General features: G+C 47.3%; 197 protein-coding genes, 10 tRNA genes, 2 rRNA genes, 1 riboswitch and 1 other annotated feature. Of the genes, 197 read left to right on the top strand and 12 right to left on the bottom strand.

All coding sequences use genetic code 11. The features are described 5' to 3' along the window. From BUA83_RS06640 to BUA83_RS06250, 79 genes are all read left to right on the top strand, one after another. A 23S ribosomal RNA gene (locus BUA83_RS06640) occupies window positions 1–174 on the top strand; the annotation flags it as partial. Window positions 175–239: 65 nt separating this feature from the next. Beyond that, window positions 240–356: ribosomal RNA gene (gene rrf / locus BUA83_RS06635) — 5S ribosomal RNA — on the top strand. A gap of 29 nt (window positions 357–385) precedes the next feature. Continuing rightward, window positions 386–461, top strand: a tRNA-His gene (locus BUA83_RS06630). Between the two features lie 6 nt (window positions 462–467). Continuing rightward, window positions 468–543 (top strand) — tRNA-Trp (locus BUA83_RS06625). A gap of 45 nt (window positions 544–588) precedes the next feature. Continuing rightward, window positions 589–679 (top strand) — tRNA-Ser (locus BUA83_RS06620). 158 nt (window positions 680–837) lie between these two features. Next, window positions 838–2,025: a pyridoxal phosphate-dependent aminotransferase gene (locus tag BUA83_RS06615; protein WP_072935395.1), complete on the top strand. Its 1,188-nt coding sequence runs from the start codon at window positions 838–840 to the stop codon at window positions 2,023–2,025. 147 nt (window positions 2,026–2,172) lie between these two features. Then, a complete protein-coding gene (gene rplM / locus BUA83_RS06610) occupies window positions 2,173–2,607 on the top strand; it encodes a 50S ribosomal protein L13 (RefSeq protein WP_072935394.1) in 435 nt (144 codons plus the stop codon). A gap of 25 nt (window positions 2,608–2,632) precedes the next feature. Beyond that, a complete protein-coding gene (gene rpsI, locus BUA83_RS06605; protein ID WP_072935393.1) occupies window positions 2,633–3,025 on the top strand; it encodes a 30S ribosomal protein S9 in 393 nt (130 codons plus the stop codon). 160 nt (window positions 3,026–3,185) lie between these two features. Then, window positions 3,186–4,481 carry an NCS2 family permease gene (locus tag BUA83_RS06600; protein ID WP_072935432.1) on the top strand — a complete coding sequence of 432 codons (1,296 nt, stop codon included), beginning with the start codon at window positions 3,186–3,188 and terminating at the stop codon, window positions 4,479–4,481. A gap of 33 nt (window positions 4,482–4,514) precedes the next feature. Then, window positions 4,515–5,279: a glucosaminidase domain-containing protein gene (locus tag BUA83_RS06595; RefSeq protein ID WP_072935392.1), complete on the top strand. Its 765-nt coding sequence runs from the start codon at window positions 4,515–4,517 to the stop codon at window positions 5,277–5,279. A 21-nt stretch (window positions 5,280–5,300) separates the two neighbouring features. Beyond that, on the top strand, window positions 5,301–6,908 hold the full coding sequence (locus tag BUA83_RS06590) for an ABC1 kinase family protein (protein ID WP_072935391.1): 1,608 nt from the start codon (window positions 5,301–5,303) through the stop codon (window positions 6,906–6,908). A gap of 12 nt (window positions 6,909–6,920) precedes the next feature. Further along, on the top strand, window positions 6,921–7,286 hold the full coding sequence (gene aroH / locus BUA83_RS06585; RefSeq protein ID WP_072935390.1) for a chorismate mutase: 366 nt from the start codon (window positions 6,921–6,923) through the stop codon (window positions 7,284–7,286). A gap of 43 nt (window positions 7,287–7,329) precedes the next feature. After that, window positions 7,330–7,707, top strand: coding sequence for a RidA family protein (locus BUA83_RS06580; RefSeq protein ID WP_072935389.1), 378 nt, complete (start codon window positions 7,330–7,332; stop codon window positions 7,705–7,707). A 25-nt stretch (window positions 7,708–7,732) separates the two neighbouring features. Beyond that, window positions 7,733–9,718, top strand: coding sequence for a transketolase (gene tkt / locus BUA83_RS06575; RefSeq protein WP_072935388.1), 1,986 nt, complete (start codon window positions 7,733–7,735; stop codon window positions 9,716–9,718). Between the two features lie 346 nt (window positions 9,719–10,064). Then, window positions 10,065–10,310, top strand: coding sequence for a L7Ae/L30e/S12e/Gadd45 family ribosomal protein (locus BUA83_RS06570; RefSeq protein WP_072935387.1), 246 nt, complete (start codon window positions 10,065–10,067; stop codon window positions 10,308–10,310). Window positions 10,311–10,386: 76 nt separating this feature from the next. After that, window positions 10,387–10,764 carry a 30S ribosomal protein S12 gene (gene rpsL / locus BUA83_RS06565; RefSeq protein WP_072935386.1) on the top strand — a complete coding sequence of 126 codons (378 nt, stop codon included), beginning with the start codon at window positions 10,387–10,389 and terminating at the stop codon, window positions 10,762–10,764. A gap of 35 nt (window positions 10,765–10,799) precedes the next feature. Further along, window positions 10,800–11,270 (top strand): 30S ribosomal protein S7, encoded by a 471-nt coding sequence (gene rpsG / locus BUA83_RS06560; protein ID WP_072935385.1) that lies wholly within the window; start codon window positions 10,800–10,802, stop codon window positions 11,268–11,270. A 35-nt stretch (window positions 11,271–11,305) separates the two neighbouring features. Continuing rightward, window positions 11,306–13,384 (top strand): elongation factor G, encoded by a 2,079-nt coding sequence (gene fusA, locus BUA83_RS06555; RefSeq protein WP_072935384.1) that lies wholly within the window; start codon window positions 11,306–11,308, stop codon window positions 13,382–13,384. 17 nt (window positions 13,385–13,401) lie between these two features. Continuing rightward, a complete protein-coding gene (tuf, locus tag BUA83_RS06550; protein ID WP_072935383.1) occupies window positions 13,402–14,592 on the top strand; it encodes an elongation factor Tu in 1,191 nt (396 codons plus the stop codon). 178 nt (window positions 14,593–14,770) lie between these two features. Further along, window positions 14,771–15,082, top strand: coding sequence for a 30S ribosomal protein S10 (gene rpsJ, locus BUA83_RS06545; protein WP_072935382.1), 312 nt, complete (start codon window positions 14,771–14,773; stop codon window positions 15,080–15,082). A gap of 14 nt (window positions 15,083–15,096) precedes the next feature. Continuing rightward, window positions 15,097–15,741, top strand: coding sequence for a 50S ribosomal protein L3 (gene rplC, locus BUA83_RS06540; protein WP_072935381.1), 645 nt, complete (start codon window positions 15,097–15,099; stop codon window positions 15,739–15,741). A gap of 24 nt (window positions 15,742–15,765) precedes the next feature. After that, the gene (gene rplD, locus BUA83_RS06535) at window positions 15,766–16,389 is read left to right on the top strand and encodes a 50S ribosomal protein L4 (RefSeq protein ID WP_072935380.1); all 624 of its coding nucleotides are present in this window, start codon (window positions 15,766–15,768) and stop codon (window positions 16,387–16,389) included. After that, on the top strand, window positions 16,389–16,670 hold the full coding sequence (gene rplW, locus BUA83_RS06530) for a 50S ribosomal protein L23 (protein WP_072935379.1): 282 nt from the start codon (window positions 16,389–16,391) through the stop codon (window positions 16,668–16,670). The genes rplD and rplW overlap by 1 nt, the downstream gene beginning before the upstream one ends. A gap of 25 nt (window positions 16,671–16,695) precedes the next feature. Further along, window positions 16,696–17,520: a 50S ribosomal protein L2 gene (gene rplB, locus BUA83_RS06525; RefSeq protein WP_072935378.1), complete on the top strand. Its 825-nt coding sequence runs from the start codon at window positions 16,696–16,698 to the stop codon at window positions 17,518–17,520. A gap of 50 nt (window positions 17,521–17,570) precedes the next feature. Continuing rightward, complete coding sequence (gene rpsS, locus BUA83_RS06520) at window positions 17,571–17,852, top strand: 30S ribosomal protein S19 (protein WP_072935377.1); 282 nt, start codon at window positions 17,571–17,573, stop codon at window positions 17,850–17,852. Window positions 17,853–17,873: 21 nt separating this feature from the next. Further along, on the top strand, window positions 17,874–18,206 hold the full coding sequence (gene rplV / locus BUA83_RS06515) for a 50S ribosomal protein L22 (RefSeq protein ID WP_072935376.1): 333 nt from the start codon (window positions 17,874–17,876) through the stop codon (window positions 18,204–18,206). Between the two features lie 16 nt (window positions 18,207–18,222). Continuing rightward, the gene (gene rpsC, locus BUA83_RS06510; protein ID WP_072935375.1) at window positions 18,223–18,891 is read left to right on the top strand and encodes a 30S ribosomal protein S3; all 669 of its coding nucleotides are present in this window, start codon (window positions 18,223–18,225) and stop codon (window positions 18,889–18,891) included. Beyond that, a complete protein-coding gene (rplP, locus tag BUA83_RS06505; protein WP_072935374.1) occupies window positions 18,891–19,334 on the top strand; it encodes a 50S ribosomal protein L16 in 444 nt (147 codons plus the stop codon). The genes rpsC and rplP overlap by 1 nt, the downstream gene beginning before the upstream one ends. After that, on the top strand, window positions 19,324–19,518 hold the full coding sequence (rpmC, locus tag BUA83_RS06500) for a 50S ribosomal protein L29 (RefSeq protein ID WP_072935373.1): 195 nt from the start codon (window positions 19,324–19,326) through the stop codon (window positions 19,516–19,518). Before rplP ends, rpmC begins: the two co-directional genes overlap by 11 nt. A 30-nt stretch (window positions 19,519–19,548) precedes the next feature. Continuing rightward, window positions 19,549–19,806, top strand: coding sequence for a 30S ribosomal protein S17 (rpsQ, locus tag BUA83_RS06495; RefSeq protein WP_072935372.1), 258 nt, complete (start codon window positions 19,549–19,551; stop codon window positions 19,804–19,806). A 43-nt stretch (window positions 19,807–19,849) separates the two neighbouring features. Further along, window positions 19,850–20,218, top strand: a complete 369-nt coding sequence (gene rplN, locus BUA83_RS06490) for a 50S ribosomal protein L14 (RefSeq protein WP_072935371.1) — start codon at window positions 19,850–19,852, stop codon at window positions 20,216–20,218. Window positions 20,219–20,236: 18 nt separating this feature from the next. Beyond that, complete coding sequence (gene rplX / locus BUA83_RS06485) at window positions 20,237–20,569, top strand: 50S ribosomal protein L24 (protein WP_072935370.1); 333 nt, start codon at window positions 20,237–20,239, stop codon at window positions 20,567–20,569. A gap of 20 nt (window positions 20,570–20,589) precedes the next feature. Then, entirely contained in the window at window positions 20,590–21,129 is a 540-nt protein-coding gene (rplE, locus tag BUA83_RS06480) for a 50S ribosomal protein L5 (protein ID WP_072935369.1), read from the top strand. Between the two features lie 23 nt (window positions 21,130–21,152). Beyond that, window positions 21,153–21,338 carry a type Z 30S ribosomal protein S14 gene (locus tag BUA83_RS06475; RefSeq protein WP_072935368.1) on the top strand — a complete coding sequence of 62 codons (186 nt, stop codon included), beginning with the start codon at window positions 21,153–21,155 and terminating at the stop codon, window positions 21,336–21,338. Between the two features lie 34 nt (window positions 21,339–21,372). After that, the gene (rpsH, locus tag BUA83_RS06470; RefSeq protein WP_072935367.1) at window positions 21,373–21,771 is read left to right on the top strand and encodes a 30S ribosomal protein S8; all 399 of its coding nucleotides are present in this window, start codon (window positions 21,373–21,375) and stop codon (window positions 21,769–21,771) included. 27 nt (window positions 21,772–21,798) lie between these two features. Further along, window positions 21,799–22,350 (top strand): 50S ribosomal protein L6, encoded by a 552-nt coding sequence (gene rplF / locus BUA83_RS06465; RefSeq protein ID WP_072935366.1) that lies wholly within the window; start codon window positions 21,799–21,801, stop codon window positions 22,348–22,350. 28 nt (window positions 22,351–22,378) lie between these two features. Then, the gene (gene rplR, locus BUA83_RS06460) at window positions 22,379–22,738 is read left to right on the top strand and encodes a 50S ribosomal protein L18 (RefSeq protein ID WP_072935365.1); all 360 of its coding nucleotides are present in this window, start codon (window positions 22,379–22,381) and stop codon (window positions 22,736–22,738) included. 22 nt (window positions 22,739–22,760) lie between these two features. Further along, window positions 22,761–23,264: a 30S ribosomal protein S5 gene (rpsE, locus tag BUA83_RS06455; protein WP_072935364.1), complete on the top strand. Its 504-nt coding sequence runs from the start codon at window positions 22,761–22,763 to the stop codon at window positions 23,262–23,264. 15 nt (window positions 23,265–23,279) lie between these two features. Then, window positions 23,280–23,465: a 50S ribosomal protein L30 gene (rpmD, locus tag BUA83_RS06450; protein WP_072935363.1), complete on the top strand. Its 186-nt coding sequence runs from the start codon at window positions 23,280–23,282 to the stop codon at window positions 23,463–23,465. Between the two features lie 19 nt (window positions 23,466–23,484). After that, window positions 23,485–23,925, top strand: coding sequence for a 50S ribosomal protein L15 (gene rplO, locus BUA83_RS06445; RefSeq protein WP_072935362.1), 441 nt, complete (start codon window positions 23,485–23,487; stop codon window positions 23,923–23,925). Window position 23,926: 1 nt separating this feature from the next. Continuing rightward, a complete protein-coding gene (gene secY, locus BUA83_RS06440) occupies window positions 23,927–25,183 on the top strand; it encodes a preprotein translocase subunit SecY (protein ID WP_072935361.1) in 1,257 nt (418 codons plus the stop codon). 11 nt (window positions 25,184–25,194) lie between these two features. After that, window positions 25,195–25,839: an adenylate kinase gene (locus tag BUA83_RS06435; RefSeq protein ID WP_072935360.1), complete on the top strand. Its 645-nt coding sequence runs from the start codon at window positions 25,195–25,197 to the stop codon at window positions 25,837–25,839. Window positions 25,840–25,976: 137 nt separating this feature from the next. Next, window positions 25,977–26,195: a translation initiation factor IF-1 gene (infA, locus tag BUA83_RS06430; RefSeq protein WP_009645081.1), complete on the top strand. Its 219-nt coding sequence runs from the start codon at window positions 25,977–25,979 to the stop codon at window positions 26,193–26,195. Window positions 26,196–26,259: 64 nt separating this feature from the next. After that, window positions 26,260–26,373 carry a 50S ribosomal protein L36 gene (gene rpmJ, locus BUA83_RS06425; protein WP_058965281.1) on the top strand — a complete coding sequence of 38 codons (114 nt, stop codon included), beginning with the start codon at window positions 26,260–26,262 and terminating at the stop codon, window positions 26,371–26,373. Between the two features lie 20 nt (window positions 26,374–26,393). Beyond that, a complete protein-coding gene (gene rpsM / locus BUA83_RS06420) occupies window positions 26,394–26,765 on the top strand; it encodes a 30S ribosomal protein S13 (protein ID WP_072935359.1) in 372 nt (123 codons plus the stop codon). 14 nt (window positions 26,766–26,779) lie between these two features. After that, a complete protein-coding gene (gene rpsK, locus BUA83_RS06415; RefSeq protein WP_072935358.1) occupies window positions 26,780–27,172 on the top strand; it encodes a 30S ribosomal protein S11 in 393 nt (130 codons plus the stop codon). 18 nt (window positions 27,173–27,190) lie between these two features. Next, window positions 27,191–27,784, top strand: coding sequence for a 30S ribosomal protein S4 (rpsD, locus tag BUA83_RS06410; protein ID WP_072935357.1), 594 nt, complete (start codon window positions 27,191–27,193; stop codon window positions 27,782–27,784). A gap of 38 nt (window positions 27,785–27,822) precedes the next feature. Next, window positions 27,823–28,785 carry a DNA-directed RNA polymerase subunit alpha gene (locus BUA83_RS06405; RefSeq protein WP_072935356.1) on the top strand — a complete coding sequence of 321 codons (963 nt, stop codon included), beginning with the start codon at window positions 27,823–27,825 and terminating at the stop codon, window positions 28,783–28,785. A gap of 16 nt (window positions 28,786–28,801) precedes the next feature. Further along, a complete protein-coding gene (rplQ, locus tag BUA83_RS06400; protein ID WP_072935355.1) occupies window positions 28,802–29,140 on the top strand; it encodes a 50S ribosomal protein L17 in 339 nt (112 codons plus the stop codon). Between the two features lie 134 nt (window positions 29,141–29,274). After that, entirely contained in the window at window positions 29,275–30,135 is an 861-nt protein-coding gene (locus tag BUA83_RS06395; protein ID WP_072935354.1) for an energy-coupling factor transporter ATPase, read from the top strand. Next, a complete protein-coding gene (locus BUA83_RS06390) occupies window positions 30,120–30,983 on the top strand; it encodes an energy-coupling factor transporter ATPase (protein ID WP_072935353.1) in 864 nt (287 codons plus the stop codon). Before BUA83_RS06395 ends, BUA83_RS06390 begins: the two co-directional genes overlap by 16 nt. Further along, complete coding sequence (locus tag BUA83_RS06385) at window positions 30,983–31,786, top strand: energy-coupling factor transporter transmembrane component T family protein (RefSeq protein WP_072935352.1); 804 nt, start codon at window positions 30,983–30,985, stop codon at window positions 31,784–31,786. The genes BUA83_RS06390 and BUA83_RS06385 overlap by 1 nt, the downstream gene beginning before the upstream one ends. Next, a complete protein-coding gene (gene truA, locus BUA83_RS06380; RefSeq protein ID WP_072935351.1) occupies window positions 31,786–32,559 on the top strand; it encodes a tRNA pseudouridine(38-40) synthase TruA in 774 nt (257 codons plus the stop codon). Before BUA83_RS06385 ends, truA begins: the two co-directional genes overlap by 1 nt. Window positions 32,560–32,578: 19 nt before the next feature. Beyond that, on the top strand, window positions 32,579–33,979 hold the full coding sequence (gene miaB / locus BUA83_RS06375) for a tRNA (N6-isopentenyl adenosine(37)-C2)-methylthiotransferase MiaB (protein WP_072935350.1): 1,401 nt from the start codon (window positions 32,579–32,581) through the stop codon (window positions 33,977–33,979). 49 nt (window positions 33,980–34,028) lie between these two features. Beyond that, complete coding sequence (gene mutS / locus BUA83_RS06370) at window positions 34,029–36,614, top strand: DNA mismatch repair protein MutS (RefSeq protein ID WP_072935349.1); 2,586 nt, start codon at window positions 34,029–34,031, stop codon at window positions 36,612–36,614. Continuing rightward, window positions 36,611–38,476 carry a DNA mismatch repair endonuclease MutL gene (gene mutL / locus BUA83_RS06365; protein ID WP_072935348.1) on the top strand — a complete coding sequence of 622 codons (1,866 nt, stop codon included), beginning with the start codon at window positions 36,611–36,613 and terminating at the stop codon, window positions 38,474–38,476. The genes mutS and mutL overlap by 4 nt, the downstream gene beginning before the upstream one ends. Before the next feature lie 3 nt (window positions 38,477–38,479). Continuing rightward, window positions 38,480–39,292 (top strand): class I SAM-dependent methyltransferase, encoded by an 813-nt coding sequence (locus tag BUA83_RS06360; RefSeq protein WP_072935347.1) that lies wholly within the window; start codon window positions 38,480–38,482, stop codon window positions 39,290–39,292. A gap of 72 nt (window positions 39,293–39,364) precedes the next feature. Further along, a complete protein-coding gene (gene dapF / locus BUA83_RS06355; protein WP_072935431.1) occupies window positions 39,365–40,198 on the top strand; it encodes a diaminopimelate epimerase in 834 nt (277 codons plus the stop codon). 21 nt (window positions 40,199–40,219) lie between these two features. Beyond that, window positions 40,220–41,098, top strand: coding sequence for a YicC/YloC family endoribonuclease (locus BUA83_RS06350; protein ID WP_072935346.1), 879 nt, complete (start codon window positions 40,220–40,222; stop codon window positions 41,096–41,098). Window positions 41,099–41,107: 9 nt separating this feature from the next. Further along, on the top strand, window positions 41,108–41,392 hold the full coding sequence (gene remA / locus BUA83_RS06345; RefSeq protein ID WP_072935345.1) for an extracellular matrix/biofilm regulator RemA: 285 nt from the start codon (window positions 41,108–41,110) through the stop codon (window positions 41,390–41,392). Further along, window positions 41,385–41,999, top strand: a complete 615-nt coding sequence (gene gmk / locus BUA83_RS06340) for a guanylate kinase (RefSeq protein WP_072935344.1) — start codon at window positions 41,385–41,387, stop codon at window positions 41,997–41,999. Before remA ends, gmk begins: the two co-directional genes overlap by 8 nt. A 5-nt stretch (window positions 42,000–42,004) precedes the next feature. Further along, window positions 42,005–42,217: a DNA-directed RNA polymerase subunit omega gene (rpoZ, locus tag BUA83_RS06335; protein ID WP_072935343.1), complete on the top strand. Its 213-nt coding sequence runs from the start codon at window positions 42,005–42,007 to the stop codon at window positions 42,215–42,217. A gap of 54 nt (window positions 42,218–42,271) precedes the next feature. Beyond that, window positions 42,272–43,483: a bifunctional phosphopantothenoylcysteine decarboxylase/phosphopantothenate--cysteine ligase CoaBC gene (gene coaBC / locus BUA83_RS06330; protein WP_072935430.1), complete on the top strand. Its 1,212-nt coding sequence runs from the start codon at window positions 42,272–42,274 to the stop codon at window positions 43,481–43,483. Window positions 43,484–43,571: 88 nt separating this feature from the next. Then, window positions 43,572–43,647 (top strand) — tRNA-Met (locus tag BUA83_RS06325). Between the two features lie 32 nt (window positions 43,648–43,679). Continuing rightward, window positions 43,680–43,764: transfer RNA gene (locus tag BUA83_RS06320), tRNA-Tyr, on the top strand. A gap of 8 nt (window positions 43,765–43,772) precedes the next feature. Beyond that, window positions 43,773–43,848: transfer RNA gene (locus tag BUA83_RS06315), tRNA-Met, on the top strand. A 12-nt stretch (window positions 43,849–43,860) separates the two neighbouring features. Beyond that, window positions 43,861–43,936 (top strand) — tRNA-Thr (locus BUA83_RS06310). Window positions 43,937–43,949: 13 nt separating this feature from the next. Next, window positions 43,950–44,026 (top strand) — tRNA-Met (locus BUA83_RS06305). Between the two features lie 238 nt (window positions 44,027–44,264). Further along, a complete protein-coding gene (gene rpmG, locus BUA83_RS06300) occupies window positions 44,265–44,414 on the top strand; it encodes a 50S ribosomal protein L33 (RefSeq protein ID WP_006192858.1) in 150 nt (49 codons plus the stop codon). 42 nt (window positions 44,415–44,456) lie between these two features. Beyond that, the gene (gene secE / locus BUA83_RS06295) at window positions 44,457–44,678 is read left to right on the top strand and encodes a preprotein translocase subunit SecE (RefSeq protein WP_094756504.1); all 222 of its coding nucleotides are present in this window, start codon (window positions 44,457–44,459) and stop codon (window positions 44,676–44,678) included. 36 nt (window positions 44,679–44,714) lie between these two features. Beyond that, window positions 44,715–45,245 (top strand): transcription termination/antitermination protein NusG, encoded by a 531-nt coding sequence (gene nusG / locus BUA83_RS06290; protein WP_072935341.1) that lies wholly within the window; start codon window positions 44,715–44,717, stop codon window positions 45,243–45,245. Window positions 45,246–45,273: 28 nt separating this feature from the next. Continuing rightward, a complete protein-coding gene (gene rplK, locus BUA83_RS06285) occupies window positions 45,274–45,699 on the top strand; it encodes a 50S ribosomal protein L11 (protein WP_072935340.1) in 426 nt (141 codons plus the stop codon). A gap of 57 nt (window positions 45,700–45,756) precedes the next feature. Then, window positions 45,757–46,452, top strand: a complete 696-nt coding sequence (gene rplA, locus BUA83_RS06280; RefSeq protein ID WP_072935339.1) for a 50S ribosomal protein L1 — start codon at window positions 45,757–45,759, stop codon at window positions 46,450–46,452. Next, window positions 46,453–46,585: a sequence feature (ribosomal protein L10 leader region), on the top strand. 24 nt (window positions 46,586–46,609) lie between these two features. Beyond that, window positions 46,610–47,155, top strand: coding sequence for a 50S ribosomal protein L10 (rplJ, locus tag BUA83_RS06275; protein ID WP_072935338.1), 546 nt, complete (start codon window positions 46,610–46,612; stop codon window positions 47,153–47,155). A gap of 55 nt (window positions 47,156–47,210) precedes the next feature. Continuing rightward, window positions 47,211–47,582: a 50S ribosomal protein L7/L12 gene (gene rplL, locus BUA83_RS06270; RefSeq protein WP_072935337.1), complete on the top strand. Its 372-nt coding sequence runs from the start codon at window positions 47,211–47,213 to the stop codon at window positions 47,580–47,582. Window positions 47,583–48,108: 526 nt separating this feature from the next. Continuing rightward, window positions 48,109–51,837, top strand: coding sequence for a DNA-directed RNA polymerase subunit beta (rpoB, locus tag BUA83_RS06265; RefSeq protein ID WP_072935336.1), 3,729 nt, complete (start codon window positions 48,109–48,111; stop codon window positions 51,835–51,837). Between the two features lie 18 nt (window positions 51,838–51,855). Further along, on the top strand, window positions 51,856–55,848 hold the full coding sequence (gene rpoC / locus BUA83_RS06260; protein ID WP_072935335.1) for a DNA-directed RNA polymerase subunit beta': 3,993 nt from the start codon (window positions 51,856–51,858) through the stop codon (window positions 55,846–55,848). Window positions 55,849–56,042: 194 nt separating this feature from the next. Beyond that, window positions 56,043–57,029 carry a diaminopimelate dehydrogenase gene (locus BUA83_RS06255; protein WP_072935334.1) on the top strand — a complete coding sequence of 329 codons (987 nt, stop codon included), beginning with the start codon at window positions 56,043–56,045 and terminating at the stop codon, window positions 57,027–57,029. 229 nt (window positions 57,030–57,258) lie between these two features. Next, window positions 57,259–58,944 carry a methyl-accepting chemotaxis protein gene (locus tag BUA83_RS06250; protein WP_072935333.1) on the top strand — a complete coding sequence of 562 codons (1,686 nt, stop codon included), beginning with the start codon at window positions 57,259–57,261 and terminating at the stop codon, window positions 58,942–58,944. A 57-nt stretch (window positions 58,945–59,001) separates the two neighbouring features. Here the strand turns inward: BUA83_RS06250 and BUA83_RS06245 are convergent, their stop codons facing one another. The 4 genes from BUA83_RS06245 to BUA83_RS06230 form a co-directional block, all read right to left on the bottom strand. Beyond that, entirely contained in the window at window positions 59,002–60,165 is a 1,164-nt protein-coding gene (locus tag BUA83_RS06245; RefSeq protein WP_072935332.1) for an FprA family A-type flavoprotein, read from the bottom strand. 43 nt (window positions 60,166–60,208) lie between these two features. Further along, window positions 60,209–61,621 carry an SGNH/GDSL hydrolase family protein gene (locus BUA83_RS06240; RefSeq protein WP_094756502.1) on the bottom strand — a complete coding sequence of 471 codons (1,413 nt, stop codon included), beginning with the start codon at window positions 61,619–61,621 and terminating at the stop codon, window positions 60,209–60,211. Next, the gene (locus tag BUA83_RS06235) at window positions 61,609–61,848 is read right to left on the bottom strand and encodes a hypothetical protein (protein WP_072935331.1); all 240 of its coding nucleotides are present in this window, start codon (window positions 61,846–61,848) and stop codon (window positions 61,609–61,611) included. Before BUA83_RS06235 ends, BUA83_RS06240 begins: the two co-directional genes overlap by 13 nt. 73 nt (window positions 61,849–61,921) lie before the next feature. Further along, a complete protein-coding gene (locus BUA83_RS06230) occupies window positions 61,922–62,665 on the bottom strand; it encodes a PrsW family glutamic-type intramembrane protease (protein ID WP_072935330.1) in 744 nt (247 codons plus the stop codon). Window positions 62,666–63,078: 413 nt separating this feature from the next. On the opposite strand from BUA83_RS06230, the gene BUA83_RS06225 reads away from it, so the two are divergent. The 8 genes from BUA83_RS06225 to BUA83_RS06190 all read left to right on the top strand — a co-directional run bounded on the left by BUA83_RS06225 (window position 63,079) and on the right by BUA83_RS06190 (window position 71,465). Next, window positions 63,079–64,965, top strand: coding sequence for a type I glutamate--ammonia ligase (locus BUA83_RS06225; protein WP_072935329.1), 1,887 nt, complete (start codon window positions 63,079–63,081; stop codon window positions 64,963–64,965). 236 nt (window positions 64,966–65,201) lie between these two features. Next, window positions 65,202–66,266: a spermidine/putrescine ABC transporter ATP-binding protein gene (gene potA / locus BUA83_RS06220; RefSeq protein ID WP_072935328.1), complete on the top strand. Its 1,065-nt coding sequence runs from the start codon at window positions 65,202–65,204 to the stop codon at window positions 66,264–66,266. After that, window positions 66,266–67,084 carry an ABC transporter permease gene (locus tag BUA83_RS06215; RefSeq protein WP_072935327.1) on the top strand — a complete coding sequence of 273 codons (819 nt, stop codon included), beginning with the start codon at window positions 66,266–66,268 and terminating at the stop codon, window positions 67,082–67,084. The genes potA and BUA83_RS06215 overlap by 1 nt, the downstream gene beginning before the upstream one ends. Continuing rightward, window positions 67,081–67,866 carry an ABC transporter permease gene (locus tag BUA83_RS06210; protein WP_072935326.1) on the top strand — a complete coding sequence of 262 codons (786 nt, stop codon included), beginning with the start codon at window positions 67,081–67,083 and terminating at the stop codon, window positions 67,864–67,866. The genes BUA83_RS06215 and BUA83_RS06210 overlap by 4 nt, the downstream gene beginning before the upstream one ends. Before the next feature lie 23 nt (window positions 67,867–67,889). Beyond that, complete coding sequence (locus tag BUA83_RS06205; protein WP_072935325.1) at window positions 67,890–68,948, top strand: ABC transporter substrate-binding protein; 1,059 nt, start codon at window positions 67,890–67,892, stop codon at window positions 68,946–68,948. Beyond that, window positions 68,948–70,564, top strand: coding sequence for a peptide chain release factor 3 (locus tag BUA83_RS06200; RefSeq protein WP_072935324.1), 1,617 nt, complete (start codon window positions 68,948–68,950; stop codon window positions 70,562–70,564). Before BUA83_RS06205 ends, BUA83_RS06200 begins: the two co-directional genes overlap by 1 nt. 62 nt (window positions 70,565–70,626) lie before the next feature. Beyond that, window positions 70,627–70,914 (top strand): hypothetical protein, encoded by a 288-nt coding sequence (locus BUA83_RS06195; protein WP_072935323.1) that lies wholly within the window; start codon window positions 70,627–70,629, stop codon window positions 70,912–70,914. Further along, window positions 70,911–71,465, top strand: coding sequence for a hypothetical protein (locus tag BUA83_RS06190; protein ID WP_072935322.1), 555 nt, complete (start codon window positions 70,911–70,913; stop codon window positions 71,463–71,465). Before BUA83_RS06195 ends, BUA83_RS06190 begins: the two co-directional genes overlap by 4 nt. Window positions 71,466–71,553: 88 nt before the next feature. Here BUA83_RS06190 and BUA83_RS06185 read toward each other — a convergent pair whose 3' ends face one another. Further along, the gene (locus BUA83_RS06185; protein ID WP_072935321.1) at window positions 71,554–72,312 is read right to left on the bottom strand and encodes a DUF4931 domain-containing protein; all 759 of its coding nucleotides are present in this window, start codon (window positions 72,310–72,312) and stop codon (window positions 71,554–71,556) included. Between the two features lie 35 nt (window positions 72,313–72,347). Continuing rightward, complete coding sequence (locus tag BUA83_RS06180; protein WP_072935320.1) at window positions 72,348–73,349, bottom strand: hypothetical protein; 1,002 nt, start codon at window positions 73,347–73,349, stop codon at window positions 72,348–72,350. A gap of 222 nt (window positions 73,350–73,571) precedes the next feature. On the opposite strand from BUA83_RS06180, the gene BUA83_RS06175 reads away from it, so the two are divergent. From BUA83_RS06175 to BUA83_RS12910, 14 genes are all read left to right on the top strand, one after another. Beyond that, entirely contained in the window at window positions 73,572–75,272 is a 1,701-nt protein-coding gene (locus BUA83_RS06175) for a putative polysaccharide biosynthesis protein (protein ID WP_072935319.1), read from the top strand. Next, window positions 75,269–76,153, top strand: a complete 885-nt coding sequence (locus BUA83_RS06170) for a diacylglycerol/lipid kinase family protein (protein WP_072935318.1) — start codon at window positions 75,269–75,271, stop codon at window positions 76,151–76,153. The genes BUA83_RS06175 and BUA83_RS06170 overlap by 4 nt, the downstream gene beginning before the upstream one ends. 56 nt (window positions 76,154–76,209) lie before the next feature. Then, window positions 76,210–76,974: an adenosylcobinamide-GDP ribazoletransferase gene (locus tag BUA83_RS06165; protein WP_072935317.1), complete on the top strand. Its 765-nt coding sequence runs from the start codon at window positions 76,210–76,212 to the stop codon at window positions 76,972–76,974. A gap of 22 nt (window positions 76,975–76,996) precedes the next feature. After that, on the top strand, window positions 76,997–77,860 hold the full coding sequence (locus BUA83_RS06160) for a GHMP family kinase ATP-binding protein (protein WP_072935316.1): 864 nt from the start codon (window positions 76,997–76,999) through the stop codon (window positions 77,858–77,860). A gap of 3 nt (window positions 77,861–77,863) precedes the next feature. Further along, a complete protein-coding gene (cobD, locus tag BUA83_RS06155; protein WP_072935315.1) occupies window positions 77,864–78,925 on the top strand; it encodes a threonine-phosphate decarboxylase CobD in 1,062 nt (353 codons plus the stop codon). A 202-nt stretch (window positions 78,926–79,127) separates the two neighbouring features. Beyond that, a complete protein-coding gene (relB, locus tag BUA83_RS06150; protein ID WP_072935314.1) occupies window positions 79,128–79,349 on the top strand; it encodes a type II toxin-antitoxin system RelB family antitoxin in 222 nt (73 codons plus the stop codon). After that, on the top strand, window positions 79,346–79,612 hold the full coding sequence (locus BUA83_RS06145; RefSeq protein WP_072935313.1) for a type II toxin-antitoxin system RelE family toxin: 267 nt from the start codon (window positions 79,346–79,348) through the stop codon (window positions 79,610–79,612). Before relB ends, BUA83_RS06145 begins: the two co-directional genes overlap by 4 nt. A 349-nt stretch (window positions 79,613–79,961) precedes the next feature. Then, the gene (locus tag BUA83_RS06140) at window positions 79,962–81,218 is read left to right on the top strand and encodes an aminotransferase class V-fold PLP-dependent enzyme (protein ID WP_094756501.1); all 1,257 of its coding nucleotides are present in this window, start codon (window positions 79,962–79,964) and stop codon (window positions 81,216–81,218) included. A 181-nt stretch (window positions 81,219–81,399) separates the two neighbouring features. Then, the gene (locus BUA83_RS06135; protein WP_234988285.1) at window positions 81,400–82,743 is read left to right on the top strand and encodes an amidohydrolase; all 1,344 of its coding nucleotides are present in this window, start codon (window positions 81,400–81,402) and stop codon (window positions 82,741–82,743) included. A gap of 61 nt (window positions 82,744–82,804) precedes the next feature. Next, a complete protein-coding gene (locus tag BUA83_RS06130) occupies window positions 82,805–83,614 on the top strand; it encodes a DUF3100 domain-containing protein (RefSeq protein ID WP_072935312.1) in 810 nt (269 codons plus the stop codon). Beyond that, window positions 83,611–84,057: a DUF340 domain-containing protein gene (locus BUA83_RS06125; RefSeq protein WP_072935311.1), complete on the top strand. Its 447-nt coding sequence runs from the start codon at window positions 83,611–83,613 to the stop codon at window positions 84,055–84,057. Before BUA83_RS06130 ends, BUA83_RS06125 begins: the two co-directional genes overlap by 4 nt. A 307-nt stretch (window positions 84,058–84,364) precedes the next feature. Beyond that, window positions 84,365–85,639 carry a C4-dicarboxylate transporter DcuC gene (dcuC, locus tag BUA83_RS06120; RefSeq protein ID WP_072935310.1) on the top strand — a complete coding sequence of 425 codons (1,275 nt, stop codon included), beginning with the start codon at window positions 84,365–84,367 and terminating at the stop codon, window positions 85,637–85,639. 38 nt (window positions 85,640–85,677) lie between these two features. Next, window positions 85,678–86,814: a M20/M25/M40 family metallo-hydrolase gene (locus BUA83_RS06115; protein ID WP_072935426.1), complete on the top strand. Its 1,137-nt coding sequence runs from the start codon at window positions 85,678–85,680 to the stop codon at window positions 86,812–86,814. Between the two features lie 51 nt (window positions 86,815–86,865). Beyond that, window positions 86,866–87,198: a recombinase family protein gene (locus BUA83_RS12910; RefSeq protein ID WP_327288340.1), complete on the top strand. Its 333-nt coding sequence runs from the start codon at window positions 86,866–86,868 to the stop codon at window positions 87,196–87,198. Here BUA83_RS12910 and BUA83_RS06105 read toward each other — a convergent pair. After that, window positions 87,178–88,041: a LysR family transcriptional regulator gene (locus BUA83_RS06105; RefSeq protein WP_072935309.1), complete on the bottom strand. Its 864-nt coding sequence runs from the start codon at window positions 88,039–88,041 to the stop codon at window positions 87,178–87,180. The two genes, BUA83_RS12910 and BUA83_RS06105, sit on opposite strands and share 21 nt — an antisense overlap. A gap of 111 nt (window positions 88,042–88,152) precedes the next feature. Between BUA83_RS06105 and BUA83_RS06100 the strand changes: the two genes are divergently transcribed. From BUA83_RS06100 to BUA83_RS06080, 5 genes are all read left to right on the top strand, one after another. Continuing rightward, window positions 88,153–88,803, top strand: a complete 651-nt coding sequence (locus BUA83_RS06100) for an SDR family NAD(P)-dependent oxidoreductase (protein WP_072935308.1) — start codon at window positions 88,153–88,155, stop codon at window positions 88,801–88,803. After that, window positions 88,790–89,344 carry a nitroreductase family protein gene (locus BUA83_RS06095; RefSeq protein ID WP_159430484.1) on the top strand — a complete coding sequence of 185 codons (555 nt, stop codon included), beginning with the start codon at window positions 88,790–88,792 and terminating at the stop codon, window positions 89,342–89,344. Before BUA83_RS06100 ends, BUA83_RS06095 begins: the two co-directional genes overlap by 14 nt. Before the next feature lie 53 nt (window positions 89,345–89,397). After that, window positions 89,398–90,009, top strand: coding sequence for a flavodoxin family protein (locus tag BUA83_RS06090; protein WP_072935307.1), 612 nt, complete (start codon window positions 89,398–89,400; stop codon window positions 90,007–90,009). A 111-nt stretch (window positions 90,010–90,120) separates the two neighbouring features. Then, the gene (locus BUA83_RS06085; protein WP_072935306.1) at window positions 90,121–90,780 is read left to right on the top strand and encodes a flavodoxin family protein; all 660 of its coding nucleotides are present in this window, start codon (window positions 90,121–90,123) and stop codon (window positions 90,778–90,780) included. Between the two features lie 12 nt (window positions 90,781–90,792). Then, entirely contained in the window at window positions 90,793–91,494 is a 702-nt protein-coding gene (locus tag BUA83_RS06080; protein WP_094756499.1) for a flavodoxin, read from the top strand. 19 nt (window positions 91,495–91,513) lie between these two features. On the opposite strand, the gene BUA83_RS06075 is transcribed toward BUA83_RS06080, so the two are convergent. Continuing rightward, window positions 91,514–92,305, bottom strand: coding sequence for an MBL fold metallo-hydrolase (locus BUA83_RS06075; RefSeq protein ID WP_029544731.1), 792 nt, complete (start codon window positions 92,303–92,305; stop codon window positions 91,514–91,516). Window positions 92,306–92,459: 154 nt separating this feature from the next. Between BUA83_RS06075 and BUA83_RS06070 the strand changes: the two genes are divergently transcribed. The 41 genes from BUA83_RS06070 (at window position 92,460) to BUA83_RS05870 (ending at window position 141,872) form a co-directional block, all read left to right on the top strand. After that, window positions 92,460–93,368: a LysR family transcriptional regulator gene (locus BUA83_RS06070; protein WP_072935304.1), complete on the top strand. Its 909-nt coding sequence runs from the start codon at window positions 92,460–92,462 to the stop codon at window positions 93,366–93,368. 989 nt (window positions 93,369–94,357) lie between these two features. Continuing rightward, entirely contained in the window at window positions 94,358–96,157 is a 1,800-nt protein-coding gene (locus BUA83_RS06065) for a methyl-accepting chemotaxis protein (RefSeq protein WP_072935303.1), read from the top strand. A gap of 386 nt (window positions 96,158–96,543) precedes the next feature. Continuing rightward, window positions 96,544–98,616 carry a methyl-accepting chemotaxis protein gene (locus tag BUA83_RS06060; RefSeq protein ID WP_072935302.1) on the top strand — a complete coding sequence of 691 codons (2,073 nt, stop codon included), beginning with the start codon at window positions 96,544–96,546 and terminating at the stop codon, window positions 98,614–98,616. Window positions 98,617–98,855: 239 nt separating this feature from the next. Next, window positions 98,856–100,436 carry a dipeptidase gene (locus BUA83_RS06055; protein ID WP_072935301.1) on the top strand — a complete coding sequence of 527 codons (1,581 nt, stop codon included), beginning with the start codon at window positions 98,856–98,858 and terminating at the stop codon, window positions 100,434–100,436. A 233-nt stretch (window positions 100,437–100,669) separates the two neighbouring features. Further along, window positions 100,670–101,059: a competence type IV pilus major pilin ComGC gene (locus tag BUA83_RS06050; RefSeq protein WP_159430483.1), complete on the top strand. Its 390-nt coding sequence runs from the start codon at window positions 100,670–100,672 to the stop codon at window positions 101,057–101,059. Beyond that, window positions 101,056–101,628, top strand: coding sequence for a prepilin peptidase (locus tag BUA83_RS06045; protein ID WP_072935299.1), 573 nt, complete (start codon window positions 101,056–101,058; stop codon window positions 101,626–101,628). Before BUA83_RS06050 ends, BUA83_RS06045 begins: the two co-directional genes overlap by 4 nt. Window position 101,629: 1 nt before the next feature. Then, entirely contained in the window at window positions 101,630–102,088 is a 459-nt protein-coding gene (locus BUA83_RS06040; protein WP_072935298.1) for a prepilin-type N-terminal cleavage/methylation domain-containing protein, read from the top strand. Further along, window positions 102,089–102,478, top strand: a complete 390-nt coding sequence (locus BUA83_RS06035) for a hypothetical protein (protein WP_072935297.1) — start codon at window positions 102,089–102,091, stop codon at window positions 102,476–102,478. After that, the gene (locus BUA83_RS06030) at window positions 102,408–102,980 is read left to right on the top strand and encodes a hypothetical protein (RefSeq protein WP_159430482.1); all 573 of its coding nucleotides are present in this window, start codon (window positions 102,408–102,410) and stop codon (window positions 102,978–102,980) included. Before BUA83_RS06035 ends, BUA83_RS06030 begins: the two co-directional genes overlap by 71 nt. After that, a complete protein-coding gene (locus BUA83_RS06025; protein ID WP_072935295.1) occupies window positions 102,980–103,396 on the top strand; it encodes a hypothetical protein in 417 nt (138 codons plus the stop codon). Before BUA83_RS06030 ends, BUA83_RS06025 begins: the two co-directional genes overlap by 1 nt. After that, a complete protein-coding gene (locus BUA83_RS06020; protein ID WP_072935294.1) occupies window positions 103,393–104,562 on the top strand; it encodes a type IV pilus biogenesis protein PilM in 1,170 nt (389 codons plus the stop codon). The genes BUA83_RS06025 and BUA83_RS06020 overlap by 4 nt, the downstream gene beginning before the upstream one ends. 11 nt (window positions 104,563–104,573) lie before the next feature. Then, window positions 104,574–105,107, top strand: coding sequence for a type 4a pilus biogenesis protein PilO (gene pilO / locus BUA83_RS06015; RefSeq protein WP_072935293.1), 534 nt, complete (start codon window positions 104,574–104,576; stop codon window positions 105,105–105,107). A gap of 73 nt (window positions 105,108–105,180) precedes the next feature. After that, window positions 105,181–106,335, top strand: a complete 1,155-nt coding sequence (aroC, locus tag BUA83_RS06010) for a chorismate synthase (RefSeq protein WP_072935292.1) — start codon at window positions 105,181–105,183, stop codon at window positions 106,333–106,335. Window position 106,336: 1 nt separating this feature from the next. Next, window positions 106,337–106,870, top strand: coding sequence for a shikimate kinase (locus BUA83_RS06005; protein ID WP_072935291.1), 534 nt, complete (start codon window positions 106,337–106,339; stop codon window positions 106,868–106,870). Further along, a complete protein-coding gene (aroB, locus tag BUA83_RS06000; RefSeq protein WP_072935290.1) occupies window positions 106,863–107,951 on the top strand; it encodes a 3-dehydroquinate synthase in 1,089 nt (362 codons plus the stop codon). Before BUA83_RS06005 ends, aroB begins: the two co-directional genes overlap by 8 nt. Window positions 107,952–107,959: 8 nt before the next feature. Then, complete coding sequence (gene surE, locus BUA83_RS05995) at window positions 107,960–108,715, top strand: 5'/3'-nucleotidase SurE (RefSeq protein WP_072935289.1); 756 nt, start codon at window positions 107,960–107,962, stop codon at window positions 108,713–108,715. Between the two features lie 30 nt (window positions 108,716–108,745). Further along, window positions 108,746–109,210 (top strand): TIGR04086 family membrane protein, encoded by a 465-nt coding sequence (locus BUA83_RS05990; RefSeq protein ID WP_072935288.1) that lies wholly within the window; start codon window positions 108,746–108,748, stop codon window positions 109,208–109,210. Between the two features lie 182 nt (window positions 109,211–109,392). Continuing rightward, entirely contained in the window at window positions 109,393–110,634 is a 1,242-nt protein-coding gene (locus BUA83_RS05985) for an adenosylhomocysteinase (protein ID WP_072935287.1), read from the top strand. 19 nt (window positions 110,635–110,653) lie between these two features. After that, window positions 110,654–111,928 carry an amidohydrolase gene (locus tag BUA83_RS05980; protein ID WP_072935286.1) on the top strand — a complete coding sequence of 425 codons (1,275 nt, stop codon included), beginning with the start codon at window positions 110,654–110,656 and terminating at the stop codon, window positions 111,926–111,928. A 22-nt stretch (window positions 111,929–111,950) separates the two neighbouring features. Beyond that, window positions 111,951–114,482 (top strand): FtsK/SpoIIIE family DNA translocase, encoded by a 2,532-nt coding sequence (locus tag BUA83_RS05975; protein ID WP_072935285.1) that lies wholly within the window; start codon window positions 111,951–111,953, stop codon window positions 114,480–114,482. Window positions 114,483–114,599: 117 nt separating this feature from the next. Then, a riboswitch (SAM riboswitch) is annotated at window positions 114,600–114,704 on the top strand. Window positions 114,705–114,783: 79 nt separating this feature from the next. Beyond that, a complete protein-coding gene (metK, locus tag BUA83_RS05970; protein WP_072935284.1) occupies window positions 114,784–115,974 on the top strand; it encodes a methionine adenosyltransferase in 1,191 nt (396 codons plus the stop codon). A 202-nt stretch (window positions 115,975–116,176) separates the two neighbouring features. Next, entirely contained in the window at window positions 116,177–116,980 is an 804-nt protein-coding gene (locus tag BUA83_RS05965) for a flagellin (RefSeq protein WP_159430481.1), read from the top strand. Between the two features lie 155 nt (window positions 116,981–117,135). Next, on the top strand, window positions 117,136–117,600 hold the full coding sequence (gene def, locus BUA83_RS05960) for a peptide deformylase (RefSeq protein ID WP_072935282.1): 465 nt from the start codon (window positions 117,136–117,138) through the stop codon (window positions 117,598–117,600). Then, entirely contained in the window at window positions 117,593–118,537 is a 945-nt protein-coding gene (fmt, locus tag BUA83_RS05955) for a methionyl-tRNA formyltransferase (RefSeq protein ID WP_072935281.1), read from the top strand. Before def ends, fmt begins: the two co-directional genes overlap by 8 nt. Window positions 118,538–118,546: 9 nt before the next feature. After that, window positions 118,547–119,338: a DUF116 domain-containing protein gene (locus tag BUA83_RS05950; RefSeq protein ID WP_072935280.1), complete on the top strand. Its 792-nt coding sequence runs from the start codon at window positions 118,547–118,549 to the stop codon at window positions 119,336–119,338. Continuing rightward, window positions 119,331–120,671, top strand: coding sequence for a 16S rRNA (cytosine(967)-C(5))-methyltransferase RsmB (gene rsmB, locus BUA83_RS05945; RefSeq protein ID WP_072935279.1), 1,341 nt, complete (start codon window positions 119,331–119,333; stop codon window positions 120,669–120,671). Before BUA83_RS05950 ends, rsmB begins: the two co-directional genes overlap by 8 nt. Beyond that, a complete protein-coding gene (gene rlmN, locus BUA83_RS05940; RefSeq protein WP_072935278.1) occupies window positions 120,672–121,721 on the top strand; it encodes a dual-specificity RNA methyltransferase RlmN in 1,050 nt (349 codons plus the stop codon). Window positions 121,722–121,785: 64 nt separating this feature from the next. Further along, on the top strand, window positions 121,786–122,529 hold the full coding sequence (locus tag BUA83_RS05935; protein WP_072935277.1) for an FhaA domain-containing protein: 744 nt from the start codon (window positions 121,786–121,788) through the stop codon (window positions 122,527–122,529). After that, window positions 122,526–122,972 carry an FHA domain-containing protein gene (locus BUA83_RS05930; RefSeq protein ID WP_072935276.1) on the top strand — a complete coding sequence of 149 codons (447 nt, stop codon included), beginning with the start codon at window positions 122,526–122,528 and terminating at the stop codon, window positions 122,970–122,972. The genes BUA83_RS05935 and BUA83_RS05930 overlap by 4 nt, the downstream gene beginning before the upstream one ends. A gap of 5 nt (window positions 122,973–122,977) precedes the next feature. Then, window positions 122,978–123,685, top strand: coding sequence for a Stp1/IreP family PP2C-type Ser/Thr phosphatase (locus BUA83_RS05925; RefSeq protein WP_072935275.1), 708 nt, complete (start codon window positions 122,978–122,980; stop codon window positions 123,683–123,685). Continuing rightward, window positions 123,678–124,937, top strand: coding sequence for an FtsW/RodA/SpoVE family cell cycle protein (locus BUA83_RS05920; RefSeq protein WP_072935274.1), 1,260 nt, complete (start codon window positions 123,678–123,680; stop codon window positions 124,935–124,937). The genes BUA83_RS05925 and BUA83_RS05920 overlap by 8 nt, the downstream gene beginning before the upstream one ends. Further along, the gene (locus BUA83_RS05915; protein ID WP_234988283.1) at window positions 124,927–126,327 is read left to right on the top strand and encodes a peptidoglycan D,D-transpeptidase FtsI family protein; all 1,401 of its coding nucleotides are present in this window, start codon (window positions 124,927–124,929) and stop codon (window positions 126,325–126,327) included. The genes BUA83_RS05920 and BUA83_RS05915 overlap by 11 nt, the downstream gene beginning before the upstream one ends. Window positions 126,328–126,340: 13 nt before the next feature. Beyond that, window positions 126,341–128,056 (top strand): Stk1 family PASTA domain-containing Ser/Thr kinase, encoded by a 1,716-nt coding sequence (gene pknB / locus BUA83_RS05910; RefSeq protein WP_072935272.1) that lies wholly within the window; start codon window positions 126,341–126,343, stop codon window positions 128,054–128,056. An 11-nt stretch (window positions 128,057–128,067) separates the two neighbouring features. Further along, window positions 128,068–128,712 (top strand): ribulose-phosphate 3-epimerase, encoded by a 645-nt coding sequence (gene rpe / locus BUA83_RS05905; protein WP_072935271.1) that lies wholly within the window; start codon window positions 128,068–128,070, stop codon window positions 128,710–128,712. A gap of 14 nt (window positions 128,713–128,726) precedes the next feature. After that, on the top strand, window positions 128,727–129,407 hold the full coding sequence (gene queC, locus BUA83_RS05900) for a 7-cyano-7-deazaguanine synthase QueC (RefSeq protein ID WP_072935270.1): 681 nt from the start codon (window positions 128,727–128,729) through the stop codon (window positions 129,405–129,407). Between the two features lie 26 nt (window positions 129,408–129,433). Next, a complete protein-coding gene (locus tag BUA83_RS05895; protein ID WP_072935269.1) occupies window positions 129,434–130,414 on the top strand; it encodes a lysylphosphatidylglycerol synthase transmembrane domain-containing protein in 981 nt (326 codons plus the stop codon). 183 nt (window positions 130,415–130,597) lie between these two features. Beyond that, on the top strand, window positions 130,598–134,827 hold the full coding sequence (locus BUA83_RS05890; protein ID WP_072935268.1) for an acyl-CoA dehydratase activase-related protein: 4,230 nt from the start codon (window positions 130,598–130,600) through the stop codon (window positions 134,825–134,827). Between the two features lie 331 nt (window positions 134,828–135,158). Beyond that, entirely contained in the window at window positions 135,159–135,776 is a 618-nt protein-coding gene (locus BUA83_RS05885) for a recombinase family protein (RefSeq protein WP_072935424.1), read from the top strand. Window positions 135,777–136,063: 287 nt separating this feature from the next. Beyond that, a complete protein-coding gene (locus tag BUA83_RS05880) occupies window positions 136,064–137,566 on the top strand; it encodes a type I restriction-modification system subunit M (protein WP_072935267.1) in 1,503 nt (500 codons plus the stop codon). After that, window positions 137,556–138,725 (top strand): restriction endonuclease subunit S, encoded by a 1,170-nt coding sequence (locus tag BUA83_RS05875; RefSeq protein WP_072935266.1) that lies wholly within the window; start codon window positions 137,556–137,558, stop codon window positions 138,723–138,725. The genes BUA83_RS05880 and BUA83_RS05875 overlap by 11 nt, the downstream gene beginning before the upstream one ends. A 21-nt stretch (window positions 138,726–138,746) precedes the next feature. Next, the gene (locus BUA83_RS05870) at window positions 138,747–141,872 is read left to right on the top strand and encodes a type I restriction endonuclease subunit R (protein ID WP_072935265.1); all 3,126 of its coding nucleotides are present in this window, start codon (window positions 138,747–138,749) and stop codon (window positions 141,870–141,872) included. A 220-nt stretch (window positions 141,873–142,092) separates the two neighbouring features. On the opposite strand, the gene BUA83_RS05865 is transcribed toward BUA83_RS05870, so the two are convergent. The 3 genes from BUA83_RS05865 to BUA83_RS05855 form a co-directional block, all read right to left on the bottom strand. Then, window positions 142,093–142,758 (bottom strand): vWA domain-containing protein, encoded by a 666-nt coding sequence (locus BUA83_RS05865; RefSeq protein WP_072935264.1) that lies wholly within the window; start codon window positions 142,756–142,758, stop codon window positions 142,093–142,095. Between the two features lie 124 nt (window positions 142,759–142,882). Then, window positions 142,883–143,458, bottom strand: a complete 576-nt coding sequence (locus BUA83_RS12820) for a hypothetical protein (protein ID WP_234988281.1) — start codon at window positions 143,456–143,458, stop codon at window positions 142,883–142,885. A 45-nt stretch (window positions 143,459–143,503) separates the two neighbouring features. Continuing rightward, the gene (locus BUA83_RS05855) at window positions 143,504–145,120 is read right to left on the bottom strand and encodes an SGNH/GDSL hydrolase family protein (RefSeq protein WP_072935263.1); all 1,617 of its coding nucleotides are present in this window, start codon (window positions 145,118–145,120) and stop codon (window positions 143,504–143,506) included. Between the two features lie 89 nt (window positions 145,121–145,209). Between BUA83_RS05855 and cobO the strand changes: the two genes are divergently transcribed. The 16 genes from cobO (at window position 145,210) to BUA83_RS05775 (ending at window position 162,371) form a co-directional block, all read left to right on the top strand. Next, complete coding sequence (gene cobO / locus BUA83_RS05850) at window positions 145,210–145,752, top strand: cob(I)yrinic acid a,c-diamide adenosyltransferase (protein WP_072935262.1); 543 nt, start codon at window positions 145,210–145,212, stop codon at window positions 145,750–145,752. A gap of 66 nt (window positions 145,753–145,818) precedes the next feature. Continuing rightward, the gene (locus tag BUA83_RS05845) at window positions 145,819–146,280 is read left to right on the top strand and encodes a Fur family transcriptional regulator (protein WP_072935261.1); all 462 of its coding nucleotides are present in this window, start codon (window positions 145,819–145,821) and stop codon (window positions 146,278–146,280) included. Further along, window positions 146,267–147,763 (top strand): coproporphyrinogen dehydrogenase HemZ, encoded by a 1,497-nt coding sequence (gene hemZ, locus BUA83_RS05840; protein ID WP_072935260.1) that lies wholly within the window; start codon window positions 146,267–146,269, stop codon window positions 147,761–147,763. Before BUA83_RS05845 ends, hemZ begins: the two co-directional genes overlap by 14 nt. Window positions 147,764–147,771: 8 nt before the next feature. Next, the gene (hisS, locus tag BUA83_RS05835; protein ID WP_072935423.1) at window positions 147,772–149,037 is read left to right on the top strand and encodes a histidine--tRNA ligase; all 1,266 of its coding nucleotides are present in this window, start codon (window positions 147,772–147,774) and stop codon (window positions 149,035–149,037) included. Continuing rightward, complete coding sequence (gene aspS, locus BUA83_RS05830) at window positions 149,037–150,851, top strand: aspartate--tRNA ligase (protein ID WP_072935259.1); 1,815 nt, start codon at window positions 149,037–149,039, stop codon at window positions 150,849–150,851. Before hisS ends, aspS begins: the two co-directional genes overlap by 1 nt. 104 nt (window positions 150,852–150,955) lie before the next feature. Next, window positions 150,956–151,696: a WecB/TagA/CpsF family glycosyltransferase gene (locus tag BUA83_RS05825; RefSeq protein ID WP_072935258.1), complete on the top strand. Its 741-nt coding sequence runs from the start codon at window positions 150,956–150,958 to the stop codon at window positions 151,694–151,696. Between the two features lie 160 nt (window positions 151,697–151,856). Next, window positions 151,857–152,480: a phosphatidylserine decarboxylase family protein gene (locus BUA83_RS05820; RefSeq protein WP_072935257.1), complete on the top strand. Its 624-nt coding sequence runs from the start codon at window positions 151,857–151,859 to the stop codon at window positions 152,478–152,480. Beyond that, window positions 152,477–153,184, top strand: a complete 708-nt coding sequence (gene pssA / locus BUA83_RS05815; protein WP_072935256.1) for a CDP-diacylglycerol--serine O-phosphatidyltransferase — start codon at window positions 152,477–152,479, stop codon at window positions 153,182–153,184. Before BUA83_RS05820 ends, pssA begins: the two co-directional genes overlap by 4 nt. Before the next feature lie 33 nt (window positions 153,185–153,217). Beyond that, the gene (locus BUA83_RS05810) at window positions 153,218–154,459 is read left to right on the top strand and encodes a glycosyltransferase family 2 protein (RefSeq protein ID WP_072935255.1); all 1,242 of its coding nucleotides are present in this window, start codon (window positions 153,218–153,220) and stop codon (window positions 154,457–154,459) included. Window positions 154,460–154,546: 87 nt separating this feature from the next. After that, window positions 154,547–154,924 (top strand): 6-carboxytetrahydropterin synthase QueD, encoded by a 378-nt coding sequence (queD, locus tag BUA83_RS05805; protein WP_072935254.1) that lies wholly within the window; start codon window positions 154,547–154,549, stop codon window positions 154,922–154,924. A gap of 7 nt (window positions 154,925–154,931) precedes the next feature. Continuing rightward, complete coding sequence (locus BUA83_RS05800) at window positions 154,932–155,666, top strand: 7-carboxy-7-deazaguanine synthase QueE (RefSeq protein WP_072935253.1); 735 nt, start codon at window positions 154,932–154,934, stop codon at window positions 155,664–155,666. Window positions 155,667–155,712: 46 nt separating this feature from the next. After that, the gene (locus tag BUA83_RS05795) at window positions 155,713–157,389 is read left to right on the top strand and encodes a phosphoethanolamine transferase (protein ID WP_072935252.1); all 1,677 of its coding nucleotides are present in this window, start codon (window positions 155,713–155,715) and stop codon (window positions 157,387–157,389) included. Between the two features lie 219 nt (window positions 157,390–157,608). After that, the gene (locus BUA83_RS05790; protein WP_072935422.1) at window positions 157,609–158,517 is read left to right on the top strand and encodes a LysR family transcriptional regulator; all 909 of its coding nucleotides are present in this window, start codon (window positions 157,609–157,611) and stop codon (window positions 158,515–158,517) included. 175 nt (window positions 158,518–158,692) lie between these two features. Continuing rightward, window positions 158,693–160,540: an FAD-binding protein gene (locus tag BUA83_RS05785; protein ID WP_072935251.1), complete on the top strand. Its 1,848-nt coding sequence runs from the start codon at window positions 158,693–158,695 to the stop codon at window positions 160,538–160,540. Window positions 160,541–160,542: 2 nt separating this feature from the next. Further along, window positions 160,543–161,499: a succinate dehydrogenase/fumarate reductase iron-sulfur subunit gene (locus BUA83_RS05780; protein ID WP_072935250.1), complete on the top strand. Its 957-nt coding sequence runs from the start codon at window positions 160,543–160,545 to the stop codon at window positions 161,497–161,499. 2 nt (window positions 161,500–161,501) lie between these two features. Continuing rightward, a complete protein-coding gene (locus BUA83_RS05775) occupies window positions 161,502–162,371 on the top strand; it encodes a CoB--CoM heterodisulfide reductase iron-sulfur subunit B family protein (RefSeq protein ID WP_072935249.1) in 870 nt (289 codons plus the stop codon). Window positions 162,372–162,437: 66 nt separating this feature from the next. On the opposite strand, the gene deoD is transcribed toward BUA83_RS05775, so the two are convergent. After that, entirely contained in the window at window positions 162,438–163,145 is a 708-nt protein-coding gene (gene deoD / locus BUA83_RS05770) for a purine-nucleoside phosphorylase (RefSeq protein ID WP_072935248.1), read from the bottom strand. Between the two features lie 277 nt (window positions 163,146–163,422). Between deoD and BUA83_RS05765 the strand changes: the two genes are divergently transcribed. The 34 genes from BUA83_RS05765 to BUA83_RS12815 all read left to right on the top strand — a co-directional run. Beyond that, window positions 163,423–163,854 (top strand): RrF2 family transcriptional regulator, encoded by a 432-nt coding sequence (locus BUA83_RS05765; RefSeq protein ID WP_072935247.1) that lies wholly within the window; start codon window positions 163,423–163,425, stop codon window positions 163,852–163,854. 28 nt (window positions 163,855–163,882) lie between these two features. Continuing rightward, the gene (locus BUA83_RS05760; protein WP_234988280.1) at window positions 163,883–164,866 is read left to right on the top strand and encodes a polyprenyl synthetase family protein; all 984 of its coding nucleotides are present in this window, start codon (window positions 163,883–163,885) and stop codon (window positions 164,864–164,866) included. Between the two features lie 65 nt (window positions 164,867–164,931). Beyond that, window positions 164,932–165,204 carry a twin-arginine translocase TatA/TatE family subunit gene (gene tatA, locus BUA83_RS12475; protein WP_094756493.1) on the top strand — a complete coding sequence of 91 codons (273 nt, stop codon included), beginning with the start codon at window positions 164,932–164,934 and terminating at the stop codon, window positions 165,202–165,204. Beyond that, window positions 165,146–166,195: a twin-arginine translocase subunit TatC gene (gene tatC, locus BUA83_RS05750; protein ID WP_234988279.1), complete on the top strand. Its 1,050-nt coding sequence runs from the start codon at window positions 165,146–165,148 to the stop codon at window positions 166,193–166,195. The genes tatA and tatC overlap by 59 nt, the downstream gene beginning before the upstream one ends. 25 nt (window positions 166,196–166,220) lie before the next feature. After that, complete coding sequence (locus BUA83_RS05745; protein ID WP_072935245.1) at window positions 166,221–167,678, top strand: menaquinone biosynthesis decarboxylase; 1,458 nt, start codon at window positions 166,221–166,223, stop codon at window positions 167,676–167,678. After that, on the top strand, window positions 167,671–168,519 hold the full coding sequence (locus tag BUA83_RS05740; RefSeq protein WP_072935244.1) for a 4-hydroxybenzoate octaprenyltransferase: 849 nt from the start codon (window positions 167,671–167,673) through the stop codon (window positions 168,517–168,519). Before BUA83_RS05745 ends, BUA83_RS05740 begins: the two co-directional genes overlap by 8 nt. Window positions 168,520–168,552: 33 nt before the next feature. Further along, the gene (gene folD / locus BUA83_RS05735) at window positions 168,553–169,416 is read left to right on the top strand and encodes a bifunctional methylenetetrahydrofolate dehydrogenase/methenyltetrahydrofolate cyclohydrolase FolD (protein ID WP_072935243.1); all 864 of its coding nucleotides are present in this window, start codon (window positions 168,553–168,555) and stop codon (window positions 169,414–169,416) included. Between the two features lie 81 nt (window positions 169,417–169,497). Beyond that, the gene (locus tag BUA83_RS05730; protein WP_072935242.1) at window positions 169,498–171,165 is read left to right on the top strand and encodes a formate--tetrahydrofolate ligase; all 1,668 of its coding nucleotides are present in this window, start codon (window positions 169,498–169,500) and stop codon (window positions 171,163–171,165) included. A gap of 15 nt (window positions 171,166–171,180) precedes the next feature. Then, complete coding sequence (locus tag BUA83_RS05725) at window positions 171,181–171,924, top strand: methylenetetrahydrofolate reductase (protein ID WP_072935241.1); 744 nt, start codon at window positions 171,181–171,183, stop codon at window positions 171,922–171,924. A 21-nt stretch (window positions 171,925–171,945) separates the two neighbouring features. Then, complete coding sequence (locus BUA83_RS05720; protein WP_072935240.1) at window positions 171,946–172,794, top strand: sulfide/dihydroorotate dehydrogenase-like FAD/NAD-binding protein; 849 nt, start codon at window positions 171,946–171,948, stop codon at window positions 172,792–172,794. After that, entirely contained in the window at window positions 172,794–174,191 is a 1,398-nt protein-coding gene (gene gltA, locus BUA83_RS05715; RefSeq protein WP_072935239.1) for an NADPH-dependent glutamate synthase, read from the top strand. Before BUA83_RS05720 ends, gltA begins: the two co-directional genes overlap by 1 nt. A gap of 45 nt (window positions 174,192–174,236) precedes the next feature. Continuing rightward, window positions 174,237–174,830 (top strand): 3'-5' exonuclease, encoded by a 594-nt coding sequence (locus BUA83_RS05710; RefSeq protein WP_072935420.1) that lies wholly within the window; start codon window positions 174,237–174,239, stop codon window positions 174,828–174,830. Between the two features lie 112 nt (window positions 174,831–174,942). Then, the gene (locus BUA83_RS05705; RefSeq protein WP_072935238.1) at window positions 174,943–175,587 is read left to right on the top strand and encodes an amino acid ABC transporter permease; all 645 of its coding nucleotides are present in this window, start codon (window positions 174,943–174,945) and stop codon (window positions 175,585–175,587) included. Then, a complete protein-coding gene (locus BUA83_RS05700; protein WP_072935237.1) occupies window positions 175,568–176,347 on the top strand; it encodes an amino acid ABC transporter ATP-binding protein in 780 nt (259 codons plus the stop codon). Before BUA83_RS05705 ends, BUA83_RS05700 begins: the two co-directional genes overlap by 20 nt. A gap of 16 nt (window positions 176,348–176,363) precedes the next feature. Next, a complete protein-coding gene (locus BUA83_RS05695; RefSeq protein WP_234988277.1) occupies window positions 176,364–177,575 on the top strand; it encodes an N-acetylmuramoyl-L-alanine amidase in 1,212 nt (403 codons plus the stop codon). 149 nt (window positions 177,576–177,724) lie between these two features. Further along, window positions 177,725–178,924 carry an SEC-C metal-binding domain-containing protein gene (locus tag BUA83_RS05690; RefSeq protein WP_072935236.1) on the top strand — a complete coding sequence of 400 codons (1,200 nt, stop codon included), beginning with the start codon at window positions 177,725–177,727 and terminating at the stop codon, window positions 178,922–178,924. An 86-nt stretch (window positions 178,925–179,010) separates the two neighbouring features. After that, window positions 179,011–179,086 (top strand) — tRNA-Asn (locus BUA83_RS05685). A gap of 1 nt (window position 179,087) precedes the next feature. Continuing rightward, a tRNA-Glu gene (locus BUA83_RS05680) sits at window positions 179,088–179,162 on the top strand. A gap of 102 nt (window positions 179,163–179,264) precedes the next feature. Next, window positions 179,265–179,795, top strand: a complete 531-nt coding sequence (locus BUA83_RS05675) for a transcription repressor NadR (RefSeq protein WP_072935235.1) — start codon at window positions 179,265–179,267, stop codon at window positions 179,793–179,795. Then, window positions 179,792–180,565, top strand: coding sequence for an HD domain-containing protein (locus BUA83_RS05670; RefSeq protein ID WP_072935234.1), 774 nt, complete (start codon window positions 179,792–179,794; stop codon window positions 180,563–180,565). The genes BUA83_RS05675 and BUA83_RS05670 overlap by 4 nt, the downstream gene beginning before the upstream one ends. 52 nt (window positions 180,566–180,617) lie before the next feature. Further along, window positions 180,618–182,291 (top strand): glutamine--tRNA ligase/YqeY domain fusion protein, encoded by a 1,674-nt coding sequence (locus tag BUA83_RS05665; RefSeq protein WP_072935233.1) that lies wholly within the window; start codon window positions 180,618–180,620, stop codon window positions 182,289–182,291. 1 nt (window position 182,292) lies between these two features. Further along, window positions 182,293–182,607, top strand: a complete 315-nt coding sequence (locus BUA83_RS05660; protein ID WP_072935232.1) for a hypothetical protein — start codon at window positions 182,293–182,295, stop codon at window positions 182,605–182,607. A gap of 24 nt (window positions 182,608–182,631) precedes the next feature. Continuing rightward, window positions 182,632–185,124, top strand: a complete 2,493-nt coding sequence (gene leuS, locus BUA83_RS05655) for a leucine--tRNA ligase (RefSeq protein ID WP_072935231.1) — start codon at window positions 182,632–182,634, stop codon at window positions 185,122–185,124. Between the two features lie 188 nt (window positions 185,125–185,312). Beyond that, window positions 185,313–186,485, top strand: a complete 1,173-nt coding sequence (locus tag BUA83_RS05650) for a Card1-like endonuclease domain-containing protein (protein ID WP_072935230.1) — start codon at window positions 185,313–185,315, stop codon at window positions 186,483–186,485. A gap of 15 nt (window positions 186,486–186,500) precedes the next feature. Then, window positions 186,501–188,177, top strand: coding sequence for a magnesium transporter CorA family protein (locus BUA83_RS05645; RefSeq protein ID WP_072935229.1), 1,677 nt, complete (start codon window positions 186,501–186,503; stop codon window positions 188,175–188,177). A 15-nt stretch (window positions 188,178–188,192) separates the two neighbouring features. Continuing rightward, window positions 188,193–189,425 (top strand): hypothetical protein, encoded by a 1,233-nt coding sequence (locus BUA83_RS05640; RefSeq protein ID WP_072935228.1) that lies wholly within the window; start codon window positions 188,193–188,195, stop codon window positions 189,423–189,425. After that, window positions 189,422–191,062: a type III-B CRISPR-associated protein Cas10/Cmr2 gene (cas10, locus tag BUA83_RS05635; protein WP_072935227.1), complete on the top strand. Its 1,641-nt coding sequence runs from the start codon at window positions 189,422–189,424 to the stop codon at window positions 191,060–191,062. The genes BUA83_RS05640 and cas10 overlap by 4 nt, the downstream gene beginning before the upstream one ends. A 1-nt stretch (window position 191,063) precedes the next feature. After that, entirely contained in the window at window positions 191,064–192,173 is a 1,110-nt protein-coding gene (locus BUA83_RS05630) for a hypothetical protein (protein WP_072935226.1), read from the top strand. Next, a complete protein-coding gene (locus BUA83_RS05625) occupies window positions 192,170–192,892 on the top strand; it encodes an RAMP superfamily CRISPR-associated protein (protein WP_072935225.1) in 723 nt (240 codons plus the stop codon). Before BUA83_RS05630 ends, BUA83_RS05625 begins: the two co-directional genes overlap by 4 nt. 3 nt (window positions 192,893–192,895) lie before the next feature. After that, on the top strand, window positions 192,896–193,306 hold the full coding sequence (locus tag BUA83_RS05620) for a type III-B CRISPR module-associated protein Cmr5 (RefSeq protein WP_072935224.1): 411 nt from the start codon (window positions 192,896–192,898) through the stop codon (window positions 193,304–193,306). Beyond that, the gene (cmr6, locus tag BUA83_RS05615) at window positions 193,293–194,267 is read left to right on the top strand and encodes a type III-B CRISPR module RAMP protein Cmr6 (protein WP_094756492.1); all 975 of its coding nucleotides are present in this window, start codon (window positions 193,293–193,295) and stop codon (window positions 194,265–194,267) included. The genes BUA83_RS05620 and cmr6 overlap by 14 nt, the downstream gene beginning before the upstream one ends. Beyond that, entirely contained in the window at window positions 194,233–194,796 is a 564-nt protein-coding gene (locus tag BUA83_RS05610; RefSeq protein WP_072935222.1) for a hypothetical protein, read from the top strand. The genes cmr6 and BUA83_RS05610 overlap by 35 nt, the downstream gene beginning before the upstream one ends. A gap of 10 nt (window positions 194,797–194,806) precedes the next feature. Next, complete coding sequence (cas6, locus tag BUA83_RS05605) at window positions 194,807–195,619, top strand: CRISPR-associated endoribonuclease Cas6 (RefSeq protein WP_072935221.1); 813 nt, start codon at window positions 194,807–194,809, stop codon at window positions 195,617–195,619. 287 nt (window positions 195,620–195,906) lie between these two features. Further along, window positions 195,907–196,134: hypothetical protein (locus tag BUA83_RS12815; RefSeq protein ID WP_234988275.1), on the top strand; the 228-nt coding region annotated here is incomplete at its 3' end.

Genomic DNA, 196,134 nt, shown 5'->3' with positions numbered 1-196,134 from the left:
CGTTCGGAAGGGATAAACGCTGAAAGCATCTAAGCGTGAAGCCTGCCTTAAGATGAGGTTTCTCACAGCACAAGCTGGTAAGGCACCTTGAAGACGACAAGGTTGATAGGTTGGGAGTGGAAGTCCCGTGAGGGATGAAGCGGACCAATACTAATATGCCGAGGGCTTGACTTACAAGACTAAAATGTTCGAATCTTCTTCTGTATAGTTTTGAGGGAGCAATCTCTTAACAAAATATATCCGGTGGTGATGCCTACGTGGTTCCACCTGTTCCCATTCCGAACACAGTAGTTAAGCACGTAAAGGCCGAAAGTACTTGGCTGGAGACGGCCCGGGAGGATAGGAAGCTGCCGGTTAATAGGCTGAGAAATCAGCCTTCTATATGGCGGGTGTGGTGAAGTGGTTAACACACTGGATTGTGGCTCCAGCATACATGGGTTCGATCCCCATCACTCGCCCCATTTTTTAGGGGTATAGCTCAATTGGTAGAGTAGTGGTCTCCAAAACCATTGGTTGAGGGTTCAAGTCCTTCTGCCCCTGCCATTTGCAATTTCTTAACTTAATATATGGTGGAGTTTTTGGTAAGCTGGAGTGGTACTCAAGTGGCTGAAGAGGACGGTTTGCTAAATCGTTAGTGTGCGCAAGCGCAGCGAGGGTTCAAATCCCTCCCACTCCGCCAGTGAAATGAACAACCCGGAATTGTTTCCGGGTTTTTTGTTTGCTTAAAATGCTTTAATAAATGTAATATGTGTACTTTAAGAATAGACTTATGTATAGTTTCGTGCTAAAATCTAATTCGTCAGACATCAGATTATTCAGCTGAAGGAGCGATATATAATGGTATCCGAGCAGATGTATGAATTGGGAACGAAAAAGTCTACAATTAGAACAATTTTTGAGTATGGCAGAAAGCGTGCACAGGAGGTAGGGGAGGAGAATGTCTACGATTTCAGTATCGGAAATCCTAATGTCCCTTCACCTGAATTTATAAAGCAGGCGCTTATCGATATTCTGAATGAAATGGAGCCTACGGCTGTTCACGGATATACTGTTGCACCCGGCAATCCTGAGGTTCGCGAGACCCTTGCAAAAAGTATAAATAAACGTTTTGGGACAAGCTTTACAGGGAAGAATCTTTTCATGACGGCAGGGGCTGCAGCCGCAATTACCATAACCTTTAAGGCACTTTCCGAGCCGGGGGATGAATTTTTGACCTTTGCGCCGTTTTTCCCTGAATACCGCTGCTTTGTAGAGTCTACAGGGGCGAAGCTCGTGGTCGTTCCTGCACGCACTGAGGATTTTCAGATTGATTTTGATTCATTTGAAAAACTTCTGAGTCCCTGTACAAAGGCCGTAATTGTAAATTCTCCAAATAATCCGAGCGGCGTAGTATATTCTGCCGAAACGATAAATCGCTTGACGGATATACTGCGCGAAAGGGAAAAGGAATACGGGCATTCGATTTTTCTTATTTCAGACGAGCCGTACCGCGAGATTGCCTATGATGGTATTGAGGTTCCTTATCTGACGAAGTACTACAGGAATACAATCGTGTGTTATTCTTACAGCAAGTCGTTTTCTCTTCCTGGAGAGCGTATTGGATACATTGTTGTTCCTGATGAGGTTGAAGATTTTGGACGTGTATACGGCGCTGTTGCAGGTGCGGCGCGTGTGCTTACGCACGTGAATGCTCCGTCTCTTTTCCAGCTTGCGGTTGCACGCTGTGCGGGAATGCCTTCGGATATTTCTTCTTATGAAAAAAATGGAAAGCTTTTATATCAGGGACTTATTGAAGCAGGTTTTACCTGCCTTAAACCTCAGGGTGCATTTTATCTTTTCCCGAAGTGTCTTGAGGAGGATGATTACGCGTTCTGTGAGCATGCAAAAAAATTCGACCTTCTTCTGGTTCCCGGAACTGATTTCGGATGTCCGGGATATTTCCGGGCCGCGTACTGTATAAAGACAGAAACTATTGAGCATTCGCTGCCTCTATTCAAAAAATTGGCTGAAGATTACAGGAAATGACCAAATTAGCTCTTGACTTTATAGGAGATATTTAATAAAATATTTGGGTGTGAGACTGCGGTCTAAGTTTCCATAAGCCCCGGAGGCGAGGACAAGGCGGTTTCCTCATGAATTTTGATGATTGAAATTTTTTAGGAGGGAATGTGCATGAAGACGACCTTCATGGCAAACGCAGCAAACGTTGAGCGTAAATGGTACGTTGTAGACGCAGCTGGCCAGACGGTAGGCAGACTCGCTGCTGAAGTTGCAAAAGTACTTCGCGGCAAACATAAACCGACATTCACACCGCATGTTGATACGGGTGATTACGTTATTGTCATCAATGCGGATAAAGCCGTATTTACGGGCAAGAAACTTACAAAGAAAATTTATTTCCGTCATTCCGGATATACGGGCGGTACAACTTTCACACCGGCCGGACAGATGATGGAGAAAATGCCGGAGCGCGTTATCGAGCTTGCTGTTAAAGGCATGCTTCCGAAGAACCATCTCGGCGCTCAGATGTATCGCAAACTCAGCGTCTATGCCGGTGCGGAGCATCCGCATGCTGCACAGAAGCCGGAAGAGCTTAAACTGAACTAAGACTGGAAGAGGAGGAACAATTTTTATGGCATTAGTCAGCTACTACGGCACAGGCCGCAGAAAAACTTCGGTTGCCAGAGTTCGCCTGGTTCCAGGTGAAGGCAAGGTTATTATCAACGGCCGTGATATGGAAGAATATTTCGGTCTCAAAACACTCGAGCTTATCGTTCGTCAGCCGCTCGTTCTTACGGAGATGACTGATAAGTATGACGTCGTTGCACGCGTTGCAGGCGGCGGTGCATCCGGTCAGGCCGGTGCAATTCGTCACGGTATTTCCCGTGCACTTCTCGAGCTTGACGCTGAACTTCGTCCGGCTCTCAAAAAAGCTGGTTTCCTGACACGCGATCCGCGTGAAAAAGAGCGCCGTAAATACGGTCTCAAGAAAGCTCGTAAAGCAAGCCAGTTCTCGAAACGTTAATATCGATTTCGAAATTACAGTCCGTCGGCATATGCCGACGGACTTTTTGTATATGTATACTTATGGTGTTTTCTCTACTGTGGTTGGCAGAGTGCGCTCAAAGTGGTAAAATAAAAAAGAATGACTTCTTCACATAGAGAAATGAGGCTGAATGTTCGTTATGACAAAAATTAAAAACTGGTTTGAGTTCGAAGCACGAGGAACAAATCTGAAGACGGAAATTATAGCCGGCGTCACGACGTTTCTGTCTATGATGTATATTGTTATCGTAAACCCGACTACATACAGCCAGGGTGGAATGGACTTCGGCGGTGTTTATATTGCAACGATTATAGCAACAATTGCCGCAACGCTTGTCATGGGTATTTTTTCGAATTATCCGATTGCTATTGCACCGGGAATTGGCATCAATGCGTACTTGGCGTATTCTGTTATTCTTTCTCAAGGGGTACCATGGCAGGATGCGTTGGGGCTTGCCTGTACAGCTTCAGCAATTTTTATTGTGCTGTCGATTTCAAGGTTTCGTCAGATGCTTATAGACTCTATTCCTGAGTCGCTTAAGGCAGCGATGGGAGCAGGTATCGGCCTTTTTATTGCTCTTATTGGTCTTGAAAATGGTCATCTTGTAATGCCGTCGCCTGCTACACTTGTTACTCTCGGAAGTTTTTCTGATCCGACGGCATATCTGACAGTGCTTGGCCTTGTTATCACTATGGGACTGATGGTTATGCGGGTTAACAGTGCTATTTTTCTGGGCATGATTTTTACGGCTGTTGTTGCTTATTTTCAAGGTTTTCTTGAGCTTCCTGCATTCCCGTTTTCGCTTCCTTCGGGTATGAATCAGACATTTATGCAGCTGAGGTTTGATTCTGTTACGGTTTTCCCTATGGTTGTGTTTACTCTGCTTCTTGTTACGCTTTTTGATACGACGGGAACAATGCTTGGTGTAGGACGTCAGGCAGGGATAATCCGTGAGGGAAAATTTCCTAATCTGCAGAGTGCTCTTCTGGCCGATTCCATCGGAAGTTTTATCGGTGCATTCGTGGGAACGGGACCTACCAGCGCGTATGTTGAATCCGGAACAGGTGTGGCAGCCGGAGGGCGCACAGGCTTTGCTTCTGTTGTTACAGCAGCCTTGTTCCTGCTGCTTGTTTTCTGTGAGCCTCTTGCAAAATCTATTTCGTCGGTTGCGGCGATTTCGGCACCGGCGCTGATTTTGGTTGGTGCTTTTATGATGGAGAGTCTTGCTGATATTAACTGGAGCGATTTGACGGAATCTTTTCCGGCGTTCTTTACCGCAGTTTTGATGCCGATGACCTACAGCATTGCAAACGGGGTAGGAATCGGATTTATATTGTTTGCTTTTCTGAAGACTGTTTCAGGAAAATGGAGGGATGTACATCCTTTGATGTATATTCTGGCAGTTCTGTTTATAATACAGCTTGCTTTTGCATGATATGAAATTCCTGTATGAAAAGGGGACACGTGAATGAGAGTAAACAAGAAACGCGCGGCGTTGACTTTTGTGATTGGTTTGACGGCTATGGTATCTGTTTTCACGGGAGCGGAAGCAGGACACAGGATTCACGATCCTAAGGTTGATACGAAGGTTACCGCGAATACGCACTTGTCAGCATCTGCTTCTACAGACAAGCAGAGCTTTAAGGAGCGCATTAACGCTATACTTCATCCACAGGCTGAGAAGAAACCTTCGTTTTCAGGTGTACTGGCACCGGTGGACTACTCCAATGAGGAAATTTTGGGAAGGCCTATGGCTACTCAGGAGCAGTGTGTTGAGTACTTATTGAGCAATAATCCGTATCCTGAGATTTCTGTATCTCCCTCTGAGCTGGTTGCATATTATTATGAAGAGGGCGAAAAAGAAGGTGTACGGCCTGATGTAGCGTTTGCCCAGGCGCTGAAGGAAACCGGTTTTTTCCGCTATGGCGGTACGGTAACACCTGATCAGAATAATTATTGTGGTCTCGGTACTACGAGCACGACGGTAAAGGGGATGTATTTCCCTTCTGCCCAGCTGGGAGTTCGTGCACATATTCAGCATCTTTTGGCATATGCGTCAACGAAGGCTCCGGCTGAGGATGTGGTAGATCCACGCTATGAGCTGGTGCGGGATATGTACGGATATCAGACACTTGATACATGGACAGATTTGAATGGCCGTTGGGCTGTTCCGGGATATACTTATGGACAGAGCATTATGAGCATGTTTCATCAGATTCTGCAGGAACCGTAACTGGAAGAGGGCCTAAGTTTAATGCTTGATACTCTTATGCATTCCAAAAAGAATATAGGGTTTGAAGATAACTCCTCGGGCCGTTTCCGCGAAATGATTCAGGTTCTTCGTCAGAGGGATTTGCTTCATGGAATTACACCTGTGAAGATTCGTCAGATTTTGGAGGATCTTGGACCGACCTTCGTGAAGTTCGGTCAGATTATGAGCATGCGTCCCGATTTCCTTCCACAGGAATATTGTGATGAGCTTATGAAGCTTCAGATGAGTGTAAAGCCCTTGCCGTTCGATGAAATAAAGCGAATCGTCGAGGAAGAGTATCACTGCCACTGGCATCAGGTATTTTCTTCGATTAGCGAGGATGTTTTAGGTTCTGCCTCTATTGCACAGGTGCATCGGGCGGTTCTTAAAAGTGGTGAACGTGTTGTACTTAAAGTGCAGCGTCCGGGGATATATGAAATAATGTCCCAGGACATCGTTCTTTTGAAGCGGGCAGCAAAGCTTTTGCAGGTAGCAGGCGGTAAGGAGCTTATAGATTTCAGCCTTGTACTTGACGAGATGTGGATGATAGCGAAGCAGGAAATGGATTTCCTGATGGAGGCAGGACATCTTGAAGAATTCCGTCAAATGAATGCTTCAGAGCCAAATATAGAATGTCCGAAAGTATACCATAAGTTGACGACTGCACGGATTCTTGTGATGGAATTTGTCGATGGGGTACGTATTGATGATATCAAGGCGCTTCATGAGAGAGGCTTTGACATGGATCAGCTGGGGCGCAGGCTTGGTGAGAATTATGTCAAACAGATGGTGGAGGATGGATATTTTCATGCGGACCCACATCCGGGAAACATTTGGATTCGTAACGGAAAGATTGTCTGGCTTGACCTTGGAATGATGGGCCGGCTTTCTACTGCGGACCGTGCTGCGCTTCGGAAAGCTGTTTTTTCTCTGGCGAATCATGATACCTATGAAATGAAATCTGCTGTTCTTGCCCTTGGCATGCCTCATGGTAAAATAAATCATACTCAGCTCTACGAGGATATTGATCTCCTTATGGATAAATACCATAATATGGATTTTGCGTCGTTGGAAATGGGTGTACTGACCAGACAGATTATGAATGTACTCAAGTCACACCATATAGGGATTGGCCCGGGACTTTCAATGTTTGCCCGCGGGGTGCTTACTATTGAAGGTGTTATGCGCCACTGTTGTCCGCGCGTCAGCTTCGTTGAGATTTTTGCCAAGAGCCTTGAACTGAATTTCCGCAAGAATATAAATTGGCGTGCGGAATGGGACAAGCTCAAGCGTGACGGATATGTCCTGATGAAGAAGACTATGCTTCTTCCGGAGCAGATTTCCGATATACTAAAAATGACTATGAGCGGTCAGACAAAGGTAAATTTGGAGCTGACCGGTTCGGAGGAACCGCTTAGGCGTATAGACCAGATGATAAATAAGCTTATTATCTGTATAATAAGTGCAGCGCTTCTTCTGGGATCGTCAATAATATGTACTACACAGATGACTCCCAAGATTATGGAAATACCGCTTCTCGGCGTGTTTGGATATTTGGCGGCTATGGTGCTTTGCGGCAGGCTGCTTTGGAATATATTGAGAGGACATTGAGGAGGAATATTAATGCGTGGAATTCGTGGTGCAATAACAATAAAAAATGACACAGAGGCTGAAATTTTTGCAGCGGTTCGCTGGATGGTTACTGAAATGTGCCGTCATAACGGCGTGAAACCCGATGATATCGGTGCGTGCATTTTGAGCGCTACAGAAGATATTACGGCGGCTTATCCTGCTACGGGAGCACGTCAGATTCCAGGATTCGACTGGGTTCCTCTTTTTGACACACGTCAGGTAGCTGTTGAGGGAGGGATTCCGCTCTGTATTCGTGCGCTTTTGCTTGTTGATACAGACAAGGCACCGAATGAAATTCGTCACGTCTATCTGAATGAGGCGGCAAATCTCCGCCCCGATTGGATGAAGAGAAAGTAATCTTTTTACATATACATTTTAATTTGGAAGGGGATTAATTTCTATGAAAAAAATAATTGCAACGAACAAGGCTCCGCAGGCTATCGGACCGTATTCACAGGCAATTGAAGCAAATGGTATGCTCTATGTTTCCGGGCAGATTCCTTTGATTCCTGAGACGGGCGAACTGGTTGACGGGAATGTTGAGGTGCAGACAGCACGTGTAATCGAGAACCTTAAGGCTATCCTCGAGGCTGCCGGTGCTACGTTGGATGATGTAGTCAAAACAACAGTTTATATAACAGATATGAACAACTTCGGAATGGTAAATGCCATTTACGAAAGATATTTTGAAAAAGACTGCCCGGCACGTGTTTGTGTCGAGGTAAGCAAGCTTCCCAAAAACGCGATGGTTGAAATCGACGTTATTGCAGTAAGATAAGCAAGATAGGAGAGAACAAAAAAGAATGAACAACCTTGAAACGATGAGTGTAAATGCAATCCGTGTACTTTCAGCGGATGCAATCCAGAAAGCGAATTCCGGTCATCCGGGACTGCCGCTTGGAAGCGCGCCGATGGCTTATGAGCTCTGGGCACACCATATGAACCACAATCCGAAAAATCCGAACTGGGTGAACCGCGACCGCTTTATTCTTTCTGGCGGACATGGTTCCATGCTGCTTTATTCGCTTCTGCATCTTTTCGGATACGGTCTTACCTTGGATGATTTGAAAAACTTCCGTCAGGACGGTTCGCTTACACCGGGACATCCGGAATATGGTCATACCGTAGGCGTTGAGGCTACCACAGGCCCTCTTGGTGCCGGTATGGGTATGGCTGTCGGAATGGCTATGGCTGAGGCTCATCTCGCAGCTATATTCAATAAGCCGGATTTCCCAATCATGGATCACTATACATTTGTACTTGGCGGCGACGGCTGCATGATGGAGGGTATTTCTTCGGAAGCATTCTCTCTTGCAGGAACACTCGGACTTTCAAAACTCATCGTTTTGTACGACAGCAACAATATTTCTATTGAAGGCGGTACCGATATCGCGTTCACCGAAAATGTTCAGAAGCGCATGGAAGCTTTCGGTTTCCAGACTATTACTGTTGAGGACGGAACAGACCTTGACGCAATCGGCAAAGCAATTGAAGTTGCAAAAGCTGATAAAAAACGTCCGTCCTTCATTACGGTCAAGACACAGATTGGCTATGGTTGCCCGGCAAAGCAGGGTAAAGCAAGCGCTCACGGTGAGCCGCTTGGCGAAGACAATGTCAAGGCTCTGAAGGAAAACCTCGGTTGGCCGACACAGGAATCGTTCGCTGTTCCGGATGAGGTCTATGAAAACTATAAAGCACTTGCTAAAGACGGTGCAGCTGCAGAAGAGAAATGGAATGCACTTTTCGAGGCGTATGCCGAAAAATATCCTGATATGAAAAAACAGTGGGATGTTTATTATTCTGCCGTAGATGCAGATGCACTGATGAAAAATGAAGAGTTCTGGGCATATGAGGATAAGGCAGCAGCAACACGCAGCCTGTCCGGTAAGATGATTAACCGTCTTAAGGATATAATGCCGCAGCTCTTTGGTGGAAGCGCTGACCTTGCTCCGTCAAATAAAACATACATGGATAATGCAGGCGATTTCAGCAAGGATAACTACGCAGGGCGCAATCTGCATTTCGGCGTGCGTGAGCTTGCAATGGCAGCAATGGCAAACGGAATTATCCTTCACGGAGGACTTCGTCCGTACGTGGCAACCTTCTTCGTCTTCAGCGATTACACGAAGCCGATGCTCCGCCTTGCTGCGCTCATGAAGCTTCCTGTTACATATGTACTTACCCATGACAGTATCGGAGTCGGAGAAGATGGACCGACTCATGAGCCGATTGAGCAGCTGGCAATGCTCCGTGCTATGCCGAATGTAAACGTATTCCGTCCTGCGGATGCAAAGGAGACTGCAGCAGGATGGTATCTTGCCGCAACAAGTAAAGAGACACCGACAGTTCTGGTTCTTTCGCGTCAGAATCTTCCGCAGCTTGCAGGTACAGGTAAGGATGCGCTGAAAGGTGCTTATGTTGTTTCTGAAGCAAAGGGTAATATGGACGGTATTTTTATCGCATCCGGTTCTGAGGTTGCTCTTGCAATTGAAGCTCAGGAGAAGCTGGCAGGAGAAGGCATAAATGTACGTGTTGTCAGCATGCCTTGTATGGATATTTTCAGACAGCAGAGCAAAGAGTATCAGGAAAGTGTTCTTCCGGGTAATGTTCGTGCGCGTGTTGCTGTCGAAGCTGCTGCGGATTTCGGATGGGGCGCATACGTTGGCCTCGACGGAGCATCTGTCACAATGCAGAGCTTTGGCGCATCTGCACCGGGCGGCACATTGTTCAAGAAATTCGGCTTCACTGCGGAGCATGTTGTTGATGTGATGAAACAGGTAATTAAATAAAATACGTAGACAAATCAAAAGATTCCGCTGTCGTTTGACAGCGGAATTTCTTTTTTAAAATAAAATTTTGATTAAAAATATTTTTTTTTAGCGACAGAAAAAATGAAAATAAAAAATGCGATACACTTTTATGCGCAAAATAATTTTTTAGACAACAAAAGTGTTAAGAATATGTTTTTAAATAATATTTTTTCTCTTTGAGGTGGACACAAATGATTGATGACACACCCGGATGAGTGGACATAAAAAATGTTGATAAATAGGAGTTGACAAGGGTTTTGGGTGATGATATTATAGTGAGGTGCCTAAAGACGGGCATGGGTATTGTCCTATAGGAGTGACGCGAATGACACTGGATAATTTGATGAAGACACGGCATGTGACCGGCGTAAAACAGGTCACTAAGGCAGTGCAGAAGGGAACAGCAAAGTGCGTGTTCCTTGCATCAGATGCAGACCAGTCTGTGACAGCTTTATTGAAGGAAGCTTGCGAAGCGAAAAAAATCGAAGTCGTTAATGACGTAACGATGAGAGAACTTGGAAAAGCCTGCTCTATAGAGGTTGGTGCTTCGGCAGCGGCAGTCCTGATGTAATACCGGTAAAAACCTGCAGTTATCTGTGGGTTTTCATAAAATCATGAATCTGCAATATGAAGGAAGGAGGTGCAATATGCCTACAATTAATCAGTTGGTTCGTAAGAGCAGACAGAGCCTGATGGAGAAATCCACTGCGCCGGCACTCAAGAACTGCCCGCAGAAACGCGGTGTGTGCACTCGTGTTTACACGACGACACCGAAGAAACCGAACTCGGCTCTCCGTAAGGTTGCCCGTGTCCGCTTGACGAATAGCATTGAGGTCACGGCTTATATCCCAGGCATTGGTCATAATCTTCAGGAGCATAGCGTTGTTCTGATCCGTGGCGGTCGTGTTAAGGACCTTCCGGGTGTCCGCTATCACATTATTCGTGGTTCGCTGGATACTGCAGGCGTCCAGGATCGCAATCAGGGTAGATCTAAATACGGTGCTAAACGTGCAAAGAAAAAGTAATTGCATGAGAAGATTTTGAGCAAGGAGGGAATTAGATGCCAAGAAAAGGTTCTGTACCGAAACGTGACGTGCTGCCGGATCCGGTATACCACGACAAGACGGTTACAAAATTTATCAATAAAGTAATGCTCTCCGGTAAGAAGGGTGTTGCAGAGCGCGTCGTTTATGACGCATTTGAGGCGATCCGCGCTAAGACAGGCAAGGATCCGCTGGAAGTATTCCAGACGGCACTTAAGAATGTTATGCCGGTTCTGGAGGTTCGTGCCCGCCGCGTAGGTGGCGCTAACTATCAGGTTCCGGTTGAGGTTCGTCCGGACCGCCGTATGACACTCGGCATCCGCTGGATTGTCAACTATGCACGACTCCGCGGTGAGAAGACGATGGATGAGCGTCTCTCGGCTGAGCTGATGGATGCAGCAAACAATACAGGCGCATCTGTTAAGAAAAAGGAAGATACGCATAAGATGGCAGAGGCAAACAAGGCTTTTGCACATTATCGTTGGTAATCCTTTGAGTAACTAAGAAATAAGGAGAGATAATAGTGGGCAGAGAGTTTTCGCTGGAAAAAACTCGTAATATTGGTATCATGGCGCACATTGATGCCGGCAAAACGACAACCACTGAGCGTATCCTCTTCTACACAGGCGTAAATCACAAGATCGGCGAGGTACATGATGGTGCTGCGACGATGGACTGGATGGTACAGGAGCAGGAACGTGGTATCACGATTACATCCGCCGCTACGACGTGCCATTGGAAGGGTCATCGTATCAACATTATTGACACGCCGGGCCACGTGGACTTTACGGTTGAAGTAGAACGTTCGCTGCGTGTACTTGATGGCGCTGTTGCAGTTCTTACTGCACGCGGCGGTGTTGAGCCTCAGACAGAGACGGTTTGGCGCCAGGCGGAGAAATACAATGTTCCGCGTATGGCTTACGTTAATAAGATGGATTCGACGGGAGCTGATTTCTTTAACGTCATCAAGATGATTAAAGAACGCCTTAATGCGAATCCGGTTGCTATCCAGATTCCTATCGGCGTTGAGGATACGTTCCGCGGCGTTGTCGATTTGATTAAGATGGATGCAATTATCTATGAGGATGACCTCGGCAAAGTAAGTGATGAGGTTGAGATTCCGGAAGATCTCAAGGAAATGGCTGAAGAGTATCACGAGAAGATGCTCGAGGCTGTTGCTGAGACGGATGATGTACTCATGGAGAAATATCTCGGCGGTGAGGAAATCACTGAAGCTGAGCTTAAGAAGGCAATCCGTAAGGCTACGGTTGAGTGTAAGATGACACCGGTAACCTGCGGTTCTTCTTTCAAGAACAAGGGCGTTCAGCCGATGCTGGATGCAGTTGTTGATTACATGCCGGCCCCGACGGATATTCCGCCAATCAAAGGCGTAAATCCGGATACGGATGAAGAGGACTGCCGTCCGTCTAGCGACAGTGAGCCGTTCTCCGCACTGGCATTCAAGATTATGGCTGATCCGTACGTTGGTAAACTCGCATTCTTCCGTGTTTACTCCGGTACGATTGACGCAGGCTCTTACGTATTTAACTCAACGAAGGGCAAAAAAGAGCGTCTTGGCCGTATCCTTCAGATGCATGCTAACCATCGCGCTGAAATTGAGAAGGTTTACAGCGGTGATATCGCAGCAGCTGTTGGTCTGAAGTTCACTACAACAGGTGATACACTCTGTGATGAAGAGCATCCAATCATTCTTGAGTCGATGGTCTTCCCGGATCCGGTTATCTCCGTTGCTGTTGAGCCGAAGACGAAAGACGATCAGGAGAAGATGGGCATTGCTCTGCAGCGTCTCGCTGAAGAGGACCCGACATTCCGTGTTCATACGGATCAGGAGACAGGTCAGACAATCATCTCCGGTATGGGTGAGCTTCATCTCCAGATTATCGTTGACCGTATGCTCCGCGAGTTCAAAGTCGACTGTGCAGTCGGTAATCCGCAGGTTGCATATCGTGAGACAATCCGCAAGACGGTTAAGGCGGAAGGTAAGTTCGTTCGTCAGTCCGGTGGTCATGGTCAGTATGGTCACTGCTGGCTGGAACTCGAGCCGCAGGAACCGGGTCAGGGCTTCTCGTTCGAGAACAAGGTCGTCGGCGGTGCAATTCCGAAGGAATTCATCGGACCAATCGAGGCTGGTGTTCGCGAGGCTATGGAAAATGGTGTCGTCGCAGGCTATCCGATGGTGGATATCAAGGCTACTGTCTATGACGGTTCCTTCCATGAAGTCGACTCCTCTGAAATGGCATTCAAGATTGCAGGATCCATGGCGTTCCGCAACGGTGCTGAAAAAGCAACGCCGGTACTCCTCGAGCCGTACTGCAAGGTTGAGGTCACAGTTCCGGAAGACTACATGGGTGATGTCATCGGCGATTTGAATTCCCGCCGTGGACGCATCGAAGGCATGGAGCCGCGCAACGGCGTCCAGGTCATCAGCGGTTATGTACCGCTCGGAGAAATGTTTGGATATTCTACGGATCTTCGTTCCAAGACGCAGGGACGTGGCAACTACTCCATGGAAGTTGCGTACTACGACGAGGTTCCGAAAAATATTGCTGATGCAATTGTTTCCAAAAATAAAGGTGAATAAGGGAGGAACAGTAAAAAATGGCAAAACAGAAGTTTGAAAGAACAAAACCGCATGTTAACATTGGTACGATCGGTCACGTCGATCATGGTAAGACAACTCTTACTGCTGCAATCACGAAGGTTCTGTCCGCAAAGGGCGGCGCTGACTTCATGGATTACAACATGATTGATAAAGCTCCGGAGGAACGCGAGCGCGGTATCACGATCAACACAGCACACGTTGAGTATGAGACGGAAAAACGTCACTATGCACACGTTGACTGCCCGGGCCATGCTGACTATGTCAAGAACATGATCACAGGCGCAGCTCAGATGGATGGTGCTATCCTCGTTGTCAGCGCTGCTGACGGCCCGATGCCTCAGACACGTGAGCACATCCTGCTCGCTCGTCAGGTTGGCGTTCCGGCTATCGTAGTATTCCTGAACAAGGTTGATATGGTCGATGATCCTGAGCTCCTCGAGCTCGTTGAGATGGAAGTTCGCGAACTCCTCACACAGTATGAGTTCCCTGGTGATGACATCCCTGTTGTTGCAGGCTCCGCTCTGAAGGCTCTCGAAGGCGATGCTGAGTATGAGAAGAAGATCATCGAGCTCATGGATGCTGTTGATGAATACGTTCCGACTCCGACACGTGACACGGATAAGCCGTTCCTGATGCCGGTCGAGGATGTTATGACAATCACAGGCCGTGGTACTGTTGCTACAGGCCGTGTTGAGCGTGGTGCTCTGAACATGGGCGACGTTGTTGAAATCGTCGGTATCAAAGAAGAGACGAAGTCCACGACAATCACTGGTATCGAGATGTTCCGTAAGACTCTGGATCAGGCTGTTGCAGGTGATAACATCGGTGCTCTTCTCCGTGGTGTTGACCGTACGGAAATCGAGCGCGGCCAGGTTCTCGCTAAACCGGGTTCCATTCATCCGCACACGCACTTCAAAGGTCAGGTTTACGTTCTGACTAAGGAAGAGGGCGGCCGTCATACTCCGTTCTTCACGAACTATCGTCCTCAGTTCTACTTCCGTACAACTGACGTTACGGGTGTTGTTCGTCTTCCGGAAGGCACAGAGATGGTTATGCCGGGCGATAACATCGAGATGGATGTTGAGCTCATCACACCGATCGCTATCGAGAAAGGTCTCCGCTTCGCTATCCGTGAAGGTGGCCATACGGTAGGCGCTGGTCGTGTTACGGAAATCATCGAAGGCTAATCCCTGAGAAAAGTTAACAATTCCTTAGTAAGGGAGGCGTAAGCCTCCCTTATATAAGGATTATTTTTAAGTACCCCCATGCGATGACGCGGTAGATTGCTCGTCGGCTATGCATGACGAGGGAACTAGCGCGGAGAATGTCTGGGTCCTGAATCCGGGCGATAAGGAGGAAAATATTTTGTCCAAGCAGCAGAAAATCAGAATTCGTTTAAAGGCTTACGACCATAAAGCTCTTGATCAGAGTGCCGTTAAGATTGTTGATACGGCTAAACGTACGGGCGCTATGGTTTCCGGGCCGATTCCACTCCCGACAGAAAAGAATGTGTTTACGATTCTTCGTTCCCCACACGTTAATAAAGATTCACGTGAACAGTTCGAGATGCGTACACACAAACGTCTGATCGATATCCTTGAGCCGTCTTCCAAGACCGTTGATGCTCTTATGCATCTTGATCTCCCGGCTGGCGTTGATATCGAAATTAAACTGTAAGAGGAGGTGGAATGATGTCAAAAGCAATTTTAGGTAAGAAACTTGGTATGACCCAGATCTTTACCGAAGAGGGCAAGGTTGTACCGGTCACGGTTGTTGAGTCCGGCAAAAACGTTGTCATCCGTAATAAGACGGTTGAGTCTGACGGCTACAATGCTGTTCAGGTTGGCTTCGGCGAAGTGAAGGAAAATAAAGTAACGAAACCGTTGAAGGGGCAGTTCGAAAAGGCTGGCGTTCAGGCAGTCAAGTTCATCCGTGAGATGCGTCTTGCAGCTCCTTCTGAATATAAAGTCGGCGATATCATCGGTGTAGATGTTTTCGCAGCCGGGGATCTCGTTGATGTAACGGGTACTTCCAAAGGTAAAGGCTTTGCTGGTACGGTTAAACGTCATCATTTTGCCCGCGGTCCTATGGGCCATGGTTCCAAATCACATCGTGAACCGGGTTCCACGGGTGCTATGATCAGCGGTCATGGTGGACGCGTGCTTAAAGGAAAGAAACTTCCGGGCCAGATGGGCGGAGATCGTGTTACGATTCAGCGTCTGACGGTTGTTAAAGTAGATACAGACCGTAATCTGATTCTGATCAAGGGTGCTATCCCGGGTCCGAAGAAGAGCCTTGTTGTTGTTAAAACTACGGTTAAGCCGAAGAAGAAATAATTTGGAAGGAGGATATGCTGAGTTATGCCTACAGTAGCAGTTTATGATATCGCACACAAGCAGGTTGGCGATGTTGAGTTAAATGATAATATTTTTGGCGTTGAAGTGAACGGCGCACTCCTTCATCAGGCAGTTGTGATGCAGCTTGCTTCGCAGCGTCTGGGCACACATGCCACGAAGACGAGAGCAATGGTTCGCGGCGGCGGACGTAAGCCTTGGAAACAGAAAGGCACGGGCCATGCAAGAAGCGGCTCGAATACTTCGCCGGTTTGGGTTGGCGGCGGCGTGGTCTTTGGACCGCATCCGCGTTCTTATGCTTTCAGCATGCCGCGCAAACAGCGTCGTCTCGCAATCAAATGCGCTTTATCGGATAAAGTTCAGAGCGGCGATTTCCTCGTTCTTGACAGCCTTGATTTTGAGGCTCCGAAAACGAAGGAAGTTGTTAAGATGCTCGAGGCTTTCGAGGTTTCCAAGAAAGCTCTGATTATTACGGCTGAGGAAGCCGAGAATGTTGAGAAGTCTGCACGCAATATTGAAGGCGTTAAGGCTATCAATACAACGGGCCTGAATGTCTATGACATTCTGAACCATGATAAGCTCTTCATTACGAAGGATGCAATTACACGGATTGAGGAGGTGCTTGCATAATGGAAGCACGCGATATCCTGATTCGCCCGCTCATTACTGAAACTTCTACCGCTTTGATGGAAGAGGGCAAGTACGTGTTCGTTGTTGATAAGAAAGCGAACAAGACCCAGATTGCAAAAGCAGTCGCTGATATCTTCAATGTTAAGGTTGAAGCTGTCAACACGATCAATGTTATGGGTAAGGTAAAACGCCTTGGCCGCAACGTTGGACGCCGTTCAGACTACAAAAAAGCAATCGTTAAACTGGCTCAGGGTGAGTCCATCCAGTTCTTCGAAGCGTAAGATTTCAGTAAAGGAGGTTAATTAAGTGGCAATTAAGAGTTTTAAACCATATTCTGCCGGCAGACGTTTCATGACGGTCGCATCCTTTGATGAGATCACTACGGATAAGCCGGAAAAATCTTTGCTTGCTCCGCTCAAGCAGCACGGCGGCCGCAATCAGCAGGGCCGCTTGACAGTCCGTCATCAGGGCGGCGGTCACAAGCGCCGTTATCGTATCATCGATTTCAAGCGTACTAAAGACGGAATCCCGGCTACGGTCGCTACAATCGAGTATGATCCGAACCGCAGCGCACGCATTGCTCTTCTGAACTATGCAGACGGTGAGAAGCGTTACATTATCGCTCCAAACGGTCTGAAGGTCGGCGATAAGGTCGTTTCCGGTCCGGATGCTGATATCAAACCGGGCAACGCACTTCCGCTTGCAAATATTCCGGTTGGTACAACGATTCACAATGTTGAGCTCAAAATCGGAAAGGGCGCACAGATGGTCCGCTCCGCAGGTACGAGCGCACAGCTCATGGCTAAAGACGGAGATTATGCACTTCTTCGTATGCCGTCCGGTGAGCTCCGTAAGGTTCACATCAACTGCCGTGCAACAATCGGTGAGGTTGGTAACCTTGAGCATGAGAACATCACAATCGGTAAAGCAGGCCGCTCCCGCTGGATGGGTATCCGCCCGTCGAACCGCGGCGTTGCGATGAACCCGAATGACCATCCGCACGGCGGTGGTGAAGGCCGCAGCCCTGTCGGACGCAAACATCCGGTTACGAAATGGGGCAAATGCGCTATGGGTGCGAAGACACGCCATGCGAAGCCTTCGGATAAGTTCATCGTTAAGAGACGCAAGTAATAAATGTAGTTCGCAGGCGCTCAGGCGCCTGACGGAAGGGAGGATATATCTTGTCAAGATCTGTCAAAAAAGGACCTTTCTGTGCAGAAAGCCTGCTTAAAAAGATCACGGCACTCAATGAGGCCAATGAGAAAAAGGTTGTAAAGACCTGGTCGCGCAGCTCGACGATTCTTCCGGAATTCGTCAGCCATACGGTTGCTGTTCATGACGGCCGTAAACATGTGCCCGTTTATATCACTGAGGACATGGTTGGACATAAGCTCGGAGAATTCGCTCCGACACGTACGTACAAAGGCCATGCCGGCGCAGAGAAGAAAACGTCGCTCAAATAATTTACGAAAGGAGAAGCTTGAATGGAAGCTAAAGCAGTAGCTAAATACGTTCGCATTGCTCCGCGTAAAGTACGGGTTGTCATGAATCTTGTTCGTGGCAAGAGCGTCGCTGAGGCCTTTGCGATTTTGAAGTTTACACCGAAAGCCGGTGCAGACGTTATCGAAAAAGTGTTGAAATCTGCAGTCGCAAATGCGGAAAACAACTTCGACATGAATGTAGACAAACTCTACATCTCTTCCGCTTATGTCGATCAGGGACCGACACTGAAACGCATTCATCCGCGTTCCCGTGGACAGGCGTTCAGCATTTTGAAGCGGACGTCGCACGTCACGGTTGTAGTTTCAGAAAGATAAGAAGGAGGGAAATGTATTGGGTCAGAAAGTAAATCCGCATGGCATGCGTCTTGGTATCGTCAAGACATGGGATGCCAAGTGGTATGCTGATAAAGATTATGCAGCAAATCTGCATGAAGATATTAAAATCCGCGAGTATTTGATGAAGGAGCTCGAAGCAGCTGGCATCGCCCGCGTCGAGACTGAGCGTTCCAAGAACCGCCTTCGTCTTACGATCCATACGGCTAAACCGGGTATGGTGATTGGCCGCGGTGGTTCCGGAATCGAACAGATCAAAGCCGGTCTGAAGAAATTCACTGACAAGCGCGTTGATATTGACATCGCTGAAGTTAAATCCCCGGATATGGATTCCAAACTCGTTGCTGAAAACATTGCAGGTCAGCTTGAGCGCCGTATCGCGTTCCGCCGTGCAATGAAATCCTGCGTTGGCCGTACGATGCGTGCCGGTGCAAAGGGAATCAAGATTATGGTCAGCGGCCGTCTCGGCGGTGCTGAAATCGCTCGTACAGAGTCCTATCGTGAAGGAAGTATTCCTCTTCACACACTGCGTGCTGATATTGATTACGGTACAGCAGAGGCTGATACGACGTACGGACGTATCGGTGTTAAAGTTTGGATTTTCAAAGGCGAAGTCCTTCCAGAGAAGAAGCAGCCGGTTGCTGCAGCTGAAGGGAGCGAAGCTTAATGTTATTACCAAAGAGAGTTAAATACCGCAAACAGTTCCGTGGCCGTATGAAGGGTCAGGCACACCGCGGTAATAAGGTTACCCACGGTACCTTCGGCCTTATGGCTCTGGAGCCGGCATGGGTTACGAACCGTCAGATTGAGGCAGCCCGTATCGCTATGACGCGTTACATCAAACGTGGCGGCCAGGTCTGGATCAAGATTTTCCCGGACAAACCGGTTACGGCAAAACCTGCTGAGACTCGTATGGGTAGTGGTAAGGGTTCACCGGAATACTGGGTAGCAGTCGTTAAACCGGGCCGTATCCTCTTCGAGATGGACGGTATTTCGGAAGAAGTCGCAAAAGAGGCGATGCGCCTGGCTGGTCATAAGCTTCCAATTAAGACGAAGTTTGTGAAACGGGAAGATGAGCAGAAAGAGGGCGGTGAAGTAAATGAAGGTTAATGAAATACGTGAAATGAGTGCTGGAGAACTTAACCAGAAAGTTGCTTCCCTGAAAGAAGAATTGTTCAACCTCAGATTCCAGCTCGCTACTGGTCAGCTTGAGAACCCGATGCGTATCAAGGAAGTCAAGAAGACAATCGCCCGCATTAAGACGGTGCAGCGTGAACAGGAACTGAAAGCTTAATTCGAATAAGCAGAGGAAGGAGGCTCCTTGATGAGCGATAGAAATGATCGTAAGACGCGTATTGGTAAAGTCGTCAGCGATAAAATGGATAAGACCGTAGTTGTCGCCGTAGAGGACATCGAGCAGCATAAGATTTATAAAAAAGCTGTCAAAAAGACAGTTAAATTTAAAGCTCATGATGAAGAAAACGATGCTCATATCGGTGATACGGTTCAGATTATGGAGACACGTCCGCTTTCGAAGGATAAGCGCTGGAGAGTAGTGCAGGTAGTCGAGAGAGCAAAATAATTTGACGTAATGTCCCCAATAAATCTGAAAAGGAGGTAAACAAATGATTCAACAGCAAACTATGCTGAATGTTGGTGATAACACCGGCGCGAAAGAAATTATGTGCATTCGCGTTATGGGCGGTTCCTACCGTAAATATGCCAATATCGGTGATGTAATCGTTGCTTCCGTTAAATCGGCAGCTCCGGGCGGTATGGTTAAGAAAGGCGATGTCGTTAAGGCAGTCGTTGTTCGCAGCGTAAAAGGTGTTCGCCGTCAGGATGGTTCTTACATCCGTTTCGATGAGAACGCAGCTGTCATCATCAAAGATGACAACACACCGCGTGGTACACGTATCTTTGGGCCGGTTGCTCGTGAGCTCCGCGAGAAGGATTTCATGAAGATCGTTTCGCTGGCGCCGGAAGTACTTTAATAGTGAGGAGGTGCTATTTTGTCACTCAACAATCATCTGCATGTAAAGAAAGGCGATACGGTTGTCGTATTGTCCGGTAAAGATAAAGGCCAGCAGGGAAAGATTCTGCTCGCTCTGCCTAAAAAAGGCAAGGTTGTCGTCGAGGGTGTCAACAAAGTGAAACGCCACACGAAACCGAATCAGAAGGCTCCGCAGGGTGGTATCCTCACGAAGGAAGCTCCGCTTGCAGCCTGCAAGGTTATGGTCGTCTGCCCGTCCTGCAAAAAGGCTACGCGTACGGCTCAGAAGCTTGTAAATGGTAAATTCGTCCGCGCCTGCAAAAAATGCGGCGAGGTTATCGACGAAAAATAATTGAGGAAGGAGGAATATAAGTGGACAGATTACAGGAGAAATACACGAATGAAGTTTGTGCTGAGCTTACGAAAAAGTTCGGTTATAAAAATGTAATGCAGCTCCCGAAGATTGAGAAAGTAATCATCAACATGGGTGTCGGCGAAGCTGTCGGAAATCCGAAGGCTCTTGATGCAGCTGTAACGGATTTGTCGATTATTGCAGGTCAGAAACCTATCCTGACACGTGCGAAAAAATCCATTGCTACATGGAAGATTCGTCAGGGAATGCCGATTGGCGCGAAGGTTACACTCCGCGGAGTTCGTATGTATCAGTTCCTCGATAAGTTTATGAACGTTGCGCTTCCGCGTGTTCGTGACTTCCACGGTGTCAGCAGCAAGGCTTTTGACGGCCGCGGCAACTATTCCGTTGGTCTCAAAGAGCAGCTGATTTTCCCGGAAATTGAATATGATAAAATTGATAAGGTCCGTGGCATGAACGTCGTCATCGTTACGACAGCAAAGACGGATGAGGAAGCTCATGAGCTTCTTAAACTGATGGGTATGCCGTTCAACGCATAACATATATAAAGGAGGTACTGACTGTGGCCAAGAAGGCTATGATTGAAAAGTGGAGCCGTGAACCAAAGTTCAAGGTTCGTAAGTATAACAGATGCAAGATCTGCGGTCGTCCGCATGGCTATATGAGAAAGTTTGATATGTGCCGTATTTGCTTCAGAGAGCAGAGCTACAAAGGTGCCATTCCTGGCGTAACAAAAGCCAGCTGGTAACAAATGAACGTGAAAGAAAGGAGGATATCGATTTATGGTAATGACTGATCCTATTGCTGATATGTTGACTCGTTTGCGCAATGCAAACAATGTCTTACACGATAAAGTTGAAATTCCTGGCTCCAAGGTCAAAACAGCTATCGCAGCTGTTCTGAAAGAGGAAGGATTCATTAAGGACTACACTTTCACGGAGGACAACAAGCAGGGTATGCTTACGCTTTCCCTGAAGTATGGTCCGGAGCGTGAAAAGGTAATTTCCGGTATTAAACGTATTTCCAAGCCGGGCCTTCGCCAGTACGCGAAGAGCGCTGAGCTGCCGCGCGTCCTCGGAGGACTTGGTGTCGCAATCATTTCCACATCTAAAGGAATCATGAGCGACAAGCAGGCTCGTAAAGCGGGCCTCGGCGGAGAGATTCTCGCATACGTTTGGTAATGAATCAATAAGCTAGGAGGTGTACAGATGTCGAGAATTGGTAGAGCACCGATTACAATTCCTGCCGGCGTTACATTTAAGCTGGAGGATGGAAATAAAGTTACGGTTAAAGGTCCGAAAGGCGAGCTTTCCCGCACGCTTCATCCGGACATGAAAATTACGATGGAGGATGGTGTCGTTACAGTCACACGTCCGTCGGAAGATAAAATGCACAAGTCCCTTCATGGACTTACACGTACGCTTATCAACAACATGGTTGTTGGCGTAACGGAAGGTTACACAAAGAACCTCGAAATCAACGGTGTTGGTTATCGTGCAGTTCGTCAGGGCAAGAACCTGAACCTTTCCCTTGGTTTCTCTCATCCTGTTATTGTTGAGCCGCCTGCAGGCATTGAGCTTGATGCACCGGCTGCAAACAAGATTGTCATCACGGGTGCAGATAAGGAAGTAGTTGGCGGCATTGCTGCTAAGATTCGTTCCCTGAGAGGACCGGAGCCGTATAAGGGCAAGGGTATCAAGTACGAGGGCGAGCATATCCGCCGCAAGGTTGGTAAAGCAGGCGCTAAGGGTAAGAAATAATCATCTTTGACAGAAAGGAGAGATCCGAGTGCTTCAGAAAGAAGATAAAAACAAGACGCGCCAGAAACGTCATCTGCGTGTCCGTAATCATATTATCGGGACGCCGGAACGCCCACGTCTTAACGTGTTCCGCAGCCTGAGCAACATTTACGCACAGGTCATCGATGATAAGAATGGTGTTACGCTGGTAGCAGCAAGCTCCCAGGATAAAGGATTTGAGTCTTACGGCGGCAACATTGAGGCTGCTAAAGCAGTTGGAACGGCAGTTGCCAAAAAGGCTCTTGAGAAAGGCATTCAGACAGTTGTTTTTGACCGCGGAGGCTATGTATATCATGGTCGTGTCGCTGCACTTGCAGAGGCAGCACGCGAGGCTGGTCTGAAATTCTAAGATTGAAGAAGGAGGTAAATGAATGGCTAGAAATATCGACAACGAAACTCCGGAATTTCAGGAGAAGGTTGTATATATCAATCGCGTAGCGAAAGTCGTCAAAGGCGGCCGCCGCTTCTCGTTCAGTGCGCTCGTCGTCGTCGGAAACCAGAAAGGTAAAGTCGGCGTAGGCCTCGGCAAAGCAAGCGAGGTTCCTGAAGCAATCCGTAAAGGCATTGAGGACGCGAAAAAGAATCTGATTGAAGTTTCTCTCCGCGGAACAACAATTCCGCATGAGATTATTGGTATCTTCGGCGCTGGCCAGGTGCTTATGAAACCGGCTGCAAAAGGTACCGGTGTTATCGCTGGCGGTCCGGCACGTGCGGTCCTTGAACTTGCCGGCATCCGTGATATCCTGACGAAATCGCTCGGTTCCTCGAACCCGAACAACATGGTTCGTGCAACGATTACGGGTCTTTCACAGCTCAAGCGTGCTGAAAAGGTTGCTGAGCTCCGTGGTAAGACAGTTCAGGAACTTTTGGGTTAAGGAGGGTATTTTTCAATGGCAAAACTGAAAGTCACCTTGACCCGCAGTGTTATCGGCCATCCGCAGACGCAGCGTCTGACGGTCAAAGCTTTAGGTCTTGGTAAAATAAATTCCTCCTCGATTCTGCCTGACAATCCGGCAGTTCGTGGACAGATTCGCAAGGTTACGCATCTTGTGACGGTAGAAGAAGTTAAAGACTGAGTTCAAGGAGGTGCAATAGATGAAGTTACATGAATTATCCCCGGCTCCGGGTTCGAGAAAGACTCGTACACGCAGAGGCCGTGGTCTTGGAAGCGGACTCGGCAAAACAGCCGGCCGTGGTATGAAGGGACAGAATTCCCGTTCGGGCGGCGGAGTCCGTACAGGTTTTGAAGGCGGTCAGATGCCTCTGTATCGTCGTCTTCCGAAACGCGGCTTCAAGAATATTTTCGCTAAGCAGTATGCAGAAGTTAATATTTCTATGCTGAATCGTTTCGACGATGGTGCAACAGTTGATCCGGTTTCTCTCGTTGAAATCGGTATCCTGAAGAATGTTCTTGATGGTGTTCGTATCCTTGGTGATGGTGAGCTTACGAAGAAGCTTACAGTCAAAGCAAACGGTTTCACGAAGACAGCAGAGAGCAAGATTACGGCGGCAGGCGGAAAAGTCGAGGTGATCTGAGGTGCTTTCAGCCCTTACGAACATCTATAAGATTCCGGAACTTCGACAGAAGGTCATTTTCACACTGATTATGTTCTCCATCTTCCGGATGGGTACTCATATTCCGGTTCCAGGCGTTAATCCGGCCGTGATTGAACAACTTTTCAACAGCGGAAACCTTTTCGGTCTGATGGATTTGTTCTCGGGTGGTGCGCTGAGCAAGTTTTCGATCTTTGCGATGAGCATCACGCCTTATATCAATGCTGCCATCATAATACAGCTTTTAACAGTTGTTATTCCGACGTTGGAGCAGTGGTCTAAGGAAGGTCAGGAAGGGCACAAGAAAACCACCCAGGTCACACGTGGCTTAACCGTAGTTCTTGCATTCCTGCAGGCGATTGGAATGTCAATCGGTCTGAAGGATGCGATTCTTAATCCGGGGATTCCTTCAATCCTCATTATTGCAATCACTTTAACCGCGGGGACGGTATTCCTCATGTGGGTTGGTGAGCAGATAACGGCACAGGGAGTTGGAAACGGTATTTCCCTTATTATTTTCGCCGGCATAGTTGCTGCTCTTCCGAAAAACCTGCAGAAGTTGTATCAGTATTTACAGGCAGGCACGATCAATGGTTTTAACATATTCCTGTTTGTATTCATAGCGCTGGCCATGGTAGTACTTGTCGTCATGATTGAGCAGGCACAGCGCAGAATCCCGATTTCTTATGCGAAACGGGTTGTCGGCCTAAGATCGTATGGCGGACATTCAAGTCACATCCCGCTGAAAGTGACTCAGGCGGGAGTTATACCAATCATCTTTGCGTCATCCGTGCTGATGTTTCCAGTAACTATTGCCCAGTTTATTGATGTACCATGGGTAAAGACAGTCGCCGGTTATCTTGCGTGGGGCACACCGCTACAGACGAGCCTTTATGCGCTCCTCATTATCTTCTTCACGTATTTTTATACCGCGGTTACTGTAAAGATATCGGATATGGCAGAGAATCTGAAAAAATACGGTGGTTTTATACCTGGCATTCGCCCGGGCAAACCTACTGAAGATTATTTGGATCATGTCTTGACGCGCATTACGCTTGCTGGTGCATTCTTCCTGGCATTCATTGCTATACTGCCAAATATGATTGCTGCTATGACTCATATTGAAGGTGTGTACTTCGGCGGTACAGCACTTCTGATCGTTGTTGGAGTTGCGCTCAACACGATGAAGCAGATTGAATCAATGGTTGTTATGCGTCATTACCAAGGGTTTATGAAATAGGAGGATTTCTAATGTATATCCTTTTGATGGGGCCGCCGGGTGCAGGCAAGGGCACACAGGCAGCCAATCTGGTAAAAGAGTTCGGCATTCCGCACATTTCCACGGGCGATATGTTCCGTGCAGCTGTGAAGGAAGGTACAGAGCTTGGCAAGCAGGCTAAGGCATGCATGGATGCCGGGAAGCTTGTCCCGGATGAGATTACAATCGGCATTGTGCGTGAGCGTCTTGCCAAGCAGGACTGTGCTAAAGGATTCATCCTTGATGGATTTCCAAGAACGGTTGAACAGGCAGATGCACTGCAGAAAATTCTTGAAGAGCTTTCCATTACTTTGACACGCGTCGTTGATATCAGCGTTCCGAATGCTTCGCTGATTGAACGTGCTGTCGGCCGCAGAATCTGTAAGTCCTGCGGAGCCACATATCATATCAAATTCAATCCGACGAAGTCGGAGGGAGTATGCGATGACTGCGGCGGTGAGCTTTATCAGCGTGCTGATGACACGGAGGAAACGATGTCGAATCGTCTTTCGGTCTATGATGCACAGACAAAGCCTCTCATTGACTACTACAAAAAAGCAGGCTTGTACAGCCTCATTGATGGAAGTCAGGAGATCGGAAAGGTCTTTTCGGATGTTGTCGAGTCTCTTAAAAAGTAAAGGTCTGCCAGTGAATGCTATAGGCAGTACCACCGATCGATACAGGCGGCTCATGGGCAGCCGTCAGCATGGGGAGCCTGCCAAAGGTAGTCTTTGGCGGCACGCCTGTGCAAAGTCAAATGTAAGGAGTAGAACTGATGTCCAAGCAAGATGTTATTGAAGTCGAAGGCAAGGTACTTGAGGCATTGCCCAATGCGATGTTTCAGGTCGAATTAGAAAACGGCCATGTCGTCTTGGCACATGTATCAGGTAAAATTCGCATGAATTTCATTCGCATTCTGCCTGGAGATAAGGTCACGATTGAGCTTACACCGTACGACTTAACCCGTGGCCGCATAACCTATCGTTTCAAATAACGCATGAAGCGTTGGTGCAGTGTACGGCAAAAAATCGTACAGGAAAGGAAAAGGAGGCAGCACGATGAAAGTTAAACCTTCCGTCAAGCCAATTTGTGAGAAGTGCAAAGTAATCAAACGCAAAGGCCGCGTAATGGTCATTTGTGAAAACCCGAAGCATAAACAGAGACAAGGTTGAGAAAAGGAGGTGCTTGATATATGGCACGTATTGCCGGTATCGATTTGCCGCGTGATAAAAGAATTGAGATTTCGTTAACATATATTTATGGTATTGGTCTGACGACCTCCCAGAAACTTCTGGCTGAGGCAGGAATCAATCCTGATACCCGTACCCGTGATCTTACGGAGGATGAGGTTGTAAAGCTTCGCGAACTCATTGATAAAGATGTCATCGTCGAGGGTGATCTTCGTCGTGAGCGTTCGCTGAATATCAAACGTCTCGTTGAGATTGGCTGCTATCGCGGCCGTCGTCATCGCATGGGCCTGCCGGTGCGTGGTCAGAACACCAAGAACAACGCACGTACGCGCAAGGGTCCGCGTAAGACGATTGCTGGTAAAAAGAAAGACTAAAGGAGGGGTAGAAATTGGCAGTTAAGAAGAGTGTTCGTCCTAAGAAAAAGGACCGTAAAAATGTCGAATTCGGCGTAGCACATATCAGCTCGACATTCAACAATACGATTGTTACGTTGACGGATAAGAACGGCAATGCTCTGTCCTGGGCAAGCGCAGGCGGCCTCGGCTTCCGCGGCTCCCGTAAGAGCACACCGTTTGCTGCACAGATGGCAGCTGAAACAGCTGCAAAGGCAGCTATGGAGCATGGCCTCAAGCAGGTTGAGGTTTATGTCAAGGGTCCTGGTGCCGGCCGTGAGGCTGCAATCCGTTCCCTCCAGGCTACGGGTCTTGAAGTCAACATGATTAAAGATGTTACACCGATTCCGCATAACGGATGCCGTCCGCCGAAGCGGAGAAGAGTATAATAGGAGGTGCAGAAATAGATGGCAATTGATAGAGTTGCAAGCTTGAAGAGATGCCGCTCCCTCGGCCTTGAGCCGGCTGTGGTAGGTCTCAGCAAGAAATCAAATCGTCAGCCGCGTCGCACTAACCGCAAGGTCAGTGAGTACGGCACACAGCTCAAAGAAAAACAGAAAGCTAAATTCATCTACGGCGTTCTGGAGAAACAGTTCCGTGGTTACTATGAGAAGGCAAAGACGATGCAGGGTGTTACGGGTGAAAACCTGCTCGGTCTTCTTGAGCGCCGTCTGGACAACGTCGTATTCCGTCTTGGTCTCGCTTCCACGCGTCGTCAGGCTCGTCAGATTGTCCGTCATGGTCACATTACGGTCAATGGTAAGCGCGTTGATATTCCGTCCGCTCTTGTTCATCAGAACGACGTTATCGCTGTTGCAGAGAAGAGCCGTTCCAACGGAATCTTCAAAGGCTTTGCTGAAAACGGAAACACGCTTTCCGCTCCGGCTTGGCTGACAGCTGATGCTGAACATTTCACGGGTACGGTAACACGTTTCCCGAATCGCGAAGAGATTGACGTGCCGGTCAATGAGCAGGCAATCGTCGAGTTGTACTCCAAATAATCTCTATTGGATTGTATTCTTAGGGAGGGTTATTCCAGATGGTCGAAAACATGGAAAAGCCGAAAATCGAGATTGTAGAAGTCAGCGAAGACAACAGATACGGAAAGTTTGTATGCGAGCCGCTGGAACGCGGCTACGGTACGACAATCGGCAACAGCCTGCGCCGTATTCTGCTTTCCTCGCTTCCAGGTGCTGCGATCACATCGATCCGCATCGACGGAGTGCTGCATGAGTTCTCGACGATCCCGGGTGTCCGGGACGACGTCACGAATATCGTTCTGAATCTTAAACAGCTTCGCCTCAAGATGTTTACAGATGAGCCGAAGGTGATTCGGATTGATATCGAAGGTGAAAAGGAAGTAACGGCTGCCGATATCACAGCGGATGCCGATATTGAGATCCTCAATCCGGAACTTCATATCGCGACCTTGAACGAAGACGCTAAGCTCCACATGGAGATGACGGTTGAGCGCGGTAAGGGATATGTTCCTGCTGAAAAGAACAAGAAACCGGATCATGTCATTGGAATTATTCCAATCGATTCGATTTTCTCCCCTGTTACCCGTGTCAACTATACGGTTTCCGATACGCGTGTCGGCAACGTCACTGACTACGATAAACTGACAATTGAAATCTGGACGGATGGTTCGATTCGTCCGGAGGAAGCAGTCAGCAGGTCTGCTAACATCCTGATTCAGCACTTCAAGCTCTTCCAGAACATGGCAGGTCTTGAAGATGAGGATGAAATTCAGGATTTAACCTTTGCTGAGGAGGAAGAGAACGATACTGCGAAAGTCATGGAAATGACGATTGAAGAGCTCGATCTCTCCGTCCGTTCATACAACTGCCTGAAACGTGCGAATATCAACACTGTTGCTGATCTCACGGAGAAGACAGAGGATGACATGATGAAGGTCAGAAACCTTGGGCGCAAGTCGCTTGAGGAAGTAAAGAAGAAGCTGCAGGAACTTGACCTGTCGCTGGCTGAAATTGAAGAATAAGGAAAGAGGGAAATAAATGGCTTACAGAAAATTAGGACGCGACTCCAGTGCGCGTAAAGCTTTATTCCGCAGCATTTTGACCTCCTTCTTCGAACATGGCCGTATTGAGACGACTGAAGCAAAGGCTAAAGAAATTCGCGGCCTGGCTGATCAGCTCATTACGCTGGCGAAACGCGGCGACCTGGCTGCACGTCGTCAGGCTATTGCAAGCCTTATGGACGAAGAAGTTGTTCGTAAGCTGTTCGGCGAAATCGCTGCTAAGTACAGCGACCGCCAGGGTGGTTACACCCGCATCATGAAACTCGGAACGCGCCGCGGCGACGCTGCTCCGATGGTTGTCATTGAGCTTGTGTAATTAAATATTAAAACGCTGTCCTTCGGGACGGCGTTTTTTTATGCCTGAATACTTATTGTTACCGTACGTAATATATTGCGTTAACGATTGTGTTTGAGTATAATTATATCGTCGCATAGGGTATTTGTGTGACGATGCTTGTATATGGGGATGAGGATTTGCCTTTCATTGAAATAAAAGACCTGACACATGTTTATCACGCCGGACAGGCTAACGCTCATGAGGCGCTGTCACGTGTGTCGCTGACGGTGGAAAAGGGAGAGTTTGTTGCTGTGCTGGGGGAGAATGGCTGCGGAAAGTCCACCCTGGCAAAGCATATAAATGCTCTGCTGCTTCCAAGTGCAGGTGTGTGTCTTGTTGATGGTATGGATACTGCGGATATGACAAAGATTTGGGATATCAGACAAAAGGTCGGAATGGTTTTTCAGAATCCTGACAATCAGATTATTGCATCTGTGGTTGAGGAGGATGTAGCCTTTGGCCCTGAGAATCTCAGAGTTCCGCGGGATGAGATAAAAAAGCGGGTAGATGAGGCATTGAAGGCAGTGGACATGGAAAGGTACCGTGCCTTTGCTCCGCATCTTCTGTCGGGCGGACAGAAACAGCGTATAGCGATTGCCGGAGCGCTCGCTATGCAGACGACATGTCTTGTACTTGATGAGCCTACTGCCATGCTTGACCCTAAGGGGCGTGAAGAAGTCCTTACGACAGTCAGAAGGCTGAACAGGGAGCAGGGCATCACAGTAATATACATCACGCATTTCATGGAGGAAGCCGCTGAGGCTGACCGTGTTGTTGTAATGGATAAGGGGAAGATATTTGCAGAAGGAACTCCGTCGGAAATTTTTGCACGGGTTGAGGATATGAAAAAGCTGCACCTTGATGTTCCGATGGCTTCTGCACTTGCATGGAGGCTCAGGAAAATGGGGATTGAGCTTCCTGAGGGAATTGTTCAGGATGAGGAGCTGGTTGAGGCATTATGTCAATTGAAATAAAAAATATCAGCTATACATATATGCCGAAAACGGCTTTTGAGCATCAGGCATTAAAAAATGTCAGCTTTACGCTTAATGAGGGAGAGGTTACGGCGATTGCCGGACATACAGGCTCGGGAAAATCGACGATTGTACAGCATCTTAACGGCCTGCTGCACCCGACAGATGGGCAGGTGCTTGTGGATGGCACAGATCTTGCCTCCAAAGGTGATGAGGCGGTGAAGGCACGTCAGCTGGTAGGGCTAGTGTTTCAGTATCCGGAGCATCAGCTGTTTGAGGAAACGGTAGCAAAGGATGTTGGATTTGGACCGAAAAATCTTGGAGTGTCGGAAGAGGAAACGGAAAAGCGTGTAAGAGAGGCATTGGAGTTTGTAGACCTTGATTATGACGTATTCAAGGATGTTTCGCCGTTTCAGCTTTCGGGCGGACAGAAGAGACGTGTTGCGATTGCCGGGGTGCTTGCGCTAAAACCAAAGTATCTCGTATTGGACGAGCCTACAGCCGGGCTTGATCCCCGCGGACGTGAGGAACTGCTGTCCAGGGTATGTGAGCTGCATAAAAAGAAAAAGGTTACTTTGATTTTTGTATCCCATAAAATGGAGGATGTGGCTCGTATAGCAGACCGTCTTATTGTCATGAATCACGGTGAGCTTGTGATTGATGCTCCGCCCCGAAAGGCTTTTCTGGAGGAAGCTGCCATCAAAGAAGCAGGTCTTGATATTCCCGTGACAGTGCGGCTGCTTACCGAGCTGAAGGAAAAAGGTTTTTCTGTTGATACGGATGCATTTACAATTGATGAAACAGCGAAGAGAATTGCAAGGGCCATAAAGGAAAGGGGGCGCCGCTGATGCTGACTGATATTACTTTGGGACAATATTTTCCGGGAACGTCCTTTTTGCACCGTATGGATCCGCGAATGAAAATAAGTCTTTTGTTTGTGTGGATTGTGGGAATTTTTGTTTTTGACATGCCGAAGGCATACGGTGTGTTCACTGCTGCTACGGTTCTTTTGGCAATTATATCCCGTGTTCCGCTGCTGACTCTTGCGAAGTCAATAAAGCCTCTTTGGATGATTCTTGTATTTACCCTGCTCATTCATATGTGCGGAACCCCTGGAGAGGCATTGTTTCACATCAGTGTTTTTGAATTTACAAAAGAGGGCTTTATGCAGGGATTTGTCATTTGTTTGAGACTTGCGCTCCTCATATTTTTGTCATCACTTTTGACATTTACGACATCTCCGCTTGAACTGACGGATGCAATGGAAAGTCTTTTGTCGCCACTTAAGTGCATAGGAGTTCCTGCACACGAACTGGCTATGATGATGTCCATTGCGCTTCGTTTTGTGCCGACCCTTATCGAAGAAACCGATAAGATAATGAAGGCGCAGCAGTCACGTGGAGTGAATTTTGAAAGCGGAAACGTGATAAAGCGTCTTTCGAGTCTTGTTCCTATCCTGGTACCGCTGTTTATATCTGCATTCAGAAGAGCTGATGAACTGGCAATGGCTATGGAGGCACGCTGTTACCGCGGAGGAGAAGGAAGGACCCGTATGAAAGAGCTGAAGGTCCGTGCTCTGGATTACGGGGCATGTGCCTGTACGGTTGTGCTCATGGCAGCTCTTGTTGTTATGAAGGTTGAGGGAATCTGATGAAAGCAGAGCATAAAGAGCTTATGAAGGCGCGCAGGAGGAATATACGCCTGACTTTGGCTTATGACGGCACGGCGTATCACGGCTTTCAGCGGCAGACACCTCCTGTTGTGGTGGTTCAGAATATCCTTGAGGAAAAGCTTGAGCTTGTATTTGGTGATACCATAGAGCTTTCCGCTTCTGGAAGAACTGATGCCGGGGTGCATGCTCACGGACAGGTCGTCAATTTTTTTACTGACGGAACAATTCCGATAGACCGCGTTTGCCGTGCTCTGAACAGTATTCTGCCTGATGATATTGTTGTTACGGAAGCAGCTGAGGCCGACAGAGATTTCAGTGCGCTTCACAGCGCAAAACGCAAAACGTACATTTATCGGATTATAACAGGAGAGGTGCCATGTCCCTTTGAAAGAAATACAGCATGGTATATTCGAAGAAGGCTTGATATTGATGCCATGCGAAGGGCGCTTTCACTGCTCATAGGGACTCATGATTATTCAGCTTTTCGGGCGGCAGGAGGAGCACCCATGAGTCCGGTGAGAACCATGGACAGGGCGGATATAGAAAAAGAGGGAAGGATTATTACTATGACCTTCCGCTCTGACGGATTTCTTTACCATATGGTTAGAAATATTGTTGGAACTGTTGTTGACGTGGGGCTTGGGGTTAAAACTCCGGAGCGCTTTGGCGAGATTATTGCTTCCCTTGACCGTCAGCAGGCCAGCGCGACGGCTCCTGCCTGTGGGCTTTACCTTGAAAATGTAGAATATTAGGATTACTTATTAGAATTGTATGATATGTGACAGAAGTCTCCCGCTATGGTATACTAGTGGGAGATTTTTTTCGGTTTTGAATGGAGTGGAATTTTTGTCGAAGAAGGCATTTATCGGAGTTTATGGCTGCCAGATGAATATTGCGGATGCGGAGCGCATGGAAGGCGTTCTGAAAACGCTTGGATATAACAGGGTAAATGAAATGCAGGAGGCCGATTTAATTATTTTGAACACCTGCTGCGTGCGCGAAACAGCAGAGGATAAGGTTTATGGTAAGATTGGCGAAATCAAGCATTTAAAGCAGCAGAACCCGAGGCTTATTTTCGGTATCACCGGATGTATGGCACAGAAGGAAGGTGAGGCGCTCATAAAAAGGGCACCTCATATTGATTTTGTGCTGGGTACAGGCCGTGTAGCTGAGCTTGGAAATGTTGTCGGACAACTTGAGGACGAGCAGATACAGCATTTTGTGGATACTACAATGGATGATGCTGTTGAGGCAGCCTCCCGCATGCCTGTGGAGCGTGAAGGTACGCTTTCCGCATGGGTGCCTATAATGTACGGCTGCAATAATTTCTGCACATACTGTATAGTTCCGTATGTGCGCGGCCGTGAGAGAAGCCGCCGCGCCGAGGAAATTCTGTCTGAGGTGCGTGATGCCGCTGCCAAGGGATATAAAGAAATAACACTTCTTGGACAGAATGTTAATTCCTATGGGAATGACCAAGAGGGCTTCATGAGCTTTGCCGAGCTGTTGAAAGCAGTAGATGAGGTCGAGGGCATCGAGCGCGTACGATACATGACATCCCATCCCAAGGATCTGAGTGATGAGGTAATTGAAGCTGTAAAAAACGGCAGGCACATCTGCGAGCATTTTCATATTCCTGTGCAGTATGGAACTGATAAGCTTTTGAAGCGCATGAACCGTAAGTATACGGTCGCTCAGTATAAGGCGCTGGTTGGACGTATCAGAAGCTCTGTACCGAATGCTTCCATCACCACTGACCTTATAGTGGGATTTCCGGGAGAGACGGAAGAGGATTTCAAGGGAATGCTGGATTTCCTTAGTGAAATCAGATACGATGCGGCTTATACGTTCATTTATTCGCCGCGCACGGGTACGCCTGCGGCTGATATGCCTGACCAGGTTCCCGAGGAGGTAAAAAAGGACCGTCTGCATAAGCTTATGGACGTTCAGAATGAAATCAGCCTTGCCATCAATGAAAAACTGGTGGGAAGCGATACAGAGGTTTTAGTTGAGGGGCCAAGCCGTACGGATAAATCGGTTTGGACGGGCCGTACCCGCACAAGTAAAATTGTGCTTTGGCCTTACGAAGGAAATGAACAGCCGGGAGAACTGCGCCGCGTACACATTACACAGGCACAGACATGGCTTTTAAAGGGAAAATTGGCAGAATGACAAGGGGGCTGCAGTGCAGCCCTTTTTCGTATAGATTGGAGGAGACACGATGGAGCTTACGCCGATGATGAGACAATATCTGGCGGCAAAGGAACAGCATCCCGACGAAATATTATTTTTCCGTCTCGGTGATTTTTACGAGATGTTTTTTGACGATGCGAAGCTGGCGGCAAAGGAGCTGGGACTTACTCTTACAAGCCGCAGCGGAGACGCGGAAAAGAATCCAATGTGCGGCATACCGTACCACGCTGCGGAAAGCTATATTACAAAGCTGATAAACAAAGGCTATAAGGTTGCTATTGCAGAGCAGATTGGCGACCCGAAGGCACCTGGGCTTACGAAGCGTGAGGTTATAAAGATTATAACCCCTGGAACGATTCTTTCTGAAAGTGCACTTACCTCCGCGCAGAATAATTATATTGCCCTTCTCTATGAGGCCGGGGAGAATGTTATTCTGGCAGGAGCGGATATTTCAACAGGTGAATGCTTCTACGGAGTTTATTCGGGACAGGACAGGACGCAGATGCTTTATGATGAGCTTTACCGTCTTGCTATGCCTGAGCTTGTTGTTATTGGCGAGCTTTCCTTTAACGAGGAGCTTTTGGCATTTATTGAACTCAGGCTTCCACGCTGCTCCTTTACACACCGTGAAAAGCCTGCAGAGCAGCCGGAGCTCAGACTTTCTCAGCATTTTCCCCGTGAGCTTTGGCCGCAGGAAAATGAGGCCAAGGAAGGTCTTGCATCGCTTCTTGATTATCTTCATGAGACAGTCAAAAATGATCTGACCAATCTCAATCGTTTGACGAAGCTTGATGTTTCTTCGAATCTTGTGCTTGATACATACACGCTTAGAAATCTTGAGGTCACGCGCAATCTCCGCGACGGCGGAAAATCCAATACGCTTTTGGATGTTTTGGATTACACAGAGACAGCCATGGGGAGCCGGCTTTTGAAACGCTGGCTTGAGGCGCCGCTTCGTTCTATAGCGGAAATCGACAGAAGGTTTGATGCAGTGGAAGAGCTGTCGGAGGGCTTCACTCTCAGGGAGTCTGTACGCTCATCCCTGAAAAGAATTTACGATTTTGAGAGGCTTTTGACACGTGCTGAGGTAGGAACGGCCAACGCACGGGATATGGTGGCGCTGAAGCTCTCTTTCAGGGCACTTCCTGAAATCAAGGAGGCTTTGAAGGATACGAAGGCAGAGCTTCTTCGGCATGCCTATGAAAATATAGAGGTTTACAAAAACCTTGAAGAGCTTCTTGAAAAAGCCATTGTGGATGAACCCGGAATAACTCTGCGGGATGGCGGAATCATCAAGGAGGGATATAATTCCGAGCTTGATGAGTACCGCGCCATAGCCCGTGACAGCAAAAAGCTGCTGCAGGAGATGGAGGAACGGGAGAAGGAAGCAACGGGAATAAAAACCCTTAAAATTGGCTATAACAAGGTGTTCGGATACTACATTGAGGTAAGAAACAGCGGAAAGGATATGGTGCCGGAGCATTATATCAGAAAACAGACGCTGGCAAACGCGGAACGCTTTATCACCGAGGAGCTTAAAAATTTTGAAACGAAGATTCTCGGTGCACAGGAGAAAATCGTAAATATAGAATATCAGCTCTTTACCGAGGTCAGGGAAACGGTGGCGGCAGAGCTTACGAGCATCCAGAAAACAGCACATGAGATAGCTGTACTTGATGTCCTGGCATCACTGGCCGAGGCTGCCGCATCGAATAACTATGTGCGTCCGCGGCTGATGGATAACGGAGAAATACGCATAAAGGACGGACGTCATCCGCTTGTTGAGCGGATTCTTACACAGGATTTATTTGTACCTAATGATGCGGTTCTCAATCATGGGGATACTGAGATAATGCTGATAACAGGACCGAACATGGCAGGTAAATCAACGTATATGCGTCAGACGGCACTTTTGACGCTGATGGCCCAGGCAGGAAGCTTTGTTCCTGCACGGGAGGCTGTTGTTTCACCGGTTGACCGTATATTTACGCGCATAGGTGCCAGCGACGATCTGGTAAGCGGGCAGAGTACCTTCATGGTGGAAATGAACGAGGTTGCGCAGATTTTGAAATACGCGACAAAGAACAGCCTGGTCATCCTTGATGAAATAGGACGCGGTACAAGTACCTTTGACGGCATGAGCATCGCCCGTGCGGTGGTTGAACATATACGGGATCACATACATGCGAAAACAATGTTTGCAACCCATTATCATGAGTTAACGGACCTTGAGGGCGGTCATGTAAAGAATTACTGCGTGGCTGTCAGGGAGAGGAACGGAAAGGTATTGTTTCTGCGCAGGATAATAGAGGGAAGTGCAGACAAGTCATACGGTATTCACGTAGCACGGCTGGCAGGGCTGCCGAACAGTGTTACTCAGCGGGCAGAAAAAATTCTTGAGGCCCTTGAGGCTGATTCGGTTAATACTGTCCCTGAGAAAAAAGCAAAGGCCGTACCGGAGCCTAAGGCTGACATGGGCATGGGTTCACTTTTTGCGGATACATTGCGTGAGGACCTCATGGCCTATGATGTTATGACCATGACTCCGCTTGAGGCGATGAATGCACTTTATAAGCTGCAGCAGCAGGCGAAAAAGGAGGCAGGAAAAGCATGAGTCTTATCCATGTACTCGATGATGGAACCATCAACAAGATTGCGGCAGGAGAGGTGGTAGAAAGACCGGCCTCCGTCATAAAGGAGCTGGTTGAAAACTCCATTGACGCAGGGGCAAAACGCATTGAGGTTGAAATCATGGCGGGCGGAACCAGCTTTATGCGCGTGACGGATGACGGCTGCGGAATGACCATGGAGGACGCGCAAATGGCTGTAAAACGCCATGCCACAAGCAAAATCCGCGAAGCTGATGATCTTGTAACGATAGGTACACTGGGCTTTCGGGGTGAAGCACTGCCGACTATTGCCTCGGTTTCAAGATTTTCAATGATGACACGACGCGCAGGCGACGAGCTTGGCACATCAGTACGTATAACAGGCGACGGAGAACCGCAGGTAGAGGAGACAGGCTGCCGTGTCGGAACAACAATCCGTGTTGAGGATCTTTTCTTTAACACGCCAGCCCGTAAGAAATTCATGAAAACAACCCACACCGAGGGCGGAAAAATAAGTGAATGTCTTACGAAGCTCGCTCTTTCGCATCCTGAAATAGCGTTTCGTTTTATTTCAAACAATAAAGTATCAATGACGACACCGGGGACAGGGCGTCTTGAGGATGCCATAACGGCTGTATATGGAACGCAGGCAGGTGAGGCACTTCTCACGGTCGGGTTTGAGGATACAGATGTTAAAATCACCGGCTTTCTTACTAAGCCGTCCATGATAAGAAGCTCCAGAAACTGGCAGACATTTATCGTCAATGACCGTCTTGTGGAAAGCAAGTCCATGTCAAAGGCTTTGGACAACGCGTATCATTCACTTCTGCCGAAGGCAGGATATCCTTTGGCAGTACTTTTCATTGAGGTTCCTCAGAGGTCTGTTGATGTCAACGTTCATCCAAGAAAAATTGAAATAAAGTTTGAGGATGAGGGCCGCATGTTCAAGGCCGTATATAAATCTGTCCTTGATGCTATCCGTCCTTCGGGGCAGAAGCTGACTGAGGTCGCGGCAGTTGTGGAGCATCCGGAGCGCCGCTACACAATGGAAGGCATGACTCTCAATACTGCGCCGGCTGTACCACAGAATTTTCACGAGGAAAGAAGCAGCGGGATGGCGCAGTCATTTTCCTCGGCTGTAGCGTCGGGGACGGTGGCGGATATGGAAGCCTTTGCCGAAGCACAGCAGCTTGTACAGATGGAACGCAGAACCGAGAACAGCAGTTATGCTCCGACGGAGGCGGCATATCAGGAAAAGGTCGCAGAGCAGCCCCTTATTGATATGGAGATGGATAGACAGCTTTCTATGGTTCCCATCGGGCAGGTCGCTCTTTGTTACATAATCGCCCAGGATCCGGAAAGTCTTTACATTATCGACCAGCACGCTGCACATGAGCGCATCCTTTACGATAAATTTTCGAGGATGGCTGATGGAATTCCGTCACAGCAGCTTCTTGTGCATCCGATTATGTCATTCGGAAGGCAGGAAATGGAGCTTTTGGAATCCCATCAGGCACTCCTGCATTCTCTGGGGTTTGATATGGAGGCAGGCGGACCGCAGGAGGTACGGCTTAAAGCAGTTCCGTCGGATATTCCTGACAGTGAAGCGGAGACAGTGCTCAGAAAAATCGTAGAGGCACTTCTCTCGATGCACTCCCCGACAGCCGCCGAGATACGTCATGCCTGTATCGCAACGACTGCATGCCGCGCGGCCATAAAACGCGGAGAGGAACTGAATCTGAGACAAATGCAGATTATCCTTGACGAGCTGGCTCATACGGAGCGTCCTTACACATGTCCTCACGGGCGTCCGACTATTCTTCGGTTTGAAAGCAAAGACCTGGCAAAGATGTTCAAGAGGACGTAAGGTATGGATTTCAAAAAATATATCGTTACGACCGGAGGAAAGGAAAAGGACAGCCAAATACGGCTGGCAAAGGAAACTGCCGAAAAACTCGGCATCGCGTACATACCGCGTGGCAAGCTCTCTTTGGAAGATCTTCGTGAAAAGACGGGGGCAGATAACATACTGGTGGCCCGAAGCGGTCAGCTGCTTATCGAAACACCGGAAGGGGAAATGTTCTTTCATCCAAGCATGGCACATCTTCGTATAAAAAACATCAGGCAGGGTAAGGGCGATCATCTGGTAGAGGCTCTTGCGATTGAGCCTGGGATGCGTATTCTTGACTGTACCCTGGGGCTTGGCTCGGATGCTATTGTTGAAAGCTATGCGGCAGGGGAAACAGGACATGTTACGGCACTTGAAGCGAACGCTGTTATGGCGGAGGTAGTCCGCTATGGACTTTCCAACTGCGAAAGTGAAAATCCTGCGACAACGGCGGCTATGCGACGCATTGAGGTAGTGGCGGAGGAGCATCTTTCTTTTCTGCGGTCATGTGAGGATAACTCCTACGATGCAGTTTACTTCGACCCGATGTTTCGTCACCCTTTTCAGGAGAGCAGCAGCATGGCGCCTCTACGGAGCCTTGCAGATCCTATGCCGCTTTCGGAGGAAGCCATCAGGGAAGCACTGCGTGTTTCAAAAGGCCGCGTTGTATTAAAGGAAACAAGCAAAAGCACAGAATTTGACCGTCTGGGCTTTCAAAGCACCGTCGGAGGGAAATACAGCAAGGTAAAATACGGTATTCTCCAATCCCTTGCGCTGTCTGAGGGAAAAGACTAAAATAATAAAAAGACTTTTTGAGGAAACGCTGAGATTGGTGGCAGTTTCGTCGAGCGGAGGAATTCAATGGGAATAGAGTTTACTAAATGGCAGGGCTGCGGAAATGATTTCGTGCTTGTAGATGACAGAAGCGAAAGCATAAAGGATCCTGCAGAGCTTTCGAGAAAAATGTGCGACCGTCATTACGGCATAGGTGCGGATGGTCTTATTATCATACGTCCGTCAGACAAGGCGGATACACGTATGCGCATATATAATACCGACGGCAGTGAGGCAGAGATGTGTGGTAATGGAATCCGCTGCTTTGCAAGATGGGTATATGAGCTTGGACTTGTGCCGGTAGAAGAATTTACGGTAGAGACCGGCGCAGGAATTTTAGTGCCCAAGATTATCAAGGAAAACGGCAGGATTACCGGAGTACGGGTAGATATGGGACAGCCTGTGCTTGATGCCGAAAAGATACCTACAAAGGGGTTCGGTACGGGACGCGTTGTGGACAAGACAATAGAGGTGCTTGGTGAAACCTATCATGTTACATGTGTTTCAATGGGAAATCCGCACTGTGTTGTTTTGTGGGACGACCTCAGTACGCTGGACATTGAAAAACTGGGGCCGGCATTTGAAAATCATCCTGCATTTCCAAACCGCGTAAACACGGAATTTGTTTCCGTACGTGATAAAAACCATGTGCGCATGCGCGTATGGGAACGCGGAGCCGCAGTAACTATGGCATGCGGTACGGGCGCCTGCGCGACGCTCACGGCATGTGTGCTTAATGACAGAACCGAAAGACAGGCTGAGATAGAGCTGGACGGCGGGAAGCTGTTCATAGAGTGGTCTGAAAAGGACAATCATATCTATATGACAGGTCCTGCGGAAGAGGTTTATAAAGGAACATATATTTAAAATTCGGATAGGGGCGAGCGTATGCTGAAGAGTATGACCGGATTCGGTGCAGGTGCGGCAGAGGATGACAGCTACCGTGTTCTGATTGAAGTCAAATCTGTGAATCAGAGGTATCTTGAAATCGGATTTCACATGCCGCATAAGATAGATGCCTTCGCGGAGGGCATGAAAAAGAAGATAAAGGAATATGTATCCCGCGGAAAGCTTGATGTGAACGTCTCCTTAACAGAGAAAAAGGACAAGACTCAGAGTGTACGGGTTGACAAAAATCTTGCTATTGCTTACCATAAGGCATTGAACGAGCTCAGTGACCTTCTTCATCTGCCAAGACCTGATGATATCACGCAGGTGGCGGCCTTTCCTGACATCATAAAGGTAGAGGATAATGAGGAGTCCTTTGAAGGACTTGAGGCTGTTTTGGCTGAAGCAATGGACGGGGCATTGAGAAACCTCACGCACATGCGTGAGGAAGAGGGCGCTAACCTTAAGCAGGACTTCATTGACCGCCTTGAACGCATGGAGAATATGGTTGAAAAGATTGCCGGGCTTGCACCGCAGATTGTGGCGGCATACCGCGAACGTCTGCAAAAGACACTGGGTGAGCTTCTCTCTGCAGAGGAGATTGACCAGAACCGTATTATTCAGGAGACGGCAATTTATTCCGACAGAGTAAACTTTACAGAGGAAATGGTACGGCTTAAGAGCCATTTTGCACAGTTTCGCAAAATTCTTGAGTCAGACGAGCCTGTGGGACGCAAGCTTGACTTCTTAATACAGGAAATGAACCGTGAGATTAACACAACTGCTTCCAAGGCGAATAATGCCGAGGCAGCCCAGATTGTCGTTGACGTAAAAAGTGAGATTGAGAAGCTGCGTGAGCAGATACAAAATCTGGAGTGAGGTGCCATAATGGAGATAAAGCTTATCAACATCGGGTTTGGCAACATCGTTATGGCAAACCGCATCGTTGCAATCGTCAGTCCTGAGTCTGCGCCAATCAAACGCATTGTGCAGGAAGCCAGAGAAAAAGGTTCGGTAATCGATGCCACATACGGAAGGAGAACCCGCTCGGTAATAATAACCGACTGCGGACATGTTGTCCTTTCTGCTGTACAGCCGGAGACAATCGCGCACCGTATTTCAGGCACTGATGACCAGGACTTTAAAGCAAAGGATGTGGATGAGAATGAGTGAAGGATGTCTGATTGTTATATCAGGTCCCTCCGGTACAGGGAAGGGAACTGTCTGCAGCGCTCTTCTTGCAAAGCATCCTGAAATCGCATATTCTATTTCAGCGACAACACGCAAGCCCCGTGAAGGGGAACAGGACGGAGTCAACTATTATTTCAAGGAAAAGACTGTATTTGAAGAAATGATTCAAAACGGTGAGCTCCTTGAGTGGGCTGAGGTCTACGGAAATTACTACGGAACTCCTCTGGCACCGATTCGCGAAAAGCTTTCTGCGGGTAAGGACATCCTTTTGGAGATAGATACCCAGGGCGCGCTGAAGGTCATGGAAAAATTCCCGGAGGGAGTATTTATATTCATACTTCCGCCTTCACTGGAAGAACTGGAAAAAAGAATCCGCGGACGCGGAACCGATGCAGAGGACAGCATTAAAAGACGCCTTAATGCGGCGGCAGGAGAAATAAAGCTTGCTGAAAAATATCAGTATGCCGTTATCAACGAATCCGTAGAGGAAACGGTTGAGACAGTAGCTGCAATTTTGAAAGCGGAGCATTTCAAAAGCAAAAGATGCACCGCAATTATAAATGAAATTTCAAAGAGTAAAGGAGAATGAATAGAATGGATATCGTAACACCACCACTGAAGGAACTTTTGAAAAGAGTAGACAGCCGCTACACACTGGTTGTACTGGCTGCAAAACGCGCACGTCAGCTTCTGGACGGTGCTGAGGTAAAAGTCGAAGTAAAAACCACGAAAAACGTAACAAAGGCTCTTTCGGAGGTAGCTGCAGACCGTATCAGCTATTCCCGTACAAAAGCAAGCATTAAGTAACAGCATTACAACAAACCTCGTGTACAGCACAGGGATAACGAAGGAATGGAAAAGATGCTAAAAGGGAAAAAAATCGTTTTGGGAGTGACAGGCGGCATTGCTGCCTACAAATCCGTGGAGGTTGCCAGCAAACTTCGTCAGGCAGGGGCGGAAGTACATGTCATCATGACAAAGGAAGCAAAGGAATTCGTTACGGAGCTTACCTTCCGTGAAATTACAGGACAGCCGGTGACAAGTGATATGTGGGCTCCTATAACGCATTTTAATGTGCAGCATATAGCGCTTGCGCAGCTGGCGGATGCCTTTCTTATAGCACCGGCAACTGCCAACATAATTGCAAAGGCAGCCGTTGGAATCGGTGATGATATGCTGACCACAACCCTTCTGGCAACGAAGGCACCTGTTTTCTTTGCGCCTGCAATGAATTCTAATATGTACATGAATCCCGTTGTACAAAAAAACATTGAGACGCTGAAAAAAGCAGGAGCACATATTATAAATCCTGCAAGCGGACATCTTGCCTGCGGAACAGCAGGTCCGGGAAGACTTCCTGAGCCTGTGGAGCTTGTGCGTGCAATGGATGATTTTTTCAAAGAAAACGAATCCCTCAGGGGAGTAAAGGTCCTTGTTACCGCGGCAGGAACAGTTGAACCGATTGATCCGGTGAGATATATAGGAAACCGTTCCAGCGGAAAAATGGGCTATGCCATTGCAGCGGAGGCGGTATCCCGCGGAGCTGATGTTGTTCTCGTGTCGGGGCCGTCGGCGCTCATTCCGCCGGAAGGTCTCAAAGAGTTTATACCTGTGGAATCAGCAAGGGAAATGATGGACGCGGTACTGCGTGAGGCAGAGGACAGCCGCATTGTAATCAAGGCGGCCGCCGTGGCGGACTATCACGCCAAGGAAGTCGCAGACCAGAAAATCAAGAAGAATGACAAAGAGCTTACGCTGGTGCTGGAGAAAAATCCGGACATTCTGTTTGAGCTTGGCAAACGCAAAAAAGAGGGGCAGGTTCTCGTGGGATTCGCCGCAGAGACACAGAACCTTATTGAGAACGCAAAGGCAAAGGTTGAGAAGAAGAATCTTGACTATATCGTGGCAAATGATGTCACGAAGCCACAGGCGGGATTTAATTCGGAAACGAACCTCATAAAGCTCATCAGAAGAGACGGAAGCATAGAGGAATTTCCGCTTCTGTCCAAGCGGGAACTTGCGGGTATTATCCTTGACCGGGTAATAGAAGAAAAAAAGATTCAAAAAATCTAAAAAACTTTTACAAAAGCCCTTTACAAACCCTGCGACATATACTATAATCTTTACTTGTCAGCCAGTGATTAACAAGGCAGACAAACATCGCGGGGTGGAGCAGTCGGTAGCTCGTCGGGCTCATAACCCGAAGGTCATAGGTTCAAGTCCTATCCCCGCAACCAAAGCATTTTCCAGCGCTTAGGTGCTGTTGCATGGGTAGGTGCCCGAGTGGTTAAAGGGAACGGACTGTAAATCCGTCGCCGTAGGCTACGATGGTTCGAATCCATCCCTGCCCACCATTTTTTATCGCGGGATGGAGCAGTCGGTAGCTCGTCGGGCTCATAACCCGAAGGTCATAGGTTCAAGTCCTATTCCCGCAACCAAATGCTCAGCGTGCTGATGTAGCTCAGTCGGCAGAGCGTATCCTTGGTAAGGATAAGGTCACCGGTTCAATCCCGGTCATCAGCTCCATATAATTTAACATGGCGGAATAGCTCAGTTGGCTAGAGCATGCGGTTCATACCCGCAGTGTCGAGAGTTCGAATCTCCCTTCCGCCACCATTTGTGAGACCGCCCCAGAATCTGGGGCTTTTGTTTTGCTCGATACGTCCTATGAGAAAATCCTGTGAGCGGTAAAAAATACCGCGGGGGTTTGTTGACACACAGGGACAAGTATGATAAATTATATTAGTGACGTTTCGAAGGTTTACTATTATTTTGCGCGTAAGAATAAGCAGAGAGTCAGCGCTCCGGTGCTTTCCAGGCAGCTTATTCGCAATGAAGTAAAGGAGTGCATAGGATGCGTAACGCAGTTACATTGGCCTGCACAGTTTGCAAAAACCGCAACTATCAGACCAATAAGAACAAGAAAAACGACCCGGATCGTTTGGAATTCAACAAGTACTGCAAATTCTGCAAAAAGCATACGCCGCATAAAGAGACGAAGTAATAGCTTTTTGAAGGTGCAGGATTGTGAGGATGTGAATTGAGTTTGGCAGATGAAAAGGCATCAGCTGTACAGTCTGAATCTGGGTTCAATCCAAAGCGGTTTTGTGAGGAAGTCGTCGCGGAGATGAAGAAAGTTTCATGGTCTTCACGACGTGAACTTTTGGTGAACACGGGAGTTGTCGGAGTTGCGGTTGTTATCGTTTGCGCGCTCATTTGGGTGTGCGATACGGTATTCGCCCGGCTTTTTCAGCTTCTTCTACGATAAACGACTGGAGGTGGGGGATGCAGCGCATCCCTTGTGATGGAATCAGAGAAAAAGTGGTATGTAATACATACATATTCCGGTTACGAGAATAAAGTAAAGACGAATTTGGAACGCAAAGTGCAGTCCATGGGTATGGAAGACGAGATTTTCAACGTCGTTGTCCCGATGGAGGATGATGTTGAGGTTCGCGACGGCCGTAAAAAGGTCATGAAGAAAAAAGTCTTCCCGGGATATGCTCTTGTGGAGATGATCGTAAATGACCGCTCCTGGTATGTAGTTCGGAATACGCCGGGTGTGACCGGGTTTGTAGGTTCAGGTACAAAGCCGATTCCATTGACGGATTCAGAAGTCAAGCGTATTCTTCGTACATCAGGAGATGAAGAACTGCGTCCGGTGCTCGATGTTGAGCCGGGACAGGCGGTTCACATTCATTCGGGAGCATTTGAAAATTTCCCTGCGACAGTCACGGAAGTCGATCAGACAAAGGGCAAGCTGAAAGCGCTTGTTGATATGTTCGGACGCGAGACAGTCGTGGAATTGGATTTTGACCAGGTAGAAAAGATCTGAGTTCCTATTAAGGAGGTGTAAAAACTACATGGCAAAGAAAGTCGCTAAACTTGTTAAATTACAGGTTCTCGCAGGCAAAGCTACTCCGGCTCCTCCGGTTGGCCCGGCTCTGGGTCAGGCAGGTGTCAATATCATGGCATTTGTTAAGGAGTTCAACGAAAGAACAGCAAAACAGGCTGGCCTCATCATTCCGGTTGAGATTACAGTCTTTGAAGACCGCTCGTTCACATTCGTTACGAAGACCCCTCCGGCAGCTGTTCTTCTTAAGAAAGCAGCAGGAATCGAGAAGGCTTCCGGCGAACCGAATAAGACGAAGGTTGCTAAGGTTCCCCGTGCTAAAGCACAGGAAATCGCTCAGTCGAAGATGCAGGATTTGAATGCAGCTGACCTCGAAGCCGCTACTCGTATGATTGAGGGCACGGCTCGCAGCATGGGTATTGAGATTGTCGACTAAGACGTTTCAGCTCGTGGGAGGCAAATACCGTTTGTACCACGAAAGGAGAATTTTTGAATGGCAAAATTAGGCAAGAAGTATCAGGACGCTCTGAAGCTTGTTGAAGCGGATAAGATTTATCCGGTCAAGGAAGCTATGGAGCTTGTAAAGAAGACAGCAACAGCTAAGTTCGACGAGACAGTTGAGCTTCATGTACGTCTCGGTGTTGATCCGAAATACGCTGACCAGCAGGTTCGCGGTGCAGTTGTTCTTCCGAACGGCACAGGTAAGACGAAACGCGTTGTTGTTTTTGCAAAGGGCGATAAGGTTGAAGAGGCTGAAAAGGCCGGTGCAGACTTTGTCGGCGCTGAAGAGCTGGTTACGAAAATCCAGGGTGGATGGACTGACTTCGATGTAGCAGTTGCTACTCCGAACATGATGGGTCAGGTCGGCCGCCTCGGTAAAATCCTCGGTCCCCGCGGACTCATGCCGAACCCGAAACTCGGTACGGTTACGATGGACATCGAGAAAGCAATCAAAGAAATCAAAGCAGGTAAGGTAGAGTACCGTACGGATAAAGCCGGCAACGTACACTGCCCGATCGGCAAGGTTTCCTTCGATGCTGACAAGCTGGCTCAGAACTATGCTACACTCATGGATACGCTTATCAAAGCAAAACCGTCGGGAGCAAAAGGACAGTATGTCCGTTCCATCACGGTTGCATCCACAATGGGTCCTGGTATCGCTGTTCAGCTTTCCACAAAAGTTGACTAAAAGTACATACGTTTTTGGCTGAAGACAGCAGGCAGGAGCAATCCTTTAAAACTCGCCCGCCGAGGTCGGAACATCGCAAGATAATCCTGCGGTCTCCGGGTCTTCGGCCAGAGACCGCATTTTGTTTTGTGATTATACCTTGAGAGGAGGTGTAGATATGGCAGTAACTACAGAAAAACAGGCAATTGTTGCTTCTCTGAAAGAACAGATGACGTCCGCAAAAGGCGCTGTCTTCACAGGATATAAAGGACTGACTGTTGCACAGGATACGGCACTCCGCCGCGCATTCCGTGAAGCAGGCGTGTCTTACCATGTCGTAAAGAACACTCTCTCCGCTATCGCAGCGAAGGAGGCAGGTCTTGATTCCCTCGTTGACCACTTCAACGGAACGACAGCTTTTGCATTCTCCAACGATGATGCAATCGCTCCGGCAAAGGTCATCAGCAAGTTCATCAAAGACAATAACCTTGAAAAGGCTGAGGTTCTTACAATCAAAGCAGGTCTCGTTGAGGGCAAGGTTATCAACGCAGATGAGGTTAAGGCTCTTGCATCCCTGCCGTCCCGCGAGGTTCTCATCGCGAAGATTCTTGGCAGCATGCAGGCTCCTATCAGCAATACGGTCAACGTTCTCCAGGGCGTTATCCGCAATGCTGTCTATGTGCTTGACGCTGTTCGTCAGCAGAAAGAAAAAGCATCTGCTTAACATCGGGTTTCCTAAATTAGAATATATAACTATATGATTTTTGGAGGTATTTATAATGACTAAAGAAGAAATTATGCAGGCTATTGAGGGCATGACTGTCCTCGAACTCTCTGAGCTCGTTAAAGCTATGGAAGAAAAATTCGGCGTTTCCGCTGCTGCTCCGGTTGCAGTTGCTGCAGCTCCGGCTGCTGGTGCTGCTGCTGGCGGCGAGGAGAAATCCGAGTTCGACGTTATCCTGAAGGATGCTGGCGACAAGAAGATCGGCGTTATCAAAGTTGTCCGTGAAGCTACGGGTCTCGGCCTGAAAGAGGCTAAGGCTGTTGTTGACGGCGCTCCGGCTCCGGTTAAAGAGAAAGTTTCCAAGGCTGATGCTGATGCTCTCAAGGCTAAACTTGAAGAGGCTGGCGCAGTCGTTGAGATTAAGTAATTTCTTTCAACACATCAAAAGGCACCGCGTTTGCGGTGCCTTTTTTGTATATTGCATTAAATTTCCGGTATCTTGGTAAAAAATAATGGATAAAAATATTAGCGGTGACTATTGACGTAATTCATGGCTTATGCTAATATATTTAATTACAGAAAGCGTGGTAATGTTTGCGCAGCCAGGCGCATGACGAACGTACCGCTTCAAGTTTCTCGGGAGAGAAAGGCGGACGCATGGAGTCGTGATAGGTCAATTGAATATGAACAACAAACGAACAAAAACAAAATAATCAATACTTATTGACAAGGTTCAAATCCATAAGGAGGCCTTGTCTTTTCGTGTTTTTATTTTTGTTTACATAGAGTGATCCAGTCCAAATTTTGGGGAGGTGAGCGCAGTTCGTTCAACAAACAGGACAAACGGTTTGGTTTGCCCTGGGTTTGTGCGCTTCTGTTGGGTTTGTCAAATATTGGAGACATGAATGTTGTCTTTGCATTCATGGTCCTTAGGCTAAGGAGTGAAGGATTTAATGTTTAATCCTGTGCCGGTAGGCAAGAGAACCAGGTATAGCTATGCGAAAATCAAAGAAGTCATGGAGATGCCGCATCTGCTTGATATCCAGAGAAATTCCTACAAGTGGTTTCTCGATGAGGGCATGCAGGAAATCTTCAGGGATATTTCCCCGATAACGGATTTTACGGGGAATCTTGTTCTCTCTTTTGAGAGCTTCTCTTTGGGTGAGCCGAAATACGGGCTCGATGAATGTAAAGAACGTGATGTCACACTTGCTGCTCCGCTTCGTGTAAATGTCCGTCTCATTAATAAAGAGACAGGCGAAATCAAGGAGCAGGAGGTTTTCATGGGAGACTTCCCGCTTATGACGGATACAGGCACCTTTATTATCAATGGTGCTGAGCGTGTCATTGTCAGCCAGCTGGTACGTTCTCCTGGTGCTTATTATGGAATGGAGATAGATCCGTCGGGCAAGAAGCTCTTCAACGCACAGGTTATTCCTAACCGCGGTGCTTGGATTGAGCTTGAGACAGATGCGAACGATATTCTGTCAGTCCGTATTGACCGTACGCGTAAAATGCCTGTTACGGTTCTGATTCGTGCGCTGGGCTATGGCACAAATCAGGAAATTCTGGATCTTTTTGATAATCATCCGCTTATCAAGACGACCCTTGAAAATGAAAAAGATAATGTAACATCCAGAGAAGAAGCTCTGGTTGAAATTTATAAACGTCTCCGTCCGGGCGAACCGCCGACGGTTGACAATGCGCAGCAGCTCCTGAATGCGCTGTTCTTTGACCCGAAACGCTACGACCTCGCGACAGTCGGCCGTTATAAGCTGACGAAGAAGCTGGGATGGAAGCGTCGTGTTCTCGGTCAGATGCTTGCAGAGCCGATTGTTGATAAAGAAACCGGTGAGATTGTTCTGCCGGCTGATACAGTCATCGAGGAGTCAATGCTCGATGAGATTGATGAGGAGCGCGAGAGAGCAATCTTCGGTGAGGAAGATGCTGTTGTCGTTTACATTAAAGTAAAGACGGAAGAGCTTGATATTCCGCGTATGAAGCTTATCTGTTCTCCGACGCTTGAGTATCATCACCGTACGATTACACGCAATGATATAATGGCATCCATCAATTATCTGCTGGATCTTTTTGATGGGGTAGGCAATACAGATGATATTGACCATCTCGGCAACCGCCGTGTTCGTTCTGTAGGCGAGCTTCTGCAGAATCAGTTCCGTATCGGTCTTTCCCGTATGGAGCGTGTTATCCGCGAGCGTATGTCGATTCAGGATACAGATGTTATCACACCGCAGGCGCTTATCAATATCCGCCCGGTTGTGGCAGCTATAAAAGAGTTCTTCGGTTCTTCACAGCTTTCGCAGTTCATGGATCAGCACAATCCGCTGTCTGAGCTTACGCATAAGCGCCGTCTTTCGGCTCTTGGCCCGGGCGGTCTCTCCCGTGAGCGTGCAGGCTTTGAAGTCCGTGACGTACATAACTCTCACTACGGCCGTATGTGTCCGATTGAGACGCCTGAAGGTCCGAACATCGGTCTTATCGGTTCTCTGTCGAACTATGGACGTATCAACCGTTTCGGTTTCATCGAGACACCGTACCGCAAGGTTGACAAGGTTAATCACATAGTTACGGATACTGTCCGTTATCTGACCGCAGATGAAGAGGACAATATCACAATCGCTCAGGCAAACGAGCCGCTGGATGAAAATGGATGGTTTGTAAATGAGCGTGTTACGGCACGCCGTCACGAGGATACAATCCTCGCTGCGCGTGAGCGCGTTGACTACATGGACGTTTCGCCGAAGCAGGTTGTTTCCATTGCTACGGCAATGATTCCGTTCCTCGAAAATGATGATGCTAACCGTGCCCTCATGGGTGCGAACATGCAGCGTCAGGCTGTTCCTCTGCTCCGTACGCAGGCACCGCTCGTCGGTACAGGCATGGAGTATAAGGCTGCCTGCGACTCCGGCGTTATGGTTCTTGCTAAGCGCCCGGGTACTGTCGAGGAGGTTACGGCAGACCAGATTCAGGTACGCACGGAAAAGGGCGACCTGGATATCTATAAGCTTCAGAAATTCCAGCGTTCCAACCAGGGAACATGCATCAATCAGGTACCTATCGTCTACAAGGGTGAGCAGGTAGTTGAAAAGCAGCCTATTGCTGATGGTCCTTCCACAGACCACGGCGAGCTGGCTCTCGGCTTCAACATCATCGTCGCATACATGCCTTGGGAAGGCTATAACTACGAGGATGCTGTGCTTCTAAGTGAAAACCTCGTAAAACGTGACCTCTATACATCCATCCATATTGAAGAATATGAGTGCGATGCCCGTGATACGAAGCTCGGACCTGAGGAGATTACACGTGATATTCCGAATGTTGCTGAGGATGCGCTCCGCGACCTTGATGATGACGGTATCATCCGCATCGGTGCAGATGTACGCCCCGGCGATATTCTCGTAGGTAAGGTCACACCGAAGGGTGAGACGGAGCTTACTGCTGAGGAGCGTCTCCTGCGTGCTATCTTCGGTGAAAAGGCACGTGAGGTACGCGATACTTCTCTCCGTGTTCCGCACGGTGAGGCAGGTAAGATTGTTGACGTTAAAATCTTCAAACGTGAGAACAACGATGAGCTCGCTCCGGGCGTAAATCAGCTTGTCCGCGTATATATCGCACAGAAACGTAAGATTTCTGTCGGTGACAAGATGTCCGGCCGTCATGGTAACAAGGGTGTCGTATCCCGTATCATGCGTCAGGAGGATATGCCGTTCCTGCCGGACGGTACACCGGTAGATATCGTTCTGAATCCGTTGGGCGTTCCGTCCCGTATGAACATCGGGCAGATTCTCGAAGTTCATCTCGGTATGGCGGTTCGTGAGCTGGGTAAACAGATTAAGGCAAACGATCCTACAGTCGAGCAGCGGCTCAGAGATGCTGGATACGATTTCGATAAATACGGTATGCCGAAGCCTGATATCGCAGGTATTCATATCGCAACTCCTGTCTTTGACGGAGCCGGCGAGGATGATGTGTTCGGTACGGTCAAGGCTGCAGGACTTCCTGTAGACGGAAAGACTGTTCTTTACGACGGACGCACAGGTGAGCCGTTCGAAAACCGTGTAACGGTCGGATGCACGTACTTCCTTAAACTGCATCATCTTGTTGCCGATAAGATTCATGCCCGTTCCACGGGTCCGTACTCCCTCGTTACGCAGCAGCCGCTGGGTGGTAAAGCTCAGTTCGGCGGCCAGCGCTTCGGTGAGATGGAGGTTTGGGCTCTCGAGGCTTACGGTGCTGCTTATACACTGCAGGAAATTCTCACGGTCAAGTCCGATGATGTCGTCGGCCGTGTGAAGACTTATGAAGCAATTGTGAAGGGCGAAAATATCCCTGAACCGGGTGTGCCTGAGTCCTTCAAGGTTCTTATAAAAGAACTCCAGAGTATCGGTCTTGATATCAAGGTGCTTTCGGAAGATGCACAGGAAATTGTTATTCAGGACGATGATGATGATATCAACGAGACGGCACGCGAGCTCGACATCGACGTTAACGGCGTTGACCCGACGAGCGGCGCACCTGCTCCGCAGGCATCCTCTGAGGAAGCATTTGATGATGCTGAATCAAATGACGATGCTGATGATGCAGATATTATCGCAGACCTGGGCAATATGGGTCAGGATGACAATGGGGAAGTCGATCCTGATGACAACTCGGAAGAATAAGAAGGGAGTGACAACCCCTTGTTGGATGTAAATAATTTCGATTCTATGCGAATCGGTCTGGCTTCGCCGGACAAAATCCGCGAGTGGTCCTACGGCGAGGTAAAGAAGCCGGAGACTATCAACTATCGTACACTCAAACCGGAGCGTGACGGACTTTTCTGTGAGCGTATCTTCGGACCAACACGCGATTGGGAGTGCCATTGCGGTAAGTATAAACGTATCCGCTATAAGGGCATCATCTGCGACCGCTGCGGCGTAGAGGTAACACGCTCAAAGGTTCGCCGCGAGCGCATGGGTCATATTGAGCTTGCTGCACCGGTATCTCATATATGGTATTTCAAGGGAATCCCGAGCCGTATGGGACTGATTCTCGATATTTCTCCGCGTTCTCTTGAAAAGGTTCTTTATTTTGCATCGTATATCGTACTTGACCCGGCAGATTCGCCGCTTATCAGAAAGCAGCTTCTGACGGAAAGCGAGTATCATGATGCACGTGAAAAATATGGCGCAGGCTTCCGCGTCGGCATGGGCGCTGAGGCAGTCAAGGAGCTGCTCCTTGACCTTGACCTTGACAAAATGAGCGAAGAGCTCTGCAAGGAGCTTGAAGAGGTCAGCGGCCAGCGTAAGGTTCGTGCAATCCGCCGCCTTGAGGTAGTCGAGGCTTTCCGCAAATCCGGAAATGATCCGTCCTGGATGATTATGGATGTTGTACCGGTTATTCCGCCGGAACTTCGTCCGATGGTTCAGTTGGACGGCGGACGTTTCGCAACGTCTGACCTGAACGACCTCTATCGTCGTGTAATAAACCGTAATAACCGTCTGAAGCGCCTTTTGAATCTCGGTGCTCCGGATATCATCGTACGCAATGAGAAGCGCATGCTTCAGGAAGCTGTCGATGCTCTTATCGACAACGGCCGTCGTGGACGTCCTGTCACCGGACCGGGCAACCGTCCTTTGAAATCGCTTTCCGATATGCTCAAAGGTAAACAGGGCCGCTTCCGTCAGAACCTTCTCGGTAAACGTGTCGACTATTCAGGCCGTTCCGTTATCGTCGTAGGTCCTGAGCTGAAGCTGCATCAGTGCGGTCTGCCGAAGGAAATGGCGCTTGAGCTCTTCAAGCCTTTCGTTATGAAGAAGCTCACCAACAGCGGCGTGGCAGGAAACATCAAGGCTGCAAAGCGTATGGTTGAGCGTGTACGTCCTGAGGTTTGGGACGTACTTGAGGAAGTCATCAAGGAGCATCCGGTTCTGTTGAACCGTGCACCGACACTTCACCGTCTCGGTATTCAGGCTTTTGAGCCTGTGCTCACAGAAGGCCGCGCATTGAAGCTTCATCCGCTGGCTTGTACGGCATACAACGCCGACTTCGACGGTGACCAGATGGCTATTCATCTTCCGCTTTCAGCGGAAGCACAGGCAGAGGCACGTATCCTGATGCTTGCTGCCAACCATATCCTTGCTCCGAAGGACGGTAATCCGATTATCGTACCGACGCAGGATATGATTCTCGGCTCCTACTACTTGACGATTCTTCGCCCGGGAGCAAAGGGCGAGGGCAAATATGTTACGGGTATTGAGGAAGCACTGCTTGCATATCAGCAGCATGAGCTTTCACTGCAGGCTGAGATTCAGGCTCCGATTGAGGGCTACGGCGTAGTCAAGACCTCCCTCGGACGCATGATTTTCAACGAAATCCTGCCACCTGAAATTCGTTACTTCCGTAAGGACGAAGAAACAGGTCAGTGGTGCTACGGTATCCGTATTGACAAGAAAGAAATGGGCAGACTCGTTGCAAACTGCTTCAAGCACTTCGGAGCAGGCAAGACGGCTGTCGTAATTGATAATGTAAAGAACCTCGGTTATCATTATGCCTGCATCGCAGGTATGACGGTTGCTATCTCAGACGTTATCGTACCGCCTGAGAAGCCGGCAATGATTGAGGCTACGAAGAAGGAAGTCAACAAGATTGAGCGTCAGTTCAGCCGCGGTCTTATGACAGAGGATGAACGCTATAAGAAGGTTATCGCACTGTGGCAGAAGACGACGGATGATGTCGGTAAAGCCATGATGGATAACATGGATGCTGCAAACCCAATCTTCATGATGGCTGACTCCGGTGCCCGCGGTAATGCTCAGCAGATGCGTCAGCTGGCAGGTATGCGCGGACTTATGGCTGATCCGTCAGGTAAGATTATCGACCTTCCGATTACAGCAAACTTCCGTGAAGGTCTTACGGTTTCCGATTACTTCATTTCTTCACACGGTGCCCGCAAAGGTCTCGCTGATACGGCTCTCCGTACAGCTGACTCCGGTTACCTCACACGTCGTCTCGTTGACGTTGCGCAGGATGTCATTGTCCGTGAAGAGGACTGCGACGTTGTCGGAATCAACCTCGTACGTGACCGTGCAAGACTTGCTGATTCCTCTGAAGAAGCAGTCGCTATCCTGCATGACATGCTCTTCGGTCGTGTTCTTGGTGCAGATATTGTTGACCCGGCAACGGGCGAGATTATTCTGCCGCGCGACACGGTTCTTTCCGAAGATGACCTTACGACAATCGGTGAAAACGGTGTGCCTGAGGTCGTTATCCGCGGCTCTTTGGCACTTTCCGAGGCAGTCATCAGCAACGCTATGCTTTCAGAGACTGTCGTTCTCGGCGTAACCGACGAGGATGAAAAGGCTGCAATCCGTAAGTCCATCATCCGCGAGATGGTTGGCAAGAAAACGACAAAGGATGTCGTCACGAAGGACGGCGAGGTACTTATCGCTGCCGACACCATGCTCACAGAGGAGCTTGTCAACAAGGCTCTTGAAAGTGACGCACGTGAAGTCAAGGTCAGAAACAATAACGTACGTGGTATTGAGGTCGAAGCAATCCGCGAGGGCAACCGTGTCATCGAGCCGCTGGAAGAGCGTATCGTTGGACGTGTCCTTGCTGAGGATATCGTCGATCCTGAGACAGGTGAAACAGTCGCATGTCTCAATGATACCGTTGACGAAGATATGGCAAAAGCTATCGTCAAGGTTCGTGACCATGTATCCATCAGAAGCGTGCTGACATGTAAATCTCAGTACGGCGTCTGCGTCAAGTGCTATGGACGCGACCTTGCTAACGCAACGGAAGTCGATGTTGGCGAGGCTGTCGGTATCATCGCAGCACAGTCCATCGGTGAGCCGGGTACACAGCTCACGATGCGTACATTCCACTCAGGCGGTGTCGCCGGTGACGATATTACACAGGGTCTTCCGCGTGTCGAGGAGCTTTTCGAGGCACGTAAGCCGAAGCACCATGCTATCATCGCCGAAGTTGAAGGTGTTGCAGAGGTTACTGATGTCAAAGGTATGCGTAAGGTCACGATTACGCCGGAAGAGGGCGAACCGCGTGAATACGCTGTTCCGTATGGCGCACGTATGGCTGTCCATGACGGCGACCATATGAAACCAGGTGACAAAATTACCGAAGGTTCCATCAATCCGCACGATATCCTCCGTGTATGCGGTCTTAAGGATACACAGCGCTACCTTGTATACGAGGTTCAGAAGGTATATAAGGGACAGGGTGTTGAAATTAACGATAAGCACATCGAGGTCATGGTACGTCAGATGCTGCACAAGGTTAAAATCGAGGAGTCCGGAAATACAGGATTCCTGCCCGGTGAATATATTGATATCAACTCCTTTGAGGCAGTCAATGCACGTGTCATCGAAGAGGGTGGCGAGCCTGCAGTGGCAAAACCGATTCTCCTCGGTATCACGAAAGCATCTCTGGCGACGGATTCCTTCCTGTCGGCAGCTTCCTTCCAGGAAACGACTCGTGTCCTGACAGATGCTGCAATCAAGGGTAAGGTAGATCCGCTCATCGGACTTAAAGAAAATGTTATCATCGGTAAGCTGATTCCTGCCGGAACAGGCATGGGCCGCTACCGTAACATTAACGTAGTAGATCCTGATCATCCGGAGGGTACGGCAGAGGCTGTACCTGCGGAAGAGCTTGAACCTGCTGCAGAATAAAAAATATAGAGACTGAGCATAAATTTGTGTTCAGTCTCTTTTTTATTGAGAAAATTTGTCATTGACAAACTTTGATTTCAGGCATTATAATAGACCACGCAGGTATAGTAGGTATGCTAAATAGACAGATTAGTCATACTTTCTGAACCGGAAACAGTGAACGTAATGTTCCGATGATAAAGGAGACTGAAAGAATGAGCATCAAAATTGGTATTTTTGGTTATGGTAATCTGGGGCGTGGCGTTGAATATGCAGTAGAGGCAAATCCTGACATGGAGCTTGCGGCTGTTTTTACGCGTCGTGACCCGTCGCAGGTAAAAATTCGTCTTGCGGGAGTTCCGGTTGTCAGTGCGGCTGATGTCGCACAGTGGAAGGATAAAATTGATGTTATGATTCTCTGCGGCGGCAGTGCGACCGACCTTCCTGAGCAGACACCGAAGCTTGCAGAGCTTTTCAATGTAGTGGACAGCTTTGATACACACGCAAACATTCCTCAGCATTTTGATGCTGTTGATGCTGCTGCAAAAAAAGGCGGTAAGGCAGCTATTATTTCCGTAGGCTGGGATCCGGGAATGTTCTCCCTCGCACGTCTTTACGGTAATGTTATCCTCACGGAAGGAAAGGATTATACCTTCTGGGGCAAAGGCGTCAGCCAGGGCCATTCCGATGCTATCCGCCGCATCAAAGGTGTAAAGAACGCAAAACAGTATACTGTTCCTGTAGAATCTGCGCTGGAAGCAGTAAGAAGCGGCTCGCAGCCTGAGCTTACAACACGCCAGAAGCACACCCGTGAGTGCTACGTGGTCCTTGAGGACGGTGCTGATGCAGCACAGGTAGAAAAAGAAATCAAGACAATGCCGAACTATTTTGCCGACTATGATACGACAGTCCATTTCATTAGTGAAGAGGAGCTTTTGAAGAATCACGGCGGTCTCGCACACGGCGGATTCGTTATCCGTTCAGGTGCTACCGGCAACAACAAAGAGCATAAGCACGTTATTGAGTTCAGCCTGAAGCTTGATTCCAATCCTGAGTTCACTACAAGCGTTCTTGCCGCTTATGCACGTGCGGTTGTCCGCCTTGCAAAACACGGCAAGAAGGGCTGCATGACTGTACTGGATGTACCGCCTGCATACCTCTCTCCGAAAACAGGAGAAGAGCTTCGCGCATCTCTCGTCTAATTACATATTTAACCTTTGATATTAACTCCGCATAAGCTCGATTTATGCGGAGTTATTTTTGTCCTTAAATAATTAAATTTTCAAAAAATATATTAACATTTACATAATTACATGATACTATAGAAATAAGAAATGGAATCGTAAATACGGGTGGTTTTCGGCTTCTGCGCAAGTATTCGGGGTGCCTTACCATACCGGGTCATTATGAATAACAAAGGAGATGTTTGACATGAAGGTCCGGCAGAAAGCAATAATAGGGTTTAACGTATTTCTACTCCTCGTAAGTATTCTGATAGGCATATTGAGCTACCAGAATGCAAGCGATGGGTTTGAGGTTGCGCTTGAGTCAAAGGCGTCCAGAGACCTGACGCAGTGTATGGAAGTAGTGGACTTGACGCACAAGGGCGAGTGGAGCGTCAAGGACGGTGTTCTTTATAAGAACGACGCAAAAATGAACGACAACAATGACCTGGTAGACCATCTTGGACAGCTCAGCGGTAACAACGTGACTCTGTTTGCCGGTGATACACGTGTTGCAACGACATTCAAGGACGGGAGCGGAAAACGTCCAACAGGAACAAAGGCATCTGAAGCGGTTATTCAGCAGGTGATAAAGGAAGGCAAAAATTTCACAGGCATGGCAGAGGTCTTGGGAAACCGCTACCTTTGCAGCTATGCTCCTCTGAAAAACAGCAGTGGGCAGGTAGTCGGAATGATGTTCATGGGTATTCCGATGGAGCAGATTGAAGGAATCCAGAATCACTTCATAAAGGTAAATGTTATCGCTGCGATTATTTTGCAGATTATCGCGGGCGGACTGTCCTGGATGTTTATTGGGAAAATGATTAAGCCACTGGAATTTGTAGCCGATGCCCTTAAAAAGGTTGCAGACGGAGACCTTCGCGGCAGTGACATTCCCATTGATACTGATGATGAAATCGGAGATATCGCAAAAGGCACGAATGAACTGCAAAGGAAGATACGTGCTCTTATGAAGAACGTATCCCAGTCTGCACAGCAGGTAACGGAGTCCAGCAATACGCTTGCTCTGAACGCAGCTGAAACCTCCAAGAGTGTTCAGACAGTTGCTGAGAGTGTTGTTAAGATGGCAGAGGGGGCAGGCGAACAGGCTGATGAGCTTGATGAGGTCGCACGCCAGACGGACAACATGGGAGATCAGATGACAGAGCTTTCCAATGCTTCGCAGGAAATGCAGACCGCGGCAGACGGAAGCCGTGAAGGTGCTGCCAATGGCCGCAAGGCAATAGACAACGCTGTTACCTCCATGAACGAGCTGGCAGAAGAAATACAGAATGTATCCCGTGTCGTTCAGTCCCTTGGTGAGCGTTCTACGGAAATCGGACAGATTATCGACACCATATCCAACATTGCTGCCCAGACGAACCTTCTTGCACTTAACGCGGCTATTGAGGCAGCACGTGCAGGCGAAGCAGGACGCGGATTTGCAGTCGTCGCAGAGGAAGTCAGAAAGCTTGCCGAGCAGTCCGGCGAGGCGGCAGGAAACATCGCAGCCCTCATCAGCGCAATCCAGAAGGATACTGAAGAAGCGGTTCAGGCTATGGCGAAGGGCAACGCGTCCGTTGAAAAGAATACAACCCTTGTCAACGAAGCAGGACAGGCATTTACCACTATCGAAGAAATGGTAAATGTTCTCTATCTGAATATCGAGCATGCTATTAAGGACATTGACAATGTCAACGCAAGCAGCCAGACGGTTGTGGAGTCTGTGAACAGAATTCGTGAGGTCAGCATAAAGACGTCCCACGAAGCACAGTCTGTATCGGCATCTACGGAAGAACAGTCCTCCATAATGCATGAAATGTCCGAAGCCAGCATGGCGCTCAAAGCAATGTCCCAGGACTTGCAGAAGCACATGGCACAGTTCAAGATTTAACCGTAATAAAAAAGCAGGGCTTCGTGTTTTTCACGAAGCTCTGCTTTTTTGTGTGGTTCAGAGATTTTTTATTTTCTCGCGTATATCTGCGAGGTCTTTTTCTGTGGGAATATTTGCAATGCGGATGGGGTCAAGTATGATGTCGCAGCCTGCGGCTTTAAGCTCCGCATCAACCTGTGCAATACTCTGTCCTCCCCAGCCGTATGAGCCGAAAGCAAATGCTTTGCGCCCTTTGGGTACGAAGCCCTTAAGATAGCACAGGAAACCGGCTACAGGAGGCAGCATCTGATTGTTCAGCGTAGGAGAACCTACAGCGAGATATTTGCTGGTCAGAATATCCGTGATTACGTCGGAGAAGGGCGCAACACGCAAATCATGGAAATGAACCCGTATTCCTTTTTCCGTGAAGGCATCTGCTATTGCATCAGCAATCTTTCGGGTGGATTCCCACATGGTATCGAAAACCACAACAGCGCTGTCTTCTAACTCACCCTCGCTCCATTTCTCGTACGCGGCTATAATATCCAGAATATGAGAACGCCACATTACACCGTGACCGACGGCGATAATTTCTATATCCAATTTACTCAGGGCTGCGAGTGCTGACTGAGCCTGTTTGCCGTAGAGCATAAGGATATTTGCGTAGTATTTTTTTGCTTCCTCCATTACTGTATGAAGATCGTTTTCATCGTCAAAACGCTGATTGGATGCAAGGTGCTGTCCAAAGGCATCATTGGAGAAAAGAATCTTTTCCTCAGGGCAGTAGGTCACCATGCTGTCGGGCCAGTGCAGCATAGGCGTAGCTACGAACTGAAGGGTGCGTTTTCCTATGGAAAAGGAATCTCCTGTTTTGACGGTCTTATATGGAAGGTCGCCGTAGCGGGATGTAAGACCCTTCAGTCCCTGCGGAGTACTGGTAACAATCGTTGCATTGGGGCAGCAGTGATGGATCAGAAAATCAAGACAGCCGGAATGGTCGGGTTCTACATGGTTTGACACAATATAGTCGATTTTTTCCGGCGGAATGACCGACGAAATACGTGAAATAAGCTCGTCGCGGAAAGGAGCCTTGACTGTGTCAATCAGAGTGATTTTCTCGTCAATGATGAGATAAGCGTTGTATGACGAACCACGGCTTGTAGTATAACCGTGAAAATTGCGCAGAGACCAGTCTATTGCGCCTACCCAGTATATTCCGGGTTTGATTTCGATTGCCTGCATAAGATACACCTTCCTTTTGTCGGGATTATTTTATTATGTATAATTATTGCTTGAACCATTCATCTGCGGCCTGTACTGCAGTTTCCCATTCAGCATTGACGCGTGCCGCAATAAGCTGCTTTCCTATTACATCTTCGTGAAGTCCATCGTAGCCGAGCCATTCCGGAAGTTCACCGGTTTCACTGCTGTAGGCAGCGAAGGATTTTGCCACATCGATATGGGGCTTGGTTCGCAGAAAATCGTTAAAGCGGGCGAATTTATTCTTCCACCCGGGATCAGTCTGTTCATCAAAGGCACGTATGATATTTGCCGGATTGATAGGCGGAAGTGTGAGGAAAATCGGCTTAATGCCGTACCTGCGGCATTTTTCCTCAATTGCATTCATATTCTTTATTGTACTTTCAAGCGTGTATTCATCAGAGCGGAGGTCGTTGGTGCCGCCCATGATGATAAGGTATTCCGGATGAAAGGGAACAACATCGCGCTCGAACCGCGCCAGCATATCTGATGTCAGATTGCCGCTTTGGGAAAGATTTACGGCATTGCTGTCCAAATAATGAAGCCAGCTGTATTCAAGATCCTCCGGGCCAAAGGAAAGACGGCCGCCGCCGTGGCTGATGCTGTCTCCGAAAACCGCAATCTTCCAGTGGTCGGAAGGAGAGGTGCGAAAGCCGGAGACCTTCGACCAGTCGCCGAGAGGTTTTCCGTCTTCGCCCAGAGAACGTACACGCCAGTAATACGTTGTATCGCCCATGCGTGGTTCTGTGTCGTAAAGCTCGGCAATAGGAGCTGTATATACGGAAATAGGTCTTGCAAGTGAATTTTTATCAGGATCCTCCGCGAAAATCTGCACTTCAAAGTAAGATGCATTAGTTGGGCGAATCCAGCCGTAAACCGGATAAAGCATGGCTGCACCCTTCGCCATCGGGCTAGTCTTACGTGGAATAGGTGCGTTCATGTGAGGCAGTGAAGCATCCGTATAGAGCGGTACAAGCTCCGAAAAGGGGCTTATTGCCTGTTTGCCGAGCTTTAATGCACGGACGCGCCAGTAAACCGGCCCATTCTTTGGAAGCTTATCCGATATTTCGTAAAGCGGAAGCTCATAAAAATTTGTGTAAATTGCCGTGGTACGGTATATGGCGCGGGAATCGTTATCCAGCGGATCCAAATTTTTGATGTTGTCACTGAAAATCTCGATTTCGTACGCAATAGCGTCAAAATTTTTATTCCATGACAAAAGCGGAGCATCTGAAAGCGGCTCCTGAGGTGATGTCATTGTAAGTCCAGATGGCGCAGGCTCAGAAAGAGTTGAGCCTGATACTGTCATTGCAGGGACAAAGAGCAAAGATCCCGTGAGCAGAACGCTCATGATTCTTGATTTTATACGGCGTATCTTTCGAATATGTGCGGCTTCTTTTCGTGTTTGCCGCTTTTCATGCTTTCCTATGGTCTCCACCTTCTCTTAGGGTCACTTCCTGGCTGTACTCTTGGACGGCGGCTTTGTTTCAGCTGACGTGTGCGCTCCTTTTGCGCCAGGTCAAAGACTTTTTGTTCAACCCATGCGGGAGGCACCAGCTCGCCTTTTTCCCATTTATCTACCACAGGCGCGGGGATACGGAGCTTACTGATAAGATCCTGCGATGAAAGCCCTGCCTGTCTGCAATATCTCGAAACATTGTTCATGTGAATTCACATCCTGTTCATAAGGACATTATACAACATTGGTTTCGGTTTTGCCTTAGGCAAAACTTCCTCGTTACGACAGGCGCAGAGAGCATAGCTTTTCAGCGTTCTTTTTGTGCTTTACAAGAATCACGATTTGAATAACGAACGCGGCAAGTGCCACTACAATTCCCATGCCGGCTCCGATCATCTGAATGTTTTCATCTGCATCGGTCAGAAATTTATTGTTTGCGGTGAAGGTATCGTAAAGTGTGTGCATCAGCATAGGCACCAGTAACGCCAGTACGTATTCCCGTGTTGGTGAGCCTTGAGCTGTGAGTTTTTTGTATTTTGCCATGCCAAGGAAATAAGTCATTAAAATTCCGAATATCATATGCCCGGCGATGAAATCAATTCTGAATAATAATCCCAGCAAATCAGAGCCGTAAAGTATTTCTTCAGGCAAGGTAAATCCCATGCCGACGGCTGCGCCTATCAGCGTGTATTCATAGACGTTTCTGACGGTGCGGCTGAAGATTGCAGATGAAGCCAAAATCATAAGAAATTTGGCCAGTTCTTCTGTAAGTCCGGCAAATAAAAAGGCTGAAACTACGGACTGCGTGATTAGGGAATGGTCAGCAGGGGTATATCCATTGGTCGAAAGGAAGTAACCGCACGTCAATGTAAAAATGAAGGACAGCGGTGCAGAAACAACTCCAAGTAAAACAGGAACGACAGCCTGCATTCGGCCGATGGGCTCGGGTACGCCACGTGCAATCATTCTACGATACAGGATTCCTAAAACAATGAGTGAAATAAAAAAAGCAATAATTCCCATGACAAAGCACTCCTTTCAGGCGGATTGGGGTTATCTGTCTTGATGAATATGGCGGACAGAAGAAAGCTTTTGTGAAATCATTTGTTATTAGATAATTATAATGCTGTGAATTACAGTTTTCCACATTTATGATATGCAGAACAGCAGGCTGTTTATATTAGTTGTGCTGTAGAGCATAGACGCTATATTTACGAATGAGTCGGTAATTGCCGGCTCGTTCAATTTTGCCGAAAGCATAAAAATCTTAAAGTGTCTATTTTTTTTGAAAAAAACTATAGACAAACATGAATCGTGGTGTTATACTCTCCTTGTAATTGAAAAACGAAGGCAATGGAGCCTTACGAGCCTGTGCTGTGCGCGGGTGTCGTAAGGCTCTTTCTTTTTTCAAAAATAATGAAAAGGTGGTAATTACAATGGAAGATCTGCTTTATGTAATCCCTGCAAACACTCCGAAAGAAAAAATTCTCGAATCCCTCAGAGAACACCCGGAAATCAAATTCGTTTCCCTCGTCGGTGTTGACCTTGCCGGAAACGATACGGATGAGAAAATTCCGATGCGTATTTTCCTGAAGGATATTGATGATTTCTATGCCGGCACTGCAGTCCAGACAGACGGTTCTTCTGTTGTTCTCCCGGGCATTGCTACACTGAATAACGCGAAGGTAGACATGCCGATTGACCCGTCAGTTAACTGGTTCGTAGATTATAACTATGAAAACTATGACGAAGGGCTTGAGAAACCGGTCGGTACACTCCGTATCCCGGCATTCCTGATTCATGAAGGAAAGCATGTCGATTCCCGTTCTGTTCTGAAAGATACCCTTGAATTCGTAAAAAATGAAATGCTTGCACTTTTCAAAAAGCATCCGACGGTTTCAGGTCTTGAGCATGTTAACGGGAAAAATGTTGAGGATATCGTTTTTACCTCGGCAACAGAGCTTGAGTTCTGGGTTAAGACACCGTTGGAGGAAGCAGATATCGCTGAGATGAGTGCTTCACAGGTTATGCAGGAGCAGTACTGGCAGCGCACACGCGGTGCAGTCCGCACAGCTCTTGAGCAGAGCGTAGCGATGCTTGATGATTACGGCCTTAGCGCAGAGATGGGTCATAAAGAGGTTGGCGGTCTCAAGGCACACATTGATGAATCCGGCAACATGTCCCATGTATGCGAGCAGATTGAGATTGACTGGAAATTTGCCGATGCACTGCAGGCCGCGGATAACGAGCTTCTCGTCCGCACACTTGTAAAAGAGGTTTTCCGTGAAAACGGTCTTGAGGTTAACTTCAAGGCGAAACCTATGATTGGTCTTGCAGGCAACGGTGAGCATACACACATCGGAATGGCTGCACGCATGAAGGACGGCAGTCTCGTCAATCTCTTTGCTCCCAAGGAACTCAAGAAGGATTTCATGAGTGCCATCGGTTACGGTGCTATCATGGGTATTCTGAAAAACTACGAGGTTATCAATCCGTTTGTTTCCGCAACCAATGATGCATTCAACCGTTTAAAACCGGGATTTGAAGCTCCTGTATGTATTGTTACGTCGATTGGCACTACACCTGAGGTTCCGTCCCGTAACCGTACGATTCTCGCAGGTCTTATCCGTGATGTAGGCAATCCTATGGCTACACGTTTCGAACTCCGCGCATGCAATCCGTATACGAATACATACGTCGCGCTGGCCGCTATATATTCCGCAGTTCTCGACGGCGCGAAGATGGCGGCCGAGCACACAACCGAAGAGCTTTTGAAGGAGCTTTCCAAAAAGCCGGGTGAAGAGGGCTTCTACCTTGAAAAAGACCGCGCTTACAGAAGTGAGGAGGATGTATTCGAGGATTACACGCAGGAAGAACGTGACCGCATGTTCGGTGCTCCCCCTGCAACTGTTTGGGAGAATATGGAAAACCTGACAAACTTCCCAGAGAAACGTGCTATTGTAACGGCAGGCGGTGCTTTGGATGAAGCAATCGTCAATTCCTTCGTTGAAGGCGCACTTCTTCGCTGGAAGACAGAGCTTGAGAGTCGTATCATCCCTGAGAACAGGGACATCGTCCGCAAGGCAAAGGAGATTGAAGCCGACACTGTCACAGATCAGGATTCCTATAACTGGACGAAAATCAGCGGCATCCGTGCATATCTCGCAAAGGACAGCATTGATGAAAAATCCCTCTTTACGCTGCTCGTAAATGCTCTTGAGTCCGGTGACTATGCAACGGCATCCGGTCTGCAGGTCGAAATGTACGACAAGATGGAAGAGCTCAAACATCTCTATGTCGCTTATAAACAGAATATGATTTAATCCAATAGTGATGGTTAACAGCTCCTGTGCGAAAAGTGCGGGAGCTGTTTTGTATTTAGAAAATATTGGAACAATACATTCTATATTTATTGTAGGAAAAAGAATTGCGTAATAGCTTTATTTTTCGATAAAAACATGTATAATAGTAAAGAATGGGTGCATGGGCTCGAGATGGTTTTCGGGCTTTTTTGTTGTGGGTCTGTGCATGCTAGTACAGGGTAGGAAGGAAATGTTCAATGCAGGATCAGTGCATTATCAATCTGGTAAATCTTACGAAGCAGTTCGAGGATCATACCGTTTTAGATAAAATCAATCTTTCGATTCGAAGGAATGAGTTTTTGACGCTTTTGGGGCCGTCCGGCTGCGGAAAGACGACTACGTTGCGTATTATCGCAGGATTTGAGCAGGCGACGTCTGGGCAGGTTCTTTTTGATGGTGAGGATATCAGCAAAATGCCTCCTTATAAAAGGCGTGTAAATACGGTTTTTCAGAAGCATGCGCTGTTTCCGCACATGAACGTGTTTGAGAATATTGCATTCGGGCTTACAATAAAGAAGACTCCGAAGGATGAGATGCGCAGACGTGTTGAAGAGATGCTGAAGCTTGTGAATCTTGAAGGCTTCGGCGAGCGTGCTGTGGAGTCTCTTTCGGGTGGTCAGCAGCAGCGTGTCGCTATTGCACGCGCACTGGTAAATGAGCCTGAGGTTCTTCTTTTGGACGAACCGCTTTCTGCGCTTGACTTGAAGCTCAGGAAGGGTATGCAGGTAGAGCTGAAGCGTATTCAGCAGCGTGTAGGTTCGACATTTATTTATGTCACTCATGACCAGGAGGAAGCTCTTACTATGAGTGATACTATCGTCGTCATGAACGGCGGACGTATTCAGCAGATCGGGCGTCCTGAGGATATTTATAATGAACCGAAAAATCCGTTCGTCGCGGATTTCATAGGTGAGAGTAACATTTTGCCGGGACGTATGGTGAGAGATGAGCTTGTTGAGTTTGCCGGCCGCGAGTTCGTATGTGTGGACCGTGGGATTGGCGAAGATTTGCCTGTAGATATTGTTGTAAGACCTGAGGATATTGTTCTTGTTTCTCCTGAGCAGGGGATGCTCACAGGTGTTGTCCGTGAGGTTACCTTCAAGGGTGTTCATTACGAGATGGTAATTGATACTGCCGACGGTTTCTCATGGCTGGCGCAGAGTACGGCGATGACTCCTGCGGGGCAGGAGGTCGGAATCAATATTGGTCCGAATGAGATTCATGTTATGCTCCGTTCGGATGATGTGAGAGGGGCAGTCTGATGGAGAGACGGTGGCTGGTGTATCCGTACCACATCTGGATGCTTCTTTTCACGGTGGTACCGCTGGCACTTATTTTTTATTTTGCTTTTACGGTCAAGGGCACATACGCCTTTACTCTTGAAAATATTCAGCAGGCGGCATCGCCTGTATATCTGAAGGTCTTGTGGCATTCTGTATGGCTTGCGGCTGTTTCAACCTTCGCCTGTTTTATAATCGGGTATCCGATGGCGATGATTCTTGCTACATGCCGCGTGAAATACCGTAATATGCTGGTTGTTATCACTATCATTCCTATGTGGATGAACTTTCTTTTGAGGACATACGCGTGGATGACGCTCCTCGAAAAGAAAGGTCTTATAAACACTGTTCTGTCGTTTTTCAACATAGCTCCGCTGCAGCTTCTTTATACGGACGGAGCGGTGCTTTTGGGAATGGTGTATAATTTCCTGCCGTTCATGATTCTCCCGATTTATTCGGTTCTGATGAAGATGGACAGAAGCCTTCTGGAGGCGGCGGGGGATTTGGGAGCGGATGCGTGGACTTCCTTCAGGCGGGTGACATTTCCTTTATCGCTGCCGGGTGTTTATGCCGGTATGCTGATGGTGTTTATGCCGGCAGTGACGACCTTCGTTATTTCGAGGCTTCTTGGCGGCGGTCAGTACATGCTTATCGGAAATGTTATTGAGCAGCAGTTCCTGGCTATAGGCGACTGGAATTTCGGCTCAGCGCTTTCGGTTTTCATGATGATTCTTATTATAATAAGCATGGCACTTCTTTCACGCTATAATAAGAACGGGAACGGAGGGATGCTGTTATGATGAGATTCCTTCGACGTTCCTACACGGCTTTGATATTTGCCTTTTTGTATCTGCCGATTTTTATTCTTATCGTTTTTTCGTTTAACGATTCGAAATCCCGTGCTGCCTGGGGCGGGTTTACTCTGCGGTGGTATGAGGAGCTGTTCAGTAACAGCGCCATTCTTGACGCTGTTTATAACACGCTTACAATAGCTGTGCTTTCGGCAGTTTTGGCGACCATTATAGGTACGCTTGCAGCCTTTGCTATGCACAAGGATATGCGGCAGTGGGAAAAGAAGATTGTGATGAATCTCACATATCTTCCTATCCTGAATCCTGACATAGTGACGGGTATTTCACTTATGCTGCTGTTCATCTTTGTGAAGATGAATCTTGGGCTTGGTTCCCTGCTTCTGGCACATACGATATTTAATGTTCCGTATGTTATTTTGACTGTACTGCCGAAGCTAAAGCAGTTTGACCAGTCTCTTTACGAGGCGGCACTTGACTTGGGAGCGAGCCCGTCCTATGCGTTCCGCAAAATTGTTCTCCCGGAGATTTTGCCGGGCATTGTGACAGGCGCGCTGTTCGCATTTACGTTGTCTATTGATGATTTTGTTATCAGCTTCTTTACGACAGGATCGGGCGTGAATAATCTGTCCATCCTGATATATTCTATGGCCCGAAGGGGTATTCACCCGACCATTAATGCACTGTCAACACTGCTGTTCCTTGTGGTGCTGGTGCTGCTGCTGGCGGTTAACCGCAGGGTGACCGGGGAAAAGAAACAGAAACATGCCTGAAACGGCAGATAGGGGGATTTTAAATGAAAAAGATTGTAAAATTTCTTTGCGTTGCAATGGTATGCGTAATCGGGGCTGCGCTCCTGACCGGCTGCGGAGGAGAAAAGAAAACTGCCCAGCGTGAGCTCAAGGTTTATAACTGGGGTGATTTTATTGCTCCTGATGTTTTGAAGGATTTTGAGAAGGAAACAGGTATTCATGTCATTTACGATACCTTCGCAACGAATGAGGACATGTACGTCAAAGTGAAGTCCGGCGGAAGCGATTATGATGTCGCTGTTCCTTCAGAATATATGATTAAACGAATGATTAAAGAGGGTTTGGTTGAGAAGATTGATACCTCCAAGCTTTCCAATTACAAGGAGATTGGTGACCAGTACAAAAATCTTCCCTATGACCCGAAGAATGAATATTCCATTCCGTACATGTGGGGTACCCTCGGAATCATTTACAACAAAAAGATGGTGACGGAGCCTGTGGACAGCTGGGGTATGCTTTGGAACAAGAAATATTCCAAGCAGATTTTCATGCTGGACAGCCCGCGTGATTCCATCGGTATTGCTCTTAAATATCTTGGCTATTCGATGAATACGGTAAATGAGAAGGAGCTTGATGCGGCAGCCAACAAGCTCATCGAGCAGAAGCCGCTGGTTCTTGCTTATGTTGTAGACGAGGTAAAGGACAAGATGATAGCCGGAGAGGGAGCAATGGCTCTTGTATGGTCCGGTGATGCTATGTTCATGAAGGAAAAGAATCCTGACCTTGAATATGCTATTCCTAAGGAAGGCACGAATCTCTGGTTTGATTCCATGGTAATTCTCAAAGGCACGAAGCATATGGCAGAGGCTGAAGAGTTCCTGAATTTCATGACGCGCCCGGATATTGCAAAGAGAAACGTTGAGTACATTGGTTACGCGACACCGCTGCCGAGCGTGCAGAAGCAGCTGGATGAGGCTGTACAGAAGGATATCGCTGCATATCCGGCGGCAGATATTTTGAAGAACACAGAGGTATTTGATGACCTCGGAGACAATCTCCCTAAATACGATAAAGCATGGACAAAGGTGAAGGTAGCACAGTAATGAGTGAAGAATTAACCCGTGAAATAAAGAAACGCCGTACATTCGCGATTATTTCCCATCCGGATGCCGGTAAAACAACGCTGACAGAGAAGCTTCTTTTGTACGGAGGAGCTATACATCTGGCAGGTTCCATCAAATCAAGAAAAACTCAGCGCCATGCGGTCTCAGACTGGATGGAGATAGAGAAGCAGCGCGGTATTTCTGTTACGTCCTCTGTCCTGCAGTTTGATTATGACGGCTGCCGTATCAATATTCTTGATACTCCTGGACATCAGGACTTCAGTGAGGACACATACCGTACACTGATGGCTGTTGACAGCGCTGTCATGGTTCTTGATGCTGCCAAGGGTGTTGAGACTCAGACCAAAAAGCTTTTTAAGGTCTGCAGCGAGCGTCATATTCCTATTTTTACGTTTGTAAATAAGCTTGACCGCTTCGGTAAAGCTCCGATTGACCTTATGGACGAGCTGGAAAATGTTCTTGGAATCCGTTCCTATCCGATGAACTGGCCTGTAGGTTCTGACGGACGCTATCGCGGTGTTTACGACCGCCAGACCAAGAAGGTAGAGCTTTTTGAGGCAGATGAAACCCACGGACAGAAGGCCCGTGAATCCGCCGTCTATGAACTGGATTCAGATGAGCTTAAAGAAAAGCTGGATGAAGAAACATATCAGGCACTTTTGGATGATATTACGCTCCTTGATGAAGCAGGCGAGGACTTTGACCTTGAAAAGGTTGCGCATGGTGACCTTACTCCGATGTTCTTCGGCTCTGCAATGACGAACTTCGGCGTGCAGAACTTCCTTGAAGAATATCTGAGACTTGCGCCGCCTCCTGCGCCACGGCTCTCCTCTGAGGGTGTGATTGAGCCTGAGGATGAGAAATTCTCTGCATTCGTCTTTAAGATTCAGGCAAACATGAATCCTGCACATCGTGACCGCCTTGCGTTTATCCGTATTGTTTCGGGGAAATTTGAGCGCAACATGAGTGTATGGCACGCGCAGGAGAATAAAGCAATCAAGCTTGCTCAGCCTCAGCAGTTCCTGGCTCAGGACAGACAGATTATAGATACCGCATATCCCGGAGATATTGTCGGCCTCTTTGACCCGGGCGTGTTCGGAATCGGGGATACGCTTTGCGATGCAGGGAAAAAATTCAAATTTGCTGATTTCCCTGTGTTCCCACCGGAAAAATTTGCCCGCGTTCAGGCCAAGGATACCATGAAGCGCAAGCAGTTTGTAAAAGGAATAGAGCAGCTCACCCAGGAGGGCGCTATACAGCTTTTCCAGCAGGCGGGAGCCGGCACTGAATCCTATATTGTCGGTACAGTCGGTACCTTGCAGTTTGATGTTTTGCAATATCGCCTCAAGAGCGAGTATAATGTAGACATAGAACTCACTATGCAGCCGTACGAGGTTGCACGCTGGATGCAGTATGAGGACGGACATGAGGTGACGCCGACGTCGCTCCGGGGAGCAGATAGAGGTATGTTCGTATATGACCGTCACGGATATCCTGTGCTTTTGGTGAGCAATGAGTGGGCTTTGGGCTGGATAACAGATAATAATCCTGACCTTCAGCTCTATCCGGTACCGCCTGACCGTAAAGAAGTCTGACGCGGAAGATGTAAGCAGGGGACGGTTCTCGTTCCCTTTGTGAAGTATGAGGAGGAAACCAAATGGTAATGAGCACGATGATTCTCGTCCTGGCCATGATTCTTTTGGCCGTTGCCGGCTTTATAGCATATACAGACCGGCGGGAGATGCAGAAATCGCTTCGTTGTCTGGCTTATTATTATATGCAGGATCCCAGTGGTGGGACGGATAAGAACGCACGCCTCAGTTACGCTGTTGAGAGCACATTGAAAAGCCTGGATCCGACAGGTGAGTTTACGGAAGAGGAACGCAATGCGCTATGGCAGAAAACGAAGAATTACGCGTTCCGTTACGGAGGATCGTTACGATGAACAGCGTGCGGATATATACGTACCTTGTGAAGCAGGATGCAAATCTTACAGATGCACCGCTGCCGCAATATGATTTAAACAATCTTATAAGAGATGCAGAAAAAAAGTTTGTAGAGGAGCTCGATTCAATAGACCATCCTGTTTTCCATGTGGAAACGTTTGGTCAGCAGGCGGCGCTGGTTGAGACACTTCTTCCGCCTGAGCGGTTTCATGGAGAAGTTGCATATTTGCTTTCTCTCTTGTGCGAAGAAAAGGGAACGAAGGATATGGATACTGAAAATGCTCTTGCAGATGAAAACAGCTATGATGAAATGGAAGGCTTCTGTGTAATCGAAAACGGTGACAATCTTCGTGACCGTTTTGCGGAGATCAATGCGTTTAATAAATTTGAGGAAGCAAAAGGCTTTTTCAATAGGCGTGTTGGCATGTTTGGCGGCGGAAGTGAGCAGGTCAAAGAGGCAATCGAGGATCCTGAATGCAAATACTTTTTTACAGCAGGCTATCGTATAATGATTGAGCGTATAAAGTATCACAATAAAATAGGCGGCTGACACCCGTATTATTGTATGATGGGTGTTTGAATCACGCCGAAATCGAATGAAAAACGGTCAGTGCATTTTGCATTGACCGTTTTGTGGTTTATTCCTGTATGGATTTGCGAAGAGCCTCACAGACATCCTCGAAGTTTGTCGACATAAGCCGTATGTTGTAGCCCACGTAAAATGGAGAGGTCGGGTAGCGCGGCATGAGCTTTGCTGCAACCTTGTCGTCGAAATGATAGAAAAAGATGTTATAGCTGTCCTGACTTTTTTTGAACCGCTTGGTAATGAATCCTACCGTTGTCTGGATGTAATCAGCGAAGGTATCGGGAGGCTCTTTGGGGGAAATGACATTAAACTCCCCGAAGCCCAGGCGCGGATGCGTTGATGCATTCAAAAGAACGCCGTCCTTTTCCGCAATAGTTATTCCCTCGAAGCTTTCGGGTTCAATCATGAGAGAGGAGTCTATATGATGAAATCCGACAATCTGCATGTGGGGATGGCGCATCGTTCCACCGGAAAAATGTCCGTGGTTTTTGAAGAAAACAACATGCTCGTAGAGACCGGAGTCCTCAAGCTTTTGCCACTGTCTCAGACCGAAGTCTATAAGCCGCCGCATGTGTTCCTTTGAGTAGTCGGGCATATCTATGCCGCATCTGTCAGCTTCAACGAGAACAAACTGATCCGCGTCTTCGATGACGTTGTATTTATTTCGTAGAAAAATCATACTGTCTTCAGTTTCGATTATGTCTGTGAGAGTGTCAGGACTGCAGAACGGGCAGCTGTTTTCGGTATGAATGATATTTTCGGGTTTGTTTTTCCCGATTGATACATTAAAACGTGCGATATTAATCGTCATATGAACCCTTCTTTGATACTGGGATTATTGAAATATTATTCTAACTCTTTAACAGTATTGATGATGGCATCTGTCATCATATCTTCTTCAAAATAAATTTCTGACGCATCTACATGTGGGACGTTTAGCTGCACCTCTGTCAGATCATCCGCATTCATTTTTCGGGCGTTTTCCAATACAGCCTTGTAGTGTCCGGCGTAATAAAACGCATAGCTTTTTTTGTAAGGGAAATTTTTCCTCAAGTCGTCATGCCAGTAATCAACGTATAAAATACATAAAAGCTCTGCGTCTGTGAAGCACAGCAAATCGAAGATACCGCTGCGTCGGCCGATAAAGCATTTCACTTTGCCTGCGGCATAGACAAGCTCGGGGAAGGTAAGCTTTATACGCATAGTTCCCTTGATGGGGAGTTCTTTTCCCGCAACGTTTGTATATACGATATATCCAAGTGCTTTTAGTTTATTCACCAGCCCAAACCAAACTTCATCAGAGAAGAGCTGTGTTGAGCTGTTGGCATAGGGCGTTATTATAACAGTTCGTTTGCTGAGCTGATACATTGCATGTAGCTTTTGCTGCTGCTCAACTGAAATATCTTCAATAATTGGCGGAAGTATTTCAGTTCCAAGTGGAAGCCCGAATACATTTTCACGGTATCTGTCAAAAAAGTGCAGCGATGTATTCCAGTCATAGCCGCCGTTTTTGACATGGAAGTGACCGTATATGTAATTGTCTGTCTCATAAAGTGAGTTCTCACGGATATAATCCTTTATCATTTCCATTTTTTCTGATGGAATATAAATGATTTGTGATACTCCGATAAAATCAATTTGTGAGTCTTTGAATTTTTCGCAAACAATCAAGGCACAGGAGGTTTTACGCTTTTTTATCTGCAAAGCGTAGCATAGGCCGCCGTTTACTAAAAAGTCGCCGATATTAAAAGGGCAGATTACATATAAAAGCTTTGGATTGTCGGTGAGTGAAGCCAGCATCTGCTTTGCTTCACTGATATTCGATGATGGGGTATTGCCCACAGTCATATTCCATACTCCCTTTCACGTAAATTTTACCATACATCAGAGAAAAATAAAGCTATGTTAAAGTAGAATAAGTAATGTTTTGAGAATTTCATAGTATATGAAAATGCCTATATATACGCCGTATAAATTGACAAACTACCTGTTTCGGCTTAATATTTCTATGTATGGGCATTTCTATGCCTTTCTATTCGTGCGCCCTGTTTTTGAAGGGGCGTCAGGACGGTGTTTATTATTAACGAACAAAATGATTCCGCAAAGGAGAAGTCTAACAAAGGCGAATCCTTAATGAAGGGAACATTTATCCTCACAATAGCAGGTATTGTGGTAAAAGTCATCGGTTCTCTGAACTGGATTTTTGTGTCACGCGTACTTGGCGGCGAAGGCATCGGGCTTTACCAGATGGCGTTCCCGATATATTTCTTCGCGCTTTCCGTTTCTACGGCAGGAGTACCTGTTGCTATATCCATAATTACGGCAGAGCGTGTGGCAGTGAAGGATATTTTCGGAGCCCGGCGTGTGTTCCACATATCTATGTGGTTGATGCTTTTGACGGGTATTGTGTTCTCTCTTTTGACGTATTTTGGAGCAGGCTGGCTCATCGACTATCAATTCATCCGCGACCCGCGGGCATATTACTCTGTAGTTGTTTTGGCGCCTGCCATCTTCTTCGTAACACTTCTGGCCAGCTCAAGAGGATATCTGCAGGGCTGGCAGCGCATGACTCCGACAGCCATGTCTCAGATCGTTGAACAGATTTTCCGCGTCATCACTATGGTGGTGCTGGCAGATTTGTTCCTGCCATGGGGCCTTGAGTTTGCGGCGGCAGGAGCCAGCATGGGTGCATGTGCCGGTGCCGTGGCAGGTCTTATTGTACTTGTTTATTATCACTGGAAGCTTGACCGTGATATTAAGGAGATGTATACCCCGGAGGAACTGAAGCCCCGTCCGGACGAGTACGATACTCCGTGGACACATATTATTACACGTCTTTTCAAGCTTGCGCTGCCGGTTTCTGCGGCAAGCATTATGCTTCCGGTTGTTTCAAATCTCGACCTTGTAATAGTACCGCAGCGTCTTGAGGTTGCAGGCTACACTGTAAATCAGGCTACCGAGCTTTTTGGTTATCTCACCGGTATGGCTGTACCGCTTATCAATCTTTCTACGATAATCACGGCATCTCTCGCGGTGAGTATTATTCCTGCGCTCTCCGAGGCGAAAGCACTGAACGATACAAAGCGCGTATATGAGCAGACGGCAGCAGGAATCCGTATTTCAAACTTTGTATGCTTTCCGGCTTTTGTTGTGGTTTGCGTGCTGGCGACGCCTATTTCCTCACTTATATACAGCGCCCCCGGGGCTGGACCTGCTGTATGGGCATGCTCCTTCAGTATTGTTTTGCTCGGACTGCATCAGGTATCGACAGGCATTCTTCAGGGACTCGGACATCCTTCGATTCCTATGGTCAACATGATTCTTGCGGCTGTGGCAAAGGTTGTGCTGAACTGGACACTCACGGCTATTCCTGCGTTGGGTATTCTTGGTGCTGCTTTTGCTACGGCAGCTGATATGGGTGTTGCCGCGATAATCAATATGTTTTTTATTTATAAATATATTGGTTATGGTATGGAGTGGGGACATCTGGCGAAAGCAGTCGGCGCTTCGGTTGTTATGGCAGGCGCTGTAAAGCTCTTTTACGATTTCACTATGTCCGCATGGGCAATCAACGCCGTATCCACATTTGGCGCGACATTTTTCGGGTGTGCCGTATACATTGCTGTTATGCTTATTATCGGCGGTATCGGCGAGGAGGATATGGCACGCGTGCCAATGCTAGGGCGTGTGAGCATACGTTTCCTGCGCCGTATCGGTGTATTTAAGACACCGGCGGAGGAAGTATCTGCAAATAAGGAGGAAGCACATTGAAGCGCTTTGTACTTGTATATAATCCTGTTTCGGGACATGCGACATTTCCGCGCCAGCTTGATGAAATAATAGAAGCTTTTGATAAGCGCGGCGCTATGCTTATTCCTTACCGTACCAAGATAGACAACTCAGGTCTTCCTGATTTTATACGTGAAGCTGCTCCTGACGGAGTTATTGCTGCAGGTGGTGACGGTACTCTGGGCGAGGTGGTTGACTATGTCGTCCGCCATGAACTGAAAACTCCTATTGCCGTCTATGGCAGCGGAACCTCAAACGATTTTGCGACCTTTCTTAATCTTACCGGTGGTATGGACGTAAAGAATGCGTATTTTGACCGCATTGTGTCTGGCAAGACTATGCCTGTAGATGTGGGATGTGCCAACGGAAGATATTTCATAAATGTTGCCAGTGCTGGAATGCTGACGACGGTAGCTCATGAGGTAAATGTGCGTATCAAAAACGCGATTGGAAAAATCGCGTACTACATCCGCGGGATCGGTGAGGTTCCGAATTTCCGCGCGTTGCCGCTGCATATAGAGGCAGACGGTTCAGAATATGATGTGCATGCTTATTTCTTTGTTATTGTCAACAGCGGTACCGCAGGAGGACTGAAAAATGTTGCGCCTCTTGCAAGGCTTGATGACGGAAAGCTGGATTTGATTGTTGTAAAAAAATGCAGTATTCCGAGCTTTGTTGCTTTGGCAAAGGATGTTGTTTCGGGAAATGTGCGTCCTGATGACCCGAACCTTTTGTATGTTCAGGCGAAAAAAATCACAGTCGATGCGGGTGAAGCTGTTGAGGGCGACCTCGACGGAGAGAAGGGACCTTCTCTTCCAATGACAGTGGAGACACTTCCTCATGCGATTGAAATGTTTTATTAAGTGAAACGCTTAAAGGGAAAAGCTGTTTTCGCGTTTCAAAATCAAGGAGCTTTTGGATGCGTGCTTTTTTTATCGGACTGCAGTTTTTGACGCGTCTTTGTATCGTAAAACAGGATAACTGGACGGAGCAGGACTTCGGAGAAAGTGTAAAATACTTTCCGCTTATAGGTGCGGTTTTGGGGGCAATTTACGCCGGTGCCGCATATCTTATGACTGTGTTTTTGCCTTCCTGCGGAGTGACACTTCCAACGCACCTCGTGACTGTTGTGCTTTTGGTACTCCCCATACTCATGTCAGGGGGGATTTTCTGCGACGGTTTCATGGATACTATGGACGGAGTTTTCTCCGGACGTTCCCGTGAACGTATGCTTGAAATCATGAAGGACAGCTGCGTCGGCTCAAATGCCGTATTCTGCTTTGTTGCACTCATGCTTTTGGAGTGGGGGACTCTTTTGGATATGGAGCCGTCTGTGCTTGTTCCTGCACTTTTCATAATGCCGATTATAGCAAGGCTTATGGTTGTCATAGAAATACGCCGCTTCCCTTTGGCGCGTCCTGACGGGCTTGGCAGAATGTTTTCCGATTATTCGACAGCCAACACTCTGATAATAGCACTTATATCAACGCTTATTCTGCTTGTTCCATGCGGCATACTTGCATATATATGTCTTGCTGTCGGTACGGCGTTTTCATATTTCTTTGCAGGCTACGTGACCAAAAGAATCGGTGGAATGACAGGAGATGTATACGGCGCGACTGCTACGCTTACTGAAGCACTTGTGCTGTTGACATATCTTATCGCAGGAAGATTTATTCAATAGAACGAATGGGAGAAGAAACTCCATGAAGCTTACAGTAAAAGTGCCGGGATCATGCGGCGAGCTTGTACAGGGGACGCGGGAGGGCGTTCCTTTCCTCGTTACATGCCCGGTGAATTTATATACGACAGTAACCGTAACAGATGAAAACATGGCACACCGCGGTCTTGGAGCAAAGGCTGAAAAGGCCCTCGAACGTACCCTGCACTATCTGGGAGAAACGTCGTTTCCCTATGGTATAACTCTTTCCTCTGAGCTTCCAATCGGAAAGGGGATGGCTTCATCAAGTGCTGACATAGCTGCAGTATGCTACGCTGTAGCAGCGGTGTTCGGACATGAAATCACAGCGCCTGAGGTATCTCGAATAGCTGCAGGTATTGAGCCGACGGACGGTATTTTTTTTGACGGAGTCGTCCGCCTGAATCACATGACCGGAGAGTGCTATGAATCACTGGGAGTATTGCCCCGTATCCAGATAGCCATATTTGATACAGGCGGAGCAGTAGATACCCTTGACTTTCATCAGAGAAAGGATTTAGGGGAGCTCAGTGAGAAAAATGAGCGACAGACGGATGCTGCGCTGGCGCTTTTGTCTGAACCGCGTACAGCTGCGTCCATAGCTGCGGCTGCCACAAAGAGCGCAGTAGCAAATCAGTCGATTCTTCACAAAGCAAAGCTTAAGGAAATCATAGAGGAAGCAAGAGCTCTAGGAGCACTTGGCATAAATGTTGCGCACAGCGGAACGATACTCGGAGTATTGTTTTCACCTGACAGGAAAAAACTTTTTGTGGAAAAACAGGCAGCTGTCTTACAGCAGAAATTCCCGCACCTTACATTCTTACAGAGCGCAGAGCTTATATCGGGCGGTGCGGACATAGAAAAGGGGTAACCTATGGAAAACAGATTCGTGCATGGTGGAAACGTATATCGTGAAGGAGCACCTGAGGGCGGCTGGAGAGATTTCAGTGCCAATATAAATCCAATGGGATTGGCTGCATCTGTACGGTCTGCGGTGGCAGATTCCATAGATGATATTATTCATTATCCTGACCCGAACGGAAAAGAACTAAAGGAAGTGCTCTCAGACTTTTACGGAGTTCCTGCCGAGTGTTTTGTACTTGGAAATGGCGCGGCAGAGCTTTTTTATGTGCTTTTTCATACAGAGCATCCGAAAAAGGTTCTGCTACCGATACCCTCCTTCAGTGAGTACGAGCGTGCGGCACTGGCGGCAGGGGCAGAGGTTGTCTATCATACACTGAAGGAGGATGAGGATTTCGCTCTTTCCGTGGATTCGATAGAGCTTGAGGGCATTGATTGCATTCTTTTAGGCAATCCGAACAACCCAACAGGTAATATGCTAAAAAGTGCAGAACTGGAAAAGCTCATTAAAAAAGCAGAATTAACCGGAACGATTGTTGCCGTAGATGAATCATTCCTTGATTTTCGTGAGGACGAGGATGAGTATTCTGTTCGGGCGCTTACGGAGAAATACGACAACCTCATAATACTCCGCTCGCTGACGAAATTTTACGCTCTTCCTGGACTGCGCCTCGGTTTTGCAATTACAAACCCGAAACGCGTGAAGAAGATGGACATGGGAAAGGACCCGTGGAACGTGAACCTTCCCGCGCAGCGGGCAGGTGTCGCGGCACTTAAGGATATGGAGTATCAGAAAAAATCGCGTAAGCTTGTTGCGGAGGAGTGTGTACGATTTGCAAACGAGCTTCGCACGATTAAGGGCTTCAAGGTCTTCGAACCAACGGTCAATTTTATCCTTATCCGCCTGGGAGAAGAATGGGAAAGCTCCGCGGCGTTCTGTGCCCGGATGCGCAAAAAAGGCTTTCTCCTGCGTGATTGCTCTAATTATCCGGGACTGGATAATATGTTTGTCCGCGTCGCGGTCAAAACAAGAGAAGAAAATGAAGAACTTTTGGCGGCCTTGCGGTCGCTGTGATGAGTGAAAAATAAACCCTCCGATAAATCAGGAAGTACCTTGATTTATCGGAGGGTTTTGTGTTGTGGAGAATTATTGAAAGATATACTATATTTACAGAATACATCATAACTGATGTATTTTAAACAAAAGTAGAAATATTGAAGAATAATTGACATAAATAGCAATGATGTAGTACGATGTACTAAAAGGGGTGATGGTTATGGCATTTTCAATCAGACTTAGCGATGAAGAGCGTAAACTCGCGGAGAGCTACGCAAAGCTTAATTCACTATCATTAGGCGAAGCATTCAAAAGAGCATTATTCGAAAAAATTCAGGATGAGTATGATGTCATTGTTGCTAAAGAGGCTCGCGCAGAGTACGTAGCCGGCGGAAAGAAAAGTCATCCTATTGAAGAACTGTGGGAGGAACTTGATATATGATTTATCAAGTAAGAACTACGCTGCGATTTGATAAGGAGTTTAAAAAGCTGGACAAGTATACTCAGCGTATCTTAAAGCAGTGGATTCAGAACAATCTTGTGAATTGCGAAAATCCGCGTTTACATGGTAAAGGCTTAACTGCGAATCTTGCCGGACTATTGCGGTATAGAATCGGGGACTACAGAATAATTTGCGATATACAGGACAGCAATCTTGTCATATTGGCCTTGACTGTTGGACATAGACGAGAAATTTACGAGTGAGTCGGTGATTTTGCCGACTCTTTTTTTACGCCCACATTGTTTTTTCCCCGGTTCAGGGCATGTATATAACTGAAAACACAAAAGACATCGTTTCACTGCTGATTGGCAGATGAAGCGATGTCTTTTAGTTTGGAGAAAATTTTTCCAATAATCATAGATAATTATCAGGTCTTGTGCGAAAAGATTGGTAAAGGTCCGGATAAGTTTAACTAAATGAAGCGGCAGGTATCTTAGGGTATCTGCCGCTTTTACTTATGAATAAGATTAAAAAGAAGGAAATTCTTTTTTTGTGTCAAATATATTCCTAGTGTAAAAATTATTTTGTTCAAGTTGAACGGGAGGGAAAAGAATGAGATTTATTCAGGCTAAAGGGGTTAAAAAAGCGGCAGGTATTTTGGCTGCTGCGGTCATTTTTGGGGTTTCCTGCGGAACAGCATATTCAGCTCCGACCTCGGAGGAACAGGCGGTACTTGATAAATATGCTGAGTACATTGACACGCACAAGGCGTATGATTTCGGCTATCCTGCCAATCATGACATTCATCTGACAGAGTTTTACAAATGGTATCTGGACTCTCATTCGTACAGGGCTATGGTAAATAACGCCGGAGACCCGTTTGAGATTCATGAAGGCGGTCACCTCAATGCGCTGAAATTCGAGCGTGCTGTCATTGATTTCTTCGGACCGCATTATGGCTTCGATTTGAATAATCTTTGGGGTATTGTCACGTTTAGCGGAACCGACGGCAACAGCCACGGAATTTATTTCGGCTCCAAATATCTTGAGAAGAAAACACAGAAAAAGCCTGTTATGTACGTATCGGATGCGGCGCACTATTCCAACATGCGACTGGCCGATGTGCAGAATATTGACCTTGTGCTTGTACCTTCAGATGAGCACGGCCGCATGATTCCGGAAGAGCTTGAAAGCAGACTTGTTCCGGATCGTCCTGCACTTATGGTTTATGCAATGGGAACAACCTTCAAGGGCGGTGTTGATGATATGGATGCATTGAACGCTGTCCTGGCAAAATATCCTGATATTGAGGTATATCGGCATGTGGATGCTGCGCTTTTCGGAGGGTATCTCCCATATACACAGTATAAGGATGCTGTTAACCGTAAGGTTCATCCGTTCGATTCAATAGCAGTCAGCGGTCACAAGTTCTTCGGAATGGACGAGCCCGCGGGTATTTTCCTCACTACAATGGAGGTCAAACAAAATCAGAACCCGTACAATGTCACGTATTTAGACGGCAGCATGCCGATGATTAATTGTTCCCGTTCAGCTTTATCCCCGCTGAAGCTCTTATGGATTATACGTAAGTATGGAGATAAAGGGTTCACCGAGCAGGCACAGGGTATGCTGGAGCGCGCTGCATGGCTTAAGGCTAAGCTGGATGAGATGGGATGGCAGGCATGGCTTGAACCTATGTCAAACACAGTTTATTTCAAACGTCCGCCAAAGGCCATTGTAGAGAAATATGACCTTGCACCGGATTTTGATGCGCGTCTTGGAGGCGAGTTGTCCCATATCGTTGTTATGCAGCATGTAAAACTTGATAAGCTTCAGGATTTCCTGAACGATCTCAGCGCACAAAAGTAAAATGATATTTATTCCGGCAGATACGATTATGTGTCTGCCGGTTTTTTATGTTGTACTGTAACAGATAACTTGGACGTATGATTCCTTTATTTTTTATGACAATGCGGCTTTTTGGGTGCAAAGTCTATTGAAGCGGCAGATTTGAATGTGCTATACTTAAAAAGTTATAGGAAGTGGACAAATGTTTATATACGAAGGTGATTATGTGACAAAGGAAGAAATGAAACAGCTTATTTGTGAGAAGATTGATGCAGCGCGGAGTGAAATCGAGGCATTGGCGGCAGATATAGAAAGCACGCCGGAGCTGGGATATAAGGAAACAAAGACTGCTGCAAAGATTGAGGCATATATGAAAAAGCTGGGGCTGTCTCCGGAAACAGGACTTGCGCTTACAGGAGTTAAGGCGCGTGTAAAGGGGAAGACAGCAGGTCCGACGGTTGCAGTCATAGGTGAGCTTGATGCCATAGGAACTCCTGACAGCCCAAAGGCTGATCCTCTTACAGGAGCAGCGCATACCTGTGGTCATTTTCTTCAGACCTCGGCTATGCTGGCTGCGGCACAGGGCCTTATACAGTCGGGAGTTATGCAGGAGCTTTCGGGAGATGCGGTGTTTTTTGCCGTTCCTGCAGAGGAATATGTAGAAATCACATACCGCCAGAAGCTTCGTCAGGAAGGTAAGCTCCATTACCTCTGTGGAAAGGATGAGCTTATCTACCGCGGCGCGTTTGATGATGTAGATATGGCTATGATGATGCATTCCCGTGACCATACACCGGGAAAAACCGTTGCTATCGGACAGTCCAGCAACGGCTTTGTTGTGAAGCTTGTACAGTACGTGGGACGCTCTGCTCATGCTGCTAATGCTCCTCATGAAGGTGTAAATGCCCTGAATGCGGCATGTCTCGGAATTATGGGAATCAATGCTCTGCGTGAGACATTTCAGGAGAAGGATGTCGTGCGTGTACATCCGATTATTACAAAGGGCGGAGACCTTGTGAATAATGTTCCTGAGGATGTACGCATGGAGCTTTATGTCCGCGCGGCAACAATGGATGCTATTGACAGCACGCATCCAAGAGTTGATGCTGCGCTCCGCGCAGGCGGCGCAGCAGTAGGTGCGAAGACGATTATCGAGACAATGCCGGGAATGCTTCCGCTTAACTGCTCTGCTGAGCTGAACGAGCTTTTTGTGGATAATGTAAAGGAACAGGTTCCTGAAACTGAGATTATTGACGCAGGACATTTCAAGGCTTCGACAGACATGGGAGACCTTTCTCATATCATGCCGGCGATTCATCCGTTTATCGGCGGCGTTGACGGCTCGCTTCATACGAAGGACTTCACTGTAACGGATTTCGACGCGGCAGTTCTTACACCTGCGAAAGCATTTGCCTGCACTATTGTAGACCTTCTTTATGAGGATGCAGCCAAGGCAAAGAAAATTCTTGCGGATTATAAGCCGCTTCTGACTAAAGAAGAATTCATCGAAAAACTCGACGGATACTTCGAGAAAACAGAAGAATAACCCGGACAACAGGATTTTTCCTTTGTCTGTTATCATATATAAAAAATAAGGGGGTATTCTTATGAAGAATTTACGGCTTCATCTGATTGTTCTGGTGTTAGTCGTTGTTGCGGAAAAAATCGGCAACATTGCGTTCACTCTGGGAGTTGGAAAAATCGTCCTGCTGCCGATGATGTACGCGCTTTTGATGGGTGTTCTCACGGCACCGCGGTTTTTGAAAATTTCCCGTGATACTGAAATCAACGCTGCAAGCTCACTGCTTGGAGTTACTCTGATGCTGCTCATGGCAAAATACGGTACGCTCGTAGGACCGAGTCTGCCTAAAATCCTGGCCGCATCACCTGCACTTATTCTTCAGGAGTTCGGAAATCTCGGTACGATTCTTGTTGGCGTACCTGTCGCAGTTTTCCTCGGACTCAAACGTGAAACAATCGGCGCGGCGCACTCCATTGCCCGTGAGCCGAATGTCGCTCTTATCGGTGAGCGCTACGGTCTTGATGCTGCGGAAGGTCGCGGCGTTATGGGCGTTTACATTGCCGGTACTGTTATCGGCACGATTTTCTTCGGACTCATGGCGAGCTTCGCGGCCGCGTATCTTCCGCTTCATCCGTATGCATTGGCTATGGCTGCAGGTGTCGGCTCTGCCAGCATGATGTCAGCAGCTGTGGGTTCGCTTTCTGCGATGTTCCCTGAAATGGCAGACCAGCTCGCTGCTTTCGGTGCGGCATCGAATATGCTTTCAGGACTTGATGGTCTTTACATGAGTATCTGGATGGGCCTTCCGCTCTCTGAGTGGCTGTATCGCAAGGTGTACCGTATAAAATACGGTGAACCTGCACCTGAATCTGAAAAGGAGGCGCATGCAGAATGAAAATGACAGAAACACTTGAGGCGCTGGTAGTTTGCGGAATTATGTCTCTGGTTGCAAACGTCGTTGGAACAAAGTTTGCTTTTGTTGAAGCAATCCCCGGCATGCTTATTCTTATTGCGCTTGCCTTTGTCGGAATTTGGCTCGGCAAGGTGATTCCGGGAGGTATTCCGGGTGTTGCTTATGTCGTTACCATCGGATGTATTTTGACATATCCGGCACTTCCGACAGCAGCTTTTATTAACGCCGCTGTATCAAAGGTAGGCTTCCTGCAGCTCTGTACGCCTATACTTGCTTACGCCGGTATCGCAATTTGCAAGGACCTTGATGTTTTTGCAAAAAGCAGCTGGAGAATAATCGCTGTTTCCTGTGTTGTATTTATCGGAACATACATCGGTTCCGCTATCATCGCGCAGGTAATCCTGAAATCCATCGGACAGATTTAATTTGTTTTGTAAATATGTAACAAAAGCTTCGGTTGAATTATCAGCCGAAGCTTTTGCTGTTTTAGGGGTGAAGTAAGTACATTGGAGATGGACTAAAATAATGCTTTCCTTGTAGTATGGCTTGAGAAAAATAGATTATTTACACCGGAATTCTTTATATTTAACGGAAATCGAGATTGTTATTGATAAGTTGTAAAGAAAAATGGTATAGTAATTGAGTACAAAATGTGTTTTATAGGTAGACATCTTTAGTATATGATAAGGTTTGCTTATAGAACATATGAAATGATTCGTAGGGGGTATTTTTATGTTGATTGCCGGAATAATTCTGGTAATTCTAACCTTTGTGCTCATTGTGAAAAAATATGAAGCACGGCTCATACTATTCTGTGCAGGTCTTATTATGTGTCTTATCGGAGGCCTTCCGGAGGATATCATGAAGGCGTTTACCAAAGCGATGGTAAACAATTCATTAGTACCGACAATTTGTACAGTTATGGGTTTTTCGTATGTTATGAAGCTTACTCAGTGCGACCAGCATCTTGTTCAGTCCATATCCGGTGTGCTCAATAAAGGCCGTGGATTGCTCGTACCGTTGTCCTTTTTGCTGACCTGGTGGATCAGCTTGGCAATTCCTTCAGCGGCGGGCTGTTCGGCAGCAGTTGGAAGTATAATGATTCCGACCTTGATAGCTGCAGGTGTACATCCGGCAATGGCTGCTGCTACTGTTCTTGCGGGAACGTGGGGAAGCGCAATCAGCCCGGGCAACGCGCATAACCCGTTTGTTGCCGAGCTTGCAGGTACGGATATGATGACAGTCATTATCAACGAAACCCCTGCCTCGGTGGTTGCATCTATAGCCTGTGTTATCGTGATGACTGCTTACGCGCATTTCATGAAGGAAGGCGCGTCTGACGAAAGAAGAAAAGAATATCTTGAGAAGGTAGCTGAGGAAGAACACCTTCAGATGAGCAATTTCAAAGTCAATCCGCTTCGGGCGATTGTGCCTGTAGTTCCATTGCTCCTTTTGGTTCTTGGCTCAAAACAGGTTGGCATTCTGCCTGCAATGGGAGTTCCTCTTTCAATGATTATCGGTGTAGTTCTTGGTCTTCTCGTTACCTGGTCCGACGCACAGGAGGTATGCCGCAACTTCTTTTCCGGTATGGGCGCCGCTTATGCTGATGTTATCGGTCTGATTGTCTGTGCAAGCGTCTTTACTACAGGTATGGCAGCCGTTGGTCTTACAGGCGCACTGACCGAACTTATGAAGGGCTCTCAGTCCATTGCTGCTGCAGCGGGCACCTTCGGCCCATTCTTTATCGCGGTTATCTCCGGCTCCGGTGATGCGGCTGCATTTGCCTTCAACGGCGCGGTTACACCCTTCGCCGAACAGTTCGGAATGACTATCATGGACCTTGGTTCTCTGGCGCAGATTGCGGGAGCTATGGGACGCTCTATGTCTCCTGTCGCAGGTGCGGCTATTATCTGCTCAGGGCTTGCAAAGGTCAATCCGATTGAGGTATCGAAAAGAAACTTCCTTCCATGCCTTGTTTCGGCTATTGTACTTATGATTTTACTTTGATCGGACGTTAAGGAGAGAATGTCATGCCGCAAACCGCTGTGATTGATGAAAAACGAGTATTGGACGAATTCTTTGAGCTTGTTAAAATCTGCTGCTCCACACATGACGAGCGCGAAATCGGAGACCTTTTGACGAAGCGTCTGACCGAGCTGGGCGGCATGGTGCATGAGGATAATGCAGGAGAAAAGCTTGGAGGAAACTGTGGGAATCTTGTTGCGGATTTTCCAGCCTCAGATGCTGCCCATGAAAATATACAGACAATAATGCTGACAGCGCACATGGACTGTGTTGAGCCGTGTGAAGGGGTAAAGCCTGTTCTGGATAACGGAATAATACGCTCGGATGGAACAACCATACTTGGCGGAGATGACAAGGCCGGAGTAGTGGCTGTTCTTGAGACACTGCGTCAGCTCAAAGAAAAAAATATTCTGCACGGTCCGCTGCAGGTGGTTTTTACAACCTCTGAGGAAAACGGAGTACATGGTTCGCAAAATCTTGATACAAGCCTGTTGCATTCCGACTGCGGCTTTACCTTGGATACTCATGGTCATCCAGGTTCTATGACCTTTATGGCTCCCGGGAAGAATCAGCTGCACATTCATATAGAAGGCAAAGCAGCTCACGCGGGAATTGCGCCTGAAAACGGAATCAATGCAATAATCGCGGCAGGAAAGCTCCTGGCGGATGCTCCGCAGGGGCGCATAGACGAAGAAACAACCTGCAATGTAGGGCGCATCGTCGGCGGCAGTGCCACAAACGTCGTCGCAGATACCTGTGATATTTATTATGAAAGCCGCAGCCGCAATAAGGCAAAGCTTGATAAAATCACCCAGGATATTGTAGAACACTTCGAAAAAGGTGCTGCCTCCGTGAACTGCAAAATCACTGCAGAGGTCAGTCCTGATTACGGGCCGTATGTGTTGGAAAAAGATTCACCGGCAATTCAGCTTGCGAAGAAAGCTGCAGAAAAGCTTGATTTCCCTGTATCCCTTGAAGAATCCGGCGGCGGCTCTGACGCTAATCATTTTAATACATACGGCGTTCCCACAGTTGTCCTTGCCGTCGGTATGGAAAATGCACATACAAAGGAAGAATACATAAAAGAAAAAGACCTCTATGACGCTGCCCGCTGGGCACTCCAGATTGTCATAGAAGGCGCGGAGCTTAAAAAGTAAAAATTAACGGAGCCATGACAGAATGTAAAAGATTTTGATTATGGCTCCGTTTTGTTGTGTGATAAGATAAATTGTCATAACTTAAGATTGTTAAGCGGCTTTTTCTATTTTCGGAATAAAGTATATGTTTACTTGCTAAATTGCAAGAGCAAATGGAACGCCGCCAATATCAATGGGATTCTCGACAACGAGAAGTATACGGGCTGCGCCCGCATCCAAAAGACCTTCACGCCGGACTTCCTCACGAAGAAGGTAGTGAAGAACACCGGGCAAGTCCCCAGCTACTTCGTGGAGCAGAGCCATCCCGCCATTCTCATAATTTTGGTAAAACAGAGCGCAGTTGTTACGCTCTGTTTCTGCATTTCACATCATTTCCGCGCATAACTCCCGCATCATGCGGGCAAATTCCTGCGCCACGGGAGTCAGATCGGCTAAATCATAAGCAAGGAGGCCAATCTGTGTGTCAAGTGTCGGCTGTATTTGACAAATCCGCAAATGGTGCGACATGGAAGATAGTGTAAATTTGGAGATAAGCCCCACTCCGTTACCCTCATCCACCATACGCACTACAGTTTCGGCATTCTGCACCAGCAGACTTCGGCTAAAATCAATCCTCTGTTCGGAAGGCAGACGCTCCATCACCGTTTCCATTCCGGCACGACAAAGAATCATATGTTCTGTCTCTTTGCCGATTTCCATAATTTCCGTATCTGAATCCGGAGGCAATATGCCCACCATTTCATCCCTAATGAGAATTTCGGCATCCAAGTTGCCGAAAGGAGCGTAAGTAACGGCAAAATCAACGGCGTGTTCCTCCACCATCTTCCGCACAACAAGGGGACTGCCCTCTTTAATTTCCACCGTAACATAAGGGTACGCCTCCCGGTATTGCCGCAGAACCTTGGACAGCAGCACCGTTGTGGTGACGGGGACAGACGCAATGCGGAGTTTTCCGCCGATGAAGTTGTTCTCCCGGAAGGCAGTCTGGTAGATACGGTTCTCCAAGTCCTCCATTTGCCGCGCCAGCAGGAGGATTTTCTTTCCCGCTTCCGTGGGTATCATGCCGCTTTTCTTGTCACGATGAAAAAGTTTCAAACTCAGTTCTTTTTCCAGCGACTGAATGGCCTTGCTGACAGCGGGTTGGGAGATGTAGCGGGCATTGGCTGTCTCGGTGATGCTCTGTCGATTGGCCACCTCAAGGAATATTCGCAGATTATGTGTCAACATAACTTTTTAGTTATCCTCCTATAAACAAAAATATATTTTTCTTTATGTGGATTCTACCATACAATAGACACAGATACAATCAAGGCACAAAATTGAGAGGAGAAATTTATCATGGAGAAGAAGTTGGCTGTTGTGGTAGGTGCAGGCAAGGGAATGGGCGTAAACATTGCCAAGGTATTCGGTATGCACGATTTCAAGGTTGCAATGTTGGCGAGAAACCTTGACAAACTTGAGCCTCTGACAGATGAACTGAAAACCCAGGGGATTGAAGCCTATACCTATGCGGCAGATGCCGCCAGCACCGAGTCCCTGACAGCGGCTTTTCAGAAGATACGGCAGGAGCATGGAAGCGTAGATGTGCTTATTTACAATGCCGCAATCCTGACGGCGGGATTTCCCACAAAACTCCAAAGCTCCGACCTCATGGAACATTATCAGGTGGATGTGGCCAGCGCACTTCATTCGGCAAATCTTGTATTGCCAGAGCAGATTGCCAAGGGAAGCGGGGCTATTCTCTTCACCGGCGGCGGTTTCGCCCTCTATCCCATGGCAGAATACACTTGCGTTTCCGTGGATAAGGCAGCCCTTCGGGCACTCACATTTGCTCTGTCGCAGGAAGTGAAGGAAAAGGGAGTCTATGTGGGCATCGTCACTATCATGGGCAGCATTGCACCGGGCACTCATTATGATCCTGCCGACATTGCGGAGAAATACTGGGAGCTTTATGAGAAGCAGGAGGATATCGAGTATGTTTTCAAATGAAGGTCAGGAAAATTCCTTGTATGAATTGGTACGTCACCGCCGTTCTATTCGCCGTTACACGGGAGAGAGAGTTCCGGACGATGTGGTGAAAGAAATCTTGAAGATTGCACTTTTAGCTCCCTCATCTTGGGGACGGCATCCCATAGAATTTGTTGTCCTGCGTGACCGGGCGACCATTGAGGCCGTTGCACGTTGCAAGCGCATGGGTGCAGGGCCGCTTCCCACGGCTGATGCCGCCATCGTGGTCATGGCCGATACGGCAGACTGCGAACTCTGGATTGAGGATGCGGCCATTGCTTCCACCTACGTTCTGCTGGCTGCTGAGAAGTTTGGTGTGGGGGCTTGCTGGATTCACATGCGGAATCGGCAGGGACAAAGGAAAAGTGCCGATGAGGAAATCCGACAAATCCTCGGTGTGCCGGATAATTTCTCTGTACTAAATGTGGTGGCCTTGGGACAAAAAGGCGAAACAAAATCCCCTCGTACGGAAAAAGATTTGGTTTGGCAAAATGTTCATTACGAGAAGTATGGGCAAAAATAAAAGATATTCGCCAGGAATTTCACAATGAATTTTTTTGATAGGAGAGATGCGAGATGTCAAAAATTCTTTTAATCAACGGCAGTCCAAATGAAAAAGGCTGCACTTTTACCGCGCTGAAGGAAGTTGCTGACAAGCTGGGCGAGCTTAATGTGGAGTCCGAAATCCTCTGGCTTGGCAAGAAGCCAATGCAGGACTGCATTGCCTGCTACAAATGTCAGGAAACGGGAAAATGTGTGTTCAATGATCTGGTAAATGAAACAATTGCCAGATGGGATGAATTTGACGGCATGGTTGTTGGCTCGCCGGTTTACTACGACGGACCGAACGGTCGGCTCACGAGCTTTCTCGATCGCTTCATGTTCAGTGCAAGCGGACGGTTCGCGGGAAAGATTGCCGCAGCCGTGGTGTCCTGCCGTCGCGGGGGCGCATCAGCGGCATTTACGCGGCTCAATATGTATTTTCAGATGACCAATATGGTAGTAGCGACCTCTCAATACTGGAATCAGGTACACGGCTTCACGCCGGAGGATGTGGCCAAAGATGCCGAGGGACTTCAAACCATGCGGACACTGGCACAGAATATAGCGTGGCTTCTGAATGGAATCAAAGCCGGAGGCGCATCCCCGGAATATGAGAAGATTACGCTCACCCACTTCATACGCTGAAAAAGAATGAAATATTCAACGGTTCGTTCGATAGGAGAAAATCATGCTGTCACTTGTCTCATTGCTACGATACGTATCATTTGATGATTGTGGGTATATGGAGGAGTGTTTATGAAGAAGATTTACGCGATCAACGGAAGTCCGCGCAAAAACAAGAATACGGCGACCTTGCTTGACAAGGTACTGGAGGGAGCAAAAAAAGCCGATCCTGATGTGCTGGCAGAACGGATCGACCTTTACAGCCTGAAATACACCGGCTGTCGCAGTTGTTTTGCTTGCAAGCGCAAGGATGGTGCAAGCTATGGGAAATGCGCTGTTCGCGATGATTTGTATGACGTGTTGGAAAAATTGCGTGATGCCGATGCGGTGGTATTTGGCTCTCCCATTTATTACCGCACCATCACGGGGCAACTTCACGCATTCTACGAGAGATTCTTCTTTCCTTATATGCAGTATAAGCACGGCTACCCCAACCTTGTGCAAAAAAAGATTCCCACGGCTTGCATTTACACAATGAACGTGAAGGAAGATGAGATGCTGCGCGACGGCTATCGGGAGTATATGGGGCTTTTTGAGATATTCCTCGAAAATTATTTTCAGAAGCCGCTGATTCTTCACTCCTTCAATACATATCAGTTTGACGACTATGGCAAATACGTCTGTGAAGTGTTCTCCCCAGAAGAAAAGGCAGCATGGCGGGATGTGCATTTCCCTGAGGATTGCAAAAAAGCCTTTGCTATTGGCGAAGAACTCATGATTAAATCAAAGTGAGATGACAATCCCATGAAAAGTCAATGTTTCTTACGGCTGATACTTGTAGTAGGCGTGGCGGCTTTTGCGGTCACCTTTACGGCTTGTGGGAATAGAAACGAACAGGCTATGGCAAATAGTGCCGTGCCTTCCGCAAATTCAATAACTGAATCTAAGGACAGTATAGATTCCAAGCCGTTAGTTATTTATTTTTCCCGTGGGATTAACACAGCATCTGACCAAAATATAGACGCTGTTACCGGACCGAGCCTGAAACCGGATGGCGTTGGTTTTCGTTCGGATGAACAGGTTCTGGCAGAATGGATTGCAACAGAAACAAAAGGAGATTTGTTTCCTATCCAAACCGTCAGAAAATATCCTACCGGGTATGAGGAAATCTTAGAAGTCGGTAAGCGTGAAAAAACGGAGGACACACGCCCCGCATTATCGTCTCATTTGGAAAACCTGAATGACTACCGGACGATATATTTTGTATATCCAAATTGGTGGGGTGACTTGCCGATGCCGGTATATTCCTTCTTCGATACCTATGATTTTTCTGAAAAGAAAATCATTGCCGTTGTTATTTCCGGTGGAGGAGGATTTGCGGGAACTGTATCATATATTCAGCATTTGGAGCCAAATGCTGATGTTGTTGACGGGATAAAAATATACAAAAGAGACATGGACAAGGTACGAGAACAGATTGTTTCGTGGCTACGCTCTGAAAGATGAATCAAAAGTTTAAACAGACTCAATAAGTTATTACCTGTCCATCTCGCGGCATATCATAATTGGTCACACCGCGCTCTGCCAAACTTCCTTTTAGCGTATGGCGTGTAAGAGCAGCATGGGCCACATTGTCCAAGTGAGTCAGATAAAGTCTGGCCTCCGGGGCAGTTTTGGCTACGCAATGGACATCTTCAGCATCCATGATAAGCCTGCCATTTTCCACGGTCTCGGCAGCACAGCAGTTGAGCGCCACCACCTCCGGCTGGTAACGCTTTAACACATCAGCCACTACTGGATACCAAACCGTATCGCCCGCCAGATAGAATGTCTTTTCTCCTTCAGCGGCAAACATTACCCCCATCGCATCGCCACAAGGAACCACGGTTCCATGGCGTGCTGGTAGTTTTGTCAGCTTTGCCTGCCCGCACATCATGCCATCTTCAGATAACACCATCACCTCACAGAAGCCTGACTTCTGAAAAGCTTCCGCGTCTTGTTGATTTTGGCAAATGACCGGAACATTTTTGTCCAGCGGCGCACCAACGGTACCGTCCATGCCCATATCGATATGGTCAGGATGCAAATGTGTTACCAGATAGTAATCCACCCCTGTCAGGATCTCTTCCATCGACATAGGTAAGTCATAAAAGGGCATGAGAAGATGCTCCTTCATCTCATCCGGCACATGATAAGGCCTGCCAGGCACATCAATAAAAGAAAACTGATGTTTCGGCATCAACCATGGATCTATAAGAAAAACCTTGCCTGCGTATTCGAGGCGATTGGTAGCATTACGGATTTGTGTCATCTTCATGGTCATACTCTCCTTTGCGTCACTAATAAGTTGCGTTCGTGTTGTTATAGGTCTAGTATAATTCCCTTATTACACCGCGACAAGCAAATAAGTTCTCTATTGTAGCAACTAAAATATTGCTGTAAAATAAAAACAAACGAAAGGAGTGCCTATTATGAATCAAAAACAAATGGAATATTTCTTGGAAGTATACCGACAGGGCAATATCCAAAATGCCGCCAACCAACTTTATGTATCACGACAGGGAGTCAGCAAGATAATAAAGACACTTGAAGACGAGCTGGGGCAACTGCTTTTTATCCGCAATCCTCACGGCCTTGCCCCCACAGACTATGCCACTGCACTTCTTCCCCATGTCCAGCGCTTGTTAGAAGAATACCGCAGCATTGAAAGCATGCGTACGTTAGCCTCGCAATCCAAAAGTGTGGTTACGGTCTATGCTCTCGACCATGTCTTTGCCTTTTTAGGAGCCAAATTCCTTTGGGATTTTCATCGTACCTTTCCGGATATAATTCTCAGCACAGTTGACACCACAGATGACACAGCCTTAAAAGGAGTCCTGGAAAAGCATTGCAACTTTGCCATTGTAACGGGAGAACTTGACCAAACCCGCTTTTACGGCGAACCGCTGTTCTTCTCCCATTACTGCGTCCGTCTTCATTGTGACCATCCCCTGGCCAAGAAGGATAGAATCACGTATAAGGACCTTGATGGCACAAGAGTTGTCAGTAAAGGGCGCGCTTATCATTGCTTCCGTCACAATATGGACAAATACATACTGCTTCCCGGGCTGAAAATAGATCTTGTAGCCGAAACAGCCGATGAGCAGCTTATTGCTGACCTGATCCTACAGCAACAGGTTGTAAACATAGGTTATGACTACGCCGCTATGCTGAATCCACATCCAGATATTGTTGTGAAACCACTGGGCACAGAAGATGACCAAGGTCAGACCATATACCTGGCCTGGGATAAGACCACTGTACTCACTAACGCCAGCCATAATTTCCGCGATTTCCTGCTTAGATGGCTTCCTGAAAATGGTAAAGATAGAATAGCTTAAGTGCTGTTCATTCTTCTCACCGGAATTGATCTACATTTTCCCGGGTGATTTCCGTAAAGGGAACCATGATAATCTATGCCTTTTTAGTATTTAATGTCTGCTAAATAATTCATAAAGCATTGTACGGCAACGCGACTATGTGCTTAGACGCTCCCTTAACCGCATACGAAAATAAGAAATCTGTCCAAAAGCCGTGTATTTTCCGTGATGATCATGTGAAAAATGGCTTGGTTTCATGCGTATAATACCTTGAAACAGGCCAATCAAGAGCATGAAATGCGGATATAGCATTTATTTAGCAGACATTATTTAGGGGGTGCAAAATCCCAATCGAGGGGGTGCAAATGCACCCCCTTCTCTTTTTCTCTAAGCCTTGTCCCGTGCGGCTTCCGAGGTATACTTGCTTAACGATAAGTAGGGGGGTGCAAGGGGGTTCATCGTTATTTTGTATCAAAATTACTGGTAAAGGGGACCTGCTGATTATGATAAAGAAACAGAGCAAAACGGTGAAACAACGACAATAACGCGTGTGATGGCCGATGGTTCTGTTATCATCACAGTTATGAAGGGGGAGCAGATTGTTTCGCAAAGCAGAACCTGCAGCCCACACCCGGAAGAAAATGCTGCAATGCTGAGCATAACTGCAACATCTGCTGCAAACTTGGAGGAACTGATAAAATAATATCAACGGAATAAACAGGATTGCAAAATGATTACGTTTGATTTTATTGGTTTTGGTTAGGAAAACCTTATATGGTCATATTTCTGGAATGCAGTGAAAGAATATTTCGCTGCATCCTTTTTTTCAAATTTTTAGTAAAAAATTAGAAGGATTTTTTTTATGTACATAGAATTATACTAGTAAGGGTTTACAAAATCGTTTTTACAATAAAATTGGTTTTGTAAACTTTGGATTCATAAATTATGCTCTGTAAGAGCCGTGCGCTTCGGAATATTACAGAGCAATATCTTTTAAGGGGGAGTGTGGAATGTTTAGTTTTTCTTCAATGAAGACGCGTTTCATCGCGATAATCGTCGGTGTTTCACTGGTGTCGATATTTGTGCTGGGCGCAATCTTCACCTATGAAATGATTCAGATGAAAAATGGTGAAATCAGGGATTTCCGCAAAGAGGCAGAGGCAGCTGTTGAGATGAGGCTGAAGCAGGAAACAGAAATTGCTGTCAGTGTTATTGACCAGATGCACAAAGCTCAGGTTGCCGGAAAGATGACAGAGGAGCAGGCAAAAAAGGCTGCTGCCGACATCGTACGCGATATGCGCTATGATGATGGAAAAGGATATTTCTGGATTGATACTGATCAGGGTGTGAACGTTGTTCTTCTCGGACGCGACACGGAAGGAAAATCCCGTATCAATTCAAAGGATCCAAGCGGACGCCTTTTTATCCAGGAAATGATTCAGAACGGTAAAAAAGAAGGCGGCGGATTTACAGACCTCATGTTTGCTAAGCCCGGCGAATCCACACCGCTTCCAAAGCGCAATTACACTGTCGAGTATAAGCCATTCCACTGGGTTCTTGGTACAGGCGTGTGGATTGATGATATTGACACCATGTGCGCAGCAAAGGAAGCTGAGGCCGCAGCTGAGCTGAAGGCTCAGGCAATCCAGATGATTGCGTGCCTTGTTGTTCTCATGGTTGTATTTATCGCTTTTGCTATCTGGATTGGTGCCCGCATCTCCGGTCCGCTTCAGTATGTAGAGGGACGTCTTGCTACTATGGGCGGCGGTGATTTCCGTAAAAATCAGGGCGATAAGGCTATGGAGCAGGAAATTGTTGACAGACCTGATGAAATCGGAAGCATGGCGCGCGCGATGCGTAAGATGCAGGATAATATCAGTGATTTGATGAGAAAAATCAGCGAATCGACAGAATACGTTGCTTCCGCATCCCAGGAGCTTACCTCAAGCGCAGAGCAGTCCTCGGATGTCAGTGAGTCCGTTGCAAATTCCGTCGTAAATGTTGCCAGCGCATGCGCAGAGCAGACGACGCTGGTTGCAGATGCATCTGAGCAGTCCGAAAATCTGCAGAAATATATGGACGACTTTGCTGTGCGTCTTAATTCGTCCACGCAGCAGATTCAGAAAACAAGCGACGCAGCCGCAAATGGCGGAGCGACAATCAGCGAAGCTGTACAGCAGATGCAGCAGATTAAGGAAGCAGTCGGTAAGACTGCCGCTGTAATAGGTTCCCTTGGTGAATCCTCCAAACAGATTGGTGCGATTGTTGACGCAATCTCCGCTATTGCTGAGCAGACAAACCTCCTCGCACTCAACGCAGCAATCGAGGCCGCACGTGCCGGCGAGCACGGCCGTGGATTTGCAGTTGTTGCAGATGAGGTGAGAAAGCTTGCTGAACAGTCCCGTGAGCAGGCAGGCGAGATTGCAAACCTTATCCATGGCATCCAGAACGAGTCTCAGAATGCTGTAGATGTTATGCAGCAGGGTATTGAGAAGGTCGACGGAGGTACTGTTGCGGTAGACAGCGCAGGTGCAACCTTCAATGAAATCGTTACAATGGTATCCGAGGTTGCTGAGTCCTCCAAACGCATGGCAGAACTCGTTGGAGACCTGAAGAGTGGCGCAGACCACATCACAGAAGCCATTGTTTCTATTGACGACAAGAGCAGAGGTGTTGCTTCCGAGGCTGAGTCAGTATCTGCAGCGACAGAAGAGCAGACGGCATCCATGCATGAAATTGCAACGGCGAGCCGTAAGCTTTCGGAAATGGCCGGAGATCTTCAGAATGCCGTCGTCAAATTCAAAATTTAAATAGAATTTCAAGAGAAGTCATCGCTATATACAGCGGTGGCTTCTTTTTTATGCATATCGATATTGTTTCAAAAGTAAATACTAAACTTATGATAGAAAATAAATTGTTGACAGAAATTAATAATATTTTTATACTAATGACTTGGTTATAGTTCGATAGTCTTAAATAAATGAACATGTTTAGAATTGCTTCTGAAATTTATCAATTTTTCAAGGAATTTCGCTTTAAAATGCATGATGCGGGATAGGTTATTTTTCCTAAAGATTGTGATGAAATTATAGAAGGAGTTTTACAGTGCTTGTCGAATTATCATCATTAGGGGAATCTATTCATAATAAAATACATGAGTGTTGTTAAAGTTTTTTATGCGAAGGAGAGATGTGGAATGGAAGAAATTTTGTCAAGGTTTAGTGTCAAGCAGAAGATTATGGTACTCATATCGATATTGTTTGTTGCCGTAATGCTTGGTTTGGGTATCGTGCTTGACCGTGTAATCACAAAGGGTGAAATTGCAAAGTTTGAGGAGGAAACGGAACTGCAGGCAGCGCAGGTAGACGCCTCCATGGATTTGTTCCTGCGTGGTCTTAGAGATACCGTTGTGAACATGGCAAATGACCCGGTACTGCGCAATGGCGGCAATATTACTGTATATATTGACGGTGCGGCAGGTCCTGACGGCATGATTGCCATGGAGCCGGAAGCAAAGGGCGGCTTCGAGCTGCAGGCTTATCAGATGTTCAAACGCCTTGCTGATGCAAACAAAGGCACAATTTCCGTTGTCAGCTACGGTACAACGGACGGCGGCTATCTGCAGTATCCGGCAGTAAAGCGCAAAAAAGGTTACGATTCCCGTCAGCGCGGCTGGTACAAGGACAGCATGGCTGATGTGAATGCTGTTCGTATCACAAAGCCGTTCAAGACATCAAAAGGTACTCCGACGGTTGGTATCTTTGCGACAGTCAAGAGCATGAGCAATCAGCCGTTGGGTGTTATTGGTATCAATATCGACCTTCCGGTTGTTACCAACATGATCAGTGAGATTAAAATCGGTGAAACAGGCTACATCATGATGCTTGATGCTGATGATGTCATTGTCGCGGATCCGAAGCATCAGGATGCAAACTTCAAGAAGCTGGCTGAGTCCGGACTTGGAGATTTGGCAGCATTGGATACAAAATCGCAGGGTCTTCGCGAGATCGAGCTTGACGGTGTATCAAAATTCGTCAACGTATATATCTCTGATAAAACGGGCTATAAATATCTGACGATTGTTGATAAATCCCAGCTCATGGCAAGCGTCAACAGCATGCGTATGACACTTGGAATTGTCCTGGTTGTTGCATTGGTTCTTATTTTCTTTGCAACCATGTGGATTTCCAATATCATCGTTGCTCCGCTTCGTACTCTTGAAAAATCAGCTGACCGCATCGCAAACGGCGACCTTCGTCAGGATGATTTGATTGTCGAAACTGATGACGAGATTGGACATCTTGCACTGTCCTTCAATAAAATGACTAAACAGCTGAAAAATCTGCTCAGTCAGATTAAAGGCAGTGCCGATGAGGTATCCAACTCCTCGGCTCAGATGTCACAGGGTGTAGAACAGGTTGCACAAACCATTACCCATGTGGCTGAGCGCGTCGGAGACATCGCCGAATCTGCAAGCAAGCAGAATGAGACGATGAACGGCATGGTGGATAATATCCGCGACATGGCAGACCAGGTCACGAATATCGCAGAATCCTCCGAAGAAATCAGCAAGTCCTCCGGCAAGGCAGGACAGGCTGCTGCTGACGGCGTAGTTGCTATTGATTCCGCAGTTGAGCAGATTCGTGATGTTCTTGAAACAGTAAACGAGTCCGCGAAGGCTGTCGGAGAGCTTGGCCGCCGCTCTGAGGAAATCGGAGAGATTATCGGAACGATTCAGAGTATCGCAGAGCAGACGAACCTCCTGGCACTGAACGCGGCTATTGAGGCTGCCCGTGCAGGTGAGCAGGGCCGCGGCTTCTCGGTAGTTGCTGATGAAGTCAGAAAGCTTGCTGAACAGTCCGCAGGCGCGGCACAGGAAATCGCTGAGAAGATTGGCGGCGTCCAAAAGGTTACAAGTCAGGCTGTTGAATCCATGAACGCAGGTACGGAAAAGGTCCGCGTAGGCAGCGAAGCTGTTACCAACGCAGGCAAGCAGTTCAATGTAATTGCAGACCATATCCGTCTCGTTGATGAAATGGTCAAGGAATCCGCAGTTAATGCTACTAAAGTGGCCGACAAGAGCAGAGATGTTCTCGCTGATGCAGAAAACGTCGAGCAGTCTACGCAGAAGGTCACGGAAAATATCACATCAATTTCGGCGGCTACGGAAGAGCAGTCCGCTTCCATGGAAGAGATTGCGGCATCCAGCCACCATCTTTCCAACATGGCTGATGACCTCCAGAAGGAGTCCAGCATGTTCAAGTTCTGATTTGACATTAAGTCAGATTCATACCGTTAATTTGAATCACCTCTCAACGAGAACATCGTTGAGAGGTGATTTTTATCATTCCACAACATAAGTTTTTTCGGATACATTGATTTATTGGGAATTGAAGCAGTGGTAAGTCGAATATGGACTTTCCGTTATCGTATTAATGTAACTATTTAGGTATAATAAAGATGCTTGAATAAATCAAAAAACTGTATGAGTCAAAGGAGGCGGTTCTTTTGCTGAAAAAGCTGGCTTTGGGACTGATGATGTTTTTGCTCCTTGGGGAGTGCTCAGAGGCATGCTCGGTAATCGTGGTGACGAAGGGAGCCTCGGAGGACGGGAGCGTGATGGTCTCCCATTCCAACGACGGGTACGACGGTGAGGTAAATCTCGCTTATGTGCCTTCAAAGGACCATCCGGCAGGCAGCATGCGCCCGGTATATGCTTCTGCGGCGGCGCTGGGTGCCATGCCGGAATACAACACTTACGACCAGCCGAACCTTGTTGCGCCTGAACGCAGCGCAGATTACGACTTCCCCGACAGGTCACGCACGCGGGCAATCGGCTATATTCCTGAGGTCGGGCACACTTATGCCTATTTGGATGCCGATTATGGCATAGTCAATGAGCACGGCCTGATGATGGGGGAATGTACCGATATGTCTGCGCACTTGCCCGAAGTGCCGTTCAAAAAAGGTGGAGGGATATTTTACGCCTCCGAGCTCTCCCGAGTAGCCCTCGAACGCTGCAGGACCGCCCGTGAAGCCGTCGAACTGATGGGCGCGCTGATTGACGAATACGGACTCTGGGGCTCCGGTGAGACTTTGGCCGTCGCAGACAGGGAAGAAGCCTGGGTTTTCGAGATGCAGATGTCGCCAACGGGAAAAGGCGGCTTTTGGATTGCGGAAAAGATTCCTGACGGGGATTTTTTCATCGCGGCGAGCCAGTTTAGGATTCGCGGTATCCGTGAGGGCGATTCGAACCAGATTTTCAATCCCAATTTGCCGCAAATGCTGAAGGACGCCGGCTGGGCTGCATACGACGAGGAAGGCCGTGTGGACTGGGTGAAATCGCTGCAGTCGCAGGAGTTCTACCATCCGTATTATTCAAAGCGTCGTGTCTGGCGAGGCATGAGCCTCGTTGCGCCGTCGAAGAAGCTTCCGTCCCGTGTTGGGGGATGGGATGAGAAAACCTATCCCTTCTCTGTGCGTCCTGACAAAAAGCTGAACGTCGAAGACGTCGCGCGAATTTACCGCGACTATTATCAGGGAACCGAGTTTGACAAGACGAAGACCACGTTGGCGGGCATGTACGGCTCGCCGTACCATTACGCGTCAGAGATAGGCGAGCGCCCATTTCTTTCATCGAATACCAGCTACACACATATATCGCAGGTCAGTGATGCACTCCCGTCTCCGGTGGTCTGGATGTCCATGAACACGCCCTACGAGAATCCTTTCGTTCCCTTCGCGGTTTCGGAGGTGCCTAAGGAATATCGTGCGCTGCGCGATACCTACGATTCCACGAAAATGTACTGGACCTCAAATGAAGTCATGGCACTGACACAGGGTTACTTCAATATTATGTCGCCTATTGTAAGGGATGCGGTGGAGCGGTCTGAGGCAAATTCCGTGCGTCTGATTAACGCCTCCGCGGTTTTTTCAAAGGAACAGTTCGCTGATGCTCTGCGCGGCAACGCGTTGAAAATCTTTGAAGACTGGAAAGAGCTTTCAAGGCGGCTCATGATGAAATTTAATGCCGCTGCGGGTGTGAAGTACGAACGTCTGCCGGCTGCCGATACGCCGAAGAAATATTGACGGTCGCAAAAGTCCCTTTGCGGAATATTGCGCGCTGTCGAAATACCGGGGCATGATAAACGAGAAAGTGCATATATTTAAAGCGTGTGAACCTTTATGTGTTTGCACGCTTTTTGTTTTCTATTTTTACAGAAGTAGAAACAAAAACGAATGTAAATGCAAAAATACTTTATTTGTCAGATTATTTATAATAGAATAAGAAAGTGAATAAATCATTAAATGGGGGAATGCTTATGAAATTGGGGAATCAGAAGGGTTTCACGCTGTTGGAGCTTCTACTCGTCATGTCTATCATCGGCGTGTTGGCCATGGTTGCCGTACCACGGTTTACAGGAGCGGTAGCACTGGCGAATACGAGCAAGATTCAGGCAGACCTGAATGTTTTAAATTCTGCTATCGTGCTGTATGAAGCAGAGCATGGCTCATATCCCAAGAATCTTACAACGGATATGAAGGATTATATTCAGGATGCGGAAAAATTGAAGCCGCCAAAAGGAAAATGTCTTTTGCGTGATGGTACGACCGTGGAGATAACCGAGACCGGCTACACACTGTCGGAGGATAAATCACAGGCACTCTGCCAGTCACATACCATTACGGATTTCGGACGCAAGGATAAATGAAGGAAGCAGAGCTGAAGCTGACCCGGGAGCTTTTTAAACGTCACATGGTGTGGATACTGGTGGGGACGATTATAGGGCGCTTTTGGTCAGCGTGTGTATTCGAAACGCCGATGGAAATAATTCATGGAACGGTCTTTGCTTTCTTTTTGAGCGGAATAGCTGTCTTTGATGTAAAGTACGGACTTATTTTTGACCGTTGGCTGTTAGGGATGCTTGGCTGTGCGGTACTGCTTCATTTTATGAAGGGTTATGACGGATGGATTTCTTCTTTTGTGTGTGCTGCTGCAGCGCTCGCACTGCTTCTTTTTCTGCGCGCAATCACCCGTGGAGGAATGGGCGGCGGTGATATCAAGCTGGCATTTGTGCTTGGCTTTTGGCTTTCATGGCCGAAAACATTGGCTGCGCTTGTTTTCGCATTCTGGCTTGGAGGAGCAGCTGCTGTTTTCCTGCTGATGAAGATGAAAAAGACTATGAAATCCCGGATTCCATTTGGTCCTTTTCTCGCTGCAGGGGCATGGCTTGCTTTTTTATACGGAAACACAGTATGGGCTTGGATACAGGGGATATAGCATGAAACAGAAGGGCTTTTCGCTGCTTGAAATACTTGTCGTAATGGCTCTGCTTTCCTTGGCGGCTGCAGTGGCTGTACCGGTATTTACAGGGATTTCAGACAAACTCGTTCTTCGGCGTGAGGCAGCAGCTCTTGTCTCTGAGCTAAGGTATCTCAGGGAGATCTCAATGGGGTATCCGTCGCAGAGTGAGAGATTCAGCGACATAAGGGCTGACTCATATCCTACATTTCGCGGAGGCGGCAGCGAATATTATATCTATGTAAACAGGACAAGCTATGAGCGGCACAGTCTTCCCGAGGGTATGAGGATTACCGGAGATATAAAACGTGTCAGCTTCGGAGTCCTTGGAACTGCAAACCCTGCTACGCTGAAGCTTGATTATCATGGATTGTGGCAGTATGTCATCATAGATGTCGAGGGGCGTATACGCGTGTCGGACAATCCGCCGGAGGATTAGATGGAAAAAGGTTTTTTGCTTTTGGAAACAGCTGTTACAGGATTTTTGCTCGTCACGGCATCTTTGCTGTGCTTTTCATACGGAATGCTGAATCGGCAGAGAGCAGAATCAGAGGCATCGCACGCTGCGGTATATCTTGCCCGTGAACAGATGGCGCGTATTGAAGCGAATGCAGTCTTTTACCGCGGGTACACGGGAGATATTCCGTGGCTTGGAGACAACGGACCGGATATAAAAAATCTGAACGGCAGGGAATATGAAGTCGAGACGACCATGAGGGGCGCCGAGGAAGGAGCAGGCCTTCGTGAGGTGACGGTCTGTGTCAGATGGAAGGGCGCTGCAGACAAGCGGGAGGAAAAATTCAGGAAGCTGGTGGACTGTGGTGGATAAAAACCTGCATTGGCTGCGGCAGGAAAAAGGATTCAGCATGATGGAGCTGTCCGTATCCCTGCCGCTTTTTGCTGTACTCCTGCTTTCACTGACTGTCATTTTCGGGTGGGGGATAAAATCATATTTTTTCATGGTTAGTGACTGGGCCCTCCAGCGTGATGTCCAGTTTTCAATGAAACGTATATGCAATGACGTTATGTTTGCCGACCGTGTAGAATGTGACAGCGGACGCATAACAATCTACGGAAAAACCTCGGATAACAAAACAACAAGAGTTAATTACGAGCTTACGCGGGAAAATTTCCCAAGGATACGCAGAAACAGTCAGCCTCTTACCGGAGAAAGCACTCTTGGAACGATTGAAATCGAGGAAATGGATTTTGATGCTGTAGGAGCAGCAGGACTCTATATACATATAAAGGGAAGAAATCGGGCGACAGGACATGAATACGAGCTTCGTACTGTTGAGTACATGATGAATAATACTCGTGGTGGCATATAATGGGAAATCAAAAGGGCTTTGCGGCTTTATCGGGAATATGTGTTATTTTGATTCTTTCGCTTCTTGCCATGTCTGCCTATATAGTTGTTCGCAGAGAAATGAAGGAAACGCGTCATTTTATAGCATCGGCAGCACTTCAGATGGAGGCGCAGAACGGTATCCGTGGGGCTTTGGAGTACCTGAGAGCGCATCCGGAAACAGTGAACACCCTTTCGGCGGCCAAATCCAAAAGCATATGGTCAGGAAGGAATACAGAGAACGGGATATCCTGCGCGGTTTACGCGCGGAAACAGGGAGAGATAATTTATCTCATGGCAGAGAGTAAAAAGGAAAAAACAAAAACAAGACTGTATGCGAAACTTGCTAAAAAGGACGAGCCGGGATACCGCATAGAGCGCTGGGGTGCGGTTCAATGAAACGTTTTTTTCGCAGTGAGGTCAAAAGCTGCATAGGGGTGTTTTTGAATCAGGATGCAGTTTATTATTCTTTCCTGCAGCGCGCGGAGGCGGATAAGCTGCACATGCTGCACACGGATTCCTGCAGGATTTTTCTGGAGGATAAGCAGGAATATCCGACTCACTTTGAGCATATCGGTCAGCTTGCGGAAGAATTGGCAGTCAGGTGTGCTGAAAATGGAATAAAGGAAAAGAAGGTCGTGCTCTCTGTGCCGGAGAATATGATTTTTTCCTATGAAAAGCAATTCCCGCCCCTTGCCGATAAGGAAATTCCTGAGGCAATGCATTGGGAGATTGAAGCCAACTCGCCCTTTGTAAAGCATGTCTATACCTACCGCAAGGGAGCTGATAATACCTACGAAATAGGTATTATGGAGTATCAGTTAATGGATGAACTGTATAAGGCCTTCAGAGATAACGGCTTCAGGGTTATTGCTGTGGTAGAGAAATCTGAGCTTCTTTTTGAGGAAAGAGAGCAGTGTGCAGTATGGGGAAATGAGACTGCATCCCTGCCTGTATTTTTTACATGGGAAAAAATGGGAGACGAAAAAGAACCGCTTCAGCAGGCTTTTTTCGCTGCTTGGCGTATTATGCGCGGCCTTCCCCAAAATGAAAACTTTCTTCCGAACTTCAGGCAGGAGGGAGCGTGGGACTGGCGAAAGACATCAGCATGTCTGATTCTCCCCATGCTTTTTATTTTTGCACTGGTATACGGAACAGGAGAATGGAAGCTCATGCGGATTGAGAAGGAAAAGAAAGCTGTTGAACAGGAGCTTTTTCTTCGTTCGGGTGAGCTGGAGCTGCAGAAGGATTTTTTGAATAAGAAAAAAGAAATAAAAGCATCTTCGGACACGCTGAAGACACTTGGTGAAAAACGGATATCCTGGTACGCTGTTTTTACTGCTCTCGGAGCTAAAACGGTTCAGGGTGTCGCGGTTGACGGTATAGAAACAACGGGAAAAGGAGCTGTACGCGTAAAGGGCACAGCAAACAGCTATGAGCTGGTATCCGAGTATGTAGGGATATGGGCGGAGGAGCCGCTTCTTCTGAAGGAAGCTCCCAGACTTGAAACAGTGGAGACAGAAAAGGATGGACGTGTACAGTTCTCCCTGATAATGAAATTTTAGGAAGTGGAGATATGACACTTACGCGCGGAGTGCAGAAATTCGTGACGGTGTTTTTTATTTTTGCCGTACTGGCGGCAGGCTTTATTTTTTATCTTTATCCAAAGCAGAAAGAAGAAACCGCATCCGCAGAACGCGAGCTTGAGCTTTTGAAGCAGCATAAAAAGCAGCTTGAGCGCTTTGCATCGCTTCATAAAAACGCCGCAGATGACGTGAAGCGTATGGGAAAACAGGAAAAAATTGTTTCAGGACTGCTTCCGAAGCAGATGGATTCGGCGTCATTTTTGACATCGCTGCAGCAGTGGAGCAGGAAAAGCGGAGTGAAAATAAAGAAAATACTTCCGGGGGACGAAAAATCCTTTGAAGCCTACAAGGAGCAGCAGATTGTCGTATCTGCGTCGGGAACATATTTTGAATGGCTGGATTTTCTGTATCTGCTTGAGCAGGACGGAAGATTTACAGATATCCGTGAAATGCAGGGAAAAACTGACAAAAACGGACAGTTTGAGGGAACTGTTATGGTTTACATTTTTTCATCTGTTTCATAAAGATTGTTTGCGTTATTGCACAGGATAGATTAAACTGTTTTGTAAAGTAATCGCACACTATGGAGGAATAAAGATGGGAAATCTTCGTTTTATGACTGCGGGAGAATCTCACGGACCGCGTCTTACCGCGATTTTAGAAGGTATTCCGGCAGGACTCGGACTCTCTGAGGAAGCAATAAACAAAGACCTCGCACGCAGGCAGCAGGGATACGGCCGCGGCGGGAGAATGAAGATAGAAACTGACCGTGTGGAGATTTTGTCAGGAGTCCGTTTCGGAGAGACACTTGGCGGACCTGTAACCCTTTCGGTAATAAACAAGGATTGGACAAACTGGACTGACCGCATGGCGGCATTCGGCAATCCTGCAGGTGAAAAAGTTACGGCGGCACGTCCGGGACATGCGGATTATGTTGGCGTGCAGAAATATGACAGAGAAGATATCAGGGATATACTTGAGCGCTCCAGCGCAAGAGAGACAGCTATGCGCGTTGCAGTGGGGGGAGTATGCAAGGCTCTTCTTTCAGCATGCGGCATGGAGGTTGTATCTCACGTCGTAGAAATCGGCGGAATAAAGGTAAATGAAGATAAAATCAATCGTGATGAAATAGGTAAAGGAAGCTCTGAGCTTAACTGCTATGATGCCGAAGCAGAAGAAAAAATGAAGGAACGCATCCGCGGGGCAAAGGAAGCAGGAGATACTCTTGGCGGCGTATTTGAAGTAATAGTACGTGGCGCGCCTATAGGGCTTGGAAGCCATATCCAGTGGGACCGCCGTCTTGACGCGGCGCTTGCCGGTGCAATGATGTCGATTCAGGCAATAAAGGGCGTTGAAATCGGAGCAGGCTTCGAATACGCAGAACTCCCCGGCAGCAAAGCCCATGATGAAATGTACTATGATGAGAACAAGAAGGTATACCGCAGGACAAACCATGCAGGCGGACTGGAGGGCGGCATGACCAACGGAGAGGAAATCACAATCCGTGCAGTTATGAAGCCGATTCCAACGCTTATGACACCGCTTCATTCAATAGACATAGAGTCAAAGGAAGCAGTGCTGGCATGCAAGGAGCGCAGCGACGTCTGTGCTGTTTCCGCGGCATCTGTTGTAGGTGAGGCTATGGCGGCGTTTGTCATCGCCCGTGCCGTTGTAGAGAAATTCGGCGGAGATGCTATGACAGATTTACTGTCGGCAATGAATGCTTATAAGGCGCGTCTTGCAGGTGAATGATATGAAGAAAAATATCGTTCTTATAGGCTTCATGGGGACAGGGAAATCCAGCACGGGGAGAGTGCTGGCAAACCGTATGGGCTTTTCCTTCGTAGATATGGACCAGTATATCGAGGCAAAGGAAGGGCGGAAGATTCCTGAAATATTCGCTTCAGATGGAGAAGCGTACTTTCGGCGTGCAGAGCGTGAAGCGGTCGAGGAGCTTTCGGGACGGCGCCACGTTGTTATCGCTACGGGCGGAGGCACCGTAAAGAGCGAGGAAAACAGAAAAATCCTTCACGAGAACGGGATAATTATCTGCCTCACAGCAGATGTGGAAACAATCCTGGAACGCACACGGCGTCCTGGGGTACGTCCCGTTCTTGACGGAAAGGACGAGGGAGACAGACGGGCTGCAATTTGCGCGCTCCTTGAAGAACGCAGGGAGATGTACAGCCATGCGGATTATTTTGTGGACACCAGTGAACAGTCTCCGCTGCAGATTGCGGATGAAATCGTACATTATGTAAAAAGAGAGGGCTGCTGCCATGCGTAAAGTAAAGGTTGCGCTTCCTGTAAATGGATATGACATAACAATAGGAAAAGGATTGGCTGAAGAGCTTGAAAAACAGATTGGAGAGCATAAATTTTCTTCGAGAGCTCTTTTGGTTACAGATTCAAATGTTGGAAAGCTTTACACCGAAAAAGTAAAGGAAAGTATCACCAAAGCCGGACTGCAGGCAGACGTGTTTGTTGTTCCTGCCGGAGAAACCTCAAAATCACTGGAAACAGCTGAGAAAATATACACCCGTGCCATAGAGCTCGGCCTTGACCGCAAATCTCCGATTTTTGCTCTCGGCGGCGGTGTCGTGGGAGATTTGACGGGATTTGTAGCGGCAACATATATGCGTGGAGTTCCCTTCATTCAGCTTGCCACGAGTCTTCTTGCCCAGGTGGATTCCAGCGTTGGCGGCAAGGTGGCGGTCAACCACCGCCTCGGTAAAAACATGATTGGAGCGTTCTATCAGCCGAAATTCGTACTGATAGATATATCCTGCCTCGAAAGCCTTCCTAAACGTGAAATATATACAGGACTCGGTGAAATAATAAAATACGGAGCGATTTACGACGAGGATTTCTTCAGGTACCTTGAGGACAACACGGAAAAAATTCAGGCATTGGCAGAGTCCTCACTGGAGCATATCATAGGACGCTCCTGCGAAATTAAAGCCGACGTCGTCACGCAGGACGAAAAAGAAAAAGGACTCCGCCGTATCCTGAATTTCGGTCATACAATGGCACATGCGATTGAGAAAGAAACAGGATATTTGAGGTATAATCATGGTGAGGCCGTTGCAATAGGCATGATTGGAGCGGCTAACATAAGCCGTGAGCTCGGATTGCTGAAGGACGAAGAGGTACAGCGTCTTACAGCGCTTATAGAAAAGCTGCATCTGCCGACAAAAGCAGAAGGAGTAAGCCTTGAAGCGATGTTCGAATCCACACTTCATGACAAAAAAACGGTGAACGGCATCGTACATTGGGTTCTTCTGGACAGAATAGGACATGTTTCGGATATTACGGAAGCTCCCGACGACGTAGTAAAGAAATGTATGCGTATGGTATTAGCTGAGTAGGTGAAAAAATGCGGATACTTATATCGAATGACGACGGAATCGAGGCAGAGGGACTGCAGGCTCTTGCAAAGGCACTGGCAGGACAGCATGAGGTTGTGTTGGCGGCCCCTGCGAGACAGCAGAGCGGTATGGCGCATGCCTTGACAGTACACAGTGATATCGAGGCAGCTCAATACAAGGACCTTGAGAACATGGGAATTACCGGCTGGAAAATTGACGGTACTCCCACAGACTGCGTGAAGCTGTATCTGGAAGCACTTTGCGAAAAAGACAAAAAGCCCGACCTTGTATTATCCGGAATAAATCAGGGAGCAAATCTCGGTTCTGATGTATTGTATTCAGGTACTGTAGGTGCTGCTATGGAAGGCTATATGCACGGAATATTTTCTATAGCTGTGTCACTGGACTTCTTTTCAAAAATGCCCTTTTCCGAAGCAGCAGCGATTTTTGCCAATGAGCTTCCGAAGCTTATGGAAAGAGAAGCAGAGCCTGCTTTCCTCAATGTGAACTTTCCGCAGATACTCGCCGAGGGCGAGCCGAAATTTGTCTATGGAAGTGTAGGACACCGTGACTATCTGAACGCCTTTGAACGCATAGAACGTGACGGGAAGCTTTTTTTCCACGTAGGCGGAGAAATCTACGACGGTTACAACGCCATGGACTCGGACATATCCATCTGCAATCACGGCCGGATAGCCGTATCGCCGCTCATGATTGACATGACGGATTATGAGGCGTTGAAAAAGTACCGGGAAAATGATTAGCGTAATTATCCTGCAGGGAGATGAATGTCTATGTCATTTGTAGTTTTGATTCTTTCCGCAGCTTTTATTGGATACTGGGCATCGAAGCGCGGCAGGAACGGATGGCTGTGGGGAGGATTGGCGTTTTTTTTTACTCCCTTGATTGCGGGGCCTGTTCTGGCGTTTTTGCCTAATCTTGCAAAGCCAAAGATGATGCCTTCAAATGAGCATATGCATAATGAGACTGCTGATTCCTTAGAAAATAGGGAAGCAGCTTCACCTGCAGCAGCTAATCCCCTGATGTATACGGGCGGAAGTGACGGCTATGTTTCATGTGATGAATGCGATGATTATGGCTGCGAGTTTCGGAACGATGCCGGAGGAGTGCCCGAGGAGGACTGTCCTAAATATTGGGACGGGGACCCGGATGACGATGATGAGCCGGAGCTTCCCGGCGGCGGTACCTTGAGATACTATGAGTCTGATGATGCGATTTTCCCGGGTGACCATCATTGATGATATGTGTTGAATTAGTAATGGAATGGCGTGCTCTTGGAGGAGCTGTCATTCCATTGTTTTTTTAGAGCGGTTGTTTCGTTGAAACGCTGATAGAGGAAGTTTTGCCCTTGGCAAAACTGGAACAAATGCGTTATAATTAAATATCTATGGAATTGAAATAACATTGGGAGGTCATATAAATGGATTCAATGATTAAAGACATTAAACTCGCTCCGTCGGGGCACGATAAAATTAAATGGGTTGAGAATTTCATGCCTGTTCTGAAGCATATTGACGAGGAGTTCTCCAAGACGAAGCCGTTCGCAGGCAAGCGTATTGTTATGACGATACACCTTGAGGCAAAGACAGCATATCTTGCGCTTGTTTTTAAACATGCCGGCGCAGAGGTTGCCATTACGGGTTCAAACCCGCTTTCAACGCAGGATGATGTTGCTGCTGCGCTTGCTGAGGAAGGAATCCATGTATTCGCTACCCATGCATGCTCTGACGAGGAATATGATATGTACCTCAACAAGGCATTGGATATCAAACCGCATTTCATCATGGATGACGGCGGTGACCTTGTGGCTATGCTTCATGAGAAACGCCGCGAGCTTCTTGGCGAGCTTATGGGCGGTTCTGAGGAAACGACAACAGGCGTACATCGGCTGCACCTCCTTGAGCATAAAGGCGAGCTCGATTTCCCGATGATTGCGGCAAACGATGCTTACTGCAAATATCTCTTTGATAACCGTTACGGAACAGGCCAGTCAACCTGGGACGGCATCATGCGTACTACGAATCTCGTAATCGCAGGCAAAAATGTTGTTATCGCTGGCTACGGCTGGTGCGGTAAGGGCGGTGCTATGCGTGCCAAAGGCCTTGGTGCAAATGTCATCATCACAGAGGTTGACCCGATTAAGGCTATTGAGGCAGTATTCGACGGCTTTCGCGTTATGCCTATGGATGAGGCTGCGAAAATCGGTGATATTTTCCTGACACTAACAGGCGATAAGGATATACTACGCAAACGTCACTTCGAGGATATGAAGGATGGAGCAATCCTTGCAAATTCCGGTCATTTTGATGTTGAAATCAATATTCCGGAGCTTGAGGCACTTTCTGTTTCCCGTAAAACAGTCAGAAATAATATTGAGGAATTCCTGCAGAAGGATGGACGCAAGATTTACCTCCTGGCTGAGGGCCGTCTCGTAAACCTCGCAGCAGGTGACGGACATCCGGCTGAGATTATGGATCTTTCCTTTGCTGTACAGTTCTTCTCGGCACTTCACCTTTTGAACCATTACAAGGAAATGGACAAAAAGGTTTATCTGATGCCGGATGAAATCAATACTAAGATTGCAGAAATCAAGCTTGCTTCGATGGGAATTTCCATTGATACGCTGACAGCTGAGCAGCGTGCATATCTCGGACTGGACTAAAGCTTAGGAGGCGCAGGGCATGAAGACTCTGATTAAGGACACAATGGCTGTACTCCCCGACGGGAGCGTTAAAGAGGTAAGTATTGCCGTAGACGGACAGCGTATTGCTGCGGTTGGTGATGTTCCGGAGAATTTTTCTGCGGATACCGTTATCGACGGTAAAAATCATCTTGCAATTCCGGGACTTGTCAACGCACATACCCATGCGTCTATGACTCTGCTCAGAAGCTATGCTGACGACATGAACCTCATGGATTGGCTGCAGAATAAAATCTGGCCTATTGAGGCGAAAATGCGCAAGGATGACATTTACTGGGGTGCCATGCTGGCAGCAGTCGAAATGGTTCGTACAGGTACAACTACCTTTGCGGATATGTACGGCGACATGGAAAAGGTTGCTGAAATGACTATCGAGTCAGGTCTGCGCGGCGTACTTGCCAGAGGAATTATTGGTGTTGCTCCCAACGGAGAGCAGGCTTTTGAGGAAAACAAGACACTGTTCAAGGATTTTCACGGTGCTGCTGACGGCCGTATCACGGTTATGTTCGGACCTCATGCTCCGTATACATGCCCTCCGGATTTCCTGCGCCGTGTCGCTGAGGCGGCAAAGGAGCGCAAGGCGGAGGTTCATATTCATCTTGCCGAGACAAAGGGCGAGGTGGAGAACTGCCTGAAGGAACATGGCAAAACTCCATTCGGACTTATGGAGGAGACCGGTATTCTTGACTGCGGCGTGCTTTCGGCACACAGCGTCTGGCTGAATGATGATGATATTGCGCTCATGAAGAAGTATCATGTACGCGCTGCCCATAATCCGGGAAGCAATATGAAGCTTGCCAGCGGTATTGCCCCTGTTCCGAAGCTTCTGAAGGCAGGGGTCTGCACGGCACTTGGAACAGACGGTACGTCCAGCAACAATAATCTTGATATGCTTGAAGAGGTGCGTTTGGCAGCACTGCTTCATAAGGTTGACGCTCTTGACCCGCTTGCTGTGCCTGCAGGCGAGGCTCTCAAGATGGGAACCGAGTACGGTGCAGAAGCGGTAGGTGTGAAGGACGCAGGCAAGCTGGAGAAGGGTGCTTTGGCGGATATTGTTCTTTACAACATGCACGGGCCGGAATGGACTCCGAAATTTGACCTTGTATCTCTGCTTGTTTATTCGGCTCCGAGCCATTCTGTTGATACGGTAATGGTTGACGGAAAGCTCCTGATGGAGAAAGGCGAGCTGAAAACACTCGATGAAGAGAAGATTCTCTTTGAAGCAGAGAAATGCGCTAAAAGGATTACGCAGTAACGATTTGTTTTAGGTGGTTGTATTGGATAAAAGAAGGAGAACACGGAAGAAAAAAATTGCTGCAAAGCCTGCGGCTGCAGATGCAGGACGGCGTTATGAGTTGGGCGGAATCGCAACGGTTGCGGTTTCCGCCGTTTCTCTTTGCGGCCTTGCAGGTCTTAATGTCGGCTTTATAGGGTTTTATTTTGCACGCTTCCTGCGTTATTTTTTTGGCGTAGGGAGTTGGTTTTTTGCGCTTTTGCTGCTTCTTGTCGGGGCACAGCTGATAGTTAACCACCGCGGGTTCAAGCTTTCAAAACGCTTCTTGGGTGTGGCTGTCTTTTATACGATGCTTTTGGCGGTTTATCATCATCTTGCGATTCCGGTGGGAGAGGAGATTCTGCCGCCGAGTCTGCCTGAGGGCGGGGGCCTTCTTGGAGGAGGTATCCTGCTGCTTGTTCGAAAGTTTTTCGGTGTGGACGGGGCACTTATTGTTTTGATTGCCTGCGGAGTAGGTTCGGTTCTTCTTGCTACTACCTGGTCTTTGGCATCGGGAGTAAAAAAGACCGAAAAGCATGCCCAGGAAGGGCTTATGAAAGCACAGTCAGCCATGGAAACGACCTATGACAAGGTCAGGGAGATTCGTGCTGCCCGGGCGAAGAAGGAGTCCTTCTACAATCAGGAGGAGGATACGCGGTTCTCGGGAGGAGCGGCAGTTCCCAAGTCTAAACAGTCTTTAAGGGAGCAGCCTGTTCCTGAGCCTGAACCGGAGCCAGTGGAGGAAGAGCTGTTTTATGAAGAAACGTTCCCGGTTGAAGAGCCTGTGGAAAGCGTTCCTGTTTCAGTGACTGAATCAAAACCGCAGGAGGCAGTGCAGCCGCAGACGGCAGTACCGGAATCTGTACAGGAGCCTGAGCTTCCTATGCCTCCAAGCTTTACTATCGAGTACAGTGAGGAAAAGCAGGGGCAGGGAGAGGTCTATGCACCTGAGACTCCTGAGGATGATGAACCTTCGACATCTGTTCCTGTGCCGCCTGCACCAAAGGCAGCCCCTGTAGCTGAAGCGGCAGCCGCATCTAAGCAGGAGCCTGCTGCTGTGTCAGCGGAAGCACCGGCGGAGCAGGTATACCGTATTCCTCGTGTTGAGGAAATACTTACAAAGCGTCCTCATGTGCGCAACGCTGCCCTTGAGCAGGAAATTGCCGATAAGGCGCAGGTCTTGAGCCAGACACTTGAAAATTTCAAGGTCAAGGCGACGATTTTGAACGCATGCCACGGCCCTGCTGTAACGCGGTACGAGCTTGAGCCCGCACCGGGAGTAAAAGTGAGCAAGATAACAAATCTTGCCGATGATCTGGCGCTGGCATTGGCTGCTTTTTCCGTACGTATAGAGCCGATTCCGGGAAAATCCGCAATCGGAGTTGAGGTTCCGAACCGCGAGCTTGAAGGTGTAGTACTTCGCGATGTTTTGGAGGATGCAGCCTTCGCAAAGGCAAAATCCAAGCTTACAGTAGGTCTCGGAAAGGATGTCAGCGGAAAGGCAATTTTTGCCGACCTTGCGAAGATGCCGCATCTTTTGATTGCAGGTGCAACAGGCTCAGGTAAATCTGTGTGTGTTAATACACTTATTACGAGTATTCTTTTCAAGGCAGCTCCTGACGAGGTCAAGTTTATTCTTATTGACCCGAAGATGGTCGAGCTTTCCAATTATAACGGTATTCCTCATCTCATGGTTCCTGTTGTCACTGATATGCGCAAGGCGGCATCTGTTCTTAACTGGGCTGTGCAGGAGATGGAAAAACGCTACGGCAAATTCGCCGAGCATGGAGTCCGCAATATCGAGGGCTATAACAACAAACTGCCTGATGATAAAATGCCGTCCATTGTTCTCGTCATCGACGAGCTTGCCGACCTCATGATGGTGGCTCCGCATGATGTGGAGGATGCAATCTGCCGAATCGCGCAGAAGGCACGCGCGGCGGGTATTCATCTCGTGGTTGCAACCCAGCGTCCGTCCGTTGATGTTATCACGGGTATCATAAAGGCAAATATTCCGTCCCGTATATCCTTTGCTGTTTCTTCACAGGTTGATTCACGTACGATTCTGGATATGAGCGGAGCGGAGAAGCTGCTTGGAAAGGGCGATATGCTCTTTTACCCGGTGGGTTCATCCAAGCCGCAGCGCGTTCAGGGTGCGTTCATTGGCGATGATGAGGTAGACAGACTTCTCGAATTTATCCGCGCCCAGGGACAGGAAGCTGAGCCGAACGAGGAAATTATAAATTTCACGGAGCAGGCAGCCCAGGCGGCAGATGAAAAGGAAAACGGCAAGGGTAAATCCTCAGGCCCTGCGATGGATGAGCTTCTTCCAAAGGCTGTTGAGCTTATCATGCAGAGCGGACAGGCATCGACCTCAAGCATACAGCGCCGCTTCAGGATTGGCTACACAAGAGCCGCACGTCTTATTGATACGATGGAGGAGCTTGGTATTGTAGGTCCGAACGCCGGAAGTAAACCAAGGGAGATTCTTATGACAGAAGCAGAGGCAAGAGAAACTGTTGACTCTGTTATGTAGCACTAAAAATATATTGAATAGTCTTCAACCACATTCATGGTTGGAGACTATTATTTTTTTATATTGACGCGGTTTATATTTGTGTGATACCATACATACAAAGCTGAATATGAACTGAACTCATCCAGAGCAGCAGAGGGACTGGCCCGATGAAGCTGCGGCAACCATTGATTATTTCAAAACGGTGCCAATTCCTTTAGGCAGATACCTAAAAGATGAGAGAAATGCAAATTACTCTCTTCTTTGTGGAAGAGAGTTTTTCTATTTAGCAGAAGATACGTAAATTTAAGGAGGAAAAAACATGAGCAAAGAACGTTTGTTGTTTACATCCGAGTCTGTTACGGAAGGTCATCCTGACAAGATGGCAGATCAGATTTCCGATACGATTCTTGATGCGATTCTTGCACAGGACCCGAACGGCCGTGTTGCATGTGAGACACTTGTTACGACAGGACAGGTTCACGTTGTAGGTGAGATTTCGACGGAGTGCTACATTGATATTCCGAAGATTATCCGCAACACGGTAGAGAACATCGGTTATACAAAGGCTGAGTACGGCTTTGATTCCAATACCTGCGGTATTCTTGTTTCTATTGATGAGCAGTCCGCTGATATTGCTATGGGCGTTGACAAGGCTCTTGAAGCAAAGGAAGGCAAGGACGATTCCGCAGAGGCAATCGGCGCAGGCGACCAGGGTATGATGTTCGGCTATGCTACGAACGAGACGGAAGAATATATGCCTCTCCCGATTGCGCTTGCACATAAGCTTGCACGCCGCCTGACTGAGGTCCGCAAGAGCGGTGAGGTTCCTTATCTCCGTCCGGACGGAAAGACTCAGGTAACGGTTGCTTACGAGGATGGAAAACCGGTTGCGATCGATACAATCGTTATTTCCACACAGCATGACCCGGATGTTACGCAGGAGCAGATTCGCAAGGATATGATTGAAAAGGTCATCAAGGCAGTTGTTCCGGCAGAGCTTCTCAATGATGAGACAAAATATTACATCAACCCGACGGGCAAATTCGTCATCGGCGGTCCACAGGGTGATTCCGGTCTTACAGGCCGTAAGATTATCGTTGATACTTATGGCGGTATGGCACGTCATGGCGGCGGCGCATTCTCCGGTAAGGATCCTACAAAGGTAGACCGTTCCGCAGCTTATGCAGCCCGCTATGTTGCAAAGAATATCGTTGCCGCAGGTCTGGCTGACCGCTGCGAGATTCAGCTGGCTTATGCTATCGGTGTTGCACAGCCTGTTTCCATCTTTGCTGAAACATTTGGTACAGGCAAGGTTTCGGATGCAAAGATTGTCGAGCTCGTACGCAAGAACTTCGACCTTCGCCCGGCGGGAATTATCAAGACTTTGAATCTCCGTCGTCCTATCTATGCTCAGACAGCTGCTTATGGTCACTTCGGCCGTACTGATGTTGACCTTCCGTGGGAGCATACTGACAAGGCAGAAATTCTTCGCAAAGAGGCTGGTCTTTAATAGGACTTAAGTTTTATCGAGGCGTTTTGCTTTTGAGGTTTATTTGAAAGCTTTATAATCCATAAGTTCTAAATAACAAATCGGTGCCCTTGTGGCACCGATTTTTGTGTGTGTAATACTTGATTGTTTATTCCATTTTAGGTAAAATATAATTGAAAGTTATATGTGGGAGTATACTCCCATTTGCAAGGAGATGGTAATAATGGCTATTAACGGATTGGGTTACTTGAATCAGGTAAATAGCACTGATAAAGCAAGGCAGTCACTGATAAAGCAGATTTCTACGGGCAGCGCGCATCCGTCTGCATCGTATGGTCCTTCTGATTATGCGATTTCGGTTCGTATGAATTCGAATATCGGTGCGGCAGAACAGTCCAACAACAACACGCAGACGATGAATTCGCTCCTGAATGTCGCTGCCGGCGGCGTAAGCTCTACGGTGAATGCGCTTTCTTCCCTTCGTTCGCAGATTCTTCAGGCTGCAAATGGAACAAACAAGGATACGGATGTCGCTGCAATTCAGAAGAACGTAAATCAGACGATTGCAACCGTAAATGACAACGCGAGCGTTGAGTATAACGGCAAGAAGCTTCTGGACGGCTCGGCTTCGCTCACTGTAGCAGGAATCGACGGCTACAAGAATGTTCAGCTTGGCAACATGACGGCACAGGGCCTTGGACTTACTGATGAAAACGGAAATTCCAAGATTGACCTTTCCACGAACGAGGGAATTGCTGCAGCACTTGATACTGTTGATTCAGCTTTGAATGCTGCGCTTGATGAGGAAACGAATATCGGTGCGGTACAGCAGAATCTGACATTCGCATCTGCAAACTACACGACTCAGACCGAGGCGCTGATGAATGCAGAGTCAACAAGTGATGATTTGGATATTGCCAAGGCTGTAACACAGCTGAGCTCTGCAAATACGCAGAATCAGATGGCAATTTACGCACAGAAGCTTTTCATGCATAACAATGCAAGTGTACTGAAGCTTTTGCAGTAATTTAATTAAGACGTTTAGAGCTATTGTCTTTCGGGACGATAGCTCTTTTGTTTTACATGGGGTTCGTGAGTTTTGTCTGTGGAAAAACCTGAATAAAGGTGTTAAAATAGATTAGTTAATGTTTTCTATAGTTGTTGTTTGAAAGGAAGTTGTTCATGGCTTTATTGGATATAAAGAAAGCGGGCGCGCCTGTACTCAAGGAGGTATGCGCTCCGGTTCAGAGAGTAGATGCAAAGCTCAAGGCTTTGCTTGATGATATGGCAGAAACAATGTACAAATCAAACGGTATCGGACTGGCAGCTCCACAGATTGGAAAGGCAATCCGTGTTGTTGTTATTGATGTGGGAGAGGGATTGATTGAAATGATTAACCCGCTGATAACACATCGTGAAGGAAAGGTCATAGACTCGGAAGGTTGTCTTTCCGTACCGAATATTTTTGGCGACGTTGAGCGCGCCGAAAAGGTTACGGTGGAGTTCACCAACCGTTTCGGAAAGAGGAAAAAGCTGAAGGCAGAGCAGCTTTTGGCACGCTGCATCCAGCATGAGCTTGACCATCTCGATGGAGTTCTGTTTATTGATATTGCAAAGAGCCTGCGTCAGGAGGCAGCCAATGAGTAAGTTACGTACAATTTTTATGGGGACGCCTGAGTTTGCTGTTCCGTGCGCAAAAAAACTGACTGAGATATCAGATGTCATTGCAGTTGTAACCCAGCCGGACCAGCGTTCAGGTCGGGGACAGAAGTTTACTGCAACTCCTGTGAAGAAATTCGCGCAGGAGAAGGGGATTCCTGTCTATCAGCCGATTAAGGTCAAAGCTGATGATTTCGTGCCTATTCTTGAGGCGCTGAAGCCTGACCTTATTGTGGTTGTTGCCTTTGGACAGATTCTTTCGCAGCGGATTCTCGATATCCCCAAATATGGATGTATCAATGTTCACGCTTCGCTTCTGCCGCGCTATCGCGGTGCCGCTCCGATGCAGTGGTGTCTTATCAATGGCGAAAAAGAAACAGGCGTAACGACTATGTTCATGAATGCAGGGCTTGATACAGGAGATATGCTTCAGAAGTCGGTTGTTGAAATAACTCCTGATATGAACCTGGAAACCCTTCATGACACTCTTTCGGAAAAGGGTGCAGAGCTTTTGGCTTCCACTGTTCAGGCACTTCAGGAAGGTACTCTGGAGCGTACACCACAGGATGATTCGCTGTCGAATTATGCTCCGATGATTACTAAGGAAACAGGTCGTATCGACTGGAAGAAATCCGCGCAGGAGATTCATAATCTTGTTCGTGGACTGGATTCCTGGCCCGGGGCGTATACTACCCTGGATGGGAAGCTGTTCAAAATATGGCGTACACGCTGCACTGAAGCAAGCGTAGATGCAGCCCCCGGAGAAGTGGTTAACCTTACAAAAAAAGGTTTCATGATAGGGACAGGCGACGGCGCGCTGGAAATCCTTGAGCTTCAGGCACCGGGAAAGAAGCGCATGAGTGCCGCCAACTTTGTGTGCGGTCATTCGCTTGATGAGCATACGAGATTTGATGTTTTAGATTGAGGGACGTATATGGTAAAAGCATTTGAGGTTGAAAGACCGAAGAAGCGTCTTTTTGTTGCACTTATGTCACTGAGCCTTCTGGTTGTCGGTGTGATGGTTTATGCCGTGTGGCGCGTAAGCTATCTGGGACTCCAGGAGATAAGTGAATATCTGCCGTTGATATTAGGGGCGCTTCTGGCAGGCATCTTCCTTTTTACCGGGCTTGGTATTGTAGGTATAGTCGGGGCGATTATGGGTGTGCCGTTTTTGTCTGTATTTCAGAGAAAGACGTATGCTTTAATCAATCTTTTATTTCCTATTGCTATCATGATGGGAAAGGTGTTCGGCTTTGACCGCAGGAAAATTGAATGTTCCTTTGTGGCGGTCAGCAACCAGATTATTCATCATCAGCATATAAAGGTCAGACCGGAAGAGCTTCTTGTTGTCACTCCTCACTGCCTTCAGCTTGCCAGCTGTCCGCATAAAATAACGCGGGACCCGATGGCAAACTGCAAACGCTGCGGTCAGTGTGATATCGGCGCGCTTGTCACTCTGGCAGAGGAAATGGGATTTCATTTCTTTGTTGTCACGGGTGGAACCCTGGCGCGGCAGACAGTGAAAAAAATACGCCCGAAGGCAGTTTTGGCAATCGCATGCGAACGGGACCTTACAAGCGGCATACAGGATGTTTATCCGCTGCCTGCGGTTGGCGTTATGAACATAAGACCAAACGGTCCCTGCTACAATACTCATGTCGATATCAATATGGTGCGCAGTGAAATCGAATCCATGCTGATAAAAGAGGAGAATGTGAATGGATAAGGTACGGGCTGCAGCTGTTGAGGTTGTGCATGACGTATTTGAAAATGGCGCCTATGCCAATGTTGCCCTCGTAAATGCGTTGAGGAACGGAAGCTATTCTGATATAGACAGGCGGTTCATGACCGAGCTGGTCTATGGAACGGTGAAGGCCGCAGGAACGCTGGACTGGATTATTCGTCAGTATGTTTCAAGGCCTGTATCGAAGATGAAGCCCTATATCCGTGCAATCCTCCGCGTGGGAGCATATCAGCTCAGGTATCTGGAAAAGGTTCCTGATGCTGCGGTATGCAATGAATCAGTTGAAATTGCAAAAAAATACGGGAATGCCGGAGAAGTGAAGTTTGTTAACGCAGTTTTGCGCAATTTGGCGCGCAGCCCTGAGAAAGCCGCTTTCCCTGAGGGAAAGGGCAAGGCAACGCAGCATCTGGCACTTTCCTCTATGCATCCCGAGTGGATTGTTCGCAGATGGATTAAGCAGTTCGGATATGATGCTGCGGAACGCCTTTGTACCTTTGATAACGCGCCTGCGGTTCTGTCGGTCAGAACGAATACACTGAAAACGACGAGGGACGGGCTGCTTTCCAAACTTCTTGAAGAAGGCTGGGACGCAGAAGCATCCGAATTTGCGCCTGAGGGCATCGTCTGCAGGGGCAGTCACGGTTCACTGGATGCGTCAAGGCTGTTGGCGGAAGGGTATTTTCAGGTACAGGATGAAAGCTCAATGCAGGTCGCGCATGTTCTTGAGCCTAAGCCCGGAGAGTTTGTAATAGATGCCTGCAGCGCGCCGGGAGGAAAAACGACGCATATAGCGCAGCTCATGCAGAATAAAGGCCGTATCGCGGCATTTGACCTCTATGAGGTAAAGCTCAAAAAAATAAATGAAAATGCCGAAAGACTCGGTATCACTTGTATTGAAACCCATGAGGGAGATGCCAGAAATATCGGTAAGCTGTACAGTGGTATGGCAGACAGGCTTCTCGTAGATGCTCCATGCTCAGGTATGGGTGTTTTGCGCCGTAGGGCCGACGCACGCTGGAGCAAAACTGAGAAGGGCAATGCAGAGCTTCCGGCCCTTCAGCTTGAAATCCTTGACGGTGCTGTTCCTGCGCTGAAAACAGGCGGTATTCTGGTTTACAGCACCTGTACAATCGAGCCTGCCGAAAATCAGGACGTAGTTACGGAATTTCTGAAGCGTCATGATGAGTTTGTTCTCGAAAAAACAGGAAGCTTCCTGCCATTGAAAAAAAGACCGGATGAGGATATGGTTCAGTTCTATCCGCACAAGGATGGAATTGACGGCTTTTTCATAGCCAGAATGCGGAAAGTGAAATAAATGAAGACAAATATTTTTGGACTTGATACAGAAGGTTTGGCAGAGGCACTGAAGCCCTTCAAGCTTCCTGCGTACCGCACAAAGCAAATAGCAGAATGGATGTATCAAAAGGGTGCGGTGCATTTTTCTGATATGACGAATCTTCCAAAGAAGCTCCGCGAGGAGCTGGAAGCAGCCTTTGACATAAATCGGGCCAAGCTTGTGGAGCAGTGGGATTCAAGTGACGGAAAAACCTCGAAATATCTCCTTGAGTTTAATGACGGGGTTGCGGTAGAGACCGTACTTATGCGGCAGCCCTACGGAAATAGCGTATGCATATCTACCCAGGCAGGGTGCGCCATGGGCTGTGCTTTTTGCGCGTCTACGGTGAACGGCGTTGCCCGCAGCCTTACCCGCGGTGAGATGCTTGCTGAGGTTTTGTTTATTGACGACCTGTTGAAAAAGGAAGATAAAAAAGTTGATACTATGGTTTTGATGGGTTCGGGAGAGCCCATGATGAACTATGATGAGGTCATGGCTTTTCTGCATCTCATGCACGAGCCATACTGCAAAAATTTCAGCTATCGGAACGTTGCCCTGTCTACGTCAGGCGTAGTACCGGGGATTTACCGACTGATGGAGGAAAATCTTCCGATTACGCTTTCTATTTCCCTTCACGCGCCCAATGATACTGTCCGTGACAAAATCATGCCTGTGAACAAAAAATGGAAGATTGCCGAGGTAGTAAAGGCAGGAAAGCTTTACGGTGAGAAAACGAAACGCCGTGTCACATACGAATATATACTTATTGAAAATGTCAACGACGGCGAAGAACATGCCAGAGAGCTGAGCCATCTTCTGCACGGCCAGCTTGCAAATGTGAATCTGATTCCCATAAATCCTGTGACGGAGCGTGCGCTGTTCAGGCCGTCTGCTGAACGTATACAGCGTTTTTTGGATATTTTGACGCGGCAGCATATTTCGGCGACAATCCGCAAGGAGATGGGGACGGATATTCAGGCTGCCTGCGGTCAGCTCAGGAATCAATACATGAAGGAAAACGATGCTTAATCTGTGATTTTTGACGAACGTACAGGATTGCCGTACAATATACCTTTGGAAGGGAGGCGTCTCTATGGGGCTGCCTGATTGGGAAGCATTTCTTGAAAACCATATCGAAGGCTTTTTCAACCGCAAATTCAGCAGTGAGCTGGAGCCGGTTGAAGTCCGCAAGGCACTTGAGCATGAACTTATGCGGAAAAGGAAAAAGAGCAAAAGAGGCGACTTTGTTCCCAACGTATATGAGGTTCTCATGGGCATTGAGGATTATCAGCGATTATCGTCGAGACGCTTTATCGAGGATTTGTCTGTTTTCATGCAGAAGCTGCTCATAACATCGGATGTCTACATGGATGGAATTTTTTCTATCCGCCTGATTAAAAGCGAGGATATAACGAAGAGTATTTGTCAGGTCACTTCATATTTCGAAGACGCAGAGAAATCGAAGAAAAAGGATGTGGAGGACGGTACTCTGGTGCTGGATAAGAAATCCTTTAACGTGCCGCTGAATCTTCCGCCTGTCAGGCTCTTTGCTTCTCTGGCTGTTGAATCCGGAGATGATGAGGGCGCGCGTCTGGAGCTTGGAGAGCAGAAGATATACATAGGAAGACGGAGTGAGAACGAATTCCTGCTTACGGACCCTAAGGCATCAAGGCTGCACGCGTACATCGAATACGTCCGCCACCGTCATGTGCTTTACGATGCCCAGAGCACGAACGGAACCTTTGTGAACGGCGAACGCATTGAAAGCACTGTCCTGAATCAGGATGACATAATACAAATCGGAAATACAATACTCCGCTACGAGGTGCCGGAATGAGCAGTTCTTTTGCGATAACATTTGCCCAGGTGCTTTTGCAGTATGGTATTTTGTTTTTCCTGTTTTATTTCCTGTGGAAAATGGGAAAAAGTCTTTCTCCTGCGCTGATAATAAACAAGCAGGAGGACAGAGCCGCCGGGAATGAGCCTGATGAAGCCGTTCTGACGATTCTGGACGGACCTGATGCATACAAGGGAAGACGGTTTGCATTCCGTGAGTCCCTGACAGTGGGCAGAGCCGAAGATAATGATCTTGTCATTTCAGATAATTTTGTTTCACATCACCATATAGTATTCCGGCGTGTACAGACTCTTTATACGGTTCAGGACCTTGGCAGTTCTAACCATACGTATGTAAATGAAGAGGTCCTGAGTGAACGCAGGATATTAAGAAATGGTGATCACATCCGCATCGGGATGATTACAATCCTTTTTGAGAGGTGACTGTGGTGTCAAAGGTTTATGCAGCAACCGATATAGGCTCAACAAGGCCTATGAATGAAGACAGCTTTGCCTGCATGGCATCGGATACCTATGTGGTAGCTGACGGTATGGGAGGTCATGCTGCCGGTGAGGTTGCAAGTCATATATTTGTTGATACGGTGCAGGAGGTTTTAGACGGAGCGTCCAACATAGATGAGCTCGCTTTGAAGAATGCTGTTCTGAAGGCAAACGATGAAATCTTGCAGAAGGTGTCCGTTCATCCTGAATACGCAGGTATGGGAACGACTGCAACACTTTTTCATGCAGATGTGGATGTCTGCGTATTTGCGCATGTGGGAGACAGCAGACTGTATCATATACATGATGGAAATATTACACAGCTCACAAAGGATCATTCCTTTGTGCAGGATTTGATAGAAAAGGGTAAGATTACTCCTGAGGAGGCGCGTAATCATCCCAAGAGGAATATGCTTATGCGTGCCGTCGGAGTTGAGGAAAACCTCAAGGTTGATACCGGGCGCTTCGGTACATCGGACGGTGATATTGTACTTCTTTGTACAGATGGCCTTTATACCGTTGTATCTGATGAGGATATATGCCGTATCCTGACTGAAGAAACATCTCAGGACAAAGCTGCACTTCTTGTAAAGGCAGCGCTGGATGCAGGAAGCCGCGACAACATAACGGCTGTGGTAGTGGATTATCATGCTTGAACGCAGTGGAATAAATCTGCTTCTTTGGCCGCTTTTGGCACTTGGCTGCGGGATTGGCGTATTGATATTGGGACACCGCCCCGGAGTTGATAATGTAACTCTGGGACTGTTCGGGGCTGTCAGCCTTGTTATGCTCGTAACAGAAGGAGTCCTGTCACACAGCTTCGGTAAAACCGCCAGGTTTTTTCCGATTGCCGTCTTTCTTTCTGCGATAGGGCTTTTGATGACGGCACGGCTTGTTCCGCAGATGCTGAAGATGCAGCTTTGCTGGGTTATCCTTGGTATAGTAGTATTTTCTGCAGCAGTGCTCCTGAAAAAGCACGTCCTTGTTCTGCTCGACTATCCCTACAGCCTGGGTATTCTCTGCCTTGTATTGCTGATTCTTCCGCTGATTATAGGCACAGAGATTGGCGGCAGCCGAAATTGGATAGCCATTGGCTCATTTACGATTCAGCCGTCAGAATTCGGTAAAATCGTTCTGATTCTGTTTCTTGCCGCGTATCTCGCTGACCATAGGGATGTTCTGACAGAAAACCTGAGACAGTTTTTTGTTTTCAAGATGCCGCCTCTGCGCTTTATAGCCCCGTTGCTTCTGATTTGGGGAATGGCCATGCTGCTCTTTGTGGTAGCAAGAGATTTAGGCTCGGCGCTGCTGTTTTTCGGCATTGCTGTTTTTATGACTTATATGGCAACGGGGAGTAAATCCTACGTTGCGGTTGCGATGCTTTTCTTCTCGGCGGCTTCATCAGTGAGTTATATGCTTTTCTCGCATGTAAGGGTGCGTGTGGCGATATGGCTGCATCCCTGGCAGGACCCGTCGGGAATGGCATATCAGATTGTTCAGTCCTTATTTGCCATTGGGACGGGCAGTATCTGGGGCGTGGGCTACGCGCACGGAAATCCTGATATAATACCGGCAGTTCACACCGATTTTGTTTTTTCGGCTATTGCCGAGGAACTCGGATTTTTAGGAATGACAGCCGTTTTACTTGGATATTTGTATTTGTTTTACCATTCGATACGAACGGCGCTCTCTCAGACGCGCCTTGTATATACACTGATTGCCGCAGGCTGCGGAACCGCGTTTATGCTGCAGGCGTTTATAATTGCCGCAGGAGTTACAAAGTTTCTTCCGCTCACCGGCATCACGCTGCCCTTCATAAGCTACGGGGGCAGCTCAATGATAGCAAGTTATTTGATGCTTGCGCTTCTAACGATTTTAGAAAAAGAGGGAAATGAACGTGTCGGGTAAACCGAGCGATTCCATCAGAAGAAATATACTTCAGACAGCATGGATACTCATAGGTATGCTGCTTTGTCTGTTTTGCTATATTTTATATATTGAAATTGCAGAAGGTCAGATGCTTACACATCATCCGCTTAACTCAAGAGGTCTTCAGGAGATATCAGGTATTTCCAGAGGAAGTATTGTTGACAGCAAGGGAAGAACCCTTGCGAAAACAGATGATGGCGTAAGAAGCTACCCTTACGGGGAAGCTGCGGAACCTGTAACAGGATATGTCGGAGTTGAGACCGGCTCTGCCGGAATCGAGCATTATGCGGCTATGGCCCTTACAGGGCGGTCCGCAGCCGACAGTCATATGGGCCCGATGGCGCAGCTTTTTTCGGATTCATCCGGCAGCACCGTAAAGCTGACTATTGATGCCGAGCTTCAGCAGACAGCCTACGAAGCGCTTGGCGGAAGAAAGGGCGCTGTCGTGGTTTTGGATGCCGATACCGGAGCAGTGCTCGTCATGGCAAGCTCACCGTCCTTTAACCCGGAGGATGCCGCAGAGCATTGGGATGAAATATCAACAGATAAGGACAGCGTTCTTCTGAACCGTGCGGTTCAGGGGCTTTATCCGCCAGGCTCCACAATAAAGCCGCTGGTTGCGGCCTATGCCTTGAAGGACGGCAGGGTGAAGACTGATGAGGTCTTCGATTGCAGCGGTGTTTTGGACGTGGGCGGCGGATATACAATCGCTGAAAGCCACGGAGAGGTGCATGGCAGGGTAACGCTTAAGGATGCGCTGACAGAATCCTGCAATGTTACCTTCGGAACACTTGCAGGCCGACTGGGAAAAGGCGGACTTAAAGAAATGTTTTCAGGCGTTTCCTTTGATGAAACACTTTCCGGAGATATAGAGAGTCACCTTGCGGAGCTTCCTGATTTTGACTCATTGTCGCCGGGAGAGCTGGCACAGATTGGCATAGGCCAAAGCAAGCTTCTGGTTACACCGATGGCTATGGCTATGCTGGCGGAGGGCTTTGTAAATGAAGGTAAAATCATGAAGCCCTATCTGGTCGACGAGATAATCTCTCCCAAGGGAATAAGAACCTCTAAAACAATGCCGACGGCGTGGAAGGGAAGTATTCCCAGGTCGGAGGCAAAAATCATAAATTCCTATATGGAGGCTGTTGTCCGTGAAGGTACAGGAACAGCGGCCTATGTTGACGGAGTTCGCGTCACGGGAAAGACAGGAACCGCGGAAAATGCGTCAGGCAGTGATCATGCCTGGTTCATTGGAACGGCAGTAATAAAAGGAAAAAAGACAGCATTCGCTGTTTTGATAGAAAACGGCGGCGGTGGCGGCAGTGTGGCTGCTCCTATTGTCCGCGATTTGATTTTGCAAATGATGTAAGGAGGATACAACCATGTTACAGGGCGTTTTGGACAATCGATATGAGATTCTTGAACGCATCGGCGGTGGCGGTATGGCAGATGTGTATAAAGCACACGATAAAATTCTTGACCGCGTGGTTGCTGTAAAAATTCTGCATGCACAGCTTGCAGGAGATAAAGAATTCTTGGCAAAATTCCAGATGGAGGCACAGGGCGCGGCGCGTCTTTCCCATCCGAACATAGTCAACATCTACGATGTCGGTGTAGAGGACGGAATGCACTATATCGTTATGGAATATGTTGATGGCGAGACTCTTAAGGATAAGATAACGAGAGAAGGCCATCTGTCTATTCCCGAATCCTTGAAGATTGCAAAGGAAATTGCAGAGGCATTGTCCCACGCGCACAAAAATAATCTGGTACACTGTGACGTTAAACCGCATAATATCCTTGTAATGCAGGACGGGCGTGTCAAGGTAGCAGACTTTGGAATAGCAAGAGCAGTTACATCAACGACTATGACCTATAACGGAAATGTAGTCGGCTCTGTTCATTATTTTTCGCCTGAGCAGGCAAAGGGAACGAAGATAACTCCCAAATCCGATGTATATTCTCTCGGCGTTGTTCTCTATGAGATGCTGACGGGACACCTGCCGTTTACAGGAGAAACAACAGTAAGCGTTGCGCTGAAGCATCTTCAGGACCAGCCGAGGTCAATCCGCTCTATTGACGCACAGATTCCTGCTGTTGTAGAAGCGATTGTCTTCAAGGCAATGTCGAAGGACCCCAACGACAGACCGGATGCCAGCGGAATGGCAGAGGATATTGCCTCAACTGAACGCCTGCTTGGCTTTAAGCAGGAAACAGTACCGGCGGTTGACCCCTTCGCCACACAGATGATGCCCCGTGTCACCGAGGCTGACCTTGAAATTGCAGAAGATGAAGAGCCACAGCAACCGGTTTATAAATCAAGAAAATTTATCTTCAGCATAGTTGCCGTTCTCGTATTGGGATTCGCCATTGGAGCATTCCTTTCCTTCGGCAAATTCTGGAGCTCGGCAGAGATTACGGTTCCTGATGTTACAGGACGTCCTGTAGCTCTTGCAAAGCAGCTTTTGGAGGCACAGAATCTCAGGGTAAATATCGCGGAAACCTATGACGCGAATGTGCCTGCAGGGCAGGTTGCCAAGCAGTCGCCGGAGGCAGGCTCTGTAGTTAAGGAGCAGCGTGTCATAACCATATATGTGAGCAAGGGCGGAGAAGAGCTTACAATGCCTGACCTGAAGGGACTGTCAAAATCCGCGGTAGAAGAAAAGCTCCGTAAGATGGGACTTGTGGTAGGCAGCGTCTACATGAAGGAATCAGATAAGGACGTTGGAACTGTTCTTGACCAGGACCCGCAGCCGGGAAGCAAAATCAACAAGGGGAAATCCGTTGATATCACGGTAAGCAAGGGCAAAAAGGTTCAGCTCGTTAAGGTTCCTGACTTTACCGGCGGAACTATCGACGCAGCGAAATCAAGCCTGAAATCTCTTGGACTCAAGGTCGGCTCGGTATCAAAGCAGAACAGCAAACAGGCGCCGGGCACGATAATAAGCCAGTCGCCAAACGGCACCTCTGTTGAAGAAGGAACAAGCATTGATTTCGTAGTATCGAACGGAAAAGCTCCTTCAACAGGGAAGAATGAAAACACGACTCAGTCCTCAGGGCCGAGCAAACAGAACGAATCAGGAAAAAGCAATAACTAAAGGAGAAAGACATGATATATATAGCACCATCAATTTTATCGGCAGACTTCGCAGCATTGGGTGAGGAGGTTAAACGAGTAGATAAAGCAGGAGCAGATTACATTCATATTGATGTAATGGACGGCACCTTCGTACCGAACATCACACTGGGCTCTCCTGTTGTTGAAAAGCTTCGCCCGCATTCCGAAAAAGTTTTTGATGTGCATCTTATGGTTGAGCATCCGGAAACACAGATTGACGCGTTTGCAAAAGCCGGCGCGGACATAATCACATTTCATGCAGAGGCGGCAAAGCACGCCCACAGAATCGTGCAGCAGATTCATGCTCACGGTCTGAAGGCAGGACTTGCGCTCAATCCGGGAACCTCGGTTTCGGAGGCTGACGCGCTTCTTGATGAACTGGATATGGTTCTTATCATGACGGTAAATCCGGGCTTTGGCGGACAGAAATTCATTCCGTCCACGGTCAGAAAAATACAGCAGCTTCGTGATATGATGAATGAGCGTAAGCTGGATTTTGATATTGAGGTTGATGGAGGAATAAATCCGTCAACAGCAAAAGAAGTTATTGCGGCAGGAGCAAATGTACTTGTAGCAGGTTCGGCTGTCTTCGGCAGTGACAATCTGGCAGCGGCAATCACTTCGCTTCGCGGATGACAAGGGGGTTCAATATGGAAAAGGCAGTTGTTCTCCTTTCAGGAGGACTTGATTCGACGGTTTGCATGGCTGTGGCTCACAGCAAAGGCATGGAGCTCTATCCTATAAGCTTCAACTACCATCAGCGTCATAACATAGAGCTTGAAAGTGCCAAAAAGGTTGCAAAGCATTTCGGTGTAAAAAGACACTTAATCATAGAGACGAATATGGATGCCATCGGCGGCTCGGCGCTTACGGACGAGAATATAGACGTTCCGGCAGGCAATCCTGACCGTGAGGATGTTCCAATCACCTATGTTCCTGCAAGGAATCTGATTTTCCTCAGCTATGCTATGGGATATGCGGAGGTTCTCGGAGCGCAGCATGTATTTATCGGTGTAAACGCAGTGGATTATTCTGGATATCCTGACTGCAGACCGGAATTTATCGCCAAATTCCAGGATTTGGCAAATTACGCCACAAGAGCTACGGCGGTGGAGCATAAAGGCATTACAATCGAAACACCGCTGCAGGACTTGTCAAAGAAGGAAATCGTACTTTTGGGAACGAAGCTTCATGCTCCGCTTGAATACACGCACAGCTGCTATAAAGGCGGCGAGAAGGCGTGCGGTGTCTGCGACAGCTGCAGACTGAGACTGCGCGGCTTTGAGGAAGCAGGAGTCAATGATCCCGTACCCTATGAAATTCAGAAATAAATTTCTCTGTTAAGGAGCTTTCGTGGATGAGTAATTTCTATAAGCGTCTCGCAATACTTATATTGCTGGTGCTTGTTATATCCGGTTCGGTTATTTATTTCACCGTGGATATCCATACGCTTACGAATTTAACAGTGTTTCAGCCGTGGTCATTGGCACTGGCGGTATTATGCGTATCAATAGGTCTGTTCCTTGATGGCAGCAGGCTTATGCATCTTGTGCATATATCCCATGAGGAAATCACTCTTGGTGAAGCTGTTCAGGTCGTGTTCGGCAACTATTTCCTTGCGCTGCTGACGCCGGGAGCAACAGGCGGAGCCGTTGCCCAGCTCATGTTTTTGCGGCATGCGGGAGTACCGACAGGAAAGGCAACAGTATTGGTGTTCGTGCGGACAGTCGTGTCAATCCTGTTCCTTATTCTCTGTCTGCCGTTCATCTTCATGCATGACTCTCATATACTTCCGGGAGTATCGAACGAATATCTGGCAGGAATATCTATTGCGGCCTTTCTTATTATCTTATTTTTGATTCTTGGAATGAAATCCAAAATGCTGAATAAGATTGCAGTGCGCATCGCAAAAAAACTGTCGCCTGCACGCCGCAGAACATTCCTTAAAGGCTATCGTGACACGCAGAACGCAGTACGTCTTCTTTACGCTTCACCGTGGGCGATGCTTCTCGTGTTTCTCGAATCAGGCCTTTCGCTTATCGCCATTTACGCCATAGTGCCGTGCCTCATGCTTGGACTTGGCGTTACGGATGCTGACTGGTATGCCGTAATGGGAAAAATGATTTTCCTCAATATGCTCCTGTATTTCATGCCTACGCCGGGAGGCTCGGGCATAGCAGAGGGCGGCTTTGTTTTGCTCTTTACGGATATTGTACCGGCAGGAACTGTTGGAATTGTTGCTGTCTGCTGGAGATTTATTGCCGAATATATACCGTTCCTGATTGGCTTTTACTATACAATCAAGGTATTTGGCGCAGGTTTCCTGAATAAAAAATAAATCATAGAAAATATAGGCATTTTGCGCTATAATGTTTACGTAAATGAAATTCAGCTGATTTTCATTTAAAGGCTGAGAATTTCTTAAATTCTTTGATTATGTAGTCCGCCCGCGGGAAGCGGGCGGGATAATTATTCCGGATACAATCGGGTTAGAAACAAATCAGGTGGTGTTATTTTTCCCATGGGAGCGGCATTAAACGTAGGTATTGATATCGGTTCGACGACAATAAAGGTTGTCGTGCTGAATCAGGCAAAGGAAATAGTCTACAAAACCTATGAACGCCATTTTTCTGAGATTAGCAAGGCTTTACATGACAATTTGACTGCTCTGCGTGACGTTGTCGGGGGACAGCGTTTTTCTTTTGCTCTGACAGGGTCAGCGGGTATGGGTGTAGCCCAGCGTGTAGGTCTTCCTTTTGTGCAGGAGGTCGTAGCGTGTGCTTCAGCGGTCAAATCGCTGATTCCTGAGACGGATACTGCAGTAGAGCTGGGCGGCGAGGACGCAAAGATTACATATTTCGGACGCGCGTCCGAGCAGCGCATGAACGGAGTGTGCGCCGGAGGAACGGGCGCTTTTATCGACCACATGGCGGCACTTCTTTCCACAGATGCTTCAGGACTTAATGCGCTGGCGGAAAAGGGCAAGCAGGTCTATACGATTGCGTCACGCTGCGGTGTATTTGCAAAAACAGACATTCAGGCATTGATAAATGACGGCGCTGAAAAAGCAGACATAGCTCTTTCAATCTTTCAGGCTGTTGTCAATCAGACTATAGGAAACCTTGCTCAGGGACGTCCTATCGCAGGCAACATCGCTTTCCTTGGCGGGCCGCTTTATTTCCTGTCTGCCCTCAGAAAGCGTTTTATTGAAACGCTTAATCTTGAACCTGATGATGTCGTCGAGGTAAAGGACGGCTGTTATTTTGTTGCGGTTGGAGCAGCACTTTCGGATGAGAGCAAGGTGCTGGATATCAGCCATCTTACAGAGAGCATAGAAAAGGTGCGCAATGACGTTGTCATGGACCACCACAATTCGACCTTTGTATTATTCAACAATGATGAAGAATACAGGGCCTTCAAGGCACGCCATGACAAAAACCGTGTACCTAAGGGAGATTTTGCGTCCTATGAGGGACCGCTTTACCTTGGTATTGATGCAGGCTCGACTACTACGAAGCTTGCTGTTATCGGAAAAAATAAAGAGCTTCTTTACACGGCTTACGGCAGCAACGGCGGTTCTCCGTTGAAGTCCGTGATTGAAGAGCTGAAAAACTTCTATAAGACGAAGACAGAAAAGCAGTATGTTGCCTCCGTGCTGACCACAGGCTACGGAGAAGGCATAGTAAAAGCCGCTGTCCACGCTGACGCAGGCGAGGTTGAGACCTTCGCCCATCTTCGTGCGGCTCAGGAATTCTGTCCTGATGTCACATTTGTAATGGACATTGGCGGACAGGATATGAAATGCTTCTTCGTCAATGACGGCAATATCGGAAATATAACATTAAACGAGGCATGCTCCGCAGGCTGCGGCTCGTTTATTCAGAATTTCGCCCAGGGACTCGGTATGACCTCCGAGGAATTTGCAAAGAAAGCAATCGACTCCCGTGAGCCTGTGGATTTGGGTACACGCTGTACCGTATTCATGAATTCCAGAGTAAAACAGGCACAGAAGGAAGGCGCGGATGTCAGCGACATTTCCGCGGGCATAGCTCTGTCTGTCATAAAAAATGCCTTGTTCAAAGTGATGCAGCTCCGTGATGTGGACAGTCTCGGAGAGCATATCGTTGTTCAGGGCGGTACATTCTATAACGACGCGGTTCTGCGTTCCATGGAGGGGCTTCTGCACCGTGAGGTTATCAGACCGGATATTGCAGGACTTATGGGCGCATACGGCGCTGCGATTTTGGCATTGGAATCGGGAAATACAAAATCAACCCTTCTTTCCGAAGCTGAGCTTGATTCATTTACCGTAGATACGAAATCCTATCACTGTCACGGATGCGGCAACCAGTGCCTCGTAACCATGTCCACCTTTGCCGACGGAACACGGTACTTCACCGGAAACCGCTGCGAGCGTGGAGCAGGGCAGGAGCGCAGGGACGACAAGGCTCCCAATATCTACGAATATAAGTATCATCGTCTCTTTGAATATTACAAACCGTTGGCGCATCCGAAACGCGGTCAGATCGGAATACCGCGCGTTCTCAACATGTACGAGGATTATCCATTCTGGTTTACCTTCTTCACTATGCTGGGCTATGAGGTAGTTCTGTCGGATAAAACAACGGCAAAAACATACTTCAAGGGAATGGCGACAGTTCCGTCGGATTCCCTCTGCTATCCTGCCAAGCTGGTGCACGGCCATATAATGAATCTGGTAGAAAAGGACGTCAAAACCATTTTCTATCCGTGCATACCCTATAACATGGAGGACAAATTCCATCCGGGGGACAACCATTACAACTGTCCTGTAGTTGCTTCCTACGCGGAAAATATCCGTGGCAACATGGACATCCTCAAGGAAAAAGGAATTACCTTCCTGCAGCCGTTCCTGCCAATCAATGACCCGGCACGGCTTGTAAAGCGTCTGACGGAAGAGCTTTCTGTTATTGGCATACCTAAGGAAGAAATAGCAGATGCAGTTGACGCTGCATATATTGAGCTTAGATATTACAAAAATGATGTAGAAAAATATGGAAGGAAAATACTCAAGAAGATTGAGGAGGAGCATATCCCGGCAGTTCTTCTTGTTGGCCGTCCGTATCATATTGACCCGGAGATTAACCACGGTATTCCTGAGATGATTCAGTCCTATGGACTGGCGGTGCTCTCTGAGGATATGGTCTACCATATCCCTGTCAAGGGTGATCCGCTGGATATCGTCAATCAGTGGAGCTATCATGCGCGCCTCTACCATGCGGCAAGCTTTGCGGCAGAGCATGACAACATCACCCTGATTCAGTTCAGCTCCTTCGGCTGTGGCCTGGATGCAATCACCACTGGGCAGGTCAAGTCTATACTTGAATCCCACAACCGTCTTTATACCATGATAAAGCTGGACGAGGTCTCGAACCTCGGTGCGGCGCGTATTCGTGTCCGCTCGCTTCTTGCGGCGCTTTCAAGAAGAAAAGCAGCACCCTATGAGCCTGTAAAACCTGCTGAGCGTCCGCACTTCACAAAGGAATGCCGTAAAACGCATACCATACTTGCTCCGCAGATGGCGCCTGTTCAGTTTGAGCTTCTTAAAACCGCGCTGAACAGACACGGATATAATCTCGTAATCCCTGATATGCCTGAGAAAACAGCGATAGATTTGGGACTCAGATATATCCATAACGACATGTGCTATCCCTGCATAGTCGTGGTAGGACAGCTTCTCGCCGCTATCAAGAGCGGTCAGTGTGACCCTGAGCATACCTCGGTCATGCTGTTCCAGACCTGCGGCGCGTGCCGGGCTACAAACTATCTCAATCTCATGCGTGCGGCGCTGAAGGACGCGGGCTATCCGCAGATTCCTGTATTTGCATGTATAGGACGTCCAAGCGAAACGGATGCCTTCAACATGACACGGAGCTGCTCGACAGACATAACAAAGGCAATCGTGTACGGTGACCTTCTCGTGCGTGTGAAAAACCGCATGAAGCCCTACGAGATGGAAGCAGGCTCCACGGAAATACTCTATCAGAAGTGGCTGCAGCGCTGTAAGGATGAGCTGACACACAGCAACTACTTCAAATATTGCAGCAACATCAAAAACCTTGTCAAAGAATTTGATGCGCTTCCGATTGATGAAACAATGTGGAAGCCTAAGGTCGGTATCGTCGGTGAGATTCTCGTAAAATATCACCCTGTTGCAAACAACCATCTTGAGGAGCTTCTGATGGACGAGGGTGCCGAGGTCGTCATGCCTGACCTGCTGAACTTCATGGAATACATGGCCTTCGACGATATCGTGAAGCACAAGATTCTCGACGGAAAGCTTGTCGCGAAGCTGAAATCCCAGATGTCCATAAAGGTACTTGAGTTCTTCCGCAGTCCTGCGACACAGGCACTGAAAAAGAGCAGGCACTTCAAGGCACCTGCAAACATCTTTGAGCTTGCGGCGCTCGCGGAAAAGCTTGTTTCTTTGGGAAACATGGCAGGAGAAGGATGGTTCCTTACAGGAGAAATGCTTGAGCTGGTGGATGATGACGTACCGAACGTCGTATGTCTGCAGCCATTCGGCTGCCTGCCGAACCACATCACAGGAAAAGGCGTAATGCACGCCCTCAGGAAAGAATATCCTGACAGCAACATCATCGCTCTTGACTGTGACGCAGGAACAAGTGAAGTAAATCAGGTCAACCGAATAAAGCTCATGCTTTCAGTTGCAAAAGAAAAAAATCCCGCTGCACAGGATAACGCAGTATAAAAAATATCTTGGCTGTTAAATAGTCCTCTTTTCTGGGGGCTGTGAAAAAGTATTTCTTGCCTTCCCCAATGGGGAAGGGGGACCACGTAGTGGTGGATGAGGTACACCAAGGAAAGCCGCTATTTATGTACATAGCAGGCACTTTGGGGAGCACCTCATCCGAGCCCTGCGGGCCCACCTTCTCCTAAAGGAGAAGGCACTCTTGTTGCTTTTTCACAGCTCCTATTTTTGTGTTTTTATTGTCGGAAATAAAAGCATCCGCCGAATAAATTTCCTTTTGCGCGTTGTTAAAATGTTTGCTTATGGCATGTATAGAGATGGAGGGGTATACATGGATAATATATTCGGATATGTGCGTGTAAGTACGAGAGAACAGAACATCGACAGACAGCTGGCATCAATACGGGACATGGGAGTACCGGAGAAAAATATCTTCATCGACTACATGTCAGGCAAGGACTTCAACCGTCCGAAATACAAAAAGCTGATACGCCGTATGGAAAGAGGTTCGCTGCTATACATCCATTCCATCGACCGTCTTGGGCGCAACTACAAGGAAATCATAGAGGAATGGCGGCGGATAACAAAACAGAAGGGCGTAGACGTCGTCGTACTGGATATGCCGCTTCTGGATACCCGACGGGGAAAGGATTTGATGGGAACATTTTTGGCGGATATAGTGCTGCAGGTGCTTTCCTTTGTAGCTGAAAATGAACGCTCGGCAATACGTCAGAGACAGGCGGAGGGCATACGGGAAGCCATGAAAAGAGGCGTGCGCTTCGGCAGGCCAAGAAAACCAATGCCCACAGGCGCGGTAGAGCAGTATGCGCGGTGGAAAAGAGGAGAAACTACACTGAATGAAGCTGCCAAAGCATGCGGAATGCCCAGGACTACATTCTATGTAAAAGCACGGGAAGCCTATGTGAACCAGCTTCATCAGGCAAAATAACAAACATATTTACTTTCTCGCTATAAAAATTTCAAAATGCAGCGAATTGGTAATTGATTTATGAAAAAAGCATCCTGCCATTGCAGAAATCTGCAGTGGTCAGGGTGCTTTTTTTATGAAGAAAAATTTCTTATTAGTATACGTTTCTAAATGAAATTTTGAATCTCTTGAATCTTCAACGGTTTCAAGGGTTCATTCAGAAATCATTATAGCATAATCCCACGTTTCTAAACGTATGCTTTTTTGAATTGAAAATTCAATAGGCGTACTGACGGGGGACTATGAAGATGACTGCAAGCAGTGCCAACATTGGATTTGAGAAGCAGATTTGGGATGCGGCGTGTGTTCTTTGGGGACATATCCCGGCGGCTGATTACCGCAAGGTTATCGTGGGATTGATTTTCCTTCGGTATATTGGCAGCGCCTTTGAGAAACGCTATAACGAGTTGGTGGAGGAAGGAGACGGGTTCGAGAACGATCCTGACGCATACGAGGAAGAAAATATATTCTTCGTACCTGAGCAGGCACGTTGGCAGACTATCGCTGCGGCAGCTCATACCCCTGAGATTGGTACGGTCATTGATGACGCTATGCGTGCTATCGAGACCGATAATAAAAAACTGAAAAATGTACTGCCGAAAAACTACGCAAGCCCTGACCTGGATAAGCGAGTCCTGGGTGACGTGGTAGATTTGTTCACAAACATGGATATGAGCGATACAGAGGAAAATAAAGACCTTTTAGGGCGAACCTACGAATACTGTATTGCGCAGTTCGCTGCCTATGAAGGAGTAAAGGGCGGTGAATTTTATACGCCCGCAAGCGTTGTAAAAACCATAGTTTCCATACTTCGTCCGTTTTCAAACTGCCGTGTGTATGACCCGTGCTGCGGCAGCGGAGGTATGTTCGTACAGAGCGCAAAATTCATACAGGCGCATAGCGGCAATAGGGGAGCTATTTCCGTTTACGGACAGGAGTCGAATGCAGATACATGGAAAATGGCAAAGATGAACCTTGCCATTCGTGGAATAGATGCAAATCTTGGAGAGTACCAGGCAGATACGTTTTTCAACGATTTGCACCCTGCATTGAAAGCAGATTTTATTATGGCTAATCCGCCATTTAATCTTTCCAACTGGGGACAGGATAAGCTGAAGGAAGATAAGCGTTGGAAATATGGTTTGCCCCCTGCAGGAAATGCCAACTACGCGTGGATTCAGCACATGATTCATCATCTTGCGCCCAACGGTAAAATCGGTCTGGTACTGGCAAACGGCGCGCTCTCCACACAGTCTAGCGGTGAGGGAGAAATCCGTAAGCGAATTATCGAAGATGACCTTGTGGAAGGTATCATTGCTATGCCAACGCAGCTTTTCTACAGCGTAACCATTCCTGTAACCCTTTGGTTCATATCGAAGAATAAAAAGCAGAAGGGTAAGACGCTCTTTATTGATGCCCGTAAGATGGGACACATGGTGGACAGGAAACACAGGGATTTCACGGACGACGATATTGCAAAGCTGGCTGATACCTTCGAAGCATTTCAAAAGGGAACTCTTGAGGATGTAAAAGGCTTCTGCGCTGTGGCTGACTTAGAGGATATCGCAAAGCAGGACTATATCCTGACACCGGGGCGCTACGTTGGCATTGAGGAACAGGAGGACGACGGTGAGCCATTCGATGGGAAGATGAAACGATTGACGGGAGAGCTTTCAGGCTTGTTCGCTAAATCCCATGAACTTGAAGATAAGATTCGAAAGAATCTGGGGGCGATTGGGTATGAAGTATAATAAATATTTGATAGGAGATATTTGCAACTTCATTGACTATAGAGGGAAAACGCCACCTAAGACATCTTTTGGAATACCTTTAATAACAGCAAAAATCATAAAAAATGGTATTATTCAAGAGCCACAGGAATTTATTGATGAAGCATTATATGATGAATGGATGAGAAGAGGAATCCCTAAAAAGGGTGATATAATTCTTACAACAGAAGCTCCCTTAGGAGAAGTGGCTAAAATAAAGACCAATGAAAAAATGGCATTTGCACAGAGGGTTATTATACTTGAACCCAACAATAGTATTTTAGATTCGGACTACTTGTTTTATGCGTTACAAGATAGAGTGTTGAAAGGAAGAATAGAAGCACGTTCAAGTGGAACCACAGTATTTGGAATAAAGGCCAAAGAACTGAAGAAGGTGGAAATTCAAATACCATCTATAGAGATACAAAGAAAGATTGGTAGTATATTATCTTCAATAGACGATAAAATCGAAACAAATACGGCGATAAACAAGAATTTAGAGGAGCAGGCACAGGCGATTTATAAGTCGTGGTTTGTTGATTTTGAACCATTTGGTGGTTTGCCTCCGTCATCATGGACGAAAGAGGATATTTATTCTATTGCGAAAATTATATATGGAGCCCCTTTTTCATCTAAGTTATTCAACACTGAAAGAAAAGGTATGCCCATAGTTCGCATTAGAGACCTTAAAGGACAAAATTTGGAAACTTATACTACAGAAAAACATCCCAAAGGGCATTTAATAAAACCAGGAGATATTGTTGTTGGTATGGATGGTGAGTTCAGACCACACATATGGGGTAATAGCGAAGCTTGGCTGAATCAGCGAGTCTGTATTTTTGAAAATTTGAGACCTAAAGGAAAAGCGTTTCTTCTTTTTTCAATAAAACCGTTATTAAATATTATTGAACAAACGCAAGTAGCAACTACAGTTATTCATATAGGTAAAAAGGATTATGACGCTTTTGAAATTACCATGCCATCTTCTGAGGTCCTTGATCGTTTTGATGAAATGACAAATCCAATAATTAAACAAATTGTTAATAATCAATTAGAAAATAAACAATTAAAAGAACTTCGAGACACGTTATTACCTCGTCTTATGTCAGGTGAAATTGACGTATCAGATATAGAAATCTAAAACCGAAAGGAGCGAACTTCCTTGCCAAACGCATATACAGAAGCGGATTATGAGCAGTCTGTAATGGAGCTTTTCAGCGGAATGGATTATGACATAGTATATGGGCCTGATGTTGAGCGTGATGTCAAAAGCCCGCTTTATGATATCGTTCTTGACGAGCAGATTCACAGGCTTAATCCTGCATTGCCCGAGGACGCTATTGCAGATGCTATGTTTAAGCTGTGTAATTTTGAGAACGGCGAGCTTGTAAAGCGGAACGAGACATTCATGGATTATCTGCAGAACGGCGTTCCTGTGCGTTATTTTGTCAAGGGAGAGGAACGCTCGTCTATAGTATATCTGGTGGATTATGAGAACATTGAGAATAACTCCTTTATTGCCGCCAACCAGTGGACATTCGTTGAGAACAGTACGAAACGGCCTGATGTTATCCTTTTTTTGAACGGGATTCCTGTTGTTATTATTGAACTGAAATCTCCGTCCCGCGAGGAAACGGACGCAAGCGAAGCGTATCTGCAGATTAGGAACTACATGAAGGAAATCCCGTCAATGTTCGTCTATAACGCTATCTGTGTTATGAGCGATATGATGACTTCAAAGGCAGGAACTATAACCTCCGGGGAAGACCGTTTCATGGAATGGAAAACCAAGGACGGCAGCTATGAAAATACCCAATATGCTCAGTTCGATACCTTCTTTGAGGGTATATTCGAGAAAAAACGGTTACTGGATATAATCAGGAATTTTATCTGTTTTTCCAATGAAGGGCTGAATCAGTTCAAGATTCTTGCAGGGTATCATCAGTATTTTGCTGTCCGCAAGGCTGTGGCGTCTACTGCCCGTGCTTCGGGTACAGACGGCAAGGGCGGTGTTTTCTGGCATACCCAGGGCAGCGGCAAGTCTCTCTCTATGGTGTTTTATGCTCATTTGCTGCAGTCTGCTTTGAACAGTCCGACCATAGTTGTTCTTACGGACAGAAATGACCTTGACGACCAGCTTTACGGACAGTTTGCAAAGTGCAAGGCGTTTTTGCGGCAGGAGCCGATACAGGCATCAAGCCGTGAAAATCTGAAAAGCCTGTTGGCAGGCCGCAAGGCTAACGGCATTATTTTTTCTACAATGCAGAAATTCGAGGAATCGGACGAAGCTCTTTCTGAGCGGAGAAATATTGTAGTCATGGCGGATGAGGCTCACCGTGGGCAGTATGGGCTGACAGAGAAAATAAAGATGACTCATAATGAGGCCGGGGAGAAAGTCGCCAAGCGTGTTATAGGTACGGCCCGTGTCATAAGAAACAGTCTGCCCAATGCAACGTATATAGGGTTCACGGGAACGCCTATATCCATGAAGGACAGAAGCACGCGTGAGGTATTCGGTGATTATATCGACGTATACGATATGACTCAGGCTGTGGAGGACGGCGCGACACGCCCTGTTTACTACGAAAGCAGGGTTATTAAGCTGCATCTGGACGAGGAGACTTTGAAGCTTATTGATGCGGAATATGATTTGATGGCGCAAAACGCCGCGCCTGAGACAATAGAAAAGAGCAAGAAGGAGCTTGGACAGATGGAAGCCGTACTTGGAAATGATAAAACAATCAATTCCCTTGTTACGGACATTGTGGAGCACTATGAGAATTACCGTGCAGACCTTTTGACAGGAAAGGCAATGATTGTCGCGTATTCCCGTGCTATTGCAATGAAGATTTATCATCAGATTTTGGCGCTGCGTCCTGAATGGAAGGAAAAGGTTGCCGTGGTTATGACGGAGAGCAACAAGGATCCTGAGGAATGGCGGCAGTATATCGGCAATAAACACCACCGCGAGGAGCTGGCAAAGGTGTTCAAGGATAACGACAGTCCGCTTAAAATTGCCATTGTTGTTGATATGTGGCTGACAGGCTTTGATGTGCCGTCCCTTGCTACTATGTATGTTTATAAGCCTATGAGCGGTCATAATCTCATGCAGGCTATCGCCCGTGTCAATCGTGTATGGAAGGATAAAGAGGGCGGTCTTGTTGTTGATTATGTAGGCATTGCTTCTGCACTGAAGCAGGCAATGAATGATTATACTGTCCGTGACAGGAAAAACTACGGTGAAACGAATATTGCCAAGGTCGCTTATCCCAAGTTCCTTGAAAAGCTGTCTGTGTGCCGTGATATGTTCCACGGCTATGATTATACGAAGTTCAAGACAGGCACGGATTTGGAAAGAGCGAAAACTATTACGGGGGCCGTGAACTTTATCGTTGCCCGCGAGAAGGACAAGGAGAAGGATATCTTTATAAAGGAAGCACTGCTGCTCCATCAGGCACTTTCTCTTTGCTCGTCCATTGCTCCTGAGGATTTGCGTTTTGAGGCGGCATTCTTTGAAGCTGTCCGCGTTCTTGTGCTGCGTCTTACTCATCAGGGAACGGGGCAGAATATTTCTCTGCCGGAGATGAATAAGCGTATCAATGAGCTTTTGAAGCAGAGCATCAAGAGTGACGGAGTAATTAATCTTTTCTCTGATGTGGAGAAGGAATTTTCTCTGTTTGACCCGAAGTTCCTTGAAGAAATTTCAAAGATGAAGGAAAAGAACCTGGCAGTAGAGCTTTTAAAGAAGCTTATTGCGGAGCAGGTACAGATTTACCGCCGTACAAATGTGGTAAAATCCGAGAAGTTCAGCGAGATTATCCAAAGGGCTATGAATGCTTATCTGAACGGAATGCTGACTAATGAGCAGGTCATAGAAGAGCTTTTGAATCTGGCAAAGCAAATCTCAATGGCGCAGAAGGAAGGAGAGCAGCTTGGTCTTACGGCAGATGAGCTGGCATTTTATGACGCGCTTACAAAGCCGCAGGCGATAAAGGATTTCTACGAGAATGAGGAGCTAATCGCGATAACTAAGGAATTGGCAGACACGCTTCGCCGCAATCGGACGATAGACTGGCAAAAAAGGTCGAGCGCACGGGCGAAAATGCGTATGCTTATAAAGAAGCTGCTCAAGAAGCATAAATATCCGCCTGAGGGCATGGAGGATGCCGTTCAGACTGTTATGACGCAGTGTGAGCTATGGACAGACGTGCAGGATATGCCTGAGAATACTTATGAGTGCGAATTTGATTTGCCGATGGCCGCAGAAGAACGGGCTAAATATGACTGATATTGCAGATGATTTGTGGTTTTGATGAAAACGTGAAAAACGGGGCTGTGAAAAAAGTATTTCTTGCCTTCCCCATTGGGGAAGGGGGACCACGTAGTGGTGGATGAGGTCCACCAAGGAGAGGCGCTATTTATGTACATAGCAGGCACTTTGGGGAGCACCTCATCCGAACCCTGCGGGCCCACCTTCTCCTAAAGGAGAAGGCATTCTTGTTGCTTTTTCACAGCCCCTGTTTTTTCTTTTTGCGCTTCTTTGTGTCTTTTTCTATTGCTTCCTTCCATTTCGCGTCGAGGGGAGCGTCAAAGCAGCGGATTTGCTTGACTGCCTCGTTAAGTACTTCGTAGTTCAGGGCAGTTCCTGCTTCGTCACACAGATATGTGGCGGCGCGGTCAGCGTCTATGCCAATACTTCCTGCGGTTTTAATGGCATCCATGTTGGCGCCGAGAAAGAGAAACTCCCAGCCGTATTTTTTCTTCTGCCGCTCTATCATCTTTTTTACTTTGGGGTAGCTGTAGATGCGGCTGGAGTTTTCCATGCCGTCAGTGGTGATGATGAAGAGCGTTTTTTCGGGACGGTCTTCGTCACGGGCGTATTTGTGGACGTTGCCGATGTGATGGACGGCGCCGCCGATGGCATCGAGAAGTGCGGTGCTGCCGCAGACGAAATAATCATCCTCGGTAAGAGGTTTTACGTCCCCGATAGGAACGCGGTCGTGGATGACATCGCAGCTGTCGTCGAAGAGAACTGTGGAGACAAGGGCTTCGCCGTTCTCCTTTTGCTGCTTTTTCAGCATGGAGTTGAATCCTCCGATGGTGTCTTTTTCGAGGCCGCTCATGGAACCGCTGCGGTCAAGAATGAATACGATTTCTGTTAATCCTTTTTTCATAATAAAACGCCTCCCGTGCTTTGCTGTTTTGCATTGAGTACCGTTTGCGGTGCTCCTTATGCTTTGAGTTTAGCAGAGCAGGGGAGGCGTATGGTCGCATGAGAGGCGACATTTTGCGGTCAATCTATCCCAGACAGGGCTGGTCGAAGGCGAAAAGGGTTTCGTTGATGGTAAAGATATCGTATTCCTCACGTGTTATGAAGTATTCTATGATGATATCTGTTTTGCTGCTGTGGGAGAGCGCATAGCCTGCGCGCCCTATGAAATCCTTCGTTTCGTCAAGGTTCAGCTCGAGCGCCACGGCGAGAGCCAGAGCGGTATTCTTGCTTGGCTGATAGTCGGGATTATTTCGTATCTTGGAAAAGTGCCTTCTGTCGATATTCGCCCGCTTGTATACCTGGGAATCCTTCATTCCCTTCGCATCAATGAGACGAAACAGCGCTTCGGAAAATGTGTCATCTACTTCATCCAGAAGGTCGGAAAGGCTTCGGTCCTTTACGTTTTTTGCGATGGTGTATTTTTCCATCGAGGGAGCTTCGATAAACCTTGATTCTTCCTCGTATATATCGAATTCGCGGAGTTCATACGCCTTCGCATGCTCAGGGCATTGCAGGATTTCATCTGATAGCCCTTCTTCAATGTAGTATTCGTCAATATATTTTTTTACATCATCCAGCAGCGCGGCTGAAACAGAAGACATAAAAATCACTCCGTTAATGGTGCTAGAATCCCCGGGCGCAGAAGGTCAGTGCTGCACCAATACTTCTTTATGGGCGTTGATGATTTCTGCCATGAGCATTTTGCCTCTGATGTCGGGGTGGAGACCGTCGATGCTGAGGTTTGTTGCAAGATACTGACGCTTCTGGTCATAGAAGTACGGTTCAAGGTCTATGAAGTATTCCTGCTTTCTTATGAAGGCATTGATTTTTCTCATTTTGGTGTACCAGTTTTCATCGCTTGGCGTACGGAACGCGGTGTAGATGTTTACCGGATGAATAGGCATGAGTGTGAGAAAAATCGGGCGTATGCCGTTGGCTTCGCATTTTACTCTTATGATATCCAGGTCAGCGATTATTGATTCTGCGCTGAGGTTTGAGCGCAGGTCGTTGGAGCCTGTGAGTATCAGAAGGTTTTTCGGCCTGTAGGGCAGTACGTCTTCCTCGAATCTGAGCATGGTATCATGCGCCGTGTCTCCGCTGCGTCCAAGGTTCAGCGCAGGGAAATCAAGATATGTTGTATATGAGTATTCGAGGTTTGCCGGCGAGTAGGAGATAGCTCCGCCGCCGTGGGTTATGCTGTCTCCGAAGGCAGCCGCGTATATGGGGGCTTTTTGTTCGGGGACGGTGAAGGTGGCTGTATCCGAGTACGTGCCGATGGTTTTTCCGTTGTTGTCTATGGCACGGACACGCCAGTAATATTTTCCTGCATAGGGACGCGGATATTCGTCGTAGCTGCTGAAGGAATCCTCGGCTATGCGGTACCATTCGCGGTCCTTGCTGGGTTCAGTTCCGTTTTCGCTTTCAGGTGGATGAATCAAAAGCTCCACCTCATAGCGCATGCTGTCGTGAATCGGAATCCACTGGTAAACGGGATAGAGCAGCGGCGCAGGCTGTTCCATCTGGTCAAAGGTGTTTATCAGCGGTGCTGTAGGCGCAGGAAGCTCTGTATCGATGACGAGTTTTTCCGCTTTTGAAAATTCGCCTATCGGGCGTCTTTGAAGGTCAAGCGCACGCACACGCCAGTAGATTTCTTTTTTGTTTTTCCATTCCTTGAGGTCTGCCTGCCATCCGTTGGTGAAGACCTTGGAGGTGCTGTAGAGGTGCCCATTGGCGGAGGCAGTTATGCCGCCTTCCGTTTTTGGCGGTTCAGAGAGAAGCTCGACCTCGTACATGACTGCTCCCGGTACTGAGTGCCATACGAGAAAGGGCTTCAGGCTTGCGGGATTGTCTTCTGTGTAGTGATATATGGATACAGGTGAAACGGGATTGGGAAAGTCCGGGTTTGCCGCGTGAGGGTACGGGCCTCCGAGGAATGAGAAAAATCCGTAGGCTGTTACTTCGTAGAATGTGGGAACAGCCGAATCCGGCACCTGTATATGGTCGTCTGTAGTGTAGTCTGTATGGAAAAGATGGAAGTCCGGCGAGTCCTTTACCATTCCTGTTGTTTTGGCATAGGTTTCTATTTTATATACGCACGGATAGGGAAGCTTTTTCCAGTGCATTGTGACGTGTCCGTCTTTTTCTGTGAAGGAAAATTCCGGTGTGATATCCTTTACGCCCAATACATCGGTTTTTTCTATAAGGTATGCGTTGGCAAAGCAAAGACCTGCAATGAGCAGGGTAAAGAGCAGAAATTTCTTCATAAATTCACCCTGAAAATGTATAATATGAATAACGCTATTAGTATACCATTTTTTTCTGTAGATTTATACATGTTTTCGGGAGGACAGAGATGGAAGAGAATCTTCACGGCCTTGTTCTGGTTCACACAGGAGAGGGCAAGGGTAAAACGACTGCTGCAATCGGACTCGCGGTAAGAGCCTGGGGAGAGGGACTGCGGGTTTTGATTCTGCAGTTTATAAAGGGCGGCTGGAAGTACGGAGAGCTGAAGGCAATCGAGGCGCTTCGGGCTGCAGAGCCGCATATTGAGGTGCGTCAGTGCGGTCTTGGATTTACCCAGAGGGACAAATCCGATATGGATAAGCACATAAAGGCGGCACATGAGGCTTTGAAGGAAGCTGAGGCAGAGATAACAAGCGGAAACTGGGACCTTGTTATTCTGGATGAGATTAACTACGCGGTGAAGTTCGGACTTCTGGAGGAGCAGGAGATAGTGGAGCTTTTGAAAAAGAAGCCTGCCGGACTTCATGTTGTGCTTACGGGACGGGATGCACGTCCTGATATTATTGAGCAGGCGGATCTTGTTACGGAGATGAAGCTCGTCCGCCATCCGTTCCAGAAGGGAATTAAGGCGCAGAAGGGGATTGAATTTTAGTTGCAATACCCGCTGGCGTAATGTAAAATATATATTTGATGTTTCTTTAGTTAGGGAGGGTTTGTTATGCCTGATACAGAAATGCTTGAGCTGTTAAAGCAGCGGCTTCAGCGTAAGCAATATAAGCTGACTATGCAGCGTCGTACCGTTCTTGAAATCCTTCTTGAGCATCCGGGTGAGCATTTGAGCGCGGAGGATGTTTATGGTGCTCTCAGGGATAAGTCTTCTGATATCGGATTGGCGACAGTATACCGTACGCTTGAGCTTCTTGTTCAGCTGGGGATTCTGCAGCGCATGGAGTTCGGTGACGGCTGCAACCGCTATGAGATTGCCGATATTGAGAAGAATGAGCATCAGCATCATCATCTTATCTGTATTAAATGCGGAAAGGTGACGGAGTTTTTTGATGACCTTCTCGATGAGCTTGAGGCTGATGTAGCCGCGAAGTCAGGCTTTAAGATTACGGACCATCAGGTGAAGTTCTACGGATATTGCAAGGAGTGCCAAGACGAGCTTGAAAATAAGTGATTTTCGGTTGAACCGGGATGAACAGGTAATTGTCAAGGTTTCAAAGGAAATTTTGACCTTGTATCATATTGCTATTGAAGAAGGCAGCGATGATGCAGATTATGAGGTTTTTGATCTGCATCACGATATAGATGAAGAAAAGGCTGTTGTACATACTGTGCTTTCTATTATAAAGAGAGACGGAACGCGGATGAATGCTGAGTGTACGACAGAGGGAAGCGCGGATGAGGCGCCTCGGGCAGAGGTGCACCGCCTTGTAAAGCTGAATTTCTACCATCTGCTGCATCAGCTCATAGAGCTTCCGCCTGCTCCGTGGGGAATACTTCACGGTGTGCGTCCGACGAAGATTGTTCACAGGTATATTAAGAAAGGTCTTGCCAAGGAGGCTGTAATCCGCCGGCTGATGACGGATTTTGAGGTGAGTCGTGAGAAGGCAGAGCTTATTACGGAGCTTGCGTATTATCAGAGGCCTTTCCTTGAGCAGACGACTCCAAGGACTGTAAGTATATACGTCGGTATTCCTTTTTGTTTGTCCCGTTGTCTTTATTGCTCGTTCCCGGCCAATGTTCTGCCGGCAAATAAGGAACTGGACAGGTTCATGGCCGCGTTTCAGAGAGACCTTGATGCTGTGAAGCGGGCAGTGGATACCTACGGCTTTACTGTGCAGAATATTTATATCGGTGGCGGTACTCCGACGAGCCTGCCTGATGATTATTTCGAGGATATGATGCAGCGTGTCGTGTCGGCTCTTTATCATCCGGGGGTTAAGGAGTTTACTGTTGAGGCAGGACGTCCTGACAGTATGTCCCCTGCGAAAATCGCCTGTATGGTGAAGTATAAGGTGGACAGGGTAAGTGTTAATCCTCAGACTATGCAGCAGCGTACGCTGAAGCGCATAGGTCGGCAGCATACGCCGGAGGATATTGTTACCATGTACCGTGATTTGAGAGAAGCGGGTATTCCTTCTATAAATATGGACCTTATTGTCGGGCTTCCCGGTGAAGGCCCGGAGGATATGAGGGATACTATTGATAAGGTTCTGGCTCTCGGCCCTGAGGATGTAACTCTTCATGCGCTGGCTTTGAAGCGTGGTTCACTCCTGAAGATGAATCTTGATGAGACAGAGCTTCCTGATGATAAAACGGTGCAGGAAATGTTTGATATCGCGCTTTCGTCGGTTGTGAAATCCGGACGGCGTCCGTATTATCTCTATCGCCAGGGCTATCAGAGCGGTCAGATGGAAAATATCGGCTGCTGTGTTGCGGGCGCGGAAAGTCTCTATAATATACAGATTATGGAGGAACATCAGACGATTTTGGGTATCGGAGGAGCGGCAACCTCGAAGATTGTCAATCCAAGGACGATGCGCCTGAAGACGTCGTTTAATGCGAAAGACCTTGCGGTTTATCTCGACCGCGTGGATACATATATAGAAAAACGTGATGCGCTTCTCGCGGAGGCGTATGGCGGTGAGGAGGAATAATCATGGAGCTGCTTACACAGGGCCCTCGCGGAACTAAGGATATTCTGCCGGGTGAAGTAGATGCATGGCTTTATGTAGAGAAAAAAATTCGCGAGCTTTGCGAAAGGTTTGGATTTCAGGAAATACGTACTCCGATATTTGAGCATACGGAGCTTTTTCAGCGTGGTATCGGTGATACTACTGACGTAGTGGAAAAAGAGATGTATACCTTCACGGACCGTGGTGACAGAAGCATCACGCTGCGCCCAGAGAATACGGCTGCGGCTGTCCGTTCTTATCTGCAGAATAAGCTTTACGCGGATAATTCTCTTACGAAGCTTTTCTATATCGGCTCCATGTTCCGTTATGACCGTCCACAGAAGGGCCGTTATCGTGAGTTTCATCAGTTCGGTGTTGAGGCTCTCGGCGAGCAGAGTCCTGCTGTAGATGCGGAAATCATCATTCTTGCGGTGCGTTTTCTGCAGTCCCTCGGACTCAAGGATCTTGAACTCAGTATCAATTCGGTAGGTGACCCGAAGTGCCGTCCTGTTTACAGGGAGAAGCTGCAGGAGTTCTTCAAGGATAAGCTTGATGGTCTCTGTGATGTATGCCGTTCGCGTTATGACAGGAATCCGATGCGTATTCTTGACTGCAAGAGTGGGGAATGTCAGCGTCTTTCCGTCGGAGCGCCTGAAATTACGGACTGCCTGTGTGATGAGTGCAATGAGCATTTTGAAAAGGTCAAGGAGTATCTGACTGCCGCAGGAATTTCCTTTACCTGCGATCCGCGTCTTGTTCGCGGCCTTGATTACTATACAAAGACCGCTTTTGAAATCAAGTATTCTCCGCTGGGAGCGCAGAGCGCTGTTGCAGGCGGCGGACGCTATGATGGTCTTATTGAGGAAATCGGAGGTAATCCGACTCCGGCTGTTGGCTTTGCGGTAGGTCTTGAGCGCGTTATGCTGGCGCTTGAGCAGCAGAAGCTTTTCAATGCGGAGCCGCACAAGGCTGACGCATTTATTGTTGCTCTTGGAGAAAAGGCGCAGTCCGTAGGCTTCAAGCTTTTGGTTGAGCTTAGGGATGCAGGTCTCAAGGCAGCCATGGATTATGCGGGCCGCAGTATGAAGGCCCAGATGAAGCAGGCTAATAAGGCAATGGCTCATTATGCTGTTATTCTCGGTGATGACGAGATTGCAAAGAATGTCGCGGTGCTTCGTGATATGGAGTCCAGCGCACAGACTGAAGTGCCTATGGAAGAAATCATAAAAAAGTTAACTGATGAGGTGAAAGGTTAATGGAAACATTAGAGGGAATGAAGCGTACGCATCACTGTGGCGACATTCGTAAAACGGAGGTCGGACAGGAGGTTATCGTCTGCGGCTGGGTATCACGCCGCCGCGACCATGGCGGATTGATTTTCGTCGATTTGCGCGACCGTTCCGGTTATGTACAGGTTGTTTATGATGAAGCTGCAATGAATGAGGGAACGTTCCACAAGGCGGAATCCCTGCGTTCTGAGTTTGTTATCGGTGTACGCGGCAAGGTTCGTGCACGTTCTGAGGAGACTGTCAACCCGAAGATGGAAACGGGCGATATCGAAATCGTCTGCACGGAGCTTCGCATTCTGAACAAGGCAAAGACACCTCCGTTCTACATTCAGGACGGTATTGATGTTGATGAAAAGGTTCGTCTTAAATACCGTTATCTCGACCTTCGCCGTCCGGAGATGCAGAAAAATATCATGCTTCGCCACCGCGTTGCAAAGGTTATGCGTGATTATTTTGACCGCAACGGCTTCCTTGAAATTGAGACGCCGATGCTCTGCAAGAGCACGCCTGAGGGTGCCCGTGACTTCCTGGTTCCGAGCCGTGTAAACCCGGGACAGTTCTATGCTCTTCCGCAGTCGCCGCAGATTTTCAAGCAGATTCTGCAGGTTGCAGGCTTTGAAAAGTATTTCCAGATTGTCCGCTGCTTCCGTGATGAGGATCTCCGTGCAGATCGTCAGCCGGAGTTTACGCAGCTTGATATTGAGATGTCCTTCATCAGCCAGGAGGATATCCTGACTATGATGGAAGGCATGATTAAGGAGCTTTTCCAGAAATCTATCGGTGTTGATGTCCCGACTCCGTTCGAGCGTATGGATTGGGATACCGCAATGGATAAGTACGGCTCCGATAAGCCTGACCTCCGTTTCGATATGCCGCTTATGGATATTTCCGAGTATGTTAAAGGCTCTGAGTTCAAGGTATTCAACGCTGTTATTGAAAGCGGCGGAATGGTTAAATGTATCAAGGTTGACGGCTATGCAGATATTCCGCGCCGCCGTCTTGATGACCTCGTTAAATTCGTTCAGATTTACGGCGCCAAAGGTCTTGCTTGGATTCAGTATTCCGAAGAGGGTATCAAGAGTCCGTTCAAGAAGTTCTATTCCGATGAAACCTTCGCAAAGATTGCCGAGGCTACGGGCGCAAAGACAGGAGACCTTCTCCTTGTTGTTGCTGACAAGCGTCTTGTTGTCGATACTGCACTTGGACAGCTTCGTCTTGAGATGGGCAAGGAGCGCGGCCTTATTGATCCGGATGCGCTTCGTTTCCTCTGGGTTGTTGATTTCCCGATGTACGAATGGAGCGATGAGGAGAAACGCTGGAAGGCTATGCACCATCCGTTCACGGCTCCCCGTGATGAGGATATCGAGTACCTCCTGTCTGACCCGGGCCGCGTAAAGGCTAATGCTTACGATATGGTTCTTAACGGTGTCGAAATCGGCGGCGGCTCGCTCCGTATTTATAACGCTGAGCTTCAGGAGAAGGTTTTCGAGTCCCTGGGACTTACTCCTGAGCAGGCACATCAGAAGTTTGGCTTCATGATGGATGCGTTCCAATACGGCACACCTCCGCATGGCGGACTTGCTTTCGGTCTCGACCGTCTTGTAATGATTATGGCAAAATGCGATTCTATCCGTGATGTCATTGCATTCCCGAAGAATCAGAGTGCGCGTGATGTCATGTCGGAAGCTCCTTCCGAGGTTGATGAAAAGCAGCTTCGTGAGCTTTCTATCCGCGTTTCCGCGCCTAAGAAAAAGGACAAGAACGAGAACAAAGATAATTAAAAATTTTCGGAAGGCCCGGAACTCTCTCCGGGTCTTCTTTATTGCATTATTTCAAAGTTATATGATACAATTGACGCTGTATCTTATAAGCAGGAGGCAGAAGTATGGCCTATCAGACAGTAAATATTTTGAATGTTCCTGTTGCGGCGCTGACAATGCGTGAGGCTGTCGCACAGGTTCAGAGATTCATTGATGATAAAGAAAACGCGCTGATTGCTACGGCGAATGCGGAAATGATTATGAACGCCCAGCATGATGCCGCGCTTCGTGAAATTCTTCAGACGGCAGAGCTCGTTGTGCCGGATGGTGCGGGAACTGTGTGGGCCGCGCATCATCTCGGATATGAAATGCCTGAGCGTGTCGCCGGCTATGATTTGGTGCAGGCGCTTTTGAAGGAAGCGCCGAAGCGCGGAGACAGGGTGTTCTTTTTCGGCTCGGCTCCGGGAATTGCCGAGTCTGCAAAGAATAAGGCTGAAAAGCTTTATCCGGGAGTTCAGATTGTGGGTGTCCGCAACGGGTATTTCACTGCAGAGGATGAACCGGAAATTATAAATGAAATCCGCGAAGCAAAGCCTGATATCCTGCTTGCGGCGCTTGGTGTACCGAAGCAGGAAAAGTGGCTCAAAAAATACCGTGAGGAGCTTGGTGTACCGGTATCCATCGGAGTCGGTGGCACACTGGATGTAATGGCAGGAAACGTGCGCCGGGCACCGAAATGGATGCAGAAGGCAAAGCTGGAATGGCTGTTCCGCGGGCTTTTGCAGCCTAAAAGGGCTGGCCGCCTTGTAGCGCTCCCGAAGTTTGTTTTGCGTGTGCATAGGGCAAAAAAAGGCAGAAAAAGGTAATATCAACAGGCGGTGAAGTATATCTCCCGCCAGTTAAAGCGCATAAAGAGAAAGTTTTGTCTTTGCAAAACATGAACGAATGCGTTATAATATCTTAGGCATCGCACAGGGTATGCGTTATTTTCGTGTGCCTTAATTTGTTTTAAGGAGGCGTCGTGGATTGATCGTACGGGATGGATATTCCTATATACTGACAGCACTTTTACTGGCGGTTCTCTTTGCTTTTACGATTCATCCGTATGCAGCGGTAGTACCGCTTGTTTTTGCTGTATATTTTGCTTATTTCTTTCGGAATCCTGAACGTACAAGTGATCAGGATGATTCTCTGCTGGTGTCGCCGGCAGACGGAACTGTTATGGAAATCATACCACTGGACCACGACGACTTCGTTACGGGGCCATGCAATAAAATTGTTATTTTTATGTCTGTTTTTGATGTCCATGTCAACCGCAGCCCTATGACGGGCAAGGTCATGGTACAGCAGTATATCTGTGGACGTTTTAAGCCGGCGTACAAGGATTCAGTCGGTTTCGTAAACGAACGTCACATGATTGGAATAGCAAATGACAAGGTGCGGATTTCGGTAATTCAGGTTGCCGGTATTCTCGCACGCCGTATTGTATCATGGGTTACACTTGATGATGAGCTCGAAAAGGGAGAGCGCTACGGCATGATTAAGTTTGGATCCTGCCTTGAGATTGTTGTACCACAGAACGTTGAGGTTATGGTGGAGCCCGGTCAGAAGACCAGGGCAGGAGAAACTGTTATCGGGAGGATTAACTGATGTATAGAGCTTTAATACCTAATATGCTGACATCATCGAACCTTGTATTTGGTTTTTGTTCGATTCTTTCGACGCATAACGGAGACCTTTTTTGGGGGTCGATTTTCATTCTGCTGGCTTTGGTGGCTGACGGACTTGACGGACGCTCGGCGCGTTTCTTCGGCGTGAGCAGCGAAATGGGCAAGGAAATGGATTCTCTTTGCGACCTTGTTTCCTTCGGTGTTGCTCCGGGATTTCTTGCGTATAATTTCTGCCTGCACGCTTTTTCGTGGTTCGGGTGGGTTGTCGCGATTTCCTTTGCGGTATGCGGTATGCTCAGACTTGCAAGGTTTAATGTTAACGCGGATGTTGTCCATGGATATTTCATGGGGCTTGCTATTCCGGCAGGCGGATGCTTCGTCGCGACCTCCACTCTTTTGCTGAAGGGTATCGGTTTTGACCCGCTAGCACTCGGCTGGGTCTATCCCATTGTAATGTTTATAGTTGGGCTGATGATGTACAGTACCGTCCATTATCCTGATTTCAAGGGTAAGGGCGAGAAGGTTTATCTTGCAACAAAGATTATTTCTGCTTTGATTTTTGCATTGATTCTTTTCATTGGACGTGAAGCGATTGTGTTTGCTGTTCTTTTCGGCATATTCTGCACATATACGCTTTTGGGTATTATCAATTCTACGATTGCCGCTGTCAGTGGCAGCAAATGATGACCTTTGTTTTGCTTTAAAGGAGTTTGATTCATGAATTATTGGTTTGACATCGTTATGATGCCAATACAGATATGTATTCTTCTTTTTACTATTTATTACTTCGTGCTCAGCTTTTGCGGCTTGTGGGTAAGGAGAGAGAAGAAGATTCTCACACCGAAGACGACATTTGCTGTTTTGGTTGCGGCTCATAACGAGGCGGCGGTAATCGGACCTTTGGTAAAAAATCTTCAGGACTTGGATTATCCGAAGGAATTTTATGATATTTACGTAATTGCGGATAACTGCTCCGATAATACGGCAGAGATTGCTGCCGAGGCAGGTGCTATAGTCTGCGAGCGTACAAATGATGTTGAAAAGGGCAAGGGCTTTGCTCTTGAGTGGATGTTCAACAAGCTGTTTTCTATGGATAAGCAGTATGATGCTGTAGCGGTTTTTGACGCGGATAATCTTGTTCATCCGAATTTCCTTAAGGAAATGAATAACCGTTTCTGCAAGGGCGACCAGGTCGTCCAGGGTTATCTTGACGCAAAGAATCCGTATGATACGTGGGTATCCGGAACCTTTGCTATTGCTTTCTGGGTTATTGACCGTCTGTATCATCTGGCAAAGACAAATATTGGTCTGTCCTCTGTTCTCGGAGGCACGGGAATGTGTATTTCTACAGATGTACTTCGCCGTCACGGCTGGGGCGCAACCTGTCTCACCGAGGATATGGAGTTTACAATGAAGGCTCTTTGTGAGGGAATCAAGACGACATGGGCACAGGACGCTATTGTCTATGATGAAAAGCCTTTGACCTTCATGCAGTCCTGGAATCAGCGCCGTCGTTGGGCGCAGGGACAGTTTGATGTCGGACAGCGTTTTATTCCGCGCATGATTCGTGAGGCATTCAGACAGCGGGATATACGTCTTCTGGATGGATGTCTGCATCTTTTGCAGCCGTATTTCCTGCTTATCTCGACAATCTTCGTCATCATAAGCTATATACAGTTTGCATTTCCGCCGTTCTATACTAATATTTACAATTTCCTGCCGCATCATTTGATGCTGTTCATCATGTTCGGTCAGTATATTCTGCCGATTATAGTGCTGGCTATTATTCATGCAAAATGGAAGGCATGGCTTTACATGCTGCTGTATCCGGTGTTCATCTATTCATGGATTCCTATTGTGTTCCTTGGTTTCCTGCACCGCAACGAGCATGAATGGAGCCATACAAAGCATACGCGGGCGCTTAGCTATGATGAGCTTATCGGGAAAGAAAAGGCGTAAGAAGCTTTTGAATGCTGATGGTAAAAACTCCCTCTTATGAGGGAGATTTTTTTAGAGAGAAACGACAAGAACAAAAGAGGTTATTATATGTACGAATTAGAAGTGTTTGATACCTTCGACGCGGCACACCGTGTCGTCGGATATCCCGGAAAGTGCGACAGACTGCATGGCCACACATGGAAGGTTGCAGTGCACGTTGCCGGAACAGAGCTTGATTCTATAGGGATGCTGGTTGATTTCAAAAAGCTCAAGGAAATTCTCAAGGGTATTACAGAGGAATTCGACCATACATTTCTTAACGAGCATGAGGCATTCAAGGGGAAAAATCCTACAGCTGAAAACATTGCGCGGTATATCTATCAGGTATATGCGGAGAAGCTTCGCGCGGAAAATCCTTCGGTAAGGCTGTCGGATATCCGTGTATGGGAGTCTCCCGGCTCCTCTGTTACTTATCGGGAGGATTGACAGGGTCGTGAAGGAAAATGTCATTGAGATTTTTTCTTCTGTACAGGGAGAAGGAAAATATGCCGGGTGCCGCCAGGTCTTTATCAGACTTGAGGGCTGTAATATTTCGTGCAGATACTGCGATACAGAGCATATGACGGGGAAGCATGATGTCTGCATCGTGGAGAGTGTGCCCGGAAGTCATGAATACGTTGAAATTTCTAATCCGATGACGGCTGAAGCTGTCGCGGCTGAAGTTAAGCGGTTTACTGATAATGTTCCGCATCAGGCAGTCAGCATTACCGGCGGAGAACCTCTTCTGCACGCGGAATTTGTACGTGAGCTTGCAAAGCATGTAGATGTGCCTGTTTTTCTTGAAACAAACGGGACTCTTCCTGAAAAGCTGAAGCAGGTCGTTGACTGCGTTGACATCATAAGTATGGATATAAAGCTGCCGTCCGAGCTCAACGGAAAAACGTATTGGGCGGAGCATAGGGATTTTTTGTGTACTGCAAAGGGTAAGGATATCTACTGCAAGATAGTGCTTACACAGGATACAGCAAAGGAAGAATTTGAAAAGGCGTGCAGAATTATTTCTGACGTTGATGATACAATTCTGCTTATTTTACAGCCTGTTACACCGTTCGGTGGGGCTGAACCGCCAAGCGCAAAGGAAATGCTTCAATGGCAGGCGGAAGGGCTTAAGTTTTTGAAAAATGTTCGGGTTATACCGCAGACTCATGTTATGATGGGACAGCTGTGATTTTTGAGCAGTGTCTGCGTTCGGTTTAAGGGGGAAATCCGGTTAAATGTTTCTGAAGCTTTGGGGCAGGATACAACGCTGCTTTACGAGGAACAGTGGCTTTATTCTGCTCTTTTTCATATTGAACTATTTTACGATGGCGTGGTCGCTCACACATCAGCACCAATTTGAGCTTTTGATTGAATCGGCTGCTATGCTTTTGCTGGGAACGATGATTTTCTCTGCGGTTCTGGAAAAGCTGACTCCGCAAAAAATACTTCCATACGTTAAAAAAGTAATCCTGTTTTTGTGCTTCATTCCTTTTGTGGTGGAGCTTTTCGTCATGTATAATTACCGTGCGCTGATTGGCGCAGGAATTATAAATTCACTGCTGGAAACGAATTTTAAGGAATCTCTTGAATTTCTTAAGATGTATATTGGCGTGAAGGAGCTTTGTGCGATTGCGGGAGCCGTTGCGGTTATTATAATCGGGTGGCGGCTTCACCTCTGGAAACGAATCCAGATCAGCTACCACAGGCAGAGCCGTCTTCTTGGTCTGTCATTGATTCTTTGCATCGCGGCAGCCATACCTGCTATGGCAGTGTACTCTGATTTTATTCTTTATCAGCTGCTTCCGATGCAGAGAACGTACACGGCTATGGGAACCGCTATAGATAATATGAAGGCATATCACCGTCTTTCTGAGAAAATGACGTCTACTGTAAGCCTTACGCGTAACGAAAGTAAGATAAAAAATGTAATATTCATTTTGGGCGAGTCAACGAACAGGAATCACATGCAGCTTTACGGATATTATCTGCCCAATTCGCCTCATTTGATGAAGCTGCAGGAAAAAGGGGAAATTGCGGTATTCAAGGATATCGTAAGTCCTCATTCAACGACGATTGCAGTACTGAGTGAGCTGTTTACCTTCTGCGACCACGAATCAGGCAAGCCCTGGTACGAGTATAATACGCTGATTGACGTAATGCATGCAGCAGGGTATAAGACCTTTTGGCTGTCGAATCAGGAAAGCTCCGGAGCATGGGGAAATGTAGCGCAGATTTATGCGAACCACAGCGACTATCATAAATTCACCAGGATTCGTGATTCGCTGGAGGATACCGGTATTTTGGACGGAGAGCTGTTCCCGTTGATTGATGAGTCAAAGGCACTTCGTTCAGATGACAAGAATTTCTTCGTTGTTCATTTGATGGGCGGTCATGGCCTGTATTACAACAGATATCCGTATGAGTTCAATAAATTTACCGGCAAGGATATAAAGCTTAATGTGTCGGAGCGCTTTAAGGAAGTTGTGGCGCAGTATGACAATGCTCTCTATTATAATGATTATGTGGTAGATGAAATCATCAACCGGTTCAGGGATGATGAAGCCATCGTCATATACGTACCTGACCATGCTGAGGCAGTTTATGATGAAGGAAGTGTGGCAGGGCATATAGAGGAAAATCCGAACCGCCACATGATTGAAATTCCTATGATTGTATGGGCGTCGAATAAGTTCAAGGAAAAGTATCCCGATAAATGGGAACAGATACAGGACGCTGTGGACAGACCGTATATGACGGATGATATGATTCACACGATTTTGGATTTGACGGACATAGCAACAGAGGATTATCGTTCTGACAAGAGCTTGATTAACGAAGAATTCGATGCTTCGCGTCCGCGTATTTTTAATGACCTCAATTATGATACGCAGATTCGTGAGAAAAAGCTTTGAATAACGTTTAAGGGGAACACGCACATACACAGTTTTGTCGTGTTCCTCTTATTTTTTTATTGACATAAGCAGAAATTATCCATTAACATATTTATATAAAAATGTAAATAGAGAAAATCATAATATAAACAATAAGAAAAAGCTATTGGTTATGAAACCATTATTTTAATTTATGAAATTAAATGATATACTTAAATAAAAATAGGGGAGTGAATGACCGTGATTGACGAGCATGAGTGGAAAAGTGTTTTGCAGGTTGCAGCGGATGGCAGTTTTTCTGCCGCGGCAAGACATCTTTTTGTTTCACAGCCTTCTCTTTCACAGTGCATTAAAAAGATTGAGGCTGAGCTGGGAACGAAGCTGTTTGATCGAAGCCAGACGCCTTTGAAGCTGACGGCTGCCGGTGAAATATATCTTAAGAATGCCAAAATAATCCAGCACTTGAAAAGTGAGATGGTAAAGCAGACAACGGATCTGCAGCATTTGAAGGCCGGAGTGCTGACAATAGGGAGCTCGAGGACACGTTCATCCTGCTTCCTTAAGCGTCCTCTTATCGAATTTCATCGGAAATATCCCGGTATTCGTCTTGTGGTTCATGAGCATCCTGTAGCGAAGCTCATGGAAGATATTCTTAACGGCAGTGTGGATTTTGCCCTGCTTTATGAGCCGCTGGATGACGGCAGCTATCAGAAAATCCATTTGCTAAAAGAGAAAACGCTGATTGCTATGCCTTGGAGTGCATGGATTGAGGAGGAATACGGAGATAAACAGGTATATCCGTATCCGAAGATTTCATTTGCCAAGCTTCATAATCAGCCGTTTATCACTCTGCAAAAGGGACGTCGGATGAACGAAATATATGAAAAGCTTTGTCAGATGACAAAGGCTGAGCCGGATATTGTGTTTGAAGCGAACAGCATACTGGATGCTGCTGAATATTGTGCGGAGGGCATGGGGGCCGCGCTTGTAACGGATATGCTGGCTGAGAATTGGAATTGGAAGACAGCCCCATTCTTCTTTGAGATAGAAGAACCTGTCGAAGAGCGGCATCTGGTTGCAGCCTTTGGGAAAAATCAGCATTTGTCTGAGGCGGCAAAAAAATTTCTTGAGTTATTGAAAAAAGAATAATCATATCGGCTATTTATAGAGGAATGCAACTTGCATTCCTCTTATTTATTATTCAAAAATCAAATGGTTCTTATAAGGAGCAAGTATTTTCTTGATGAGTTTCCTGCATGTTAAACTCGGACTAAAGGTGGAAAAAGAAACTGTTTCATTGACTTCAAATGAGGAGGAGTATTACATGTCGAACGGAATCTCACGCCGCACCTTTTTGATGGGTGCAGCGGCTGCGGGCGTGGCCATCGCCGCAGGAACCTATTTTTCATGGAACGGAAAGAATATTCCGGAGGAGGTAAAGAAGGGCGACGTTACTTATGACGTTCTTGTAATCGGAAGCGGCGGCGCAGGAATGCGTGCGGCACTTGCTGCAGCCGAGAACAAGGGGCTGAAAGTAGCGGTAATGACGAAGCTTCAGCCGACGCGCTCTGCTTCTACGATGGCACAGGGTGGTATGAACGGTGTCACTAAGGTAACTGACAAGGAAGACAGCGTTGAGTCGCACATGTTCGATACCATTAAAGGTGGAGACTATCTTTGTGACCAGGATGCTGTAGAATACTTCGCTGAAAATGCAGGAAAGAATATTTATGAGATGGACTATATGGGCTTCCCATATAACCGTCAGAAGGATGGCTGCTTCCATCAGCGTAAGATGGGCGGTCATGCGCACGCAAGAGCTTCTTACTTTGAGGACCGTGCAGGTCATGCCATGGTTCATACGCTCTTTGAGCAGTGCCTGAATCACGGAATTGATTTTATTTCTGAATGTATCATGCTGGAAATCAGTATGAACGGTGATAATCTCAACGGTGTTATCGCTATGGATATGCGCAGCGGAAATATTTTGGGAATACCTGCGAAAACAATCATTATCGCGACAGGCGGTTATGGACGCGCATACTGGGTTCGTACGTCCAATCCGTACAGCTCTACAGGTGACGGAATTGTCGCCGGCATGAATGTAGGTATTCCGTTTAAGGATCCTGAAATGGTCCAGTTCCACCCGACAGGTCTTTCCGCGAACGGCGTACTCCTTTCAGAGTCGAGCCGTGCAGAGGGCGCAATTCTGGTAAATAAAAACGGTGAGCGCTTCATGGCGAAGTACGCTCCGGAGAAAAAAGAGCTTGCAACACGCGATATCGTAGCACGTGCTATTGCTACGGAAATCGAAGAGGGCCGCGGTATCGGTGAAGGCATCCGTGCAGGTGTCTACATGGACTTCCGCCCGATTCCGCCTGAGAGAATCCGTGAGCGTCTCGGTCAGGTCTGGGAGCTCTCGAAACGGTTCGCGGGAGTAGATATCACGAAGGAGCCTGTTCCAATCAGCCCGACGTGCCATTATTCCATGGGCGGACTTGAAATGGCAGATTTCCACACCGGCGCGTCCCGTGTTAAGGGAATTTATGTTGCCGGCGAGTGCAGCTGTGTTTCTGTACATGGAGCAAATCGTCTTGGTGCAAATTCTCTGTCTGAGGTTCTTGTGTTCGGTCATACAGCAGGCGACGGCGCTGCTGCGTTTGCAAAGTCCAATAATTACGCAGGAAGTCAGGATAAGCTTGCTGAAGACTGCAGCCGCTGGAAGGATACCTTCGAGGAGGTAACGAACCGCAGACGTACAGTCGGCAAGACTGTGCCTGAAATTCGCGACGCTATGGTCAATACTATGTGGTTCAAGGCCGGCGTTTTCCGTGATGAGCAGCATCTGACAGAGGCAAGCAAAGAGCTTGAGGCGCTGGAAAAGGAATATTCGCACTGCTATGTGGGTGATAATTCCCACGTGTTTAATACAGCTTTCTATCAGTATATTGAGCTTGGAAATCTCCTTCAGATTTCGCATGCCATCGTGCAGGGTGCCCTTGCACGCAAGGAGAGCCGCGGCGGTCATTCCCGCCGTGATTATCCGAAACGCGATGACAAGAATTTCCTGAAGCACACGCTTATCTTCAAGGATAAAAAGACAGGAAAATATCGTGCCGAGTATAAGGATGTCGTTATTACGAAGTATCAGCCGAAGGAGAGGAAGTACTGATCATGGACATGAATTTAAAAATCCATCGCTTTGTCGAGGGCAAAAAATGGGTTCAGGATTATAAATTGACAGTTAAAACCGGTATGACAGTGCTGGAGGCTCTGACGGAGGTCAAGGAAAAGCAGGACCCGACTCTTTCCTTTACATGCTCTTGCCGCTCAAGCATCTGCGGCGCCTGCGCTGTCCGGGTTAACGGGAATGCGGAGCTTTCCTGTGAGGTTCTTGTTGAAACGCTCATGAAGCGTTACAAGACAGATACGCTTGTCATTGAGCCGCTGGGAAATTTCAAGGTCATTCGTGACCTCGTTGTTGATTGGGACCCGAAATACGCTACAATCAAAAAGATTAAGCCGGTTATCGAACCGAAAAAGGAATTTTCTCTGGAAACGGGCTGCAAGCAGTCGCCTGAGGAGTTCAATAAGTTCAAAAAATATGCCAAGTGCATTCTCTGCGGTTCTTGTGTTTCCGAGTGCAACAAGAGTGCGCTTAATCAGGAGGATTTCCTGTCGCCGTTTGTTTTTGTCAAGGCTGAGCGTCTTGTCGCGGATTCCCGCAACCGCAGTCCGCAGGAGCAGCTCAAGGCAATAGTCGAGGCAGGCCTCTGGCGCTGCTTCAATTGTCAGGAGTGTACTGCGAAATGCCCGAAGGGACTCGATCCTGCGGGAGCTATCGAAAAACTCAAGGAAAGCACATTCGCGCATAAGCTTGATGACAATGTCGGTGCCCGCCACGCAAAGGCTATTTACGACGATATCTCGGATTCAGGTACACTTGATGAGTCCAAGCTCAATATCAAGTCGGAAGGTCTTATCATGGCCGCACTGCGCGCGCCGATGGCAGTCCGCCTCATGAGAACAGGTAAGATGAACCCGATGAACGGGCATCCGGTCAATCCTGAAATCGAAACGATACGGAAAATCGTCAAAAATGCGGAAGCCGCATCGAAGGAGGCAGAATGAACATGAAATATGCATTATTCCCGGGCTGCGTCCTTGAGGGAGCGGCAGCTGAGGCGTATACATCCCTTAAAAAGGTCTGTGAGAAGCTGAATATCGGCATCGAGGAGATTCCTAACTGGACTTGCTGCGGCGCATCCCATGCGCAGGGCGTCAATGACCTTGCGGCACTTGCCGTCAACGCACGAAATATTTCTATCGCGGAGCATATGGGACTGGATATCATGACTGTATGCAATACCTGCACGCTGCAGCTGCGTGTAGCTAAAAAACGCCTTGATGAAGATAAGGCTCTTAGGGAAAAGGTCAACAAAATCCTGAAGGATTCAGGCCATCCTTATGAGTACAAGGGAACAAGCAAGGTAACGCATTTCCTTTGGATTCTTGATGAGCATCCTGAGCTTCTTAAAGGCAAGGTTGAAAAACCGCTGTCAGGAGTAAAGGTTGCTGCTTATTACGGCTGTCATATTCTCCGTCCTGAGGAAGTAATGAAGCATGGTGAGAGCAATCAGAACGCGGTCTATATGGAAAACCTCATTAAGGCTCTCGGTGCTGAGCCGGTACCCTTCAGCGCAAGCCATAAGTGCTGCGGCTTCCACGCACAGCTTGCAGCTGAGCATGATGTGCTGACTGTTACGGGGCAGATTGTGGACAGCGCTGATAAGGCAGAGGCTGCGGCAATCGTAACGCCGTGTCCGCTTTGTCAGATGCAGCTTGATATGTATGAGCCGGAGGGCCGCGATGCTGTAGGCTCCAAGGCTGAGGTACCTGTACTTCACCTGCAGCAGCTTGTGGGCTTTGCGCTTGGACTCAGCAAGGCTGATATGGGCTTTGACCGTCATGTTTCGGGGCAGAAAAAGCTGAAAATCGGATAAAAGAAGACACAGAAAAGAGGCAAATCCGGACGGGTTTGCCTCTTTTTGGGGAAATAGGGTAATGGGTTAATCCTGTATAATTGTTTCAAGCGCGATTCGTGCCATATCGTCAAAGGTACGTTCTCTGTCACGGGCAGGAGTAGATTCATGTGTAAGAAGGTGATTGCTGACGGTGAATATTGCAAGTGCCTCTACGTTCTGCTTTGCTGCGGCAAGATAGAGGGCAGCTGCTTCCATTTCGGCGGCCAGAACACCATAGCTTGCAAGCTTTTTCAGGTCAAGCTCATCATCGTAGAGTTTATCCTGAGCCAGAACATTGCCGACGTGGAAAGGAACCTTTAGCTCGCGTGCCGCATGGACAGCCTTTTCCAGCAGATTGAAGGAAGCACAGGGGGCGAAGGAGATACCTGCGCCGAAGGTATTTCGGCATATATTGGAATCAGTCGTTGAGGCGGTTGCCATGACAACGTCACGTACGTTGATGTATCGCTGCAGCGCGCCACAGGTACCTACGCGGATGATTTTTTTTGCGTCATAGCCGGAGATTAACTCCGATGCGTAGATGTGCATGGAGGGCATGCCCATACCTGAACCCTGTACTGATACAGGAACGCCTTTGTATAGTCCTGTATATCCCAGCATGTTTCTGATGTCAGAGTACAGCATGGGTTTCTCAAAGAATGTTTCCGCTATATGCTTAGCTCTGAGCGGGTCACCCGGCATTAAAACGCGTTCTGCTACTTCTCCCGGTTTGGCGGCAATATGATGACTCATGTTAATCCTCCTCAAAGAGTTTAATTTACTTGTGTCTTTTATTATAATGCCTTTAATCAAAGTTTGCCATTGGAAAAACGAAGAGGAGGTGTCATAACGTGGAGTAATGTTTTAGTACAATGCCTACGGATATAATATTTTTTATCGAATATACGGGATATGTGGATTATACGGGGTTTTTTTGATATAATGCAGATATGTATTGAGTGTTCACGTATGATTTCAAGTTATTGGGAAAAGTGACTCTGATAATTATAAACTATAGGGAGGCATAACGTTGAAGATTTCAACACGAGGGAGATATGCGTTGAGGTTGATGATCGACATCGGTATGAACGATAAGGATAATCCGGTGCGTATCAAAGACATCGCGCAGCGGCAGGAGATTTCCGAAAAATATTTGGAGCAGATAGTGTCTGTTCTGAACAAGGCCGGCTATGTGAGAAGCAGCCGTGGCCCGCAGGGAGGCTATCGTCTTGCGCGTGCGCCGAAGGATTATACGGTAGGGGATATTCTGACGCTTATCGAAGGAAGCCTCGCTCCTGTGGCGTGCCTTGACACCCCTGTCAATGAGTGTCCGAGAGAAGCTGTTTGTCCTACACTTATCCTTTGGAAAAAAATCGATGACGCTGTTCATGGTGTCGTTGATTCGATAACCCTGGAGGATTTGTTGAAGTGGCAGAATCAGCTTTTGCCGGAGGAAAAATAAAAATTATGATTTTTCAACGGGTGGGTGAATGATGCGAATTGCACAGGCAGGTTTGTTTCGTTCGATAAAAAAAGATTTGGAAATTCTGGAAGAGGATCTTCTTGAGTCAGTGAAATCGGATGTTCCTCTTGTTACTGAGGTCGGAACGCATCTTGTTAAGTCAGGCGGAAAGCGTCTGCGGCCTGCGCTGCTTCTTGCGGCTGCACACGCCAGCAGGAATTTTTCCCGTGACCGTGTGATGCCGCTGGCAGCTGCCGTGGAAATGATTCACATGGCGTCTTTGGTTCATGATGATGTCATCGACCATGCGGATACACGCAGAGGAACTCCAACGGCGAATGCCAAATGGGGCAATCAGGTTGCTATATTGAGCGGCGATTATTTTTTTGCACAGGCGTTTTCAAAGGTTGCCCATGCGCGTTACGGTGAAGAGGTCGGGATGCGTCTTGCAAAGCTGGTGTCTGAGCTTTCTGTCGGTGAAATACAGCAGGACGCTATGATGTTTACGGCAGAGCACAGCATCGAAGAGTATTATCAGCGTATCGAGAAGAAGACGGCAGATTTTCTGGCTATATGCTGTGAGCTTGGAGCAATGGTGTCGGGAGCGGATGAAGAGGTCTGCAGAGGTCTTTATTCATACGGACACTGTATCGGTATGGCTTTTCAGATTACGGATGACCTTTTGGATATTGTAGGTGACGCGAAAAAGCTTGGAAAACCTGCGGGAAATGATATTCTTCAGGGTGTTGTTACGCTGCCTGTTATCCGTGCGCTGGAGAAGTCACCGAATCGTGACGAACTGGCGGCAATCATTACAAACCGTCATATGACAGATGAGGATGTAAAACGTGCATTGGAAATTGTAAAGGCAACGGACGGCGTTGATTTTGCAAAGTCCAAAGCAGATGAGTTTTTGGCAGAGGCAAAAAAAGCGCTGCCTAAGGAGCTGCCGGAGGATATTCGTGAAACCTTTGTTGCAGCTGCGGATTATATAGGAAAAAGAGATTTTTGAGAATCTGATGATGCACACAGGTTTTACTGTGAGTTTGCATTCAGGTTATGAAGGAGAGAAATACCATGTTTGGAATTGGCGTACCTGAACTTTTGTTGATACTTGTTATTGGCTTAGTGGTATTCGGTCCCGGAAAGCTGCCTGAAGTCGGAAGAGCAGTTGGAAAAGGAATAAGGGAATTTAAGAAGGCTACAACGGCACTTACTGCGGAGGATGAGCCGGCAAAGGAAGAGCCGAAGAAAATTGTTGCTAAAGAGGATAATGAGGTAATATCAGCAGATGAGCAGAAGAAAAAGTCAGGAAAATCGGAAAAATCCAAGAAGGCGAAAAAAGCCTGAGGAACGTATCGAAGAGCGGCTGAATGCGGAAACAAAGCCTTCTGACGATAAAAATGCTTCCACTGCGGCTGCTGCTCCGATAGGGAGCGTAGTTCATCCGATTGCGTCGGATGATGATACTCCCATTGATGAACGTGAGGAAGCCCCGGGACTTCCGATGGAAGAGGAGCCTGAGGAGGAAGTAAAAGCATCGGATGACGAATCAGAGGATGAAGCTGATTCTGAGGATGAGGACGAAGAGGATGATGAAGCCGATGATGCTGAAGAATCCGATGAGAATGAAGATGAGAATGAAGATGAGGGCAGCATGTCCCTTATACGTCATCTTGAGGAGCTTCGTACACGTATCATAAAAGCACTTCTGGCCGTAGCTGTAGGAAGTGGAATTTCATATTTCTATATAGAAGAAATCATGCACTATATAACCATGCCGTCGGGAAAGCTGTATTATCTCCAGCCGGCAGAGGCTTTTTTTACGTATTTGAAGATTGCGTTTTTCGCAGGATTTCTTTTGGCGCTCCCGGTTATTTTCTATCAAATCTGGCGGTTTGTGCTTCCTGCACTGACTGTCCGCGAAAAGACGGTAATAGCGCTCTTGGTGCCAACATCCGTTGTGCTTTTTTTCAGCGGTCTGGCATTTTCATTCTTCCTCGTTCTGCCTGCGGCAATGCAGTTCTTTGTCGGATTCAGTACCGAGGACCTGCAGCCGATGTTTTCGCTGAACCAGTATTTTAGTTTTGTCATATCGTTTATTTTGCCATTCGGTGCGGTGTTTGAGCTTCCTCTCATTGTCGTAGTGATGGCAAAGATGGGATTTATTTCATCGGAATTTTTGAAGAAGAAACAGAGGATTGTTCTGTTTCTGGCCTTTGTTGTCGGTGCGATTGTTTCGCCGACACCGGATATTTTTACGCAGTCAATGATAGCGATACCGCTTTTCCTGCTTTACGAAGTAAGCTATCTTATTGTTCGCTTCATACTGCATAAGTAATGACTAATCTTTGGGAGGTCTGACCTTGGCTTATAAGGATTTAAGGGAATTTATTGATGTACTCGAAAAGAAAGGTCTTTTGAAAAGAATTACGGCAGAGGTTGATCCGGAGCTGGAGATTACGGAGATTACTGACCGCATATCGAAAAAAGAGGGGAAGGAAAATGTTGCCCTTCTCTTTGAAAATGTAAAAGGCTCATCAATGCCTGTGCTTATGAACGCTTTCGGAAGCTATGAGCGCATGGCACTTGCACTTGGGGTAGAGAAGCTTGATGATGTGGCAGATGAAATCCGGAAGCTTATGCGTCTTCCGTATATTTCGCTGTCGCATAAAATGGACCTTCTGTCCATCATCCCTCTTGCGAAAAACGCAATCAATTTTCCAAAATATGTAAGCCATGCTCCGTGTCAGGAGGTTGTCGAGATGAATCCTTCTCTCGACGACATTCCTATTTTGAAATGCTGGCCGCAGGACGGCGGGCCTTTTGTAACGCTTCCGCTGGTCTTTACAAAAAATCCGGCGACAGACAAGCGCAATGTTGGAATGTACCGTCTGCAGAAATACGACTCAAAGACGACGGGTATGCATTGGCACATACATAAAAACGGAGCGGAGAATTATCGTGACGCAAAGGCAAGAGGCATGAACCGTCTTGAGGCAGCTGTTGCAATCGGAACAGATCCTGTACTGACATACGCAGCGACAGCGCCGCTGCCACGGGATATTGATGAAATGGTTTTTGCGGGCTTCCTTCGCCACAAATCTGTAGAAATGGTGAAATGCAAGACTGTTGATATTGAGGTTCCTGCGACAAGTGAAATTGTGCTTGAGGGCTATGTTGATGTTGATGAAAAACGCAGGGAGGGGCCTTTCGGCGACCATACAGGGTATTATTCCCTTGCAGATGATTATCCTGTATTTCATATCACCTGCATAACTCACCGCAAGAATCCTATCTATGCGGCAACTGTCGTTGGTCGTCCCCCCATGGAGGACTGCTACATTGCAAAGGCAACAGAGCGCATTTTCCTGCCGCTTTTGCAGCAGATGATTCCTGAGATTGTTGACATCAATCTGCCGCTCACGGGCGTGTTCCATAACTGCGCTATGGTTTCAATCAAAAAATCCTATCCACAGCAGGCCAAAAAGGTCATGCAGGCAATCTGGGGGATGGGCCAGATGATGTTCACAAAGATGATTATCGTTGTTGATGAGCATGTTGATGTTCAGGATGAAAAAGAGGTCTGGTGGCGTGTCTTTAATAATATTGACGCACGTCATGACCTTGTTTTTGTGGACGGTCCGCTGGATGTTCTCGATCATTCGTCTCCGATGCCGAAGTGGGGCACAAAGCTTGGTATTGACGCAACGAAGACGTGGCCGGAGGAAGGACATACCCGCGAATGGCCCGATGAAATTACTATGACTGATGAAATAAAGGAACGTGTGACGAAGCGCTGGAAGGAGTTTGGGTTTGAATAAGCTTAAGGCTCATATAGAAAATATTGCACTGCATCATACTATCTTTGACCTGCCTTTTGCCTACATGGGTGCTTTTCTTGCAGCAGGAGGTTTCCCAGATGTATGGGTACTGCTGTGGATTACTCTTGCAATAACAGGAGCGCGAAGCGCGGCACTGGCAATAGATAATCTGGTGGACCTGAAGTATGACCGTGTTCATCCGCGTTTTACGCGCAGACCTATGGTCACAGGTGAGGTACAGCCCTGGGAGGCAAAGCTTTTAATCGCGGTAAGTCTCCTTGTCTGTATCTTTGCGGTATATAAGCTTCCGCCAATATGTATAAAGCTTTTGCCGCTGGCTGCGTTTCCTTTTGTGATTTATCCCTTCATGAAGAGGATTACCTTTGCCTGCCACGCTGTTTTGGGGCTGTCTATTGCCATGGCGCCTGCAGGCGGATGGGTTGCGGTGCGCGCGTCGATTGACTATGAAATGATTGTTCTCTGTGCTGCTGTCGGTATATGGATTGCGGCCTTTGACGCTGTTTACGGCGCTCAGGATGAAAATTTTGACCGGGAGCACGGTCTGCATTCTTTGGCGACTGCTATGGGTGCAGCGGGGGCTATGCGTCTGGCAAAGGTTTTTCATGTTGTGTGCATAGGCTGCTTTATATGGCTTGGAGTCATTATGAACCTTGCATGGCCGTATTATCTCGGTGTCGCTGTTGCCGCAGTGACGCTTGTTTATCAGCACAGTCTGTTAAAGCCAAATGATTTTCACAATCTCACACAGATGTATTTTATGCGTAACGGTATTGTATCGGTTGTCATATTTTTATGTACCTGTGTGAGCTTTTATATTTGATTCAAATATTCTTTAGTGAATGGAGTGTTGGGTATGACGGCAAGAATTTTATCGGGGAAGGAATTTGCTGCGCGTATCAAGGCTGACGCAAAGGCAGAGGCAGAAAAGCTTCGTGAAGAAACGGGTGTTATGCCCGGGCTGGCGGTTGTGATTGTCGGAGAGGATCCCGCGTCACAGGTTTATGTCAGAAATAAGCATAAGGCGTGTGAGGAGCTGGGGCTTCACAATGTAAGCGTAGAAATGCCTGAAACGACGACACGGGAAGAGCTTTTTGCGAAAATTGATGAGCTGAATGCGGACCCGAAGATACACGGCATCCTTGTTCAGCTTCCGCTTCCTAAAGCTTTACAGTCAGCTGAGGCTGAGGTGCTTGAGCGGATTGATCCAAATAAGGACGTAGACGGATTTCATCCCGTTAACGTGGGCCGCCTGTCCAACGGAGCAGGTTCCCTTGTTCCGTGCACTCCGGCAGGCTGTATCAGAATGCTTGAACTGGCGGATATTCCAATGGACGGAGCGAAGGCTGTGGTTATCGGACGAAGCAATATCGTCGGAAAGCCTATGTTCAATCTTCTTTTACAGCATAATGCGACAGTAACAGTTGCCCATTCACATACGAAAAATCTCGCAGAGATTACAAAACAGGCAGATATTCTTGTCGCCGCTGTCGGTAAACCGGGGTTTGTTACGGCAGATATGGTAAAACCCGGCGCTGCCGTAATTGACGTGGGAATAAACCGTATAGCTCCCAAAAAACTCGTTGGCGATGTGGATTTCGACGGGGTTTCGGAGGTTGCCGGGGCTATAACACCTGTTCCGGGCGGAGTTGGTCTTTTGACAGTTGCCATGCTCATGCAGAATGTCGTTACAGCTGCGAAGCTGCAGCTTAAAAAGTAAGAATAGAAAAGTAAGCATCAAAAAGATTTTACCGGTTTTTCCTTGATTCACATAATAAAGAAATTTGAGGAGGAAATTGTAATGAAATCAGATGTTGAGATTGCACAGGAGGCTGTGATTCAGCCTATCACGGAGATTGCGGAAAAGCTTGGCCTGACTGCTGATGAAATCGAGCAGTACGGCAAGTACAAGGCAAAGATTACGCTGGATGCCTGGAACCGTGTTAAGGACCGTCCTAACGGAAAGCTTGTCCTCGTTACGGCAATCAATCCTACACCGGCAGGAGAAGGCAAGACAACGACCAGCGTAGGTCTTGCGGATGCTTTCCATGAGATGGGAAAAAATACCGCAGTCGCACTGCGTGAGCCTTCTTTGGGACCATGCTTCGGATTAAAGGGCGGTGCAGCCGGCGGCGGCTATGCCCAGGTTGTTCCTATGGAGGATATCAATCTGCATTTCACAGGTGATTTCCATGCCATTACTACAGCCCATAATCTTCTTGCAGCCGTAATTGATAATCACATCCAGCAGGGGAATGCTTTGGATATTGATGTTCGCCGCATCGTCTGGAAGCGTGTTCTTGACCTCAACGACCGCGCGCTTCGTCATGTTGTAATCGGTATGGGCGGAAAGCCGCACGGTGTACCGCGTGAAACAGGATTTGATATTACAGTTGCCTCTGAAATGATGGCTATTCTCTGCCTCGCTGACGGCCTTGAGGATATGAAAAAGCGTCTTGGAGAAATTGTTGTTGCTTATACCCGCGACGGCCGTGCAGTACGCGCCAAGGAGCTTAATGTTACCGGCGCGCTGGCACTTCTTTTCAAGGATGCTATCAAACCGAACCTTGTGCAGACTCTTGAGGGCACACCGGCATTTATCCACGGCGGTCCGTTTGCAAATATCGCCCACGGCTGCAACAGTATAATGGCAACAAAATTCGCACTGAAATTTGCGGATGTTGTTGTTACCGAGGCAGGCTTCGGTGCTGACCTCGGCGCGGAGAAATTCCTCGATATTAAATGCCGTTTCGCAGGCTTCCATCCTGATGCTGTAGTCATAGTCGCGACAGTACGCGCGCTCAAGATGCATGGCGGCCTCGCCAAGGCTGACCTTTGCAAGGTTGATATGGAAGCTCTCGACAAGGGCATGAATAATCTTTTGAAGCACATTGAGAATATTCAGCAGTTCGGACTTCCTGCAGTCGTTGCTGTCAATGCTTTCCCCACGGATACAAAGGAAGAGCTGGATTTCGTCAAAGAAAAATGCATGGACCTTGGAGCTGAGGTTGCAATTTCCGAGGTTTGGGCAAAGGGTGGAAAAGGCGGTCTGGAGCTTGCGGAAAAGGTTTCCGCTGCAATGGACAGACCAAGCTGCTTCGGATGCCTCTATGATGTCAATGATTCGATTCCTGACAAGATTGGCACCATCGCAAGAAAAATTTACGGTGCAGACGGGGTTGTCTTCACCAATGACGCGAAAAAGCAGCTCAAGGAGATTGAGGAGCTTGGCCTTGATAAGATGCCGGTATGTATGGCAAAGACGCAGTATTCCCTTTCGGATGACGCGACGAAGCTTGGATGCCCGACGGGCTTTACTATTACGGTACGCGAGCTCAAGGTTTCGGCCGGAGCAGGCTTCATTGTCGCGCTTACCGGCAATATTCTCACAATGCCGGGACTTCCTAAGCATCCGGCGGCGGAGAATATGGACATTGATGAAAACGGAAAAATTACAGGACTCTTTTAACTGGGGGATTTCAGTATGAAGCGTTTGTCGATAGAGCTTGTTCCACGGAGCGTTGAAGGGCTGAAGGAAGACCTTTCGATGCTTAAAAAACTGGATCTGAATATTGATGTTATAAATATTCCTGATCTCCTCAGATTTGAAACAAGAAGCTGGGAGGGGGCTGCTGCGGCTCAGGAGTTTTATCCTGCCGCTATTCCCCATATCCGCGCTATGGATATTGACCTTACCAAGCCGCTTCCTATGGCAAAGTTTTTCAAGGAAAAGCATATTCATGAAGTCCTTGTTATAGAGGGTGATCCTCCGCAGGACATGAAGCATACTGTTTATCCGACAGTTACGACGGATGTCATCCGCAAGTTTCGTGAGGAGCTTCCGGGAATCCGTGTATATGCAGGTATAGACCAGTACAGAGGCAGTATGCAGCAGGAGGAATACCGCATACGCCGCAAGCTTCAGGCAGGTGCCGCAGGCTTTTTCACTCAGCCGTTTTATGATATGCGGTTCCTTGAGATGTATCAGGATATGCTTGACGGTCTTGAGGTTTACTGGGGTGTTTCGCCTATCCAGTCAGAGCGCTCGCAGAGCTATTGGGAGCTCAAGAATCATGTTGTGTTCCCTAAAAAATTTGTTCCTACGCTTGATTGGAGCATTGATTTCGGAAGACGTGTTGTTGAAAACGCAGACAAGATGAACAGCAGCGTCTATATAATGCCAATAAAAGGAAATCTTGAGGAATATTTGAACGGTATTTTTCATTAAAGGTTAAGAGGTGGGAGCCGTATGTTTAAGATTCTGGAAAAGAAAGAGCTTTCTCCCGGAGTTTTTCGCATGGTGATTGATGCACCGAGGATTGCAAAAAAAACACAGCCAGGGCAGTTCATTATTGAACGCGTTGATGAAGAAAGTGAAAGGATTCCGTTGACGGTAGCTGATTTTGACCGTGAAAAAGGAACGATAACTTTGATTTTTCAGGCTGTAGGAGCTTCTACGGAGCTTTTGGCAGAGAAAAAAGAAGGAGAATCTATCCTGAACCTTGTCGGCCCTCTCGGCAAGCCTTCCGAGGTGGCTGAAGGGATTGGAACGGTAGTCTGCATAGGCGGCGGAATCGGTGTCGCGCCTGTATACCCGATTGCCCGTGCAATGAAGGAAGCCGGGAACAAAGTCATTTCAATCATGGGTGCCCGCAGTAAGGAAATCCTCATTATGGAGGATGAGATGCGGGCCGTGTCTGATGAGACAATCGTAACAACCGATGACGGAACATACGGAATCAAGGGCTTCGTTACGACAGCTCTCGGACAGCTTGTTGAACGCGGTGAAAAGATTGACCGTGTGTACGCAATAGGCCCTGTGGTCATGATGAAAAGTGTCGCGGACGCGACACGTCCTCTGGCACTTCCAACTGTAGTGAGCCTGAATCCTGTTATGGTAGATGGCACGGGAATGTGTGGCGGCTGCCGCGTTCAGGTTGGTACGGAAACAAAGTTTGCATGTGTAGACGGCCCGGAATTTGACGGCCACCTCGTAGATTTTAATGCGCTTCGTACGCGGCAGGGAATGTACCGCGATATGGAAGCTGAGGCTGAAAAAGAACACAAATGCCGTATCGGACTGGGGAGGGATTCATGATGGCACTGTCACTGAAGAAACATCCTATGCCTGAGCAGGCGCCTGAGGTTCGGGCACATAATTTTGAAGAGGTTGCCCTCGGATATGACGAGGAAACTGCAGTCGCAGAAGCTGAAAGATGCCTTCACTGCAAAATCCCGCAGTGCCGCAAGGGCTGTCCTGTCGGGATTGATATCCCTGAGTTCATAGCCAAAATCAAAGAGCGTGATTTCGACGGCGCGATTGCAAAAATCAAAGAATCAAGCTCCCTGCCTGCAATCTGCGGACGTGTCTGCCCACAGGAAAATCAGTGCGAGAAGTACTGTGTTCTGGCAAATAAAGGAGAGGCAGTAGCGATAGGAAGGCTTGAGCGCTTTGCGGCAGACCGTGAAATGGCGCAGAACCGTCCTGTTGAGCCGATACATTATGCGGAAGATGCGAAAAAGGTTGCGGTAATCGGAGCAGGTCCTGCAGGTCTTGCCTGTGCAGGAGATTTGGCGCGCAAGGGCTACCGTGTGACTATTTTTGAAGCGCTTCATACCGCGGGTGGTGTTCTGTCCTACGGTATTCCTGAATTCCGTCTGCCGAAGGAAAAAATTGTCAAAAAAGAGATATCGAATCTTGAGGCAATGGGTGTAAAGATTGAGCTGGACAGTGTAATCGGTCAGCTCTACACGGTAGATGAGCTTATGCAGGAGGAGGGCTTTGATGCGGTATTTGTTGGCACAGGAGCAGGTCTTCCAAGATTCATGGAGATTCCCGGAGAGAATCTGAACGGTGTTTATTCCGCAAATGAATTCCTCACACGCTGCAATCTCATGAAGGCATATCAGTTCCCGAAATACGGTACGCCAATCCGTGTCGGGAAAAAGGTAGCTGTTGTAGGCGGCGGAAACGTCGCAATGGATGCGGCACGCACCGCGCTCAGGCTTGGCGCCGAGCACGTGTATATCGTCTACCGCCGTGGTGAAGAAGAGCTCCCTGCAAGGCGTGAGGAGGTTCTTCATGCCAAAGCGGAGGGGATTGACTTCCGGCTTTTGAACAATCCTGTTGAGGTTGTGGGAGACGATAAAGGCTGGGTAAAGGCAATAAGATGTATAAAAATGGAGCTTGGTGAACCAGATGCATCAGGCCGCCGCAGTCCTAAAGCGGTTGAAGGCTCAGAGTTTGATTTGGAAGTTGATACCGTAGTTATGGCTATAGGTCAGGGACCAAATCCAATCGTTGCTTCCACAACTCCGGGTATGGAGACAAACAAGCGCGGAAATATTGTTGCGGACCCTGAGACAGGTGCAACAACAAAGCCGGGCGTGTTTGCAGGCGGTGATATTGTCACGGGTGCTGCTACTGTTATACTTGCTATGGGAGCAGGCAAAAAGGCGGCAGCAGCTATTGATGAGTACCTTAAAAATAAGTAGTATCTTTGCCTCCTTCGGGAGGCAATTTTTTTGGAGGGGAAATTTTTGCTCAATTTTACAGCCATAGATTTTGAAACAGCGACCAGATATAAAAATTCGGCGTGCAGTGTAGCTGTTGTAGACATTGAGGATGGAAAAATTGTTGATAAATATTACACGCTGATTCGTCCTCCGCGTATGGAGTTCGATTCATGCAACATAATGATTCATCACATTACGCCTGATATGGTTGAGGATGCCGAGGATTTTTCGGGTATATGGCCTGAGCTTGAAAAGCATCTGTCGGGAAGGGTGGTGCTCGCGCACAATGCACCCTTTGATATGGGGGTGCTGCGTTCATGCCTCCTGACACATAAAATTGATGCACCTGAGTTTATTCAGGGCTGTACGGTCCAGCTTTCGAGGAAGGCATGGCCTGAGCTGATGAATCATAAGCTTGATACAGTAGGGCGATTTTTGAATGTAGATTTCAGGCACCATGACGCGTTGGAGGATGCCCGTGCCTGCGCGGCTATTCCCTTGGCTGCAGCAAAGGCTGTGGGCGCATCTGATATACATGAGCTTTTTTCAGCGTTCAATGTAAAGCTTGCGGAATTTGACCCGAATCCGCATGTAAGCTGGCAGAAAAGAAGACCGTGAGTTCTGCCTGCAGCACGAAAGGTTGTTTTATGTGTCTATTTGCGGTAGAATATTTCTATTAGTGCTTTGCCGCTTTTTTCCTTTCGTGCGGTAAAGAAAAAGGGAGATATGCATGGATAAGCTTATGGAAACAACTCTTTCGATTCTTGCCGGATCGAAGATTACGCTGGAGATTTTTGCAGCGACATTGGCGATGTCACTTCCGCTCGGACTTCTTGCGGCTTTGGCGCGCCTTTCAAAAATCGGAGTTATCAGCCGCCTGACGGAGCTGTATATTTGGATTATGCGCGGTTCTCCGCTGATGCTGCAGCTTTTGTTTGTGTATTTTGCGCTGCCGCTTGTCGGTATCAAATTTGACCCGCTTCCGTCAGCACTTTTGGCTTTCACACTGAATTATGCCGCATATTTCGCTGAGATATTCCGCGCAGGCATTCAGTCTATTGAGCGCGGACAGTACGAGGCAGCGAAGACCTTGGGTATGACGTACATACAGACGATGCGGCGTATTATACTGCCGCAGATGATTCACCGTGTGCTTCCGCCGGTCAGCAATGAGACAATCAACCTTGTTAAGGATACATCTCTTATATATATCCTGGCGATGAATGACCTTCTGCGTGTTGCGCGTACTATCGTGCAGCGTGATTTTGACATGACAGCATTCTTTATTGCCGGTGTATTCTATTTGGCTATGACGGCAGTGCTTACATGGATGTTCAAGAAGCTGGAGGCACATTATGGAAAATACGATTTCTAATGGCGAGCTTATGCTCGAAGTAAAAAATATACATAAAAAGTTTGCTGATGCTGATGTGCTTCACGGTATCAGCTTTACCGTCCGCCGCGGTGAGGTGCTTGTAATAATCGGTCCTTCCGGTTCAGGTAAAAGCACAATGCTGCGCTGCCTCAACCGCCTGGAGGAAATAGATAAGGGTTCGGTTCAGGTTCGCGGTGAATATCTCGCCAAGGAAGTTGACGGCAGTACAGTATACGCTGAAGGCGATGAGCTGAGGCATATTTTGGGTTCAATGGGAATGGTTTTCCAGCAGTTCAATCTGTTTCCACATATGACTGTATTGGAAAATCTGCTTGAAGCACCTATGCAGGTAAAAAAGATGAAACGGGAAGAAATCCTTCCTGTTGCCGAGGAGCTTCTTCGTAAGGTGGGCCTTTACGATAAAAAGGATTCGTATCCTGCACGTCTTTCAGGCGGTCAGCAGCAGCGTGTTGCAATAGCCCGCGCGCTGGCGATGAATCCTGCAATAATGCTTTTCGATGAACCGACATCTGCGCTTGACCCTGAGCTTACGGGAGAGGTTCTCAAGACTATGCGTGAGCTTGCGGCCGAGCATATGACTATGGTAGTTGTGACCCACGAGATGGCTTTTGCCCGTGAGGTCGCAAATCGTGTTATATTTATGGCAGATGGAAATATTGTAGAACAGGGGACACCTGAGGAACTGTTCGGAGCTCCGAAGGAGGAACGTACGAAGGCGTTTCTTAACAATATGCTTTGAGTAAGGAGCAGGAAAAATGATTCTTCGTCTTATTATGATGATGGCTGCTGTCTTTATGATTTTACTGCAGCCGGCATGTGCGGGGGCTAGTGCCTTCGGTGATAAGGTTGCGAATCTCGCTGAAATAAAAAATATCCGTGTCGGAATTACCTCTGAACGCGTGCGCATTGTTGTGGATGCGGATAAGGAGGTAGACTACAGCACGATGGTGCTGTCGAATCCGGGACGTGTTGTGGTTGATTTATCAGGCGCATGGCTAAGTCCCGGTGCTGTGCGCAGCCAGACTATTGACAGTACATTTGCGTCCAAGGTCCGTGCAGCACAGTTTGATAAAACCACGGTGCGGATAGTTATTGAAACGGATGCAAAAAAAGGCGGTTTTGATGTTTTCTCTGTTGAAGGCGGTCCGTCACCGTATCGTGTTGTGATGGACTTTGGAAAGATATCCGCAGGGGAGAAGGCTGAGCCAAAGAAGCCTGCCGCAGAACCCAAAAATGAAGAAGAGTCAGAAGTAAAGACTGGTGAAACGGAGAAAGAGACAGAGCCGGTAAAGGAGAAGGAAACTCCTGCAAAGACTGAGGAGAAAAAGGAAGAAGTTAATATACCTGAGGAGAATCCTGACGAAATCGAAGAGCCTGAATTTTCGGGACTCAAGGGTAAGAAAATATGTATAGACCCTGGACACGGCGGAGAAGACCCGGGAGCTATCGGACCCAGCGGAATAACCGAAAAAAGTATTACGCTGAAAATCGGAAAAGAGGTCAAGCGGCTTTTGGAGGAGGCCGGAGCCAAGGTTATAATGACACGTACTACAGATACAGAGGTATCGCCAAAGCATAAACAGGCGACGGATGTAGATGAGCTGCAGGCACGCTGCGATGTTGCGAACAAGGCAAAGGCGGATGCTTTTGTGTCCATACACATGGACTCCTTTTCCAGCCGCAGTGCCAACGGAACAACGGGCTACTATTATATCAAGGGTTCGGCATCCAGCCGGAGACTTGCCGCGGCAATACAAAAGAATCTTGTAAAACAGATATCGACGGAGAGCCGCGGAGTAAAGACCTGCAATTTTTACGTCGTAAAGCATACGAATATGCCGGCGACACTTATTGAGGTCGCGTTTGTATCAAATCCAAAGGAAGAAAAACGACTGTATTCCGATGCCGGAGCAAAAAAAGCAGCCATAGGAATAGTTCAGGGAATATCGGATTTCTTTGATAAATAACAGGCGGTGAGCATATATCTCCTGCCTTGCGTGACGCGAAGCCGGTGCTGTTGGCAAAACGCCGGAAGAGGAAGTTTTGCCTTTGCAAAACCGGCCTGAATGCGTTATAATAGCGTCGTTTGAGTATATTGAAAGTGGGGATTTTTTCTATGGGTAAGGAAGCAAAAACTCATGCTCTCGAAGAGATGCAGAAGCTTTTGAAGGAAGAAGCTGAAAAGCGCCGTAAGCAGATTATGCGCAGGGATGTGCCGGAGGACCGCACCCTTGCAAATGCGCTTATGACACTGACGCGTCAGGAGCTTGATGATATTCGTTATAACGTAGGTGTTTCAGGCACAAGCAATCTCAATAAGGGAGAGCTGGTTGAAAAGCTGATACCTGCTATAGTTGAGTTTTCAGGTAAATGGTTCGTTTCCATTGTGGACGAGCAGTATCAGGCTTTGCGCCACGTAGTTCAGCATGATGGAATTTCTACAGAGTTCCGCACAGATGAAATACGTCTTGATTATTTCCAGAGCATCGGTGTGCTCATGTCGGGCGCATATAAGGACAAACCGGCTTGGTATATGCCGACGGAAATCATGGAGGAGTTCCAGCGTCTTGACAGCGGCTCCTTTACAAAGGCCGTGAATTGGAACACGGATATGCTCCGCGTTGCGTCCGGTATGCTTTTCTACTACGGCGTGTTGGATTACGACCAGCTTTTTGCAAAGATTAAGCCATATCTTGAGGTCGCGGAGGACACATTTGAATTTGTCGACTTCATGCGTGTCATGTTCAACGGTGCCTGCTGGCAGCATAATGTCGTAACAGCAGAAAAAATCATGTACTATTACACGGTTATGGCACCGGAGGAGCTTTATAAGAGCATTCAGGAAACGGATCTTCCGTATGCAAAGCTTTCTTATACCAAGATATATGATGCAGGTGATGAGAACTACATTGAGGCTACTGATGCCTATAAGACACTTGCGCAGTTCTTCATGAGTGCTTATGAGATGGATGTTCTTCGTGCTGCGAATGTCGTTGGAGAGATCACAATCATCTTCCAGAACGGCGGCAAAATGAAGGATGTTCTCAAATATATAGAAACACTGGGAGCACAGAAGGCCAATGATGAAGAGCATGCTATGGCACCGCTTCTCATTGCGTTCCATAACTCTCTGCGCATGTGGTCGCTGAAGGGACATACTCCTGCCGAGGTGGTTTCGGGCAAGCTTGATACTCCTGAGGACAATGTAGTTTCCTTCTCTGAACACCGTCGCAAAAAAATCGGAAGAAATGATCCATGCCCGTGCGGAAGCGGTAAAAAATACAAGAACTGCTGCCTGCATAAGGATGAAAAATAATTCCTGCTTTAATAAAATAAAAAATGCTTGCTTTTTGAGTCGGCATAGACTATAATAATTCGTGCAGCGCGTGATGTGCTGTTAATTCCATGATAGCTCAGTTGGTAGAGCAATCGGCTGTTAACCGATCGGTCGTAGGTTCGAGTCCTACTCATGGAGCCATGGCGCCATCGTCAAGTGGTTAAGACACCGCCCTTTCACGGCGGGTTCGTGGGTTCAAATCCCGCTGGCGTCACCAGAATTTTCTGCCGCTCCGGTTTGGAGCGGCTTTTTTCTTTATCGTATAGTTGCATTTTTTTAGGGCAGTCTTTACAATAGAAAGGTCAGGGAGGTGACTTCTATGCGGACAGAGGAACGACGAAATAAAGTTTTACAATCCCTTCAAAACAGCAAAGAGCCTTTGACAGGAACTCAGCTGGCGGCGGAATATGGTGTCAGCAGACAGATTATTGTCGGAGACATAAGTATTCTCAGAGCAATGGGAACCCCGATTTATGCTACGCCGAGGGGATATATTTTACCTGAAAAAAAGCAAAGCAAAGGTACCGTGATTGCAACGATAACCTGTCGTCATGATGGCCGTGATATGCGCAGGGAGCTTGAAACTATAGTAGATGAGGGCGCGTGTGTCAGAGATGTCATCGTAGAGCACCCTGTATATGGGGAAATTCACGGGCATCTTATGCTTTCAAGCCGTCATGATATTGATGTCTTTATCGAAAAGATGGAACAGAGCAAGGCAAAACCGCTTCTGGATGTTTCATCCGGCGTTCATCTGCATACGCTTGAGGTACCTGATACGGAGGCACTGAACCGTATTGTTGAAAAGCTTAAAAAGCTTGGGATTCTTGCGGAGGGCGGTCAGGTATGACGGAGGAGTTGCTTCATGCTTTAACCCGCCTGGAAACGTGGATGCGGCAGTATATGAAATCCTGGTATAACGAAGCAGAGGATATACAGCAGGCAATCCGCATGAAGGAAGAGCATACGGCCAGAGTCCGCGGATATGCCCGTGAGCTTTCCGAACATCTTGGCCTTACAGGAGACGATGTGGTTCGGGCGGAGATAATGGGACTTCTGCATGATGTAGGCAGATTCCGTCAGTTTACAGTATACCGTACGTTCAATGATGCCCAGTCAGAGGATCATGCGGCATTGGGGCTGAAAACCATTGCTGCTGAAGGGCTTATAAGCAATCTGCCTGAGAAAGACCGGGAGCTTATAAAATTTGCCATTTGGAATCATAATAAGAAAGAAATAGAGGCTGCTCCGGACAAAACGTCTCTTATGTACGCAAAAATATTACGCGATGCTGACAAGCTGGATATTTACCATGTTCTTGAACCGTTTCTGCATCCGTCAGACGGTTCAGGCGTCAGCCCTGATTTTGTTGACAGGTTTGTCGCAGGTGAGCAGTGTGATTATACTATGATACGCACTATGGACGATCGCAAGCTTGTTCGTCTTATGTGGGTATATGACATAAATTACGCGTGGACAATGCAGCGCGTGCTTGAGCGGGGCTATGTTGACAAAATTGTCAGCTGTCTTCCGAAGGGCAGTGCCGGCATTGATGAAGGTGTCAGGAAACTGCGCCTGTATGTAAAAGAAAAATGTGCTTCTGTCGATAAGGCCGAGTGACGGACAGAGGCAGTTTGTAAGAAATGAAAATGTGAGCAGGAGGTAATCAAGCATGCTTGAGAAAGAAAACATTGGCTCAAATTTTGTAGAGAATGCAATCAATGAAGACTTGAAAAATGAAAAATACACCGAGGGAATTCATACACGTTTCCCGCCTGAGCCGAATGGATATCTCCATATCGGACATGCAAAATCAATTTGCCTGAACTTTGGATTGGCACGTAATTTTACAGGAAAATGCAATCTGCGTTTTGATGACACGAATCCGACCAAGGAAGACACGGAATATGTTGACTCCATTCAGGAGGATGTTAAATGGCTGGGCTTCAAGTGGGATGAACAGCATTATGCTTCTGATTATTTCCAGCGTCTTTATGACTTCGCAGTAGAGCTTATCAAGCGCGGAAAGGCCTTTGTCTGTGACTTGTCCTCCGATGAAATCCGCGAATACCGTGGAACGCTTACGGAGCCCGGCAAGGAAAGTCCGTACCGCAACCGCACTGTTGAAGAAAATCTTGACCTTTTTCAGCGCATGAAGGCAGGAGAGTTTCCTGACGGCTCTCATGTTCTCCGCGCAAAAATTGACATGGCTTCGCCAAACATAACGATGCGCGATCCTGTACTTTATCGTATTGCCCATGCAGAGCATCATCGTACAGGAAACGAGTGGTGCATCTATCCTATGTATGATTTTGCGCATCCTTTGTCTGATGCTATTGAGGGGATTACACATTCGGTATGTACTCTTGAGTTTGAGGAGCATCGTCCGCTTTATGACTGGCTTCTTGAGTCCCTGGGCTTTGAGGTTGGCAAACGTCCCCGTCAGATTGAGTTTGCACGTCTTAATCTTACAAATACTGTCATGAGCAAGCGTAAGCTTCGTCAGCTTGTAGAGGGCGGCTATGTAAGCGGTTGGGATGACCCGCGTATGCCGACTATATCGGGACTTCGACGCAGAGGCTATACGCCGGCAGCACTTCGTGATTTCTGTGAGCGAATCGGCGTAGCAAAGAGCAACAGTCTCGTTGACGTTGCTATGCTTGAGCATTGCGTCCGTGAGGACCTTAATGAGCAGGCTGACCGTGTAATGGCTGTACTTGAGCCTTTGAAGGTAGTTATTACCAATTATCCTGAAGGTCAGACAGAATACCTTGAGGCAGAGAATCATCCGACACGCGGAGGACACCGTTTTGTTCCGTTCTCCCGTGAGATTTATATTGAGAGAGAAGACTTCGAGGAAAATCCGCCGAAAAAATTCTTCCGTCTGAAACCGGACGGAGAGGTACGTCTGAAGCACGCATACATAATAAAATGCGAAGAAGTTATCAAGGATGCAGATGGCAATATTGTGGAGCTTCACTGCACCTATGACCCTGAGTCCAAGACAGGCGGCGCAACGGCAGGACGCAAGGTCAAGGGAACCCTGCACTGGGTAGATGCAAAATCAGCTCTGCAGGCAGAGGTTCGTCTTTATGACTATCTGCTTTTGACGGACGAGAACGGAAATACGCCTGATGATTTCCTTTCGGCGCTTAACCCGAATTCACTTCGTGTTATCAAGGATGCTATGGTAGAACCGAGCCTCAAGCATATCGCTGAAGGCACCAGATATCAGTTCCTTCGCAAGGGCTACTTCTGCGTAGACAAGGATACGACTCCTGAGCATCTTGTTTTCAACGAGGTTGTAGGTCTTCGTGATACATGGGCAAAAGTAAAGAAGGATTAACATGAGTAAAATACCAAAAAACTTATCCGACAAGGATATGCTCAAAAACTTTGTAGAAGAGCCTACGCTTGAATCCATGTTCATGGAGGCAGGCGAAAAGATGGAAAAGAAGGCAGCAAAACGCGCCGCCGATGAGCACCCCGGTAAGGATATACGTATTGCTTACCTGACACAGGATGTCATCGACAAAATCGGCAAGCTGCTGCTTGAGCTTAAAGTCGACCTCTACAAAGAGGGAATTGTCGATTACCGTATGAACGTACATCGTGAAGGGAAAAATATTATTCTTTCACCCGTTGAACATAAGAATAAGTAACCGTACATAAGAGGGGGAGCCGGAATGGAGAAATATACTCCGCATGAAATAGAAAAGAAATGGCAGACAAAGTGGGAAGAAGAAAAGACGTATAAAACGGAATATGACCCTGCGCTTCCGAAGTATTATGCTTTGGAAATGTTCCCGTATCCTTCGGGAAATCTGCACATGGGACACGTCCGCAACTATTCTATCGGCGATGTTATGGCCCGCTACAAACGTATGGAGGGCTTTAACGTTATTCATCCGATGGGCTTTGATGCCTTCGGTATGCCTGCTGAAAATGCTGCCATCAAGCATGGTGTACGTCCGTCTGACTGGACATATTCAAATATTGAAAATATGATTCGTCAGCAGCGTGAAATGGGCCTCTCCTATGACTGGGACCGCGAGGTGGAAACCTGCCGTCCTGAGTATTATCGTTGGACACAGTGGCTGTTTGAGCTTTTCTATAAGCGTGGACTTGCTTATAAAAAAGAGGCATCGGTCAACTGGTGTGATACCTGCGGCACAGTTCTTGCAAATGAGCAGGTTATTGACGGAAAATGCTGGCGCTGCGATGATGAGGTTCATAAAAAAGACCTTTCTCAGTGGTTCCTCAAGATTACGGATTACGCTGATGAGCTTTTGAAGGATCTTGACCTTCTGAAGGGCTGGCCTGAGCGCGTCAAGACAATGCAGGAGAACTGGATTGGACGCAGCGAAGGTCTGGAATTCCAGATGGAGGTTCCTGAGCTTGGTGAAAAATTTGCTGTATATACGACACGTCCGGATACGGCATACGGAATCACGTTTGTAGCGCTTGCCGCAGAGCATCCGCTGGTTGACAAGATTATCGAAAACAACCCGAAGGCAGAAGAAATCAAGGCATTCTGCGAGAAGGTCCGTAACGAATCCGAGATGGAGCGTACCTCCAGTGAATCCGAAAAAGAGGGTATCTTCACGGGTATTTACGCAGTAAGCCCATTCACGGGAGATAAAGTACAGCTCTGGATTACGAACTATGTACTTGCTGATTACGGAACAGGCGCGGTCATGGCTGTACCGTCAGGAGACCAGCGTGACTGGATGTTCGCAAAGAAATACAATCTTCCGATTATCCTCACGCTTCAGCCGAAGGACCGCGAGCTCAAGCTTGAGGAAATGACTGAAGCTTATGTTGAAAAAGAAGGTGTCCTCGTCAACTCCGGCAAGTTCACAGGCATGGAAATGCACGAGGCACAGAAGGCAATCATTGACGAGGCTGAAAAACAGGGCTTCGGCGAGCGCAAGGTAAACTACCGTCTCCGCGACTGGCTCATCTCCCGTCAGCGCTACTGGGGTGCTCCGATTCCTATCATCCACTGTGAGCACTGCGGCCCTGTTCTCGTTCCGGAGGAGGACCTTCCTGTTCGTCTCCCGGAGAATGTAAAATTCGAGCAGGGTTCTGTTTCTCCGCTGGCACAGTGTGAGGAATTTGTAAACTGCACCTGTCCGAAGTGCGGCGCTCCTGCAAAGCGCGAGACAGATACCATGGATACGTTCATCTGCTCCTCATGGTACTATCTCCGTTATACGGACCCGAAAAACACGGAAATGCCTTTTGCAAAGGATAAAGTAAACTACTGGGCACCTGTTGACCAGTATATCGGCGGTATCGAGCATGCAATTCTGCATCTGCTCTATTCCAGATTCTTCACAAAGGTTATTCGTGATGCTGGACTCGTAGACTTTGATGAACCCTTCAAGAATCTTCTCACACAGGGCATGGTCATAAAAGACGGCTCCAAGATGAGTAAGTCCAAGGGCAACGTAGTATCTCCTGAGGAGATTATCGCTAAATACGGCGCAGACACAGCCCGTCTGTTCATTCTGTTCGCTGCGCCTCCTGAACGTGACCTGGAGTGGAGCGATCAGGGTGTTGAAGGCGCGTTCCGCTTCCTCGGACGCGTATGGCGTATTGTACAGCAGTTTGAGGGAGCTGTTAAGGGTGCTTCCGATACCTATGATGTATCGAAGCTCACGAAGGAAGAAAAAGACCTTCGCCGTATCCTTCATGTAACCATTGATAAAGTAACCGAGGATATCCGTGACCGCTTTACCTTCAATACAGCTATTTCGTCCATCATGGAGCTTGTAAACGCATTCTATGCGTTCTATCCGGAAAACGGCAAGGATGTTCCTGAGCTTAATGCAGGACTTGCCCGTGAGGTCGTACTGAACCTTATCAAGATGCTCGCTCCTTTTGCTCCGCACATTACAGAAGAAATGTGGAGTCAGGTCGTAGGAGAGGGCAGCGTACACGCGCAGAAATGGCCGAAGGCTGATAAATCCGCGCAGGTACAGGATGAAATCGAAATCGTTCTGCAGATTAACGGCAAGGTGCGCGACAAGATTGTCGTAGCCGCTTCCCTTGGAAAAGACGAGATTCAGGAAGCTGCACTGGCTCAGCCGCGTGTTAAGGAACTCATTGAAGGCAAGACTATCGTAAAGGTCATCGCTGTTCCGAAAAAACTTGTAAATATCGTTGTGAAATAATAAAAAAGGACGCTGTACAGTGAAAGCTGTGCAGCGTCCTTTTTGCTGTGAGTCAGGCATGGGCGCACTCTAATTGATGAAAGTTCTTTGAAATATTTGGAAAATATGAAATTTTTGGAAGGATATCGGGAAAAATAGTAGAATAATAACAAAGTGTGAGGACTTTTGTGTGGTATGGAGGGGTATAGATGAATGTTGACATAGAATTTTTTGACGAAGACCCGATGAGTAACATTCTTTCGTGTACGAAATTTTCCTTTTCCAAAGTGATTTTCCTGGGCTATGTCGAGGAGGACATGGACAGGGTGGCTACAAGCACCGTTGCGGCTTTTTTGAAATCCCCGGAAATCGGAGTTGAGGAGATAGAATTTGTTGCAGTTCCTGAGGGACGGCTGGATGACATTGAAAAGAAGCTGACCGAAATCGTTGTACGGGAAAAAGAGGCCGGCAATCAATGTTATTTCGATTTGACCGGAGGCGAGGAACTGGTACTTGCTGCTGCGGGAGTGGTGGCAGACCAGGAGAATATCCCAATGCACGAGATTGATTTGGCGGAGGATAAGGTCAGGATACAGGCTATGCCTGAGTGCTATGAGACACTTCCTAAGCGGAACTACAGGCTCAATATCGAGGAATACCTGAATCTGCATGAGGGCGTTATTGAGCTGGGAATGCATAAAAAGATAAACACTGATCTAAATCAAAAGGTAGAAAAAGAACGGTTATTCGAACTGAAAAAATTTACAGACAGATTGGAACTTCGGTGGAATGGGATTTCTACAGGCATAGCATATTATTGCAGCAGATGGCAAGGCGTTTTCTTAAAAGACAGAGCGATAATGGCTCAAGCGGCAAGAGTTGCACACATGAAACTTAATAAGTTTTTGGAAAAATTGGAGACGATGCGTGATGAAGGAATCCTTGAAGATTTTATCTACAATGAGCGAATGATTCGCATCCAGTTTTACAGTGAAATGGAACGGGAACTCCTTTGCAATCCAGGGGCAATTCTCGAACATGCAGTTTACTGGAAAATCATGGAGGACCCTGAGGTTAATGATTGTGTAATAGGATATCATATTAATTGGGTTGGAGACGGAGATCCGATGTCTGTTTATAAACCTGGACCGGATGTCGTGAATGAGGTAGACGTTATCTTTATGAAGAAGAATATCCCTACCTTTGTTTCTTGTAAAAATTTTATTGTGTCGAATAATCACCCTCTTTATGAATTAGAAACCATAGCGGATAGGTTTGGAGGGGCTCTGGTGCGTAAAGTGCTGGTCACCAGGGGCGGAGTTAGTGAAAACGTTGCAAATAGAGCACGGGAAATGGGCATAATCGTAAAGGACGCGCTTTGAGGGGAGTAGGATAGAATGGGGCAGGGCGAAAATAAAATGGCATACAGCTATCACAACTTTATCTTTCCGTTCATCTGGCAGTTGAATAAAGAAAAATTTGACGACATTAGAAATTTTTTTAAGAATAACGGAGTGTGGGTAGATGATGATTTAATTGAAAATGAGTGGTCGCAAATAAAAACAAGTAATCACAGTATTAGGGCAGATGGATTAAATGTTAATAAATTGAAATATGCTACATACCAATATTTCAAGCCTGCAGTTCGTGATGCTATCTTTGGTGGACATAATACGGATAATCAAAAGGAAATAGTACAGAGCTTTTCATTTAATCCGATTAAAGAGAAAAACGCGAGATACATTATAAAAAAGAATGATAATGAATATAACCTTAAATTAGCTGATATAAAGCTGAGACTATATAATACCGGCGTAGGATTATTAGTTTTCGTATGTGAAAACTTTCAATGTAAACATTTGGATGACATAAAGTGTATAAATGAATATGGCAGACATATTACCTTGCCGTTCATACCGGATGATGCAAATAATTCGATTTTTGTAGACTCTATCCGAGTAAAATTGGATCAAAAGGAAGATGAAACAGAGGAAAATTTTAGAGCAAATATAGAAGCATTCAATAAAAGTGAAGGCGAAGAAGGAAAAAATAATCCCAATCCTAATCATATTGCTGATTTTATAAAGAAGATATTGAATTACGCAGCAGAAGCAGATAAAAAAACATGGACTTTTACGACAAATAAGGAGAATAAAAATCAAAAAGGTTATTGGTATATTGAACCTGCTCTTGATGACCGCATGTTTGTTATGTGTGTCGTAAATGAAGATTATCAGATATTCTTTAATACCGGCGGGCGTTGTTCGCCGTTTGAGTACATAAATGCTCTTGGATTAGGGAGAGTGTGTTCTGAGGAAAAATGTCCTGATTATGAAAATTTTGAGAAATCCCTGTATGAATTTATTTTTTGCGATCCTCCAGAAGGCTGTTCCTGTTCATTTAGGCCAATGCGGCAGCAGCTTATAAAAGACCATGTGTATTATAGGTGGATAAGTCAGGCGTATGGAACATTTTACTCTGTTGCGGCCCAGGCATTTACCTGTGTTACAAATTGGGATGTGGGTATAAACTATTTTCGCACGGAATATTATGAAATGGTTTGTCTGGTACTGGCTCAAAGGGCATCCATCAGAGCCATGCAAAACGAAGCTTCTGAGCTATCTGTACAGATGGATAAGGATGACCAGCGTAAGGAGATTGCTAACCTGCAGGAGAAGCTGATCATGTTTCAGAATCAGATCAACCACTACGAGGTTTCCTCGCAGGAGCAGGCTATTGAGCTATACGACATGATACGTGAAATCTTCCTTGTCAATAAATATACAGGGATGCTGCAGGAGCAGCTGGACGGGCTGTACAATGTAGCAAATATCCGGCAAAATGTCAAATTCAGCAAAATGGGCTGGTTCATAGCAGTTGTTGCTCTCTTTTTTGCGTTGCCGTCCTTTATCAATGATTTTGCTGCATTCCCTGAAGAGTGGAAGATGGGAGATAATTCTCTCGTGGAATATCTGTCTATCTCTGAGAAGTATTGGATAGGGATAATCGTAGGGAAATTTGTACTGTTATTTTTAGTGATTGCAATAGCAATATGGAACTATAAAAAGAAATAGAGGGGAGAAAGTAAAATGGAGTTTACGGGATGCAAGCTTGAGTTCAAACTAAATCCACAGTCTCCGCTGATACATTTTCAGCCTGATGAAGCAGGCGCAACGGTCAGGGCGACTGAGCTAAAACCTAAGCTGGATAAGTTTCTGATTGAAAAATTTAAGAGGAAAAACATACAGTATAAAGCTTGGGTGTCAAAAGAAAATGACAATACTAAGGCTGAAGCCCTGGACTACAAGGTAAGGATAAGTGCAGGTGCTACATTATACAAGGTAGCTGTGGGAATCTCTTATAGTAAGAAAAAAAATACGACAGAGTCATATTCCATCTACTATGGAAACATGGGAGATGATACTATCCCAAAGGCCGGAATTATTTCATATCCTATTGTGACCATTATATGTTTTAAAAGCGGACTGCGGGAACAAATTGTAAGGTACATACATGAGTTCTTTTATGTTACGAACTTCGGTACAATGCAGAATAAGGGCTTCGGCGGTTTTCTTATTGATGGGGATACTCCATCGGAGGAAAAGCTGATTAAAGCATTTAGAAGCAAAGGCGCAAAGGGAATATATCGGATGGATTTCAAAGGGGCTCCAATCAGTCTGGGAGGAGCTGAACCGAACTATGCCATATCCATAAAAATGTTCGAAAATATAAAACGATTTTACAGTGTTATGAAGTCGGGACAAAATTTTAGTGGATTTGGCAGGGGCTATGCAAGGTCGTATCTTTTTAAATATATGCACGAAAACTTTGAAATTGATAATGAAAAGGCGTGGATGAAGGAAAAAGGAATATCGCCGAATGTTGAAATAAACCATACTAGAGATGTATATCAGGAAAATCCAAGGCCGAGGTATGTGAGAGCATTATTTGGGAAGGGGGACAAAGTTGATTACTTTAAAAACCGGAATTTAAGAAAGGATGAAAAAGTTTCGATTGAGATAAAATCAAATACAAAATCTATTGAACGTATACCATCTGTAATTCAATTTAAGGTTATAGGTAGATATATATATATTTTAGGCATGAAGGTGCCTGAAATCCTGTACGATAAAGAGTTTGTTTTCGATGGATATACAAAAGACAACAAGCTGAGAACTCCGTCACATCAAGACTTTGAGAAAACAGCTGGAGAATTCCCAATGAAGGATTTTCTTGATAAATATGTTGATTACTATAACGGACAATGTAGAAATGACTTGAATGATATGAGGAGATACGAAAAGGTGGTGAAGTGTGAATGATATATCATATAGGACTTACCAATGGACCGATTCTTGAAGTCCTGCAGGAGGCAGGCAGTCCGGCGGCACTCTGGTTTGCCAGTGCGTTCTTTTCGGATTTTACCGCCAGACTCTGTCACTCCTTTAAAGAAAAATACGGAACGGGTGTGGATATTCTTTCACCGTATTATGAAGAAACCGGGGAAGATTATATCAGCGACGGTGTGGGAAAATATCATGACCGTGTGATTATGACGCTTCAATCGGACAAAACTAAGGATGAGCTGAGTGCGGAAATAAAAGAGCTTATCCGCGCTGTGAAACGGGAAACGATAGAAAATTTCCCAAAAGAAGAGCATGGAAATGAGGGTGCAGCTCATTTTTTGGAAAAGTATATTCAGAGTCATTTTGTTCTCATCCCTGAGGACGTATGGGAAAACATCAAAAAAGAAAATGTCTTGCTCACTCTGTCACCATATCTGGACAAGCTGGAGCTTATGCGGACAATGCCGGATGATGACAGTGGGAATCTGTTCAATCACTTCCTTCCGGGACAGGGCAGTAAACAAAATCCGAGGCTGAAAAATTCGGGACTGTTCAAAAGAGTTTCATCAGCAAATAATCAGCTATATATTAAATCTGCTGCAGAACCAGAGGAAGAAAACGAGAACGAGACAAAACCTGATTCTGAATCAGCTGAAGTAAAAAGTATCCGAAGCATTGAGGATATTGCCGGAAGCAAACGCAACGACAACGGACTGAAAAAATACCACTATTATGCTGTTGTACAGGCAGACGGAGACCGTGTTGGCAAGCTGTTGGAGAAAATCAATGAAAACAAGGATGTCAAAGATTTTTCCCACAAATGCATCGACCATGCAGCAGCGGCCGCGAAAATGGTAGGTGGATTTGGCGGTATGACAATTTACGCAGGCGGAGAAGACTTACTATTTTTGGCACCGGTGGAAAATGCTGAAGGTAAGACAGTCTTCGAGCTGTGCGAGGAATTGGACGAAATGTTCAAGGAAGCGATGAACAAGGAAAGTACAACTCCGGATAACGAAAAAACATCCCTGTCCTTTGGCATAGCGATACAGCATAAGAAGTTCCCGCTTTATGAGGCATTGCAAAAGGCAGCTTATTTATTGTTCTGTGAGGCAAAGCAGGGGCCAAAAAATTATATGGCAGTGGAGCTGCAAAAACACAGCGGACAGACGCTGGGACTTCGTATTCCGGTACCTGCACATAAGGTCTTGCGTGAAAAATATTCAGAGGCTAAAAAGAAGCTTGAAGAATGTAAAAGCGGTAAAAATATCGAGACCGTTGGAAACAGCGTGATTCAGACGTTGTCTTTAAACAGTCGAATCCTTGCTGCTTTGGATAAAGCGGTAAAAGAAAGAATCAGTCGGAATGAAGATGCACGCCAACAGCTTTTGGACGGCTGGCATAATTTCCAGGATAATGCAGGGCAGGCGCAGCTGGCATCATATTATGAAGCCGTTGGAAATCTCTATTATGACTGTTTCCTTGAGCACGGTAATCAGATAAACGTACTGGACGATATGGCTGCTGCAGGAGAGGATAATGACCTTATAGCTCTTCTGGCGTATCTGAAGCTCAATAAATTCCTGATTGAACAGGCAGGGGAGGAGGCATAAAATGGGAACCTATTTAGCAATCATGACACCGGAAGCACCATATACCTTCTCTACCGACCAAAAAAGTAAATATGCAAATGCAAAGGACGGCTCGACAGGAAAAGAATCGTATTACATTACATCGAACCTTTTTCCTGAGCAGACGACACTATGGGGAATGATGCGTCTTTTGCTCTTGGAGCAGGCGGGGAAGGTTAAATCTGATTTTAACTATGATGGGGATGAACTTGAAAAGATTAAGAACCTTATAGGAGAGGAAAGCTTTAAATTTGAAAGCCCCAAAGAACAGGATTTTGGTAAATTGAAGAGCATATCGCCGGTATTCCTTTGCGAGACCGGTAAGGGAGGGGAAATTCAGTATATCGTCAAAAATCCCATGTGCAATACAAGTAAAGAGTGCTTTGAAGCGCTGGCTATGGAAAAAACAGACGTATGCACGGATTTCGGAACTATCTCAATGCCTGTTGAATTTGATGCAAAAGAAGGGGCTGCAGGGGGATATGTGAACCTGCATGCAAATAAGTGCTACAGTGATGATGACCTGTTCATATCCATTGTGCAGGCAGGCAATCAAAAAAATGAAAATGGAAAGCTGAAGAAAAAAGACCGTAATGACGGAGCCTTTTTCAGACGTGTCCGTTATATGCTTAAAAACGAGGGAACTACCGTAAGAAGTTTTGGCTTTTTTGTGGATGTTGAGGATGATGTGAAGCTTTCGAGTGATCTCGTTACTGTCGGAGCGGGAAAGAATGTATTCTCTATACGCTTTGAGAAAAAAGAAAAAGGAGAAGACCTGACAGAGCAGCTCAAAGAGTGGGGAAAAACGGAAAAGAATCGGTGGGGGTATGCACTCTCCGACATTGTAGTGCGTGGGCTTCCGGAATACACCGACTTTACCATTGTTTCCATGCGTACAATGCGTAACCTGGAAACGAAATCCTACAGAGAAAAACACAGCTATCATGAACGTTTTTCGAGGCGAAAGGACAGAATTCTCCTGATAGAGCGCGGCAGCGTGTTCTTTGGGGACTCTTTTAAGCCTGCAGAAGACAAAAATCTGGAAAAACTCGGATATAATCAGATTATACCAATCGGAGGGGAAGACAAATGAAAGCTATTCTAGTTAAAATGCAGTGCCTCACCAATATGCATGTGGGCAATGGAGATATAAACTACAACATCATTGATAACGAGGTTGAGCGTGACCCGGTTACAGGGATGCCAACAATAAATTCCTCAGGAGTAAAAGGTGCGCTTCGTCAGTATTTCGGTGAGAATGGAAATGAAAACGTGAGCAAATGGTTTGGCGATGAAAAAGAAAAGATCGAAGGCACACTGAAAATACTACCGGCAGACATGATGGCAATGCCCCTCCGTGCATCCAAAGGAAAGAAAGCCTTTTATCTTGTGGCATCAGAGTCCTCTGTTAACAGATTTGAACAGCTTTTGAAAAGCTTCGACGTAAAAGAAACCTTCGCGGGAGAGGATTATACGGATACCGGCGAGGTGATGGTAGAAGGAATGCAGGTTAATAAGACGGAAACAGTCGCAGGCGATAAGGTTTACAAGCTGGAGGATGATAAATTTAGGAGAGTAGAGCTTCCTGTCATGGCGAGAAACTGTCTTGAAAACGGAATAAGTAAAAACCTTTGGTATGAGGAGGTTGTTCCACATCATACCACCTTTGTATTTCCTGTTGTGGTGCAAAATAATGAGAAAGATACTCTGAAAAGCTTCAAGGCTGCCATAGACGGACAGATTGTCCAGTTCGGCGGCAACGCGTCAATCGGCTATGGACTTTGCCTGCTAACTGCGGTAGGGGAGGTATAAGACATGAACAAAAACATCATCAATGATGAGATTGAACAGGCATACACCCTGCTGGCAAAACATGAGGTAGCAAAGGGAGGAATTATAAAGAAAACCTTCCGTGGACAGATATCCTCTTTCGGCGCTGCAATCGTCATGGGAAACCTTTTGGCGGCAATTGCATATTTCTCGGAAAAGGGCGGTGCCGCAGTTGAACGTCAGAGACTGATGGATATCATATACGATATCATCAGGAGCCGTCATACGAACGAAGACATGCCGCCTGACCTCTTTTCCTATGCAAACAGGAAAAAGAAGAAAGGGGTGTCTGAGGAAAGCAGCTGTAAGGAGGAAATCCTTAATGCAGCTATAGCAGTCAAGCTTGCAATGAATCTTTATAAGCTTGAAAAGGAGGAAGACCATGCTATCTCCTAATATGAACTATCTGTATAACGTGGAGTATTTCGATGGACTTGAATCATCCGGAGAAGGGTTCGGCGTCAGCGGGATGTCGATGAAGGAGCGGACGCGTAAAATCGTAGAGTTTCCGTTCGAAGCAGATACATCTCTCGGCGCACTCGAAAAAGCGAAGGGGATACAAAGCTTCGAGCTTTACACCGCATATCCCGGACTCATGATTGGAACGGGAGCCATGCATGATATTGATATGGAAGAAGCTTTGAAAAACGGTTTCACCTTTGACTATGTAACCGGACTTCCGTATCTGCCCGGCTCATCATTGAAAGGAATACTGCGAAGCTTTTTTCCGCAAAAGGAGAAGGATGAGGAAAAGAAGGAATACATCCGCTCTTACCTTTCAAATAAAGAGACAGACATTAAAGCCTTTATGCAATGGATATTCGGAGATGAAAAACCGGGGAATATAAACTTCATAGGTGCGTTCCCCAAAATAGACGGCCAGGCAAAGAGGCTTTTGGCGATGGAATACATAACGCCCCACGCAAGCGAGTTTCTTAATCCCATTCCCATCAGCATGCTGAAAATCAAGCCGGGAGTTAAGTTCAGATTTGTCTTTATATGTAAGGATTACAAGGTCGGAGACAGGGTAATCGTGTCCGCTGAGGAAATGACAAAGCTGTTTAAGAGTATCATCCTTGACATGGGCATAGGAGCAAAGACGAATGTCGGCTTCGGCGTTATGAGCGAACAAATGCCGAAGGAGAATAAGACCTGCAACAGTACGGGCTCAGGACAGGCGCAGAGCAATATAGGAAATACTTCGACCTCAACGACAGGGGATGTTATAACCTGCAAGGTCTGCAAGCGAAATTATCAGCGTGTGTTTCATGGGGAGATTATGACTGAGTGTCCATATTGTAAAAACAAGAAAGGGAAAAAAAGTGGCGGAGGAAAACCTGTTCAAAAACGAAGATAAAGCGCTGTATCTTTTCGTGGACGCAGAGACGAACGGATTATACGGCACATTTCTATCCGTTGCCATGATTCTCACGGACAGCGAAGGCAATAAACTTGAGTCATGCTATATAGGAAGAAAAGAGCCGGAAAAGCTCGTGACAAACAGCTGGGTTCGTGAAAACGTCCTTCCCTACATGGGAACGTACGAGGAATATGACGACGAAGAAAGTCTTTTGGAGCGGGCGTGGAGCTTTTGGAAAAAGCATGCGGAGAACACTTATGTCATAACAGACATCATGCATCCCATTGAGAGCTGTCTGTTTTCACGATGTGTTATCAGTGATAAAGCTTCAAGAGAATTTCAGGGGCCGTTTCCTATGCTTGACCTTTCATCTATGTTATATGCCATAGGGATAGACCCGCTGAAAGCGCGCGAGGAGCTGGCGGAGCCTGAGGAAAAGGGAAGAATCCACAATGCCCTGTATGATGCGGCGATGACGCTGGCGGTGTGGAAAAAATACATTCTTCACGGACAGAGGGAGCGGTAAATAGGAAACAATGGATATCGGAAGAATCATATATAAAATGCAGGCTGTGAAAGCAGGAAGCGTACCGGAGTTCAACGGGAAGCTGATTCATGGAGCGGTTTTTCATATACTGAAAAGCCATTCCGCCGAACTTGCGGATACCCTGCACGATGAAACGAGGCAAAAGCCATTTACAGTGAGTCCTCTTCGGCTGTTTGGAGGTTCCCGGAAGGATAAGCGAAACTGGCAGATTCGTGTGGCGGAAGGGCAGGAAGCGGAAATATGTATCACGGCGTTTTCCGAGGCTCTGCTGGACGTATTCCTGGCGCAGCCCATAGGAGAAACTATTGCAATCGGGAGAACTGAGTTCAGACTTCGGGAGATATGCCAAACGCCTGAGCAGCATTACGAGGCAATTCTTTTGAAAAAGGAAGAATTTATGGAGAGCATGCCGCCCAAAGGGCCGGAGCTTGTTACATTAAGGTTCGATACACCGACCACATTCCGTATAGAACATAGCGACTATCCATTCCCTGAGCCGAAACTGGTATGGAGTTCACTGGCTATGAAATGGAATCAGGCTGACATGCCTGAGCCTGTAGAGTTTGACACATGCAGAGCGCTTTCCGAGCAGGTAGTGCCGTGGAAGTGGAAAGGGGAAACGGTGCGGCTGAAGCTGAACAACGCCATCGCAGTGACAGGATTTAAAGGGACGTTTACCTATTCGCTTTACAACCTCTCCGAGGAACAAAGAAGACTGTTTTACAGACTGGCATGCTTTGCCGAGTTTGCAGGAGTAGGCCGCCTGACCGCACAGGGTATGGGGCAGACGCGGCTTGCGTGAACGGCATAGATAAACGCATGCGCAGATGAAAAATCTGTCTGCATTACTCAAAATGAATATTTGCAAAAGACTCGTCCTGTGATGAGTCTTTTCTTTTTTGTGATAAATAATGAATGTAAAATAATTTATTCATAAACCTCGTTTTTTTCTACATGAAAAATTTTTTTATGCTGCAATACGATACACGATAAAAAGGGAACGAAGATTACAATAGAGAGAAGAGCGCTCGGCGTGCAGCCGGGCGCTTTTGAATAGAAAAATATGTGTAGAAGGATTTCTTGACAAAAATGGAGAATTACGATAATCTGTCCACAGATGGAAAACCTTTCGAAAGCTGCGGAATCCGCATATCTTCGTTGAGGTTTTCCAAAATGAAAGAAAAACGCGAAAAGCCTTATGGGGAAAGGCATAGAAGCCTGTGCTCCAATGAATTTTGGAACACATTTTCGCGGAGAAAACCTGAAAAGTACAATTTTTTCGATAGGTTTTCCAAATCCCGGTTTTCAGGGCAGTGT

It is taken from the genome of Schwartzia succinivorans DSM 10502 (assembly GCF_900129225.1).
In the GTDB taxonomy this organism is placed as follows: domain Bacteria; phylum Bacillota; class Negativicutes; order Selenomonadales; family Selenomonadaceae; genus Schwartzia; species Schwartzia succinivorans.
The sequence above is the reverse complement of the archived record's forward strand: the minus strand, read 5'-3'. Positions and strand labels throughout refer to the sequence as shown.

Excerpts from the sequence above, each read along its gene's own strand:
- BUA83_RS05880 (WP_072935267.1), top strand. The coding sequence starts at position 136,064 with ATGACTGCAAGCAGTGCCAACATTGGATTTGAGAAGCAGATTTGGGAT.
- BUA83_RS06395 (WP_072935354.1), top strand. The coding sequence starts at position 29,275 with ATGCTTGTATATGGGGATGAGGATTTGCCTTTCATTGAAATAAAAGAC.
- miaB (WP_072935350.1), top strand. The coding sequence starts at position 32,579 with ATGATATGTGACAGAAGTCTCCCGCTATGGTATACTAGTGGGAGATTT.
- rplJ (WP_072935338.1), top strand. The coding sequence starts at position 46,610 with ATGGCAGTAACTACAGAAAAACAGGCAATTGTTGCTTCTCTGAAAGAA.
- gmk (WP_072935344.1), top strand. The coding sequence starts at position 41,385 with ATGAGTGAAGGATGTCTGATTGTTATATCAGGTCCCTCCGGTACAGGG.
- BUA83_RS06190 (WP_072935322.1), top strand. The coding sequence starts at position 70,911 with ATGAACAGCGTGCGGATATATACGTACCTTGTGAAGCAGGATGCAAAT.
- cas10 (WP_072935227.1), top strand. The coding sequence starts at position 189,422 with ATGATATATCATATAGGACTTACCAATGGACCGATTCTTGAAGTCCTG.
- deoD (WP_072935248.1), bottom strand. The coding sequence starts at position 163,145 with ATGAGTCATCATATTGCCGCCAAACCGGGAGAAGTAGCAGAACGCGTT.
- rplF (WP_072935366.1), top strand. The coding sequence starts at position 21,799 with ATGTCGAGAATTGGTAGAGCACCGATTACAATTCCTGCCGGCGTTACA.
- BUA83_RS05620 (WP_072935224.1), top strand. The coding sequence starts at position 192,896 with ATGAACAAAAACATCATCAATGATGAGATTGAACAGGCATACACCCTG.
- surE (WP_072935289.1), top strand. The coding sequence starts at position 107,960 with ATGCGGATACTTATATCGAATGACGACGGAATCGAGGCAGAGGGACTG.
- rpsL (WP_072935386.1), top strand. The coding sequence starts at position 10,387 with ATGCCTACAATTAATCAGTTGGTTCGTAAGAGCAGACAGAGCCTGATG.
- BUA83_RS06385 (WP_072935352.1), top strand. The coding sequence starts at position 30,983 with ATGCTGACTGATATTACTTTGGGACAATATTTTCCGGGAACGTCCTTT.
- queC (WP_072935270.1), top strand. The coding sequence starts at position 128,727 with ATGGAAAAGGCAGTTGTTCTCCTTTCAGGAGGACTTGATTCGACGGTT.
- infA (WP_009645081.1), top strand. The coding sequence starts at position 25,977 with ATGTCCAAGCAAGATGTTATTGAAGTCGAAGGCAAGGTACTTGAGGCA.
- aspS (WP_072935259.1), top strand. The coding sequence starts at position 149,037 with ATGGAAACATTAGAGGGAATGAAGCGTACGCATCACTGTGGCGACATT.
- BUA83_RS05965 (WP_159430481.1), top strand. The coding sequence starts at position 116,177 with ATGGCTATTAACGGATTGGGTTACTTGAATCAGGTAAATAGCACTGAT.
- mutL (WP_072935348.1), top strand. The coding sequence starts at position 36,611 with ATGAGTCTTATCCATGTACTCGATGATGGAACCATCAACAAGATTGCG.
- rpsD (WP_072935357.1), top strand. The coding sequence starts at position 27,191 with ATGGCAATTGATAGAGTTGCAAGCTTGAAGAGATGCCGCTCCCTCGGC.
- BUA83_RS05660 (WP_072935232.1), top strand. The coding sequence starts at position 182,293 with ATGAGTAAAATACCAAAAAACTTATCCGACAAGGATATGCTCAAAAAC.
- BUA83_RS06065 (WP_072935303.1), top strand. The coding sequence starts at position 94,358 with ATGTTTAGTTTTTCTTCAATGAAGACGCGTTTCATCGCGATAATCGTC.
- rplQ (WP_072935355.1), top strand. The coding sequence starts at position 28,802 with ATGGCTTACAGAAAATTAGGACGCGACTCCAGTGCGCGTAAAGCTTTA.
- leuS (WP_072935231.1), top strand. The coding sequence starts at position 182,632 with ATGGAGAAATATACTCCGCATGAAATAGAAAAGAAATGGCAGACAAAG.
- BUA83_RS05920 (WP_072935274.1), top strand. The coding sequence starts at position 123,678 with ATGCTTGAACGCAGTGGAATAAATCTGCTTCTTTGGCCGCTTTTGGCA.
- rplK (WP_072935340.1), top strand. The coding sequence starts at position 45,274 with ATGGCAAAGAAAGTCGCTAAACTTGTTAAATTACAGGTTCTCGCAGGC.
- rplP (WP_072935374.1), top strand. The coding sequence starts at position 18,891 with ATGTTATTACCAAAGAGAGTTAAATACCGCAAACAGTTCCGTGGCCGT.
- rpmJ (WP_058965281.1), top strand. The coding sequence starts at position 26,260 with ATGAAAGTTAAACCTTCCGTCAAGCCAATTTGTGAGAAGTGCAAAGTA.
- aroB (WP_072935290.1), top strand. The coding sequence starts at position 106,863 with ATGCGTAAAGTAAAGGTTGCGCTTCCTGTAAATGGATATGACATAACA.
- BUA83_RS05705 (WP_072935238.1), top strand. The coding sequence starts at position 174,943 with ATGGATAAGCTTATGGAAACAACTCTTTCGATTCTTGCCGGATCGAAG.
- BUA83_RS06360 (WP_072935347.1), top strand. The coding sequence starts at position 38,480 with ATGGATTTCAAAAAATATATCGTTACGACCGGAGGAAAGGAAAAGGAC.
- BUA83_RS06580 (WP_072935389.1), top strand. The coding sequence starts at position 7,330 with ATGAAAAAAATAATTGCAACGAACAAGGCTCCGCAGGCTATCGGACCG.
- BUA83_RS05895 (WP_072935269.1), top strand. The coding sequence starts at position 129,434 with ATGAGTAATTTCTATAAGCGTCTCGCAATACTTATATTGCTGGTGCTT.
- rpoZ (WP_072935343.1), top strand. The coding sequence starts at position 42,005 with ATGGATATCGTAACACCACCACTGAAGGAACTTTTGAAAAGAGTAGAC.
- BUA83_RS05640 (WP_072935228.1), top strand. The coding sequence starts at position 188,193 with ATGGAGTTTACGGGATGCAAGCTTGAGTTCAAACTAAATCCACAGTCT.
- BUA83_RS06070 (WP_072935304.1), top strand. The coding sequence starts at position 92,460 with ATGAATCAAAAACAAATGGAATATTTCTTGGAAGTATACCGACAGGGC.
- BUA83_RS06350 (WP_072935346.1), top strand. The coding sequence starts at position 40,220 with ATGCTGAAGAGTATGACCGGATTCGGTGCAGGTGCGGCAGAGGATGAC.
- BUA83_RS06225 (WP_072935329.1), top strand. The coding sequence starts at position 63,079 with ATGGAAGATCTGCTTTATGTAATCCCTGCAAACACTCCGAAAGAAAAA.
- BUA83_RS06615 (WP_072935395.1), top strand. The coding sequence starts at position 838 with ATGGTATCCGAGCAGATGTATGAATTGGGAACGAAAAAGTCTACAATT.
- tkt (WP_072935388.1), top strand. The coding sequence starts at position 7,733 with ATGAACAACCTTGAAACGATGAGTGTAAATGCAATCCGTGTACTTTCA.
- BUA83_RS05785 (WP_072935251.1), top strand. The coding sequence starts at position 158,693 with ATGTCGAACGGAATCTCACGCCGCACCTTTTTGATGGGTGCAGCGGCT.
- BUA83_RS06005 (WP_072935291.1), top strand. The coding sequence starts at position 106,337 with ATGAAGAAAAATATCGTTCTTATAGGCTTCATGGGGACAGGGAAATCC.
- rpsG (WP_072935385.1), top strand. The coding sequence starts at position 10,800 with ATGCCAAGAAAAGGTTCTGTACCGAAACGTGACGTGCTGCCGGATCCG.
- tuf (WP_072935383.1), top strand. The coding sequence starts at position 13,402 with ATGGCAAAACAGAAGTTTGAAAGAACAAAACCGCATGTTAACATTGGT.
- BUA83_RS06405 (WP_072935356.1), top strand. The coding sequence starts at position 27,823 with ATGGTCGAAAACATGGAAAAGCCGAAAATCGAGATTGTAGAAGTCAGC.
- BUA83_RS06080 (WP_094756499.1), top strand. The coding sequence starts at position 90,793 with ATGAAAAGTCAATGTTTCTTACGGCTGATACTTGTAGTAGGCGTGGCG.
- aroH (WP_072935390.1), top strand. The coding sequence starts at position 6,921 with ATGCGTGGAATTCGTGGTGCAATAACAATAAAAAATGACACAGAGGCT.
- BUA83_RS06145 (WP_072935313.1), top strand. The coding sequence starts at position 79,346 with ATGATTTATCAAGTAAGAACTACGCTGCGATTTGATAAGGAGTTTAAA.
- BUA83_RS06595 (WP_072935392.1), top strand. The coding sequence starts at position 4,515 with ATGAGAGTAAACAAGAAACGCGCGGCGTTGACTTTTGTGATTGGTTTG.
- fmt (WP_072935281.1), top strand. The coding sequence starts at position 117,593 with ATGAGTAAGTTACGTACAATTTTTATGGGGACGCCTGAGTTTGCTGTT.
- rpsI (WP_072935393.1), top strand. The coding sequence starts at position 2,633 with ATGGCATTAGTCAGCTACTACGGCACAGGCCGCAGAAAAACTTCGGTT.
- BUA83_RS06570 (WP_072935387.1), top strand. The coding sequence starts at position 10,065 with ATGACACTGGATAATTTGATGAAGACACGGCATGTGACCGGCGTAAAA.
- rplV (WP_072935376.1), top strand. The coding sequence starts at position 17,874 with ATGGAAGCTAAAGCAGTAGCTAAATACGTTCGCATTGCTCCGCGTAAA.
- BUA83_RS06590 (WP_072935391.1), top strand. The coding sequence starts at position 5,301 with ATGCTTGATACTCTTATGCATTCCAAAAAGAATATAGGGTTTGAAGAT.
- relB (WP_072935314.1), top strand. The coding sequence starts at position 79,128 with ATGGCATTTTCAATCAGACTTAGCGATGAAGAGCGTAAACTCGCGGAG.
- BUA83_RS06215 (WP_072935327.1), top strand. The coding sequence starts at position 66,266 with ATGGAGAGACGGTGGCTGGTGTATCCGTACCACATCTGGATGCTTCTT.
- BUA83_RS06185 (WP_072935321.1), bottom strand. The coding sequence starts at position 72,312 with ATGACGATTAATATCGCACGTTTTAATGTATCAATCGGGAAAAACAAA.
- BUA83_RS06045 (WP_072935299.1), top strand. The coding sequence starts at position 101,056 with ATGAAGGAAGCAGAGCTGAAGCTGACCCGGGAGCTTTTTAAACGTCAC.
- BUA83_RS05795 (WP_072935252.1), top strand. The coding sequence starts at position 155,713 with ATGTTTCTGAAGCTTTGGGGCAGGATACAACGCTGCTTTACGAGGAAC.
- rpmC (WP_072935373.1), top strand. The coding sequence starts at position 19,324 with ATGAAGGTTAATGAAATACGTGAAATGAGTGCTGGAGAACTTAACCAG.
- BUA83_RS05725 (WP_072935241.1), top strand. The coding sequence starts at position 171,181 with ATGAAGCGTTTGTCGATAGAGCTTGTTCCACGGAGCGTTGAAGGGCTG.
- queD (WP_072935254.1), top strand. The coding sequence starts at position 154,547 with ATGTACGAATTAGAAGTGTTTGATACCTTCGACGCGGCACACCGTGTC.
- BUA83_RS05625 (WP_072935225.1), top strand. The coding sequence starts at position 192,170 with ATGAAAGCTATTCTAGTTAAAATGCAGTGCCTCACCAATATGCATGTG.
- rplA (WP_072935339.1), top strand. The coding sequence starts at position 45,757 with ATGGCAAAATTAGGCAAGAAGTATCAGGACGCTCTGAAGCTTGTTGAA.
- rplC (WP_072935381.1), top strand. The coding sequence starts at position 15,097 with ATGTCAAAAGCAATTTTAGGTAAGAAACTTGGTATGACCCAGATCTTT.
- BUA83_RS06090 (WP_072935307.1), top strand. The coding sequence starts at position 89,398 with ATGTCAAAAATTCTTTTAATCAACGGCAGTCCAAATGAAAAAGGCTGC.
- BUA83_RS05780 (WP_072935250.1), top strand. The coding sequence starts at position 160,543 with ATGGACATGAATTTAAAAATCCATCGCTTTGTCGAGGGCAAAAAATGG.
- BUA83_RS06075 (WP_029544731.1), bottom strand. The coding sequence starts at position 92,305 with ATGAAGATGACACAAATCCGTAATGCTACCAATCGCCTCGAATACGCA.
- BUA83_RS05630 (WP_072935226.1), top strand. The coding sequence starts at position 191,064 with ATGGGAACCTATTTAGCAATCATGACACCGGAAGCACCATATACCTTC.
- coaBC (WP_072935430.1), top strand. The coding sequence starts at position 42,272 with ATGCTAAAAGGGAAAAAAATCGTTTTGGGAGTGACAGGCGGCATTGCT.
- BUA83_RS06210 (WP_072935326.1), top strand. The coding sequence starts at position 67,081 with ATGATGAGATTCCTTCGACGTTCCTACACGGCTTTGATATTTGCCTTT.
- BUA83_RS06130 (WP_072935312.1), top strand. The coding sequence starts at position 82,805 with ATGAAGAATTTACGGCTTCATCTGATTGTTCTGGTGTTAGTCGTTGTT.
- BUA83_RS06180 (WP_072935320.1), bottom strand. The coding sequence starts at position 73,349 with ATGACTGTGGGCAATACCCCATCATCGAATATCAGTGAAGCAAAGCAG.
- BUA83_RS05700 (WP_072935237.1), top strand. The coding sequence starts at position 175,568 with ATGGAAAATACGATTTCTAATGGCGAGCTTATGCTCGAAGTAAAAAAT.
- BUA83_RS05650 (WP_072935230.1), top strand. The coding sequence starts at position 185,313 with ATGAATGTTGACATAGAATTTTTTGACGAAGACCCGATGAGTAACATT.
- BUA83_RS05645 (WP_072935229.1), top strand. The coding sequence starts at position 186,501 with ATGGGGCAGGGCGAAAATAAAATGGCATACAGCTATCACAACTTTATC.
- BUA83_RS05695 (WP_234988277.1), top strand. The coding sequence starts at position 176,364 with ATGATTCTTCGTCTTATTATGATGATGGCTGCTGTCTTTATGATTTTA.
- cas6 (WP_072935221.1), top strand. The coding sequence starts at position 194,807 with ATGGATATCGGAAGAATCATATATAAAATGCAGGCTGTGAAAGCAGGA.
- BUA83_RS06050 (WP_159430483.1), top strand. The coding sequence starts at position 100,670 with ATGAAATTGGGGAATCAGAAGGGTTTCACGCTGTTGGAGCTTCTACTC.
- BUA83_RS05690 (WP_072935236.1), top strand. The coding sequence starts at position 177,725 with ATGGGTAAGGAAGCAAAAACTCATGCTCTCGAAGAGATGCAGAAGCTT.
- BUA83_RS05980 (WP_072935286.1), top strand. The coding sequence starts at position 110,654 with ATGAAGACTCTGATTAAGGACACAATGGCTGTACTCCCCGACGGGAGC.
- BUA83_RS05825 (WP_072935258.1), top strand. The coding sequence starts at position 150,956 with ATGGCCTATCAGACAGTAAATATTTTGAATGTTCCTGTTGCGGCGCTG.
- gltA (WP_072935239.1), top strand. The coding sequence starts at position 172,794 with ATGGCACTGTCACTGAAGAAACATCCTATGCCTGAGCAGGCGCCTGAG.
- BUA83_RS06105 (WP_072935309.1), bottom strand. The coding sequence starts at position 88,041 with ATGTTGACACATAATCTGCGAATATTCCTTGAGGTGGCCAATCGACAG.
- dcuC (WP_072935310.1), top strand. The coding sequence starts at position 84,365 with ATGTTGATTGCCGGAATAATTCTGGTAATTCTAACCTTTGTGCTCATT.
- remA (WP_072935345.1), top strand. The coding sequence starts at position 41,108 with ATGGAGATAAAGCTTATCAACATCGGGTTTGGCAACATCGTTATGGCA.
- BUA83_RS06205 (WP_072935325.1), top strand. The coding sequence starts at position 67,890 with ATGAAAAAGATTGTAAAATTTCTTTGCGTTGCAATGGTATGCGTAATC.
- BUA83_RS05990 (WP_072935288.1), top strand. The coding sequence starts at position 108,746 with ATGTCATTTGTAGTTTTGATTCTTTCCGCAGCTTTTATTGGATACTGG.
- BUA83_RS06100 (WP_072935308.1), top strand. The coding sequence starts at position 88,153 with ATGGAGAAGAAGTTGGCTGTTGTGGTAGGTGCAGGCAAGGGAATGGGC.
- BUA83_RS05985 (WP_072935287.1), top strand. The coding sequence starts at position 109,393 with ATGGATTCAATGATTAAAGACATTAAACTCGCTCCGTCGGGGCACGAT.
- mutS (WP_072935349.1), top strand. The coding sequence starts at position 34,029 with ATGGAGCTTACGCCGATGATGAGACAATATCTGGCGGCAAAGGAACAG.
- BUA83_RS06095 (WP_159430484.1), top strand. The coding sequence starts at position 88,790 with ATGTTTTCAAATGAAGGTCAGGAAAATTCCTTGTATGAATTGGTACGT.
- BUA83_RS06140 (WP_094756501.1), top strand. The coding sequence starts at position 79,962 with ATGAGATTTATTCAGGCTAAAGGGGTTAAAAAAGCGGCAGGTATTTTG.
- BUA83_RS06085 (WP_072935306.1), top strand. The coding sequence starts at position 90,121 with ATGAAGAAGATTTACGCGATCAACGGAAGTCCGCGCAAAAACAAGAAT.
- BUA83_RS05890 (WP_072935268.1), top strand. The coding sequence starts at position 130,598 with ATGGGAGCGGCATTAAACGTAGGTATTGATATCGGTTCGACGACAATA.
- rplM (WP_072935394.1), top strand. The coding sequence starts at position 2,173 with ATGAAGACGACCTTCATGGCAAACGCAGCAAACGTTGAGCGTAAATGG.
- BUA83_RS06250 (WP_072935333.1), top strand. The coding sequence starts at position 57,259 with ATGAAGGTCCGGCAGAAAGCAATAATAGGGTTTAACGTATTTCTACTC.
- BUA83_RS05665 (WP_072935233.1), top strand. The coding sequence starts at position 180,618 with ATGCTTGAGAAAGAAAACATTGGCTCAAATTTTGTAGAGAATGCAATC.
- rpmG (WP_006192858.1), top strand. The coding sequence starts at position 44,265 with ATGCGTAACGCAGTTACATTGGCCTGCACAGTTTGCAAAAACCGCAAC.
- BUA83_RS06230 (WP_072935330.1), bottom strand. The coding sequence starts at position 62,665 with ATGGGAATTATTGCTTTTTTTATTTCACTCATTGTTTTAGGAATCCTG.
- rpoB (WP_072935336.1), top strand. The coding sequence starts at position 48,109 with ATGTTTAATCCTGTGCCGGTAGGCAAGAGAACCAGGTATAGCTATGCG.
- cobO (WP_072935262.1), top strand. The coding sequence starts at position 145,210 with ATGGAAGAGAATCTTCACGGCCTTGTTCTGGTTCACACAGGAGAGGGC.
- BUA83_RS05930 (WP_072935276.1), top strand. The coding sequence starts at position 122,526 with ATGAGCAGTTCTTTTGCGATAACATTTGCCCAGGTGCTTTTGCAGTAT.
- BUA83_RS12820 (WP_234988281.1), bottom strand. The coding sequence starts at position 143,458 with ATGTCTTCTGTTTCAGCCGCGCTGCTGGATGATGTAAAAAAATATATT.
- BUA83_RS06025 (WP_072935295.1), top strand. The coding sequence starts at position 102,980 with ATGGGAAATCAAAAGGGCTTTGCGGCTTTATCGGGAATATGTGTTATT.
- BUA83_RS05845 (WP_072935261.1), top strand. The coding sequence starts at position 145,819 with ATGCCTGATACAGAAATGCTTGAGCTGTTAAAGCAGCGGCTTCAGCGT.
- BUA83_RS06390 (WP_072935353.1), top strand. The coding sequence starts at position 30,120 with ATGTCAATTGAAATAAAAAATATCAGCTATACATATATGCCGAAAACG.
- BUA83_RS06200 (WP_072935324.1), top strand. The coding sequence starts at position 68,948 with ATGAGTGAAGAATTAACCCGTGAAATAAAGAAACGCCGTACATTCGCG.
- rpsH (WP_072935367.1), top strand. The coding sequence starts at position 21,373 with ATGGTAATGACTGATCCTATTGCTGATATGTTGACTCGTTTGCGCAAT.
- BUA83_RS06125 (WP_072935311.1), top strand. The coding sequence starts at position 83,611 with ATGAAAATGACAGAAACACTTGAGGCGCTGGTAGTTTGCGGAATTATG.
- rpsM (WP_072935359.1), top strand. The coding sequence starts at position 26,394 with ATGGCACGTATTGCCGGTATCGATTTGCCGCGTGATAAAAGAATTGAG.
- BUA83_RS05810 (WP_072935255.1), top strand. The coding sequence starts at position 153,218 with ATGAATTATTGGTTTGACATCGTTATGATGCCAATACAGATATGTATT.
- BUA83_RS05760 (WP_234988280.1), top strand. The coding sequence starts at position 163,883 with ATGATGCGAATTGCACAGGCAGGTTTGTTTCGTTCGATAAAAAAAGAT.
- def (WP_072935282.1), top strand. The coding sequence starts at position 117,136 with ATGGCTTTATTGGATATAAAGAAAGCGGGCGCGCCTGTACTCAAGGAG.
- cobD (WP_072935315.1), top strand. The coding sequence starts at position 77,864 with ATGGAAAACAGATTCGTGCATGGTGGAAACGTATATCGTGAAGGAGCA.
- BUA83_RS05675 (WP_072935235.1), top strand. The coding sequence starts at position 179,265 with ATGCGGACAGAGGAACGACGAAATAAAGTTTTACAATCCCTTCAAAAC.
- pilO (WP_072935293.1), top strand. The coding sequence starts at position 104,574 with ATGACACTTACGCGCGGAGTGCAGAAATTCGTGACGGTGTTTTTTATT.
- BUA83_RS06255 (WP_072935334.1), top strand. The coding sequence starts at position 56,043 with ATGAGCATCAAAATTGGTATTTTTGGTTATGGTAATCTGGGGCGTGGC.
- BUA83_RS05720 (WP_072935240.1), top strand. The coding sequence starts at position 171,946 with ATGTTTAAGATTCTGGAAAAGAAAGAGCTTTCTCCCGGAGTTTTTCGC.
- BUA83_RS05950 (WP_072935280.1), top strand. The coding sequence starts at position 118,547 with ATGGTAAAAGCATTTGAGGTTGAAAGACCGAAGAAGCGTCTTTTTGTT.
- rplD (WP_072935380.1), top strand. The coding sequence starts at position 15,766 with ATGCCTACAGTAGCAGTTTATGATATCGCACACAAGCAGGTTGGCGAT.
- rpe (WP_072935271.1), top strand. The coding sequence starts at position 128,068 with ATGATATATATAGCACCATCAATTTTATCGGCAGACTTCGCAGCATTG.
- BUA83_RS05775 (WP_072935249.1), top strand. The coding sequence starts at position 161,502 with ATGAAATATGCATTATTCCCGGGCTGCGTCCTTGAGGGAGCGGCAGCT.
- BUA83_RS05875 (WP_072935266.1), top strand. The coding sequence starts at position 137,556 with ATGAAGTATAATAAATATTTGATAGGAGATATTTGCAACTTCATTGAC.
- aroC (WP_072935292.1), top strand. The coding sequence starts at position 105,181 with ATGGGAAATCTTCGTTTTATGACTGCGGGAGAATCTCACGGACCGCGT.
- pknB (WP_072935272.1), top strand. The coding sequence starts at position 126,341 with ATGTTACAGGGCGTTTTGGACAATCGATATGAGATTCTTGAACGCATC.
- BUA83_RS06435 (WP_072935360.1), top strand. The coding sequence starts at position 25,195 with ATGTATATCCTTTTGATGGGGCCGCCGGGTGCAGGCAAGGGCACACAG.
- truA (WP_072935351.1), top strand. The coding sequence starts at position 31,786 with ATGAAAGCAGAGCATAAAGAGCTTATGAAGGCGCGCAGGAGGAATATA.
- potA (WP_072935328.1), top strand. The coding sequence starts at position 65,202 with ATGCAGGATCAGTGCATTATCAATCTGGTAAATCTTACGAAGCAGTTC.
- metK (WP_072935284.1), top strand. The coding sequence starts at position 114,784 with ATGAGCAAAGAACGTTTGTTGTTTACATCCGAGTCTGTTACGGAAGGT.
- nusG (WP_072935341.1), top strand. The coding sequence starts at position 44,715 with ATGGAATCAGAGAAAAAGTGGTATGTAATACATACATATTCCGGTTAC.
- folD (WP_072935243.1), top strand. The coding sequence starts at position 168,553 with ATGACGGCAAGAATTTTATCGGGGAAGGAATTTGCTGCGCGTATCAAG.
- rplW (WP_072935379.1), top strand. The coding sequence starts at position 16,389 with ATGGAAGCACGCGATATCCTGATTCGCCCGCTCATTACTGAAACTTCT.
- cmr6 (WP_094756492.1), top strand. The coding sequence starts at position 193,293 with ATGCTATCTCCTAATATGAACTATCTGTATAACGTGGAGTATTTCGAT.
- rpmD (WP_072935363.1), top strand. The coding sequence starts at position 23,280 with ATGGCAAAACTGAAAGTCACCTTGACCCGCAGTGTTATCGGCCATCCG.
- rsmB (WP_072935279.1), top strand. The coding sequence starts at position 119,331 with ATGGATAAGGTACGGGCTGCAGCTGTTGAGGTTGTGCATGACGTATTT.
- rplN (WP_072935371.1), top strand. The coding sequence starts at position 19,850 with ATGATTCAACAGCAAACTATGCTGAATGTTGGTGATAACACCGGCGCG.
- BUA83_RS05730 (WP_072935242.1), top strand. The coding sequence starts at position 169,498 with ATGAAATCAGATGTTGAGATTGCACAGGAGGCTGTGATTCAGCCTATC.
- rplO (WP_072935362.1), top strand. The coding sequence starts at position 23,485 with ATGAAGTTACATGAATTATCCCCGGCTCCGGGTTCGAGAAAGACTCGT.
- rlmN (WP_072935278.1), top strand. The coding sequence starts at position 120,672 with ATGAAGACAAATATTTTTGGACTTGATACAGAAGGTTTGGCAGAGGCA.
- BUA83_RS06040 (WP_072935298.1), top strand. The coding sequence starts at position 101,630 with ATGAAACAGAAGGGCTTTTCGCTGCTTGAAATACTTGTCGTAATGGCT.
- BUA83_RS06165 (WP_072935317.1), top strand. The coding sequence starts at position 76,210 with ATGCGTGCTTTTTTTATCGGACTGCAGTTTTTGACGCGTCTTTGTATC.
- BUA83_RS05865 (WP_072935264.1), bottom strand. The coding sequence starts at position 142,758 with ATGAAAAAAGGATTAACAGAAATCGTATTCATTCTTGACCGCAGCGGT.
- BUA83_RS06135 (WP_234988285.1), top strand. The coding sequence starts at position 81,400 with ATGTTTATATACGAAGGTGATTATGTGACAAAGGAAGAAATGAAACAG.
- rpsE (WP_072935364.1), top strand. The coding sequence starts at position 22,761 with ATGGCTAGAAATATCGACAACGAAACTCCGGAATTTCAGGAGAAGGTT.
- rpsQ (WP_072935372.1), top strand. The coding sequence starts at position 19,549 with ATGAGCGATAGAAATGATCGTAAGACGCGTATTGGTAAAGTCGTCAGC.
- BUA83_RS06245 (WP_072935332.1), bottom strand. The coding sequence starts at position 60,165 with ATGCAGGCAATCGAAATCAAACCCGGAATATACTGGGTAGGCGCAATA.
- BUA83_RS06195 (WP_072935323.1), top strand. The coding sequence starts at position 70,627 with ATGGTAATGAGCACGATGATTCTCGTCCTGGCCATGATTCTTTTGGCC.
- BUA83_RS05885 (WP_072935424.1), top strand. The coding sequence starts at position 135,159 with ATGGATAATATATTCGGATATGTGCGTGTAAGTACGAGAGAACAGAAC.
- BUA83_RS05935 (WP_072935277.1), top strand. The coding sequence starts at position 121,786 with ATGGGGCTGCCTGATTGGGAAGCATTTCTTGAAAACCATATCGAAGGC.
- BUA83_RS06600 (WP_072935432.1), top strand. The coding sequence starts at position 3,186 with ATGACAAAAATTAAAAACTGGTTTGAGTTCGAAGCACGAGGAACAAAT.
- BUA83_RS06035 (WP_072935297.1), top strand. The coding sequence starts at position 102,089 with ATGGAAAAAGGTTTTTTGCTTTTGGAAACAGCTGTTACAGGATTTTTG.
- BUA83_RS05855 (WP_072935263.1), bottom strand. The coding sequence starts at position 145,120 with ATGAAGAAATTTCTGCTCTTTACCCTGCTCATTGCAGGTCTTTGCTTT.
- BUA83_RS05670 (WP_072935234.1), top strand. The coding sequence starts at position 179,792 with ATGACGGAGGAGTTGCTTCATGCTTTAACCCGCCTGGAAACGTGGATG.
- tatA (WP_094756493.1), top strand. The coding sequence starts at position 164,932 with ATGTTTGGAATTGGCGTACCTGAACTTTTGTTGATACTTGTTATTGGC.
- BUA83_RS06235 (WP_072935331.1), bottom strand. The coding sequence starts at position 61,848 with ATGAACAATGTTTCGAGATATTGCAGACAGGCAGGGCTTTCATCGCAG.
- BUA83_RS06060 (WP_072935302.1), top strand. The coding sequence starts at position 96,544 with ATGGAAGAAATTTTGTCAAGGTTTAGTGTCAAGCAGAAGATTATGGTA.
- rplL (WP_072935337.1), top strand. The coding sequence starts at position 47,211 with ATGACTAAAGAAGAAATTATGCAGGCTATTGAGGGCATGACTGTCCTC.
- tatC (WP_234988279.1), top strand. The coding sequence starts at position 165,146 with ATGAGCAGAAGAAAAAGTCAGGAAAATCGGAAAAATCCAAGAAGGCGA.
- BUA83_RS06160 (WP_072935316.1), top strand. The coding sequence starts at position 76,997 with ATGAAGCTTACAGTAAAAGTGCCGGGATCATGCGGCGAGCTTGTACAG.
- BUA83_RS06020 (WP_072935294.1), top strand. The coding sequence starts at position 103,393 with ATGAAACGTTTTTTTCGCAGTGAGGTCAAAAGCTGCATAGGGGTGTTT.